Source organism: Lapidilactobacillus gannanensis, assembly GCF_003946675.1.
In the GTDB taxonomy this organism is placed as follows: Bacteria; Bacillota; Bacilli; order Lactobacillales; family Lactobacillaceae; genus Lapidilactobacillus; species Lapidilactobacillus gannanensis.
Genome location: NZ_RHOT01000001.1, coordinates 1 through 196,041, shown reverse-complemented (window position 1 = coordinate 196,041; position 196,041 = coordinate 1). Strand labels below are relative to the sequence as shown.

The following is a 196,041-nucleotide window of genomic DNA, read 5'->3' as shown; positions in this document are numbered from 1 at the left end:
GATCTGAATGATTGATACAAGTTCATTCTAGACAATGGCGGTTGTGAATTATAGCCGTGTAATATTTACTCGCTTACAAAAAAGACGCAATTAGCAATAACTCAATTACCGAATTTTTTAGGCAACGTCGGTAAGCTGAGCTATTTGGCAAATTGCGCCTTTTTTTGGATAGTTTTCCACATTGAAAGCAAATGAACAATATGTTAGCCTGAGGATACATGGAAAGTTAAGCGGTGGCTATTCTTGGCGAGTGGAGCTGATGATTGCCTTTGGCATGCTTGTCATTGTGCTATTGTCAGCCAACAACGATCTTAAGAAATAGACCAAATAAAAAACCGCCCCTAACTTTGGACAGTTAAGCGGTTTTTTAGTAACAAACTGGCCACCGTATTAACGGTTCCATGTGGAGTGTCTGCTGACCGCGCAGGCACTTCTTTTGTATCTTCAGTTTAACATGGTTGGCTGTTAAAACCAACCTTTACTGTTTGATAGAATGAGGACAGCTTTAAACGCTGGTAGATTAAATGTCAAAGCCGTTTTGTTTGCTGGTTTCAGCTAGCCAGTGGCCAGAAGCTTTGATTGTTTTTGTTTGGGTGCGAATGTCATTACGAATCAGGCCATAGCGATTGCGGTAGGCATTGGCCCAAGACCAGCAGTCAATTGGTGTCCAGACGTGATAGCCGAAGCAATTAGAACCAGCTGTGATACCCTTGTGTAACCAGGTCAGGTGCTCCTTCATAAATTTAATCCGATATTGATCATCAATCATCCCCTGATCGTTTAGATAACGTTCCTCACGGGAAACACCCATGCCGTTTTCCGAAACGAACCAAGGAATGTTGTGATATTCATCGCGAATATTAAGGGCAATATCATAAAGGGCTTTAGGATAAATTTCCCAGCCTTTATCAACATTCATCACGCGACCAGGCATATCGTAGTTAGCAAAGTATTTATTAGGCATCCAATCCATTAAGCTATCTGGCGAGATGTCCGGACGTTGAACGCGGAAAGGATGGTAATAATTGACACCCAGTTGATCAATGGTGTTGTGCTTGATCAGCTCAGTTTCTTCAGGCGTGCTTTGCCAGATGACTTGATCTTTGGTCAGTAATTCAACTAGTTCTTCAGAAAAATGACCGAGAATAGCTGGATACAAGAAAAGTTTATTGGTCCACAGCTCAGCAATATGAGCGGCTTTTTGATCTGCTGGATCATCAGAAGCAGCGTAAGCAGGAGTTAAGTTAAGAATTGTTCCGATTTTACCATCATTATTTTTGGAGAGACTGCGATATTTCGCAATGGCTTTAGCAGAAGCCAAGGCTAAATTATAAGCGACTTGAACGGCCTTTTTACCATCAACGATTTTAGGATAGTGGAATTGATGAAGATATTGACCTTCAACGATGACCATCGGTTCATTAAAGGTAAACCAGTTTTTAACGCGATCACCGAATAAACGGAAACATTGTTCAGCATACTTCGCATATAAGTCGGTGACATGTTTGGATTCCCAGCCGCCGTATTGTTGATACAATTCAACTGGTAAATCAAAGTGGTGTAAATTGATGATTGGCGTGATGCCATTGGCAATAAATTCATCAATGACGTCATTGTAAAAGCGAACGCCATCAGGATTGAGGCTGGCAGTTTCGAAGTCATCGATTAAGCGGGTCCATTGAATTGACGTACGCACAGTGTTAAGACCAACCTGCTTCATTAATTTAATGTCCGCTCGAAAACTATGATAGAAATCTGAAGCAGTGTTGGGACCGACGAAATCGTGGAAATCGGTGGGAGTAGTGTCGTACCAATAATCAAAGACATTGGCATGGGACTTATGAAATCTGCCTTCTGATTGTGGGCCGGATGTCGCCGCGCCCCACCAGAAATTATCGGGAAAATTTAATTGCATTATGCAGTAACTTCTTTCTGTTGGAATTAAGCAGTTGGTTGACTAATATCAAGTACCGTGTAGCTACGAGCATTGTAACGATTGCGACTAAAAGAATATTCAAATGGCGTGCCGTCTTGGAGCCAAGCGACTTGTTCAACCTCAAGGATGGGATCACCAGCTTGACAATTGAGGTATTGAATGTCGAAGTCATTGCTTAAATCAGCATGGATTTTACGATAGGCGCCACTTAATTTAAGGTTAAGGTTCTCTTTTAAATAGCTATAAATGGAATGGCGCAGGACTTGCTCGTTTAAATCGGTCATCAACTTCTGAGGCATATAAGTATGCTCGAGCACGTAAGGCTTGTCATTAACTAGCCGCAAGCGAATGATATCAAAAACTGGTTCATTCTTCTTAAGCTTCAGATGAGTCATTAGTTCATCAGTTAGAAACATAATGGCAAATTTAATAATTTTACTTGTCACACGATCATGACCTAGTTCTGCTGTCAGACCTAAATGTTCTTCAGCCGGAGAGTTAGTATCGATTTTAAGAGGGATGTCGCCGAGAACATAGGTGCCGTCACCGCGTCGAGTATAAATCAACCCTTCCATCGTCAATCCGTCGAGGGCCTTTTTGATGGTCATGCGACTGACCCCAAATTCGTCGGCTAAGGTATTCTGATCGGGTATGGCAGTTTTTGGTTGATAAACACCTTCACGAATTCGTTTACGGATTTCTTTGGCAATTTGCTCATATTTAGGTGATTGTGGTTGCATGGGCTAGCTTCCCCCTTATGATTTTTTTACTCCGTCGGCTTGAGCTGGAATAGACGACTAGCAAAATCAGTCGGTTGCGGTCGTTGCCAATACTCGGCGGCTTTATTTGTATAGTCTTTATTGAGTATTATACCAATATTTTGTAGTTCATCGCCGAAAACTTCTTCGGTACTAAGAATGGTATTATTAGATAAATTAATTTCAGTTAATTGATATTTTTGTGTTGGAACCAGACCGCGCAATTGTAGTCGATGGTAGCTAGGATTGGCTGGATTGAGAATTTGGTAGTAACCAATTAAACCGGTCTTTGTTTCTGAATCGTAAACTTCCCACGCTGGACGATTACTCGTAAAGGGACTAGCTAAACGATAGAATTTTCCTTTTTGAATAAGTGGTTGGACTGACTTAGCAAACTGAATTTGAGCCTTGATTTCAGCCAGCTCAGTTGCTGTTAATTTGGTGATGTCTAACTCATAGCCGAAAGTGCCAAACAAAGCTACTGCCGCCCGAGTACTTAAAGGCGTGCGTCGACCAACTTGGTGATTTGGCACAGCCGAGACGTGTGAGCCCATACTCTGCAGTGGGTATAACATGGAAGCACCATATTGGATTTTCAGGCGTTCAACAGCATCAGTATCATCGCTAGTCCAGCCTTGGGAAGCATAATAAAGTATGCCGCCATCAAAACGACCGCCACCACCAGCACAAGATTCAATCAGTAATTCTGGAAATTCGGTTATTAATAGGTGATAGAGGTGGTAGACTCCCATAATATAACGATGATAAAATTCGCCTTGGCGCTCTGCTGGTAAATAAGTCGAGAAAGCCTCTGAGATGTAACGGTTCATGTCCCATTTCACGTAGCTGATTGCCGCACTGTGTAAAATCGCTGCCATTTGCTCAAAGATTGCTGATACGACGTCTGGATTACTAAAGTCAAGTACATATTGGTTACGGCCTTGGGAGCGGCGTTTCTGAGGATGACCCACAATCCATTCAGGATGTTCTGCTGCTAGTGGGGTATCTAATGAAATCATTTCCGGTTCAAACCACAGGCCAAATTTGAGTCCCAGTTGGTTGACCTCGCTAGCTAGATGGGATAGGCCAGCAGGTAATTTATGATGATCAACGGTCCAATTACCTAAAGAACTATTGTCACTATCGCGCTTGCCAAACCAACCGTCATCTAAGACAAAAAGGCCAAGATCGAGTTGCTTTGCTTGCCGGGCAATCTTTAGCAACTTGGCTTCGTCAAAATCAAAGTAAGTAGCCTCCCAATTGTTGATTAAGATTGGTTTCGGTTGATCGACCCATTTTTGATCAATGACATGTTCGCGGAAGAATTGTTGGAAAGCTTGGCTCATCCCTGTTAAGCCGGTATGACTGCAAGCTAAAACTGCTTCCGGTGTTTGAAATTTACTTTGTGGGGTTAGCGTCCAATCGAATTGAGTTGGGGAAATACCTAGGCTCAAACGGGTCACATCATAATTATCGACTTCAACTTGGCCTAAGAAATTGCCGCTATAAAGTAAGGTTGCACCATAAACGAGGCCGTCTTTTTCCGTGCTGTCAGTTGCTGCTAAGGCTAGAAATGGGTTGTGTTGATGACTACTGGCACCACGATCACTATCAATTGCCATGCGACCAGTCATTAATGGCCGTCGCTCAACTTGCATTTCTTTAGCCCAAGCACCATGCAGATGAATCAGATCATAATCAGCATCTGGTAAATCAAGATTCAAGCTTAAAGCTCGATCCAAATGATAGCTATCAGTATTACTAGTATTCACAAAAGTTGCGCTACGAATGATCACGGCATTTTTCGTACTAATTGTGTAGTGTAATTGAATTTGTAAAGGGGAATACTGATCCTGCAAAGTAACGGTTAATGTGGCCGCCGACTCATCATGGTAGCGCGCATGCGGTAATTCACCAAGATCAGGATAGCCACTAGTGATAGCAAATTGTTGATACTTAAACTCAGAAATATAATCACCACTAGCATATCTGATTGCATAAGCGCCTTGACGAAAATCAGTTGTCCCAAAGCAAGGATATTCTTGACGAATATGCTCCAATGATGAAGTGCCATCATCAATTAATTGATTGTTTGATGGTCGAAATTCGCGGGAAATCAAATGGTGAAAATCTAGCGGCGTAGTAATCACCGGACCAAAATAAACTTGTTCTAGTTGACCAATCTCCGGGATGACCCGAAAGATATAACTGATTTGCTCGTTGTGCAGGTGAAAGAATTTTGCCTGCTCATCGACGGTGATTAAGTTAGTACTAGTTGTCATTGATAAAGAACCCCCCTAATTTTGTCACTGATGTACGGAGAATAAAGATGGATATATTTTGGCAATATAATTAAGTGCCTTTTTTCTGATTTCTATCATACGTCGTAAATTATGCTTAGAGAAATAATCATATTTTGTTTTCATATTAGAAGGAATGTCGCTAATTAATGAATTGGGTGCAAAATAATAATAGTTTTGAACGTGCACTTTTATTTGAAAAATAGCAATTAGGTATAAAATTTTTATCAGTCTTATTCATTAAAAAAGATTCCGTCCAATTGTAATAATAGAGGCAAAGCTTAGTTATCTCGAAATGTTGAGTCTGTTATTCAATCTTGATAAGTTAATTACGCATTTGCTGGGTTTATATCTAATACTGTATAACTACGAGTATCATATTTGTTACGGCTGAATGAATACTCAAATGGAATGCCGTTTTGTAGCCACGCGACTTGTTCAACTTCCAGAATTGGATCGTTAGGTTGGGATCCTAAATAACGAATGTCTAAGTTATTGCTGAAATCAGCATGGATTTTTCGGTATGCACCACCAAGTTTTAAATTCAGGTCTTTTTCTAAGTAGTTATAGATGGAGTGCTTTAAGACGCGATTATTTAAATTAGGCATCAGTTTTTTTGGCATATACGTATGCTCAAGGACATACGGCTCTTTGTTTACTAAGCGTAATCGAATAATATTTAAGACTGGTTCATCATGGTTGATTTTTAAATGTTCCATTAATTCTTCTGTAGGCATGATCGTTGTAAACTGAATAACTTGACTACTTAAACGTGAACCTAGTTCAGCAGTTAATCCTGTATGTTTTTGAGCAGGGGAATTAGTATCTATTTTTAAAGGGATATCGCCAAGAACATAAGTACCATCACCACGTCGTGTGTAAATCAGTCCGGCCATACTTAGACCATCTAGAGATTTTTTTATAGTCATACGGCTGACGCCAAACTCCTTGGCTAATGTGTTTTGATCAGGTATAGCGGTTTTAGGCTGATAGATACCATCGCGAATTCGTTTACGAATTTCCTCGGCAATTTGTTCATATTTTGGGGCACGGATTTTCATATATTATTTCTCCACTTTTAAATTAATATTAATCACTACAATAAAAGTATAGTCATATAAAAAGAAAAATAAAGCGAAATTTATTTTTTTTACATAATATTTAAAATATAACTTAACTGATAAATAGAAGATTGAATAATTTGGCTAAAAAAAGAAGTAGATTTGATATATATTTGAAGCAGAAAAATCATTATGTGGGGGATTAAATATTCAAAAAAATGTTTAATCAGTACGATTTAAATGTATAGGCTTTTTGTTTGAAAGCGCTTGACCACTAAAAAAAATTGTGCTATATTTAGCTTCGTGATAAGTTTGTTTGTAAAACTTACTAATGATAAAAAGCTAATGAATTTTATTGAGACTTATTTATAAAATAAAATACCCTTTTTTTGAATATTAATTGCTGATTGCTTATCGGCATAAGACTATACAAATGATAGTACTAACCAATCGTTAAGTACAAAGTTATGTGGCTAAAATATATGAAAGTGAGAAATATTTATCATGGAACAAAAAGGAAATATGACCTTGTATAAAATCTTTACTTTCGTTACAAGCATTGTTTTTCTAAATTTGCTGTTCTTAATTCCCAATTTACCAATAGTAGTTATTGCAATAATTGTAGGGGTTAAGAATATCTTTCATTATCCATTATTTATAATATTGTTTTTTATCACTCTTTCACCTTCTGCTATTGCACTATTTAAGACCACGTTTAACTGGATTATAAATAAAAACTTTAGTTATAAATACTTTTTTTGCTCATTTATTCATGGGTTTTCATTTGATAGTTTACCTCTATATTTTTTAACAGTTATACCTAGTTCTCTTCTTTTTCAGAGAATGATTATAAAGAATTTTCCATTATTTGGAGTAATTATTCCTATTTATTATTTAATTGCAATAATTTGTGGTTGTATGTTTCCATTTGCTTGTTTGGAAATTTCATTGTTTAAAGTCCCTTTGATTCAGCAAGTAAAAAATATTTTAATTGAAACAGTAGTTCACCCGGGACTATCAATGATAACAGCGTTATATGTTGTTTTCTCTTTGTTAATAATTGGCTCGTTTCCGGCTAGCCTATTAATATTTATCTTTAGTTTGTACGCATACGTCTTTACTGCCTTTTATAGTGGTAATCTGCAGGATCGTATTGAGTTAGCGAGGTCGATGAATATAGAAAATAATAGGTAGTAAATGATAAGCAACTAGGGGTCTAAAAAAATAAAAAAGGGTGTTCTAATTTGGTTAATCAAAAGAATAAGAAAAAAACAAATTTTAGAGAAACTTTCAAAAAGAATCGTCCATTATTTATTCTCTCATTACCTGGAATTATCTGGTTTGCAATATTTTCGTATTTACCAATGTTTGCAATTCTTGTAGCTTTTAAACACTTTAAGTTGAATGGAAACTTTATTCATAGTTTTATTACGAGTGATTGGGCTGGATTTGATAACTTTAAATTTCTTTTTTCAAGTGGTGATGCTGCATTAATAATTAGAAATACTCTTTTATATAATATCGTATTTATTATTTTAAATATTGTTATTCCGTTAATTGTGGCTTTGGCTATAAACGAAATTTTTAATAAGCAGTTATCGAAGTTATATCAAAGCGTATTATTTATTCCATACTTTTTATCAATGGTTGTGGTTAGTTATGTCGTTTTTGCGTTCTTAGATCCAACAAGCGGTTTCTTTAATGCTGTTCTCAGTATGTTTGGCCATAAACCAATACAATTTTATATGGAACCAAAATATTGGCCATTCATTCTGACAACAGTTCAAGTTTGGAAGAATATTGGCTATAACATGATTATTTTTCTTGCTGCTATTTGTGGTTTAGATAAATCTTACTACGAGGCAGCAATGCTAGATGGTGCTTCAAAGTGGCAACAGACTAAATCAATCACCTTACCGATGCTGACACCGGTCCTTGTAATGTTATTAATTATGGCTGTTGGCGGTATCTTTAGAACTGATTTTGGTTTATTCTACCAAGTACCAAAAAATTCAGGTGCCTTAATTTCAGTTACTCAGACAATTGATACGTATATTTATCGGGGACTAACTTCAATGGGGGATATTGGGTTGTCTTCTGCTGGTGGTCTTTTACAATCTGTAGTCGGATTTGTTTTAGTGGTTATCACAAATGGCATTGTTAAGAAATATGATAGGTCTCAAAGCTTATTCTAAATTAAATTGTTTATGAGGAGGATCTACTTTTGAAAGATGAGAAAAAAACATTAGGAGAATCACTTAATCGTTTTGGTCGTGTAACACCTAAATCAAATCGAATTTTAACAATTTTATTGGGAATACTCTCATTTCTAAGTGTTGTACCGTTTATTCTTGTAGCTATTATTTCTTTTTCTAGTTCGATGTCCATTAAAAAATACGGTTATAGTTTTTTTCCAAAACAGTGGAGCTTAGAAGCTTATCAGACTGTTTTTGCTGACGGGCAAATTTTTAAATCATTTGGATACTCTTTGGTTATTACCGTAATTGGTACGATTATTGGCGTCTTTTTAATGTCAACTTATGCTTATACGTTATCTAGAAAGACCTATGCTTATCGTGGCTTTTTAAATAAATTTTCCGTTATGCCGATGTTGTTTAGTGGTGGGATGATTGGTAGCTATATTGTTGTCATTAATATCTTACAGTTACGTAATTCAATCTGGTCTTTGATTTTACCATTGTGTATGAGTACTTTCTCTATTATGGTTTTAAGAACCTTTTATCAAATGTCTGTACCTGATGCTTTGATCGAGTCTGCATATATTGATGGTGCTTCGGAATGGCAAATTTATTTCAAAATTATTTTACCGCTATCATTGCCCGGGTTAGCTACTATTGCGTTGTTTTTAACATTGGGTTATTGGAATGATTGGTTGAGTGCCTTACTTTATATTGATGATAATAAGATTGTTCCTCTACAATACTTGCTAATTAAAATGCAGAATAATGTCGAATTTTTATCGACGAATACCAGTGTTGGTGTTGCCCAGACAGGAAATCTACCAACCGAAACAATTCGAATGGCTGTTGTAGTTGTTTCAACATTGCCTGTATTAATTGCCTATCCATTTTTCCAAAAATATTTTATCGGTGGTCTTACTGTTGGTGCGGTTAAAGAATAGGAATGACTAGTTGATGAATTAAGGGAGTGAGATGCTTTTAGGTGGATAAATGAGGAGAAGATTTTCCAAAAGTTTAAAATTATCGATGGAGGCTTTAGTGATGAAATTAGTTAAAAAAGCTTTGGGTATTGTTGCAATTGGTATGGCAGCACTAGCGTTAACAGCATGTGGTAAGGGTAGTGCAAATAATGATAGTTCAAAACCGGTTCATTTAACTTGGTATATTGATGGGACCCCTCAAAAGGATTTAAAGAAGGTTAATAAGGCAGTTAATAAGTATATTGAACCAAAATACAATGTTACTGTCACTTTGAATCAGATTGACTGGGGGGAATACGATCAAAAAATGGGTACCTTAGCTAATTCTGGCCAGAAATATGATTTAGCCTTTTCTTGTTCATGGTTGCAAAGTTATAATTATTTAAACAATGCACGTAAAGGTTCATTTTTAGACATAACTAAATATGTTGATGATTCATCCAAACTTAAGGGTGCTATTAATAAGAACTTTTGGAAGGGTGCAACAATTGATGGTAAGCTCTACGGTGTACCGGCACAAAAAGAAATTTCTGCGACTGAATTCTTTGTTTGGAATAAAGCGTTAGTTGATAAGTACAATATTCCTTACAAAAAGATTCAAACATATGCACAATTGGAACCATGGTTGAAAGAAGTAAAGGAAAAAGAAGGCATTACTCCTTGGTTTGTTAATGAATCATATAGTAATCCAACGGAATTTGATCAGTTAGCAGTTACTGATGGTTTTGATTTGGAAGGCAATAAAAATAAAGTTATTGACCGGTATGATACGAAAAAATTCCAGTCCAAAGTCAAAACGATGCGTGACTTTGTAAAAAAAGGATATGTAAATAAGGATGCTTCATTGGTTACAGCCAATGATGTAGTTGGTCGAAAATGGCTAGTTTCATCGACACAAATGAGTCCGTTAGATACGGCCACAATTAAGGATACTTGGAAGACTGATGTTGTTGTTAGTCCAATGACGGATTCCGTTGTAACTAATTCTTCTGCAACAGGTGGTACAACTGTTATTGGTGCCAATACTGATCATCCAAAAGAAGCATTTAAATTATTAAAAGCAGTTAACACGGATCCAAAATTGATGAATATGTTAGCGTATGGTATTGAAGGCGTTCATTACAAGAAGACTGGCAAGGACACAATTAAGTGGATGAGCGCACATGAACGTTACACAGTGCCATTCTATATGTTTGGTAATTACTTCAACCTTTATCATCAAGATGGGGCCTCAGCGGATGAATGGAAAATTTTAAAGAAATACAATGAAGATGCAAAGGCATCGCCTGCTCTAGGATTTAGCTTTGATACAAGCAAAGTTACATCTCAAATTGCTGCCATGCAAAACGTGGATTCAGAGTTTAAGAAAACCTTGAATACAGGATCTGTTGATCCAGAAACTGCACTTGCTAATCGTGACAAGAAAATGAAAGCTGCAGGCAGTGAAAAAGTTATTAATGAATTACAAAGCCAATATAATAAATGGAAGAAATCAAATAAATAGCTAGTTGAAAATGTGTGGACTAATTGCTTCTAATAAGTAGCTAGTTCATATTTTTTCTTGTTAGAGAAATGTGAGGATAGATATGTCAGAAAGTTTATCTTTTGGAAGGGTTCGTCGTTTTACTGAAGAGCTTGCAAAGAGAATCGTTAAAAACCGAATTATTGCAAAAAAAGAATTTATAAATGCTGATGGGAAAGAAATCCCATTTGAAAATGAAAAATATATAGGTCGAAAAGATGGGCATTTTAACATCAAGGGAACCTTTGAGTTGGAAGAACAAATTGACCACCCTGAAAATCATATTCTTGAAGTAACGTCAAGATATTATGATGATGATAATACTAAGAATCCACAACTAAAATTGTTCATCAATGATGATTTAGTTCAATCATTTGATATCAATCATCGTTATTGTCCGATTGAGTCTGCATGGATTTCGAAAGATGGATTATTTGACTTTAGATTAGAATTATATTCAGGTAATGAAGAAAGAAAGTTCCCAATTAATATTTCAATTATAGAAATTGATCGACCGACATTTAACGCTTATTTTGACTTTAAAAATACACTTGAATGCTGGAAAACTCAGTTAGATGACTCAGATACTTCGAATATTTATGAAAAGTATTCTTTAGAAGCAATGAATAAGGTCGACTTCTTAAATATATATTCGAGTGAATACTATCAAGGATTAGTGAGCGCTAATAAGATATTAAATAATTTAGTTACTAATGATCCTAACGTGCCATCGGTTTATGCCATTGGACATACTCATATAGATATGGCGTGGTTGTGGACATTAAGCCAAACTATTGAAAAAGGAGAGCGTAGTTTTTCGTCTGTTTTAAATCTAATGAAAAATTATCCCAATTTTTCTTTTTTGCATACATCACCACAATTATATCAATTTATAAAGGAGAGAAATCCTAAACTTTATCGGAAAATAAAAGATGCGGTTGCCAACAAAAGATGGGAACCAGAGGGTGCTATGTGGATTGAGGCTGATTGCAATCTTACTTCTGGAGAGTCCTTAGTTCGTCAACTACTTTATGGTAAAAAATTTTTTAAAAAAGAATTTAATGTTGAAAGTAAGATATTATGGCTTCCCGATGTTTTTGGGTATAGTGCTGCACTTCCACAAATTCTGAAGAAATCTAATATTCCTTACTTTATGTCCACAAAGCTTTCTTGGAATGATACAAATGGTATTCCGTATGATTCTTTTCTTTGGCAAGGTATTGACGGTTCTCAGGTATTAACGCATCTAATAAACACAGTTAGTGAAGGATACAATCCAACACCGTGGTTTACGACATATAATGGCCTGCTTAATCCTAATGTTGTGAAAAAGTCTTGGGAAAGCTACAAAGAGAAAAAGTTGAGTAATGAAATCCTGATTGCATATGGTTATGGCGACGGCGGTGGTGGACCGACATTCCAAATGCTTGAGACGATAAAGCGGTTAGAAAAAGGTTATTTGGGCATGCCCAAAGTAATACCTGCTTTTGCAACAGAATTTTTCGAAAAGTTAAGAAGTGATAGTAAACAAAAAGATTTTCCAGTTTGGATGGGTGAACTGTATTTTGAAAATCATCGAGGAACATATACGTCAATAGGATTTGCAAAAAAGGATAATAGAAAAATAGAGAATAGACTGCAAAGTATTGAAAAGATATATTCTCTGTATGATATGGATAATTATCCCCAGAAAGAATTACAAGAAATTTGGGAAAGAACTTTGCTGAATCAATTTCATGATATTCTTCCTGGAAGTTCATTTGGACCAGTTTATGACCAATTAAAGAAAGATAACCGACATACATTTAATTCATTAGATCAATTAATTAGTAATTTTGAATTAGATGTTCTTAAATATCGAAAAGATAGTTTAGTAGTTTTTAATCAGTTAGGTTTTGAACGAGATTCGATTATTAGCGTTTCTCTTGAGGATGGATATGATGTGTTTGACGAGAATGATAATAGGCTAGAAACTCAAAATAGTTATAATCACAAAAAATTAATAAAGGTTTCAACCAATTCGTTATCATTTTCAAATTATAATATTCGAAAAGTAAATCAGATTAAAGCATCAGTTAATTCAAAAAAATTTGGAAAAAAATATGAAAATCCCGATTTTCGCATACTTTTTGATGAAAGCTATAATATCATTTCTCTATTTGATAAAGTTGCTGCACGAGAAGTGATTCCTCGGGGAAAGAAATTTAATCAATTTGTAGTCTATGAAGATTTACCGGCGGCTTATGATGCTTGGAATATTGACCGCAATTATGAAGATAAATTTTGGTTAGTAAATAAAGTATTAAGTGCAGAAATTATTGAACAAGGCAGCATTCGTGACACAATTAAAATTAAACGTGCATTCAATGATTCTATAATAACTCAGCTTGTGCATTTTTATCATGGCACTAGACAAATCACTTATGAAACGCACGTTTATTGGCATGAACATCATTGCTTATTACGAGTTTTATTCCCAGCTAATATAAATTCGACTGAAGCTACCTATGATATTCAATTTGGAAATATTAAACGTTCTGTAACAGAAAATACATCTTGGCAACAAGCGCAGTTCGAAGTGAGCGGTCAAAAATGGATGGATCTATCCGAGAATAATTACGGCATTAGTTTATTAACAGACTCGAAGTATGGGTACAATGCTAAATATAAACAAATTGGCCTTTCATTGATTAAGAGTGCTACTGAGCCTGATAAGAATGCAGATCAAGGTGTGCATGATTTTATTTATGCAACGGTACTACACGACTCTGACTGGCAAAACAGTCAAATTATGAATAGGTCATTAGATTTGAATAATCCTTGCCTAGTTTGGAATCAAGCAGAATTAAAAGAGTCAATCGATAATAAATTAAGAATAGATTCAAATAATGTTTTAATTGATACGGTTAAGCGAGCTGAGGATGACAACTCGTTGATTGTTAGAATGTACGAGTTTGAGAATAAAACCACAATGGTAAAGCTAACAAGTAACTTGCCATTTAAAAAGGTTATTAATTGTGATCTGATGGAAAATGATTTGGATGAATTAGATTCGTTAGATAATAAGGTCGAATTGCTTTTCTCACCATATGAAATTAAAACGATTAGGATAGTCCTAAACTAACAGGAGGATAGGAGAGTTACTAAATGAGTGTACAATTTCCGTATCAAGATAAAAAATTAACTATTCGGGAGCGAACAAATGACCTGTGCGAGCGTCTGACAGTTAAAGAAAAAGTAGGACAATTAAATCAACATTTATATGGTTGGAAATGTTATCAAAGAAAAGATAATCACTTTGAGTTAACTGATTATTTTAAGAAACATGTCAAATGGGGTGGTGGTATTGGTGCTTTATATGGTGTATTACGCGCTGATCCATGGAGCCAAGTTGATTATAAAAATGGCATCCCTGCTGGGAAAAGTAAGCAAGTTATTAATCAAATACAACGCTTTGTCATAAAAAATTCGAGATTAGGTATACCAGCACTAATCGTGGAAGAGTGTCCACATGGTTTGCAAGGGTTAGACTCAGTGAGTTACCCCACCAATATAGGTAAAGGTAATGCATTTGATATTGAATTGATTTCTGAAATGGCCCATCAGCAAGCATTTGAAATGAAAAATAAGGGTGTTAATTTGGCATTGGTATCTACCCTTGATTTGGCTAAGGATCCAAGATGGGGAAGATTTGAAGAATGTTTTGGTGAGGATCCATTTCTTAGTGCAAGATATACAGAGGCAATTATTTCAGGATTTCAGGGAAATCTGATTCAAGGAACAAATGATTTTCGAAATTTGACTGTTAACGAGCTAGAAGATAATAACTCAGTTGGTGTCGTAATAAAGCATTTAATTGGTCAAGGTGAAACACTTGGTGGGCATAATTCAGGAACAGTCACTATTGGAAACCGTGAATTTATGGATATTTATTATGATCTAATGAACAGTTCTAGGGACGCAGTGGGTGTGATGGCTGCCTATAATGACATTGATGGTGTGCCTTGTCATGCTAATAGGTATCTTTTAGCTGAGCTACTACGTAAAAAAATTGGTTTTCAAGGCATTGTAATGGCTGATGGGGTAGCATTGGATAAGTTATCTGAACTTTATCCCTCAAAATTGTCTGCTGCTGTTGCTGCATTATCCGCTGGGGTTGATTTGAGTTTATGGGATGATACTTATACAGAACTAGAGGCAGCAATAGAGCAGATTCCTGAAGCAATTGATTATTTGAATACATCGGTAAAACGCGTACTAAGCATTAAATTTTTATTAGGGTTATTTGATCGTGATTATGATGACGATGAACAGATAGTAATTAATGATAAAAGTGATGTATGTAACCTTGAGCTAGCACGTAAGAGTATAACGATGGTAAAAAATAATGGAATACTTCCGCTCACTAATATAGAGAAGAGAGTTTTTGTTATCGGGCCTAATGCAAATAACTTGTATAACCAACTGGGCGATTATACATCACCACAAACTGAGATAAGACTGAAAAAGACAATATTCACTGAACTTCAAAGGAAGTTTCCTAATAGTAAATTCTTTAAAGGATCAGAAATCCGTACAGCTAGTTCGGATGAATCTTTAGAATCGGTTATCAGCAGCGCTAAAAAATTTAACCCTAATGTAATTGTGTCCTGCCTCGGTGGATCAAGTACACGTAATTTTACAACCAAATTTTTAGCTAATGGCGCTGCACAAGCTCCAGATAAGAATATGGATTCTGGTGAAAATATTGATTTGGCTTCTCTAAAAGTTGGAGGTAACCAGCTTCCTTTACTGAGAGAGATAAAAAAGCTTAATAAACCTATGATTACTGTTATGATTCAGGGACGTCCTTATGAGCTGACAGAAATAGAACGCCTATCAGATGCTCTTCTTATTGGTTGGTATCCAGGGCAACAAGGTGGGCAGGCACTTGCCGAAATTATCACTGGTGAGATTAATCCTAGCGGAAGACTCAGCATTAGTTATCCACGGAATAGTGCACAATTACCTGTATATTATAATCAACGTGATGTAATGAAAAATGATGATTATTTTGATTTGTCTGGTAGCCCTCAATATAAATTTGGATATGGTTTACATTATGGGAAAATTACCTACTCAAATTTGGTTGGAAACTACAGTCAACAGAAAAACAAAATCTTCTTAGAAGTAACTCTTGATAATTCTGGGAAATATGAGATTGAAGAAACAGTCCTAGTTTTTGCGAAATTTAAGACAGTTGGAGTTTTACCGAGGACGTCTTCTTTGGTGGCCTTTAAAAAAGTAAAGATTAAATCAGGAATGAAAAAAAGAGTGAATATACAAATTTCAGTTACAGATTTACATTATACTAACTCAGATTATCTAACTGTTCAGCCAAAATCTATAACACTAACGATTGAAAACCAAAGTGTAGGATTGAATTTAGAATAAGACGGTTAAATTTTAAAATGTTAATTGATGATAAATGAGGTTTAATTTGATGAATGAATTTGAAGAAATTTTAGACCACTATTCTGAATCATACAATACACAAAAATTGCTTATCTTTAAGAATTACAAAAAATCACCGTAAAATTTGTTGGACATTTTTTCCGTTTTGAGACCTTTAATGTACTATCATTCTCTAAATCGGCTCATCGTAATAAATTAATAAATTGGGTAAGTTCGGATAGTAAGGAATCCAGTGATCTTGTTTTTTATCATGACTTTGATTCAAGTATTGAGGGGGATGGTTTTACTCTTTCAATTAGAAAAAATCATGACATATTAGTAAAGTCAGGTAATTTGAGGGGATTACGTTACGCTAACGAATTATTAGAGAAGTTAATTATTTCAAAATCAGAGGATATTATTTGTCCAGTTGCTACAGTAATTCAAGATAGTCCGATTCAAATTCGTGGAGTAATTGAAGGCTTTTATGGGCAACCTTGGAGTCACAAAAATCGTTTAAATGTTATTGATTACTTGGGATGTCATCGAATGAACACCTACATGTATGCTCCTAAAGATGATGTGTATCAGCGAAAAGAGTGGAGAAAATTATATCCAGTCAATTTACAAGATGAGTTTTCTGAGTTACAAGAAAGATGCTTACAAGAGCAAATTGATTTTTACTATATGATTAGTCCTGGAAATGATATTTGTTTATCAGATGATGATGATGTCAGTATTTTGTGTGAGAAACTACAACAAATGATTGATCTTGGTTTTACTCACTTTGGGTTACTATTTGATGATATTGACTATCATTTAAAGGGAAGAGCACTTGTGAAGTTCTCAACCGCGGCTAATGCACACGCTAATCTGGCTAACCAAGTAAACAGCTATTTAAAGGAAAAATTATCGAGTTATAAATTAGTGATTTGCCCAACAGAGTATGACAACGCCGAGGGTACGGTATATTTATCAGAACTAACTGAAAAATTGGCACCTGAAGTCATGATGTTCTGGACTGGACCATCTACTTTAGCATCGCAAATATCAACCTATGATTTACGAGTGATGGCTCAAGTTTATCAAAGAAAAATGATAATTTGGGATAATGTACCAGTAAATGATTTTCAGAATGATGCTGAGCGCTTGTTTCTTTCACCTTATAGAAATAGGACGCCACATATTAATAATGATCTATACAATGTTGCAGGAATTGTCTCCAACCCAATGCCAGAATGGGAATCTTCAAAAATCACGATAGGGACGATGAGTGATTATCTATGGAATCCAAGCCGTTATCGACCGCAGGAGTCATTTTTGAGTAATCTTGAAGATCTAATTCCGAAACCGCTATATAGTTCATTCTTGTTATTTGCAAGTTTTAATAAAAATCGTTTTATGCAGAACGATTACCAATATGATCAGATAAATATGATTAATCGTAACTCTGTCGATGAAATAACCAATGTTTTGAAAAATTTGATGGAGGTATCTATCAAATTACAAACAGGAGTTGAATCTTCACCGTTGCTAAAAGAAATGCTACCTTGGTTAATGAGACCAGCTAAGGATTTAGAATTATGGAATGCGATTGTAGTTGGAAATAAAAATCAAGTGACCTATCTTAAAAATAGATTAGCTAGTGATCACCATAGAATGGGGACAGACTTGGTAGCAAAGTATATTCAAAAGTATTCGATTCAGTAACAAGATAAAAAAGATAAAAAAGTATTATATGCAAGCCATCTTATTACTAGCACTATCCTTTAGTAAGTGCTAAACTCAAGGTGAACGTTCTTAATGAATGGAGGATGCACATGACTGTATTAACAGAAACATATAAGTTGAGTAATGGTGTTGAAATTCCTAAAGTTGCCTTTGGGACTTGGCAGATTCCTAATGGGGATGCTACTTATAACTCTGTTGCAACGGCTTTGAAGAATGGTTATCGTCATATTGATACTGCGAAAGCTTACGGCAATGAACAAAGTGTTGGTCAAGCAATTCGTGATTCCGGGATTGATCGGAAAGAAATCTTTGTGACTTCGAAGTTGCCGGCTGAAATTAAAACTTATGATGGTGCTTTAAAGGCTTTCGACGAAACAATGGCGGATTTAGATATTGATTACCTTGATCTTTATATTATCCACGCACCATGGCCATGGAACCAAATTGGCAAGAATTGCGATGAGGGTAATATTAATGTTTGGCAAGCAATGGAGAAGATTTATGCTAGTGGCCGCGTGCGGGCAATTGGCGTCTCTAACTTTGCGGTCCGCGATTTAGAGAATCTCTTACCACATGCTAAGGTTAAGCCAATGGTTAACCAAATCCAATATTATGTTGGCTTCACAGAACCAAAAATTACTAGTTATTCGCAAGAACATGGCATTTTGATTGAAGCTTATTCACCATTGGCTACTGGGCGAATGCTCTCTAACGAGAAAGTTCTAGCTATTGCTAAGAAGTACGACGTTACTCCAGCACAATTAGCTATTCGCTTCTGCGTTGAGAATGGCGTGTTACCATTACCAAAAGCAGTGACACCAGCACACATTGTCAGCAACAAGGAATTAGACTTTACAATCTCAGTTGCCGATATGGCTGTTTTGAACGATTTACAAGATACCACCGATGGCAGTAACCATAATCCTACTCAGGGTTAGGTCTTAATAAAGATGATTAAAAAAACACTTCGGAAATTTTTCCGAAGTGTTTTTTTGGCTAAATTTAGCTGTAATAAACTTTAAAAACAATATTTTGATCATGATTACCAAAGCCACTACCAAATAGTGTCACACCACCAACATGTTCCGCGTCTGCTTTAACTTCAATTTTAAAATCCCAGATATCTTCAATGTTTTTGAAATCGGAAATGTTGATACTTGATAAGGGATCACCATCAATATAAGTACCGTTGTCCTTGGTGATTCTCAGAGTTTTTAGTAATCCGTATTGATTAATATTGGTTGGCCACCAGGTTGGTGTGTATTTACCACGTGCATCACCAAAGTCACCAGGACTTGTCCAAGTACCTAAATCAATGCCATTAAGAGAAAAACTAATATCTGAAGGCCATTCATTATTGGTAAAAGGAAATTCTGAAGAAATCTCAAAACTAATTTCGATTTGCTCCAACTTTTCCTTGGGTTTCAGTAAATTAGGTGTTTTATAATCAACGAATCCTTTAGTAAACCAAAGAATTCCTGCATCCATTCTTTCAGAATCCATAAAGTACTTCGGTTCGTCCACTTCACCAATGAAATGACTAGTTGTCGCCAAGCCACAAGTAGGGGACACTTTATAGTCGACAAAGTGGCCAACAGGAATACTAGATTCATAGTTTTCAAATGAATGATAGATTTTCTGAGGAAACTCAATGTTGATTTGGTCCACCTTGAGAATGGAAATGCGTTGTAATCCTGATTTGCCTGGAATTCGCTCGGTTTTAATTAACCCAGCGGTTTCTAACTTATTAATGTGCTTAGTGACAATTGCACTACTAATATTAAGTGCCTTTGCTAAATCTTTGATATTCATCTTATTTTTAGATAACAGGCGGATAATATTGAGACGAACATCACTAGCCAAAGCCTCATAGACCGGTAAAGAGTCGTTTGATATATCTAATTGCATAGCGTTACCCTTCTATTAATTATATTTTACTTAATTAATATAAATGTTTTTCAAAGATTAGTCAACAAATTTGAAAACGAAAAAGATTAATGTTTTAGTTAATGTTACAAATGATAATATCAGAAAGAATTACTTATGTGTTATTGACAGCGATTACAATAGATGATATAAATGACAATGTAGTTAACTTAAGGAGGGGTAAATATGAAAGGAAGCTTGATCTTAGATACGCATGCGAGCGTTGCTAAGATTGATCCACGCATATTTGGTTCTTTTATTGAGCATATGGGACGAGCCGTCTATACCGGAATTTATCAGCCCGATTCAGAATTTGCTGATCAAGATGGTTATCGACAAGATGTCATAGATTTAGTAAAAGAGCTAAATGTACCAATTATTCGTTATCCTGGCGGCAATTTTGTTTCTGGTTATAACTGGGAAGATGGTGTTGGTCCGGTGGCCGCTCGTCCCAAACGCTTAGATTTGGCGTGGCGGACAGTTGAAACAAATGAATTTGGTTTACATGAGTTCATGAAATGGTCACATAAAGTCAATTCAGACGTCTCAATGGCCGTTAACTTAGGAACACGCGGTTTAGATGCTGCTCGACATCTCTTAGAATATTGTAATTTTCCAAAAGGTACGTATTATAGCGATTTACGCCGTCAAAATGGCGCCGAAGAACCATTTAATGTTAAAACTTGGTGCCTCGGCAATGAAATGGATGGTCCTTGGCAAATTGGTCATAAGACAGCTGATGAATATGGACGTTTGGCCGAAGAGACTGCCAAAGCAATGAAATTAGTTGATCCAGATATCGAATTGATTGCTTGTGGTAGTTCAGCACTAGATATGCCAACTTTTGGTCAGTGGGAACAAACAGTCCTTGATCACACTTATGATCAAGTCGATTATCTGTCATTGCATCGTTACTATGGTAATCGCGATGATGATACGCCTAATTACTTAGCTCAAAGTTTAGATATGGATGATTTCATCACTGGGGTTTTAGCAATTTGTGATGCGGCTAAGGCTAAACGTCATAGCCATAAAACAATCAATCTTTCCTTTGATGAATGGAATGTTTGGTATCATTCTGATCAACAAACCGCTGACAATAAGCCATGGCAGGTTGCCCCGCACTTATTGGAAGATATTTATAATTTTGAAGATGCTTTGCTTGTTGGCACCTTGTTGATCACGCTATTAAAACATTCGGATCGTGTGAAGATTGCATGCTTGGCGCAACTAGTGAATGTTATTGCGCCAATTATGACTTCCGAAGATGGAAAAGCTTGGCAACAATCAATATTCTTCCCGTTCATGCAAGCCTCTCAGTATGGTCGAGGCACCGCGTTATTACCACTTCAAGAATCACCTACTTATGAAACTAAACAGTTTGAACAAGTACCCTATCTAGAAAGTATCGCTGTTTTAAGCGATGATCAACAAACGGTAACTGTTTTCGCAGTTAATCGTTCTGCTAATGAAAGTTTAGAATTAAATGTCAGCGCCGGCAATCTTAATTTTGACCACGTGCTAATGGCAACTGAATTCGCCGGATATGATGTGAAAGAAACCAACGAGCAAGGGCAAATGAAGCTCGTGAACAATTCAACTGCTGAAGTCACGGCTACAAATGCGACTGCACAGTTGAAACCACTATCTTGGAATGTAATCAGAATTGCATTAAATAAGGCATAGGGAGTGTCAATACAATGAAAATTTGGAAAAAGCTTGGGTTAGTCGCTTTATCAGCGATGATGGTTTTAGGAATGGCTGCATGTGGAAGTAAGAGTTCATCTGCTGATTCTAAGAAACATACTATCACTTTTATGTATCGTGGTGGTGAAGATGAGAAGAAAGCATATGGTCAAGCTATCAAGCAGTTTGAGAAGACTCATAAGGATGTCAAAGTAAAGATTATTGTGACGAGTGCGGATAATTATGCCACTAAATTACAGGCAGCAATCTCTGGTAATAAAGTACCGGATGTTTTCTATATTGAGCAAAATAATTTATTGGCATATGTTAACAATGGTGTTTTAAAAGACATCAGTAAAGAAGTTAAAAAATCAAATGTTGATCTAGATAACATCTGGTCATATGGTGTTAACAGTTATCGTACAAATGGCAAAATTGTTGGTAAAGGTCCATTATATGGTCTACCAAAAGATGTTGGGCCAATGTCACTAGGTTACAACAAGACAATGTTCGAAAAGAATAATATTCCTTTACCAGATAAGGATAAACCTTATACTTGGGATCAATTTATTGAAGTCGCTAAGAAGTTGACTAAGGATACTAACGGTGACGGTAAAATTGATCAATATGCTACTGGATTTAACGTTAACTGGAGCTTGCAAGCATTCGTTTGGAGCAACGGTGGCGATTGGACCAACAAGAATAAAACCAAAGTTACTATTAATACCCCACAATTTGCTGAAGCATTACAATATTTTGCAGACTTCCAAAATAAATATCATATCACTCCTTCTGCCAAGGAAGCTCAATCCCTCGATACTTATCAACGTTGGATGAAGGGGGAATTGGCCTTCTTCCCGGTTGGGCCTTGGGACTTGAGTACGTATAATAAACTGAAATTTGACTATGATTTAATGCCATGGCCTGCTGGTAAAACTGGTAAGTCAGCAACATATGTTGGTTCATTAGGTATTGGTGTTTCTAACAAGACTAAGTATAGCCAAGATGCTGTTGAATTAGCTGAATATCTCTCAACTAATAAGAAAGCACAAAAGACCTTAGTTGATGCCGGTGTTCAAATTCCTAACTTAAAGGATATGGCACAAATATGGGCTGATGATAAATCATTGAAACCAGCTAATCGTGAAGAGTTCTTACAAATTGTTAACGATTACGGTCGTGCAATGCCTGCAGCAACAACTTATAACTCAGAATGGTATGACGTCTTTATGACAGATATTCAACCAGTTCTTGATGGAAAAGTTACTGCAAAGGAATATGTTAAGAAAGAACAACCTAAGATGCAGACAAAGTTAGATGCTGCTAATCAACAATTAAAAGCTACTGCACAAAAATAGTTCAAATTTAGAAAGGGATGGGAAAATTGCCCATCCTTTTCCTGTTCAGGAGGTCTGAATATGACTGAAGAGACTGTTGTAGACAAAAAGAAAAAAACATTTTTTCATCATGATTCTAAACTATATCGTGATGAGCATCGCGCCGCGTTATTAATGATTGTTTTACCTGTTATTGGTTTTACAGTATTTACATTATTGCCCTTAATTTATTCCATTTTTGCATCTTTCACTAATTGGAATGGATTAGGGGAGATGACATTTACTGGTTGGCGTAATTTCCAATTAATGATCAAGGATAATTATTTTTGGCAAACACTGGGTAATACCTTCTACTTGATGCTTGGTATCCCAATTGGTTTAATTCTATCTTTTCTCCTAGCTTCAGCATTAAGCCGTGGATTAAAAGGTACAACCTTTTTCCGAGTTATTTATTATATCCCAGTTATTTCTTCTCTAGCGGCCATCGCAATTATGTGGCAGTGGGCCTATAACGGTGATTATGGTTTAGTTAACCAAGTACTAGCTTTGGTCGGCATCAAGGGGCCTAACTGGTTACAGAATGTCCACACAGTTAAACCAGCAATTATTGCAATGAGTGTATGGAAGGGATTAGGTTATTCAATGTTGCTCTACTTAGCAGCTATTCAAAGTGTGCCTAAATCATTTTATGAAGCTGCTGATTTAGATGGAGCTAACGCTTTCCAGAAGTTTAAGAACATCACATGGCCAATGTGCCGTCCAGTAACTTTCTTCTTAATCATTACAAATGTTATTGGTGGGTCACAGATCTTTACAGAAATTAATATCATGACGCCAACTGGTGGTCCCGAATATAGTTCAGCAACAATTGTTTGGTATATTTGGCAGAAAGCATTCAAGAACTTCCAGATGGGTTATGCTTCCGCAATGTCAATGATCCTTGGTATTCTGATTTTTATTATTACTGCATTGCAGTTTTATGTTAATCGGAAATCAGACTACAAATTAAGCTAGGAGGAACTGTACAGTGGCAAAATCAAAAAATACACAACAAAAAGTTAAACGTCAAAGTACAGGCGCCAACATCCTGATCTACATTATTCTGATCCTTGGTGGCATTATCATGGTTGGACCACTAATTTGGATGATTTCAACGTCATTGAAGGATAAAATGGGCGTCTTCCAGTTACCACCACAATGGATTCCTAATCCGATTCGTTGGGATGCATATAAGCGACTATTCTCGCTCAGTGAAATGTATGCTGGGTTTAAAAATACAATAATTGTTTCCTTTACAGTAACAATTATTGGGTCAATCACTTCAAGTGTGGCTGCATTCTCCTTTGCCAAATTACGTTTACCTTTTAAAAATACAATTTTCCTGATTCTTTTAATTGCTTTAATGGTGCCATATCCAGCTGTTATGATTCCTCAATTTATGATTTTTTCAAAAATTGGTTGGGTCGATACACTGAAGCCATTAATTGTGCCAGGATTATTCGGAAATATCACCATGATTTTCTTCCTTAAGCAATATTTACAAAGTGTTCCTGACTCAGTTATTGAGTCAGCAAAAATTGACGGAGCTGGCTATACAAAGATTTTTACTAGTATTATTTTTCCGCTGATTCGGCCAGCAGTTGCAGCGCAATTTATTTTATGGTTTATGGGTGCGTGGAATGACTATTTAGCACCATTGATCTACTTAAATTCGCCAGAAAAACAAACATTGCAAGTTGTTATTGCAAATCTTTCAGCAACTTATGCAACACAAACAGATTATCCACTAATTATGGCGATGTCATTCGTTGCATTGCTACCAGTTTTGATTATCTTCTTGATTTTCCAGAAACAAATTATTGAATCAATCGCATTATCTGGTACTAAAGGATAATAACTATAATTCTTGGAGTGTGAATACTAATGGGCTGGGCACAAAAAATAATGGTAGTTCTGCATTTCATTGAAATTACCTTTTTACTTAACATTTTATGGATAATTGGTTTTTTGATGGGGCTAGGAATTTTTGGTGCCTTTCCCAGTACTCGATCGGTTTTCGTACTTATTAATCAAGGTGTTTTAAGGGGAGATAGTGAATTAACCTTAAGAGAAATATTTGGCGAGTATTTTACTGTTTATCGAGCGAACTTTTTCACTACAAATAAATTCACAATCATTTATGCATTGATTTATTTAATTATGTTGTTTGATTTTAACGTCATTTCAGTGATGCCAGTAAAAATAAAAGTTTTTACATTAACACTTTTTGTTATATTGCTGTTTTATGTGTTCTTGACTAACACATATCTACTGATGAATGATGATATTTCTTTTAGTAAAACTACATTTAAGAAAATTATGGTAATGCCAATTGCGTTTCCAATTGCATCAGTAATATTTTTTATTTTTACTTTTGTAATTACTTTATTGGCAATTAGATTTTCCTTTATATTTGCTGTTTGTTATTTCAGTGGGATTATTTTATTTCAAGAATATTTTCTCAATGAAAATATCAGAAGACGATTAGGTGAAAAAAGTTAATCGAATTAGGCTTTAAGTCTTTAAATTATTAATAGGGAGTTAATTATGCAAGAAGTGAATCAAAAACAGCCAATCGTCCTACAACGTGCGGATCCTTGGATATATTATCATACAGATGGTTATTATTATTTTACTGGTTCAGTGCCGGAATATCAGGAGATTGAAGTACGACGTGCACGAACACTGTCAGGACTAGAAGATGGCGAGCGCATGACTGTTTGGCAAGCACCGGCAACAGGTTTAATGAGTCGGCTAATTTGGGCACCAGAAATTCACTATCTCAACGGCAAGTGGTACATTTATTTTGCGGCTGCAGATGATGATTCAGTGCGTAATGCCCAACATCATCATCGGATGTTTGTCATTGAATGTGGTGACGAATCGCCGCTGACGACGAATTGGCAGGTCAAGGGGCAGATTAAAACACCACAGGATAGTTTTAGTCTGGACGCGACTGTTTTTGAGCTTAAAGATGAACTTTATTATTTATGGGCCCAACAGGCACCTGCAATTCCTGGTAATTCTAACTTATATTTGGCGAGAATGGCTAATCCTTGGACTTTGGCAACGGCACCAACGCTACTATCCATTCCTGAACACTCGTGGGAAAAAATCGGGTTTAAAGTTAATGAAGGCGCTGCTGTCTTAATTCGTAATCACCGAGTTTTTATTACTTATTCAGGTAGCGCGACTGATGAAAATTATGCCATGGGCTTACTTTGGGCGGATATTGATAGTAATTTATTGGATGCCTATTCTTGGCATAAAATTGATCACCCAGTCTTCAAGAGTTCGCTTAAACATCATTTGTATGGTCCAGGCCATAATAGCTTTACCACTACACCTGACGGTAAAACCGATATTTTAGTTTATCACGCACGGCCTTATGATAATCAAGGGATTAATGGTGACTCACTTGCTAATCCTGACCGCCACGCTTATGCCCAGACTTTTACTTGGGATACCCAAGGTTTTCCCGTCTTTGGTGAACCCGGCGACAATTAGAAAGGATTAATTACTTCCATGTCAAAAATTACTGTTCATAATCAACAACTTAGCAAGATCAGCAAATATCTTTATGGTCAATTTTCGGAACATTTAGGCCGTTGTATTTATGAGGGCCTTTGGGTTGGCGAAGACTCAGACATTTCCAATGTTAATGGAATCCGTTCTGATGTGGTCCAAGCCTTAAATGAAATCGATGTGCCAGTTTTACGTTGGCCTGGAGGCTGCTTTGCTGACGAATATCATTGGCGTGATGGTATTGGCCCACGTCAAAATCGTAAGAAAATCGTTAACACTAACTGGGGCGGTGTTGTTGAAAACAACCATTTCGGTACTCATGAGTTTTTTGAGTTAGTTCGTCAATTAAATACTGACGCTTATATTAACGGCAATGTTGGCAGTGGTACTGTTCAAGAAATGTCCGAGTGGGTTGAATACATGACCTTTAATGGCATTTCACCAATGGCCGACCTTCGTGCCAAAAATGGTCATCCTGATCCATGGCACGTGAAATTCTTTGGCGTTGGTAATGAAAGCTGGGGTTGTGGTGGCAACATGCGGCCCGAGTATTATTCTGATTTATATCGTCGTTACCAAACTTTTGTCCGCAATTATAATGGTGCTGAACCAATTTACAAGATTGCTTCTGGCCCGAATATTGATGATTATAATTGGATGGAAGTCCTAATGAAGAATGCGGCGCCACTAATGGATGGCATCAGTTTGCATCATTATGCTTTAGCATCTGAATGGGAAGATAAGCGCCCCGCATTAGGTTTCCCAGAAAAAGAATGGTTCTCGCTAATTAAGAGCGCGCAAAAGATGGAAGAACTAGTTACAAAGCATAGCGCAATTATGGATAAGTATGACCCTGAAAAACGGGTTGGCTTGATTGTTGACGAATGGGGTTCTTGGCTTGCAGTTGAACCAGGTACTAATCCAGGTTTCTTGTATCAACAAAATACAATTCGCGATGCCATGATTGCCGCAATTACCCTGCATATTTTTCAAGATCACGCTGATCGGGTGCAAATGGCTAACATCGCTCAAATGGTTAATGTTTTGCAAGCTATGATTCTAACCGATGGTGCCAAAATGGTTAAGACACCAACTTACTATGTTTTCAAGATGTTCAAGGACCATCAGGACGCCATGACCATGGCGACTGATCAACAGTTAGCTGATACAACCAGTGTTTCGGTTTCTAAAAAAGATGGCGAGTATCTGGTTTCCTTATGTAACTATGGTTTAGATGCGGCCGACGATGTCCAAGTTGATTTTGATGAGGCAATTTCTGCAGTTACTGGCGAAGTGCTAAGTGGCCAAGTGATGGATCAGCATAATGACTTTGAGCAACCGGATGCGGTTGCCCCGGAAGCATTACAGCAGCTCCAACTTTCTGAACAATCGATAACTGCGACTATTCCTGCAATGAGTGTTGTGACCTTACATGTCAGCACGGCAGAATAATTGTGTCCGTTGTGACCTTTTGGAAGGGTTGGATCGTCAAAATACGGATGCACTAATTGATGACCAACTAGCCTTGGAAATTGGCCATTTGGTCACTGAACGAGTACGTGATTCGCGGTTGGCAATTTGTCGCGAGTGTCCATTCTTTCAAAATGGTCTTTGTCAACAGTGTGGTTGTTATTGTCGCTTTCGTGCTAGTTTAAATAATAAAAAATGTCCGCTGGATAAGTGGTAAGCAGTAACTAAGATACCCTCAGAAATTGATTCTTCTTTCTGAGGGTATTTAGTTAACACTAAATTAAAAGGAGAGTTTAAAACAATGATGGAACAAACCAATTGGGTGCAAGACCAGTGGGGGTTAGTCGGGGTTCATGATCCCACAATTGTTAAAGATCAGGATAAGTATTATATGTTTTCCACCGATACTAAAATCCATGGTCAGGTGACAGCAGGTGCCCAAATTCGTGAATCTTCGGATTTACAGCATTGGCAATATTTGCACACAGCACTTCCTGGAATACCAACTCTGGCAGAATCTTGGAGCCATGCGAGCGGACTCTGGGCCCCAGAAGTTAAGCAAGTTGGCGCTAAATTTTTTATGTATTATTCTGCTTCGACTTTTGGTAGCCGGACTTCCTGTATTGGCTTGGCGACGGCTGATCATGCTAGCGGTCCTTGGACTGATCAAGGAATTGTGGTTAAAACCGACGGTCACCAACAGGGGCAAAATGCCATTGATGCTAATCTGGTGATTGATCGCAATGGCGACTATTGGCTAGTGTATGGGTCATTTTTCGGAGGTATTTATATCGTGGCCATTGATTCTCAGACTGGTTTTACCAAAGAAGCTAATGACCAAGGCCTACAAATTGCCCAACGACCTGCACGCATCCAAGATGGGGCCATTGAAGGCTGCTTCATTCAATATCAGCCTGAACAGGATTATTATTATCTGTTCATGTCATATGATTCACTGACTTGGTCTTATAATGTCCGCGTTGCTCGTTCTCGAGAAATTACGGGACCTTATTTAGATTTCAAAGATAACAATGTTATATATCCACAGGGAACTGATTATGGTCAAGTTGGCACCAAAGTTTTAGGCAGCTACCAATTTGCCGAACATGATCCTTGGGTAGCACCAGGCCATAATTCTATTTTCACTGAGGGCCAACAACAATTTATGGTTCATCATGTCCGCAGTCATGCTTTTCAAGCTGGGTCCTACGGTTTTATCCGCAGAATTTACTGGTTAAAAAATGGTTGGCCAGTTGTATCCCCAAATTTCTACCATCCCCATGAACAAAAAATTCATCTAGAATTAGATTTAGCGGCACAAAAGCTTGGCGAAATTATTCGTTGGCCAGCAACCTCGGAATTAATCCCTAGTCATCAAATCATTCTCGACCAGGCGGTGCTGGATGACTTGGTTGATTACTTAGTTGTTCGCAGTTATGACTGGGAAAAAGCTTCTTGGCGGAATTACTTACTTGGTCAGGATCAGCAAGGCAGTGCTGTTTGGATAAAACTGTAGGTTAGGGGTTAAATAAAGGAATCAAAAAGAGAGCGTGACACAAGTCTCTTTTCTAAAAAATAAAACGAACTTGAACTGCTGAAACGTGTTCTCAAAAGGCAACCGGCTCCGCTTAACGCGAAAATAGCGATCAATTCTGACGAATTGGTCGCTATTTTACGTTAATGCTCACCGGCTGACCGCCTTTTGTCACACTCTGCAGCCTGATGTTATATGAAGAAGTTAAGCGGTGGCTGTTCTAATTTAGAAGGGACTGATGCTCGTGGAAAAATCCTAAAGTAAACAGACTTCGATAAAAGGAGCAGCAAGTGTCTGTTAAAGATGCGCTGGATTTAATGTTGTGCTTTGGCATGTTCGTTATTGCCTTGCTAACGGCCAGCGACAATCGAAAAAAATAGCAAAAAAAAACCGCTGATAACTTTGACCAGTTAGCGGTTTTTCCAAAAAAATAACAGTCACCGTTTTAACGGCTTCATGTGGAGCGTTCGGTTATCCGCCCGAACGCTTCTTTTAATACTTTAATTGTAGCACGATTCAATCATTTGACCAAATAATTCGTTGCTTTAACATTTTAGAATGAAAGATTATCTGCTAATGATCAATATTAAGCTTGATCTGAAAATTTTTGGCGATACTCTGTTGGGGATAAGCCTTGTTTTTTCTTAAACAGAAAACTGAAATAATTAGGATCATTGTAACCAATATCGAGTGCAATTTCTGCTAATCGCTTATTCGAATTTGTAAGTAGTATTTTAGCATATTTTATTCGTTGGGCAGTCAGATATTCAATGAACGTTTGATTTAAGGATTGGGAGAATATTGTACTAAAATGTGCAGGACTAAGTGATACGGTATCGGCCACCGAATTAAGTGAGATATCCGGATCGGTATAGTTAGCGTTAATGAAGTTGATTGCTTGATTGATAACACTTTGATATTTGGACATTGACGGCTGAATTTTTGTTTTACTTAAATAGTTAATAGCCGACACTAGAACTGCTTGATATTTTTCATTGTGGTTAGCAATTGTGAGTAAATCGTCTAAGTTGGATATTTCGGTTGAATAAGATTCATCAAGATCACCCCGACGCTGGATTAACCCGCGCAGTTCAGTCAATATGAAGAAACGAAACATTCTGGTACGATCATGACTTCCTTGTGTTTGCATTAGCTTCCTGATCAAGTGTTCGTGATCATTGGTAGATATTTCTGCAATCTCTTTAGCGAGATCCATCTTGAAGGGATGTGTAGGCGAAAGCTCTCCTTCCTTCATATCATCTTCAAAACTAATAATTTTTTCGGTTCGAACATCACCATAAGTAGCCAATAAATTTTGGGCATTTTCAAACGAAAAAGCAATATCGCTGAGTCGATCAACAACCGGTCCAATACCGACAGCAATATTATCAGCCTTATTTTGATCCAACTCATGAATTAAGGTGTTGGCAATTTGGTAGCTTGTTTCTAGAGTACTAATTCGATTATTTGTGAAAACAAGAAATTTAATATAATGAGAAGACATACTGGAAAAAATGACGTTTGGATTGGCAAGAAATAAGTAATCAAGATATTTATTAAATTGAGTGTAATCGGCAAGAGAATCATTGTAATGATTATTAGCTAATAGAACAGTATAATTTTTTCCTGCTAGTTGACACTGAAATAATTTGTTGGCGTTATCTAGGATTTCGGAGACAGTCAATTCATTTTTAAACAACTCATCAAGAAAATTATTCTTTTGTACATCAGAAAAAAGGGAACTTTCTGATTTGGACAGCTTATTTTGTTTTGCCAAATCTAAGTTTTTAATTGCTTCAATAATTGTTCTAGTTAATTCTTCATTTTTGATTGGCTTGAGCAGGTAATTATCGGCCTGTACTTGAATGGCTCCTTTAGCATATTCGAAATCATCAAAACCGCTGACAAAAATAATTCGACACCAAGGAAGAATTTTTCGCGCCTCTTTAGCAAATGAAATACCATCCATAAATGGCATTTTAATATCAGAGATAATAATATCTGGCTGGAGTTCAATTATTGAGGCCAATGCCATTTCGCCGTCGCTGGCCTCACCAGCATACGAAATGTTATATTGTTGGCTTAATTTCATTATTTGAGTTCTTAAACTATCACGAATTAAGTGCTCATCTTCAACAATAAAAGTTTTATACAATATCAGTAGCTCCTTTCTTGGGAACAGTTATTGTCACAGTAGTTCCCTGACCATAATTACTTTTGAAATTAATTGCTGCATCTTTGCCATAGTAAAGTAATAATCGTTTATTAACGTTAAAAAGTCCGTAGCCGATATTCGTATCTGATTCAATACCGCGGTCTAATTCCGTCTTAATTTCTTTAAGTCGATCGGGCTTTACGCCGATACCATTATCGGTGATTGTAAAAATAATATTAGTGCCGACTACTTTGGCGGAGAGTGTAACTAAACCAACTCGTCGTGTAAATTTGGTGCCGTGATAAATAGCGTTTTCAACAATTGGTTGTAAGATCATTTTTAATATATGATAGGATTTTATTTCTGGTGGAATATTAACCTGATAGTTAAGCATTTCACCGTAACGTATTTTTAAAATCTTTAAGTAATCAGTTGTATGGCGTATCTCGGTATCAATGGAGATCCAATCTCGCCCCTTACTTAATGAAATTCTAAAGAAGTCTGATAAGGCAAAGGTCAATTCTTTAGCTTCTTCATATTGCTGTTGTTCAATGAGCGCAATGATTGCATCTACACTATTGTAAACAAAGTGGGGTGTAATTTGCGCCTGTAACACTCTAGCCTCACTTTGTGCCAAATAATATTGCTTTTGAGCGTTCTCTTCGAGTAATCGGACTAAATTGTCAGCCATATTATTCAGGCTGATTGTTAAGGATGCTAATTCAGGAGTTTGTGGAATTGCTAATCGATAATTAAAGTTGCCCCTTGATAATTCAGTGGAAATTTCGGCTAAGTTATGCAAGGGGTGTTCTACATTTTTAACTAGAAAACGGTGGTTTTTTTGAGAGATGTAGATAGCGATGATCACAATCACAACTTCAAGCAGGGTCAAGAAAATAAACGAGTGAATTAATTCCTGGTTTTTATTATTCGCCATGTTAATTTCGATTCTAACAAACTCTTGCAGTATCGTTGATAAAAGCGTGGTTGCAGATTTAACCTGAGTCATTATTTCTGTATTCGCATCGTAAGAGTTATCATGCGCTAAGTTAGTGATGATTTCGTTTTGTTGGTCATTTAAGGTATCAACGATTCGTGATGATACGTCTAAGATACTTCTTTCTTCGCTGGTAGTAATATTTTTTTGGAGCGTCTTGATTTCACTTTGCAATTCTTGAACAATACTTTTTCTCTCATAGTTGCTGACTGTGATTTGCCCAGTGACAACATCCCACATTTCTTCTAAAACGTCATCATCCACCTTGGCTGCAATATTGTTAGCATTTTGAATATTAGTTAATGTGTGCTGGTAGGCTAATATTTGCCTTGAATACATAATGGCGCTAAGTAGCAAAGGTAGAATCGCGAAAACAAGCATTAGTCGATTAACTTGAGAAAATATTTGTTTAATACTTAACTTTTTATTTGCACGCATGAGTACCTCTAATAATTTCTAGTTGGAATTTTATTAATATTTGATTCAGAGAAAGTCGTTTCAGAGATATAGATCTCATGGGCCAATTGGTGTCCGGAGAAGTGCCGATTAATGGCATTGACGACATACCAACCCACATCTGGATTGCATTCAACAACACAGTTCACTTCACCTTGGGACAACTTTTTAATGATGTTTTCTTGTCCATCAATTGTGATAATAACAACGTCATGTCCTGGTTTAATGTGGTTTTCTTTTAGGGCAGTAAGCGCTCCTAAGGTCATCTCGTCACTGTGACTGTACAGCAGATTAAATGGCTTACTCTTAGGAGAATGCAGGTAGTCGTTAACAACGTCATAAGCCTTATTTCTGGTGTAGTTTCCAACTAACGTTGAGCTGATCTTCATTCTATGATCACAAGAGATTGTTTCGAGAAAACCATCGTGTCTCAATTTACTTGGTGAAGTTCCAGAAAGTCCAACTAATTCTAAAATATTAATTGAATCAATTCTTTTGTCAGCAAAATAGTTGGTAGCGTAGAGTCCAGCTCGATTTCCTTCTGCTTTAAAACTTGGTCCGATGTGCGTTAAAAATAAGGTTTGATCTGCAGTGTCAATATGACGATCAACGATGATTACTGGAATATGCGCTCGCTTAGCCGCACGTAATACTGAATCCCATCCTGATTCTTGTAATGGCGCAATAATAATTAAGTCAACTTTATATGAAATAAACGTTCGGACATCTTGAAGCTGCTGTTCCTGATTCATAAAGGCATTCCGATAAAGTACTTCATAGTCGCCTTTTTTTAGTTCGGATTTAATCGATTTAGTGTGCGCTTTTCGCCAGCTACTTTCCGTACCAGATTGCGAAAATCCAATTACTGGGTTATGTGCAACTTCTGTATCAGGAACTTTACTACAACCGGCCAAAAGAAATATAGTGAGCAATAATGGTAGTAATATTTTTCGCACAATGTATATCCTCCCGAGTAACCCAAGTTCTATTTAATTTCATTTTAACAGAAAAAGCGCTTTATTTATTGATGTAAGGGAATTTTAGAATAAAAAATCAAGAATTTCTAAAAAAAATCAAGATATAAAATAAAATTCAAAAGAAAATACTAGTTGTTAAAAAGATAATTAATGAAACGCCAAAATGTAAGCGCTATACTTACGGAGTAATCAAACAGATGAGATGGAGGTTTCAGGTGCATGAAAATTAATTTGAAGAAAGCAGTAATTACCATGGCCGCTCTGTTATTGGGATTTGGTGCGTTAACTGGGTGTAGTAAAAAGTCTAGTTCGGGTGATAGTGCTGGAAATAAGGGGTATGTGGGGATTGCTATGCCAACTAAATCTGCAGAGCGTTGGATTGCGGATGGCAATAACATGGTTAAAGAACTCAAAAAATTAGGATATAAAACAGATTTGCAATATGGTGAAGATAAAGTCGAAAACCAAGTTGCGCAAATCGAAAATATGATTACTAAGGGTGTAGATACGTTAGTAATTGCTTCCATCGATGGTTCTGCATTAACTGATGTTTTGGAAAAGGCACATAAAGAAAATATTAAAGTAATTGCTTATGATCGATTATTGATGAATTCAAAATATGTTGATTATTACGCAACTTTCGACAATTTCGGTGTTGGTGTCTTACAAGCTTCGTATATCGAAGATAAGTTAGGACTGAAAGATGGCAAAGGTCCTTACAACATTGAATTGTTTGGTGGTTCTCCAGATGATAATAACGCTCTAATTAATTATAACGGGGTAATGTCTGTATTTAAGCCGTATATGAAGAGCAAACAATTAGTTGTACCATCTGGTCAAACTAAATTCAATCAAATTGCTACGCTTCGTTGGGATGGTTCGACAGCTCAAGCACGGATGGACAACTTATTAAGCGCAAACTATACAGATAAAAATTTAGATGCAGTCTTGTCACCATATGACCCTATTAGTTTAGGAATTATTTCTTCACTTAAAGGTGTTGGTTATGGATCTGACAGTAAGAAGTTACCCGTTATTACTGGTCAGGATGCAACAGTTGCTGGTGTTAAATCTATTATCGCAGGTGAACAAACTGAAACAATTTTTAAAGATACCCGTATTTTGGCAAAGAATACAATCGAAATGATCAAGGCTATCAGTGCTGATAAAAAAGTGCCAGTTAATGACACGAAAACATACGATAATGGTGTGAAAGTTGTGCCAACCTACCTTTCTAAGCCGGTTTCTGTTGATAAGGAAAATTACAAGGCAGAATTAATCGATACAGATTATTACAAGGAATCACAATTAAAAGAATAGTTGAAGTGGGTAGGGATCGAACTGGCTTCGGTCCTTTCTCTATTTAACGAAAATGTTGTCAGAAAGGCAGAGGTTATATGGCAGACTACATTTTAGAAATGAAGGATATTATTAAGGAATTTTCCGGATTTCGCGCCCTTGATCAAGTCAATTTAAATATTGAGCGTGGTGAAATTCATGGCCTTTGTGGGGAAAATGGCGCTGGGAAATCTACTCTAATGAATGTTTTAAGTGGCTTATATCCGTATGGTAGTTATGACGGAGACATTGTCTATAATGGCGATACTTGTAAGTTTAAAGATTTAAGCGACAGTGAGAATAAAGGTATTGTTATTATTCATCAAGAATTAGCCCTTAGTCCTTATTTATCAGTTAAAGAAAATATTTTTTTAGGTAATGAACAAGCAAATCATGGGGTAATTGATTGGGACTTAACAGAAAAGAAAACCGTCAACTTGTTAAAAACGGTCGGCCTAAAGTTAAGTCCTAATACCTTAATATCCCAAATTGGTGTTGGACAGCAGCAATTAGTTGAAATTGCAAAAGCATTTTCTAAATCGGTTAAATTATTGATTTTAGATGAGCCCACAGCAGCTTTGAACGAAGAAGAGAGCGCCAACCTATTGGATCTTATCCGAGAGTTTAAGAGACAAGGCATCACTTCGATTATCATTTCACATAAATTAAGTGAAATTGTTAATGTCGCTGATCGAATTACAATTATTCGGGATGGTAAAACGATTGAAACATTGAATCAGGGAGAAATTAGTGAAGATCGTATTATTCGTGGAATGGTTGGACGTGAATTAACCAATCGTTTTCCTGATCGACATCCAAAGATTGGCGATGTACATTTCGAAGTTAAGAATTGGATGGTGCATCATCCGGTCGATAGTAATCGAGTAGTTGATAATGTGAAAGACTTTAATATTAAGCGTGGTGAAATTGTTGGTATAGCAGGTTTGATGGGTGCTGGCCGAACGGAATTTGCGATGAGCGTCTTTGGTCATTCTTATGGTAACGATATACAGGGAAATGTTTATAAAGATGGTCAAGAAATCTCTGTAAAAAATGTAGCCGATGCAATTAATAACGGTTTGGCATATGTATCAGAAGACCGTAAAGAGTTAGGGCTGGATTTGTTAATGGATATCAGAGAGAATACGTCGGTTGCAAGTTTAAATAAAATAAGTAAGAAGGGCATTCTTGATAAGGACCAAGAAATAAAGTCGGCAGAAAAATTAAATAAAAAAATGTCAACAAAATATAGTTCGATTTTTCAAAATGTTGGTAGTTTAAGTGGTGGTAATCAGCAGAAAGTTGTTTTAGCAAAATGGCTGATGACTGAGCCAGATATCCTGTTTTTGGATGAACCGACTCGCGGGATTGATGTCGGTGCTAAATATGAGATTTATACAATTATTGAAGAAATGGCAGCTTCGGGTAAGAGTATCTGCATTATTTCCTCAGAACTACCTGAAATAATTGGGATGTGTGATCGAATCTATACAATGAGTAATGGCAAGATGACAGGTGAAGTCATTAGAAAAGACGCAAATCAAGAAACATTAATGAGTTTGATGACCATGGAGGCGTAAGTAATGGAAACAACAAATGAAGTCAATGAAGTGAAAGTAGATAAGAAGAAATCAAGTATTAAAGATAAAGTCATGGATATTTTTAGCCGCTATAGTATGGTTATCATTTTAATTGTTTTATTGATTGCATTTCAGGTGATGACCGGTGGTATTTTCTGGCGCCCATTAAATGTGACTAACCTAGTTTTGCAGAATAGTCATATTCTGATATTAGCGGCGGGAATGTTGTTAGTAGTCTTGCTTGGTCATGTTGATTTATCAGTTGGATCTGTTATGGCATTTGTCGGTTCGATTGCCGGAATCATGATGGTTAATAATAAGATGAATCCTTGGGTAACAATTATTGCTTGTTTAGCGGTTGGTGCTTTAATTGGTGCTTGGCAAGGGTTTTGGGTTGCCCATGTTGGTATTCCGGCATTTATCGTAACTTTAGCCGGCTTACTAATGTTTCGCGGGCTAACACAGGTCGTTCTTGGCGGTCAGTCCTTGGCGCCTTTTCCAAAGGTTTTCCAAAAAATGGCAACTGGATATTTACCAGATATTGCTGGAGGAGAACATTTACATTATTTAACAATGATTATTGGCGTTCTGCTGGCAGCAGTATTAATTTATAACCAATGGCGGGCTCGGCAACATCATAAAAGTAATTTATTCGAGGTAGAATCAATTTATGCTTTTATTTTTAAGGCAATTTTTACTGGCGTTATTGTTATTGGTGTTACCTATATCTTTGCTGCATACTCTGGCTATCCGATTATTTTAATTATTTTAGCTGTTATTGTTGCGGCGTACGGATTTTTAACGAATAAGACAGTTCCTGGACGTCAAATTTATGCAACTGGTGGCAATAAAAAAGCAGCTGAACTTTCCGGTATTAAGACCAAAAAAATCACTTTTTGGGTTTTTGTAAATATGGGTGTTATGGCCGCATTAGCGGGATTAGTGTTAGCAGCACGATTAAATGCAGCTACGCCACAAGCTGGTACTTCACTTGAACTAGATGCTATGGCTGCAGTTTATTTCGGTGGTGCTTCAACCTCAGGCGGTATTGGGACAATCCTCGGTGCTATTGTCGGGGGCTTAGTTATGGGTGTGCTAAATAACGGAATGTCAATTATGGGCGTTGGTGTTGATTGGCAGCAAGCTATCAAAGGTCTGATTTTGCTGTTAGCTGTAGTGTTGGATGTTTATAATAAGCGCAAGAAAGTTGCATAGGTGAGGTGAAAATGAATGGGAGAAACACAGAAGATTAAACATATTTTACTCATTTGTACGGCGGGAATCACAACTGGACTACTGGTGAAGAATGTACAATCAGCTGCTGATGCACATCACTTAGATGTCCATGTCTACTCGGCACCGGCAATTCTTGCTGATCAAATTATCCAGAACGAACCAGTTGATGCACTATTGATTGGGCCACAATCAAAATATGAGATTGAACGATTAAAGGATTATTTAACCTATAAAAAAGTGCCTTATAAGTTAATCTCTAACGAAGATTATCAGACACTTAATGGTGAGGCAGTATTAGCTGATAGTATGAAATTGTTACAGATTGAAGTGTAATTTGAATGATTCTGGATCAAGTTAAGAAAATCAGACTTGGTTCAGAATCTTTTATTTATCCGTATAAATATTGAAAGATAATAATTTATTGAAAAAAAGATTTTTCCCGTTTATACTAACCTTTATAATTAATAAATTTTGAAACGTATAGTCAGGAAAAAATATAATGCCAACTAAGTATGAAAAAATCAAGAAGAAATTGTTAGAAGATATTCTTGCGGGAAAATACGCAGTTAATGACAAGCTACCTACTGAGTCTGAATTAATGCAGACTTTTAAAGTTAGTCGCTACACTGTGCGTCGGGCAATTGGCGACTTAGAGAATGACCACTATATCTACCGTATTCAAGGCGGGGGTAATTTTGTTGATGACTGGGAAAAGCAAGAAAGTCGAACGTTGAAAAACAAAATGATTGGTGTCATCACGACCCACATCGCTAATTATATTTTTCCAAATATTATTACTGGAATTGATCGAACAATTTCAAATAATGGTTATTCGTTGCTTCTCAGTAACACACAAAATGATCCTCGTAAGGAACGAACCAGCTTATTGAAGATGATGGAGAATAATCTCTCAGGTTTAATTATTGAGCCAACACAAAGTGCAATCAATCAGGAAAACTTTGATCTTTATCGAAAACTCCAAACTTTAAATTTACCAGTATTATTTATTAACGCCCATTATGAGGAATTTAAGTTTCCTTATGTTGAAGTTGCCGACACACAAAGTGCAGAACTATTAACCAATCAGTTATTTACAGAAGGTCATCAACGAATTTTAGGAATTTTTAAAACCGATGATTTACAGGGAATCCATCGAATGAATGGCTATATCAAGTCCTATCAACAGCACTCGGCACAGTCCGCCTTTAGCGAAATTCTGATGTTTCAGACCAAGGACAATATGCAAACTGTTTTTAAACGAGTAGCAGAGATTCTACAACGAACTGATCGGCCGTCTGCAGTTGTTTGCTACAATGATCAATTAGCAATTCAATTGATTGCTTTTGCTAAGTCGCTACATCTGAATGTGCCTCGCGATTTATCGATTGTTGGGTTTGATGATTATCAGTTATCTGTGTTTGTAGATCCGGCATTAACAACTATGGCTCATCCTAAAGAAAAGATGGGACATGATGCGGGTGCACTGATGTTAGAAATGATAAATCGCAAAACGGTTAAGCCCATTATTTATGCACCTGAACTGATTTTACGAAAATCCATCAAAAATATAACGGATAAATAAAATAGTCATTGACTTATACGGACAAATATTTTAGAATCTTTATGTAAGCAATTACATCAGGATTCTTTTTTATATCCTCTTGTAGCGAGTTAACCAATTATCAGTTGATTAAAAATTCGGTGGGTTAGTCTGCTAATTCAGCCAGTAAAGGAGTTAAAAAATTGCTAGAAAATTTAAAAAAAGAAGTTTATGAAGCCAACATGCTGTTACCCAAGTATGATTTAGTCACCTTCACTTGGGGCAATGTCAGTGCAATTGATCGTGACAAGGGTTTGTTCGTCATTAAGCCATCTGGTGTTGATTATGATAAATTAACCCCTGATGATATGGTCGTGGTTGATTTAAATGGCAAAGTTGTCGAAGGTGATTTGAATCCTTCCAGTGATACCCCAACTCATACCGTTTTGTACAATGCCTTTCCAGAATTAGGTGGCATTGTTCATACGCATTCACCATGGGCCGTTTCTTTCGCTCAAGCTGGCATGGACTTACCGGCCACTGGTACGACGCATGCTGATACCTTTTATGGTCCAGTGCCAGTTTCAGATGCCTTAACTAAAGAAGAAATTGAAAATGACTATGAAGAAAATACTGGTAAAGTCATCGTGCGCACATTTAAAGAACGTGGCTTAAGGCCAATGGATGTGCCTGCAGTTTTAGTTCAAGATCACGGTCCTTTCACTTGGGGCGCGACTGCTGAAAAAGCTGTTTATAATGCCAAGGTCTTGGAAGTTAGCGCTGAAATGGCTTATCACACTTTGCAATTACAAGGTCATGGCGATGTTTCAGTACCCCAGTATTTACTAGATAAGCATTATTTCCGGAAACATGGTGCTAATGCTTATTATGGTCAGAAAAAATAATTGAAACGTGTTCGGAGCAAACTTGCTAGGTAACTGTGGCATAAATCGAGTCTTTGCTGCAATCATACAGTGACTGTATTGATTACTAGCAAAGATAAAGTGAATCACTTCAATTCCAGACGGCGTGGAGGGATCTTGGCGTCAGCCGCCAAATTGTTCTTAGTGGCTAGGCCACTTAGAACAAGACCTAGATTGATGACAATTCGATTTGTAATTGGCATCAATTAGTGTCGGCCGCGTTCCACGCCAAGCAGCCCGGAACAGAGACAGACACTATTCTGTTTTTGCACGTATGTCACGGACGAAAGCCCACTGCCCCTCACAACTTATTTCAAAAAGGAGTTTTTTATATGTTAGCTGTACCTGAATATAAATTTTGGTTTATTGTTGGTAGTCAAGCGCTTTATGGCGAAGATGATTTAAAAGCTGTTGAGAAGGATGCTCGGCAAATTGTGGCTAGTTTAAATGATAGTAAGCAATTGCCTTATCCGGTTGAATTCAAAGAAGTGGCTATTGATGCTGAGACCATTACTTCGGCAATGAAAGAAGCTAACTTCAATGATGAAGTGGCTGGGGTCATTACTTGGATGCACACATTCTCACCGGCTAAAAACTGGATTCGTGGGACTAAATTATTACAAAAGCCGTTACTTCATTTGGCAACTCAATTCCGTAATGATATTCCTTGGTCAACCATTGATATGGATTACATGAACTTGAACCAAAGTGCTCATGGTGACCGCGAATATGGTTTCATCAACGCTCGGTTACGTAAACATAATAAAGTTGTCTACGGTTTCTGGGGCGATGAAGAAGTGCAACACGAAATTGCCGACTGGATGGATGTGGCTGTTGGTTACAACGAAAGCTTCAAAATCAAAGTTGCTCGTTTTGGCGACAACATGCGGAATGTGGCCGTTACTGAAGGTGACAAGATTGAAGCCCAAATCCAATTCGGATGGACCGTTGATTACTTCGGGATCGGCGATTTAGTTGCTGAGATGAAGCAAGTCAGTGAAGCCGATATTGACAAAGAATATGCTGATTTGGCCAGCCGCTATGATTTAGTTGTTGGGGACAACGACCCTGAATTCTTCAAGGAACATGTCCGTTATCAATTACAAGAAAAAATTGCCATGGAGCGTTTCTTTGAACGTGGTGGCTACTCTGCCTTTACCACGAACTTCGAAGATCTTTGGGGCATCAAACAATTACCTGGTTTAGCTGTACAGCTCTTAAACCGTGAAGGGTATGGTTTTGCTGGCGAAGGTGATTGGAAGACAGCCGCTTTGGATCGGTTGTTGAAGATTGTTAGTCATAATCAGGCAACTGGCTTTATGGAAGATTACACTTTGGACTTGCGGAAAGGTCACGAACAAATTCTTGGCTCCCATATGTTGGAAGTTGATCCAACCTTGGCCTCAACGAAACCACGGGTTGAAGTTCACCCATTAGGTATTGGTGATCGTGAAGATCCAGCTCGTTTAGTTTTCGATGGTGTTAATGGCGATGCAATTGATGTGACGATGTCTGATTTTGGTGATGAATATCGCTTGATTGGTTATCCAGTAACGGCGATGAAGCCAGATCAACCAGCACCACATTTACCAGTTGCGCGGCAATTGTGGGTACCTAAAGCTGGCTTGAAGCATGGCGCGACGGAATGGATTGAGAATGGTGGCGGCCACCACACGGTCTTCTCAACTAAGATTACTAACCAGCAATTAGCCGATTTAGCCAAGTTATTCGAACTAAAATTTGTTGATATTCAATAATTCTCTTTGGTAATTCTCCTCCTAGAAAAGCGAAGATATTTGTCGATTATGAATATTAACGAAGTTTAGCTTAATAGAAAAATGGGGCTGGTTCAAAACACTTCGTTTTGTACCAGTCCCATTTTTATCCTGATAATTAAGAATGGTGAATAGGTGACGAAAATGATTGATTATAAAAATGAGTTAAGCAACGGACAAACGACTTTAGGAATTGAACTTGGCTCGACGCGGATCAAAGCAGTTTTGATTGGCTCTGATTTCTCCACGATTGCCGCGGGTAGTTATTCTTGGGAAAACCAATATGTTGATGGCATTTGGACTTATTCCTTAGATCAAGTTTGGCAAGGCATTCAGGCCAGCTATCAAGAATTACAACAAGCTGTAGCCACCAAATATCAAGTAAAATTACAAAAAATTGGTGCTATTGGTGTTAGTGCCATGATGCATGGTTATTTGGCCTTTGATGCTAATGACCAGCTGTTAGTGCCGTTTCGGACCTGGCGCAATAATACAACCGGTGAAGCCAGTGAGCAGTTGACCAAATTGTTCAATTTTAATATTCCTCAACGCTGGAGCATCGCCCATTTATACCAAGCCATTTTGAACCAAGAAGTCCATGTTAAACAAGTGGATTTCCTGACGACTTTAGCCGGTTACGTGCATTGGCAACTTTCTGGCGAGAAGGTGCTGGGAATTGGTGATGCTTCGGGGATGTTCCCGATTGATGAAGCCAGTCATGATTATGACCAGACAAAAATTGAACAGTTTGAGCGCTATACCAATGTTTTGGGCTATCAATTCAAATTGACCCACTTACTGCCAAAAGTTTTGGTCGCTGGCACCGTTGCTGGCCACTTAACAGCGGCTGGGGCAGCCAAACTTGATCCTAGTGGTGATTTACAAGCTGGTGCAGTGATGGCACCACCAGAAGGAGACGCTGGTACGGGGATGACCGCCACCAATAGTGTTAAGAAACGGACCGGTAATATTTCTGCTGGCACTTCGGCTTTTTCAATGGTGGTTTTAGACCAGCCGTTGCATGAAGTTCATCGCGATATTGATTTGGTAACCACTCCTGAAGGCGCACCAGTTGCCATGGTTCATACCAATAACTGTACTTCCGATATTAATGCTTGGATCAGTTTATTCGGCGAGGTTGCCCAAGCTTTAGGTCAAAAGGTGACGCCAGATCAGCTGTATGCCACTTTGTTTGCCACTTCAACGGCGGGGACTGCAGATTGCGGTGGTTTAGTCAATTATGCTTATCTTTCCGGTGAAAATATTACTGACGTGCAGGCTGGCCGACCTTTATTTGTCCGGACGCCGAATAGTCAGTTTAACTTGGCCAATTTTATTAAGACACAATTGTATTCAGCTTTCGCACCATTGAAAATCGGTATGGATATCTTGACCAAGGAAGAACAGATCAGCACTGACGTTTTAATTGCCCAAGGTGGTATTTTCCGCACGCCAATCATTGCTCAGCAAGTTTTAGCTGATGCTTTAAATACACCCATCATCGTTATGAAGAACGCTGGTGAAGGTGGGCCTTGGGGTATGGCGGTCTTAGCCGCTTACGTCCTAGCTAAGCAACCGGACGAAGATCTAGCCGATTATTTGGATCGTTGTGTTTTCAAGCAACCAGCAAGCAGCACTTTGGCACCCCAAGCTGCTGGCGTCCAAGGCTTCGATCAATTCATTGCCCGCTATCAACAAGGCCTAGCCATTGTTAAAAGCGCCCAAGTCTTACCTGATCAGAAGTAGTTAAATTCGATCCAATACAGGGGCGGGAGCTACTGGCTGCACATAATCTATAGAAATGGGTTGAGTAAATGAAACGAAAAATAAGTTGGCAATTTATTCTAGTTGGGCTAATTGGGAGTTTATGGCTGTTAGCTGGATGTCAGCAACAACCAACTGCCGTCAAGCAAAAACTAACAGATCCAAAATTTACTGATATTTCCGTTCACGATCCGTCAGTGATTAAGGCGGCTGGGCAATATTATGTGATTGGGTCTCATATGCAGACGGCTAAAACAAAAGATTTTATTCATTGGCGGCAATTATCGACTAGTGTCGCTGATCAGACGATGTTTCCCGACATTCAAAGTGATCTCGGCGATGTTTTCAGTGATACCAATAGTGATACCTTATGGGCCGGCGACATTGAACGGCTCGCTGATGGTAAATATTATATGTATTATTGTGCTTGCGAGGGCGATAATCCCACATCAGTGCTAGGATTAGCCACTGCTGATAAAATTACTGGCCCATATCACGACCAGGGGGTGTTCCTTCGTTCTGGCAACGCAATTAAGGATGGTGCCAGTTACGATGCCACTAAGCAGCCCAATGTCGTTGATCCGCACACTTTTCATGATAAGAATGGTAAATTATGGATGATTTATGGCTCTTATTCTGGTGGTATTTTTATTCTGAAGATGAATGAAAAGACTGGCTTACCAGAGGCTGGTCAAGGTTATGGTAAACGATTATTAGGTGGTAATCATCTGCGCATTGAGGGCTCTTATGTGTTGTACAATGCTCAGACTGATTATTACTATCTGTTCTTATCATTTGGCGGTCTTGCCGCTGATGGTGGTTATAATCTGCGAGTAGCTCGGGCCAAGAATCCAGATGGTCCATACGTTGATGCTCAAGGCCATGATTTCCGTAAGCTTCGGGGTCCTAATGGCACCACCTTCGACGACGAGACTATTGCCAAGTATGGGGTCAAATTAATTGGTAATTATACCTTTGATACTAAGAAACCATTTCATAGCGGTTATGTTTCACCAGGACACAATTCAGCAATTTATCAAAAAAGCAGTCAGAAGTATTTTATGATTTTCCATACGCGTTTCCCTAATCAAGGTGAAGTTTATCAAGATCGCGTTCATCAGTTGTTCTTTACTAAAGCAGGTTGGCCCGTTGCAACGCCGTTACGTTATGCTGGTGAAACTAGAACTAAGTATGATTTGCAGCAAGTCATTGGTGACTATCAAGCCATTCAGTTTAATAAAACAATATCAGCTAAGATCACGACACCTAACGATTTAACTATTAAGAGTAACGGTCGGGTGAAGGCAAACCAAACGGCAAAGCTGGCATTTCAAGCAAATGGACAAGAGAGTATTTTAACGCTAGGAAAACATCAATATCATGGCTATTTCATTTCTCAATGGGATGAGTATACTAAGAAACAGACCATGTGTTTTACCGGCACTGATCAAGCTGGAGAACCGCTATTTCTCGTTCGTAAAGCAACAAAATGATTCTGTTATAACGCCGTGCACAACGGTAGCATTAAAGGAGAAAAATTAATCATGTCGTATTTAGATTTTGCTAAAACACCACCAATGGGTTGGAATTCTTGGGATGGTTATGGTGCTTCCATTCGGGAGGATGAAGTTCGGGCCCAAGCCGAGTATCAAGCTAAGCATTTAAAAGACTTTGGTTGGAATTATTTTGTCATTGATATTCAGTGGAGTGAACCTACCGCTGATTCAATGGCCTATCACCAATTTGCCCCTTTACGAATGGATGAATATTCGCGCTTGATACCGGCTGTCGAACGCTTTCCTTCAGCAGCTAATGGTCAAGGATTTAAGCCAATTGGCGATTATCTCCACAGTTTAGGTTTGAAATTTGGGATGCACATGATGCGTGGGATTCCGCGGCAGGTAGTCGTTCAAAATACTGCTATTTTAGGCACAGATGTACGCGCACGTGAGATCGCCATGAATAATATTTGTGAATGGAACTCTGATATGTATGGCGTGGATGTCAGTTTACCAGCGGGTCAGCAATACTACAATTCTTTATTTGACTTGTATGCGAGCTGGGGTGTTGATTTTATTAAAGTTGACGACATTGCTGATGCCAAATTGTATCACGACGCGCATAAGCCAGAAATTCAAGCTATTCGTCAAGCTATTGATCAAACTGGCCGATCAATTGTCTTATCGTTGTCACCAGGGCCAGCCGCTTTAAAGAATGGCACCTTCTTCCAGAATAATGCCAATATGTGGCGGATCACTGATGATTTCTGGGATGATTGGGCCGCGTTACGCAATATGTTCGACCGCGCGGCTGAATGGTCACCATTTATTCGCCCCGGTAACTGGCCAGATTGCGATATGATTCCTTTTGGCCATGTTCGTCTGCGTTATGGTGAAAATAACGTTAGCCACTTTACTAGAGCTGAGCAGTACAGCTTGATGACGCTTTGGACCATCTGCCAATCACCATTAATGTTTGGTGGTCGGTTAACGGATTTAGCTCCAGAAACGTTAGCCTTATTAACCAATCGGGATGTACTAGCCATGCACCATTCTTTGATCGAGCAACGGGAAATCATTAATCAAGATGACTGGCGCGTTTGGCAGGCCCATAGTCAGACCGACACCTATTTAGCAATTTTTAATTTGGCTGATCAAAATCGCCAAGTGCCACAAACAATTATCGACCACTTAAAGGCAACCACCGCCACTGATTTATGGCGTGGTCAAACGCAACCATTAACTACTGATTTACAGGTTGCAAGCCACGGTGCTTTTTTGGGTCGGGAATAACTAGCTTACTCCTGTGAATCATAAAGTGTTATCTAAAGAGCGCTCAACTACTTCCAATTAATGGAAATTAGTTGAGCGCCTTTTTGCGATAATTTTTAGTTTTCAGTTGTATGGTTGATAAATAATTAGTTCTGTTATGCGTGGTTAATTTCTGAAGAACAGTCATCAGAGTCTTGGTAAGCACGACGATATTCACCAGGAGTAAAACCAGTAAGTTTTTTAAATTTACGGGTGAAATTTGCAACGTCATAGTAACCATTTTGCTGGATAATATCTTTGATTGCTAAATCGGTTGTACATAACTCATGCTGGATTTTAAGAATCCGCCGTTCGGTAACAAAGACAGTAAAAGTTTTACCGGTAATTTCTTTAATATAGCGGCTGGTGTGAGAAACAGAAAGCCCAAAATGATCAGCAACATCAACTAAAGAGATTGTTGGTGAGCTAACGTTCGCAATAATATATTGTTTCAAAAGTTCTCCATCAGGCTGGTTTTGAAGTAGATTATCTGGAGCAGAACTAGTTGTATCAGGCTGATAGCTAGTAATTCGACGAATTGTTTTGAGCAAAATGCCATGTAATTGACTGGTTGATTCGATATTCAAAAGCTGGCGGATCAACCGATCATTGAAGGCAGCATTTTGTTGATAGTCTGCCCGAATAATCTTGGCAATTAAGCTGGACATTCCTAAATCAAAACGTGAATTTGGATCATAGTTTTGACAAGCGAGGTTAAATAAGATTTCGAAAGCTTCTTGAGATTGTTCATAATCTTGATGACGTAAGCTATTTTCTAATTTCAACTCAGCATTAAAATCGAAGAAGTCATCATTACTAGCTGTTGTGGGTTTGACCTCATTATAGAAAATAGTTTTGCCAGATTCTGGTGTCACCGCAACAATTCCTGAGATAACTTCAATATAAGTGTCATGAAGGTCAGCCAAGTTAGTTAATGGTTGGCTAACAACTAATGTGGTACTTGGTTGAATAAAAGTAAGTTGTTGTCGTAATTTGGCAATAATGGGTTTGATTTCAATCTCATCGTCATAGTTAATCAAGGTCACGATTTGGCTGTGTTTCTCGTAGAAGATAAAGGCAACGGTGTAGTCAGCTTTGATTGTTGGTTCGTGTGGGACATGATTTTGCCATTCTGCGTCGCGATCACTGAGAATAATAACCGTATTAGGATGTGGTAATTTTAAGTCGACAATATCTAGAAAATGTTTGATTGAAGTTATGCCGCTAACTTTACCATTCAAAATGAGTTGTAAAATTTGATTGCGAGCGAATGGTAATTGCATTCGTGAGTTTTCAATTAAATCTTGATGTTCAGCAATATAATCCTCAATGGCATTTTGCAAATTTAAAGCTTCCGAAGTACTACCACTAAGTTCAGTTGAAAATGGTAGTGATTGTTCCAGGCGGGCAATTAAATCATACTGTCGATTGCTAAATCGCCAAATCAATAAACCACCAATTAAGAAGACCGTCAGAAAAAGCCATAAGTAGCGACCTAAAAAGCCAAACAGCGCAGCAGCTCGTGGCGCTGGTAGCGTATATGATGTTAACCGAAATAATCCTAAAGAGCTTCGATTAGTGAGCACTTTTATTCGCGAGTGCGACACTGCTGTTGGTTGATCTAACGCAACATTAGCCAACTTTGTCTGGGGCAAGATTAGATTATGCGTAGTAGTTTGTAGACCCAGAACTTGGCTAGCTGAACTGGCATTTGCAAGAAGATTTTGAATTTCGCGAGTATTTAAGGAGAAGAAGACCTCACCCATCTTGCCACCAGAATATGGAATTAGTGGAACAACCAATGTCATCTGATCAGTTGAACTATTGGTGGGAACAGTTAGTAAAGTTGGGGCATTATCATGTAAGATATTCAGCCGCTGATTAGAATTGATACGTGTTGGTAAAAGCCCGTATTTATTGCTAGCTTCTGAGAAGGTGTAAGTGCCATCTGCCGAATAAAGTGTGTCCGGAGTACTATCCATATGAATGAAAGTTCGCGTGATCAATTGGCTACTTAAATTGTAGCGGTCAATGGCCTGCTCAATTCGTTCAAAATCTGGATACTCTTGGGGCGCGCCAATAAAAGCTGTGTCCAATGAAATCTGATGGGCAGTTGTAATTAAATGGGAAATTGTATCATCTAAGTTAGCCGTAGTCTGTTTAAGCGCTCGGTCATGGGTGGCGACAATGTTCTCTTGTTGACGATTCAGCTCATTACGCATCCAATTGCCTGTTAAAAGCAGCACCGGTAACAAAAAAACGGCAATAAAGAAGGCTAAATACATGGACATGATTTTCTTGGGTTGCCAGTGTACAAAGCGTCGTAAGAATTTAGGCATGAGAATCATTAGAAATCACCGCCTCAACGGCCAGACAGGAATGAAGTGAAAACCAAATCATTGGTGTCAGGTAAAGCGGAACTAAGGCAGTTAAGGTCAAAATTGGAAAAGTCACGAGTAAAACTGTTACGAGAATAGTACCCACCAAAATAGCCAAAGTATTTGTAAATTTGGCTATTGAGATAATCAAAGATTGCCGAAAATATTGCCAAAAGCTAAGTTGATAACGACCATAAATTGTAAAAACATAGAGCCAATAAATCATAACCATCAAGAGCAACACAATTAAACCGTATTGTAAAGCGGCCGATTTAATAAAAGCACGATTCACGGCTAAGTCAACGATTAACGTGGTACTAATCAGTCCACCCAAATAACCAATTGCATTTATTTCCCAGAAAGATTGTTGATAAAATTCTTTAAATTCACGGTTTAGGGTGGACCAAGAAAGTTTATCATCGGTCAGTTGTGCTAGTAAACCATCAGTGGCGTTAAAACGTCGTTCTAGTAACTTGACACAGCTAGCAATTGCTGGAAAAATCCCCAAAATAATTAAACCACGAAAAGTGTAGATCAACCAAAGAAATTGAAGTTTTAGGCCTAACAATAGTATTTTCCCTAGAATTAGTGTGTAACGAACAATACCGCGTGGTTCCATTCTTTGCATGGTGATTCCTCCCTTATCATACTAATGAACTAAACACCAGAAATTTTGCTAACAGTCACTGTATCTGCATATAGACCTCGTCCAAGCGAAGTTTGACTAGTTTGCCCAAGTGGTAATTGTGGTTCCTCAAGTTCAGCCAGTTCATTTACCTGGCCGTTTTGCCATTGTAATAAGCGCCATTTAGCCGAATCACAACGACTGATCAGACCACCATATCGGATATCTAAAACTTCCCAACCGAAAGGTGAATACAATTGGTACCATATTTCTCGGTGGTAATCTCGAAGTTGAGTTAATAAATCGCTTAGTTTTGTGATGGCTTTTATAGCAGTTGTCATGATTTCATGGTTGTTAGTCTGGTAGGCCGTGTGAATTTGTTGAATTACGGTTAATTTCAAACTAATGACTTCAGCTAATAAATGATAGAAGTTAAATAATAGTGATGGTTTTGACAACTTAGCAATAGCACCTGCTAATTCATTAGTCAATAGTTGATAGTGTTTAATGATTTGCGGATTGTCTAAATTTTTGGCATATAACGGATATAGTAAATCTTCATACAGAATTATTTTACTAGGATTGGTTGCATCTGGATTGCCAGCTGTCAAAAATGGTAATTGATCGAATTTATCTAGGAGTAAATAAATTTGGCTAGATTTTTCTTGATATTGGTGGAAACTTAACGCTAATTGAGACATGTCGGGAGCCTTCTTAGCATAAACTTGATCTGCAAAATATTGAAGTCCTAAAGCCGCCGCGGTAAAAGGTGTTTCGCCGCCATCATCACCCCACATGGTGACATAAACTGTATCAAGTTTAGTCACTTTAGCCGCATTCATTCCAGCCTTCATAGTTGCCAAGGTTTTTCCATAATTTGGTGCAATGCCGTTCCATGTCCAAACACCAGTAGCAAAGGAGACAGGTTGGCCCAGTTCCTGATGAATTTTGAAGAGCTCTTCATAGTGCTCTTGATTGTCGTTGTAGTAATCCCAATACATTTGTCCAACTGCAGGAATTTGCTTTTTAAGTTCTGGCGGGAATTTAGTCTTTACATCACCGTAATTGTAGCCAGCTGCTTGAAACCACATGTCACTCCACATGACTGGTTTTAGTCCAAGAGTCTCAGTAATAGCCACCACTTTCTTGATGTGGGCTAACATGATTTCGGTTTGTGGTACCAGTCCATGCTGATCAAGATAGCGGCCACGGCCTAAATCATGAGCCTCATCCATCCCAATATGAATTTTATTTGTTCGAAATGGTCGGCTAGCAGCTTGGATCAATGCAGTCAGAAATTGATAAGTTCGAGGGTCGTCAACAAGTAAAATGCCAGGTGTATCCGCTAAACTTTGCATAAATGGCCAACGCATTGGATTCAAAAGATGGCCGAGGGTTTGAATACAAGGAATTAATTCGATTCCTAGATGATTCGCATAATCATCTGCCTCGCGGAGTTCATCTTCACTTAAACGACCACGTTGGTAGCCCCAATAAGGATATTCTGGTATAGCGAAGACATCTTCCATATACAGCAACATTGAGTTGAGCCCTAGTCGCGCTTGCAGACGAATTAATTTTTTCAAACCAGTGAGATGTAGGGCTGCGTTACGCGACATATCAACCATTACACCAGTAGTGGTGAATTGAACAGTTTCACTGTGGTCAAAAGCTTCTTGTTGTTTAATTTGATGAATAAGCACAGTTAGATTTCTAAAAAAGCTAACACGTGAGGTATAACTTATTTCCCCAGTAATTCCGTTATAGTGAACGTGATTAGCAGTCTTAACTGCATTTACTTGAATCGCAATACCCTGTGAATCAAGTTGGAAATTCAATTCGGAACCCATAATCGCTAAACCAGGTTTCAAATCTTCTGGTAATGGTATTAAGTTAAGTTTAATCATGGCTAATATCAAATCACCGGCAAAGAATGATTTGATATGGATTCACCTCCGTTAATTTTAAAGTCAATTTTTGATTGTCCTGTACGAAAGAATAGCTTTGGTCAGTTTCTAAATTTTTAATTGTTGTTATGTTTTTATTGATCAACTTTTGTGGTAGCCGTAAATCACCAATCAAACAGTTACTGCCTGGTTCAACGGAATAAGTATATTTTCCAGTTTTTTGTAGCCAATAGTTTAATAAGTGTAAATACAGATCACCGTTATCGGCCTGTCGTAGTTCAATTCTAAGATTATTTGGTAGATCAGTTTGAATAAGGTATGACGGTATTAGTGCCGTCAGGGCGTCCTGAAAGATTGCTAAAATCCAGTCAGGCGCATAATCGTAATACATATGAAAAATTGGGTGGGTGAAATATAGCGTTTGGGGCGTGCGCCAAAGAGCTGGGCAGCCGTCTTGTCCGTTGCTAGGGGCGTGTTGGTGTGACGTAAAAGTATGACCATGACGATTAAAGTAGGGCCGTTTCGTTTGTAATTCGGCGCTAGCTGTCGTTGCTTCAACTTTAGTTCCAGTCTCATACATCACATATTCTTCAGGCACTAAGGCTTTACCATAAGTTTGGTTGGGAATAATGAAGTCGCGGTCCCAAGAAGCAGGGCCTAATGAATTGACCCCTAGTATTGAGCTGAGCTGGTTTTCAACTAACGCTTGATCACTGGCCAATATGAACCCACCATTAGCCACAAATGTTGTTAATTTAGCAATTAAATTGTCACTAAAAGAAGCAAGTCGATCAGGAATAATAATTAAAGTATAGGGAGTGAAGTCAGCAATTTGGTCAATAATATTAAATTGTTGATGTAAGGTTTCTAACAGGCGAACCGCACCGGTTAGTGATTCTTCGTTAGTTGCTGGTGTCACTAAAGCTTGTTCTGCACTTAGAATTGCAATCGGCGTAATTGGCTTAGTTGTAGGTAAAACTTCGCTAATTTTGGCCAATCGCTGATAAACTGGGGTAATTAATTTGCTTGTTCCTTTAAGGAGACGACCGCTGGGAAGTAGTTGATCGCCAATTGAACAGCCCGCGCCTAATGAGACCATTTGGTAGCATTCATATTCTAGAGCTGCAGGTCTTTTTAGCGAATGAAAATCTCCCCAATAAGTATGGAATTTACCAGTCATTCCTAAATACGGCTTACCTAAGGTTCGAGCGTAACGAGCAACTCGACTAAAATTATCATATCCCCAAGCACCATTTGGTAAACTCTCAATTTCTAATTGTGAGTAATCAGCAAGTGTTCGGCGAATATCAGGGCCGACATGAGAGGAATTGAAAAAGATTGTAGCAGCTGGTAACTGTGACTTGATCAAGGCGGTGACGGTATCTTTAAATGCCGCTAGGACATCGGCACAATTTTGTAAACAATCACTGGTTTTGTGCCAGTCAAGTTGATTAGCGGCCATTCTTTTTTGACAATAAGGGCAAGTACAAGGCACATTGTTAACAATATCAAAGAAGAAGCCATCGATTCGTTGTTTTCCAATCGAATCAATAATATCTTGAACATGGTCTAAAAGAAATTGCTGATAAGGGGAGGCTAAGCAGAGAAAATCATAGAAATTTGGTTGAGGAACGTCCTGATTATTAATATGCTGGCCGTTTGCTGCACGGCAAAGCCATTCAGGATGTTCTTGAGCAATCCGATGATCCCATTGAACCGTGGTATAAATTGGCGCCCGAAGATGAAATTGGTGGAGCGCATCAATTTGTTCAGATAAAAGATTAGGATGGGCATTGTGGGGATGCATGGCTTTTGGATCGTGCTTTGATTGATAAAATAACCAGCCATGATGGTCCCTAGCAAATACAGTAACCGAATCAACCTGCATTTCGGCAAAGTAACGCCCAAATTCAGTGGCGTTAAAGTCTTGAGCAACATCGTTAATTTCGGGACTAGTGTGAAAATCTAAGTGAATTTGACGTTCAATCATCAGTGCACTCCCATCTACTTAATATCCATAATGTTGTAAAGAATAGATTTGTTAATAAACCAACTCTGACCATCTTTAGTGAATTCAACATTTGTTTCGATGATTTGTTTTTTCTGTGTACGTTGATTTACTTGCAACTGCGAGACCTTAGCTAAGGCATGCTCGTTCTTGACCTTTTGCAATTTAAAACTTTTTAAAGTGACTTGAGTTTTTTGACGTTGGAGGTCTTGCCCAAGTTCTTTTTTTGTTTGTCGACGTTTATCAGGTGTGATTGTCGCCAGATAGGCTGATAAATCGCCGGCATTGATTGCCGAAATGTTTTTATTTAGAACCGTTTTTACTTGGGTACCGGCAGCACGTTCTTGGTCGTTAAAAGTGAGCTGACGATTATTGAAATAGAAAAAAATACCAAAGATCAAAATGACACCGATTAAGCAAGTCATCATTATTTTGCCCTTTTTGTGCATAGCGTAACACCTCCGATAATGATTTATCTATGTAAATATAACGCTTACATTTTCCTAAAGCATAGCATCTATTCATTGCTACAACAACCATGGAGCAAGATTTACATACTGCAAATATCACATATTGAAAGCGCTATTTTTTGATGGTACGATTTTGCCTGTCAGAGAGGAGGAGCAAGATGACAACTGATGATAAGCGTGCTGATATTGAATCAGCTAAGAATATCGCTTGGACGCCAACTGACTTTGAAGGTTATCCCGAATATGACTCTTTACAAAAAAGTTGGCGACGGTTTAATCAACAAAAGATCGGTGTCCTGATCCATTGGGGGTTATATAGTGTTGCTGGAATCGTGGAGTCATGGCAATTATCTGATGAAGATACTTGGGCTCGTGGCAAACATCCATTTCGTCCCAATATGTCACAACTAAAAAAAGATTATTGGGGATTAGCTCAGCAATTTAATCCCGTGCACTATAATCCCGATCAATGGGCTCGTTTATTTAAGCAGGCAGGTATTCAGTATGCCATATTTACAACTAAGCATCATGATGGTTTTACTTTATATGATACTAAGTACAGTGATTTTAAAATAACCAATCCTAAATTTCCTTATGCACAACAACCGCGCGCTGATTTATTTGGTAGTTTTACTGCTGCGATGCGACAAGAAGGAATTACTCCAGGAGCGTACTATTCTAAAGCCGACTGGCACTATCCAGCATATTGGCGACCAGATGGTAAACCTAAAAGTCGCCATGCAGATTATCAACCAACGACTGATCCTCAGCGATGGCAACAGTTTGTTAAATTTGTCGATCAGCAATTGTTAGAAATAACTCACAATTATGGATCTTTGGGTATGTTGTGGTTGGATGCTGGTTGGGTCAACGGTCCAGATGAACCACTTAATTTTGATGAACTAATGCCTGAGATTCGCGCGCAACAGCCTGATTTATTAGTTGTTGATCGTACTTTAGGCGGCCGTTATGAAAACTATGTAACGCCAGAGCGCCAAATTCCCACGCCGGATAAATTACCGGTGATGCCGTGGGAGAGCAATGTTCCCTTGTCGAATGATTGGGGTTATGTGCCACATGCGGATTTTAAGTCAATTCGCACGATTATTCTCGATGTACTCAAGGTTGCCAGTTTGGGTGGCAATATCGTGCTAGGTGTTGGCCCCAAGCCAGATGGTTCAATTGAGCCACAGGCAACAAAACTATTGCAACAATTAGGCGCTTGGTTACAAATTAACGGTCAAGGAATCTACGGTACTACTGGCGTTGGCGCCAAATTATTTAAAAAAGCACAGCAATTAGGGTGGTTGTTAACTGAAGACGCGGATCATTATTATTTATTCCCACGTAAGAAAGTACCTGCCCAGTATTTGAATTTAGAGTATTTTGGTTTTCCAAAGCAAATTTCGCAGGTGGCGTTACTGGGCAGCGGGGAACAATTACCTTTCCAAAATGGTTCTCAGAAATTTGTGCGATTGCCAGGCAAGCTACGGCAACAATTATTTCCAGGTATTATTTGCAAAAAAAGTAAGTAAGGAGGAGATGTAAACATGGCCGCTAATGCTGAAGCTGTTTTGCCGACTAAGCGGAAAAAAGCGCCGTTATTTTCAGCACGACGTCTCAAAGAAAACTGGCAATTATATGTATTGATTTTACCAGCTTTTCTGACTTTATTAATTTTTTCGTATTTTCCAATGTATGGTATTTTAATCGCGTTCAAAGATTATGTGCCAACACTTGGTATTTGGGGTTCACCTTGGGTGGGAATGAAATATTTCAACCAATTTTTTAATTCATATTATTTTTGGGACTTAATTCGTAATACTTTAGGCATCCAGATTTATGGCTTGGTTGTTGGTTTTCCGTTACCAATTATTCTGGCCTTGGCTTTGAATGAAATGAAGGATGGCTTTTGGAAAAAATTTGCCCAAACCGTGACCTATGCACCTAATTTCATTTCAATTGTTGTACTTGGTGGGATGTTGATTGCCTTTCTGGATCCATCCACAGGTATTTTAAATCATCTATTGGGTATCTTTGGCGTTAAGCCAATTGCTTTTATGTCCGATCCTAAATGGTTCAAGACAGTTTATGTGCTTTCAAGTGTTTGGCAAGGTACTGGTTGGGGCTCGGTTATTTATTTAGCTGCCTTGGCTGGAGTTGATCCGGCATTACACGAAGCCGCAATCGTTGATGGTGCTTCCAAAGTTCAACGAATTTGGCATATTAACTTACCGGCAATTGTACCAACCATGGTTATTCTATTAATTTTGAATGTTGGTAGTTTATTCTCAATGGGCTATGAGAAGATTTTGCTATTACAAAACCCACTGAATATGTCATCATCCAACGTGATTGCAACATTTGTTTATAGTCAAGGTTTGATTAATGGTCAGTATAGCTATGCAGCTGCAGTCGGTCTGTTCAATTCAATTATTAATGCAGTTTTGTTAATTGTAGTTAATTGGATTGCTTCTAAAGTTTCTGATAACAGTTTATGGTGAGAGGAGAATAAATAATGACCAATACTAATCATTTGATTAAAGACACTCGGGCTGACCGAATCTTTAAAATTGTCCTCGATATCTTCATCATTCTTGCTGTGGTAATCGTGCTATACCCACTGATTTATATTATCAGTGCATCTATCAGTGACCCTCAGCTAGTAAATTCTGGTGAAATGTGGTTATTGCCCAAGGGTGTTACGTGGAAAGGCTACGAGGTCATTCTGAAGTACAAAGACATTTGGCGAGGTTATGGGATGACAATTTTCTATACCTTTGCTGGGACAGCTATTAGTTTGATTCTAACGATTCCTTGTGCGTATGCATTATCACGGCCAGATTTTTCCGGTAAGAAGTGGTTTACGACATTTATGTTGATCACCATGTTCTTAAATGGGGGACTTATTCCGACATACTTATTGGTTCGGGCATTGGGAATGGTTAATACTGTTTGGGCTATCTTGTTACCAGGGGCAGTATCTGTTTATAACATTATTGTGACGCGTTCGTTCTTCCAGAGTAGTGTGCCTTGGGAAATGCAGGAAGCAGCTAAGATCGATGGTGCTTCAGATTTTCAAATTTTCTTCCGCATTGTTTTACCATTATCAGCACCGATTATTGCCGTAATGGCTCTGTTTTATGGGGTTGGTATTTGGAATTCATACTTTAGTGCATTAGTTTATTTACAAAATAAGGCGCTATATCCATTACAAATGGTTTTACGACAGATTTTGGTGTTACAGGATCTGCAACAAAGTGCCGCAACAGGAGGTGGCGTAACTGCAAGTGCAGCTGAAGCAGCTTACAATAAGAGTGCCTTGGCCGCAATTATCAAGTATGGTGTCATGATTGTATCATCATTACCAGTTATTATTGTTTATCCATTTTTACAGCGTTTCTTTGTTAAGGGTGTTTTAATCGGTTCATTGAAGGGTTAAGTAACTATTGGAGAGGAGCATTACCATGCATTTATCAAAAATTATTAGAAATGTCAGTATCATGACTTTAGCAGTTTTGACTTTGACTGCTTGTGGTAATAAAGCGAAAGATTCTAGCACCGCTAGTACTGAAGGAAATGGCAAAGTTACAGTTGAAACAACCGGTTTTCCAATTGTCAAAGATAAATTGAAATTGACTTTAATGGCACCAAATGTTGGTGAGGCCGAGTGGAAAGATATGTCAGTCTTACAAGATTATGCTAAAAAGACTAACGTGAATTTTAAATTCAATACACCACCGCAAAGCGATTTTGGTACCAAATTAAATTTGGCCTTTGCTTCACAGGATTTACCAGATATTATTTTCGCTGCAGGTAAAGATAATTTAACCGCTGCTAATGAAGTTACGTATGGTTCCCAAGGATTATTGGTGCCACTTGAGAAATTAATTCCTAAATACGCACCTAACTTTAATAAGTTGATGAAAGAAGATCCGAGTATTAAGAAGTCAATTACCGCACCAGATGGTCATATTTATAGCTTACCAATGATTCAACGTGGTGCTAATTCAGCTTGGTATCTGGGACCATTATGGTATAACGGTGAATGGTTACAAAAATTAGGTGTTAAGGAATTACCTAAAACTGCTGATGAATTTTATGATTTATTAAAGCGCTTTAAGACTGAGGATCCTAATGGCAACGGTAAAGCCGATGAAATTCCTTTAAGTGACGTAAAGCTCGATACCACTCGGCCATGGCTGATGTCCATCTTTGGCCTATTGAGTAATGATGTGCAAAATGATGGGGATAAAGTTTTCTATACACCAATTAGTAATCAATACAAAGCTTACTTGACTTACATGCATAAGTTATATGCCGAAGGATTGTTAGATAAGGATACTTTCTCACAATCTAACGACCAAAAGAAGGCCAAGGGTTCTGCTGATCGTTTAGGTGTCTTCCAAGACTATTATTCATACTTCACTACAGGACGTTCTACTACTGAAGCAATCAATGATCCAATGTGGCAACCATTGACAAGTTCAGTTTCTAAGAAGGCCGTAGTACCTTTGAATCCAAGAATTAGTCGTGGTAACTTCTCAATCACTAAAGAAAATCCATCACCAGCTGCTTCATTACGCTGGGTTGACTACTTCTACACAGAGGCCGGTGACTTCTATCTAACCAAGGGACCAGCAGGTAAGATTTGGGTTAATGCTAAGAACAAAGAAGGCAAGAATGTCAAAGTTTATGCATCAGGTGTAAATGCCGATAACGTTGAAGACAAACGTGCGAAGATGACACCAGCATATGGCTTAACACTACCAGAACTTTCAGGTACTGAAAATACAAACTATATGATTAGAAGTTCAGCTGATGCACCTGCCATTGATGATTTCACTAAGTTTGTTAATCAAGAGACAAAAGAAAAGATTGATCCTTATGGTAAAGTGCCATTCCCATTAATTTATCTGAAAAAGTCAGAACAAAATTCAATTGATGCGACTGCAAATGATTTAAAGACTTATGTCACTCAATCAGAAGCAAAATTCATTACCGGTGTCACACCATTATCTGACTGGGATAAATATGTTAAAACGATTGAGGGCATGAATGTTAAACAGTACGTCAAAGTTTATCAAGCAGCTTATGATCGTTGGAAGGCAGCTAAGTAATATTAGCTAAGCGTTTAGTGAGTGATTTCTTAGTTTTAATTAACTTAGTAGTATTGTGAGAAAGTTAAGGCTGAAAATATCGACTGTGGTATTAATATTTTTAAGTTCTCCAAAACAGTTGATTCCGCTTAGCACAAAAATAGCGAGCAATTCTGACGAATTGTTCGCTATTTTACGTCAATGAACACTGATTAACTGCCTTTTGTCACAGACGATATTTTAGGTCAGTAGTCAGCAAATGATTTTCTTTGAGGACGTTTAAAAATTGATAGTGAGGCATCAATTGGTTTAATTTGACTTCAACTTTGGTAAAGGGAGTGTTTGTAGTGAGACCGGAATTAATTGCTTATTTGGATGATAATCGACCTTGGCAGCAGGAAGATATCGCTGCTGACAAGTTAACTTGTATCAATTATGCGTTTGGTAAGATAGCCGGATTAAAAATTATTCCTAAATTGAAAAAGATTCAATTAATTAATAATTTGAAGAGGACTTATCCACACTTGAAAACTTGTATCAGTATTGGTGGCTGGAGTGTTGATGGTTTCTCTGATGCGGTTAGTACTGATCATCATCGGCAAATTTTCGTTGATAATTTAGTGGCATATATGCGCGAGTATGATTTTGATGGGATAGATTTAGATTGGGAATATCCGGGGATGGATTTGGCTGGTATTAAAGCCAGTAGTGCGGATGCACAAAATTTTTTATTATTGGTTCAATTATTACGAGCTAAATTAACTCTTTTTGGACAACAAGATCATCGTTATTATCGGCTAACGGCTGCAGTTGGTGCTGCACAAAACTTATTAGTAACCATGAGTCCAACGACTGATTATCAATATGTTGATTATCTCGATTATTTAAATGTTATGACTTACGATATGCGTGGTAGTTGGACTAAACAGGCTGGTCATCATACTAATTTATATTCATACGCAACTTCGACAGGTCAATTAAGTGTTGCAGACACAGTTGATCGACTAGTACGCAACGGTGTTAGTCCAACGAAAATTGTGATTGGTGCTGGTTTTTACAGCCGCGATTGGTTTGGTTTTGATCCGCAAGTCAGCAATCCTGTTGGCGCGACAGCCAGCACGTATGGAACTCAAGCAACTAATTATGTTGACTTACAACCGTTATTGGCATCAGAACCAGAAAATTTCTTTTGGGATGATCAGGCGCAAGCGCCGTATTATTTTAACGGTTCACAATTTTCGTCATTTGATAATCCTCGTTCTATGAGCGCCAAAGCAAAATATGTGTTGGAAAATAATTTACGAGGTTTGATGTTCTGGGAATATTCGCTAGATCCTAGTCAAACTTTGCTTACTGCGGCTGCTCAGGAGTTTGTCGAAAAAGATAATACTTGAAATATTTTGTCCGCAATAAAAGGCCTAGACAAGTAGTTGTCGTATTTGGGCTTGATGTTTTGACATTGATTAAATGATAACAATATACTCATTATGAATTAGTTATTTTCGACGATGAGTATTTTGTTGTCATTTTTTATTTATCAATAAATCATGCTTCTGGGGGGAAGACTTAATGATGAAGAATATTAACCGTTTATTAGCGTATAGTTCTGGCAGTGAAAATAAAGTTTATGAACGTTTCTTTGATGTGGATCACCAACAAAAATTTGAATCAATTTTTTGTATGGGGAATGGTTATCTTGGGTTACGTGCAACTCACGAGGAAACTTATCCTGATCAAGTGCGGGGCTTATTTGTTAATGGGACTTTCCAGTCGGCTAGTGGCAGTACCGTGCCAGAGCTGCCTAATTTTCCAGATATTGTTGGTAATGAAATTAATCTGGATGGACATTTATTTGATTTGACGCGGGGGAAGCTGAGTCACTATAAGCGTTATTTGAATCTTAGTAATGGTGAGTGTGTTCGTAAAGTTGATTGGGAGCTGGCTGGGCAGAAGTACCATCTAGAATTTCGGCGCTTCGTGTCCTTTGCTGAGAAGCATTTGATTGCTGCCCAGATTAAAATAACTCCGGCTCAGGCAACGACCTTAACGTATACAACTTCGATCAATGGTCAAGTCGGCAATCATGGCACGCAATATTTCGCCGATGGGCAGCAGCGTCATGAAAAGGATGATGGGCTATCTTATCGCTTTTCGGGGTTAGATAAGAATTTGGATGCGGTGATTTATCAGTTGAACACCATGAGTCAGGATCCAGAAAAAGTGACGGCCTCAGTTGATCGCCGGCGCATTGATAAAATTTATGAGTTTGCTTTGGCCAAAGATCAGACGTTTTCCTTCGAGACTTATTCTGCAATTACGACTTCCCGCGACCGTGACGCAATTTATCATGATCCTGAAAGCTTATCCCATCGTGCGCGTCATGTGGCCAGAGCCGGAAAAGATAATGGTTATCAGAAGAACCGGTTGCTAAATAGTCGTGCTTGGAAGAAGGAAGTTTGGCAAGTCGTTCCCATTGAAATCACCAGTACTAACTCACTGGATCAGCTGTTACTTAATTTCGGCCGCTATCATTTACACGTGATGACTGCCAGTAATGATGATCTGACCAGTATTGCCGCTAAAGGCTTATCTGGCGAAGGTTATAAAGGCCATGCTTTTTGGGATACGGATATGTTTATTTTCCCTTATTTCCAGTATGAGTTTCCTAAAATCGCACGCCATCTGATCAATTATCGCTATCAGCAATTGCCAGCTAGTCGGCGTAACGCCGTGACGAACGGCTATCGTGGTGCGCAATATCCTTGGGAATCAGCGGATGTCAATCATGGTGAGACCACGCCGAAATGGGCCAGCTTCAACATTGATACTGGGAAACCGTCGCGCATTTGGACCGGTGAAATCGAAGTGCATATTACGGCAGATGTCGCTTATACATTAATGCAGTATTGTGCTGGTTTGCCAGAAGACGATGATTATTTTATGACCCATGGTTTAGAAATTCTATTTGACACCGCCCACTTTTGGACGAGCCGGGTGCGTTATGATCAGCAGCGACGGCGTTATGAAATCTTGGATGTGATTGGCCCGGATGAGTACAAGGAGCACGTTGATAACAATGCCTACACCAATTACATGGCCTTCTACAATATGGATAGTGCCCTCCAGTGGATTTTTAATCTAAAAAATAATCCAGTTGCTTATGCGCGTTTTGATCAAGATTTCAATTTGACTCAACTTCAAGCGGATTTGGAACGCATTACTGCTAATTTTTATTTGCCTAAAGTCAACGAAGATAATATTTTGCCTGAGAATGATACTTTTTTAAGATTGCCTGACTTCAATACTTCGCAATTTCAAAATCCGGCTGGTGATCACTTGTTACGCGATATGAGTATTGACACCGTGAATCAATATCAGATTTGTAAACAAGCTGATGTGGTACTGCTATTACAGGCTTTTCGTAAATACTTCACGCAGAAATCAGTCACGACCAATATCGATTATTATGAGGCCCGCACGCAACACGACTCGTCGTTATCATACGGCAGCTATGCGATTGTTCGGGCGCGCAATAATCAAGCAGCGCAGGCCTATGACTTGTTTCATCAAGCCGGCTTGGTTGATTTGAATGACAATCCCAAGGCATCCGACGTGGGCATCCATGCTGCCGCCATGGCCCAAATTTGGAATTCAGTTGTCCAAGGATTTGCTGGCGTGCAAATTGAAGATGGTCTGCTGAAATTAGCCCCCCACTTACCGAAAGAATGGACCAAGTTAACTTTCCCAATTTTCTGGCGCGGCGAGAAAATTTATTTTGAAATCACGGATCAGGAAATAGTGATCAATAATTCCGGTAAAGCAGCAATTTCAATCATCCAAGATAAGGGGAATATAGTCGAAATACCAGGATATAAAACGATAACTTGTAGATATTGAATTTTGAGATACACAGTATTCTTACTGAGTATTTTAAGATAGAAAATGTTAACTGTAAAAGACTAAAGAATGGCTTTGCCATGATTTAGTCTTTTTTAGCTCGGTCAATAATATTAAAATTGATTTTTCATAAGGGAGTGTAGTTGTTACCCAACAAATTTACATAGTTCCAAATTGCATGATGATAAGGTAAGAAAATGTATGTACATAAAGGATCAAATAAAATTTCAATTACATTGAGATATTAACTTGCTATTTGATTTAAAGAAAGAGTGAGTCTAAGTGATTACGTAAGGGATAGAATGAATTTAAACTTGGGAGATGGCTGCCTAAGGGAAATATTGATGGATATTAAGAAGAAAGGATGATGGCTTCAACTAGAATGTCATATGAAGTTGTTTAGGAGAAGCTGTCCACATAATAAAAAATTGGTAATTACAGATTTACGTCAAAGTGTGTTTTAACCATATAAATTAATGGCTATTTGAAGATATCTGCAGCAAATAAATTCAAATTTTAGGAAAAGCAATTGATTTCTAAATGGAAACGCTATATACTGTTAATCGAAACGTTTCGATTAACAGTTTTAGTGTAAATTAGCTAAATATATTTGGACTTGCTAGTAATTTTGTCCTGAGAAGATTGGAGTGACTTAACACGGTGTTAGAGAAAGCAGAAAATCAATTACGCGTTGCTAGCTATAATTTAAGCTGTATGTCCCAGCAAAGTAAAAGCGTTGCTCAAGCAAGGTTATTGGTTGAAGAGGAGATTGATATTGCCGGTTTGCAGGAAATTAATTGGCGGAATCATCGTTTCTCAGGAACTTGTTATAATACTTTGGATTATTTTGATTCATTTCCAAATCATGCCTTTGGTGAAGCTAGTCCGTTTGGTGGCGGAAGTTATGGTAACGCGATTGTTAGCCAATTGCCGTTTCAGCAAATGGATAATTGGCACTATGATAATGGCAAATTAGGGAAAGTTCATGAAGCTGAATTAATATCTGCTTACGCTAATATTAATGCGTCACAACCCGAAACAGTGCAGTATCGGAATGATTTATTTGATCAATATGGTTTAGCAATGATTGAACCAAGAGCATACCAACGAACATTGTTAAGTGTGGCTCATCAGCTGATTGCATTTTATAATACGCATTTAAGTTTCGAATCAGCAGAGTTGCGACGTAGTCAAATGAAGCAATTGCGTCGGGCTGTCTTAGCTGATTCAACGCCTTATAAAATTATTACTGGTGATTTTAATGCGGATCTAAATACAACAGATTGGCAAATTTTTCAACCAGAGCTTGTTTTAGCTAATGGGTATCATGGCGTTTGGCGAGATACATTTATTGGTATTGATCCAGCAGTTCAGGTGAACTCGATTGACAATATTATTGTGAGTCCGAATATTAAAATTAATAAGGTATGGACGATACAATCGACAGCATCAGATCACTTGCCACTTGTTGCCGATTTGGAATTAAAAAAATAAACGTTTCACTTAATGTTAGAGAGTGGGTTTTAGTGTGAGTTCAGAAAAAGTACAAAAATTAATGCAACAGATGACGATTGAAGAAAAAATTGGTCAATTAATTCAATTAAGTGCCGATTTTTTCCAAGATGGTCAAGCGGTAATTACAGGGCCAATGAAGGCGTCAAAACTGACTTTGAAGACAGTTTATACAGTGGGCTCTGTCTTAGGTATTTCTGGGGCTAGCCAAGTTCGAAAAATTCAGCATGATTACTTGGCTAACAGTCGATTAAAGATTCCTTTAATGTTTATGGCCGATGTGGTCCATGGTTACCAAACAATCTTTCCAATTCCCTTAGCTTTGGGAGCAAGTTTTAATCCAGAAACGATGAAAATAGCTTCGCAAGTTGCTGCTCAAGAATCCGCAGCTGGTGGCATCCATGTAACTTTTGCACCAATGGTTGATTTAGTGCGTGATCCTCGCTGGGGTCGGGTCATGGAGTCTACCGGTGAGGATCCATACTTGAACTCAGTAATGGCAGCTGCTAGTGTTCGGGGATTTCAAGGTGAGAATTTGGATAATCGCCATGTTGCTGCATGTGTAAAACATTTTGCAGGTTATGGTGCACCAGAAGCAGGTCGCGAATATAATACAGTCGATATTTCTGAATGGCGTTTTAGAGAACAATACTTACCAGCTTACCAAGCGGCAATTGATGCACAAGCATTATTAGTTATGACTTCCTTCAATACACTTTTTGGCGTTCCGGCTACGGCTAATCAGCATTTAATGCGTGATATCTTGCGGAAGGAACTTAAGTTTGATGGGGTTTTAATTTCTGACTGGGATGCCATTGCGGAATTAATAAATCATAGTGTGGCTGGGGATTTACAAACTGCTGCTGATTTGGCTTTAAAAGCCGGCGTTGATATTGATATGATGGCTTTTGCATACTCTAAGTATTTACAAAAGGCTGCTAGTCTTGATGCCAAAACTGCCGAGTTAATTGATGAGTCAACTCAACGCATTCTTGAATTAAAAGATCAGCTTGGTTTGTTTGATGATCCTTATCGTGGTGTGAGTGAAGTACGTGAGCATAATGAAATTAAAACTAGCGAGAATTTAAAAGCTGCCCAAACGGCTGCTGAAGAGTCTGTCGTATTATTGAAAAATCAAGGACATGTATTGCCCTTGACTAATACAACCAATGTTGCCTTGATTGGACCCGTGGCAGACACAGGTGATTTGCTGGGAAGCTGGTCATGGCAGGGACGAACTGATGAGACCACCACGATTCGTGAAGCACTGACAGCCCAGATGCCCCATCTTAAATACGCAATGGGAAGTCACTATCGAGCCATTAATCTTGCCGATATGAAGAATGCAATCAACATTGCTCGTCAACAGGACGTGATTGTTGCAGTGTGGGGCTTACCGAGCTCAGAAAGCGGCGAGGCAACTAGCTTAACTGATATTAAATTACCGGCAGAGCAATTGCAGCTCCTCCATGAATTAGCCAAGCTTAACAAACCGATTGTTAGTGTAATCATTGCTGGTCGACCGCTGGACTTAACGGAAGTTACGGCGTTGTCAGATGCCATTTTATTTGCATGGTTCCCTGGTTCTAAGGGAGCTAATGCTGTCAGCCGAATTTTACTGGGACAAGTTAATCCAAGCGGTAAATTACCGATGACCTTTCCACGTTCAGTTGGCCAAGTGCCGATTTATTACAACCATTATCGTACTGGTCGCCCAATTACCAATACACCTGAAGATGCCGAAAATAAATACCAATCGAAGTATATTGATGAACTAAACTCACCACTATATCCGTTTGGCTTTGGCTTAAGTTATGCTGAAATTATGATTGATTCAGTCAAACTTGCTGCAACAACTATTGCGACAACCGATCAGTTACAAGTAAAAGTTACTTTAACTAATCATTCAGCAGTCGCTGGCAAGACAGTTATTGAGACTTACGCACATCAAAATGTTGCTGAAACTGTTCGACCAGTTGAAAGTCTAATTGATTTTGAGAAAGTTTCTTTAAATGGAAATGAATCTAAGACGTTCACATTAACTATTCCTTGTTCGCGCTTAGCGAATATTCATCTTGATTTAAGTAAACAAGTTGATGCTGGACAATATAGTTTATTAGTAGGTCTAGATTCAGCTAATCTGATAACAGTGCCATTTACGCTGGAATAGTAGTTATAATCTGTAGAAAAGAGGAATATAATGCCCCAGTTAGAACAAAATAAATTAAAAGTAACCTTATTACAAAACGGTGCGATTAGCCAAATCATTGATGATGGCATTATGGTTAATCAAGTCAAAGGTAATGCTTTAGATGGTAGTTTAAATAATATTTATTTACGGATAAAATCAGCAACAACTGAAAGCTGGGACTATCAGCCCTTGATGGGACCACAGGCCAATAATAAAGTTAAATACAGTACTAATACAGTTGTGTGGCAAGGTAATTTTCAACAGGTTGACTATGTTGTTAAGCTGTTACTTGCTGACGACGCCTGGTTTTGGCAGATAAAATTAACGAGTGTCCATGAATGTATTGCTGACTTAACTTATGTTCAAGATTTGGGATTAGGTGAAGAAGGATTTGTTGCCAGTAATGAAGCCTATGCCTCACAATATCTAGATCATTTCATCAGTCGTCAAGACCATGCCATTGATATTGCGACTCGTCAAAATCAAATGCAGCAAAATGGTTATCCATATTTGCAAGAGGGTTCATTAGGGGAACTGAGTAGTTTTTCAACCGATGGTATTCAGTTCTTCGGCACTAGCTATCGACAAACTAATGAACCAGAAGCAATGAAACAATTGAATTTGGCTAATAAGAATTATCAATATGAAATGGGTTTAACGGCCCTAAGAACTAAATTAATTACTGTGGGTCCGAACGTCAGTGAAACAGTATTTTATGCCGCTTTTAAGTCAGATCAGCCCAATGCAAACCAGACCTTATTAGTCTCAAACCAGACTGTAAGACAAGCCTATCAAACTGCTTGTGCCCAAGAAGTGGTACCAACTAAGTTACTAGTGATGACACAACCAGCCGTAACTATTGGGAAACCGTTGGCTGGGGCTGAATTAACAACTGCAGAATGTCAAAAAATGTTCCCAGTCCAAAGTCAGGTAGAAACCCAGGATGATCAGGTGCTTTCATTCTTTACGTCAAATAATGCGCATGTTGTATTGCCAAGTAAGGAAATTCGCCAGCAGCGGCAAACAGGCAATATTATTTTGGCCGGGCGAACAATTAATCCGGGAACACCATTATTAGCGGCAACGCAATTTATGTCTGGCATTTTCCAATCGCATATCGTTTTCGGTAACACTAATATGAATATTCTTGAAACGAATGTACGTGATCCATATAATTTGTTTAAAGTTACCGGGACACGAATTTATTTAAAGATCGCTGATCAATATCGATTACTGGGGCTACCTTCTGCATATGTGATGAATTATAACGGAGCTGACTGGTATTACAAACTGGCTGATGATGTTCTGATTGTCAGTAGCGATGCGGATAGTCAACATCAACAAATTAATTTACGTTGGCATTCACTTAAAGCTAAAAAATACGATCTTTTGGTAACCGCACAGTTAGATACTGCCACATTAGGTGACACCCCTCAGATTTCGACCAATCAATCTAAAGTAAGTATTACGCCAGCAGCCGATACGCTAATGGCAGAACGAGTAGCTAAGTTAGGTTATCAATTTGATTATCATGAATATCAAGGTAAGACATTGACCCTAGGTGATGAATCGTTGCTTTTAGGGAAAGGCCAATACGAACCTACACAACAATTAGTAGCAGTTTACCAAGCAACTTCAAGTTTTGAGATTATGACGGGTTTGAAAGGGGCAACAATTGTCCCGATGAATCTTAATCAAATTCGACAAGATCATGCGGCCTATACGGAGCATTTACTGCATCATTTTGAATTGAGTTCAGAAGATAGCCAGCAGCAAGATGAAATTGCGCAAACAAATATCATTATGCGTTGGTTTGCCCATGATGCATTAGTTCATTTATTGTCACCACATGGTCTAGAACAATATGGTGGCGCCGCTTGGGGAACTCGTGATCTTTCTCAAGGACCAACTGAATTTTTCTTAGCAACAGGGCATTATCAGCAAGTTCGCCAGATTATTCTTAAATTATATAGTCACCAGTTCGTTGAAAATGGTAATTGGCCACAGTGGTTTATGTTTGATGAGTACCGCGATCAATTTGCCGATGAAAGCCATGGCGATGTCATTGTTTGGCCTTTAAAAGTGGTGGCTGATTATTTATTGGCCACTGATGATCAGGCCATTCTGACGGAACCTTTGCCATATATGTCATTAACCGAGAAAAAGTTTACGGCTGAAAAAGTTACTTTGGCAGATCATATTAAAAAGCAAATCGCGTATATTAAAGATCATTTTCTATTCGATACCTATGTTTCTGCGTATGGTGATGGTGACTGGGATGACACTTTACAGCCAGCAGACCCCAAGCAAAAAAAGGTTATGGCCAGCACATGGACAGAAGAGTTAACCATCGAAACGATGCGTAAAGGTCAGGCAGCATTTACTAGTAATCAAGACTTAGTTAATTTGACTGCTGATTTAGCAACTAAAATGAAAATTGATTTCGATAAATATTTCGAGCAAGATCAAGTATTACCTGGTTTCATTCGCATGAATTCGCAACATCAAGTGACACCATTAATTCATCCTAATGATGGTATTACGGGGATTGATTATCGTCTATTGCCATTATCACAAGGAGTTTTAAGCGGTATCTTGACTGATGAAAAAGCAGATCAAGCATTGGCGTTAATTAAAAAACATCTTTTATTCCCAGATGGTGTTCGTTTAATGAATAAACCGTCGACATATCATGGCGGGACAAGTGTTATTTTCAAACGTGCGGAACAAGCTGCTAATTTTGGTCGGGAGATTGGTTTGTTATACGTTCATGCTCATATTCGCTATGCGGAAGCTATTGCCACACATGGTGATCGCGCGACTGCTTGGCAATTACTAAACCTCGTGAATCCAATTAAATTACAAGATCGGGTCGAAAATGCAGCGCTTCGCCAAGCCAATACCTATTTTTCTAGTTCTGATGCAGATTTCAGTGATCGTTATCAAGCACAAAATGAGTTTGAGCGACTGAGATCACAGACCGTACAAGTTAAGGGTGGCTGGCGTTTATATAGTAGCGGGCCTGGAATTTATATTGGTGCGATGTTAAATGATATTTTTAATGTTTCCTCAAAAAAAACGTTTAACCAAGAAGCTTTTTCGAAAAAAATAAGTTTTGCATCAGGCGTTAGGACAACAATTAGCCGTTGAAATCAAGGCATTTCAGCAATTCATTTTAAATTAATTAGTAAACACTATTGAAATCGGTTGCAAAATGCGTATAATAAATTTTAGAAACGTTTCGATAGATTGTATTAAGAGGAGGATATAAAATGCATTTCAAGAAAATTCTAGGTTTGGCTGCTGTTGCAGCAAGTGCAATTTTATTAGCATCTTGTGGCAATAACTCATCTAAATCTTCGTCGAAGGCAAATGATACATTAACATTTTGGTATGGTGGTGACGCTGATACTGCTGTTAAACCAATCGCTAATGAGTTCACTAAAAAAACTGGGGTTAAGGTTAAGATTCAAAGTATTCCTTGGAGTCAATACAACGACAAGTTATTAACAGCTGCTGCATCGAAGACGGGCCCTGATGTATTAGTTGTTGGGACAACACAAATGCCTAACTTTGTAGGTTCTAAGACATTGATGGATATTACTGACACTGTTAAGAGTGATAGCAGTATTGCACCAGATAAATTCTTTACAGGTTCTGAAAATACAACTAAATTCAATGGTAAATATTATGGTTTACCTTGGTATGTTGAAACACGAGTTCTTTATTATCGGAAAGATTTACTGAAGAGTGTTGGCTATAATCAAGCCCCTAAGACTTGGGACGAGCTTTATGATGCCGCTACTAAGTTGTCAAAACGTGGTAAGAATATGTACGGATTCAACGTTGATGGTGCTGAACCAACTTTTGGTTTTATGTTTGCTCGGCAAAACGGTGCCACTTTACTGAAAAATGACAAACCACAATTTAACAAAAAAGCAATGGTCGATTCACTAGAATATCTTAATAAATTTACCAAGAATGGTGCTTCACCAAAGCAAGATACTAAGTTATCAATTGGTCAATCATTTGGCGGTAATGGCCCTGTGCCAATGTTTATCTCTGGACCATGGATGATGTCAAGTATTAAAAACGATGCTGGCCTGAAAGATAGTCAATGGGGTGTTGCTGAATTGCCTAAAGGTAAAGTCAGCAATATGTCAAGTACCGGTGGTGGTGATTTAGCCGTCTTCAATTACACTAAGAATAAAAAGAATGCCATCAAATTTGTTAAGTTCATGTCTAAGAAAGAAAATCAATTGAAGTATTACAAGAATAGTGATTCAATGCCAACCTTGAAAGCTGCTTGGCAAGACGAGTCTCTTAGCGATTCACGGATTCAAGTATTCCGCAAGCAATTAAATAATTCAGAACCAATGCCTTTAATTAAGCAATGGGATCAAATTGGTCAAAATTATTTGAAGGCTTGGGAACAGATTGCATTAAACAATGCGGATGTTCAAAAGACAATGGATACTTTCAATACTCAAACAGAAGAATTAATTAACAAATAGCAATGACATCGTCCCGTTGGAAACAATGGGACGTTTTGCTAAGTGAAAGGGGATAATGAGTATGGGTAAATCAATTCGGAATCGTTTGATGCCGTATACTTTCGTGTTACCGGCTTTATTGCTGCTGTTTTTGTTCTCATTAATTCCAATCTTGATTGCACTGGTGATCAGTTTTACTGGTCTTGATATTACAGGGTTAGGAAATTGGTCAACTGTTAAATTTGTTGGCCTGGATAATTTTGTTAAACTTTTTCACGATTCACAGTTCTTACAATCAATAGGTAATACCTTGTACTATGTTGTGATTGGGGTGCCGTTAGTTGTACTATTATCGTTAACTGTCGCAATTCTAATTAATTTTGGCAATAACAAATTCTTTTCATTTTTGCGGTTAATTTTCTATACACCTTCAATTACTAATACTGTAGCAGTTGCCGTTGTTTGGACATACATGTACAATCCTAATATGGGCTTGTTAAATAATATGCTTGGCAAAATTGGCATTGGCCCATTGCAGTGGTTAAATGATCCCGCAACAGCAAAGATTTCTTTGATTATTTTAGCTGTGTGGAAAGCCATTGGGTTAAACATGTTGATCTTTTTAGCAGCATTACAAGGAATTCCACGTTCGTTGTATGAAGCGGCTGAATTAGATGGCGCTAATTGGTGGGAACAAACCCGACACATTACTCTTCCTTCACTTCGTTTCTCAATCTTCTTTGTTAGTGTGACAACTTTGATTGGTTGGTTCCAGTTCTTCGACGAACCATTTGTCATGACCAAGGGTGGACCATTGAATAGTACAAATTCAGTTGCCCTGTTCGTTTATCAGAATGGTTTCCAGAATAGCAACTTTGGTTATGCCGCTGCTGGTTCATTTATTATGTTTGCAGCAATCATTGTGGCAACTTTAATCCAATTTAAGATTCAGAAGAAACAACAAGGCGAATAGGAGGCGGACAAGTTGGATACAAATTTTCGTAGTGAAAGAAAATTATCAAAAGGTGTTGTCGGCTTGATCTTAGCTTTCTGGGGGTTAATGACGATTTTGCCGTTCTTATGGATGTTTTTATCTTCCTTCAAGAGCAATGCGGAAATCTCACAGATGACTCAGAATTTCCTACCGCAACATTGGACACTAATGAATTATAAGAACTTATTTGTCAGCGGTAATTTTGGCGTTTATTTAAAAAATACTTTGATTATCACATTGGCATCATTTGTTGGCTTATTGTTTAATGCGATGGCTGGTTATGGTTTTGCTAAATTTAAGTTTAAAGGCAAAGCGTTCCTATTTATTGCAGTTTTATCAACAATGATGATCCCAGGCCAAGTCACGATGATTCCTGTTTATTTAATCTTGAATCAATTACACTTAACCAATACTCTATTAGGCATTATTTTGCCCGGATTAGTCGGTGCCTTTGCAATTTTCCTATTTAGACAATTTATGTCAAATATTTCTGATTCGATTATTGAAGCAGCCCGGCTTGATGGGGCTAGTGAATGGTACATTTTCTGGCATATTATTTTGCCAATTTCAAAGCCGGTTCTGGCTGTTCAAGGTATTTTAACCTTTATAGGTGGTTGGAATGCATTCTTATGGCCATTAATTATTGCCAACGATCAGAAGTACTATACGTTGTCAGTTGGGTTACAATTATTACAGGGTCAACATACGACTGATTATGGTTTACAAATGGCTGGTTCTTCATTCATGGTTATTCCAATTATTATTATCTTTTTAATTTTCCAAAAATATATTTTACAAGGCTTCAATGTTCAAGCTGAAAAATAAATTAAGTTGGGAGTAATTTAGGTGGTAGGCATTCGAGAAATTGCAAAAAATGCGGGTGTTTCTATTTCAACTGTTTCGTATGCATTAAATGGTAGTTCTAAAGTTACGGAGGAGACCCGTGACCGGATTCTTGCGATTGCTAAAGAGTTGCACTATACACCCAATATTGCTGGTCGAACTTTAAAGAAACAAAAAACAAATATTATTGGCATGTACGTCACTGATTTTGGTGGTGAATTTTATAGCCATATGATTGATGGCGTTGCCAGCGTGCTTAAGCAACATCATTATGAGTTGATTGTTGGTACTGGTGGTGGTCGTTCGCGCTCGTTTATCTCACAACGATTTGTTGATGGCGCGATTATTTTGGATGCTAATTTTACTGATGATTTAATTCATAATTATGCGGATGATGGTAGCAAACTCGTGGTGATGGATCGCGAAATGAAGAATAAGAATGTGCGGCATGTATTGTTGGACAATGCTGAGGGTGCCCGGCAAGCTATTGCTGCTCTAAATGATGCGAATGTTGACCACTTTGTTTTGGTAACTGGCCCAACAGATTCATTTGATTCGCGAATTCGATTGCAAGCAGCAATTAAACAAGTTGAGCAGATGACAGGTAAAACAATTTTAGTGATTCCTAGTGACTTCACAATTGCTGGCGGGCATCGCGCGGCAAAATCAATTATTGAAATGAGCTTGCATAACATTGGCATTTTCGCCTTAAATGATGAAATGGCAATTGGCCTTTACGAGGAATTCACTGCTAATCAAGTGATCGTTGGTCAATATGTTAAAATAATTGGCTTTGATAATGATATGTTAGGTCAGTATTTGCGACCACAATTAACAACGGTCGATTATTCTAAACATCATTGGGGTGAAGTTGCGGCTGAAACGTTAATCAGTTTGCTGGAGGGTGATAAGGTGGATAATCAATTCATTCATACCAAAGTGATTCATCGGGGCTCATTAGGTGAGAGCCAGAATTAGTTTTTCATGAAAAGTCCCCACAATCAATTTTTGATTATGGGGATTTCTTCTGTTTATGATAGTTAAAAAGAGTTTATAAGGAGTATCGAGAAAGTGGCATTAAATCATTTGGAATTTTATGCAGAAAGTTTAGGCATGAGAACCAGGGTAAATTTAATCTTGCCGGAGCGACCTAAGAAAAATTTGGCAGTCTTATTGTTGTTGCATGGATTAGGTGATGATGAGAACGTTTGGTTAGAACAAACAAAATTAGTCGCTTATGCTAGTGAACAACAAGTTGCGATTGTGATGCCTCGCGTTGATCGTAGTTATTACACGAACGAAGTCAATGGGAGTCGCTATTTTGATTATCTAACAGAACTTCTAAATCGTGTTCGGCAGTGGTTTAATTTGACAACTGAACGTAATCGTACATTTGTTGCTGGCGTGTCTATGGGGGGATTTGGCGCCTTGAAAGTCGCTTTAAATCATCCTGAGCTATTTGAGCAGGCCTACTTACTTTCTGCTATGGTTGACATTCAGGCAAGCTGGCAAGCACATCCAGATCGCGATGCGTGGTACAGCAGTCTTTTTGGTTCCGAAACTGCAATTAAGGAGACCAAAAATGATTTAACAGGTTTGGTGCGGTCTTGGTCGGCTGATAAGCCTAAACCGGAAATCTATCAGATTTGTGGTGATCATGACCCCTTTTATGAAATTAACCTCAGACTAAACAAAAATCTGCTTGCAAGTCACTTCAAGAGTAGACTTAAAATTGTTCCAGGTGCTCATGAATGGCGAGTTTGGGATGATGCCATCCAAGATGTTTTGGCTGATATTAGGAAACAGATAAGCTAAGAATTAAAAAGAATCTTTGAGAGTAGCTAATGCTAAATTCTCTCAAAGATTCTTTTTTAGTTTTTTGAATAAAAACAAGAAAAGTTAATATCTTGTTTGTAATTACCAAAGTCATGTCCGAAAAGGGTTAAACCACCTTGATTGATCGATTGAGGGTCAATGCCAATTTTTAAGCGAATGGTTTTTGAATGGTCCAGGTTTAAATCATTAATTGTAACATCGGAAATGTGCTCTCCGTCCATGGCCGTGTCGCTTTTTAAAATTCGTAGGTGTTTTAGAAGACCATATTGACTAAATTCTGATCCCCACCACTTAGGCGTCAATACACCGCGAACGTCAGAGTAATTACCAGATACCGTCCAGGTGCCGAGTTTAATACCATTTAACCAAAAGCTAATATCACTGGGCCAATTATTATTAGATTGGGGAAATTCTGAAGAAATTTCAAAGGAAATATCAATTAGCTCTGGGTTACTAACGTCAAGCAATTTATTAGGGATAATGTATTCAACAAAACCTGATGAAAACCAAAGCAGAGTAGCCGAAAAACGATCGTTGGATAAAAAGATATTTGGGTCATCAAATTTACCAATAATTTGTTTATAGTTCGCCATACCACAAGTTGGCCGGATGTTGTCAGTATTGAAATAGTTGCCAAGTGGAATATTGTAGCTGAATTTTTCGAATTGGGGATAAATTCTTTCGGGCATGTTGATTAAAATATTATCAGTTTTTAAAAATAAAACACGGCGACGTTTATCTGAAGCAACCATTTCAGATTGCTGAATCAAGCCAGCTTGTTCCAAAATACGGGCATGTTTTGAAATGACAGCCTTACTGTAATGCAACTTCTGAGAAAGCTCAGTAATCGTTGCTGGCTGGCGAATCAATAAATTAATAATGTCAATTCTTGTTTCCGAGTCAAGCGCATGTAAAATTGGCAAATTGTTTTTATCTAAGTCAATCTCCAAGTTAATCACTCCTTATTGTTTCCCTAACGGCTAACAACATTATAGCTAAACTGTTAGATTTAGTAAACTTATTTCGAGTTTTAGTTAAAAAGCCGAAAAGTTACTAAACTCTCTTGATAACAAGGATACACGAGTTTATAGTGCTACTTGTAAGCGCTTAATGAAACGGTTTTGGGTTTTGCAATCAAATATATTAGTAAACGTTCGCGTTGACTATAGGAGGAATATGTAATGAAGGCAAGAAAACTAGTTTTATCGTTATTGGCAGTAACTGCAGCGTTAACTTTAACCGCTTGTGGGAAATCCTCAAGTAGTTCCAGTAGTTCCAATTCTAAGGAAATTGTTTTTTTGGAACCCATTCACTGGCCCTGATGGTAAGAACATGCAGGCAATGGTTGATCAATACAACAAGACCAACCCCAAATATAAGGTGAAGAATATCTCCATGAAAGAAGGGGATATGTATACTAAGATTCCAACCGTCGTGAATTCTGGTAAAAATATTCCTGATTTGAATATTGTTCATGCCGAACGAATTAAACAGTATAAAGACAATAATATGTTGATTTCTTATGATAAGTACTTAGGCGATTATCCCGAGATTAAGGCTAGTAATTATGTTACTGAGGCATGGAATATTGGCGATTTAGATGGTAAACGATACAGTTTGCCCCTAGACATTCATACATTCCAAATGTATTACAACAAGGATTTAGTTAAAAAGTATGCGCCTAAAGCGCTGGATGACAATATCGTTACTTTTGATGAGATTCAGGCTGCTGGGGAAGCTGCGAAGAAAGATAAGATTACGGGACTAGGTGTAACTTGGTTTAAGCCAAATTTTCTTTCTCTATATGCCCAATATGGTGGCAAATTAACTAAGAACGGTACTGATGTCACGTTAGACAATGCTGATGGGAAAAAGACCTTAGAAAAATATGTTGCCATGTATAAATCTGGCATTACTTCTCGCGATGGTCAGGATCCAGCACAGCTATTCCAAAGTGGTAAAGAAATCTTCTATCCAGAGGGTATTTGGATGCAAAATCAAGTTAAAGCCGCTAAATTTGAATGGGGAATGATTAATGCACCACAATTATCTTCCGACCTAAGTAAAGCAGTTAACTGGTCGTCTTCACATCAATTCGTCATGTTCAAGAGTAAAGACCGGGATGCTGCTAAGACAAAGGCAATTATGAAATTCATTGCTTGGGTTCGTACACATTCTCAAGAATGGGCAAAATCCGGACAAAATCCTGCTTCTTTGGCAATTAAGGATGATGCAGCTTATAAGAAGATGGGACAGTCATTCTTGATTAATACACCTGAAGAACAAGCTACGATGAAGATTTTTGATTATAAGTATAATGGTTTTGTCGCTGATTCCTTGGACAAGCACGTTGGTGATGCTATTTTCGGTAAAGTTTCAATAGAAAAGACGCTTCAAACAATGCAAAAAGAAGTTCAAGGAAAAATCGATAAAGATCAAGCAAATAAGAAGTAGCCAATTCATAAAAGGGGGCAGTTTATCATTGACGAACGGCCTTCTTTTATTAGTTAGGGAGACAAAACATGGATGCACAAGTCGAGAAAAATAATATTAAACACGTAAAAAAAGATCGCCATCTAACACCGTGGTTATTTGTTGCACCACATTTAATTATTTTTGCTATTTTCTTTTTGATTCCTGTTATTTTCGGGATTTATATCTCATTTACCAATTGGGATTTAATGGGATCGCCAAAGTTTATCGGTCTGGCAAATTATAAAGAACTACTTTTTGATAATAGTTCCGTCTTTTATGAACAATTACGAACTGGTTTAAAGAATACCTTTTTATTCGTAGTTATTTCAGTGCCATTTTGTATTATCGTGCCCTTGCTGATGGCCTTGGCATTAAATGTAAAACCTAAATTAGGTAAATTCTTTCAAGCACTATTTTATTTACCTTCACTCTTTGCAATTTCTGCAGTCGTTATTATCTGGAATTTAATGTTTAACGTGGCTTATGGCCCAATTAATAATATTTTTCATTTAAAGACGGTTTGGACTGGGACTCAGCCATACGCTTGGATTGCCATTGTGGTTGTCACAATTTGGTGGACTATTGGCGGTAACATGATTATTTATCAGGCTGCGCTAAATGGCATTTCTAAAGATTATTATGAGGCGGCTGAAATTGATGGTGCTACGCCAACTCAGCAGTTCTTTAAAATCACATTGCCAAGCATTCGTAGTCAAATTCTGTACACAGTTGTGATGACCACAATTGCCCAATTCAATATTTACGGTCAACCATTAATGTTGACTAATGGTGGTCCTGACAGTTCAACGTCTGTTCTTCTAATGTACATTCAGCAAAATGCGTTCGGCTCGGGTCAATCAATTGCTGGGATTGCTTCGGCTATGGCAATTATTTTAGGCATTTGTATCATGATTGTTTCCGCAATTCAATTCGTATTCTTACGGGATAATTCGAGGTAAACGAAATGAGAAAAAATAAATTAGGTTCAAGAATTATCGCATTTACCTTTTTACTGATCTTGGCAATTATTTGGGTAGTGCCGTTGATTTGGGGTATTGTTACTTCGTTTAAAAGCGAGGCTGAATTCTCGACGATAGGTTTCAAATTTCTACCAATCAACTGGGTATTAACCAACTATACGGAATTGTTGGTTAATAATGCTAGTACACCTTTGTTTCATTGGTTTGCTAATTCGATGATTATTTCAGTTTCAAATACTGTTTTAGTCTTGATCGTGGTTTCGTTATCTGCTTTTGCGTATGATCGGCTACAATTCAAAGGTAAAAATGCCTTGTTTTATTTTCTGCTAGCGACAATGATGTTTCCTAGTGTTGTTAACATTATTCCGCTTTATAAAATTATTGATTTACTGGGTTGGGTTAATACGAAATGGGCGATGATTGTACCTGGCGCTGCCGGTGTTTTCAATATCTTTTTAGTTCGGCAATTTATGTCAAATATTCCCATTTCATTTGATGAGGCAGCCCGAATGGATGGTGCCAGTGATTTTACTATTTTTAGAAAAATTATTTTACCGCTAACTAAGCCAGTTCTTTATGTGGTCGCATTATTTACTTTTACGGGATCTTGGAACGATTTTTTGTGGCCGTCAATTGTCTTTAATGATATTGATAAAATGCCAATTACGCCGGGACTACAATTATTACAAGGTATGTATCAATCTCAACCGACTTTATTAATGGCAGGTGCTTTTATCGCGATTGTGCCAACGTTTATTTTGTATTTATTTGCTCAGAAGTACTTCCTACAATCAATGTCACTTTCTGCCGGTGTTAAGGGGTAAGCTATGAAAACACAATTAAATCGTAAATTTGAACGGGTACTAATTCGAGTTTTAGGCGGTTGGCAAATCGCCGATGGATTAATTACTATTTTAATTTATGGTACTTATTTGAAATTAAATGGATCGACCCATGGATTGAAACTTGATCCCCGAGTTAGTCAGGCTATCTCCGCATTATTTGGTAGTCTATATACTTTCAGTGTCATGTTTGGCGTACTGCTGATTGGGTTAGGTATTTTTAATCTTTATTTAGCAAAAACATGGTTTAAAGATAGTTATGTTTCTTATAAATGGCCGATTTATTTATTGATTTTGGGAATTTTAGCATACTTTTGTATGGATATTATCTCAGTAGCGCTAGCAATTGTTGCTGGTGTTGTTGCCTTATCAAAAAACAAAGCTTTAAAAAATAAAAAAGATGGAGCTAAAAAATGTCAGAACTGGAACATCCACAACCACAATTTAGACGAAAAAATTGGCAGTCTTTAGACGGTCAATGGCGATTTATGTTTGATGATCAGAACTTAGGCACCGAAAAAAATTGGGCAAGCGGATTACCAAAAGACGCCCAAACAATTATCGTACCTTATGCGTATGAAACAGAGCAGAGTGGGATTCATGATGAGGTGTCACATCGTTACGTTTGGTATCAGCGGGAAATTGAGTATCAGAAGGACAGAAAGCTAACATCAACTATACTGAACTTTGGTGGAATCGATTATATTAGCACGATTTATTTGAACAATGAGCAGGTTGGTACTCATCAAGGTGGCTACACCAGGTTTGCGTTCGATATTACGAAGTATCTTCATGAAGGATCTAATCAGTTAGTCATTAAAGTCGAGGATAATAATGACACAACTCAACCACGTGGTAAACAGCGTTGGCGCAAGGAAAACTATGAGTGTTGGTATGTTCAAACTACTGGCATTTGGAAATCAGTTTGGTTAGAAAAAATTCCAGGTAATCAGCGAATTAGCAATTTTAAGGTGACGCCGAGCATGGACCTTAAAACAATTGATATTGAGCTAGAGACTAAGACTAGTGCTGTAAATAATTATCTGGCTAATGAAGTACGAGCGGTTATTCGTTATCAAGGGCAGGTTATCAATTCAGTGCAAAGTCCGCTAACGTCAACTGGATGTCAATTTGAAATGTCTGTTGAGCAAAGGGACGAACCCTTTCCTTGGAGTATCAAAGCTTGGACCCCAGAACAACCAAATCTTTATGATCTTGAACTAACCTTAATAAATAAAGTCGAAATTGAAGATCAAGTTCAAACTTATTTTGGGATGCGGCGAATTGATATTAAGGGTCAAGAAATACTTTTAAGTGGTCATCGACTATATCAAAAGTTGGTCTTACATCAAAATTATTGGCCTAAGAGTGGTTTGACACCGACCGGAATTTCAGAAATCACAAATGATATTCACTTGATTAAAGCAATGGGTTATAACGGTATCCGGCTGCATCAATCGATTGCTGATCCGCGGTTATTATTTTTGGCTGATAAATTAGGACTATTGGTTTGGTCGGAAATGGCAGCAACATATCAATTCAACAACCGGGCAATGAGTAATTATTCCCAGGAATGGACTGATATTGTTAAACAAAACTATAATCATCCGGCGATCATTACTTGGGTGCCGTTTAATGAATCGTGGGGAATTGGCAGTGTCGAAACTGACGAAAAGCAGCAATCTTTTGTTAATAGCATTTATTATTTAACTAAAGCATATGACAACATGAGGCCCGTGATAACCAATGATGGTTGGGAACATACTATTTCTGATATTTTGACGTTGCATGACTATGAGCTTAGTGGTGAAAAATTCCTAGCAAGATACCAAGATTTTACGAAGCTGACGAGTGATGACTATCAGCCGAATAATGATCGGTTTGCTTTTGCAAATCACTACCATTATCAAGGACAACCAATTTTGGTGACTGAATTCGGTGGCATTTCATTCAAACAGGATCATGGTTGGGGCTATGGCATGCAGGCGGAAAGTGAGGTAGATTTCTTTAAACGGTTTGCTACTATCCATCAAGCAATTAAAAAAATTCCGTTTATTCAAGGATACTGTTATACGCAATTGACAGATGTCCAGCAAGAAACGAATGGTTTGCTGACAATTGACCGTAAACCAAAAGTAAGTATACAACGAGTTAAAGAAATAAATGATCAGGATTAATGGAGTGATTAAATGACAAGAACGGAATATCCGCGGCCACAATTTAAGCGAGAAAATTGGCTTAATCTCAATGGGAAGTGGCAGTTTACCTTCGATGATCAACAAGAAGGACAATCAGCAAAGTGGTATCAAATAACATTACCTAATTCACATGAAATCATTGTTCCTTTTGTTTTTCAATCAGAGACGAGTGGAATCAATGATCAAAACGTCCATGATGCGATTTGGTACCAGCGTACTTTTGAAATTGAACCAGTTGCCCCTGATGAACAGGTGATATTACATTTTGGTGCAGTAGATTATCAGGCAAAAGTATATCTTAATCAGCACTATATTGGTCAGCATATTGGTGGCGATAATTCTTTTGCGTTTGATATTACTGATGATTTAGTTGTGGGAGAGCAACAATTGACAGTAGCAGTTTGTGACCGTACTTATGATGAGACCATTCCCCATGGCAAACAGTCATGGACAGGCAAATCAGAAGGAATCTGGTATACCAATACAACGGGCATCTGGCAAACAGTTTGGGTTGAAAAAATTAATAAACAGCATATAGCTGATATCCAAATGACACCAGACTTGGATCGGACGTCAATTGGGTTAAAGATTCAAGTACCTGATGTTGCAGTGGGACTTAATTTGGCCTATCAAATTTCCTTTAAAGGCGAGCTAGTTGCTAAGGATCAATTATTAATTACGAGTAATTGTTTGGAAAGATCAGTTGAATTATTTCAGCAACATATCTTTAGAACTGAATTTCATAACGATGGGTGGACTTGGACCCCAGAACATCCTAATTTATTTGATATCGACTTTCGGTTAGTTGATTCAGATGGTGTTATTAAAGATAACGTAAATTCTTATTTTGGTATGCGAAAAGTAAGTACTGAAAATGGCATGATTCAATTAAACAATCATCCCTATTATCAGCGATTGGTTCTGGATCAGGGATATTGGCCAACAGGCTTACTAACAGCGCCATCTGATGATGCTTATAAGGTTGACATTGAAATGGCGAAAAAGATGGGTTTTAATGGTTGTCGTAAACATCAGAAAATCGAAGATCCACGATTCTTATATTGGGCTGACAAACTAGGTTACTTAGTTTGGGAAGAGGTCGCCTCAGCACCGTATTACGCAACGGAAACTGCTAATCGCTTAATTGATGCTTGGCAAGAATCCGTTGTGCGTGATTATAATCATCCAGCAATTATTGTTTGGGTACCATTGAATGAAAGCTGGGGCGTCGATCGAATTCATTTAAATAATCAGCAACAGCATTTCTCAGAAGCACTTTATCATATGATTCATGCTTTAGATGATTCAAGATTAGTCGAATCAAACGATGGTTGGGATAATACTGCGACGGATATTGTTGCGATTCATAACTATAGTCATGGAACTAGTGCTGATAGTAAACAATATCAGTCATTCACTGAAACATTGTCGCATATTGGAAATTTAATTAATCAGGCACCTGGGAAATGGGATATATTTGCTAAAGGATTTCGTTATAACGGTCAGCCAATTGTATTGAGTGAATTTGGAGGGATTGGCTTTGCAGTTAACGACGTAAATGGATGGGGCTACACAACAGCATCCTCTTCCAAAGATTATTTAGGTGAATTAGAACGTGTTATTACCCCTGTAGCAGCGTCTAAAGGATTATGGGGATATTGCTATACTCAATTAACTGATGTCGAGCAAGAAATTAACGGTTTATTGACCTATGATCGGCAACCCAAGGCTGATATTAAAAAGATAAATAAAATATTTGATTTTGACTGTAATACACCACTTTCCCATAAAGAAGTGGAGATTAATAATTAATAGGATACACGTTTTTTGGTCGTCATTTGATTAATAGTGTTTTATTGTCGAACTTTAATAGATTGAAATCTTAATTTAAGTAGTATTAGAGTAGTAAAAAAGGCAATAGCCGAGAAATGATTTGTCTGCATAAGTTGAGGTTTAATTATGTAATTTTTTGACTAAGTAATAAGCACGTAAGCAGTATAAAAAGAGAGTCTGGGACATAAGTCTATTATCCAAAAAATAATACGAACGTTCGTTGCTGAAACGTATTCTCAAATGGCAACCGGTTCCGCTTAACGTAAAAATGTCGAGCAATTCTAACGAATTGTTCGGCATTTTACGTTAAAGCTCACCGGCTGACCGCCTTTTGGCGCACACTCATTTTTGCTAAATAAAAATTTAAGAGTGTACGGTATTACATGCTCTAGCCAGGCCTTATAAGAATTATTCTAGTATTCAATTTTAGTAATCAATACTTAGAACTTTTGCCACTATTTTATTGATATAGTACCAACTTACTTCCGTCGACCAAAAATTAATGAGGCTAGGGCGACTAAGATGATGGCACCTAAAATTGAAGGCACTAAGGCCATCCCTGCTAGTGAGGGACCCCATGAGCCAAAAAGGGCTTGGCCAAGTGTGGATCCTAAGAGCCCGGCAATAATATTTGCGATCCAACCCATGCGATTACCTTTACCAGTTAAGGCGCCAGCAATAATACCAATAATAGCACCTACAATTAAAGTCCAAATCCAACTCATGTTCTTTCCTCCTTTTGTTCAATTACTGAACGCGCGTTTCCTGATCATCAGTGATGGTTTCTTTTAATTTAGCGGCACCATCTTGTACAGCTTCTTTAGCCTTATCTGATTGTTTCGTAGCAAATTTTCCAGTTGATTTAGCCGCGTTGGTGACTTTATCTTGAACAGTTTCAGTAGCGGCTTCATGCTCTGCTTTTGTTTTAATATCCACAACGTTAATATTAACTTCGATAACTTCAAGATGAGTCATTTTGGCAACTTCATCATGGATGACATGCTTCATTTTATCAGCAATTTCAGGAATATCGCGACCATACTCAATGATGACATCCATATCGACAGCGACTTGTTTTTCGCCAACTTCTGTTTTAATACCAGCGGTGATATTGTCAGTGTTGACCAATTTGTCAGCAATGTTGGCAAAAAAGCCACCATCAATGTCTAAGAGACCATCAATATTTTCAATTGCGGTGCCAACAATTTTTTGGACAACTTTATCATCATAAGTGAGATGACCTTGAATTTGTTCCATAGTAGTTGACTGTTTTTGAGATTTAGATTGCGTCGTAGTTTCAGTATGTTTTTTTTCTAGTTGATTATCTTTTGTCATGTTAATGCATTCCTCCTAATGATTGTCAGTGTGTTTTAATAGTTGTTGGAAAATATCACTTTGCTGTAAATAAAAACCGATGATCATGCCAACAATTGCTAGAATGATGACTAACAAGGTTTTGAAAAAGCCAAGTGAGATAAATAGAACGGCCAAAATTATACCGAGGATACCGCCAATCATTGGAAACATAAAACGCTGCCAGAATGTTCTCATCTTGGGCCCTCCTTAAACTACTCGAGGGTTATTAACTGATTGTTTGTGATCTTGGTAGTCGATAAAGTTAACATCAACAACGACTTTTTCTTTAATACCAAGCAATTGCTGTAATTCTTGTTGAATCTCCCAACGAAAAGTATCAGTTTGATTAATTAACGATGAAGTTCGTTTTAACTGTGCTTTGATTAAGACACGAATTTTGTGCTTAGTGGCTCGCACCTTAATTTTCGGCTGACCAACGAAATCATTACTTGATAATTTAGAACGGATAAATCCTTCAATCGCCTTTTTTTCTAATACTAGCTGTCCACCCGATGATTTTAGGATAAATTGTTGTTGTAGTTTGGGATAAAAAAGGACGATTAGAAGGCTAGTAATTAGTAAAACCATTAGGCTGGCTGCTAACCAGAATGAAGACTGCCAGAAGTAACGGTTTAAAAATAAACTGTCGAAAAAATGAGCTGGCTGTAAGTCAAGATAAGGTGCGCCTAAAATCATGACAATCAGTAGTAAGATTGCTAGCAGTAGACTTAAAATGATACAAAGTGCTTTTACAAACCGGTTCATTTACTAACCCTCCTTAGATGACGGTTATTATTAGTACAATGGCCTCACCAACAGTAATTATGAAGTTGGCTGGCATTGAAATTACAGGTTCTGGGCAACATAATTCGCAGCTTGTGGTCGGTTAATTTAAACAGATAGACTTGCGTCGACGCTATTTCAAGTAAAAGGTTAACTCGTCCACTCGAATTTTGAATCACTACCAGTGACTATTTTGGCACGGTTGGTCTGTTAAAACTGATCAGCGTGTTGCCACCTAAATCTGCAATCGATTAGGCATTTTTTGATACGCTGGTGTTGCTTGCTTTTAAGATGGAATTTCAATCATTACTGATTGATTCAAATCAAGCAAAGTGGTTCTGTTGTCATCAACCCTCCTTATGATTTGATTATATGATAACAATTAAAAACGACAACTTTTATGCCTGATTATTTTTAATGGATAACTATATAATCCTTGCTACACAATTGATTGAGCAATTATTAAAAAATATTTTTAATTATAATGGTTATGATGATGAGTAGCTAAAACTAATTTAAGCAACTATGTATAGTGTTTCTAAATATGATCAATCGTGCTCAATTGATTTGGTGAATGAGTTAATAACCTTCTCTATCTAGTTAGAATTATTGTCAAATTGCTCTCTAGTAACCTCGAATGGCATTCACAGAAAATGTTGTTTAACAGTGAAATTGTTAAAACAAGACTGGCCCCGCCCATACTGCGGCCTGCTAGTCGCGGTATGCACTGACTGTCGATTCGAGCTTTTCTACGAAATCTAAAATTCAAGGCTTATTGTAGGTACTGTAGCGCCGACGGTCATTTCTACAACCAAATAAGGACAATTCTAACATTACTAGCTGTTCAAATTGTATTCAGTTTGGAAGCGCTCTATACTCATAAATGTTATGACAGATTAAGCAGATTAATTATGATCTGACCATATTGTTTAATCAAAAAAATGAATGAGTAAATATAGAAAGCGGGCTTTTAAGTGAGTTCAGAAAAAGTTGATCAATTAATGCAAGCAATGACGATTGCCGAAAAAATCGGTCAGTTGATTCAAACGACGGCGGATGTTTTTCCCAATGGGGATGCAGTTGTGACTGGGCCAATGAAGTCGGCGAATATGTCAGCAGAATCGGTTTATACGATTGGGACCGTCTTAGGGATTTCGGGTGCTAAGAAAGTTAAGCAAATTCAGTATGATTACTTGCAACATAATCGTTTGAAAATTCCCCTGATTTTTATGGCGGATGTGATTCATGGTTATCAAACGATTTTCCCAATTCCCTTAGCCTTAGGGGCTAGCTTTAATCCAGAAACAATGAAAATCGCTTCGCAAGTGGCGGCACAAGAATCAGCTGCTGGCGGGATTCATGTTACTTTTGCACCAATGGTTGATTTGGTTCGTGATCCACGTTGGGGCCGAGTAATGGAGTCCACTGGCGAGGATCCATATTTGAATTCAGTGATGGCAACAGCCAGCGTTCAAGGTTTCCAAGGTGACAGCCTAGACGATCATCATGTGGCTGCTTGTGTGAAACATTTTGCAGCCTATGGCGCCGCTGAAGCAGGCCGTGAATACAACACAGTTGACGTTTCAGAATGGCGGTTCAAAGAACAATATTTACCAGCTTATCAAGCAGCCGTTGATGCTCAGGCAGCGCTGGTGATGACGTCCTTCAATACTTTATTTGGCGTGCCAGCTTCAGCTAACCAACACTTGATGCGAGATATTTTGCGCCAAGAAATGGCATTTAATGGTGTCTTGATTTCTGACTGGAGTGCCGTGGCGGAATTAATTAATCACGGCGTTGCTGGTGACCATCAAGCTGCCGCTGATTTAGCCTTAAAGGCGGGCGTCGATATTGATATGATGGGCTATGCTTATGCCAAATATCTAGAAAAAGCTGCCGACCTTGATACAACCACCGCCCAATTAATCGACGAATCAGCACGGCGAGTTTTGGAATTAAAAGATAAATTAGGCCTGTTCACAGATCCATACCGCGGTCTTGACGACACACGTGAGGCAACTGAAATTAAAACGACCGCGAATTTACAAGCTGCTCAAGCTGCGGCTGAAGATTCAATTGTTTTGCTGAAAAATGACCGCGCGGTTTTACCATTAGTCCCAGAAACTCGGGCGGCACTAATCGGCCCAGTTGCTGATAGTGGCGACATCTTGGGTAGTTGGTCCTGGCAAGGTGATCCAGCTGCAACAGAAACCATCAAAACAGCATTGTCAGCTGCCATGCCTAATTTAACTTTTGCTGCCGGCAGTGATTATCGAACAAGCAGCGTGCGTGATCTCAAAGAAGCAGTGGCTCTTGCGCGGCAGCAAGATGTGATTATTGCTGCCTTAGGGTTGCCAGCCGATGAAAGTGGTGAAGCTACTAGTTTGGCCAACATTCAATTACCGGCTGAACAATTAGTCTTGTTACGAGAACTAGCCAAGCTAAATAAGCCAATTATTAGCGTGATTGTGGCTGGCCGTCCCTTAGACTTAACTGAGGTTGCTGATTTATCGACCGCAATTTTGTTCGCCTGGTTCCCAGGTTCTAAGGGTGCTGCTGCACTTAGCCGTATTTTGTTAGGTGAAGTCAATCCTAGCGGCAAACTGCCAATGACCTTCCCTCGTTCAGTGGGCCAGGTCCCAATTTATTACAACGAATATCGCACTGGTCGTCCCAGCACTAATCCCTTTGGCCGCGATGATATTAAATATCAGTCGAAGTATATGGATGAAGTCAATGCACCATTATATCCTTTTGGCTTTGGTTTAAGTTACGCTGATATTAGCGTCAAGGCGATTGAATTGGCTCAAACAACTGTAACGCCAGCCGACACCTTGGCAGTCACTGTCCACCTAGAGAATCAATCGACGATTAGTGGTAAGACCGTCATCGAGTGTTACACGCATCAACAAGTTGGTGAAACCGTCCGACCAGTTAAGAGCTTAGTCGCTTTTGAAAAAGTCGAAATTGCCGGTGAAAGTTTAGCTGACTTTACGATTGAAATCCCCTGCGAACATTTAGCATCAGTCCACCAAGATCTCCATCAAGCAGTTGACTCCGGGGAATATCAATTAATGGTCGGTTTGGATTCTGACCACTTGATTACTGTACCATTTACGATTGAGTAATAATAAGACGGCGCCAATAATCTCTCCCAAATAAGCCGTACTGATTAGGTATGATAGCTTAAATGGGCTATATAAATCTACCAACGAAAAATGCGATTACCTGCTGCTCTAATTAGAGTTAAGCAAGTAATCGCATTTTTAATTTGCACTAGCTTGATTTAAGTCGCTCCTTAGCTGAATAACGGTAGACCCAGCAATTTGCTGGTCTGAAAACTAAAATGATGCCAAGACTTCTCCAATTAGGAGTCAGTGGTGGCTGGGCGATTAAGAGGGCGTGGAACGACGTGGCCGTCGATTTGAGCTTTTCTGCGAAAATCTCAAATTCGAGGCTTATTGTAAGTGCTAAAGCGCCAACAATAATTTTACATCTGACGCCAATCGCCCAGCCACCACCGGAATAAACTAACAGAACTCATTGCCACTATTTGGAAAAACAGATTGGGGTGAACTAGTAGTTTTATTGACAAGTTTTCTGGCGTTGACTAAATCCATGTGCTAAAGAATTAAAAATCAATTATCAATTAGACTATTTTGGTCTTACTATTCAAATTCAATATTAGTCTTACAGAGTTGATTAACTCCACAATAAGTGCCTTAACCACTGACAATAGTAAAGTGCGCCACCTCAACTCCAGACGGAATGGAGGGCGTGGTTGTCAGCCGCCAAATTCTTCTAAGCAATTTATTGCTTAGAAGAAGGCTCGTATTTGAAACAATTGTGGGTTTCAATTGGTTCAAATCGATGCCGGCAGCGTTCCACGACCAGCAAGCCCGCAATGGCGTCAGAACTAATTCTGTTTCAAAACAGTACTGGGCGTATCATATTTGGTTAGAAAGGTTCGTTTAAATTGTTGTTAGAAAAAAATTCTAAATTAATTTTTATTGGCGATTCAGTTACTGATTGTGGCCGTGATTATGATGCTGAACCAGCTGGCTGGGGATCATTAGGTAATGGCTATGCCAACTTGGTCAATGCTGCTTTAACGGCGCTTTATCCTGAATATCGAATTATGGTGATCAACAAGGGTGTTAACGGTAATGATATTTTGAAGCTATCTGCTCGTTGGCAAAAAGATGTTTTAGATTTAAACCCTGATTATGTGTCGGTTTTAATTGGGGTCAACGATGTTTGGCGCCACTTCGATAATGCGGTTTTCCAGCAGCGTGATGATTTAGTTGACTTGGCCTTGTATCGCCAGAAGTACCAAGATTTAATTGATCAAACTAAGCCTCAAGTCAAGCAGATGATGATTATGAGTCCGGCAATGTTTGAACCGAATCGTCAAAATCCGATGCGAGCTCAGGTTGATCAATATCGCCAGGTTGCTGAAGAGTTGGCTCACAAAAATGGTTTACTTTATATTGATACGCAAAAGGCAATCGATCATTTTCTTGAGACAACTTCAAGTTATATTTTGACACAAGACCGGGTTCATCCCGGAGATTATAAAGGTCATATGTTAATGGCCAACACATGGTTAAATGCGATTGATTTTGATTGGAAACGAGGACAATAATGGTTACTACTGTTGAAGAAATAAAGAAGTATAACGAACAAGGGCCGTTTAAGGCTAATTGGGAATCACTTAGTCAGTTTGAAGTGCCGAAGTGGTTCAAACAAGCTAAGTTTGGTATTTTTACGCATTGGGGACTTTATACCGTTCCTGAATATCGGAATGAATGGTACTCCAGAAATATGTATATTCAGGGTTATCCTGAGTATGAGCATCATCGTAAAACTTATGGCCCTCAAGATAAATTTGGTTATAAAGATTTTATTCCAATGTTCACGGCGAAGAAATTTGATCCTCAAGAATGGGTTGATATTTTCAAACGTGCTGGGGCAAAGTATTATTTCCCAGTTGCTGAGCATCATGATGGTTTCCAAATGTATCGTAGCGAGATTTCTCATTATAATGCTTACGAAATGGGGCCAAAACGCGATATTATTGGCGAGTTAAAAACAGCTACCCAAAACGCCGGCTTACACTTCTGTACTTCAAATCATCGGGCTGAACATTGGTGGTTTATGAGTCATGGTCGTGAATTTAAGAGTGATATTCATGATCCAATGAAGAAGGGTGATTTTTACTGGCCAGCAATGCCTGAGCCTTATAACCAGGCGTTGTTCAGTGATCCCTACCCGACAACAGAATATTTGGATGACTGGTTAATGCGTGTGGTTGAAATTATTGACCGCTATCAGCCAGAGATGTTGTATTTTGACTGGTGGATTCAACATGATGCTTTCAAACCATATATCCAGCAGTTAGCTGCTTATTACTATAACAAGGGCCGCGAGTTAGGCTTCCCAACTGGAATTTGCTTCAAATATGATGGGATGGCTTTTGACACCGGGATTACTGATGTCGAACGTGGTGGTTTTGCGACAGCTAAGCCGTTCTACTGGCAGACTGATACGGCTATCGCTAATAATTCTTGGTGTTACACCAATACCTTGGAATATAAATCGGTTAATGAAATCTTGATTACTTTAGCTGATGTTGTTAGCAAGAACGGGAATCTTCTATTAAATGTCGGTCCTAAAGCGGATGGTTCAATTGCCGATCATGATCGCCAAATGCTTGAAGAAATTGGTGATTGGTTGGCTGTTAATGGTGAAGGTATTTATGGCAGTTCCCCATGGAAGCTTAGCAACGAAGGACCAACCAATATTAAAGAAGGTATGTTCCAAGATTTGTCAGCTTTACATTATGGTGTTAAAGATATTCGTTATACCGTAAATCATGGCAGTGTATATGCTTACGTTTTAAATCCAGAAGGTCAAAAACAGGCCACTCTGACAGCCTTCCATGAATTTGATGAAAAGAATGAACCACCGTTCCATGGTGTGATCAAGTCTGTTGAACAATTAGGACAAGGTGAAACGACTTGGCAAATTAAACCAGAGGGCATGGTCGTGAACATCAAACCTGATGCAGCTAATCATCCTGTTGGTATTAAAATTAATTTAAAGTAAAGGATCGCGACAATCATGCAATTAATCGAGAAAACAATTAAAACAAAATTAACCGACAATGCTAAATTTTATGGCTATGTATTAGATAACTCTCCAGAAATGGATATTAATCGGCGCCGGCCAGCAATTTTAATTATTCCTGGTGGTGGTTATGCTATGACCTCTGATCGGGAAGCTGAACCAGTGGCCATCAAGATGTTATCCAAGGGCTACCAAGCCTTCATCTTACGTTACAATGTTGCTCCAGTTCGTTACCCAGCTGCTTTATTAGAAATCGCTAGCTCAGTGAAATTAATTCGGGACAATGCTGAGGCATGGCATGTGGATCCCGACAAGATTATTCTAGCTGGTTTCTCAGCTGGTGGGCATTTAGCCGCTAACTTAGCGACTGCTTGGAATGGTCAATTATTGCAAGGTTATGGTTACAAACGTGAAGACATTCAACCCAATGGCTTGATGTTAGGCTACTCGGTAATTACTTCTGGCAAATATGCTCACGTTGATTCTTTCAAGAATTTGCTGGGCGATGATTATAATAATGAAGTCATTCGCGAAAGTGTTTCATTAGAGAAGCAAGTGACCGCTGCCACACCAAGAACCTTCTTGTGGCATACTTACACCGATGATTGTGTGCCTGTAGAAAACTCATTGTTGTTTGCTGATGCGCTTAAAAAAGCCAATGTTCCTTTAGAGATGCACATCTTCCCACAAGGTGGCCATGGCTTGAGTTTAGGCACTGCTGAAACTGCCATTGCGGAAAATGGTTATGGTATTCAAACAGATCTCAGTGTTTGGCCAGATTTATTCGCAACTTGGGTCAACAATTCTTTCAATAAATGAACTAATCAATGAATAGAAAATGGTGGTGACTAGCAATGAAATTTTTATGTTTTGATGTCGGTGGTACTTTTGTTAAATACGCGCTCTTCAACGAACAAGCAGATTTTTTAGCCAAGGACAAATACCCAACAGATTCGTCGACGCCGGATAAATTCTTTACGCAAATGGCCCAAATTGCCAGTCAATATGATGATTTGACGGCCATTGGTATTAGTTTTCCGGGATTTATTAATACAGAAACTGGTGTGGCCGTTCGCGCTGGTGCCTTAGGTCAACTGGACGGGCAAAATATTGTAGCGGCTCTACAAGCTAAACTAAATCACCCGGTACCAATTGCGATTGAGAATGATGCTAAGTGTGCGGCCCTGGCTGAAAAATTAAATGGTAATGCCCAAGATGTTCATGATTTTGCGGTGATTACTTTAGGTACTGGCGTTGGTGGCGGCATTGTGATCAACGACGAGGTACTTCACGGCGAGGGTTTCCGCGCCGACGAGTTCGGCATGATGGTGACTGATTATACATCACGTGGGGTGGCAACTTTACACGATTTAGCTTCGACTAGTGCGCTAGTCAAGAGTTATGCAACTGCTAAAAAGTTGCCCGTTGACCAAGTTTCTGGCGAACAAATCATGGCTGATTTAGCCAATCCAGAAACAAAAGCGATTGTTGAGAACTGGGCAGTCCACGTAGCCATTGCTATTTTCAACTTGGTGGTCACCAATGCACCACAACGGATTTTAATTGGTGGCGGCATTAGCCAAAATCCATTAGTCATGCCGTTTATCAAAGCTGCTTTGAAAAAGATGCCATCTTGGTCAGATTTTCATGCTGATGTGGTCGTTTGTGCACATCATAATGATTCGGGACTGATTGGTGCATTGGCTTTAGCCACAAAAACAGTTAAGGAGGCTTCATAAATAGTATGTATTATCAAAAATTAGATGATTTTCCCAAGAACTTCCTCTGGGGTGCTGCTTCAGCGGCTTACCAAATTGAAGGTGCTTATAACGAAGATGGTAAAGGCCCTTCAATTTGGGATACTTATGCCCATACTGAAGGTAATACTTATAAAGGAACCAACGGGGATGTAGCGATTGATCATTATCACCATCTTGAAGAAGATGTTGGGTTAATGGCCAAAATGGGCCTGAAAGCTTATCGTTTCTCCGTTGCATGGAGCCGCGTGATTCCTGACGGCGAAGGTGAAGTTAATCAGGCGGGGTTAGATTTCTATATTCGCTTAGTGAAATTATTAAAAGAAAATCAGATTGAACCAGTTTTGACGTTATATCATTGGGATTTACCGCAAGCTTTACAAGACAAATATTTAGGCTGGGAATCACGGAAGACCGTTGCTGCTTTTGCCAAATATTGCCGTGTATTGTTTGAAACCTTTAAAGATGACGTGAAATATTGGGTTACTTTCAATGAACAAAACGTCTTTACTGGCCTAGGCTATCGTTGGGGCAATCATCCACCTAAAGTAACTGATATTAAGCGAATGTACGCCGCTAACCACATTGTTAACTTGGCTAACGCGACGGCAATCAATTTGTTCCACGAAATGGTACCAAAGGGTTTAATTGGCCCTAGCTTTGGTTATGGCCCGGTTTATCCATTAACTGGTGATCCTAATGATGTTTTGGCCTCAGTTAATGCTGATGATTTCAATAATAATTGGTGGCTAGATGTTTATTGCCGTGGTGAATACCCATACTTTATGATGAAACGGCTACAAGCCATGGGGATTGCTCCCGAGGTAACGGCTGCTGATCAGAAACTATTGAAGAGTGCTAAGCCCGACTTCTTAGGAATCAACTACTATCATGGTGGCACCGTGCAAACTAACCGGTTACAGAAGAAAGTGGCTGCTGATGACAAGAAAGACTTCTCATCAACTGACCCATACTTAATGCAGCCTAAAGAAGATCAAGCACAATCACCTGAAATTCCCATGTTTAATTCTGTTTCTAGTCCATATCTTGAGAAGACGGAATGGGGCTGGGAAATTGACCCAATTGGTTTCCGGGTAGCTTTGCGGCAAGTTTACGAGAAGTATCGGTTACCAATTTTCGTGACTGAAAATGGCTTAGGTGCTGCTGATCAATTAGTCGACGGTCAAGTCAATGATGATTATCGGATTAAGTATTTGGCAGATCATGTGTTGACAATGAAAGAAGCCATCACTGACGGCGTCGAAATGATTGGCTATTGTGCATGGTCCTTCAGTGATTTACTCAGCTGGTTAAACGGTTATCGCAAACGTTATGGTTTTGTTTATGTTGATCGTGATGACGACGGTCCTAAAGAGCTGAAACGGATCCCTAAGGCTAGCTATTATTGGTACCAGAAATTGATTGCTGACAATGGCGCTGATGTTCAGGAGAAACATGACTAAAAAAAGTCCGCTATTTCTGGGTAATTTAAACAAACTTGATAGCGTTTGCACTAATTAGTTGATTCTCGCCGCATTTTAGTAGACAATATGAATAAAGTAGTTAGTTAGGCTACTCAAGTAACTTATTGTTAAACGCTTTATTTTTGAGTAGCAATAATAATGATGATAACGTGAAATGCTTCTGTGGCAAGTCCGCTGAGGTTTTCGTTGTCAAATTAAAGATAAAAGTCTGCATCAACTTGACTGAACTGATGAGTGGAAATAACGATAAATTATTTAAAGGTTGGTACTGCCTGTGATAAGTTAGCAGTCAGCCTAAGTAAGAGGCGGTTCCTACCAGCAGTAAACGACTTGATAATCTCTTATTAGAGTAAGCAAAAATCGCGGATTAAACAGTGAGTAGCCGCGATTAAGGCTTAACTTGATTGCAGACGCTAATGAAAAATCAGAATAATCTGGAGTAGGCGTTATGATGCAATCAAATAAAAATTTAGTGCGCGTTTTAAATGAACAACGGGTTTTACAGCAGGCCTTTAATTATGGCCCGATTTCCCGTAGTCAAATTTCGAAGAACTTAAATCTGAATAAGGTCACTGTTTCTGATATTGTCGCTAGTTTAATTGACCAAGCCTATTTAATTGAATTAGGTCAAGGTGATAGCACTAAAAATGGTGGTCGGAAACCGACTTTATTGAAATTCAACGCTCAGTTGGGTTATGTGGTGAACTTTGATTTAGGGTACGATTATATTGATCGAATGTTTAACTTGATGGATGGTCGGGTAATCAGCGTCGAACGCTATCCCGCTAAGGATATGTCGATTGAAGATCGGTTGGAGCTAATGGCAAGTTTAGTGCACACCGAACGATTGCAAACTGATGTGCCTTTGTTAGGCGTTTCAGTGGCCGTTCATGGGATTATCGACCACAATCAAGTTTTATACACGCCATTTATTGATTTTAAAGGGTTAGATATTGCCAAAATTCTCGAAGAAAAGCTGGAAGTGCCTGTTTTACTTGAGAATGAAGCCAATCTCTCGGTTATTTACGAACGCGATTTCGAAAGCCGCGATGACATTGATAACATTGTTTGTATCAGTATCCATAAAGGGATTGGTGCTGGGATCATCATTAACAATGATCTTTATACTGGTAAGCACGGTGAAGCCGGCGAAATTGGGCACCAAATTATTTATGATCAAGACTTTATGAATCATCGCGAACCAAATACAATTGAAAAATATTGTTCAGAGGATTCCGTTTTAGATACTATTCGCCAAGTAACGAAGCAACCGGATATTCAAGCAGCCGATATTTCCAAGCTCTATTATCAAAATGATGCTCAGGTGCATTTAATTGCTGATGATTTCTGCTTCTATATTGCCAATATTATCTACAACACCATTGTCACCTTTGATCCTAAACGGGTAGCCTTAAACTCAAGCTTAGTTTCGGCAATTCCCGAGCTGTTGACCAAAATCAAGCTGAATATTCCGCATTTAACTAATGATGAAACCCAAGTGGACGTGGTTGATAATGTCCGCAATGCCACGATGCTTGGTGGTTGTTCTATGATCATTCATCATATTTTGGAGTTAAAGAGTGGTCAGTTGTTCTTTAGATAAAAATGAAACCATTTCCGATTAATTTCGGGAATGGTTTTTGTGTTGAATAGGTACTAAGTCTTCCCCAATTGGCTTGGTGGTTGCTGGGCGATTTTTAGGGCGTGGAACGGCGTGGGCGTTGATTTGAGATTTTCGAAGAAAAGCTCAAATCGATGGCCGCACCGTTCCACGACAAGCAGCACGGAATGCAGTCAGAACTAATTCTGTTTCAAAAACTTCACTAGGCTTTAACTTTTTTAAACTTGGATTTGTAATTGGCATCAATCAATCCCGGCCGCGTTCCACAACCCGCAGCCCGGAATGCAGTCAGAATCAGGTCTGTTTCAACGCCTTCATCAGGTTTTTGAGCACCATTATAATGATAAATTGGCTTCTAAAAAAGCTGGATATTTTTTTAAATTGTTGCTTACAAAACCCTTGTTTATTTTTTAGGAAAGCGCTATACTATTTTTGTAAGTAAGTTAATTATATAAACAAACTAAATAAAGTTCTGGAGGCTTTTCATAATGGCTAAAACATACTTCCCTAACGAAGGTAAAATTCCTTTTGTTGGGACGAAAGATTTAACATCTGGCTTAGGCTATCATTATTACAATGCTGACGAAGTTGTCGGTGGTAAGAAGATGCGTGACTGGTTACGTTTCTCAGTTGCTTACTGGCATACTTTTGGTCAACAATTAAACGATATCTTCGGCGATGGCACCGCTGTTCGTCCTTGGAATGGTTTAACTGGCATGGATCTTGCTAAAGCTCGGGTTGAAGCATCATTTGAATTCTATGAAAAAATGGGCGTTGATTTCTATTGCTTCCATGATCGTGACGTTGCGCCTGAAGGTTTGACTTTACGGGAAACAAACAAGAACTTAGACGAAATCACGGATATGTTTGCTGAATACCAAAAACAAACTGGGATGAAAGTTCTTTGGAACACAGCTAACATGTTCACTAATCCTCGTTTCGTTTCTGGTGCGGCTTCATCACCATTCGCTGACATTTTTGCTTATGCTGCTGGCCAAGTCAAAGAAGGTTTGGACATTGCTAAGAAAGTCGGCTCTGAAAACTATGTTTTCTGGGGTGGCCGTGAAGGTTACGAATCATTATTAAATACTGATATGCAACGTGAACAAGAGCATTTAGCTAAGTTCTTCCACATGGCTGCAGATTATGCTAAGGAAATTGGTTACGAAGGTCAATTATTGCTTGAACCAAAGCCTAAGGAACCAATGATGCACCAATATGATTTTGATGCTGCTACCACCATCAACTTCATGAAGACTTATGGTTTGGATGGCACTTACAAGTTGAACCTTGAAGGCAACCATGCTAACTTAGCTGGTCATACTTACCAACATGAAATCCGAGTTGCTCGTGAAGCTGGTTTGTTAGGTTCATTGGATGCCAACCAAGGCGACAAATTAATTGGCTGGGATATTGATGAATTCCCATCAGACTTATACGAAGCTACTTTGGCAATGTACGAAGTTGTTGAAAACGGCGGCTTAGGTCGTGGTGGTTTGAACTTTGATGCTAAACCACGTCGTTCATCATTCACTGTTGATGATATGTTCTATGGTCATATTGTCGGCATGGATACCTTCTCAGCTGGTTTGAAGGTAGCTTTGAAGTTGAAAGAAGATAAAGTCTTTGAAAACTTCATTACTGATCGTTATGCAAGTTACGATTCAGGTATCGGCGCTAACATCGAAGCTGGCAAGGAAGACTTCAAGTCATTGAATGATTACATCATTGACAAGCCACAAACTGCTTTATTAGCAGCAACTAAGTCAGGCCGGATCGAAGAATTGAAAGATACTTTGAACCATTATATCGTTGAAACATTACACTAATCATTAAATAAAAAACCAGAAAAAGAGTAAGGCAATCACATTGCTTTGACACAAAGATGTGGCAAAGACGGACTTAACAGTCAGGTGTTTGCCTGGCTCTTTTTTTATGGAAAAAGTGAGGGAAAATCATGAAGTATGTTATTGGCGTTGATTTGGGTACTAGCGCAGTTAAAGTACTGTTAGTTGACCAATCCGGGGCTGTGACCGCTCAGGCTAGTGCTGCTTATCCATTACAACAACCACAACCAGGTTATAGCGAACAAAATCCCGAAGATTGGGTCAGCGGTGTTAAGGACGCGATCGAGAAATTATTTGCGACTAGTAAAGTTGCGGCCAGTGATATTGAAGGGCTCAGTTATTCCGGTCAAATGCATGGTTTAGTATTACTAGATGCTGCAGGTAAAGTTTTGCGTCCAGCAATTCTTTGGAACGATACCCGAACGACAAAGCAGTCTGAAGAAATCATGGCTAAAATGGGTGATAAGTTCCTAGAAATTACTCGTAATCGACCACTCGAAGGGTTCACTTTGCCTAAGATTCTTTGGGTCAAAGAAAATGAACCTGAAATTTTCAAGCAAGCAGCAACGTTTGTTTTACCAAAAGATTACGTTCGTTATCGCATGACTGGCACACTGAATATGGAATTATCAGACGCCGCCGGGACAGTGATGGTGGATATTGCGAAGAAGGCTTGGAGTCAAGAGGTTTGCGATGCTTTTGATCTGCCAATGTCAATTTGCCCTCCATTAGTTGAAGCAACTGATCAAGTCGGCATGATTTCAGCCGATTTTGCAAAAGAAAGTGGTTTAGCAACTAGCACTGCTGTTTTTGGTGGTGGTGCTGATAATGCTTGTGGTGCCATTGGTGCAGGCATTTTACGGCCTGATCAAGCAATGTGCAGCATTGGTACTTCAGGCGTTATCTTGGCTTATGAGCCCGATACGCAAGCTGACTATCATGGTCAATTGCATTTCTTTAATCATGCTGTTCCTGGTCGATTTTATTCGATGGGGGTTACGTTAGCTGCTGGTTATAGTTTGAGCTGGTTTAAGAAGACCTTTGCCCCAGAAGCATCGTTTAACGATTTCGTTGGCAGTGCCTCAACTTCAACAATTGGTGCTCACGGTTTATTGTTTGCACCATACATTGTCGGTGAACGCACGCCTTATGCTGATGCGAAAATCCGCGGTAGTTTTATTGGGATTGATGGCAAACAAACTCGCGCTGATTTTGTCCGCGCCGTGCTAGAAGGGATTGTTTTCTCGTTCCGCGATATTTTAGACATTTACGAAGCTAATGGTAAGAACTTTAAGCAATTAGTTTCCATCGGTGGCGGTTCTAAAAGTGAGCTCTGGTTACAAATTCAAGCTGATATCTTCAATAAGGAAGTTGTCCGTTTGGAAAGTGAGCAAGGACCTGGCATGGGCGCAGCTATGATTGCCGCCGTTGGCTTAGGTTGGTTTGCAGACTTTAGTGGTTGTGCAGAGAAATTTATCGCCGTCAAAAAGGTTTATCAGCCAAATCCAGAACATGTTGCCGAATATCAGCAGTTACATCAGATTTATCAACAGATTTATCCCCAAACGAAAAAAATGACGGGTGCGCTACTAGATTTCGAAGAGTCACATCAAGTATAATTCAGAGCGTAAACGCTTTATTCAAATTGAGAGGTCTTAATTTTTAGTATGAAAATTCTGGGTTATCAACCACGAGAACTCGCTATTCGCAGTGGCTTCGCACTAATTGGTGTGACGATTCAAGGCTTTGGCGCCGCGACTTTGCGAGTTGCCGGTGTTGGCGTCGATCCCTACTCCGCTTCAAATATTGGTGTTGGTAAATTGCTGGGTATGAGTCTGGGCATTTATCAACTGATCATCAATGCGGTCATTTTAATTGCGATGTTAATCTGGGGCCGCAAGTATATTGGTACTGGTAGTGTTTTTAACATGGTCTGTGTCGGTTTCTTCATTGATTTATTCACGGCGATGTACCATGATCAGTTTCACCTGACTAGTGTCTCACTACCAGTTGAAATTGTGATGTTAATTATTGGTACGCTGATATTTACTTTTGGTGCATCATTTTATATGGCAGCCAAAGTTGGCACCTCACCTTATGATGGTATCTCGCCAATGATTGTTGATCACACTGGCTGGCATTATCGACCAGTCCGGCTGATCCAAGACATTAGTTTCTTAGGATTGGCTTTACTAGTGGGTGGTCCCGTGGGCATTGGTACGATTGTCACTGCCTTTTGTTGTGGTCCCTTTATTGTCTTCTGGGATGAAAAAATCGGCTCACCACTGATTGAACATTACAGCCGGCCTAAGGTTACTGAAGTGGAATAGAGCTGTGACTTCTTAATGTAAACTAGTTTTGGCGGAATAGTGCCAAGTCTCCCCCAAATTTGAGAAGGTGGTTGCTGGGCGATTTTTAGGGCGTGGAACGGCGTGGGCATTGATTTAAGCTTTTTCTACGAAAAATCTTAAATACAAGCCTTATTCTAAACGGTAAACCGTTAAGAATAATTTCACTGCTTCTCGCAAAATCGCTCGTACGCAAAGAAACCCCCTTACCTGACGCCAATCGCCCAGCAACCACCAGATGAAACTAACAGAATTGAGCACCAATGTAAGCAAATCAGATTGCAGTGAACTACAAAGCCTGTGTGACAATCTTTCGAGATGGAATTGAAAGATGTCATACAGGCTATTTTTGTCTTACTATTCAATTATTATTGCTGAATGAATTAAGTTGCTCAATCCTACTAACACTGCCTTAACCACAAACAACAGTGAAAGTCACTAACTTAACTCCAGACGGAATGGAGGGACCGGGTTGTCAGCCAATGGTTTTTATTTGCGCCCGAGCTTGCGAGTAGCAGCCAAATTTGTCTTACTGCTTTAGCAGTTAGACAAAGGGTTGTATTTGATATTGTTGCGTAGCAATAAGCTCAAATCAATCTCGGCCGCGTTCCACAACCCGCAGCCCGGAATGCAGTCAGAACCAATTCTGTTTTAATAACTTCACCAGGTTTTAACGCTTTTGAACTTGGATTTGTAATTGGCATCAATCGATGTCGGCCGCGTTCCACAACCCGCAGCCCGGAATGCAGTCAGAACCAATTCTGTTTCAAAAGCTTCACTAGGTTTTAGTGCTTTTGAACTTGGGTCTGTAGTTAACTAAAATCGATGTCGGCACCATTCCACAACCCGCAGCCCGCAATGGCGTCAGAACCAATTCCGTTTGATGCTGCACAGACAAAAAAACAGTCGTCCAAGTTATCAACAGGTAACATGTGACGACCGTTTTTAAATACTGTGGATTATTGTTGTCGTGTCCAAACTTGCATCTCGCCTGGCTGACGGTTAGCCCAAGCAAAGTAAGGGATAAACGTTAATTCTGCAGGAATTGTTGCTCTTGCAGTGGCGGCTGATTGGTAAAGTTGCTCGGAATCAATTGCCGTGAGTTTTGCACCAGTTGTGGAAACTGTGGTTAATTTCATTGGTAAACCTAAATCATGATTATTTTTAACTTCAAAAGTGGCCTCAGCAGCTAGGCTTAGCTCAGGTAAATGTGCACCGTTATCAGCTTGTTCCAAACAATAAACTAGCGGTCCCCGCTCAATTGCAACTTTGCCCAAATCAGCGCTGACCAGCGGGTTGGCTTGCGTAGTGCGGACGCTCATGTCCAAGACTAGCTCAATTGTCGTGCTCGCTGACCAAGGACCCATAAATTTGAGGTAGCCTCGATCCAAAGCGATTTTTTGTGGTTGACCGTTAATTTTAACAGTGTAGCTGGCTTGGGACCAATTTGGCACACGAATGGCAAAGGTGAACTCAGGATCATTTTGGGTTTTGATGGTGTAGTTGATGGTGCCTGACCAAGGATAGTGCCCCACTTGTTCAACTTGGATGTCGTTACCAAATTTAGCTTGGTGGGCGATAAATTGGTTGCTGTAAATCGTGTCACTTTTAACGGTGTATAAGTATTGATCCAGGGAAGCAATTAGGCGCGCCAAGTTTGGTGGACAGCAGGCACAACCAAACCAGGCTGGCCGAGTTATCTTAACGTGTGATTTGTTGGGATCAAGCGCACTGGCTTCAGGATTAACGGCTAGAGGGTTAACGTAGAAAAAGTGTTGACCATCAAGCGCCATGCCACTAATGGTGCCATTGAATAATTCCCGCTCCATCACGTCTGCATATTCACCGTCAGGATTATTCTCCAACATTTGTTTGGCAAAAAAGACCATGGCACAAGAAGCACAAGTTTCACAGTACATCGTATCATTAGGTAAATCATAGTCAAACGTGAAAGCTTCGCCAGCGACGGTTGCACCGATGCCACCAGTTAAATACATTTGCTTATCCACAATGTTTTTCCACAGTCGTTGACAAGCCGCTTGTAAACTAGCGTCATTAGTTTGTCGTGCCACGTGCGCCATGCCAGTCAGCAAATAAGTCATCCGCACGGCATGTCCCTCAGCTGCCTTTAGTTCGCGAACCGGGACATGGTTTTGAAAGTACTTTTGACCGTTGTCATCTGGTTCACCAAAAGGAAAATCAGCGGGTAGTGGTTCATTATTGGCGGCTTGTTCGGCAAAAAAGTTAGGTTTGGTGCCACGTTGATTGATCATGTAAGCTGCTAAATTGCTGTAACGAGTTTCGTTAGTCAGGTCAGCTAATTTAGCCAGTGCCAGTTCTAGTTCCGGATGGCCAGGATAGCCGTGCATTTTATTGGCTGCGGGACCAAAGTGAGCATCAATACAATCAGCCATTTTAGTAGCAATGGTCAAGGCTAATTGATTTCTGGTAGTTTCATAATAAGCCACCCCAGCTTCAATATAATGACCCATACAATAAAGCTCATGGCTAAAGGAAACATGCTGGAACTTTAATTGTGGCGCGCGAATTTGAAAGAAAGTATCTAAATAGCCATCGTCTTCTTGCGCTTGGCTAATTAATGCAACGACGCCATCAGCGGTTTGTTGAAGTGCCTGATCAGGAGCATACCGCAGGGCATAAGCGACTGCTTCCAGCCATTTGTAAACGTCAGAATCTTGGAACCAAAAGCCATAAAAATCACCTTTGGCCAAGCCGGCAGCAATTTTTAAATTCTGAATCGCATGACTTTTTTCACTTGCACGAAAAGCATTAGCATTTTCTCGTTCAATATCGATTTTAACGTCGTCATTGATCACTGACCACTGATAAGGAATCATCACGTCTTTAACAATTTGACGATATTTCGACCAAAATGAATCCGTAATTTGAATTTTAGGTTGTTTCATTTCAACAAGCTCCTTTATTGGCTTAACTGTTCTAAGTGTAAAGGCTTTCTCTAATCGAAGAAACTGTCATAGTTGTAGAAAAAGATGGACAAAACCGACTATCTTATTTTGAAGTAGATTTTTGCCAAGTCTTCCTCAATTTGAAAGGTAGTTGCTGGGCGATTTAAGGCTAGTCTTACTATGACTGTCAATTATTCAAACCCAGTTAAGATTCAAATGATGACTACGGCGTTCCATGTCACTAAAATCACCCAGCAATTATTGGTGGAAAGTAGCTGAACTCAGCATACTTCTCAGAAAAAAGATGGCACTAACTAACAAAGCCTGCATGACACTTTTTCTGGGAATTCAGAAACTGTCATGCAGACTTTTTGGGTACAACTATTCAGTTGTTACTGCATTTTGAATCAAGTTGATTAGTCTTACAAAAATTGCCTTAACCTGTAACAATGGTGAGATGCACAGAATCAATTCCAGACGGAATGGCGTCAAAACTAATTCTGTTTCGACATTCTTTATCTGTTTTAGCGAGATTCAGATTTTAATCTGGTAGTGATTAAAATTCAACCAAGTAATGGGTTTGATAATGTTTGGTCTCACCATCGTGTAAAGTTAAATCTCCATAGGCCGGATCGAAAATCGCATTAGGCGTGATTTGTGATTCCAAGGCAACACCAACATATGGCTGACCAGTTTTATCAATGTAAGGTTGGTCGGCACCAAAACCATTGGCAGTGAAACAAACAATTGCATTTCGCTGGCTGAAAATTTTGACGCGAAGATTCTCGTCCGGGTTTGCTAAAATAGCAATCGGCTCATTGTCAGCATGTTGGTCAATTAAGAAAACATCGTCCAATCCTTTTTCAGGAATGTCTTGCAGGCCATCGATGGCGGCGCCTAAAGCTTTAGTGGTTTGGAAATCATACGGTGTCTCCGTATTTGCCAGTGTTTTACCAGTTGGAATTTTAGCGTCGCCCAACTCCAAACGCTGACTACTGCGCAGGAATAGTTCTAAATTCTTAATATTTTGATCGGCATGGTTCAGGTTGAAGTAAGCATGATTTGTTGGGTTAAAGACTGTTTCGCCATGACTAACTACTTTGTAATCAAGATAGATGCGATTGTCATCAGTTAGGGTGTAAGTGATGGTTACATCAAGATCTCCAGGGAAACCATCAGCTTGGCTAGTGACGGTGTGGGTGAAAATGATCTGATTGGCAGCAATTTTACCAGCCCAATTAATTTCATTAAAACCATGAATGCCGCCATGCAAAGTATTGCCACTTTCGTTGGTCGGTGCTTTGTATTCATGCTCGCCAATTTTAAATTTACCAGCGCCAATTCGACCAGCCGTCCGGCCAATTGACATGTTCAGATAAGGATTAGTCGTCACGTAGTCATTGATTTTTGGAAAATTCAAAATTAAGTTTTGGTCGCCATTAGTTGTTGGAACTTTGAGTTCATACCAGTTGGCACCATAAGACAGGCATGATAAAGTGACGCCATTGGTATTGGTTAGAGAATATTGATTGATATCTTCACCATTTAGAGTATCGAAAACTGTTTGCTTAGCTTGCATATTCTGCAAAACTCCCTTCAAATAAGACTCTATTTCAGAATACGCCATATTTGAAGTTAACGTCAACGCTTTCATAAGAAAAATAATTGATTTTGTTAAATCTGAAATTGTTTTAAGTAAAAAAATGATAACTCCGTTGCAGCCGGCGGAATGCGAAATGTTGCGGGCGTTAGTTGAAGCTTATTACTTTACAACAAAAAAAACGACAGTCAATGGGCCTGTCGGTTGATCAATTTGATTTTTGTTTTAACGAATCACATCAATGATTTCAGCTGGGCGTGAGAAGTAGTAGTCCATGTCGCCAAATTGACCGTGGTTATGTGCACCCCAGCCAGCGACACCGAATTTAGCACCGGCGCCTTTAGCAGATTGTAAATCGAAAATAGTATCACCAACGTAAAGCGTTTCGTTGGCGGGAATTTCTGAAATTTCAATCATTTTGAGCAGTGGTTCTGGATTGGGTTTATGTTTCTTCGTATCAGAAGAAGTAATAATATTGCGGAAAAATGGTGTTAGGCCACGTGGTGTGAAGTCAGCAGCCAACTCATCATTAGTTTTGGAAGTCACTACCCCTAATTCAACATCATACTTTTGCAGTTCTTTCAAGGTGTTAATGATTCCTGGAAAAACAGCAACCAAGTCTTGATACTTGGCAAATGCCTGATACCAAGCCTGTAAAACTTCAGGAACCTCTGCATCAGTGAACCCTAATTGTTTTAGGCCGGCAATTCCGGGAATACCATAAATCGCAACAACTTGATCATAGGTGAAATCTAGATGCCGTTGGTCGTTGGCAACATCTAATAAGGCGTTCATATAAGCTTTTTCAGTATCAATTAAGGTGCCATCAATATCAAAAACCACATTTCTAATCATGACTGAGTCCTCCTCAAATCTATCTGCTTCTATTGTAACATAAAGGCTTTTGCAGTCAGAAGATATGGCTTTTTCAGTATATTGTAGGCGTAAGTGAAATTCAGATGATGATAAAAATAACTCGATAAAGCTTTTAGACAGGTCAAAGATTGAATAATATGGTTCGCTAAAACCTAATATTCTGGCCATGATGTAAGGGGATATTGATGAAGCAATATATTTTGGTATTAAACAAAGTATAAATTTCTAATTATCTTTTTATATTTTCTTAAATGCTCGTAAAGCCTTATTCTATGTGCTTTCGAGTATTTTTACTGTAGGAAGATACTTCACGTTTCTTTGCATATTTCCTCATGTCTTAGCTGTCAGAAGTGGTAAATAAGTAGTAAATTCATTTGTACTACTAAGCAACAAGACGCTCCTGTTGCTTCTCTTTATTCAAGCGTTTCATTTCTGCCATTGCAGAATCGAATGTTGCATGTGCGTAATAGTTCAGCGTCATGGCTATATTAGCATGTCCCATAATGTACTGTAATGCCTTTGGATTCATTCCTGCATTTGCATAGTTGGTACAGAATGTATGTCGCAAACTATGTGGAGTGATGTGTGGCAATTTATCCTCGTTATACTTATTGTATTTCTTAACAAGACCTTTCATCATGCCGTTGTAATCACTTGCCACTTTTGGATAGTTCTTTCTATTAAGAAAGAGGAAATCACTATATCCATCAATCTCAACACGCTTATCATTCTTTCGATTCGCTAACACTCGCTTAAATGCTTGATAGGCTTCTTCAACCATAGGAACTTGACGTTCGCCACTTTTGGTCTTTGGTGTTTCAATGTAGTACCCAATTTCAGTATCTCTCAATAGCTGATGGTCTATATTGACAAGACGATTCTCAAAATCTAAATCTGGAAGTGTCAAACCACCAAACTCTGAAATACGAAGACCTGTTTTTAAGAGTATCAGAATTTCATCATAATTTTTGCTGTAGGTTTTATCAGCTTTTGCAAAGGCTAACAGTTTTTCTTCCTGTTCTTCTGTTAGTACGGTCTTAGGGACAGTATCATCATCAAGAACTGCTTTCAGTTGAAAGTCAAATGGATTCTTCCGAACACAATCATCTTGTATAGCAATATAGAATGAAGCCTTTAAAGAACGTTTGTAGTTATTGATGGTTTGATAAGCATAACCATTTTCACTCATTCTAATAGCCCATTCTTTAGCGTCTGATGGCTTAATACTGTCAATACTTCTTACACCTAACTTGTCTTTCTTCAAAATATCCATAAGATATTTGCGTCCAGTTTCAGTGTTTTTTCTAACCTTTGGTCTTTGAGCGTTCTGTTTTGCGTAAAGCTGGCAGAGTGTCATTTTCTTTCCTACAACATCAATACCATCATGAATGTCTTTCTGTAACTCTGCGATTTTCTCTCTAAGTGAGATACAATCACGCTTTCCTGCTGGTACTCGGTCTGTAGCCACAAGTTTCCACGAGTAAACAAATTGCGGTTCTCCAAATGAATCTATATATTTGTATAAGTATCTTCCGTCTTTTCGTTGGCTCTCTCCAGTCTTTAAGATTCGACCTTTATTGTCACGTCTTTTTTCTGACATGGCATTTGCTCCTTTCCTTTATGGAAAGAGCCTTGATACGACTTAATACTATTTTATCATATACAAGACCCTTTGGCGACGCTAGATTGCGTCCAATGTATCTATAATTTTTTCAAATTGTTTTCGTTTAATCTGAATACGATTGCCATTCATAATCAGCCAATTTGCATTTTTATTTTCCTCTGCCAAGCGTCGTAGCTTGTTTTCGCCAATACGAAAATATTTTGACGCTTCTTCAATGGTTAGGGTATAACGTTCCCAAATAGGAATGTCAGTCTGCTTCATAAAATCCTCCTTTCCAAATCACTTATTTGGATTTCATAAAAGTTGTTTTACCAGCAATCGAACAGCTTTAGCAAAGCTCACGGGAGTTCCACCCCTGCATGGTTCTCATGTAGCCATACTCATTGCCTGCGACGGTTTTATCACGCTCGGACTATTGACTGTATGGGAGTATCATTATCACGATAAGAATGTCGTTGCAGGCAATCCTGCTAAAGATTGCTTCTCGGATCACTAACATGAATCGCTCGCTATCTTTATAAGATAGGTCATGGCGGTTAGTTCCGTTGGCTCTTTTCTTATCGAAACGTATTCGATTACTTTTATTCAGTTTTCAAAGAACAATGGCTCGTTAGCCTATCAAAACACATTGAAAGCTCAATATGCTTTGGTGGAATAACAAACCTCCCTGTTCGGGAAGCGTGGAATGGTTTAGCACGCTTCCACGAAAGGAGAGAGGATATTACTTAATTTCAAATGACAAAATCTTTGTAATCAGTCTGGTTTCCATTCTTCCACGTAAGACTTCATCAACGACCATACTTTGATTGCCATATTCATCTTTCATAAGTCGTAGGGAACGCTTCGTTATGTACCCTCTGTAATGATGTAGAATCTGGTTAATCGCTTCGGTATCGCCATCTGTTGCCTTTACAATGAGAGGAAAGGGAATCATAGGATATTGTGTTTTCATTCTTCAAATTCCTCCATAAACTTTTTAATTAAGGCTAGTCCACTGGTTCTATGCCGATAGACAGTAGAACGGTTCAATTTCAACAGGTCTGCAATTTCTGAATCGCTCATGTCCATAAAGTAAAACAGCAGTAGAATTTCACGTTTCTTGTCTGGCAACTCACGTAATGCTTCACTCAACAAATCATTTTCAACGCCTACTGATAACCCATTGAGTGTAAAAATCTGAAAGTCAGTTGAATAGTTATCTGTTGTCGCAAACTGGCTAACAAGATAATCGCCAACATCCGAAAAGGACACCTCACGCTTTGCAATCCTTGAAAGATAAAGCATATAATTCTTTCGCTCGTCTTCCATAGCACGTTTACAGATATAGTCAAACTGATTTTCTATTGTGGTCTGAAAAGAAGATGGTTTCATGTTTCTCACCCCCTTTCTGTCTAGGAAAGGAAGTGAGCCTTGCTCGTTTATCTCCTTTCACTCTTAGTCCCAATGTGAAAGGGGGATTTGTTGCATTACTGATAAATAAACTTTGTAAAAAAGTTCTGAATAGCCAAAAAAGCATATAAACAGATTTATTTCTCTGTTTACATGCTTCTGTTATTCTATCTATATGATTTATAAAACCACATTGGTGGACGTACTTATCTATTGCAGATAGACGACTTTTTTTGACAAGAACCCAATGTAAGGAAATTTATTGTATATGATGTACTTCATGGCGACGTTGACCTCCAACAAACCGCCATTTGGAAGTAATATACAATATTTTAACAGCGTAAATAGCACTACCATATAACGGTTTTTTTTATTGGCGTTTAGTAGTGCTTTTTATTAAATATAAACCTATAAACCATATAACACGTTTTTCTATACCTGTTTTTAATTCAGTAGGAACAATAAAATGTATAGAGGTGGTCTACTATGCGTAAAAAAGAAGATAAATATGATTTTAGAGCCTTTGGTTTAGCCATTAAAGAAGCTCGATTGAAACGAGGTTTAACTCGTGAACAAGTGGGAGCATTGATTGAAATTGACCCACGGTACTTAACTAATATTGAAAATAAAGGGCAACACCCCAGCATACAAGTTCTTTATGACCTTGTATCGTTACTTCATGTTTCCGTTGATGAATTTTTCTTACCTGCTAATAACTTGGTAAAAAGCACCCGACGATTACAGATAGAGAAATACATGGATAGCTTTACAGACAAAGAACTATCCTTAATGGAATCTTTAGCCAGCGGTATCAACGAAGCAAGAAACATCGAAGACTAATTAAAAGAATCCATACATAACGGAAAGAGCCGATAAAATGAGATTGTATTAATCTCATTTTATCGGCTCTGCGTCTTTGCGTCTGGCTCTGTAATCACAGTTACTTTGAACTGCTTTATTTCAATTAAATTTTCTTGTCTGCATTTCGGACAATAGAGGGGGAATTTTTTTAATTCAGTATCTTCCCTTATCTTTAATCGTGTTTTATTTCCACATACAGGACACAATATCCACTTGTAGTTTATAATAACTATCTCCTCCTTTACACTTTAATTCAAATCTTTATTAAAAAATATTTCATCTTATTTAACAAGAAACCATATTTATATAACAACATAAAATACACTAAGTTATTTTATTGAACATATATCGTACTTTATCTATCCGACTATTTGGACGACGGGGCTGGCAAACAGGTTCACCGGTAGTAACATGGTACCCTTTTAACTCTGTTAAACAAACACTACGTCCATTTGTAAAGAAAGTTAAATCACTACGATATTCTTGAATACACCGAGCAGGGATTTCTCCACTAAGAATGACCTCATTATTTTTCAATTGAGTGTCTACGATGTTCGCACAATATTTAGGAGCATCGTTGTATGCTCGTGAAAGATATTCCTGTGGCGCATAAATTTTAAAACTAAGATATGGCTCTAACAATTCTGTTCCAGCTTTTTTTAAGACTTGTTCCAATACAATAGGAGCAAGCATCCGAAAATCTGCTGGGGTACTAACAGGGCTATAGTATAAGCCATACTTAAAACAGATTTTACAGTCCGTCACATTCCAACCATACAATCCTTGTTCACAGCCATAGCGTATCCCCTCCATAACTGCATTTTGAAACGATTGATTTAAGTATCCAAGAGAAACCGAGCTCTCATACTGCACTCCGCTCCCTAATGGAAGCGGTGATACAGATAAACCAATGGAAGCCCAGAAAGGATTTGGCGGCACTTCGATGTGAATGGTATATTCTGCATTTTTTAACGGTCTCTCCATATAAATGACTGTAGGCTCTTTTAGTTCTATCTCCACATGATACTTTTCTTGCAACAGTGCACTAATCACTTCCATTTGTACTTTCCCTAAGAAAGAAAGTATAATTTCATGTGTCGTAGAATCCACGTAATATCGTAGAAGCGGATCACTATCTGAGATTTCCAAAAGGGCATCAAGCAACATTTCCCTTTGTTGAGGTTTGCTCGGTTCAACAGTCGTTTGCAGCAGAGGGAGGGGATTTTCAATTCTCTCTCTCTGTGGCAATAGCTTTGTATCTCCAAGAACACTATTTAACTTCAAAAACTCATTCTGCAAAATAACAATTTCCCCGGAATAAGCCTTATCGATTTTACATAATTCACCATTTATTGAAGTATACATTTCTGTAATTTTTATTTTTTCCTTTTCCGATATTCTAACCGAATCTCGCAAATGCAGTACGCCACTATAAAGACGTATATATGCAAGACGTTGTCTTTTTTTTGTATATTCAATTTTGAAAACATTTCCGCAAAGTTCAGACTGACCTCGATGTGTTGATGAATAAAATTTATTCGTAATCACTTCTATAAGGTTATCAATCCCTATATTGTTTTTTGCACTTCCGTGATAAACAGGGAACAGGGAACAATTCTGAAATCTTATGCTTTCCTCTTGTTCGAGTTCCAATGCTTCTAATGATTTACCGGACATATATTTCTCTAAAAGGTCATCGTTTCCCTCTATTACCGTATCCCATTGTTCAGATTCGGTAAAGTTCGTCACACACATATTAGGATACAGTTCTACCTTCTGTTTGATTACAATTTCGGCAGAAAGTTTCTCTTTAATATCCTGATAAACCGTTGATAAATCAATTCCATTTTGGTCAATCTTATTGATAAAAAAGATTGTGGGAATCCCCATTTTCCTAAGTGCATGAAATAATATACGAGTTTGTGCTTGTACGCCATCTTTTGCAGAAATCAGTAGAATTGCCCCATCTAAAACTGATAATGAACGATATACTTCTGCTAAGAAATCCATATGTCCTGGCGTGTCTATGATGTTCACCTTCGTATTTTCCCACTGAAAAGAGGTTATTCCTGTCTGAATTGTAATTCCTCTCTGACGTTCTAAAAGCGTATTATCCGTCCTCGTTGTACCTTTGTCCACGCTTCCTAATTCTGTAATCGCTCCACTGTTATATAATAAGCTTTCTGTTAAGGTAGTTTTTCCCGCATCAACATGAGCTAAAACTCCAATATTAATAATTTTCATGTGATTTTCCTCCATTCAAAAGCCCAAAAGGGCATAAAAATCCCAGTGATAAATACTCTTATCACTGGGATTTTTATGCATAACCATAGGCATACAAAGCATACAGATATTCTCCGGATACTTTAGAATCACATGATAAAGGTATTCTTAAACTGGGTACAAAAAACTAAGCCCTCCTAAAAAAGGACATCCAATTATTTGTTCCCACTATCAAATTGACAGTTTATTTAAGAATACCTTGCCGCATATTTATTAACTCCTTTTAAATAGATACTTAAATAATAGCACGTAAGAGCATATTTGTAAAGGAATCTCCAATTTTTTATCAAAGAGAGTACGTGATTACAAAATAGCTGTAATAATGTACCAATATTTGTTATTCTATAATCTTCCAATTACTCCCGTTCTTTTCAAGTACCAAATCAAATTGAGATACCTGCGTTGCTTTGGTCTGCTGGTCGATATACTCCACTGTCAGCGATACCGTGACTTGATTATCCTTACGATTGTGAATAGGATTTACCAGTTCTTGAAAGATGTACTCTTTTCCGATTGGTTTTAATATCCCGTCATTCACATAGTAGGAAAGTTCACTGGCTGTCGCTGTAGGATAGAGCTTGAAGAACGTCGTTAAAAACTCATTGATTTCATTGGTTGTAATGGAATCAACCGTCCCCTCACTTTCAATGGCTTTTGGTTTATAACTTGATTTCTTAGGTATGTTGGTAATGGTCGGATTCTTAACCAGTACCATATTTCCAGAACCATCTACATAGACACTCACTATATAAGCAGAGTGGACGGTCTTTGTATTTTCTCCCTCTGTAATGAGCTGGTCTACACTGTAGGTTACATTAAACTCATTGTCGCCAGTTGGCTCTACCGTCCATATCTGAAATCCTCTTACAGAAGACGATACAGGAATATCTTTGCGTACTGTATCAACATTGAGAGCTTGAAGTTCATCTGTCAGATAGCCTTTTAGACTTTCCATTCGATTATCAATGGACTTATCGGATTGCTCCCATGAATAGTAGACTTTCGCAAAGTTCTCTACAAAATTTTCTACATGATGAGTATCAACGTATTCCTTTTCTATGATAGTTGTTTCGTGAATAGTATGAGTATCTATAGCTGTAAAGTGCTTGAATATCGCAAAGCTGAAACTAAGCCCTAAAAGTACCCACAAGGCAATCACAACCTTTTTATGAGGATTGACCTTATAGACACGAGGTTTCTTTTCCTTTGGTATCTGTTTTTCTTTATTCTGATTTTTTCTAAATTTCATCATTAAATCTTCCTTTCTCATTGTTTGATTCGTCCTGCTCCCACTAAATGCTGTTGCCAGTAGGGGCTTGTTAAGTCGGCATAACCGATTGGGTCGCCTGCATGAAACATACGGTTATTGCCAAGGTATATCCCAACATGAGTAATATAAGAGCCAGCGTTATAGGTAGAATGAAAGAAAACCAAATCGCCAGCTTGTGCTTCCGATAGTGGGATATGCTGGGTCACATCATATTGCTGTTGTGCGGTTCGTGGTAAGTTAATTCCAGCTTTTCCATACGTCCATTGTGTCAGTCCGCTACAATCAAAAGAAGTAGTCGGGGAAGCTCCACCGTAAACGTATCGCCAGCCCTCATATTTCAGTGCTTCGTCCATGATGGCTTGTACCGTATCATCATCAAACTCTGTTGTGACAAGATACTGCGTTACCAGTTGCACATAAAACATATTGCCATAGTTGTATCGCCAGCCCCCATTGATAGGTATGGCTATGGGATTGGGGTAAGACACTTTTTCGCCACCTGAATACTCTTTTGAGAAACTTTGAGCCAGTTCAAAGGTATATTTATTTCCACGATTAGCCACATACCCTAAGAAACCACCACCATAATTGTAGGACTGGATAACCGATTCTAAATCTACACTGAGCCTTTCGCTACTGGCTAATAATTCACTGAAATACTTCACACCTTGCTTAATGGATTCTTCTGTACTCAATGAATTAGGTGGAAGACCGAGGGATTCCGAGGACTGCATAACATCTTCCGCAGTACCGCCCGATTCCACCTGTATAATCGCAAGAAGTATGTTGACATATTCTTCAACGCCATATTCTTTGGCATATTTTTCTACCATAGGCTTATGAGCCAGCACTTCTGCGGAAACATTCACACCTCCATAATGAATATTGGAAATTCCGCTGTCCTGTTCATCTGAAAATAAAATGGCAACAAACAGAAGCAGTGAGAAGACCATCAAGAATAATCCAGAACCACCAATCACTAAAGTTTTCAACTTCATGGTTTCTTACCGACTTTCTTAATGGTGGCGGTTTTGATTGGTGGTCTACTTCTTGTATTTTGTAGTGGTACTCTTTGAACAGTAGACGGACGTTCTTTTGTGATTGGACGTTGTGAAGTTCTATCTGCTGTAGTGGTTGAAGTTGCTGGCTTTTGAACGGTTTTTTCTTGAACGGTATTGCCTTGGCGTTCCACTTTTGGACTTGAAAAATCGGACTTAACTGCTGGACGCTCTTGTTTGGCTTGTTGAGATTCCTTATATGAAGTCTGAATATTAGACTGTTTTGAGGTCTGTTCATCATGATATTGTTCTTGTCTTGTAGTCGGTCTTTCATGAACAGAAGAAGCAGGCTGTTTTTTCTGTTTGACCTGTTCCATTTCAGAGCGACGCTTCGCAATGGTTTTTCGCCTTTGTTCCTGCTGTTCCTTGCGTCCACTGGCTCTGTCCGCTTTGGTTTGAGAAATACTACTGGTTAAATCACGGACATTCTCTTTTACTTTGGATTTTCCTTGATATACTGCATATCTTGCATTGGTCGGCAAATCTTTAACCTGTTCTTTCAAACCACTAGCAGTGTCTACCATTCTGTCTTTGGTATCAGCTACTGTACCGATGGTTTGACCGATACGTTTTCCAAGTGTTGATTTTTCCTTTCCGTCTGGTCGGGAGTGATCTGCTTGTGTCCTTGCAGAACTCCCCGAACCCGACTGTCCTTTTTTACCTGTAACAATGGCAGACCCAGCCCCTAGAGTAGTCATGGAACGTCCAAGTTTCCGCTGTAGACGGTGCATGTGAGCGTGCATAAGCATACGAGGTTTTCTCATCACACGACTTCCCACACTTTGAGAATCGTTACTCTGTAGAGAAAACATACTCATTAAATCGCCCAGCTTGAAGTAGATTCCTGCAAAGGTCACAATCTGTAGAAAAGCAATCAAAAAGAACGGATAACCAGCCGATAAGGTATAGAGCATGGTTGAAATACTAAATGCTGTCGTAATAATCAATGTGATTCCAGCTCGTGTCAAAATGGTATTAAAGAGCTTTGTTATGGCTCGTTTTGACATACCATCAAATGATGGAATCATGCTTAAAATAAAGCTCACAGGCAGAAACATAGCATAGATGATAAAAAGTACCTGCGAGAAAATCATGATTCCTGTTAATAGGAATACAAATATGGAAATCCCAATATTGAAGACAAATAGGAAGAAGACTGTACCTAAACGGTTAATGGTCTTTGTAATGGTTAGATTGGTATTGCTTCTGTCTTCAATTTCTTCCGCAACAATTTTTTCTCTGTCTTCGCCATTGTTGGAATCTGGGCTGGTGGAGAGCAGGCTTTCCACACGGTCAATACCGATACTTTCAATGTCTGAACTGTTGTATTGAAGCAGTAGCCACGGTTGCTGAACCTGTATGGAAAACAGGCTATCTCTGATTAAGTCCACGCTGTCCTTGCCTTGACTATCGGAATGGGGCATGACAATCTTCGTGCCAAGTGATAAACTGGCATTACTGATGTCTGATGAAAAGTCATTGATTTTTTTAATGTAGTCGGGAGCGTAGGCAATAAAGGAAGCCGATAGGATAAACACCAGCACAAAATTCATAATGGCATGAATTGCCTTTGTGGTTTCTCTCTTTATCAGTCCCGTATAGGCAACATAAACCCCAAGAACCAAAATCAAGAGTAAGAGGAATCCAACATAGAAACCCTCTGTTGAAAATCCGTTTGCACTCACACCAGCTAAGGTCTGCATATTCTTACCAATGGAATCTGCTGTAGCGGAAATGAAGTCTAAGGAATAGGCTTCCTGTACTAAGTAACCTGTCGCATTGGAAACATACAAACTGATTGTCCAAATAAAATTGGTAATGGCATATAGTCCATACATGACCTGTTTTCCAATCCCGTCCGACCAGTTCCACGGAAGCCAGCCCCAGCTATTATCCACATAAAAATCCAGTTGATAGTTTTCAAGTGGGTATCGGCTGTATTCATTTGCCACATTGACCGTATCATCTACCAAGCCCGCAGCTTGAACCACCGTTCCCAGCATGGCTAAAAGAAAAATGGCAATCACAAGTGTGAAAGCCACTGTCATTGCCACTTTACCTAGACGTTTCAGCGTCCAGTTTGATTTTATTCTGTTTACTATTGATGGTTTCACATTTACACCTCTTTTCGCACAGGTGGTCTGGTATCAAAGGCATGGAGCAGTTCTTCAAATACAGGGTGGAACTGTATCACACCGACACGACCATATAAATCACTGATAAGGCATTGCCCGTTTTCCAAATCACGCAATCGCTTCTGATTGTTTTCGTCCTCTGGGTCTACACCAAAAAAGGCTAAGGTCTTTTTAATCTCGTTAAGGTCAGTGGAACGAAATGCAAATTTTAAGCCGAGGTTATTTTTCAGTTTTTCATCTAAGAGGTCGTCTGTATTTTGGGTCACGAAATATACCCCAGCGTTCATAGCACGACCAGCCCGAACCAGCTTCATAGATAGTGTTTTTCCTTGTGCTACCTGTAAAAAGCTCCATGCTTCGTCTAAATCTACAATCTTGAAAATGCTTCGGTCTGTATGGATAAAGTCTAAAGCAAAGGTACTAATGACAATCAGCATAGCAACGGATAAAAGCTCCATAGTGGTATATTCCTCAAAGGAAGTTTCCTTGTCGGGAAGTACCAAGTCCGCAACCTGTATAATGTTCAGTTGTTTTTCTAAGCTGATAGACTGCTCCACATAACCATTACTGAATAATAAATGTGCAAAGTCATAGTCTGTAAAACTTTCGATATGGTCGGCTATACTGGTACTTAGTGGCGTATTCTCAACCCGTAATTCCTCAATCACTTTCATCAACCCTCGTACTTCACTATTGGTTACTGCACGAATGGCTTTTCTAAGGATTGGGAAGCGTTCCCCATCACGAGAGGAAATCCCCGTAAGGAATGTCAGAATATCAATAGCCAGTGATTCAGAATCTTTGGGATTTTTCATAATCACATAAGGGTCAAGTAAGCCTTTGTTTTTCTCATCAGAAGTCAGAGTGACGATATTGATTTCATGGGAAATCTCTGGCAAGGTTTCTTTCCATCTGCCACGTTCTGCTTTTGGGTCTACAATCACTGCTTGTGCCCCATAAAGCACCGCATAATAGACGATAAGGTTATTCGCAAAGGATTTACCACCACCCAGCGAACCAACAAAAGCCGACGCTAACGCATTGGTTACTGAACCCTTAACCCCTTGACTGGCAAGAGCAGGTTTCAGATAGACATTGCGTCCAGTATCTAAGCTGTAGCCAACATAAATCCCCTCATTTTCCCCCAGCATTTGAGTAGCACCAAAACCTAAACCAGCGAGGAAATCAGAGGTCACGTATTGAATATAATCATTCATATAACGCTTGCTGGCAGGTAAAAATTCTTCATGTAAGCCGAGCATATCCCCAAATGGTCGTACCAGTTTTACGCTTAAATCGTCATAAAAATCTTTCACTTCATTACAACGACGTTTGAGTTCGTCAAGATCATTTGCTGATACCCTTACCACATAAGACAGCTTGTACATAGATTCCTTGCTTTGGTCTAAATTGGTTTCCAGCTCATTCACACTTTCCAGAGCTTCCGCCACATTGGAGCTGGTTTCATTATCACTTTGCCAAGCGTGGTTATCCAAGTCTTTCAGTTCTTTCTTTTTATTGCGGACAGTAGATAGGGCTTTACGATTCGCTACAATTTCCACATTCATTGACGTATCAATCGGGAATGTAAATTGCTGTTGCTGGTAGTAGAAGATTTCAGAGGACGGGAAGTCCAGTTCTCCGACAATGCTGTTAATGGTAAAGTAAGCTACATAGACGGTTTCATCTTCCTGCTGGATTTTCAAATATCGCTGTTTTTCTTCCACCAAACAGCGAGTAGGCTTAATCAAGTCATAGTATTTAATCAGCGTTTCATTATCCAGCTTTTTCTTTGATAGATGGTACTCATACTCTTCATAGGCAGTGCCTGTCTGTCCGTAAAGGTGTTCAATCAGATAGCCGAAGTCGTCCTTATCTAACCTGCGGATTTTGAAACGACGAGAGATTTTATTTTCTAAGAGCTTTTCCATCTTCTGAAAACGCAGGATTTCATCATTACTCATACTAACAAAATCGCCCATCAGCTTATGGTTCACATCATAGACAAAATCAGACAAAGCATTTTTTGCTTCAACGGTAAGACTTTTCATAGAAAACTCCTGATCGTTGAGAAGCAACTTAAAGCCGATAAAGAAACGGTAGTTCACTTGATTTTCGCCAATCATGGATATTAAAGCGTCTGTCTGTTGGTCGATTTTGTCATAGGCAACCGCTTTGAGCTTGCCAGTGACTTCATTTTTGGAACGCTCTTGTGCAGAACGTATGCTGGATTCTGTACTGATTTGTAAAGCATGAATTTTGCCATCACGATTTTGTGCGATAAGCTGTCTGAAAGAATCATGCACTTGTATTTTCTGTTCTGGACTTAGAAATGAGTAATTGTAAGGAACAAGCTCATAGTAAGCATAACATTCCCCGTCTTTATTCCAGACGAGATTGTTTTCAATGTATTTAATTGGATATGCCATAAAATTCACTCCTAACTGCTGTAATGGCTTCTTGTGGCTGGTTTCTGCCAAGCGTTACTTTTTTTCCTGCATAGGTCAGCTTTGGTCGCAGTGCATAAGCAATGACAGACTTCAAAAATCCATAAGGCTTTTTACCATCAAAAGTTTTTGTAGACATAAACCATGTGAAAGCCACAGGAATCCCAAAGTATTTGAGAAATGCTCCCTCTATCATGGAAAGAGGGGGCAAGTTGCCAAGTATCATCACTGCAAAGAGTGACACGACAAACCATGTCATTTGCGTAAAGGTTATGGGAAACGGAAGTCTAAAATCATTGATAGAATACAGTACCTTTTCCACAGACCAGATACTGGTATAGCTTCGTATTTTCTTCATGTAATCAATCCTTTCATAAAAAATAGGGGTAGCTGATTGAGCCACCCCGTAAAATAGAAAATCTGCCAGTAGTAATGTACCGACAGATTTAATAGACGATTTCAAAAATCCCATGATTGGTTGAGATAAACGTTCCTGAAAGGTCTAAATCCCGACCATAGGCTTGATAATCAATATAGTTTTGAAGACTAGCTGGTACTTCGCCTAAAGCACCCGTTTCTTCAATGTAGTAGCGTGCCACGTCATACATATCATCACAATCGGAATGAATGATAATATCCTCTTGATGTTCGCTTAGTTCTTCAATGCTTGAAAAATGAGTGAGCAGAGCAGATAGCTCCGATTGTAATTCTTCGGGTAATTCCGATACCATTTCCCATAGTCGATTGAGTTCGCCAATGGAAGTGTATTCGTCAACCGTAAAGGGTAACTCGTAGTCATGAATGGCGTATTCCTCATATTCATCATTCAAGCCGATTTTCTCTTTGACTTCCTCAAAGTCAATGGGAAAGGTAAACCACGCACCGACCAATTCGCCCTCATTGTATTTGCCTAAATTCGCAATATAGACTTGCATATCGTCCATATATTCACGTCCTTTCTTTGTAGAGATTCAAAAATCCCTACCGCACTTCGTTTGGTGTACCATTCCTTTGCGGAACATAAGAAAACCACTTATATTCCACAAAAGAACGGTTTTATTTAAGCACCAATAATGCGATTGAATAGCTCTAGTAAAATGTCTTTTACTCCAGCAGCGTTGAAGACTAAGCCAACCGCAATAATCGCAATAATTAAAAAGCCAATCAGTTTGCTAAACTCACGCTTGAAGCCAAGATACAAGCCAATCACAACGATTGCTAAAAGCACCAGTGATTGAGCGTTTGATAGAAACCAGTTATAAAGGTTTTGTCCAAAATTCATAAAAATGTTCTCCTCTCTATATTCAATGAATTTGTATTTGAGTTATTTTTTTGTTGTTATCACGTCCTGTTCTTTTACTGACTGTTGCTTCAAAATCTGCTTGTGTCGGTCTGTCAGTTTCGCATGGTCGAGAATGTCTTTTACAACCTGCGTCTGGTTGATTTCATCAAGTTTAATCGCAACCTTTAAGGTCGGGGCAACTTGATGAGATAGCCAGTTCAGCGTCCTTTGGAAGGAGTAAGGCTCTGGTTTTGTGGTTAGTTTTAATCGTTCACGATTGTTCCCAATAAACCAAGCCCATTCTTCATTCAGTTTCCAATCAGAACGAGGTTTGGAATCGTCTTTATCTACAAAACGGATATACCGATTGATAATTTTAAAGGCGGTATGCTCTGGATTGTCATAGACGAGTAAATCACGGACTGCATAATAGGCACGCTCATTTTTCAATCGAATCTCAAAACGGTTTTTTACTTCTGCGTCTTCAATGGGAATATCATTTTTCTTGTACTGCTCGTAGTCCTTTTCATAGATACAGAAATAAACTTCACTTTGTAATGAACCGATATAGAGGGTGTTTCCCATACATTCCTTTTCCTCTTTGCGTACCAGTTCGCCACTGCGATAGCTTTTAAAACTGCGGAAGACGGAGATACATTCTTCCTGTTGGCACTTTTCAGTGAGTACAGGGATATTTAAAATCCCTGTCTTATCGTTAATGGCAAGGTCAAGGCGTTTCATCACACCGCCAGCCACCAAAACGTCCATAAAGAACTCATACCAGCTTCTTTGTTGTGCCAGAAGATAGCTTTCAAATTGTCTGCACCCACGACCTTTCAATTCCACCAGAACTCCTTTGTCCAGTTCATGGGAGCAAAGGACGAATATGTCGCCTAAAGCATAATGCTCTGAATAAGAATAGAAACCATAGTCCTCATGAAGAAAATAGGACAGTTTCAGTTGTAAGATGTTTTCGACCACCTGCTGTACGTCTGTTGTCGGAAAGCGAATTCTTACATAATCAAACAGCATTTCAAGGGGAGCGTCGGGATTGAAGCGTTCCAGAGCTTCCCAAAGGGACTGCTGTAAATCCTCTGATGGCTTGACTTTTCCTGTTTCAATATCGCTTAGATACTGCCTTGTAATACCAGTCGCAACAGCTAAACGGTTTTGAGATAGTCCATAAGCCAAGCGTTTTTCTTTTAAATGCTGTAACCAAGTTTGTTCATTCAGTAAAAATCCCTCCAATCAAAAAGGCGTATGTCAACTTTTAAAGCCCATTTGACATACGCTGAAATTTTGTAAATCCCTTGTAACCAAAGGATTTTCTAATGTTTTTTTGACTGTTTCCTGTCGATTTGTACCCCCCTGTTAGATACGGGGGGTTAAGTGCTGGCGTGGCTATTGCCACACCAGCCAGCAAGATCAGTCCACACCTGCGACTTCCGCTTCGCACGTCGCCTGCGTGGACTGTCTGCTGTTGGATAACTTTTTAATTTCCTCCAAGAAATCATATCCTTTTGGTACAAGGGGAGTATAAAACTCTGATATGACACTTGTTCCTACATCAACATAGCCACGACCTTTGATTCGCTTTAAGAAGAAATCCTTTTGTACGTCACTGCCAAACATCATGCCATAGCCCATTTCAGACATACGACCTAAAGCCACTCTGAAATTAAACTGATCACGGATTCCGTCGCCTAAATATTTTGCGTCTGGACGTTGACAAGCCAGTATTAGAAAGAAGCCAGCTTGACGACCTAACATGACAATCTGTTTCAGCTTATTCATAACTGCGGTGTTTTCTTTTGTTCCCAGCATTTCCATGAAAGCGACGTATTCATCAAAGATTAAGAAGTGTGCCGGGAGACCTAAGTAAGCATAATTTTTGCCAGTCTTATAGTTCTTCATCTGCTTCATTTCCTCACTACGTTTCATCATTTCTTCATAGAATGTTTCAATGCAAGAAAGCAAGTCTTCTTTTCTATAGTAGACATTTGCCATCACAGAACCTAAGTCCGCAAGATCAGCATTTTTCGGGTCAAGAATATACAGTTTTGAATCTGTATGAAGCAAGGCTTCAATCAGTGTCAGTATAAAGTAAGTTTTACCGCCACCTGTACCACCAGCAATCAACATATGAGGGAGCTTATCATATTCCCACCATACGTTTTTCATTAAGCGAAGTTTACCATCTTTAGCTTCTACTTCATCAATAGAAATACGACTGGCTATGGTGTCATAGAGCAAAGTATATTCCACATAGGAATCCTTTAACTCTTTATCCGTCAGCTCACAGTACAAGCCACTCTCTAATTTCTTTTCCAAGTGTAAGAGTTGGTCTTGATATTTTCCCAGCGTGATTTCCACCCGTATCTGTATCAAGCCATTTTTAAGTCGATAATACATTTTAGGGAAGTAGGTTATCTTTTCCTTTGTACGACCAGCACTATCTTTAAAGAAACCCTCTGTTTTGACCTGTTCAGATTCATACCACTTGTTTTCAAGTATCATCTTTGCCAGTTTTTGACGGTGGTAAAGTTGTTTAACCGTATCATAGCGAACCCGTTTGAATACAAACGCTACCAGCAAGCAGATAAGAATTGCGACACTGAAACTGATAATTAAATAGGGAATGTCAATCTTATCTGCTTGTGATAGGTTAAAATCCTGCCAGTTGATCTGCTGGATTGTCTTCACATGAAACAGTCCGACAACCAGCAGGAAAACAGGCAGGAGTGACGCTATCGTAAAATGAAAGACTAAATCTTTACCAGATGGGCGAATCCTTTTACCACGCTGTTTCATGCGAAAAAGTCTCCTTTCTACCTAGCGACTATTTGTCTTGTGTCGGTTCTTTCTTTGCTTGTGGTTGAGCTTTGAATGAACTAGAATCCTTTGTCAGCACAATATCGTCTGCCTTGATATACCAGTCAACATCTGCTCCTTGATAGGTGGCAGTAGCAACGGTGTCCGCAATGGGATTGATAAGTTCCACCCGTGCGTTATAATCAAACTCTTTCAAAGGCACGCTGGCAGGAATACTTACTTGAATCATGCGTCCTTGTCCTTTGGATTTTAAGTCATAGGTACGTTCCTTGATTTCATCTGAAACCGACCCGTCTTCATTTTGGATTCTCACTTCACGACGTAGAGCAGAGAATTTCAATTCTCCAAAAGTCGTGTCTTTATCTAATACAATGCCATTTGCTAATCTCATCATTTTTCCTCTCTTTCTTTATTCTTTTATCATGTCGTCAGCATGTAAAAGGTAATTTGTAAAACCACGAGTGCCGATTTTGTAGCCCTCTGCGGTAATACGTGGATTGACTAACTTCACACGTTCCTCAAAGCCGAAATGTTTTTCGCCAGCTTCAGCAGGAAGCACCACCACAATATCATCTGCTCTTTGAACATCAGAATAGAGATTATAGCTTCTTGATAAGACAGTTAGCCGTCCGTTGATTCTTCGCTGAACGACTTTATCCTCGCCAGCAAATTCTAAATTGCCGAATGTTTTTTCCATGTTGGGAATCACAAATTTAAGTTCCATATTTTTACCTATCCTTTCTTTTTTATTGGCTGAATGAATGTTTGATGGTCTTAAAGAGTGGGGAACGACCTTTTGATTCTTGATTTTTTGTTTTCATAAGTTCACTTCCTTTCAAAATCGGGTAAAAAAATAGACACCTCATTTTTTGAAGTGTCTACCTATTAAATATTCAAATTTTATTGGAAGTATCTTTATATCTTCACTTTTCAAGGATAAATCGTCGTATCAAAGCTCATTCATAAGTAGTAAATTAGTAGTAAATTGAGTGGTTTTGACCTTGATAAAGTGTGATAAGTCCAGTTTTTATGCGGATAACTAGATTTTTATGCTATTTTTAGTTTAAAAATAATTAATTTAATGACTCCAATTTTAAAATATCCGTTATATCAACATATGATGTTAATCTCACTTCCTATTACAGGTATTCCTTAACGTAGTAATCATTTACGAATTCATTTGTAAATAATTCTCAAATTACTTTGACATTGTGTAAAGTCATGAATAAAATAAAGGTATCACATGGGGTGGTGGAAATGAGTTCGAGTAAAATCAGCTCAGATACCAATGTTGCAGCGCAAGCAATTGCTAAGTTGCGACAGATACAGGTTTCAAACTTCAAAAGTCAGCAGGTTGCGTTCAATTACACTAGGGGGATTAGTGGCATGAGTCACGCCAATCAAGTCACAAGCAAAATATATCAAACCACGACTAGTTTGGTGACAGCTACTAAATTACAGGCGGATAATTTCTTCAATATTTCCCAGACCAATGAACAGCGGGATGCCCAAGATGCACACATGCTGAGTGGGGGCTGAGTGGGGCTGGCAAATGAAAGCAGATATTAACGAAGAAAAGCGTGCTCAGTTGAAAGCGGCAGCCTATCGCAAAGAACAACAATTGGAAGAGTTTCAACAGGTCAAGAATGGCTATCTGCAGTCACTGGAGAACTTTAATACGACTTTCAATGATCTGGCTCGTGATTATGAAGAAACTGTTAATGATGATCTTGCTCATGGGGCAGCTAACGAAGATGAGTTAGCCGCCAATCAAGAATTGAAACAACAAACTAATCGAACGATTGCTGATCAATATGATGCGACTAATCAACTTTATAATCGAATTCGCCGTCAATCAGATGATGAAATTGATGACTTAAATAAGCAAAGGAGTCGTTTGCCATGGGCGTAAAATATAGTGTTGCTGAAGCAGAAGAACTAATTATTGCCTCAGAAAAGAATCTAGCTGCAGCGAATCAACTGTCTAATCAAATGGTGAGTGGTATTAACAATGTCACTCAATCCGTGAATAGCGGTCAGTTATCTGGTGCCGCTCATGAAGCAGCGGTTGGTGTCTTCGAGACGATTCTTAAACCAACGATTAATCGCTTAAATGACGCTTGTAATGATGTTAAAGGCGACCTAAAAACTTTCGAGCGGGCCAATAATGAAATTGCCCATTATGTCACTCTCGACCAGGATTCATTAGATAAACAACTGGCGATTAAGAAAAAGCAACGTGAACTTATTAATCGGCAACTTGATCAGAATCGTGGTTTCTTTAAAATTGTTGATTCAATGGCAACTGGGAAATTAGACGATCTCATGCGTCAGGATCGCCAACTAAAAACGCAACGGGATTATATTCTGGAACCAGAAATTAAGGGTATTCAAAATAAGTTAGATCAATTGGAAGAGTTCACGACCGTCGTTTCACCACTTTTCCAGGATAGTCTGACTGTTTTTATGACCGTTGCTAAAGGTGCTCAAGAAATTAGAAAGATTACATTTAATAGCAATGGGACTTATGTCAGTAATGGGGCTGATTTAACTTTCTTAGCTGATTTAGATTCTCAGAATTTAGATGACGGCGAAAGTTCAGAGAAGGTTAAAATGTTGAAAAAGGCCATTAATCATCTTCAAAAGCCTGATAACATGACTCAAGCTGAATTTAAGAAGTATCGTCAAAAAGTTTATGTTCAGTTAGAAGAACTAGGAACTGATGGCTGGGTCGCGAAAAGCCTAACTGTTTATGTAACTTCACTAAATAAGAACGTGAAGAATGGTAAGTGGCAGAAGGATTTGACCTCAAGCTGGGATAAGGCACACAATATTGGCTCAAAACTCTTTACTAGCATGTTAGACAAGTCAAATGAATCTGACCAATTTGGTGCTAAGAGAAAAATTAGAATGCTTTATCAAGTATTAGATGCGTCTGTGGATAACCCAGATACGACTAATTTTGTACAATTAAAGAATGTTGCTAATGCAAAATATCATTTTCCAAATTCAAACGAAATTGCTAATAGTCCAAGGGAATATTATGATTTTGTTGATCAATATTCTAATTTGATATCTCAAAAGTATAAAAATAAAGTTCTTAATAATCCAATTGACAATCAAATGCGTTATTGGTTAGATAAACCAATTGTTGAATTTATAAATGATAAAGGATTGGATCAAAATGAATATGAAAGTTGGCTAAAAACAAATAGGATTTCAATCGATCATCCAGATTCGTCGCTACACAATAGAACTTTATCTGGGAAAGGTAATATCCCCAATAATTCAAAAGTAACAGCTGCGAACAATCATGTCGAAATAATATTTAATAATAAAGGGAAGACCGTCAGCGTTTGGAATGTTTTAGACACATATGTTTCTGGAAGTAGAAAAGGTGAGGTGATTTCCGATCCTAGACAATACGAAGATGTTCAAAGCCCCAATAGTAATCTTTGGAGTCAAATTGCTAATACTGATTCTGCAAATTACGCCATTCCACACAACGGTTTTAATCTTGAAACACCCTTTGGAGTTATTGATAAAGATTACTCCGGGAAACAGCATGAGCCTTTGGATGTCAAACCGGCAGCATCAAATAAAGGACTGGAAAGCCAAATTAGAGTGATGGCAAAAAAATGGTATCTGGTAAAGGAATGAAATAGGTAATGAATATGTATGCTTTTTGGTCATGTCTGTCCACAATTCTTCAAATTCAAATTTTATTAATCCCATTTGCTGCTTTAACGGGAGGTATTGTTTCATTATTTATTTTGTTCAAAATTAAGAGTAAAAAGTATAAAACCAGTAACTTAGAATTTACTTCGCTAGGAATTTTTTTTGTGTTGTCATGGGTAACAGTTATCGGAATAATAGTCCTAAAACTTTTCGATATAACTGAAGGTCCTCTTTTCCAGATAATATATTGGTTACCATTCATATGTATACCATTCTTGGCAATTGGACTTTTAATAGAAATAATCGTGTTTTGGATAAAAAACCGACAAATTCTTACTAAAAAACAAGAGATGGTTCTAGTTATTCTCTTTCTTATTCTTTTATATTTTGTAGGGTTAATTATTGTTTCAGTTTTACAATCTATACTCCAGACTAATCTTGATAAACAAGGATTTGATTTACGTTTAAATTAATCAATTAGAAAACCGTTTGATAAAAAGATCAAGAATGCCATGGAATTCCTACTGATCTTAAATCTGATCCTGAAGCATTTGATTTGGCTAAACAAACTCATCAATTTCGTTACTATCTTGATAAGAGTAATAACGATGCCTTACGTAATTCATATCCTACCGCCAAAAATGATTTGGAGAGAATTCAGAAATTAAATCAGGATTATCCAAAGTCACTGGCGGGTGAAAAAGCACGTTTTCATAATAAGTATCCTAAGGGTTCGGACTACAAGCAGTATATTAAAGAAACTGGCGAAAATATTAAGTTCGTTACATCACCTGAATTTCATAGTGAGTGGATCATTAATATGAAGACCAAATCTCTTGTAACTCAGTGGAACGTTTATTCCATGGACGATAAAGGGACAATTAATTCTGATTCTAAACAACAACTTACTGAACAACAGCAAGCTCAAATTGTGGATGGTAATTCAGTTCACTATGCGAATAATTCTACTGAATCACACATTCTTAATAATATAAAAAATGTTCATACAAGTTATGATAGTAATCCTGTAACTACTTATGACCCCCAAATTAGAAAGGTTAGTAGTAAAGGGTGGATGATTCCTGATGCAGATGGGACATTGAAGGAAAGTCTGAAAGATAAGCCTTTTTTTGATGTAAAAAGATCTAAAAGACTTGCTGATAAGGAATTAGGTATCGTCAAAAATGGAAAATAAAAAAATACTCAAAGGTGTTTTTATAGTTCTAATTATTTTGGGTTTAATAATAATTGGATTTAAAGTTAAATATAAAAAAGATCATGCAATGACGTTTGAAAGTATTCAAAAGACAGTAATTTATGGTAAAACAACGAGAGTAGATTTGGAGAAGAGTTTTGGTGAGTCAGAAAAGATTGAGAAAAATCAGAAGTTAGTTCATAAAAAACACTATCAACTGTTTACTTCAGAATCGACATTTATGGACTCAATGCCACCGACTTACTACGATAAGATTAAAATTGATCTTCCTAAAGAAGAAATGAAGAAGGAGAGAGAACAAAAGAAGCTTTCATACGTGAGATATTCGTTCAAACAGATAGGAATACAGCATGTCTATTTCTTTTTTAACTCTGAAGGACTTCTTTACGCAATAGGGTTTGATTTTCCGGATTATTCATCAGATAAAGAGCCTTACGAACTGATAAAATATCTCAATAAAAAATTCAATTGATTTTTCTGAAAATTCATTTGCTATCCTTGATTTAACGTGCCGAAACCAAAAAAATTAATTCAAAACGCTTTACCAGCATGTTGGATAAGTCAAATGAATCTGACCAATTTGATGTTAAGAGAAAAAATTCGTATGTTAAATAAGATCCTAGGTTGCACGCTTGATGAGAATGGCTTTTTACAGTTAAAGAATGTCAATTTGGGTACTTTAAATGGCGTTACTGACAAAACAGGCAGTTATACCTTTGATAAAAACATCAAGAATGTCATGGAATTCGATAAAGCTTATTCGAAGATTGTTCAGAGTGCCTATCCAATTAGTTAGCTCTGGTTGGGCGGTGCCGAGTTCCCATTTAGAAACTGATTGACGAGAAACTTGTAATTGCTCAGCCAATTCGGCTTGGGTGTAACCGTTTTTTTTTTCTGAGCGTTAATAATTTTTCGGAAAAATTCATTGTTATCACTCCTCATAGTAAGTCTAACTGAAAGCTTAGTGATAATAAAGCAAGTACTGGTGGCAAAAGCGCAACTGCCGGTTGCAAGTTGCTTTTTATGGCAAGAATTGCTGACAGTCTTGACTTTTTACCGTCAGCTGGTTATGATGATGTCAATATCTTGCCGAGAGGTCTAGGAAGTAGTAGCAGTCACGAAGTTTCGTTTAGGAAATGGCGCTCAGCTGAAACCGTCATCGAACTTTGATTGTGAATGGAGCCTAGGGTGGTCAGCGGCGCAAGTCCTGGCGGTGTGTGAAGCCTTAATTCATTCGAGCTGATCCTTAGATTTTGTAAGGGTAATTTAGGTGGCACCGCGATAAACTCGTCCTATTGTATTTTGCAATAGGGCGTTTTTTGATGGCTAAATTTCGGCGTTATTAAAAATGGAGGTTATGACAATGGCAAAGAAAGTTATTTTGACAGCAGATCGACCAACAGGTAAATTACATATCGGTCACTACTTAGGCTCTTTAAAGAACCGCGTAGCGTTGCAGAATTCTGATGATTATCAAACTTATGTCATGATTGCTGACGTGCAGGCATTGACTGATAATGCCCGCGATCCAGAAAAAATTCGGCGTAGTTTGATTCAAGTCGCTTTGGATTATTTGGCGGTTGGCATTGATCCAGCTAAGTCGACTATTCTGGTTCAATCACAAATTCCTGCCCTGAACGAATTAACTATGTATTATTTGGACTTGGTCAATGTTTCACGGTTGGAACGGAACCCCACTGTTAAAGCAGAAATTAAGCAGAAGGCGTTTGGTCAATCAATTCCAGCAGGTTTCTTAGTTTATCCAGTTAGTCAAACAGCGGACATCACTGCTTTCAAGGCGGATACAGTGCCAGTTGGCGATGATCAAGAACCGATGATGGAACAAGCTCGAGAAATTGTGCGGACTTTTAATACCACCTACAAGACTGATGTATTAGTTGAACCTCAAGGCTATTTTCCACCAAAAGGTCAGGGTCGTTTACCTGGGTTGGATGGTAATGCCAAAATGAGTAAGTCATTAGATAACTGTATTTATTTGGCCGATACTGCTGATGAGCTGAAAAAACGTGTGATGTCAATGTACACCGATCCTGATCATATTCATGTGAGTGATCCCGGTAAAGTTGAGGGCAATATGGTTTTCACCTATCTTGATGCCTTTGACACTGATAAGGATAAAGTCGCAGAACTTAAAGCTGAATATCAACATGGCGGCTTAGGTGATGTCAAAATTAAACGTTATTTAAATGATGTTCTTGAAGGCGTCTTTGGACCAATTCGTGAACGTCGTGAGGAATATGCGAAAGATATCCCAGCTGTTTACGAGATGTTGCGACAAGGCAGTCAAAAAGCTAATGAAGTGGCTGAACAAACGTTACAGGAAGTTCGTGACGCGATTGGAATTAATTACTTCAAATAAATACAGAAACCGATGATTAAATGACAAAAGATCTTGCAAAGCTGATGAAAAAAGAATTACTTGACGTTGAACCGTCGTCAATTTTGCAATTTGACAAGGACGTTTCACAAATTCCTAACATCATTAAATTAACTTTAGGAGAACCTGACTTTAATACACCAGACCATGTTAAGCAGGCGGGGCAGGCGAGCATTGCTGCCAATCATAGTCACTATACTCAATCTCCGGGTCTACCCAGCTTGCGTGTTGCTGCAGCTCAATTTCTAGCTAGCAAATATGGCACTGATTATGATCCGGCAACGCAGGTTTTAACGACGGTCGGTGCGACTGGCGCTATTTATTCTGCACTAACAGCAATTTTAAATCCTGGGGATGAAGTGATTATTCCGATTCCGATTTTCCCATTGTATATTCCAATCGTGAAATTAAACGGCGCCACACCAATTTTTGTTGATACTAGTCAGGATGGGTTTAAATTAACACCTGAAAAATTAGCGAATACTTTGGCTACGCATCGTGATAAAGTCAAGGCGATTGTTTTCAATTATCCAACTAATCCAACTGGCGTGACTTATCGTCAATCTGAGCTTGAGGCTTTCGTGGCAATTTTAAAGCAATATGATATTTTTGTTATTAGTGATGAGATATACAGCGAATTGACTTACGGTGAACCTCATGTTTCCCTGGGTAAATTGTTGCCAGAACAGACCTTGCTGATTAATGGTGTATCAAAATCTCATGCCATGACTGGTTGGCGAATTGGCTTTATTGCCGGACCAGCGGCGGTGATCAGTAAAATTAATATGGTCCATCAATTTACTGTTACGGCAGCAACAACCATGTCGCAGGAGGCTGCTTTGGAAGCGATGCAGCATGGTTTGGATGATGGGCAAGCGATGAAGCAAGAATATTTACAACGTCGTGATTATTTGGTCGCTGAATTAAATCGTTTAGGGATGGCGACGGCTGTGCCAGCCGGTGCATTCTATGCCTTTGCCAAAATTCCAGCACGCTTTGGCAGTGATAGTTTTGCGTTTTGTCGAAAATTAGCACAAGAAGCGCAAGTCGCTTTGATTCCTGGTGCAGCTTTTCCAGCTGGCGAAGGTTATGTCCGAATTAGTTATGCGGCTAGCATGGCGAAGTTGACCGAAGCATGTCAACGCTTGGATAAGTTTTTAGCAGTTAATTAAAACGTGTTCGGGGTGCCAGACTGCTAAGCCTAACTTAAATAATTGCCAGATCGGTTGCACCGCTCAGTCAATTATTTGAAGTTATGCTACGCAGTCTAACCGGCACCCCTCACACTCTGATTTTAATGGAGGTATTTTATGAAGATTCAAATGTATTCGGTTCGTCCTGATGAGCAGGCTGCAATTACTGCTTGGGCTGAGCAAAATCAGGCTACGATTACGACTAGTAATCAGCCGCTAAATAGTCAGACTGTTAGTTTGGCTAATGGTAGTGATGCTGTAGTTGTTGCGCAACATGGGGCTCTAACAGCAGATGTTTACCAGCAATTAGCTACTTTTAAAATCCATATTCTGGCTTTACGGATCACGGGTTACGATATTATCGATTTTGCCGCTGCTAAGCAGTATGGGATTCAAGTGACCAATGTGCCAGCTTATTCACCACGAAGTGTGGCTGAAGAAGCATTAACGCATACCATGGTTCTTTTGCGGCATTTGAAAGCAACGCAATTGCGAATGGCTCATCACGACTATAGCTGGGGTGGCCTGGAAGCTTATGAAATCCATCATTTAACTGTCGGTATTTTAGGCGCTGGCAAAATTGGTGGCACTGTTGCACGCATTTTTAAGGCGTTGGGCGCGAAAGTAATTGCGCATGATTTAGTTGAACGTCCAGAACTAGCGGACACATTGACTTACGTTAGTTTGGACGAGCTCCTGACTCAAAGTGATGTTTTAACGATTCATACTAACTTAACCGATTTAACCACGCACATCATTGATACAGATGCCTTAGCAAAAATGAAATCAACCGCTTTACTGATCAATTGTGCTCGGGGTCCCATCGTCGATTTGGCTGCATTACTTCATGCGCTGGATACTAATGAAATTGCTGGTGCAGGTTTGGATACAGTTGAAGGTGAGGCCGGTGTATTTGGGGATGATCTTTCGCACGCAAATCAAGATTTAAGCATTTTTGACAATTTACTGCGTCGGGAAAATGTCTCGTTGTCGCCGCATATTGGTTTTTACACCGATCAGGCCGTAAAAAATATGGTTGAAATTGCTTTGAACGATGCTAGTTTATTGTTCCAAGGTAAGAAAAGCCCTCATTTATTGCCGGAAAAGTAATTGACGTTTAGTTGAAAAGTAGCCACGTTTAATTAACTAACGATAATGTGCGGCGTTTTATTTAAGTCACTGCCTATTTAAGCAATGACTGAGGCCCGTAATTTTGAGGATGTGGTTATCAGCCAATGATTTTTGCTCGTGCTTGTGAGCAGCAGTGTCGGCAGTCTGCTCCAACCAATAAGCCTACACTGCAATTGCAATCGAACGTAATGCTGTTTAAAAAACTTTAGCCAAGCGCTAGTCTATCATTATTATCTGAACATAATAAAATCCCCACTTCTGGGCAGGAAGTGGGGATTACTCATTTTAAAGGGGAGGAATAAAATGAAGAAAATTAGCAATTTTTTGGGTTTTAGGGTTTTAATTTTGATAACGATCTAGGTGGTAATTCCTAGACTCCGTTGGTCGGTACCACAACGAAGATTTTCATAAAATTCATTTGCATCACCGCTTGCTTTCTATGTTGTTAACTATAAGCTAGGACTATGAAAAACTAATGCCAAAAAGGTGGCGCTTCAGTAAATAATTTGTGATGAAAAAATGAAGTTGCTGTTGGAATTTCTTCAAGATAGGTTGCCTTAATTGAGCACAGTAAGTTAGTGGATTGAAGAAAAAAACACTATTTTTAAGTTGTTTTCTAGTGAGTCGCTTTCTTTTATTCAGTAACATGCTAAAATATGGTACAAGCTCTACGAAATATTAGGATAGTTTCCGTCAATTTGGAAGGAGTTTAAAATGAAAAATTCAGCAAATTCAAAACGCAATTGGCTCATTGGTATTATTGTGGGCGTTGTTGTGGTTATTGGACTTAGTTTTATTGGGACGTACAATAGTTTGGCGCGCAGTTCGCAGGCAGTTGATTCACAGTGGGCTCAAGTTGAAACGGTGTTACAACGGCGTTATGATCTGATCCCCAATTTGGTGAGCGCTGTTAAGGGCAGCATGAAGCACGAAACAAAAGTTTTTGGTGAGATCAGTGCCGCTCGTAAGGCCTATGGTAGTGCAAGTACCGCCAGCGAAAAAATGAAAGCCAATGCACAACTAGATCAGTCGGTTGGCACTTTGGTCAATGTGATTGGCGAGAATTACCCTAGCTTGAAGTCTAATGAGAATGTTCAAACTCTAATGACGCAATTAGAAGGTTCGGAAAATCGTATTTCCGTGGAACGACGTCGCTATAATCAAGCGGTTGAGAAATATAATACCTCAGTGGTCACGTTCCCTAAAAATATCTTAGCAAATATGATGGGAATGGGTAAGAAGGCTTACTTCAAAGCAGATACCAATGCGAGCAAGACACCTTCAGTTGACTTAGATGAATAGGCGAGTCCTGAAGCAAGGTCGTTCTTGGTACTGGTTATTGAGTCTGTTACTATTCAGTGTCCTGGTAGTTTTTCAACAGGCACAACCAGTGGCAGCGGCTTTACCTGGCCGACCTCAGGCTAATTTCTATGATCAATTAAATATTCTTGATCAGACCACTAAGAAATTGGTTAGCCAGAAGAATATTACTTATGACCAAACCAAGCAACGGCCACAAATTATGTTGGCAACGATTAAAAGTACTGATGGCGATAGTATTGATAGTTATGCGCCGGATCTTTTTGCTCATTGGGGATTAGGCCAACGGCAACGTGATAATGGCGTGTTGATTCTGTATGCTTTGAATAATGGCAAGCGTAATGTTCGAATCGAAGTAGGTTACGGTTTGGAGTCGGAATTGACTGATGCTTTATCAGGGCGAATTCTACAACAAGCCAAGGCGGATTTGAAATCAACTGATGCCACTAAAATTAATCGCGGGCTACGGCAGGTTTTCAATAGTGTTGCGACGGTAATTGATAAGAAGTATGATTTCAAGGCTGATAAAAACACTTTGTCTGATGAAGCGTATCAGAAAATCAAGGGCAAACAAGAAAGCAGCTGGACAGATAATATTGGTACGATTATTGTGATTTTGATTCTAGTTTTGCTCTTCATGGGTGGCGGCCATGGTCGCGGCGGTGGCGGTCTTTGGTGGCTCTGGGCATTATTAGGAAGTGGTTCAAATCGAAATAACCATTGGGGCGGTGGCTCTGGTGGTTTTGGTGGTGGTGATTCCGGCGGCTTCGGTGGCTTTTCTGGTGGCGGCGGTTCATCCGGCGGTGGTGGCGCCTCAATTTAATGGTTACGCTAGCAATAGCTCATGTAACTATTGAAATTAGCCAAAGAGCCGCCACCTCTCACAACTTGTTTTTAGGAGGATTTATCTTGCACGATTTAACCAAAGGAAAACCAATTGTTCAGATCATTTATTTTACGATTCCCTTATTGATTGGTAATATCTTTCAGCAGGTTTATACATTGTCGGATACGATTATTGTAGGGCGAACAATTGGCGTGCAGGCGCTAGCTGCGGTTGGTGCTACTGGTAGTTTATCATTTCTTATTATTGGGATTGCCCAAGGTGCGACTAATGGTTTTGCCATAATTGCTGCGCGAAGGTATGGGGCCGGCGATTATCGAGGCATTAAGCGGAGTTTTGCTACGGGGATTCTGATTAGTTTGGCCTTGTCGTTAATTTTGTCGGCGATTAGTATGACTTTTTGTGGTGAAATTTTACGATTAATGCAGACGCCCTCAGATATCATTCAAGATGCTTACACATTCTTGATTATCCAATTTGGTGGAATTTTTGCGATTGTGGCTTATAATTTGTTTGCCAATATGATTCGGGCTATGGGTGATAGTCGAACCCCACTGGTCTTCCTAATTATTGCGTGTGTGATCAATATTGGCTTGGAATTGTTGTTTATTGTTGTCTTTAAATGGGGGATTGCTGGTGCGTCTTTTGCCACCTTGCTGGCTCAATTCATTTCCGCATGTCTCTGTTTAGTTTTCATTTATCGACATTTTCCGCTATTGCAAGTTTCTAAAGCTGATTTTAAAATTTCCAAGGCTGAAATTTCAGAGCATTTAAAGATGGGCTTACCAATGGGCTTTCAGTCGTCAATTATTGCCCTTGGTCAGGTGATTCTTCAATTAATGTTGAACACCTTAGGTTCTACCTCAGTTGCTGCCTATACAGCTGCAGCGCGGATTGATGGCTTGGCGACGATGCCTGCGATGTCATTCGGGATTACCATGGCCACGTTTGCCGCTCAAAACTTAGGTGCGCGTGAATTTGCGCGAATTCGTTCAGGGGTTAAGCAGACTTTGGCAGTTTCGCTGACTTTTTCCACGGTTACCGGGATTTTAATTATTATCTTTGGCCATAGTTTGGTTAATTTGTTTGTTGGTAATGGTCAGCCACTAGTAACAAATACAGCTCAGACCTATTTTTATTTTAATAGCAGCCTGTATTGGTTATTATCGATTCTGTTTGTGGTTCGCTATACTTTGCAAGGATTAGGTCAAAGTTTGGTACCAACTTTAGCTGGGATAATGGAATTGATTATGCGGGCGTTCGCCGGGTTAGTTTTGATCAACGCTTTTGGTTTTGCAGGTGCAAGTATGGCCAATCCTTTAGCCTGGTTAGGGTCGTTATTAGTTCTGATCAGTTCGTATGTTCGAACCATGCGTCATTTGCGGACGTTAGAGACTGCACCAAATGAGCAGTTTGTTAAGTAAGACGGCTAGTTATTTAGTTGAAAACAAAGAAGAACCCCCTGAGTTGAGTAAATCTAAACTCAGGGGGTTCTTCTTTGTTCTTTTTACGTTAATGCTTATCGCGATGCACTATTATTGAAACTAGTTAGTTTCATGATTAGGGGTGTCGTTTTGGGCAAAATAGCCAATACTGAATTCTTCAGGAATAAAATGAATTTCAGTATACTCAAACAGTTTACCTAAATCATTGTAGACCAGATTTTCAAGGACGCCAACGCAATTATTGTCGTTTAAGTCAAGCTCATGGTAGTCCTCTTCGCTCGCGGAAATAACCGAGAAACGGCGTTTTGCCGCAGCAATTTTAACACCATTACTAGTTAAATACTCGTAAATTGAATGTTGAACAATGCTGGTAGTCAGTGGTGGGATTTGATTAGCCCGAAAGTAACTATAATCCATTGTTAATGGTCGTTGATCAATGATTCGGACGCGAACTACTTCGTAAAGAACTTCGTCGATGCCAAAAGGTGTATGTGTTGCCAAGTCAGCATCTACAAGGATTTTTTTGAAACGGACGACTTTAGTGACTGTTGCTCGTTTGTTATTACCATTTAGTGCTAACAATCCAGCAAAGCTATCTGCACCAATTGCCCACTGGAATTTGTTGAAGTTTTCGAGAATAACCACACCTCGCCCTTTAACGCTGTACACATAACCGTGTTTTCCCAGTAACGTAATGGCCCGTCTGATTGTATTGCGGCTAGTTTGAAACTCTTGGGTCAGAACACTTTCAGTCGGAAGTGTCCCTTGATAGGACCCATCTTTAATTCGCTGTTCTAGTTCTTTAAAAATTGCTTGAAATTTTGTCGCCGCCATAATAATCTCCTAATGTTGTTTGTCATATTTTATTCTACTGGATAACATTAACTGTCACAACATCAAGTTATGATATAAAGACGAAAAAATTATCACAATAAAAGTTAAAGTACCTCCGCGTTTCTTAATTCATGATAAATAAACTGACTAATTTGGCGCGCCCCGGAAGCTGAGAAATGCCAATGATCACCGCTATCAAATTCAGGCGCTAATGCTGCTGAATTTGATTTTGCAGTCACATAGTTTGCTAAATCGATGGCGTTCGGGAGCTGCATGATCCAATGATTGGTTAATTTACGCACGTGTTCTTTAAGCGGTTGCCAAGTAGCAAGACCTAAATTAGTGGCGCCTTGAAAAGGTGGCAAGGTCAAGGGGACAAAGATTGTTTTCCGCCATTGACAAATTTTAGCCAAACGTTGAATACCACTAATCAGTTGTTGGCTGTTAGGCAAATCGCGGTTAGGACAGCCAGCACCAGCAGTCATCAAATCGTTACTGCCAGTTAAGGTAATGACAATTTGCGGTTGATCATAAAGTACATCTGGATTAAAACGTTGATTCCCAGCTTGGCTAAAGCTTGTCGGGTTTTGACTCATGATTTGGCCTGAATGTAAGAGCCGATTTCCAAAAATACCAGCATTGCAAGTGGTAATTTTTTGGGGCCAATGATGATAAAACAATCGACTAATATTTTCTGATAAATAACCTTGACCTATAATAGAATCACCAAAGAAACTGACTAGAACTGCAGGATCAGTTGATTGGCAACGAAGGGCATCAATGCCATAATAATAATCTTTCAGACTTGAATTAGGCGGGGCAGTTAGTTGTTGATAAATTAAATGTGCGGGCGCGTAACCCAGACTATTAATTGTACCACTAATATTAGTCGCTTTTAGGCTTAAATAATAAGTTTCACCAGCAGTTACTGGAAATTCAGCGGCATCAGTCCATAAACTTTGTCCGCCAGCCACTTGAAAGTGGGGTTGATTTTGAAAAGTTAAAGTTTGGGCAATCTGGCAATCAGGATAGCGGCTAATCATTAATTCATGGATGATCAGAGCGTCTTCATTGGCTTGATTATTAAGGCGAACCTGTAAATAATTGCCGGTCAAATTGCAATAATATTTAGTGATTTGTTGCGGCAGTAAGGGGTAATGAAGCTGCGGATAGTTCGTGAAGACTTGTTTCCAAATAAAAGTTGCTGTCATGAGCGCCTCCAGATTAATTAGTCAAGTTCCGCCGGACGAGCTATTTGTGCGGCTCGTTGGGTGATAATTGTGCCAGTGACAAAGGTTGAAATAAAGCCAGCTAAGAATGAGATTAGCAAAATAAGACTATGGATTTTCCAAAATTGTACTGGGATGATCACTAGAGAAAGTGGTCCAGCAGGCCCTGCAGATACAGCATATTCCTGGCTTAGTGCTACTAAGATGCCAGCTAAACCGGCACTGCCCATCACGCAAAGAAACGGGTAACGATGGGGAATAGTCACACCAAAAATCGAAGGTTCTGTGATACCAAGTAAGGAGGAAACAGCTGCTGATAAAGCCACTCCACGCCGATTATTATTTCTTTCTAACCGCGCAACAGCTAAGTCGGCACCAACCTCGGCCATACAAATTGTGGCAATGATGGCAATCATTTGGCTTTGTTGATTGCTGGCGATTAGTTGCAGATTAACGGCAATTAGTGCGTAATGTAATCCCGAAACGACTAAAGGTTCCCAAAGTAGTCCAAACAGTAGTCCGGCAATAATTGGTTGTGTTTTGAAAAGGTTAATTAAAGGTTCAGCAATCCAGGTCGAAATTTGATTGGCAATCGGACCAATTACTAAAAAAGTAAAGAAAGCGGCAATAAAGATGGCAATTGGGGCCACTAGAATGGTTTGTAAGACGGCGGGTAAGTGTTTCTTCAGAAATTTTTCAATTTGAACCATTAGTAGTGCAGCCAGTAATGGCGCAAGCACTGAATTTTGATAACCAACTTGCATAACTCGGAGACCAAAAATCCGCCAATAAGTTGGTTTGACGGTACCTGCCAATATACTGGAGACCTTAGCACCGGATAATAATGTTTCATTACATAGAACTAGCCCTAAAGTAATTCCTAAAACAGGATTACCACCAAAACGTTTTGTTGCCGACCAAGCAACTAGTACAGGAATATAAGTGAACGCAGTATTAGCGACTAGGTGAATCATATCTGTGAGGCCGTCGAGCTGAGGAAAACGGCTAGTCAGGGATTGAACGCCAAATAAATCACTGGCAGTGAGCAGATTACCTAATCCTAATAAGATTCCTGCACCAACAAGTACCGGGAGAATTGGCACAAAAATATCCGCAAAAACAGTTAAGCCATGTTGCAGCCAATTCTGCTGACTCTTTTGGACAATCTTTGAACTAACCTGAGTTAACTTGGTGGGTTGAAGCTGTTATTGGAGATAACGGTACAGTGGATTAACCAGTGCTGGACCAACGACTAATTGCAATTGACCTTGCGCACTGACCACGCCACTGATGCTGCTAATTTCTTTCAGAGCAGCTTGATTGACTTGATTTCGATCAAGTACGGCAATACGAATTCGGGTTAAACAATGCGTCATCAATTTAATATTTTGTGGACTACCAAGTGCGTCAATAATTTGGTGCGCCTGTTGCTTCAAATCTTGTTTCATGGTTGCCCCCTGCAATCAAATGAAAGCCGTTGCTGATTTATTACTTGAACAGCAGCAAGAATTTGTCTAAGCAAACAATATAATCGTGAACCAGCAAAGTCAAGTAAAGTCAACTGTATCAAGCATTTCACAAGATAGCAAAGCGATTTTATGGGATCAATTAAGTGCCGTTGGTGCTAGTAATTGCTTAGTGCGGCAAAAGGCGGTTAGCCGGTGAGCATTAACGTAAAAAAAACAAACAATTCATTTGAATTGTTTGTTTTTTGCGTTAAGTGGCACCAGCTGCCTTTTGAGAATATGTTTGGCAACAAAAGTTCATTTGGTTTTGTATTAGGACTGATGCATAGCTCATTGTTGTTAAGTGCCTGTTTAAGGCAAATCATTGCCCGCAGCTAAATATAGTTCATACCATTCTGAACGGGTCAATTGAACTTGGTCCGCTTCACAAATCTGTTTTAAACGTTCGGCATTTGTAGTGCCCGCAATAACTTGCACACTAGTTGGCAACCGTAAAATCCAAGCTGCTGCCACTGCGTTCACATTACTATTATATTTATCGGCCATTTTTTGTAGCACGGCATTAAGTTTAGGAAATTTCGGATTATTGATGAAGACTCCTGAGAAGAATCCATATTGGTAAGGACTCCAAGCCTGGATGGTCATGTTATTTAGGCGGGAATATTCATAAATACCGCCATCATGATTGACACTTCGATTGTCAGCCATATTGGTATGGAAGCCAAAGTCGATCATGCCAGTATGCATCAGACCTAATTGCAACTGATTAATCACTAATGGTTGTGCGACTGCTTGCTGTAATAATTCGACTTGCATGGGGTTGAAGTTGCTGACACCAAACTCACGTACTTTGCCGGTTTTTTGTAATTCGAAGAAAGCTTCAGCAATTTCGTCTGGTTCCATGAGGGCATCAGGTCGATGTAACAATAAGAAATCAACATGGTCTAAGCCCATTCGTTCAAGACTACCATTAAGTCCTTCTACGATATGTTCTTTAGAGAAATTGTATTGATGTTGACCAATCCCAACTTTCGTTTGAATCAGAATATCATCGCGATTAATTGTTGAGGCTGCTAGAGCATCCCCAAAACGTGTTTCAGCGTCGCCACCACCATAAATATCAGCGTTATCAAAGAAATTAATTCCTTGATCAACAGCTGTTTCTAGCAGATTAACCGTTTCAGGAATTGTTTTATCAGGAATTCGCATTAGACCTAGGGCAATTTCTGAAGCGTTAATATTTTCGAGTCCGATACTAACTTGGCGCATAATAAGTCCTCCTATGCACGACCAGGCAACAAAAAGGTTGCCGTCGTAATAATTTGTTGATCAATTGCTTGATGAAATTCGTTGAACCAGAAGCCAGATTTAAGTGCTAATGGTTGTTTAAGTGCATAAACAGTGAGTTGATATTGATGAGTTTGATCAGGTGGTTGGGGGCCAACATAATGCTGATAAATGGTTGGATCAGTTTGATGAATCAACTGACCGGCATTACTATTACGTCCCTGAATAAAATCAAATTGCGGATGTTGACTACTATCTTCAGGAATTTCAGTAATATCAGGTGAAATATTAGCCGCCAACCAATGAATCCAAACAAAACCACCAACTGGGACGGCATCATAATCCAGCAAGGTCAACGCTAAACTTTTGGTGGTTGCGGGGATGTCGTCAAGACTAATCGGTGGTGAAATTATTGGATAGCCTTGATATTGAGCGCTCAATGGTGCATGTTTGCTATAACGGTCGGCCAGAAAGCCTGCTGCGGTCAATGGTACTTTAATTTGCAATCAATCGTCTCCCTTAGCTGCAATTATCAGTGCTGCTTGCGTTATACTAGAACTAGCCATATAAATTATAAAGTAGAGGACAAATCAATGACAGACACTTTACCTTTAAATTCAGAAGTTCAAGCATTATTACAACAAGAACGTGAACGAATCGCCCCACAAAAACTTACTTTGGAAGTAGCTGGGCCAGATTCCTTAGTACTTGATCCCACAGCTTCGAAAATTATTCGAGATCCGCAGAATGGGTTACATTTAATGATTCCTAATCCACGTTTTGCTAATTTTATTGTAGCTCATGAATTGCTTCATTTACAACAAGAAGGCCGACAAAGTATTAAAATTAGTTCCGCCCATCAAGATCATTCAGAAATCGATCAAGTATTACTGACTTTAGGGCGGATTATGCTGGAATCTGCAGTGCATGTACCGATGCGGTCATTGCTTGTTAAGCTTGGTGCCCTCGATCAACCAACTCAATTAGTCATGCGCCAATATTACACTCATAATTTACTACATGACCCGCAACAAGCTGGGGAAGGATCAACAGTGATGGCAAATAGTTTGCAGCTATTCGACGCACGAATTTTCTTAACTGCTGATCAAGTCGCTGCGACTGACTGGGCGAATGATTATCCGCAGGCTTGGCAACTAGCTGAGCAATTATTACAAATTGTAACTGCTCGTGACTTGAAGACGAACCGCGATTTGCGCGGCACTTTATTGAAATTGTTGAAATTATTTGCTGAGAAGCAGGCTGGTTTACCAGTTGAATTTAGTCGGGAATTGTTGGTAACGCCAGTGCTTTCCTCACGAGAATTAAATTTACGTGTTGACCAGTTGTTTCAATTATGGCATGATTCAGCTAAAAAATCGGATTATTTGGTAATCAGTCAAAAAGATGATCAAGCAACTTGGCGTTTGTCACTAGCACCACAACAACAGACTCAAGCAGCCATGTTGCAACGTTACCAATTAACTGTTGCTGAATTTTGTCAGCAGTATCACTTCGATTATGCGCCACGAGATGCTGCTATTTTTGCAGAGGAGGCCGATAAATAATGGCGACTGTGCCGGCGTTAGCAGCAGCAATTAAAAAGGCCCGTAAAATTGTTTTTCTAACTGGTGCCGGTGTTTCGACGCACTCAGGTATTCCTGACTATCGGTCCAAAAGTGGGTTGTATGCCGATCAAGCTGACCCAGAATATTTGTTGAGTCATGAGAATTTACAAGCACATCCGGCTGACTTTTACGATTTTGTGATGCACAAAATGTATTATCCACAGGCACAGCCCGACCTGATTCATCGCGAAATAGCACAAATTTGTCAGCAAAAAGGACAACTAATTACCCAAAATGTTGATGGCCTCGATAAAAAGGCTGGTAATCAAGCTGTGATTGAATTTCATGGTAATCTGTACGATCTATATTGTCAGAAATGTGGTCAAACAGTTTCGTATCAGGATTATGCGCAAGATTATCATCATCAATCTGATCAGGGGATTATTCGGCCACGGATTGTGTTGTATAATGAAACAATTGATCCAGCAGTTTTAACGGCGGCAGTTGCCGCAATCGGGGCGGCTGATTTGATTATTATTGTTGGGACTAGTTTTCGGGTTTATCCTTTTGCCCAGCTTTTACAATATCGACAGGCTAATGCGGCGGTGTTCGTAGTAAATCAAGAGCCAATAGCTGCTGCGGATCAGGTTCAGATGATCCAGGATGACGCATTAGCCGTTTTCCAAGAATTAGCGGAGGTTTTGAAATAATGTTGGAACAAGAACGACAGGAAATTGACGAAATTGATCAACAGTTGGTTGCTTTACTAGTACGCCGACTGGCTACCTCAGAAAGAATCGCTAACGCTAAGTTAGCTAATAATATGCCTTTATTAGACCAACAGCGTGAGCAATTAGTTTATCAACGAGTAGCAGCCCAAACACCAGTGGATAAACAACCTTATTTAAAAACACTTTTCACTGATATTATGTTGGTCTCAAAACAGTACCAAGCAAAATTAATGAAAGCTTGGCAAGATGACCATGATGCAACCGACAAATAAAAACTGGTCGCAGAAAAACCACCACGCCAAAAAACAGCGCGGTGGTTTTCTGAAAATTCGTGAAGGCCCCTTGAAACTCTCAATAATTTCTTTATACTAATAAAAGATTATTAATCGTGTTTGAGGTGGCAATGGCTATGCCTAATTTAATAAGTTGCTCGATCTGGCTAACACCAGCTCAATCAACTTATTGAAATTAAGCTACGCCAAAAAAACGCCCCTCGCACAACTTATTTTTAAGGGGTAGTGTTTGATGGATGATTTAGAACCGAAAAAGAAGTTTATTAGTTGGCCAGTTATTGCGTTAATGGATTTTGTGACGGTGATTGGCTTTGACGATATTATTTATAACTTTCGTAATCAAGGTTTGGGTACGGTTACGACTTGGATTTTAATGCTATTTTTATTTGTGATTCCGTATGAAATGATGGTTGGGCATTTAGGTTCAGTTTTCAGTAAAGAAGGCGGTGGCTTATCTTCTTGGGTTCGCGGAACTTGGGGTGATACTTGGGGTTACATCGCTGCTTGGGTTTACTGGGTGGTTGGCCTACCTTATGTTGTTGATGTGGCGAATTCGATGGTGATTTCCTTTGGTTGGTTGATCAATGGTAATCCTTCAATGCAAGATCATATGAGCAATTCAATGTTTGCTTTGTTGACGGCAGTTATTTTCACGTTGTTTATTTTTATTCAACACCATTTACGTAATTCTTTGCAGTGGTTAGGAATTATTGGTGGTGGCGCCATGTTTATCATGACGATTCTGTACGTCATCATGACTTTTGCTTATTTAGGTAAGGGCAACATGCCACATACAGAGCCTTTTACAATTAAATCAATGATTCCGAAGTTTAATTTTACTTATTTCACGACCTTAGGTTTGTTTATTTTCGCGATGAATGGTTCTGAATACATTGCGCCATATGTTACGGAAATGAAAGATGGTAAACGTGATTTTCCTAAAGCTATGTGGATGCTAGCAATTATGACTGGTTTCCTAACGGTATTAGGTTCCTTCTCCTTAGGGGTGTTCTTCAACGCCCATCATTTACCAAATGATTTGAAAATGAATGGTTCTTACTATGCGTTCCAATATATGGGTGAAGAATTCGGCATGGGTCGTTTCTTCTTGTACGCCTTTGCAATCACTCAAGCAATTTATATGATGGCCCAATTGGCGGTGCTGATCGATGCTGGAACACGAATGTTCCTCTCAGATACGGCCAAAAAGTACTTACCACGTCAGTTAACTAAATTGGATAATCGTGGCTTGCCAATTAATGGGTACTGGCTAACAACTGGTATTTGTATGGTAATCATGGTGCTAAGTGCGACTTTACCAAATATGAACTCAATCTTTAATCAATTGTTGAATCTTAATGGGATTGTTTCGCCATTTGCCACTTGCTTCTTGTTTACTTCCTTCATTTGGGTGCGGTTGAAGCAAGACAAGTATCCTTCAGAATTTGTTTATATTAAAAATCGTAAGTTAGCCCTGACTGTTGGTTGGTGGTGTTTGATTATTACTTTTAGTGCTGCCTGCTTGTCAATTTTCCAAGTTGATGAACCTGTGGGCTCAACAGCTTATTGGCATGTTATCGCTTTGAATATTATCGAACCGATTATTATGATCGGAATTGGTGCGATTCTTCCATTGATTGCACGGATGCAGAAACGTTCAGGGAAATACGCTGATTAAAGTTAGTTTGGGGCAAAATAGATAACAACTCCGTTGCGGCCGGCGGGTTGTGGAACGCTGGCATTGTTAATTTAGATAGTGCCAAGTCTTCCCCAATTTGAGAAGGTGGTTGCTGGGCGATTTTTAGGGCGTGGAACGGCGTGGCCATCGATTTGAGCTTATTGCTAACGCAACAATCTCAAATACGAGGCTTTGACTAACTGCTAAAGCAGCAAGTCAAATTTCACACCTGACGCCAATCGCCCAGCAACCACCAGATAAAACTAACAGAATTGAGCACCACTAAATAGAAAACCAGATTGCAGTGAATTACAAAGCCTGTGTGACAATCTTTCGAGAGATGCCGCACAGGCTATTTTGGTCTAATTATTCAATTATTACTTCTGCGTGAACTACGATGATCAGTCCCATTAGCATTGCCTTAGCCACTAACAACAGTAAAAAATCACTAACTTAACTCCAGACGGAATGGAGGGATCTTGTCGTCAGCCGCCAAATTTGTCTTGCCGCTTTAGCGGTTAGACAAAGGCTTGTATTGAAGACAATTTGGTTTGTAATTGGCTTCAATCAATGCCGGCAGCGTTCCACGACAAGCAGCCCGGAATGGAGTCAGAACTAATTTCGTTTCAAAGGCTTCACTAGGTTTTAGTGCTTTTGAACTTGGGTCTGTAGTTAACTAAAATCGACGGACGTCGCATTCCATAACCGGCAAGCCTGTAATGGCGTCAGAACCAGCTCCGTTTTGACACCTTCTGCTAGGTATCAAAGAGAATATTTAAATTGTTGTTAACTGACTTAAAATAAATCCAGTTGTTCACCACCAGGGCGCTGGTAATTCAAACCTAATATTTGACTAAATTCCAGTGCATTGTCGGCAGCATCACCATTAGCATTATTATTGAAAATCACATAATTGGTCGTCACTTGACTAGCAACTGCCTGCACCTCGGCCGCCAGTTGCTGCAGCTCCGTTGTTGAATAACGATATAAAGTTCGGCCCTCTTTACTGCCAGCGCCCTTTTTAGCCCAGTTTTCGGCATTACGACCGTGGAAACGCCAGAAGCTGATTGGTGGCGTAGTTATGAGCGGTAGTCGTGGGATACTTTCTAAACCAATATTTGGCTCGTCAATGATCCCCCAAGTTAATTGTAATTTTTGTAAACACTGAGTTATCTGACCGATGAATTGTGGCTCGGACCAACTACGGTGACGAAACTCAAGCAAAATTGGGAGTTTTGGTAAATTTTTTCGGGCCAAGGTTAAATAATTAAGATGCTGTTCTGTTAAATCAAATGCCGGTGGGAACTGCATCAACACGCCGGCTAATTGTTGGCTGGCAATAATAGGGGCGATTGTCTGACGAAAAGCCATGAAGAGGTCACTGAAGGTTGTTGTCGGCGCCAATTCTTGTTGCCAGGTAAGTTCACTAGGCACTTTGACAATAAATTTAAAATTTGCTGGAACTTGTTGTTGCCAATTGGCCACGACGTTGGCATCTTTTAACGCATAAAAGAAAGTATCTAATTCGACGACCGGAAAAATATGACTATAGTCCGTTAAAGTTGGTGTTTTGATTGTCGGTAATAAATGGGGATGGCGGTTCCAAGTGGTTAAACCAATTTGAATATTCATGACACTGGCACCTCACCTTAACATTGGGATAAGGCTATTATATCTCAATATTTGGTCATTAGACCACTATTGACTGTCAGCTTTCGGCAGGTTGCACAATTGCGAAAACGCTTTTTTGTGCGGGTTGGGCTGGTCGTGGTAATCGTTTTCTTTTATGATGTATTTGTACTCCAAAAGGAAAGGTGTTTTTCGAAATGGTTAAAGTAGACCTAGATCACATTTACAAACAATATGCAAATGCAGAAGAAAATGACTTCGCAGTATCAGATTTTGACTTACACATTGATGACCATGAATTTATCGTATTTGTCGGCCCTTCAGGCTGTGGTAAATCAACCACATTACGGATGATTGCCGGTTTGGAAGATATTACTAAAGGCGATTTGAAGATCGGCGGCAAGATCATGAATGATGTTGCACCTAAAGACCGTGACATCGCCATGGTATTCCAGAACTACGCTTTGTATCCACATATGACAGTTTCTGATAACATGGCTTTCGGTTTGAAATTACGTAAATACGAAAAAGATGATATCAAGAAGCGTGTTGAAGAAGCCGCTAAAATTTTAGGCTTGGAAGATTACTTGGATCGTAAACCAGCTGCTTTATCTGGTGGTCAACGTCAGCGTGTTGCCTTAGGCCGTGCGATTGTCCGTGATGCTCCTATCTTCTTAATGGATGAACCCTTATCTAACTTGGATGCCAAGTTACGTGTCACGATGCGTTCTGAAATTGCTAAATTACATCAACGTTTGAACACAACTACTATCTATGTAACCCATGACCAGACTGAAGCCATGACTATGGCTGACCGGATTGTTGTTATGTCAATGGGCCAAGTTCAACAAATTGGTACTCCTCAAGAAGTTTATGATACACCTAAGAATAAATTCGTTGCCGGATTTATTGGTTCACCTGCAATGAACTTCTTTGAAGTTCATTACGAGAATGGTGTCTTAACTGACGCTAACAAGGACATCAACATTGTTGTTCCTGAAGGCCGGGCTAAGATTCTTGATGAAGACGGTTATAATGGCAAGGACTTAACTTTAGGCGTTCGTCCTGAAGATATCCATACTGAACAAGCCTTCATCGAAACATTCCCTAAGGCTGCTGCTAAAGGCAAGATCGTTGTTTCTGAATTACTTGGTGCTGAATCATTACTCTACTTAACAACTGGTTCTAGCGAATACGTTGCTAAGGTTGATGCACGCGACTTCCATCATCCTGGTGAAGAAGTACAATTAGCCTTTGACTTAAACAAGGCTCACTTCTTTGACAAAGATACAACTGATTCTATCGTAGAAAAAGCTAAGGCCGAAAATCGTGCCGACGCTAACGCATAAGCTTACTTCTCCTAAAGAAGGAAAATAAGGCTCACTTGAGCCTTATTTTTTTTGCAGCTTGTGACTAAGGGCGATCAGCCGCTGAGCATTAACGAAAAATCCCGAACAATTCATGAGAATTGCTCGGGATTTTGTCGTTAAGCGGAGCCGATTGCTTTTTGTGAACACATTTCAGCAATTAAAAATCGACTTATGTACCCAACATGAAAATGTGGTACCTTTGAATTAGTTATAACTGTTGAAGTAGCTTGTGGAGGTAAAATGATGCAAAAGTTTTCATTAAAGGAAGCAGCAGATACCCTTTCCGATGTTGCTGATTCTGAAGAGTATTTCAGATTTTATTATGATCGCCAAGAAAATGAATTTTCTAACATTAGCCAAGAAGATGTCAATGATATCGACGATGATGACTATGATGAAACGGAATTTGATCCAGATTTAGTCGAATGGATTAATAGCTCGGCTGTTGCGGACGAGAGATATATTATGATTCAAAAGGATGATTTGCCAGATTCCTACCAGGTCCGCGTTGATTTCGCCGATGAAATCAATAATCAAACTTTACAGGGCATTTTACAACGGGCCAGACCTTATCGACATTTCTTGGATTATGTTCAGAAGCATGATCTGGCTAATCGTTGGTATGCTTATGAAGCTGCTGGCTACGCGCAAGCAGCCCGCGACTGGGCCCGTGGTTATGATTTGCAGTATCAGGAGGATATGCAATAAGCAAAGCTAAAGCTGTTGCTGTTTACCAAGAATAAGGCTTGTATCTGAGACCGTTCGCAGAAATGTCTCAGATCAACGCCCACCATGTTCCACGCCCTCTAAATCGCCCAGCCACCACCAACCCCTAATTGGGGAAGTCTTGTCACCATTGTCGTTACCAACTGAGAAATTTCGTTTGAGCACATCATTAGGCTTTTCGCTATTGTTAATAATCAATTCTAGCGTTGCCTCACAACTTGTTTTCGTTATGCTATAATATTCTCTGAATATGCTTTGCATGTTAAATTTACGCTTAAATGTCGTTGGAGGTTTTTCTTGTGGCAAAACCAACCTATTATATTACAACACCAATTTATTATCCCTCTGGTAAATTAACAATTGGGAATTCATATACTACGATTGCTGCTGACAGTCTAGCTCGTTACATGCGGCTACAAGGCTATGATGTCTTCTTCTTAACAGGAACTGATGAACATGGTCTTAAAATTGAACAAAAGGCTGAAGAACAAGGCATTACGCCGCAAGCCTATGTTGATAAAATGGCGGCAGGAATTCAGAATCTTTGGAAAATGCTGGAAATTACCAACAATAAATTTATTCGGACGACGGATGAATATCACGTTAAAGCCGTTCAGAAAATTGTTGAGCGCTTGATCAAGCAAGGTGATGTTTACCTTGGCAAATATACTGGTTGGTATTCTGTTTCAGACGAGGAGTACTTTACTGAGTCACAATTAGCTGAAGTCTATCGTGACGAAGCTGGTAAAGTTATTGGCGGTAAGGCCCCTTCAGGTCATGAAGTTCAGTTAGTTAGTGAGGAATCTTATTTCTTCAAGATGAGTAAATACGCTGATCGTTTGTTGAAATTCTATGAAGACAATCCAACTTTTATTCAACCAGAATCACGGAAAAATGAAATGATCAATAACTTCATTAAACCTGGTTTGGAAGATTTAGCAATGTCGCGGACTACCTTTAATTGGGGCGTGCCAATTCCAGAAAATCCTAAACATGTGGTTTACGTTTGGGTCGACGCTTTGTTAAACTATATCACCGCTTTAGGCTATGGCAGTGACGATGATAGCTTATTCAAGAAATATTGGCCAGCTGACGTTCATTTTGTGGGTAAGGAAATTGTCCGCTTCCATACAATTTATTGGCCAATTATCTTAATGGCTTTGGATTTACCATTACCTAAGCAAGTTTATGGTCATGGCTGGCTATTAATGAAAAATGGTAAAATGTCGAAATCTAAGGGCAACGTGGTCTATCCAGAAATGTTAGTCAATCGTTACGGCTTGGATCCCTTGCGTTATTACTTGATGCGCGCTTTTCCATTTGGTCATGATGGCGTCTTTACCCCAGAAGATTATATTGATCGGATTAATTTCGATTTGGCCAATGATTTAGGTAATTTATTGAATCGGACCGTGGCGATGATCAATAAATACGAGGGTGGCGTGGTGCCATCAGTGTTAAGTGAAAGTGTTGCGGCCGATCGCGAGTTAGCTGAAACAGCAACGCAAGTGATTGCTGATTATCAAACGGCAATGACCCATTATCAATTCCCAACTGCTTTGGAAAAAATTTGGCAACTCGTTAGTCGGGCTAATAAATATATTGACGAAACTGAACCATGGAACTTGGCTAAGGATTCAGCTAAAAAAGATGAATTAGCTAACGTGATGGGTCATCTTGCGGAAAGCTTACGGATCATTGCCATTTTGATTCAACCAATTATGACGCATGCCCCTAAGAAGATTTTTGCTCAATTAGGATTACAAGAAGCTGAGCTACAAGTGGCTGATCCAAAATTTGGTGAATTCCCAGCCAATCATCAGGTCGTTAAGAAGGGCGAACCAATCTTCCCACGCTTAGATCGTGACGAAGAAATCGCCTATATCAAACAAGAAATGGCTAAGGAGCAAAAACCAGCGGCGACTGTTGAAACTAAAGCCAAGCCAGAAATCAATTTCAATCAATTTGATGAAGTTGAAATTCGCGTGGCTGAGATTTTATCAGTGGCTAAGGTCGAAAAAGCAGACAAATTATTGAAGTTTGAAGTGGACTTGGGTCACAATGAACATCGTCAAATTCTTTCTGGTATTGCTGAATTTTATCCTGAATATCAGGAATTAGTTCATCATAAAGTTTTGGCAGTGACTAATTTACAACCGCGTAAAATTCGTGGTGAAATTTCCAATGGGATGTTATTGTCCTCAGAAGATGAGCAAGGTAAAGTTCGTTTGGCTTTAGTTGGTGACGAACATCCTAATGGCTCATTGATTGGTTAGGAGTTATTTTTGGCTAAAATTTTTGATTCTCATACGCATTTAAACGATACGCCTTTTGCTGGTCAAGAGGCGCTTTTCGTTGAACGGGCCGCGGCACTAGGTGTGGTGAAGATGGCGATTGTTGGCTCTAATCCAACTTTGAATGCCGGTGCGCTCAAATTGGCTCATGAATTTCCAGAACTGTACGCAGTTGTTGGTTGGCATCCTGAAGATGCCAAAAACTTTGACGCTGCGGCTGAACAAGCTCTGCGGCAACAGTTACTGGATCCGAAAGTTGTTGCCGTTGGTGAGATTGGCTTGGATTATCATTGGGATAGTTTGCCGCGTGAGGTGCAACGTCAAGTTTTTGCCCAGCAATTGCAAATAGCGAAGGAATTCAATTTACCAGTCTCAATTCACAGCCGCGATGCTTTAGCAGACACTTATGAAATTTTGCAGGCAGCGCAACTGCCAGCTGGTCACATTATTCTGCATAGTTTTAATGCCACCCCTGATTGGGCTCCAAGGTTCTTGGATCTCGGTGCTTATCTATCTTTTAGTGGCGTGATTACTTTTAAAAAAGCTGCTTATTTACGTGAAACGGTTAAGCAGGTACCTTTAGATAAATTGTTAGTAGAAACAGACGCCCCATATTTGGCACCAATGCCTTATCGTGGACGGCAAAACGAACCTGGTTATACTTACTATACAGTCCAGCAAATTGCCACGACATTAGGTTTGCCAGTAGCCACGATTGCGGCACAGACTTATCGCAATACCCTTAAAGTCTTTGGCTTGGAGGCAGATAAATGATTAATGAAATTATTGTGGTCGAAGGTCGCGACGACACTCGGCGCTTGCGTGAAGTTTTTGGGCCAGTTGATACTATTGAGACTCAAGGATCAGCGGTTTCGGAAGCAACCTTGGCACGAATTGAAGCAGCTGCTGAAGAACGGCCGATCATTGTGCTAACTGATCCGGATTTCAATGGTCAGAAAATTCGCCAAAAAGTTTTGGAAGTGGTACCTGATGCCAAGCAGGTTTTCCTACCACGTCGGTTAGCTAAACCGCGTGGTAAAGGTAGTTTAGGTGTGGAACATGCTTCAGCCCAAGCTTTACGGGATTGCCTAACCAATGTTTTGACGACGGATCCTGATTTTGTTAGTGATCTGACCCAGCATGACTTGATCACCGCCGGCTTAATTGCCGGACCTGATGCTAAGGCACGCCGTGAACAATTAGGTGATTTATTGCATATTGGCTACGCAAATGGTAAACAGTTGTTGCCTCGTTTGACCATGCTGCGGATCAGCCGGGATGAGTTTTTAACTGCCCTTACAAAAATGAATCAGGAGGAAACTCATGAGTAGTGAACAGCCGCAACGTTTAGATATTGCCGATCCGATTCGGACTCAGGCCATCCTACATCAATTTGGCTTTAAATTTAAAAAGAGTTTGGGTCAGAATTTTTTGACCAATCGTAAAGTGCTCGGCGCAATTGTCGCTGCCGCTGATTTGGCAGCCACTGACACTGTGATTGAAATTGGCCCGGGAATTGGGTCATTGACTGAACAATTGGCTCGGCGCGTGAAGCAGGTGATTGCGGTTGAAATTGATCAGCGCTTGTTACCGATTTTAGCAGAGACATTAGCGCCTTATGATAATATTCAGGTGGTTAATCAGGATATTCTCAAAAGAAGTTTAGCCGAGTTACTTGCGCCTTATCAGCCAATTAGTGGTCAAATTAAGGTAGTGGCTAATTTACCTTATTACATTACCACGCCAATTATGTTTCAATTAATCAATGGGGTCGTGCAACCAGATCGTTTGGTGCTAATGATTCAGAAAGAAGTCGCTCAACGAATCATTGCGCATCCAGGACATAAAGATTATGGGGCATTAAGTATTGGCGTACAGACTAAAATGCATGCAGAAATTGCCGAGATTGTCCCCAAAACAGCTTTTATACCCCAGCCTAATGTTGATTCAGCGGTCCTAACATTAACGCGCTACGATGAATCGCCTTATCAAATTGCTAATCAAGCAATGTTTGATCAGGTTGTCCAATCGTGTTTCCAGCAACGACGCAAGAATTTGTTGAATAACTTACTACATCTCTGTGGCAAAAACCATCGCGATGAGTTAGTTAGTATTTTGGCAGATTTAGGCTTAGCGCCAAATATTCGCGGCGAACAATTATCAATTGAGCAGTTTATAGAATTGACGACTGCCGTTAGTAAATTCATACATTAAAAATTAAAAATAGGGAACAATACGGGAACACGTTGGTTTAATCCGAACGTTTCTTTTGCTGTATCATAAAAACCTTGCATAATTATAAACTTTATGATATAATTTCAACAAGGAGTGAGGCCAATGCCAATGTCACTAGCAACAATCAAACACCAGCTGGACGATCATATTGGTCAACATTTGACCGTCGTCGCACAGGTTGGACGTAAGAAGATTACAAGGCGTCACGGTACTTTGAAAGAAACTTATCCGGCTGTTTTCGTCGTTGATTTAAATCAAGAGGAAAATGCTTTTGAACGAGTTTCATACAGCTATACCGATTTATTAACCAAATCAATTGCAATTGAATTCGATGCTGCTAACTAAGCTTTGAATTGATTACATTTTCTAAAAAGTATGGTAGCCATTGGTTGCTATACTTTTTTATTATGCCAAAATAACGCGCCTTGAATGAATTTCTGTCTTTACTGGCATTGCAACGTGATTATTTTAATAATAAACGAACATTATTCAAAATAAATCTAGAATTGTCTAGAATTATCTGCAAAGTATCGGTATAATTGATGTAATAATTCGAGGAGTGAGTGGGTATATGAAAACACGGCGTAGTGATCGATTAATTGATATGACCAGTTATTTGCTGGATCATCCCCGGGAGTTGATCTCGTTACCTTTTTTTGTAAAGCGGTATGATTCAGCTAAATCATCAATTAGTGAGGATCTGGCAATTATCAAGCGAACATTTGCAGTTCGCGGTCTAGGTGTCATTCAAACGTTACCAGGAGCAGCTGGTGGGGTTCAGTATTTGCCTGGTGTTAATTCAGAAATTGCCGGTGATTTCTTAAAGTTGATGACATTAAAATTAGCTGAAAAAGAACGATTGTTACCTGGTGGTTATTTATATTTGTCTGATTTATTAGGTAATCCGCTGTATTTGAAAATGATTGGTCGTTTGATTGCAGCCCAATATGTTGATCAGCAAGTAGATGCAGTCATGACCGTTGCAACGAAGGGAATTCCAATTGCTCAAAGTGTGGCCACTTGTTTAGGGGTACCTTTTGTGATTGTTCGTCGCGATGCCAAAATTACGGAAGGTGCTACCGTTAGTGTGAACTATGTGTCTGCTTCTTCCTCACGAATTGAAAAGATGGAGCTGTCTAAACGCAGCCTAGCTGAAGGCGCGCATGTGGTCATTGTTGATGACTTCATGAAAGGCGGTGGCACAATTCATGGAATGCATGATCTACTAAAAGAATTTAGTGCGAGCCTAGTAGGAATTACCGTCTTTGCTGAGGCATCTTTTGCGGGACAACGAGTTGAAAGTGATTATACCTCATTGCTAAATGTGGTTGCTGTGGATACCCAAAATAGTGAAATCAAAGTTGAATTAGGTAACTACCTTGATAAATTAAGCGATTAAAATGAGTATGAGTTTGGTCAAGACTGCTCCAATCGCCTGACTAAATTAATAAAATTGAGCACCACTCTTTAGAAAATCAATTTGTAGTAAACTAATAGTCTGCTTGACAATTTTTCTGGAAATCAGAAATTGCTAAGCAGACTATTTTAGTGCTTAATTCAATTTTATGAAATCAAACGGTGTTGAGTGAACCCACTATAGCTGACTTATCATTTAACAATAATGAAGTGTACTCACATCAACTCCAGACGGAATGGAGTCAGAACCTGTTCGGGTCGGTAAATGGCTAGGTACAATTTAAATATTCACACGATCTGGTTGCACCAGCTCATGCAAATATTTGAAATTGTACTACGCCAAAAACCCACCAGCTCTCACACTCTGTTGAAACGTGTTCGGCGCGATAGACTGCTAGGCCTAATTTAATTATTTGCTCGATCGGTTGCACCGCTCAATCAAATAATTGAAATTATGCTACGCAGTCTGATCATCGCTCCTCACACTCTGTTGTGAATTAATATTGAGAATTAGGTGAAGTTAAGTTATCATAAACTTGATATCCTTAAATTTAAATTGGTAGTGTGAAGGGAAGCTTATTATGACAGGGCGTTATACTGTAATTCTAGCAGCTGGTCAGGGTACCAGAATGAAGTCGAAATTGTACAAGGTGCTCCACAAAGTTTGTGGTCGTTCCATGGTCGATCATGTGTTGACGCAGGTTGAATTAACTGATCCTGAGCAAGTTGTTACGGTTGTTGGCCATGGCGCTGAAGCTGTTGAAGACTTACTTGGCAATCGCAGTAAGTACGCTTTTCAAGAAGAGCAATTGGGAACTGGTCATGCGGTTTTGCAGACTGAAGCCCAACTTGGTGATAAGGAAGGGATGACCTTGATTGTCAATGGTGACACACCACTATTGACAGCTAAAACTTTCGAGAAGTTATTTGCCTATCATCAGGCCAAAGGGGCCAAGGCCACTATTTTAACGGCCCGGGCTGATGATCCAACTGGTTACGGTCGGATTATTCGCAATGACTTAGGAATTGTTGAGAAGATTGTTGAACAGAAAGATGCCACCCGTGAAGAAGCAGCGGTTCATGAAATCAATACGGGCGTGTTCTGCTTTGACAACCAAGCGCTTTTTAAAGCGTTACATCAGGTAACAAATCATAATGCGCAAGGTGAATATTATCTAACAGATGTGATTCAAATCTTGAAAAACCAAGGCGAGATTGTCGCGGCTTATCAAACGCCTGATTTTACAGAATCATTAGGTGTTAATGATCGGGTGGCATTATCAAATGCGACGCGGATCATGCAACAACGGATCAATGAAGCTCATATGCGTAATGGTGTGACGATGGTCAATCCAGATACAACTTATATTGATGTGGATGTTAAAATCGGCAACGATACAGTGATTGAAGGTCAGGTTAATTTAAAAGGTCAGACAACAATTGGTTCTGATTGTTATATTGGTTCCAATTCGGAAATTGTTGACAGTCAAATTGCTGATCACGTCCATGTCACTAGTTCGACGATTGAAGAAGCAAAGATGGCCAGTGGTTCAAACATCGGCCCCAATAGTCACTTACGTCCTAAAGCAAACATCGGTCATGATGTGCATATTGGTAATTTCTGCGAAGTTAAAAACGCCACGATTGGTGATCGCACTAAAGTTGGTCATCTAACTTATGTTGGCGATGCAACTTTGGGCACTGATATCAACGTGGGCTGTGGTGTGGTCTTTGTTAATTATGATGGTGTTCATAAGTTCCATACTAATATTGGCAGTCATAGTTTTATTGGCAGTAATTCTAATATTATTGCCCCGGTTGAGATGGCTGATCATAGCTTTATCGCAGCTGGCTCAACGATTACTGATGATATTCCTAAGCACGCAATGGCAATTGCCCGTGCCCGTCAAACAAATAAAAATGACTATTGGGATAAATTACCGCTTGCCCAAGACCCAGAATGGCATTAGAATTAAGGGAGTGCGTATTCTTAGGAGGAAACAATGACAACTGAATCAAAGCTCAAGATTTTTGCTTTAAATTCCAATAAGCCCTTAGCTGAGAAAATTGCCGCTGCTGTCGGGGTGCCCTTAGGCAAGTCGTCAGTAACGCGTTTCTCTGATGGAGAAATTCAAATTAATATTGACGAAAGTATTCGGGGAGCTGATGTCTTTTTAATTCAATCAACTTCAGCACCAGTTAATGATAATTTGATGGAATTGTTGATTATGATCGATGCCTTACGGCGAGCTTCAGCCAAGAACATTAATGTGGTCATTCCATATTATGGTTACGCGCGGCAAGACCGTAAGACGAGAGCACGGGAACCGATTACGGCGAAATTAGTCGCTAATATGTTACAACGTGCTGGTGCTGATCGAATTTTGGCATTAGATTTACATGCACCACAAATTCAAGGATTCTTTGATATTCCGGTTGATCATTTAGTGGGCTCACCACTATTAGCTGATTATTTCTTGCGGAATCACTTGAATGAAGATGCCGTTGTTGTTTCACCTGATCATGGTGGTGTTGGTCGCGCTCGTAAATTAGCAGAGTTCTTAAAAACACCAATTGCGATTATTGATAAGCGACGTCCTCGTGCGAACGTTGCGGAAATCATGAATATTATTGGCCATGTTGAAGGTAAACGGGCCATTATTATTGATGATATGATTGATACTGCGGGAACAATCACATTAGCTGCCCAGGCTTTAGTTGATGCTGGTGCAACTGAAGTTTATGCTTCTTGTACTCATCCTGTTCTTTCAGGTCCAGCAATTGAACGGATCACTAATTCACCAATTAAGAAATTAGTGGTGACTGATTCGATTAATCTGCCCCAAGATAAGATCATCGACAAAATGATTCAGGTTTCCGTTGGACCATTGATTGGCGATGCTATCAGTCGTATTTACAACGACGAGCCAGTTAGTCCTTTATTTGTGACTCGTTACCAACAGAAGTAAACTAGCACGGATAAAACGGCGTGTGACAAAAACGATCAATCGCTGAGCATTAACATAAAATACCGAGCAATTCTATCGCAGAATTGCTCGGTATTTTGACATTAAGCGATGCTGATTGCCTTTTGAGAACACGTTTTAGCTGTTAAAGCTCATTGTTAATTGTAGTGATTTAGCTGGCAATCACTGACTTAATCACGTTCAAAATAGGGTAGAGCCATTTCAACACCAGACAGAATGGCGTCAGGTTCTGTTCTGCTTGGTCAGCTGCGTTATTAAATCAAAAAATTACCATCAAAAAAGCACGGTGATTGCCTAACTATTGAAGTTAGTACAACTACCGTGTTTTTTACGATTGTTTAATTTTCTGTAAAACAATCAGAATCTTGCTATTGTTTATGGGCCGTTTCTTGTTGTGCTAATAAGTCACGGATTTCTTTCAGATATTGCTCTTGTTGGGTTACTTCAGCAGCTTCCTCTTCGGCTTTAGTCTTGCCAAGTTCCCGCAGCTTATTAAATGATTTAACAATCAGGAAAATCACGAACATCATGATTAAGAATTGAATTAAATCATTGAGGAAAGTACCAATGGTGAAACGAGCGGCACCAATTTTAAAACTAATTGATGATAAGTCAACCGAGTTAGTAAACATCCCGATTAATGGTCCTAAGATATTTTTAGTCAAGGAAGCCACTAGGCCGTTGAAGGCACCACCGATTAAAACACCAATAGCCATATCAACAACATTACCTTGCGAGACAAATTCACGGAATTCTTTAAACATATGCTCACCTCATTAAATGATTTTTAAAAACTAGCAATTATGCCTGCTAACCTAAATTAATAATTAACTACTTTAACGTATGGGACAAGTTTTTAGACTTCGTGCGGGTTAATCAAGGAATCGTTACGCAAATATTTCTGGAATTTTTCGTATAAGGGTTCAAAGAGTTGCAGGTCACTCGTTGGTTTGACCATTTCCCGGGGGAAGAAGAAGCGTTCATCACCAGTACTTTTACCACTGATAGCTGCTACGATTGGACTGACTGTGGATAATTCTTCCAAAGTACCATCCTGTTCGATGATTTCGATTTGTGTCTTAGGTTCTTTTGAAGATGGATCGTAAGCATCATAAGGGAGATCGTAACTGTCATTAATTGCCGTATAGTAATCAGGATTGAAGCCAGCCTCTTCAATGATTTGTTTGAGTTCTGGAATTAATGAGCGGGTCTCAGGCGTAAAGCGAACGGACTTTAGTGGTCGCCGATCAAGGAAACGTGATACTAAATCGCGGAGAATGTCGTCAGGATGATCACGCCATAAAGTAAAGTAAGTTGTTAACACACCATCATCTAAATGAAGGTAGTCAGATAAAGTAAAGTCGTTTTCTAAAAAAGGTATTAGCAAAGTTGGTTTTTGATCGCCAGTTAGTTGCCCATGTTCGTATAAGAATTTTGCTCGATGTAACAATTTGTTTAAGATGACTTCCATCGCGCGACTAACAGGATGGAAATAAACTTGTTGGTACATTTGGAAACGACAAACAATATAATCTTCAACAGCATGCATCCCATTTGCTTCAAAAGCAATGCCGTTACGATATGGTCGCATGACCCGAAGAATCCGGGTTAAGTCGAACATGCCATACTTTGTGCCAGTATGATAAGCGTCACGTAATAAGTAATCCATGCGATCGGCATCAATTTGGCTGCTGATCATTTGCACGACTTGGGGATTGGGATAAGTTTTGCCAATAACGCTGGCCACTTCTTCAGGAAATTCAGGACTAACTTGACGCAAGACGTGATTCACTTCAGTATCGGGTGAAGTCAGGATTTCACGGGTAATGGCCTCATGATCAGTATTAAAAATATGCTCAAACGTATGAGAATAAGGGCCATGACCAATATCATGTAGTAAGGCGGCACACATGGCGACTAGCCGTTCATGATCATCCCAAAGTTCTGTACTGCCATTAGTTGAAGGGTAATTACGAGCAAAATTATCACAGATTTGCCGGGTGATTTCATAAACGCCAACCGAATGGGTAAAGCGTGAATGTTCAGCTCCATGGAAAGTATAGGATGACGCGCCTAATTGCTTAATGCGTCGTAACCGTTGAAATTCTGAAGTATTAATTAAATCTAAAATAACCTGATAAGTGACATGAATATAATTATGAACTGGGTCACGTAGCACTTTATCACGAGGTAGCAGGCTGATTTCTGACATCGGTTAACTCGTCTCCTTAAAGAATTGATTGATTATAACTGGCTAAATTCTGCCAGGCTGATTGCTGTTGTTGCTTAAACTCTGGCTGCTGGACAAGTTTCTGTAGCCTTGAACCAACTAATTGGTAGCCATGTTGTTGCAAAGTACCGTTAATTTGTTGCTGAACTTGCGTGCTATTGCTTGCAGCCGGTAAAAAGTCACTTAAGTTAGCCATTACTTGCGGTTGAACCAGAGGAAAATCCGGTGATTGGCCTTGGCTTAACTGATAAAATTTGGCCATGGTAGCGCCTCGAGTTTGTTGTGAACCTGTCACACTAAGATAAAGCATGATAGCAGTAGCGCCGCGACTACGCCGTTGCGCAATGCCGGCAATTTTGCGTCCGTGAATACTTAAATCGTAAGTTCCGGGACAATAAGAGTGTTTGATTTCACCAGTTTCAATTGGTAATGTTGGCCAACTAGCCTGAATCAACTCACTTAGAAGTTGATAGCCTTGACTGATAGTCAGCTCAAAGGTGTTAGGCAATAATAAAGAGAGGTTTAGCACACCTTGATCACTGACCACACCAAGTCCCCCAGAATTACGATAAAAATAGGACCAGCCTTGCTGATGAAGAAAATCGAGACCAGCTTGAACATTTGGCAGTCGCTGATCACGTAACCCTAAAATGATTGTTTGTGGTAAAGTCCAATAATGGAGCATGGGCCGCTGGGTTTGATTCACTAATTGCATGAATAACTGTGTGTCAGCAAATGGCTGCCAACGAGTTGCGATAGCATAGTCGGTTTGATAAAAATCGAGTACTTGAGGTAATTTTGTCAGCATTATTTCACCACACGATTGAATAATTATTGGACTATGTATAGTATAGCTTAATAAAGTTAGCCTGCGCAAAGAAATTGCTAGGGAAGTCTACTAATTTAAGTGGCTGGTAACGCGCGCAACTTCAAATGGCTGATATTTAGTTAGGGGTTTACCCAGATTGGCCAGCAGGAAAGCTACCATGGTATCTTGCAGGCGCTAGTAATGATTAGCTGACTTGCAAGTTGCTGAGGCTACCCTTAGAATTAAGAGAGTGTCAGAGCTATTAAGGATGATGTAGAAAGAAATGAGGGATGATCGATGGTGCCACACACAGCCATCCAGGTCCAACTAACGACCAAAATTGACCAAGGGGGTGTCATTGAAACCCACCAATTCACTGAAACTGGTGAGCTAACGCAAAAAGGAACAACACTTTATTTGCGTTATCAAGAACATCAAGGTGAGCAGCCTGCGGTGCCAGTGACGTTCAAGCTTCAAACTGATCAGTTACTGCTAACTCGCGGTACAACGGAATTACGTTCACAACTATTGTTTCAGGAACAGCAAACGACCACCGGACAATACCAAACCGTCTATGGCAACTTGGCGCTGACAACGCAAACAACAAAGTTTCAAGTTGAGCTCGACCTGCCGCATTTAACCGGTCAAATAGCAGTTGATTATCAGCTGTTTAGTGGTGATAACTTGTTAGGAAAATATGAATTACGATTGATTTTCAATAAATAGGCGAGTATTATTAAGGATAGACTGCTGAAAGGATGTGTCCCCAATGGAATTAGACGTTTTTGCGGGCCAAAAAAAATCCGAATTATCGATGATCGAAGTCGCTCACGCCATCTTGGAAGTGCGCGGTGAAGCAATGCCTTTTGCTGATCTCGTTAACGAATTACAAAGTTATTTAGGTGCTAGCGATACAGAAATTCGAAGTCGCTTAGGCCAGTTTTATACGGATTTAAATATGGATGGTAGCTTTATTTCTTTAGGTGAGAACGTTTGGGGTCTCCGTGAATGGTACTCATACGAATCCATTGATGAAGAAGTCAACCATCCTGAAGACGATGAGGAACGCCCACGTAAGAAGCGTCGTCGTAAGGTTAATGCCTTCTTGGCTGATGTCTCTGATGATGATGATGTCATTGATTACAATGATGATGATCCTGAAGATAATGATGACGCCGACGATGATGAAGATGTTGAACCAACTGATGATGACGAAGATGATGATGAAACAACCACGAAATCAAATGACTTTAAGAACAATCTAAACCATCTCGATGAACCAAGCGATGATGATGAAGATGACAATGAGTTGGATGATGGGATCGAAGGTCAATTATCTGAATTCAACGATGATGAATTAGTTGATAATACTGATGCTGATTTCAGTTCTGATGATGATGAAGATCAAGATGACGATGACGACGAAGATGATTCGGATTCAGAATCAGACGATGATTCCGCTAACAAGTAAGATTAATTGAAAAATCTGCTAAATCAGCTTGACGCCCAGCTAATTTTTCGGTAGGATATTTTTTGGGCACCTTAGTTTTTATTTTAAAACGACGATTATGCTGCAAGCTCCCTATTCTCAGAATAGGGGGCTTGTTTTAGTTTTTGAGAGTGCTCAAGGTGACGGTTAGCTTCTGAGCATTAACATGAATTTTTTGATAATCAGGTTAATGATTATCAAAAATTACTTGTTAAGCGGAAGAAGTTGTCACTTTGAGCACGTTTCAGAAGTCGATTAAGCGGAGGTCACTGCTGGCCACAACACGTTTCAAAATCGTTGTTTAAATAATCGTTCTTAGGACCGACCTCGTGGAGAAAAATAGAAGGAGTGTCAAAATGACCAAATATATTTTTGTGACTGGTGGAGTTGTTTCATCTTTAGGTAAAGGAATTGTAGCTGCCTCTTTAGGCCGACTTTTGAAAAATCGGGGCTTAAAAGTAACGATGCAGAAATTTGACCCTTACATCAATATCGATCCCGGCACAATGAATCCTTATCAGCACGGTGAAGTTTTTGTCACCAATGATGGCGCAGAAACCGATCTGGATTTAGGTCATTATGAACGCTTCATTGATAATGATCTCAATAAATACTCAAATGTCACTACTGGTAAGATTTACTCTGAAGTGCTACAAAAAGAACGTAAGGGCGATTACAATGGTGCCACTGTCCAGGTTATTCCTCATATTACCAATATGATCAAGGATCGCATCATGCGCGCTGCCAATACAACCGATTCTGATGTGATTATTACTGAAGTTGGTGGGACCGTTGGCGATATTGAGTCCTTGCCTTATTTGGAAGCTTTGCGGCAAATGAAGTCACAAGTTGGTGCTGAGAATGTTATTTATATCCATACAACTTTGATTCCTTACTTGCGCGCTGCCGGCGAAATGAAAACAAAGCCGACCCAGCATAGTGTGAAGGAATTACGTGGCTTGGGAATTCAACCCAATATTTTAGTCGTTCGGACTGAACAAGCAATTTCTCAAGAAATGCGGGATAAAATTGCCTTATTCTGTGATGTTGATCCTGAAGCAGTGATTGAATCACGTGACGTTTCAACCTTATATTCAATTCCGTTAAACTTACAAAAGCAACACATGGATCAAATTGTCTGCGATTATTTGTATTTGGATACCCCAACTGCTGATATGACCCAATGGCAAAAGCTGGAAGATCGGGTCCAACATTTAAATCATAAAACCAAAATCACATTGGTTGGTAAATATGTTGAGCTGCAAGACGCCTATATTTCAATTACTGAGGCGCTTAAGCATGCGGGCTATATGTATGACTCTGATATTGAACTCGTTAAAGTTCAAGCTGAGGATGTGACCGAAGAGAATATTGCTGAATTAATGGGTGATACTCAAGGCATTTTAGTGCCTGGTGGTTTCGGTAATCGTGGCCTTGAAGGTAAAATTACGGCCATCAAATATGCGCGCGAACATAATATTCCTTTCCTAGGTATTTGTTTAGGGATGCAGATGGCTTGTGTCGAATTTGCCCGCAATGTCTTAAATTACCAAGATGCTGATAGTACCGAAGTTAATCCGGGAACAAAGCATCGCATTATTGACTTAATGGCTGATCAAGCTGATGTGGAAAACATTGGTGGTACTTTACGCTTAGGGTTATATCCATGTAAATTGAAGAAGGGCTCTGTTGCTGCGGCGGCTTATGGCAATCAAAGTGTTATCCAAGAGCGTCATCGTCATCGTTATGAATTCAATAATCAATATCGCGAAGAAATGGAAGCTCATGGGATGGTCTTCTCAGGCGTGTCACCGGATAACCGCTTAGTTGAAGTCATCGAATTACCAAAACAGAAATTCTTCGTAGCGGCGCAATACCATCCTGAATTTTTGTCCCGACCAATGCGCCCTGAAGGCTTGTTCAAGGCCTTCGTCAAAGCAGCTTCAGATTTACCAGAACATCCATGGTAAAATAGTGCCGCGACTTCCTCACCAATAGCGTTAGTGGTGGGACGATAAAACAGTCATAAATGCAATATCGTGTTGACACTTCTGCCATAGAAGTTGTTAACACGATATTTTTTTGTTTCAAACTATTAATAAATTCAAGTTTGGCTGGGCAAACTTAGCTAATTTAGTGAGCTTTTCTACGAAAATCTCAAATTCGAGGCTTATTGTAAGTGCTAAAGCACCAACAATAATTTCACTGCTTCTCGCAAAATCGCTCGTACGCAAAGAACTCCCCTTCTCTGACGCTAATCGCCCAGCCACCACCGGTATAAACTAACAGAACGGATTACCACTACTTGGAAAAGCAGATTGGTGTGAACTAATAGTTTGATTGACAAGTTTTCTGAAGCTGACCAAATCAGTCCGTTACAGAATTGTCGATTGATTAATAATCAGAAAGTCTTGGTTTTACTATTCAAACTTGATATCAGTCTGACCGAGTTGAGTAACTCCACAAGGACAGCCTTATTTACTAATAATTGTGAAAGGCACAAATTCAACTCCAGACGGAATAGCGGGCGTGGTTGTCAGCCAATGGGTTTGTATTTGCGTACGAGCTTGCGAGAAGCAGCCAAATTTGTCTTGCTACTTTAGCAGTTAGACAAAGGGCTGTATTTGAGATTGTTGCGTTAGCAATAAGCTCAAATCAATCCCGGCAGCGTTCCACAACCAAAACGCCCGCAATGGCGTCAAACGCAATTCTGTTTTAAAACAGTACTGTAGTTTGAACTTTTGGGCTCGTGGTCTAGCGGTGAATTTAGCAATTAGCAAGGTGAAAATATTTATTTACAGAAAGTTTAAGTATTTGGCAAGTGTATCAAGTCTTGATTTCAGGCGTTACGGCGTTATATCAAACTAGTTACAGACCAAGTGATGGCCCTTGTATTTTCAGTAAAAATTCTTTATCATATGTAGTGATGACTCGTTCGAAATTTAGAACGCATCTGAAGCTTTGGGCTTCATTACTCGTGAACGTTTTTATTGAACTGACTTTATAACCGAAATAATAATTAATTAAAATAAATGACTGATAAAAGACGATAAGGAACCTGCCGCATGAAAAAAATGATTATTCACGGGGGAAAGAAACTTTCTGGTGAAGTTGCTATTGATGGTGCTAAGAATAGCACTGTTGCCATTATTCCAGCTGCTATTCTCTCAGAATCCAAAGTGAAGTTGGATAGTGTTCCTCATATTCAAGATGTCGACAATTTACGGGCAATTTTGGCTGACATGAATGTTTCCTCGACCCTTAATGATTGTTGCTTAGAAATAGATCCAACACAAATTATCTCGAAACCATTACCAAATGGTAAAATTAAAAGTTTACGTGCTTCTTATTACTTTATGGGTGCGTTGTTAGGACGCTTTGGTCGGGCAATTGTTGGCTTGCCTGGTGGCGATGATATTGGTCCGCGACCGATCGATCAACATATTAAGGGCTTTGAAGCCTTAGGCGCAACGGTTAGCAATGAACATGGGGCAATGTTTATCCAGGCGCCAGATGATGGGCTTCATGGCGCCAAAATTTATTTTGATATGGCTTCCGTTGGCGCTACCGTCAATGTTATTTTGGCTGCAGTGAGAGCAACTGGGACGACCATTATTGAAAATGTGGCTAAAGAGCCGGAAATTATTGATTTAGCAACTTTTCTAAATAACATGGGTGCGCGAATTCGTGGTGCTGGGACTGACACTATTCGGATTGAAGGGGTGCCTCATCTGTATGCCACGAATTCTCATACGATTATTCCTGACCGGATAGAAGCAGGAACTTATTTGTCATTGGCCGCAGCTGTTGGTAATGGTATTACTGTTAAAAATATTATTAGTGAACATTTGGATTCTTTCCTAGCTAAAATGGAAGAAATTGGTGTTCAATTTGATATCGTAGAAGATAGTATTTATGTTTACCCAACTGGCGATTTAAAGATGGTTACCATTAAAACGATGCCTTATCCTGGCTTTGCAACAGATTTACAGCAACCAATCACGCCGTTACTTTTAAAAGCGCAAGGTGAGGGTATGATTGTTGATACGCTTTATCCACGCCGAGTTCGGCACGTACCGGAATTAGTTCGCATGGGCGCAAATATCTCTGTAGAAAATGATGTGATTTTATTACATCATACAGCTAAGTTGCAAGGAACTGATGTTAATGCTGATGAAATCCGTGCTGGTGCAGCGTTAATGATTGCTGGATTAATGGCGGATGGCACCACGACGATTCATAAAGTTGAAAATATTCTACGTGGTTATGGCGATGTTGTTCAGAAATTGCGGAAGCTTGGCGCTGATGTGGCAATTGTTGATGAAGAAAGTACTACTAGTGAGACAACTGATCCTGTCGCAGTTTTAGAGAAAAAAGCATTGTAATCATAGTTGCTTTATGCTAATATTATGTATTGTCAGGTTATTTACGTAAATTGGACTCTAGTGTAGCAAATACATTAGGGAAAAGGAGTAAGGAATTATGAAAAAAGGTATTCATCCAGATTATCATAAAGTAGTTTTCATGGACTCAGCAACAGGTTTCAAATTTGTTTCTGGTTCAACTAAAAACTCTAAAGAAACAATCGAATTTGAAGGCGAAACTTTGCCATTAGTTCGTGTTGAAATTTCTTCAGATTCACATCCATTCTACACTGGTAAGCAAAAGTTTACTCAAGCAGATGGTCGTGTCGATCGTTTCAACAAGAAGTATGGTTTGAACAAGTAAGCCAAACTTTGATGGTTTTAAGACTAGGTTCTTGGTATCTTACCGAGGGCCTAGTTTTTTTATCGCGCAATAATATGCTCAAGTTGATATTTGGCTTGAAAAAAATCTTCATTTGGAGTATTTTTATAGTTTCAAGACTGTCAATTTATAAATCAGATTATTGCGAGGTGACGACGAAACATAACCGGAGTAGCGACCCACTTCGGCTGATGGCAATACTGGGTCTTAGTAATAATAATTTATTTAGATAAAAGTATTAGGCTAAGTTAATTGCTAATTTCCTGATTTGATTGAAATGTGTTCGGGGCAACAAATGGCTAGGCCTAACTTAAATAATGCTTCGATCTGGTTGCACCAGCTCAAATCATTATTTGAAGTTAGGCTACGCCAAAAGAGCGTTGCCCCTCACACTCTTTTCTATTGGCTATTGTTTCTTAAAAGGGTAGAATAGAGCTTATATCAGGATTTTAGTAGTTGCTTTATCTATGCTTAGATGATTTTTAGGAGGTCAACAATTTATGAAACTTTACCTCATGTATGGTGGACGGACAGTTGAGCATGATGTGACGGTTATGAGTACTCGGTCCGCTTTAGGGGCAATTGATTATCAAAAGTATCAAGTTATTCCAGTTTACATCACTCATCAGGCTCAATTTATTAAGGGGTTACCTTTGACTGCGCCAGTGGCTGCTGAGATTAACTTGAAGCTTGAGGTTGCTGATCATGCTGAATGGCAAGCGGCGCCAGCACTGTCTTTAGGTACTAAGTTTGATTTTGATGAGATCACTAATGCTGACGATGCAGTTGTTTTTCCAATGATTCATGGGACTTTTGGTGAAGATGGTACGATTCAGGGTTTGCTTGAAGTATTAAATGTTCCTTATGTGGGGTCCGAGATTCGGGCATCAGCTGTAGCAATGGATAAAATTATGTCGAAAATTATTTTTGACGAATTTGGTATTCCACAAGTGCCTTATGTACCAGTTTTGGCCAATCATTTTGAAAAAGCGGCAGATAAACAAGCAATCCTTGATCAAATTGCTGAAAAGTTAGGCTTTCCAGTTTATGTTAAGCCTGCCAATGCCGGCTCCAGTATTGGGGTCAGCAAGTGTTTAGACAAAGAGGCTTTAGCGGCTGACATTGAGGCTGCTTTTAAATATGATGATCGTGTCATTGTTGAGTTTGCTGTTCATAAGGCGCGAGAACTTGCCGTCGGTATTTTAGGCAACAATCATCCTAAGGCATCGATTGCTGGTGAAATTGGTAAGAAACAAGACTTCTACGACTATGAATCTAAATTTGTTGATGGTACGACGAAGTTAATTATTCCGGCTGCTATTAATGGCGTTCAGTTAGCTGATGTTCAGAAGTATGCCATCACGGCCTTTAATGCTGTTGGTGGCGCTGGTTTAACACGGGCTGATTTCTTCTTGGCTGAAGATGGACAGGTTTATATGAACGAGATTCAAACGATGCCTGGTTTTACCGAGTTTTCAATGTATCCTTATTTGTGGCAAGCTAGTGGTGTTAGTTACCCTGAATTAATTGACCAATTGATTCAGTTAGGGTTAGAACGTTATCAAGTGAAACATCAGATTGCTGCTAACTTGTAATAATAAAAGTTGTAGTTGATTTGAAATATGGGTTTTTATTGTGAGGTTCCTAGTTTAAATGAAAATGACATTATCTGAAATTGCGCAGGCAATTGGTGCAGTGATTCCAGAACAACAAGCAACAAAATATCAAACAACAATTGTGACCAGCATTGCTATTGATAGTCGCAAAGCGCAGACAAATAGTTTATTTGCACCATTGAAGGATCAGCGTGATGGTCATGACTTTGTGGAAAATGCTAAAGCAGCTGGTGCTGTGGCAACATTTTGGCAAACTGGTCATCCGAATCAACCTAGTGACATTATCGTGATCGAGGTTGATGATGTTTTAACTGCTATGCAGTGTTTAGCTAAGTATTATTTGATGAAGGTCAATCCTAAAGTGGTGGCGATTACTGGTAGTAATGGTAAAACCACGACGAAGGATATGACGGCGGCCATTCTTGCAACCCAGCATAATGTGACGAAGACAATTGCTAATTTCAATAATGAAATTGGTGTTCCGCTAACCATTCTAGCTATGGAGACTAATACTGAGGTTCTTGTGGTGGAAATGGGTATGGATCGTCCCGGCCAACTGACCTTCTTAAGTAATTTAGTTGAACCTGATGTGGCGGTTATCACCATGATTGGTGAGGCACATATTGAGTTCTTTGGGACTCGCGATAAAATTGCTGATGCTAAGATGGAGATTACCAGTGGCTTGAAGGAAGATGGCCTGTTGATTATCAATGGGGATGAACCTTTGTTGACCACGCGGGCAAAGAAATTTGAACCGCGAACTTTTGGTCTTACACAGACGAATTATCTTTATCCAGAAAAAGTGGCGCTAACTCAAGATCACAGCGAATTTAAAGTAAATCGTTGGCCCGATGTCACTTTTACTGTTCCTTTGCTGGGTGAATTTAACGTGATGAATGCGCTGGCAGCTTTGTTAGTTGGTCGCCACTATCATGTCCATCCTGAGAAAATGGCTCAAGCCTTGGCTAATTTTCAGCCGACGGAAAATCGTACCCAGTGGCTTAAGGGCGATGCTGGAGAAATGATTCTAAGTGATGTTTACAATGCTAATCCAACGGCCACTAAAGAAGTACTACGTAGTTTTGTTAAAGTGCCAGCAACTGGTCGTCATATTGTTGTCTTGGGTGATATGTTGGAATTAGGTGAGCAGGCGCCCAAGCTACATGCTGAGCTGGCTGACGAGATTATGCCTCAACAAGTTCAAGAAGTTTATTTGTACGGTAATCTCATGGCAGCGTTACAAGCACGTCTGGTCAAGGTCTATCCTGCTGCCCAGTTGCACTACTATCCGCAAGATCAGCAGTCAGCATTAATCGCTGATTTAAAAGATAATGTTCATTTTGGTGATACGGTCTTACTTAAAGCTAGTAATGGCATGAAACTAAATCAAGTTTTAGCAGCTTTACGTTAGCAGCTGCTCCTGATAGCAAGTAATAAAAAAATACGAAGCGGCAACGTAAATTAGTTTTAGAGAAAAGTAATTAATAATTAAAGCTTTGGTTGCAAAAGTCAATCGTTTCCGCTCAATGACAAGCGATTTTAACAAAAGACAATCAGTCGCTGAGCGGTGGCATAAAATAACGAACAATTCTGCATTTTGCTAGAATTGCTCGTTATTTTTACGTTAAGCGGCGTCGGTTGCCGTTTGAGAACACGTTTGATCCGGTGGTGTTCGTTTTATTTTTTGGAGAATAGACTGATGTTCCAGCCGCCTTTTTTGCTTATGCCTATTAGATAAGCTTCTTTATGGCAGCTTGCACGCAGGTTTAATTTGGTCAGTGGCGATTCTTATGAAAGAATCCTGGCAAATATTGATGCTTAATAAAAAAATAATCTCTTTCGCAAAAAAATTGACGAGACAATCTTGCGCACGTTTTCAGAAAACACAGTCGAGTATTTTGCTTGTGGTTTTCACGTTAAAATGTTAGTATATGAAGAACGCCCTATAAGTAGCGTTGAAGAAAAAAGTGATTGCAAACAGATATGTAAGTAGATTCATTTGTCGAGAAATTGTCTGCTGTGTTGTGATTGTTTTTTTCAATACAGAGGAGGACCTTTCTTGAAATTTTCAGAATTAAATCTTGAACCCGCATTACTCAAAAGTGTTGAGCGTGCCGGTTTTGATGAAGCAACACCGATTCAAGCACAAACCATTCCTTTAGTTTTGGCTGGCGATGATGTTTTAGGCCAAGCTCAAACAGGTACTGGTAAAACTGCAGCTTTTGGTTTACCAATCGCTCAAAAAGTTGATTTAGATGAACCAGATATCCAAGCATTAGTCATTTCACCAACGCGTGAATTAGCAATGCAAACCCAAGAAGAAATTCAACGGTTAGGCGGTATCAAACGAGTCAAAGCACAAGTCGTTTATGGTGGCTCAGATATTGGTCGACAAATTCGTAACTTGAAGAACCATCCCCAAGTACTAGTTGGGACACCTGGTCGTTTGTTAGACCATATTAATCGTCGTACTGTTAAGCTAGACCATATTAAGACAGTCGTGCTTGATGAAGCAGATGAAATGTTAGACATGGGTTTTGTAGAAGATATCGAAAGTATCTTGACCCACGTTCCTAATGAGCATCAAACGCTGTTATTCTCAGCAACAATGCCTAAACAAATTATGAGTATTGCGGAACGTTTCATGAACAATCCGCAAATTGTTAAAATTAAGTCTAAAGAATTAACTGCTGATTTAATTGATCAGTATTATATTCGTGCAAAGGAATTTGAACGTTTTGATATTATGACACGTCTCTTCGACGTTCAAAATCCCAAATTAGCTTTGATCTTTGGTCGTACAAAACGTCGTGTTGACGAATTGACTAAGGGATTACAAGCTCGCGGTTACAATGCTGAAGGTATCCACGGTGATTTAACTCAGCAAAAGCGGATGAGTGTATTACGTCAATTTAAGAATGGTGAATTACAATTCTTAGTTGCCACAGATGTTGCTGCTCGTGGTCTTGATATTAGTGGTGTGACTCATGTGTATAACTACGATATTCCTCAAGATCCTGATAGCTATGTTCATCGGATTGGTCGGACTGGCCGGGCCGGTGCTACCGGGGTTGCAGTAACCTTTATTGCCCCTAATGAAACCAGCTACCTTCGTGGTATCGAGGACTTAACTCGGGTGCGCATTACACCGTTGAAGCCACCTACGGCTAAAGAAGCACTTCACGGCCAAGTTCAAGCAGCTTTGAAAGAAGTTGCTAATATTGCTGAAAATCAGGACTTGGCACGTTTTGAAGGTGCAGCTAGCGACTTATTGGAGAAGTATTCACCAGAAGAATTAGCAGCTATTTTATTGCGTTCGATGGTAACTGATCCAAGTTCAGTACCAGTTCATATTGCGCCAGAACGACCATTACCAAGCCGTAAGACGTCACGTAATAGTCGTGGCAATGGCCATGGCAACAGTCATGGTGGTCATCGTAATGGTGGTGGTTATCGTGGTAATCGCGGCGGCAATGGCCGTGGTGATCATCGTGAAGGTGGCTACCGTCATGATCGTGACCGCGATAGCAGTCGTCGTAATGGTGGCAATCATAGTAGTAATCACAATAGTCGTGGTAATAATAACCATGGCAATCGTGGTCATGAAGGTTCTGGCAAACGTCAATTTACAATTCGTAAAAATAACGACTAATTCAAGCTTAGTGTTATGACGACCATCAATTGTTAAATTAGAGCAGCTTCACTGACTTGTTAATTCAAGTTGGTGAAGCTTTTTTTTATTATTTTGTTGACTGTTAATTATAAAATGATGTTGGAGGGCTTGCTGCCGTTTGAGCCGAAGCAACGTCAGATTGTATTCCGAGCTATTTGCCGTGGCATCCAGGCTGACGCAATGCTGTTTCAAAACTGATCAAAGTACGGCCAACTACACTTTAAAGTTGCCGTTATTATTGGTGAATTGTTTTCATCTAAAAACAATTGATGTTTACTTAAGTTAATGATGAGCCCATGTTATAATGAAAAACGACTTCAGTGATTAAACTAGATTGGTTCCTAAATGAGGTAAATAGTCGCACTTAAGAATAGAAGCGTGTAAACTAAAAGTAAATTGAAAGTAAGGGTGGCTGGCGATGATTTATGGTTTGGGAATCGATTTAACTGAAATTGGGCGGATTCAACAGGCAGTTGCTCATAATGCCCGCTTCGTGACAAAAGTTTTAACACCTGCAGAAGTAACTATTTACCGGCAACTAAGTGGGCCGCGACAATGGGAGTTTCTTGCTGGCCGTTTTTCTGCGAAAGAAGCTTATAGTAAAGCCTATGGCACTGGTTTAGGACGTGTAAGTTTGCAGGACGTGACAATTCTGAATGACCAGTTGGGCAAGCCAATCATTACTGAACAGCCATTCACGGCAGGATCGGCATTTGTATCGATTTCGCACACAGCCACCTTAGTGATGACTGAAGTGATTTTAGAAGAGGAAAAGAGTAGAGAATAATGCAAACATCATATTTACGACCAACTTATGTTGAAATCGATCAAGAAGCAATTTATCAAAATGTTCATCAAGAAAAAGAGCGTTTACCAAAGGATACGGCCTTATTTGCAGTAGTTAAAGCGGATGCTTATGGCCATGGTTTGTTACCAGTAGCGCGTGTTTGTCGCAAGGCAGGGGCAACTGGGTTCTGTGTGGCCACTTTAGATGAAGCTTTGGTGTTACGAGACGCGCAAATCGTTGAACCAATTTTGGTATTGGGTATTACTAGTGTTCAAGAAGCCGCAATTGCGGCCAGTCAAAATATTTCGTTAACCGTTGCTGACGAGCAATGGTTAGTGACTGCGACTGAATTACTCGACCAGACGCCAGGTTTGCCACCGTTAGCAGTTCATTTGGCAGTTGACTCTGGCATGGGGCGGATCGGCTTTACGGAACCTGATGCTTTATTGGCAACTGCCGAGTTTCTGCAAAGTCACCAAGCTGAGTTTGACTTTGAAGGTATTTTTACTCATTTTGCCACTGCTGATCAAGTTGATGAAACCTACTTTAAGCAGCAGGTTGCTAAATTCAAAGCGATGGTGGCAATACTACCAGAACGGCCACATTACGTTCACGTAGCCAATTCAGCAACAAGTTTATGGCATACGGACTTGGTTTCTAATCTCATTCGTTTTGGGGTTGCTATTTATGGTTTGAATCCATCTGGGACGGCATTATCGGAACCATATCCATTAAAGCCAGCTTTGTCGTTATATAGTGAGTTGGTTTATGTTAAGCAGATTCATGCGGGTGATGGCGTTAGCTATGGCGCCACTCACATTGCTAAGCAAGATGAATGGATCGGGACTTTGCCGATTGGTTATGCTGATGGCTGGTTACGGCGCATGAGTGGGATGTCTGTTTTGATCAATGGTCAACGCTGTCAAATTGTAGGTCGAGTTTGCATGGATCAAATGATGGTCCTATTACCTAAGGAATTACCAGTGGGGACGAAGGTTACTTTAATTGGCAAAGATGGTGATGATGAAATCACGATGCAAGAAGTCGCTGATTATGCCCACACGATTCATTATGAGATTGCTTGTGGTTTGAAGAACCGAATTCCGCGACACTATTTACCATGTCGTGCCTAAAATGTTATATAATTAAACTAATGGTTAAAGGCCGCCAGACAAATGTTTGGCGGCCTTTATTAATTTAATGATTCTAACCAAGGGAGATTGTAGCATTAGGAGGTGAAATTATGGAACAAACAATTAAGCGTGGTGATATTTATTTTGCTGATTTATCGCCAGTGATTGGTTCTGAACAGGGCGGTATGCGACCGGTATTAATTGTTCAGAATGATGTTGGTAATCATTATAGTCCAACAGTTGTTATAGCCGCGATCACTGCTAAGATAACCAAGCCTAAGATGCCGACTCATGTGGGAATCACGCCAGATCAAGATGGAATTGAGCGGGATTCAGTAATTCTCTTGGAGCAAGTCCGAACGATTGATAAGCAGCGGCTAAAAGAAAGAGTCTCGCACTTATCAGCTGCAAAAATGATGGCAGTTGATCAAGCTTTGGCAATTAGTTTAGGCTTAGTGGAAAGCTAATTATTACATAGATTTCAGGATGAATTTATTTGGGAAAGGATGTTTGTTGTGGTCAAACGATTACTTAGTGCCAATTCTTCAGAGATTTTAGCAATGACAGCTTCTGAATTAAAAGCGGCGATTCAAGCCAATGAGGGCCGGACGATCCTTTCGGAAAATGTGGTGGTCCATGAACCCTTAGCCGAAACGATTACCAATGCTGAAGTTGCCAGTGCTTTTGGTGCTGACTTGATTTTGTTGAATCATTTTGATGTCCAGCATCCCTTTATCTTAGGCTTAAATGACGGCGAGAATAGTTTAGCCAATGTTCATGATGATTTGGCAGCAATCCAGCAGTTAAAGCATTTAGTTGGTCGCCCTGTTGGGATTAATTTGGAACCAATAGCGCCACAAGCTCAGATGTTATCTGAGAAGTTACCAATTGCATTGGGGCGCCAAGCTAATGCAGCCACTGTTAAAAAGGCAACTGAATTAGGAGTTGACTTTATTTGCTTGACTGGCAATCCAGGTACTGGTGTGGATAATGCGACAATTATTGCCACTTTACGTGAAGTACGGGCCAACTTCTCTGGCTTGATTATTGCTGGGAAAATGCATAGCGCAGGTGTTAATGAACCAATTATTGATTCCCAAGTATTAACAGACTTGATCGACGCTGGCGCTGATATTATTTTGGTTCCAGCAGTGGGAACAGTACCTGGTTTCGATGCCGCAACTCTAACGGCAATCGTTGGTCAGGCTCACCAGCATGGTGCTTTGGTGATGTCGGCAATTGGCACCAGTCAAGAAAGTGCTACAACGAGTGTTATTGAAACGATTGCCTTACAAAATAAAATCTGTGGTGTTGATATTCAACATATTGGTGATGCAGGTGCAGCCGGTATGGCACCGGTGGAGAATATTTTAGCATTAAGCAAGACAATTCGTGGTCAGCGTCATACTTTGAAACAGATGGCGCGGTCGATTAATCGATAAGAGAATTTGACTTGCGCCAAAATGTCCGTGAGAGAAATTTTCGTTTGCTTGCGCCTATTTAAATAAAAAAAGACAGGAACACGTGTGCTGACTTGATAGCATCCACACGTTCCTGTCTTTTTAATTAATGAATGAAAGATAAAAATTAAATCGCGTTTTTTTCGTTACGAATTGTTTCACCAGATTGTAAATCATCAATTTCAACGACCCGATATTCCTTACGCTCTAGACGTTCAACAATATCAGCCAAAGTTTTCCGTTTCAAACCGGCGGGTAAAGTAATTAACGTCCGACGAACGAAAGTGCCTTTTTTAGCATCTAAAGTTAAGATACCAGCAATTGAACTGTATTTAGAAATAATCTTTGACATTTCTAGTAAATCACCTTGCTGGCCAGTTGACATAATCGTCAAGACATAGCTGCCGATATCCAAGTTCCAGGCTTCCGATAACATTCCTAGTAATTTAGCATGAGTTAAGATACCATAGAAGTTGTGGTTTTCATCTAGGACAGCAATATAAGGTAAGTCTTTGATATTAAAGAAGACTTTGAAGAATGGCGAGTCAAGATCAATCGTCTTGGTGGCATTTTTCAGTAAAAAGGTGACGGGTAAACTCATATCGCCGCCTTGTGATTTATGACGATAGATATGCATTTTATAAATGTTACCACGGAAAATCCGACCACTTTCATCAAGGATCGGGACACAACGGTAGCCAGAATCCTCAAGAATTTTTAAGGCCTCAGCTAAGGTCGCGTTTTCTTTAACCGTCGTTAATTTATCTTTCTTCAAGACTAAACTTTTAATTAACATGGTGGTCCTCCTTAAAAAGACTTTCTTATCGTTGTTATCATACCATAAATAGCGAAACTTTAAAATATATTAGAGAATTATTACATCTTTTGATGAAACTAAACTGTGAGGAAAATTAGAAAATGCGTAATGAAATGATGTCCCATCCAGTGGTCCACGAAAAAGTTCAGAATTTCTTACGAAACCAACCGTTGCCAATCTCACCGAAACTTGCACAAATTGAACAATGGGCTAATGAACGACGAGTACCAATTATTCCGCGAGAAACAGCAGCTTATTTATATCAACTCGTTTCGATTCAGGCGCCACAACGTATTCTTGAGGTCGGTACGGCGATTGGTTTTTCGTCCGCATTATTTGTCGAGGCTGATCCGAAAAACGTCCAGGTCACGACGATCGACCGCTTTGACACCATGTACAACCATGCCAAGGAGAATTGGCAACAGCTCGGGTATCAAGACCAAATTGACTTATTAATTGGTGATGCCGCTGATATCCTGCCCACGTTACAAACTGACTATGACCTCATCTTTCTTGATGCGGCCAAAGCTCAGTATATTAAATTTTTACCTGATGCGCTACGCTTGTTGGCGCCTAACGGTATCTTACTAATTGACGATGTTTTACAGGGCGGTACGATTTTTGACGATATTACTACCATTCGTCATCGCAATAAGGGCATCCATCGTGGCTTAAATCAATTATTGACGACTGTTTATCAGAATCCTAATTTAAATGTCAGTTTGTTGCCACTCGGGGATGGTGTGCTGCAGATTACTTGGCGGGAACATTAATCAGGATACTGCTTGGTACTTAAAAATAAGTCAATGAACGATGTTTTTTTATGGGAGTGTCATAAATGGGCCTTTCCAGAATAAGTGTCAGGTGGGTAGTAGCAGAGAGCTTGTTGAAGTGATTTTTTAAATTGTTGACTGAAAACGAGATTATTCTTAGTCAATAGATTTTTTGCCAAGTCTTAATCCGGTAAAATAAAAAAGCTTGAACTGATTAATTCAAATCAGGTTCAAGCTTTTATTTGTCGTTGATTACTAAAAGACTAACACTGGTGTTCCAATTGGTACAATTTCATAAACCTTAGCCATTGTTTCTGGTGGGGTATTGATACAGCCGTGTGAGCCGTGTTCCTTGTACCAATCACCGCCATATTTAGACTGCCATGGCGAATCATGAATCCCAAGGCCGGTGGTATCAATTGGCATCCAATAAGAAACTTTAGAAGCGTAATCGGAACCATCATCGTTTTTACCTTTTAAGGTTGAATTACGTTCCTTGGCCCAGACAGACCAGACACCACTTGGCGTTGCTTGTTTTGGCTTACCAGTAACAATATCAGTACTAATTTTTTCTTCGCCGTTGATATAAACCCACATATGCTGGTTTTCTTTATCAACTTCGACGTAAGTATTACCAATATCAGTGCCGTCTTTGGAATAACCGCTGCCTTGAATCGTTGGTGTGCGAGTGAAGTCTTTGCCAGCTAAAATGGCGGCAGTCAATTTTGGTAATTCACTGGAAACGTTAATGCTCCAACCATAAATACCTGCTGGAACGGTCACCGTACCTCGTTTCGTTGATTTGAACTGACGATCACGGTTGTATGTCGCATATTGACTATTCAAACCGCTTAAATAATTTGTTAGGGCAGTTTGATCAACAACTACTTGGCCATCTTGATAAGAAATCCAGCTGGTGATCATGGCCGGTGTAATTGTAATTGTTTTACCAGCCAGGGTATAGGTACCAGTTGTTTGAGCCACTTCGTTTAGTGACTTAACTTCTGTTTTCAACTTTGTGTTGTCCTGGGTTATTGTTGGCTTAACGTAAGTTTGATCCAATTGTACTTTACGTTGGCCATTGACAATCGCCTTTTCAACTGCGGCTTTTACCGCAGCCTGATCAAGCTGTGTGCCTTGAACTTCAGGCTTGATCTTAAAACTAGTTGTTTCTTGAATGACCTTAGCATTGCTAGTAGCGGTTCGGCCTTGATTTGCCTGGTCAACGGTTTCTTTGACGAAAGCATCAAGTGAAGCTTGATCAACTCGAACGGCTGCTACCGAACTAGTTGTTTCAGTACTGACTTTATTTGAGAATGACCAGCTATTTTGGTTGGCCATTAATTTCTTCAAGTAACCGCCAGAGTTACGTGACAAACCCAGTTCTTTACCAGTAATAGTGGCCAGCGCTTTTTTGTCGTCATAAAGTTGATACTTAGCATTGACCAGTTTCTTGGTTAATTTACTTTGTGCCTGTTGGTAAGTTAATTTACCAATATTCACATTCTCAACTTGAGTGTTGGGTAAGTAGTGGCTTTGATAGAAGACACCACGGTAAATGTAGACTGCACCAAGAATCAAGATTGCACAGACACCACTTATTGTTAAAATCAATTTACTACGTTTCTTCACTTTGTTTCCACCTACTTGTTGTTCTAATCTGCCAGAAGTTACCCTTAGTATACCAGCAAAAAGATTGTTCACAAAACAAATTGTCTTTCCTTTAGTAAGTTATAAGAATTACTTTGGGGGAATGAGTGATAAAATTTTAAATCTGTTTAGTCAAAATTTAAAAGATGTTTGGCTGAAGTTAAGAAAGGAAAAAGCCCACCAGCCCTCACACTCTGTTGAAATGTGTTCGGAGCGACAGTGCATCGCTCTGAACACTCTCAAATAAAAAAGGCTGAAATAAAACGTGTACGTTTCATTTCAGCCCAATAATTTAATTAGTTAAACTAGGATTTGCGCAGATTATTGACGAGTTTCAATATCGTTTTGTGCAAAAGCGTTAGTCAAAACTTCCTTCAATTGCTTAGCAGAAGCTTGCATTGATTCTGATTCATGATCAGTCAAAGGAATTTCCAAGATGTTTTGGATACCGTCACGGTTGATAACGGCAGGACTACCAATATAAATGTCGTTCAAGCCATATTGACCATCCATGTAAACAGATAATGGTAAGACAGCATTTTCATCATCTAAGATAGCACGTGTAATCCGAGCTAAAGCAGTAGCGATACCGTAAAAAGTAGCGCCCTTCAAGTTGATGATTGTGTAAGCAGCATCACGAACGTTTTCGAACATTTCAACTAACTTGCTTTCATCAACTTCTGGATGTTGTTTAACCCATTCAGCAATCTTGATACCACCAATGTTGGCATGTGACCAAACGGCAAATTCAGTGTCACCATGTTCGCCCATGATATATGCATGGACCGAACGAGCATCAACGTTAACCAATTCAGCAACTGATTGACGAAGACGAGCAGTATCCAATGAAGTACCTGAACCAACAACACGGTTCTTAGGGAAGCCAGAAAGTTTCCAAGTAGCATAAGTTAAAATATCAACTGGGTTAGCAGCAACCAAGAAGATGCCATCGAAGCCAGATTCAACGATTGGGTCAACGATTGACTTCAAAATCTTCAAGTTCTTGTTAACTAAGTCTAAACGAGTTTCGCCAGGCTTTTGTGGTGCACCGGCAGTGATTACAACAACGTCAGCATCTTTAGCATCTGAGTATTCAGCTGAATAAATTTGCTTTGGTGAAGTAAATGGTAGTGCGTTAGAAAGGTCGATCGCGTCACCTTTGGTCTTGTTTTTAGCAATATCAACAATCCCGATTTCTTGAGCGATTCCTTGTAATACTAATGCATATGCATAACTAGAACCTACGGCACCATCGCCGACCAATAAAACTTTTTGGCGTTCTTTTACTTTAGCGTTTGACATTATATTCATCCTTCCTTGATCTAAACATATTTACTTTGTAAGTATAACACAATATTTACTGTTTAACAGCAAATTTACAACCATCTATGAAAAAATAGTAAGTGAAGCAATCAGCGTTGGAATAACGCTCTTTAAGCCACATGAAAGAAAAATAAAGCGCTTTAGTAAGCGATTTCAGTAAAAAGTATTTTTCTAACTGGTACACTTTTATCAATCTGTTTCATTGCAAACAACACAAACTTAATAGCGGTTTAGGGGCCGCCCCATTAAAAATAAGGATGTCCATCTGCAAGTGTATCAGGTATCGTGAAAAATTACATGAATTAAGTTCGAATTAGCTGATTCTGCAAAAATAGTGTGCTTATGCTATAATTTTGGGTGCTAACCTGGGGTTTGTTAAAACGCCAGCTTTTTGCGTTTTAACAAGTTATTACAGGTGTTAAGGTTGACGGGGAGTTATTAGCGATTTGGCTGACCTGTTCTAAATTAATTAATAGATAGAAGGAATTTATTGTGAGAATGATTGTTGGTTTGGGTAACCCAGGTGCTAAATACGAGCACACAAAACATAATGTTGGTTTTGATACTTTGGCTCATGTTGCCAAGGTTTTAAATGTTGAATTAACTAAAAGTGAATTTAATGCATTGACGGGCTCGACTAAAATCAACGGTGAAAAAATCCTGTTGGTTAAACCATTAACTTTTATGAATGATTCTGGTCGCGCTGTAGGACCATTGGCAAGTTATTATCAATTTGCGCCAGAAGAGATTGCGGTGATTCAAGATGATTTGGATATGCCTTTAGGCAAGCTGAGATTGCGAACTCATGGTGCTTCTGGTGGTCACAATGGCATTAAGAGCATTATTAGCGCCTTAGGAACGGAAAAGTTTAATCGCGTGAAAATTGGCATTCAACATCCCCAACGAGCTAAAGTTGTGGACTGGGTTTTAACGCCCTTTAGTAAAGATGATCGTCCTGTCGTGGAACAAAGTATGGATCGAGCAGCAGCTGCCTTACAGGACTGGTCGGCAGAAAAAGCTGATTTTGAAGAATTAATGAATCAGTATAACGGTTAATTGTTACTTGCCTAATCTTAATATAGGTAACCGAAATGAGTGTGGTTAAGATGGATTTAATTGATTTGGTGGCAAATCAGGTGCAGTTGGCGGGTCAATTGGCTGACTGGCAAGCACCTAAACGTCGATTAGTGACTGGTTTAAGTGGTTCAGCAGCGGCTGTTTATTTGGCTGGAATCGTACGGCAGTTAAAACAACCATTGATCTATGTGACTGATAATGGCTATCATGCAGGGCAATTTGTGGATGACCTGACTGATTTATTGGGGGATGACTTTGTTTATTATTTTCCGGTGGAAGAAGTTATTGCCGCTCAAGGTGCAACGAGTTCACCAGAATTTCAAAGTTTAAGAATTGAGGCGCTGAGCTTCCTGCTAAGTCAACGACCAGGTGTGGTTGTCACTTCAGTGGCTGGCTTGCGATATCAATTAGCACCAGCAGCCGACTTTGCGGCGGCTAAGTTAGTGATTAGTGCTGATCAAACCTATAATTTAAGTGAACTGCCAAATCAATTAGTTGAAATGGGTTATCGCCGTGAAAAACTAGTTGCTAATCCTGGAGAGTTTGCGATTCGTGGGGATATTGTTGATATTTATCCGCTGAACTTTGCCGATCCAATTCGGGCCGAGTTCTTCGGCGATGAATTGGATAGCTTACGGACTTTTGATCCTGGTAAACAGCGGAGTTTAAAGAATTTAGATCAGGCAATAATTTTGCCAGCTACTGAAAAAATAATTTCTTTGGCACAACGGCAGCATGCTGGTGATTTGTTGACAGCTGCATTAACCAAGCAGTTGGCCACTTTGCCCCAAAAAACAAAGGCCGATCAAGCAGCTCGTCAAACATTAACTGATTATTTTGAGCCGGCAATTAGCGCCTTAGCGGATCAAGCGTTGCCGGAGAGCGCGGGGCTGTTAGTTGACTTCTTATATGAAGAAACAACTACTTTGGCCGATTATTTGGCTGATTCGGGAATTTTAGTTTTTGAAGATTTTAGTCGGCTTTTGGAAAAGTCAGATGAACTTGATCAGGAACTTGCAGGCTGGCAAGCTGATCAATTGGCGGTTAATCATTTATTGCCAGAACAACAATTTCGACCAGATTTTCGCGATTTGAATCGTCAATTTAAGCAACGTCAATTACATTTAGCACTATTTCAAAAAGGCTTAGGTAATTTACGCTTTGATAAAATTATTAATATTGATTCACGCACGGTCCAACAATTCTTCAGCCAGATGCCGTTGATCAAAACCGAGTTAGATCGTTGGCATAAACAGCAACGCACAGTAGTTTTACTAATTACAGAAGCTGGTCGTCGGCAGCATTTACAAAGTGTTTTCCACGATTTCGAAGTTGATGTGGCGTTAGCTGAACGAGACCAAGTTATCCCTGATCAGTTACAACTGGTTCCTGGTAATTTACGTAATGGGTTTGAATTACCAGCGGCTAATTTGGTTGTCCTAACGGAACACGAATTATTTAATCGGGTTAAGAAGAAAGCTGCACCACGGCGGCAAACGATGGCTAATGCTGAGCGATTGCGGAGTTATAATGAACTGAAACCTGGCGATTATGTCGTTCATATTAACCATGGGATCGGCCGCTTTGAAGGCATGGAAACCATGACAGTTGATGGGGTTCATCGTGATTATTTAACGATTGCCTATCAAGATGATGCTAAGCTATTTATTCCGGTTGATCAGCTCAATTTAATTAGTAAATATGTTTCTGCTGAAGGCAAAACACCTCGAATCAATCGCTTAGGTGGCAGTGAGTGGCAGAAGACAAAACAAAAGGTTTCGAGCCGAATTGAAGATATTGCTGATGATTTAATCGCACTCTATGCTAAGCGACAAGCTGAAAAGGGGTTTGCTTTTGCTCCTGACGATGATTTGCAACGTCAGTTTGAAGCGGAATTTGCTTATGCTGAAACACCAGATCAACTGCGGAGCACGGCTGAGGTCAAACATGATATGGAACGTTCGCAACCAATGGATCGGTTACTAGTTGGCGATGTGGGTTTTGGTAAAACTGAAGTGGCATTACGGGCTGCTTTTAAAGCAGTAATGAATAATAAACAAGTCGCTTTTCTTGTGCCCACCACTATTTTGGCGCAACAGCATTTTGATACCATGCAAGATCGTTTCGCTGATTTTCCTATTAATGTTGCCATGATGTCACGCTTCCAAACGGCGGCTGAAAATCGCCAAACAATTAAAGATTTAAAGGCTGGCAAAATTGATATTGTTGTTGGGACTCACCGTATTTTATCAAAAGATGTGGTTTTTGCTGATTTAGGATTATTGATTGTTGACGAAGAGCAGCGTTTTGGCGTCAAACATAAGGAACGCTTGAAACAAATGCGGGCGTCAGTGGATGTGCTGACATTAACAGCAACACCAATTCCTCGGACATTACACATGTCAATGATCGGCGTTCGTGACTTGTCGGTGATTGAAACGCCACCAACTAATCGCTATCCAATTCAGACTTACGTGTTAGAACAAAATGCTGGTGCAGTCCGTGAAGCAATTCAACGTGAAATTGAGCGCGGTGGTCAAGTCTTTTATTTGCATAATCGTGTCGATGATATTGAACGGACGGTTGATCAACTGCAAGCGCTGATTCCAGAAGCAACCATTGCCTACGCTCATGGTCAAATGACCGAGAATCAGTTGGAAAATGTCATCTTTAATTTTGTTAATGGTGATTACGATATCTTAGTAACTACAACGATTATTGAAACTGGGGTGGATATGCCGAATGCCAACACGCTGATTGTTGAAAATGCAGATCGTTATGGTCTATCGCAGTTATATCAGTTGCGAGGGCGGGTTGGTCGTTCTAGTCGGATTGCGTATGCTTATTTCATGTATCAGCCGAATAAAGTTCTAACTGAAGTCAGTGAGAAACGGTTGCAGGCAATTAAAGACTTCACGGAATTAGGTTCTGGCTTTAAAATTGCTATGCGTGATTTATCAATTCGTGGTGCCGGTAACTTATTAGGTAAACAACAGCATGGTTTTATTAATTCGGTTGGTTTTGATCTGTATTCGCAAATGCTTAATGAAGCTGTGCAAAAACGGCAACATAAATCAGCAGCAACGGTTAGCGATACAGAATTGAATTTAAATGTTGAAGCGTATTTACCAGATGATTATGTTGACGATAGTCGCCAGAAAATCGAATTATATAAACGTATCCGCCAAGTGGCGACTGAAGATGATTTGCTGAATATTCAAAGTGACTTAATTGATCGCTTTGGTGATTATCCAGCGCCAGTGGCTAATTTGCTGTTAGTTGGTCATTTGAAAATGTTGGCTGACCAATTATTGTTACAACAGATTCGTCAGAAACAGCAACAAATCAGTATTCGCTTTAGTCCTCAGGCAACTAAGCAACTCAGTGGCGAAGATTTGTTCGCAGCTTTAGCAGTGCTAACTTATCACGCAGATGTTAAACTAGAGGATGAACAGAAATATTTAGTTAGTTTGACCTTACCTAAACCGTTGCCGGACGTGACCGATTGGTTGCAGGATTTAATTAAGTTTCTCCAAGCTTTACAACAGACGAAGCAAGTTGCCAAGAAATAGATGGGCAATTAAGCATGAGACTGATGATAGCAGTCATATTATTAAAATGATGAAGTAGTTAAAGGAGCAAAATATGCGATTAGATAAATATTTAAAGGTTTCTCGCCTAATTAAACGGCGAACAGTAGCCAAAGAAATTGCCGACAAAGGGCGAATTTCAATCAATGGAAAAGTTGCCAAGTCGTCTAGTGATGTTGCTGTTGGCGATGAGTTAACAATTTTATTTGGTAATAAAACATTGGTGGTTAAGATTACGCGAATCGTGGAAACGACTAAAAAGGCCGATGCTGAAGAAATGTATCAGGTTGTCAGTGATACGGCCCGCTAAACTAATCTGTAAACTTTTTTAAAAAAGCCAATAGTCAGTTAAAAAAATTGAAGTGAGTTATGCTATACTTCAGGTATGAACAAACGATTTTGCGGGGGTGAATCGCATGCAAGCGCCAAAAAAACCGAACACTAAAGTAACTAGTTTAAACAATGATTTTGTCATTGAATCACAACAACAAGCAGTCGTAGCTAAACAGCAGCGGAGCACACGTTTGGTTCATCGACGGCGGTTGCTGGCAATTTTTGCTATTTTCATTCTTTGCCTGATTTTCTTTGGGGTTCAAATTATGCGGGCTCAGAACACAAATCGGCAATTACAAGCGCAAGTTACGCAACAGCAGAAGGCACTGCGCGAGGTTCAGTCAACCAAGCAAAATCTGAAAGTTCAGGTAGACCAGTTGCACGATGATGACTATTTGAATAAGTTGATTCGCTATAAATACGATTATTCCAAGAATGGTGAGATTATTTTTTCATTACCTGAGAATGGTGGCATTACAAAGGATGCAAATCCAAAAAACTAGTTTTATTTGAAATTGTTCGGTGGTATACTAAGATATCGAAAAGAAGCACATCCAAGGAGGATTTACGGGTATATGGCAGTTGAAATTGGGTCGAAGGTTACCGGCAAAGTAACTGGAATCACCAACTTCGGAGCATTTGTTGATTTAGGTTCTGGGCAAAGTGGTTTGGTCCACATCAGTGAAATTTCTAATCAGTATGTCAAGGATATTCATGATGTTTTGAGTGTTGGCGACATGGTCACTGTTAAAGTTGTTTCAGTTCAGGCTAACAAGATTGGTTTGTCGATCAAACAGGCAAGCGAGCAAAGTGCTGCCCCTGCTAATCATTCCCACGCACCACATCATGAGCAGCAACATCATCGTGAACATCGTGAGAATGATAGCAGCAATAATAATTGGAAGCGTGGCAATAGTGGTGGTCGACCAAGTAATAACCATCAAAGCCATCAAAATCATCAAGACTTTGATAGTATGCTTTCCGGATTTTTAAAAGATAGTGAAGATCGATTAACAGCCATTAAGCGTAATACTGAAGGTAAACGTGGCGGTCGTGGCGGTCGTCGTAGTTAATTTTATTAAGCAAGTTTGGTACTAAGATAGTACCGTTGTTTAATTATGTTGTCGATAAGTGGGCCATCATCCAAGCGCGGATGATGGCTCATTTATTACGCTAGTCAATATTGTCAGGGAGGTGCTTAGTCAATGAATTTAGTTGACCAATTTCAGATTAGTTGGCAGCAACTACCAGTTGATTTAACTAGAAAAAAGTCAGTCTTAGTGGCCTTTTCTGGTGGCGCTGATTCAACAGCACTCGTTTCACTGTTACTACAGTTACCGGCGAGTAGCCGACCGCAAATAACGCTGGCGTATTTTAATCATCAATTACGGCGCGATAGTGTGGTTGAAGAACAGTTGGTCCGCCAGCTTGCGACTTCGTGGCACTTACCGCTAGTGGTGGGGCAGTGGTCCGCTGCTCATAAAAAAGATAATGAAGCTGCTGCCCGCCAAGCACGGTACGAGTTTTTAGCTAGGGCGATGAAGCAAACTGCTAGCCAGTTTCTGGTGACAGCACATCATGGGGATGATTTATTGGAAACCATGTTGCTACGGCTAACGCGCAGTGGTGCTAGTACCGAATTTCCTGGATTAAAACCGCTGACTAGTTGGCAGAATTGGCAAATTCTACGACCATTGTTACCTTTTGCTAAGCGAACCTTACTGGCTTATGTTCAGCAACAACAATTAGCTTACTGTGAGGACTATACCAATGCGCAGGACCTGACCACGCGTAATCGTTTGCGCCATCAGGTAGTACCTCAATTAAAGCAAGAAAATAAACAAGTTTTGGCACATAGTCAGCGCTTTGCCCAAGAGATTCAGGCCTTGCAAGAACTTGCAGGACAGCAATTTAGTTCACTGCAGGCCAAGTTAGGCTTAAATTGGCAGCAGGAACAGTTGCATGGCCGGCTTAGTTCTGAATTGCAACATTTATCTATGACAGCACAAGCACTTTTTTGGCAAGATCTCTGGCAGCACTATTTTAAAAATTTGCCAGCACTAAAAGCTCAGCAACTGCAAGCACTGGTACAGGCGACGCAAACAACTGCTGGGGAACAAGTACTAACTTTGGTTAAGAACTGGCAGTTTGTTCGTGAGTATCAGACTTTTGTTTTTCGACCATTGAATCAACGGTCAGTTGGTGTGGCATTACCTACAGTTGAGCTGACTTTGAATCATTGGCAAGACTATCAAAATCAAAAAATTGGTGTTTTTACGGCTTTACCTCAAGCTGAAACTGTTCAGCAAATTAGTCGCTTGCAGCTAGCACAGTGGCCAAAGCAATTGTGCTTGCGTCCGGCGCAAAAGTCAGATCAACTAACTTTAGCCAATGGTCATCATCAATTATTGCGACGACGTTTGATCAACCAGAAGATTCCACAAAGTCAGCGCTCGTCATTATTTGCCCTGGTAGCTGATAAAAAAGTTATTTGGATACCAAATATCTACAATTATAAATTGTCGAACCATAGAGAAACTGCTAAAATCATTTATGTATTGATCAAACAAACGGATAGTCAAAAAAGAAGCTAATCACTAAAAGGAGAGCAAAATGCGCGAAAATATTGAGAAGACCATTGTTTCCACGGAAGAAATTCAAAAAACTGTTGCTCGTCTAGGCCAAGAATTACAGACCGATTATCAAGGCAAGGTGCCTATCTTTATTTGTATTTTAAAGGGTGCTGTGCTTTTTATGACTGATTTGATTCGGGCCTATGATGCGCCAGCAGAAATTGAGTTTATGGATGTTTCTAGTTATGGTGATGCCCTTGAATCAAGCGGTGAAGTGCGTATTCTGAAAGATTTAGATATTCCGGTCAAGGGTCGCGACTTGGTTATCGTTGAGGATATTATCGATACTGGTCGTACACTAGAAGCACTGATCAAGTTATTACAAACACGGGAAGCAGCTTCAATCAAGATTTGTTCTTTCTTAAATAAGCCTGCTCGACGTTTGATTAACGTTCATGTCGATTATACAGGGGTAACCGTTCCTGATGAGTTCTTGGTCGGCTATGGTCTTGATTACAAAAATCAGTATCGGAATTTGCCATTTGTCGGCGTTTTAAAACCTGAAGTTTACGAGCAAAATTAACGCGTAAATTTAGGAAATAGATATTAGTCAAAAATGGTCAAATATGATATGATTACACCATTCGATTATCTTGATGAATCGATTATTTCAGGAGGTTGTCAATGAAAAATAACCGTAATCGGCTTTTAAATAGCGGTTTATTCTACATCATTATTTTTGTCGCCTTAGTTGGTGGGATTAGTTTCTTCTTCAATCGGGGAAACAGTGGTACCACACAAAATGTTAGTACAACAACATTTGTTAAACAATTAAAGGCTAACAAGATTAAAGAATTTAGTGTCCAACCTGCAAATGGGGTCTACCAAATTCGTGGGGAATATACTAAACCGCAAACTAAGAAAGCTACAAACAATAGTTTCTTCGCTGTTCCGGGACAAACCACTACAACTAAAGTAGATGGCTTTACGACTTCACTTCTGCCAAATGATAGTTCGTTAGCACAAATTACCAAAGTGGCTCAGAGTGAAGGCGTGACAATGCACACGCAAGAAGAATCTCAATCTGGGATTTGGATCAGTGTGTTGACCATGTTGATCCCTACAATTCTGATTTTTGTCTTTTTCTATTTCATGATGAATCAGGCTGGTCAAGGTGGCGGCAATGGCCGCGGTGTGATGAGCTTTGGCAAGACTAAAGCGAAGCCTGAAGATCCTAAGAAGAATTCAGTGCGCTTCTCTGATGTCGCTGGTGCTGAAGAAGAAAAACAAGAATTAGTTGAAGTTGTTGAATTCTTGAAGAATCCTAAGAAGTTTAATTCTTTAGGGGCACGAATTCCTAAAGGCGTTTTACTTGAGGGCCCTCCTGGTACTGGTAAAACCCTACTAGCACGTGCTGTTGCCGGTGAAGCCGGTGTGCCATTCTTCTCTATTTCTGGTTCTGACTTCGTCGAAATGTTCGTCGGTGTTGGTGCTTCTCGAGTACGTGACTTGTTTGATAATGCTAAAAAGAACGCACCAGCAATTATCTTTATTGATGAAATCGATGCCGTCGGACGCCAACGTGGCGCCGGCATGGGTGGCGGTCACGATGAACGAGAACAAACTTTAAACCAATTATTAGTTGAAATGGATGGATTTACAGGTAATGAAGGCGTCATTGTCATTGCTGCAACCAACCGTTCTGATGTGTTGGATCCAGCGTTATTACGGCCTGGCCGTTTTGACCGCAAGATTTTAGTTGGCCGTCCTGATGTTAAGGGTCGGGAAGCTATCTTAAAGGTTCATGCTAAGAACAAACCATTAGCTGATGATGTTGATTTGAAAGTTGTTGCACAACAAACGCCTGGATTCGTTGGGGCTGACTTGGAGAACTTGCTTAATGAAGCGGCCTTAGTTGCTGCTCGACGAAACAAGACCAAGATTGATGCTTCTGACGTTGATGAAGCTGAAGACCGTGTCATTGCTGGTCCTGCTAAAAAGGATCGCGTGATCAGCGACCGTGAGCGGAAGATGGTGGCTTATCATGAGGCCGGCCATGCTTTGGTTGGGGTTGTTTTAAGTGATTCACGAGTTGTTCGGAAAGTAACCATTGTACCTCGTGGTCGTGCTGGCGGTTATGCCATTATGTTGCCACGGGATGATCAATTCTTAATGACTAAAAAGGAATTAGATGAACAGATCACTGGCTTGCTTGGCGGTCGGACGGCTGAAGAATTAATCTTTGGCACGCAATCAACTGGTGCGTCTAATGACTTTGAACAAGCAACTGATATTGCTCGCAGTATGGTCACCCAATATGGGATGACTGATGTTTTAGGCACGGTTACTTTGGAACGTGAAGGCCAACCTTTCGTTGGTGCTCAATACGGCCAAGGAGCGCCATACTCTGAGAAAACTGCTGCTGCCATTGATGACACCGTTCGTGAAATCATCACTGCCGATCATGCGAAGGCTCGGGAAATCTTGGAACAACATCAAGCACAACATAAGTTAATTGCTGAGGCATTGCTGAAGTACGAGACGCTTGATGAAAAAGAAATTCTCAGCTTATTCAATGATGGTAAAATGCCTGAAGGTGACAACTCACTTTATCCAAGTGAACACGCCGCAACTTTCGAAGAATCTAAGCGAGCTTTGGAACGTAAAGATGCTCAATCGCAAGCTAAAAATGTTGACCCTGATGCCGATCACGATGCTGAACAGCGAGCAGATGCTAATGCCACTGCTGAAGATCATGCCGAAGCAACAGGTGAAGCGCCAGCTGATGCACCTAAGGAACCAGTTTCTGATGATCATCATGATGATGACGACCATCAATCTGATCAAAATTAGGTTGTTGATGCTAATTAATTTAAGCTAGTCATATAATCCTAAGGTTGATAGCACATTTGTTGCTATTGACCTTGGGATTTTTTGTCTTTTCAATCATGTAGGCAAATCTTCAAAAATGGTTTAGGTCACTATCCGGATTAAGAAACTTAATTCCGCGTACCGCCAGAAAACAAGGTTGTTATAAACTAATAGTTTAGTTGCTTAGCTTTCTGAGTTTAAAAAATGTTGGTCTGCACACTCTGATTTGAAACGTGTTCGGGGTGATAGACTGCTAGGCCTAATTTAAATAATTGCCAGATCGGTTGCACCGCTCAATCAAATAATTGAAATTACGCTACGCAGTCTAACCATCACTACTCACACTCTATTGAAACGTGTTCGGAGTGGTAAATGGCTAGGTACGATTCAAATATTCACACGATCTGGTTGGCACCAGCTCATGCAAATATTTGAAATTGTACTACGCCAAAAGACCACCACTCCTCACACTCTATTGAAACGTGTTTGGGTTGCCAAATGGCTATGGCTAATTTAAATAATCACTCGATCTGGTTGTACCAGCTCAAGTGATTATTTGAAATTATCCTATGCCAAAAACCCGGCAGCCCTCACACTCTATTAGTTATAGGCTGGTATTTTTTCTTACTTTAAGCTAGTATTATTTAGTATCTTCAAAATCAGCAGGAACTAGGCAAGGAGAATTAAAGTGGCAGATTATTTAATTAAAGCAATGACTAATGATGGTGCTTTTCGTATGTTGGCTGTTGATGCTAGTCAGTTAGTTCGCGAGGCGCAGCAACATCATGATACTTGGCCCGCTGCAACGGCAGCTTTAGGTCGGACTTTGATTGGGACGTTATTACTTAGCAGTGCGGTTTTGAAAGATCCCGAGAAATTAACAGTTCGTCTAGTTGGTGATGGTCCGGTGGGGGCCATTATTGCTGATGGCAATGCTAATGGAACAGTTAAAGGTTATCTTGCTAGTCCTCATGTGGAGCTGCCATTAAATCCGTTGGGAAAAATCGATGTGCGCCGAGCAGTTGGCACCAAGGGGTTATTAAGTGTCACCAAAGATTTGGCAATGAAACAGCCGTTTACAGGTCAAGTACCGATTACTTCTGGTGAAATTGCTGAAGATTTTACGTATTACTTGGCTAAATCGGAACAAATCCCTTCTTCAATGGGGCTGTCAGTTTTCGTAAATCAGGATAAAACGGTTCAGGTTGCAGGTGGCTTTTTAATTCAGGCTTTACCTAGTGCTACCTCAGCGCAAATAACCGAATTAGAACAACGGCTACAGCAATTACCGCGAGTATCTGATTTGTTACGGCAGGGCCAGACACCTGAACAATTGTTACAACAAATTTTTGGTTTAGAGCAGTTCAAGGTATTAGAAAAAATGCCGGTTGCCTTTAAGTGTGACTGCAGTAAGGAACGTTTTCGTAAGGCATTAGCAACGCTAGCAACCAGCGATTTGAATAAAATGATTACCGAAGATCATGGTGCGGAAGCTGTTTGCAAGTTCTGCGGTCAACACTATCAATTCACAGAGGCTGAGTTACAAGCATTAGTGGCCCAAAAATAATTTTGTGATCATTAACATAGTTGATCAGCTAGTCCAATGGTACTCATTACCTTAAAAAACGGGTAATTATTATTGGGCTGGTTGCAATCTTAGCGATTTTTTTGCTAAGATTAGGCGAATTAAGAATTAGGAGCGGTGTTATGGAGTGGCAAATTGGCAATGTGACAATTCCTAATCAGGTTGTAGTTGCACCGATGGCCGGGATTACCAATTCAGCCTTTCGGTTAGTTGCGAAAGAATTTGGTGCCGGTCTGGTCGTCTGTGAAATGATCAGTGACCGAGGTATTATGTATCACAATCAGCGGACACTAGATATGTTATTTGTGGACCCCAAAGAACATCCAATTAGTATTCAGATTTTCGGTGGGACCAAGGAAACACTGGTTAATGCAGCAAAGTTTATTGATCAGCACACACAAGCCGATATTATCGACATTAATATGGGGTGTCCCGTTAATAAGGTTGTTAAAACTGACGCTGGTGCGAAATGGTTACTTGACCCTAATCAGGTTTATGAAATGGTGGCCGCTGTGGTCGCTGCTGTGGAAAAACCAGTCACTGTAAAGATGCGAACGGGCTGGGATGAAAATCACATCTATGCGGTAGAAAATGCGCAGGCCGTTGAACGTGCCGGGGCCGCAGCCTTAGCAATGCACGGCCGTACCCGCAAACAAATGTATACTGGTCACGCAGATTGGCAGATTCTCAAAGAGGTTCGTCAGCATGTAACGATTCCTTTTATGGGTAATGGGGATGTTCAAACACCGCAAGATGCCAAACGAATGTTGACCGAATTTGGGGCAGATGCAGTTATGATTGGCCGTGCTGTTTTAGGTAATCCTTGGATTCTGAAATCGATCAATCATTACTTAGCTACTGGTGAAGAATTACCGGAACCAACACCACGGGCGAAAATCCAAACTGCAGAAGAACAATTGTCACGATTGGTGGCTTTGAAAGGCGAAAAAGTAGCGGTCCCCGAATTTCGCCAACAAGCCGCTTATTATTTAAAAGGAATTCCGCGAAGCGCCAAGACCAGAGCAGCGGTTAATCAGGCGTTTACTGAAAGCGAAGTTGATCAGCTGCTAGATGATTTTGTCACCAGCTATGAGGAACGGCAATAACAAGTAAAATGATTTTTTGAAATTTTAAAAAGGTGAGGGAAAAAGACGTGGCAAATAATAATGTCAAGAATCCAGATAAAGAAATGAACGATCAGTTGATTGTTCGCCGAGAGAAAATGCAAACTTTACGTGATGAGGGAATCGATCCGTTTGGCACCCGCTTCTCACGTTCACATTTGGCTAAGCAACTGCACGATACTTACGGTGAGACAGCCAAAGAGAGCTTAGAGGCTGACCAGCCAGTAGTTACCATTGCTGGCCGGATGATCTCCAAGCGTGGTAAAGGGAAGGTTGGCTTTGCTGATTTACGTGATCGTAGTGGTAAAATCCAGATTTATGTACGTAAAGATGTTGTCGGCGACGAAAACTACCAAATCTTTAAAAAGTCCGATTTAGGTGATTTTTTGGGGATTAAGGGTGAAGTCATGAAGACTGATACTGGTGAATTGACGATTAAGGCACTTCATGTCACTTTTTTGACCAAGGCTTTACGGCCCTTACCAGATAAATATCATGGGTTAAGCAATGTCGAACAGATTTATCGGCAACGTTATTTGGATTTGATTGCTAACGAAGATAGCTTTGATCGTTTTATTAAACGAAGCAAGATTATTAAGGCTGTTCGCGAGTATTTGGATAGCCACGAATTCACAGAGGTTGAAACTTCATCACTGCATGCTTTGCCAGGTGGTGCCTCAGCTAAGCCGTTTATTACACACCATAATGCATTGGATATCAATCTTTATTTAAGAATTGCTCTAGAATTGCAGCTGAAGCGGTTGATTGTCGGTGGGATGGAACGTGTTTATGAAATTGGCCGAGTTTATCGTAATGAGGGCATTGATACGCGTCACAATCCTGAGTTCACGATGCTGGAAACCTATGCCGCCTATTTTGACTTTAAAGATGTTATGGATGAGACTGAAGGTATTTTCCGCTTTGCTGCGCAAAAAGCTTTGGGTACTGGTAAATTCACTTATCAGGGACAAGCAGTTAATCTAGACCAGCCATTTGATCGGGTGCATATGGTTGATGCCATCAAGAAGGAAACTGGCGTCGATTTTTGGCCTAAAATGAGTTTGGAAGAAGCGCGGAAATTAGCTGATGAGCACCATGTTCATTATGAAGAATATTGGCAAGTTGGGCATATTATTAATGAGTTCTTCGAACAATTTGTCGAATCTACGCTACAAGCGCCAACTTTTGTTTATGGTCATCCAATTGAAATTTCACCATTAGCCAAGAAAAATGCCGATGATCCACGCTTTACTGATCGGTTTGAACTTTATATTTTAGGAACTGAGTATGCTAATGCATTCTCTGAATTAAATGATCCGATTGATCAGAAAGCGCGCTTTGAAGAACAAGAAGCGGAGCATGAGGCTGGTAATGATGAAGCTCATGGGGTTGATTATGACTTTATTGAAGCTTTGGAGTACGGCATGCCACCTACAGGCGGGTTAGGCATTGGGATTGATCGTTTGGTCATGTTATTGACTGATGCACCGTCGATTCGTGACGTCTTATTGTTCCCAACAATGCGTCCCGACGAGAACAAATAAAATAATTTGAAAAAGATTTACTGCGATTTGGCGGTAAATCTTTTTTATTGTTCGAAAAATGTTTCGGGTTTACTAATCTAATAATTAGTCAGTCCTGGTTAGCTAGTAAAATCCTAACTTTAATCGTAAATCATGCCAATTTTGTTAGCAAAAACCGGTTTTAAATTGGTTATTGACGAAACGGCCTGAAGTTGATAAGATAGTTTGTGTTGCAAAACGAGCTGCTAACTTGCTTATCTCGTTGAAAAATGTTTTCAATAAAGTTGTTGACATTGATTAAGCGCTTTGATATGATAGTTAAGTTGCTGTTGCAACAATGGTAGATCTTTGAAAACTGAACAAAGTTTCGAAAATGTGCAGGACTCATGACAACTTCGGTTGTTTTGATCAAGTA

At 39.3% G+C, this 196,041-nt stretch carries 164 protein-coding genes and 2 pseudogenes; 112 read left to right on the top strand and 54 right to left on the bottom strand.

Annotated features, from left to right (window positions below):
- Nucleotides 1-520 precede the first annotated feature (520 nt).
- From EKM81_RS00820 to EKM81_RS00805, 4 genes are all read right to left on the bottom strand, one after another.
- Entirely contained in the window at nucleotides 521-1,915 is a 1,395-nt protein-coding gene (locus tag EKM81_RS00820) for a glycoside hydrolase family 1 protein (RefSeq protein ID WP_125646952.1), read from the bottom strand.
- A 26-nt stretch (nucleotides 1,916-1,941) separates the two neighbouring features.
- On the bottom strand, nucleotides 1,942-2,676 hold the full coding sequence (locus EKM81_RS00815) for a GntR family transcriptional regulator (RefSeq protein ID WP_125646949.1): 735 nt from the start codon (nucleotides 2,674-2,676) through the stop codon (nucleotides 1,942-1,944).
- A 26-nt stretch (nucleotides 2,677-2,702) separates the two neighbouring features.
- The gene (locus EKM81_RS00810) at nucleotides 2,703-4,976 is read right to left on the bottom strand and encodes an alpha-galactosidase (protein WP_125646946.1); all 2,274 of its coding nucleotides are present in this window, start codon (nucleotides 4,974-4,976) and stop codon (nucleotides 2,703-2,705) included.
- 347 nt (nucleotides 4,977-5,323) lie between these two features.
- On the bottom strand, nucleotides 5,324-6,055 hold the full coding sequence (locus tag EKM81_RS00805; protein ID WP_164509141.1) for a GntR family transcriptional regulator: 732 nt from the start codon (nucleotides 6,053-6,055) through the stop codon (nucleotides 5,324-5,326).
- Between the two features lie 504 nt (nucleotides 6,056-6,559).
- Here EKM81_RS00805 and EKM81_RS11055 point away from each other — a divergent pair.
- From EKM81_RS11055 to EKM81_RS00770, 8 genes are all read left to right on the top strand, one after another.
- A complete protein-coding gene (locus tag EKM81_RS11055; protein WP_164509140.1) occupies nucleotides 6,560-7,249 on the top strand; it encodes a hypothetical protein in 690 nt (229 codons plus the stop codon).
- A gap of 50 nt (nucleotides 7,250-7,299) precedes the next feature.
- Entirely contained in the window at nucleotides 7,300-8,250 is a 951-nt protein-coding gene (locus EKM81_RS00800; RefSeq protein ID WP_225420133.1) for an ABC transporter permease, read from the top strand.
- A 29-nt stretch (nucleotides 8,251-8,279) separates the two neighbouring features.
- Nucleotides 8,280-9,197 carry a carbohydrate ABC transporter permease gene (locus tag EKM81_RS00795; protein WP_225420132.1) on the top strand — a complete coding sequence of 306 codons (918 nt, stop codon included), beginning with the start codon at nucleotides 8,280-8,282 and terminating at the stop codon, nucleotides 9,195-9,197.
- Nucleotides 9,198-9,297: 100 nt separating this feature from the next.
- Complete coding sequence (locus tag EKM81_RS00790; protein ID WP_225420131.1) at nucleotides 9,298-10,740, top strand: ABC transporter substrate-binding protein; 1,443 nt, start codon at nucleotides 9,298-9,300, stop codon at nucleotides 10,738-10,740.
- Between the two features lie 82 nt (nucleotides 10,741-10,822).
- Nucleotides 10,823-13,882 carry an alpha-mannosidase gene (locus tag EKM81_RS00785; RefSeq protein ID WP_125646943.1) on the top strand — a complete coding sequence of 1,020 codons (3,060 nt, stop codon included), beginning with the start codon at nucleotides 10,823-10,825 and terminating at the stop codon, nucleotides 13,880-13,882.
- 23 nt (nucleotides 13,883-13,905) lie between these two features.
- A complete protein-coding gene (locus EKM81_RS00780; RefSeq protein WP_125646940.1) occupies nucleotides 13,906-16,191 on the top strand; it encodes a glycoside hydrolase family 3 protein in 2,286 nt (761 codons plus the stop codon).
- A gap of 354 nt (nucleotides 16,192-16,545) precedes the next feature.
- Nucleotides 16,546-17,901 carry a protein O-GlcNAcase gene (locus EKM81_RS00775; RefSeq protein ID WP_164509139.1) on the top strand — a complete coding sequence of 452 codons (1,356 nt, stop codon included), beginning with the start codon at nucleotides 16,546-16,548 and terminating at the stop codon, nucleotides 17,899-17,901.
- A gap of 110 nt (nucleotides 17,902-18,011) precedes the next feature.
- Nucleotides 18,012-18,860 carry an aldo/keto reductase gene (locus EKM81_RS00770; protein ID WP_125646934.1) on the top strand — a complete coding sequence of 283 codons (849 nt, stop codon included), beginning with the start codon at nucleotides 18,012-18,014 and terminating at the stop codon, nucleotides 18,858-18,860.
- Between the two features lie 64 nt (nucleotides 18,861-18,924).
- Here the strand turns inward: EKM81_RS00770 and EKM81_RS00765 are convergent, their stop codons facing one another.
- Entirely contained in the window at nucleotides 18,925-19,830 is a 906-nt protein-coding gene (locus EKM81_RS00765) for an ArsR/SmtB family transcription factor (RefSeq protein ID WP_125646931.1), read from the bottom strand.
- A 204-nt stretch (nucleotides 19,831-20,034) separates the two neighbouring features.
- Here EKM81_RS00765 and arfA point away from each other — a divergent pair, with 204 nt between their 5' ends.
- The 10 genes from arfA to EKM81_RS11530 all read left to right on the top strand — a co-directional run bounded on the left by arfA (nucleotide 20,035) and on the right by EKM81_RS11530 (nucleotide 29,819).
- Complete coding sequence (gene arfA, locus EKM81_RS00760) at nucleotides 20,035-21,534, top strand: arabinosylfuranosidase ArfA (protein ID WP_125646928.1); 1,500 nt, start codon at nucleotides 20,035-20,037, stop codon at nucleotides 21,532-21,534.
- A 14-nt stretch (nucleotides 21,535-21,548) separates the two neighbouring features.
- Nucleotides 21,549-22,892: an ABC transporter substrate-binding protein gene (locus tag EKM81_RS00755; RefSeq protein ID WP_125646925.1), complete on the top strand. Its 1,344-nt coding sequence runs from the start codon at nucleotides 21,549-21,551 to the stop codon at nucleotides 22,890-22,892.
- Between the two features lie 60 nt (nucleotides 22,893-22,952).
- Nucleotides 22,953-23,885: a carbohydrate ABC transporter permease gene (locus tag EKM81_RS00750; RefSeq protein ID WP_125646922.1), complete on the top strand. Its 933-nt coding sequence runs from the start codon at nucleotides 22,953-22,955 to the stop codon at nucleotides 23,883-23,885.
- 13 nt (nucleotides 23,886-23,898) lie between these two features.
- Nucleotides 23,899-24,765: a carbohydrate ABC transporter permease gene (locus EKM81_RS00745; RefSeq protein ID WP_225420130.1), complete on the top strand. Its 867-nt coding sequence runs from the start codon at nucleotides 23,899-23,901 to the stop codon at nucleotides 24,763-24,765.
- Between the two features lie 29 nt (nucleotides 24,766-24,794).
- Complete coding sequence (locus EKM81_RS00740; protein WP_125646919.1) at nucleotides 24,795-25,412, top strand: YesL family protein; 618 nt, start codon at nucleotides 24,795-24,797, stop codon at nucleotides 25,410-25,412.
- 45 nt (nucleotides 25,413-25,457) lie between these two features.
- Nucleotides 25,458-26,417 (top strand): glycoside hydrolase family 43 protein, encoded by a 960-nt coding sequence (locus EKM81_RS00735; protein WP_125646916.1) that lies wholly within the window; start codon nucleotides 25,458-25,460, stop codon nucleotides 26,415-26,417.
- Between the two features lie 18 nt (nucleotides 26,418-26,435).
- Nucleotides 26,436-27,887 (top strand): alpha-N-arabinofuranosidase, encoded by a 1,452-nt coding sequence (locus EKM81_RS00730; RefSeq protein WP_125646912.1) that lies wholly within the window; start codon nucleotides 26,436-26,438, stop codon nucleotides 27,885-27,887.
- Nucleotides 27,868-28,122 (top strand): DUF6171 family protein, encoded by a 255-nt coding sequence (locus EKM81_RS11535; RefSeq protein ID WP_225420129.1) that lies wholly within the window; start codon nucleotides 27,868-27,870, stop codon nucleotides 28,120-28,122. The genes EKM81_RS00730 and EKM81_RS11535 overlap by 20 nt, the downstream gene beginning before the upstream one ends.
- A gap of 84 nt (nucleotides 28,123-28,206) precedes the next feature.
- Nucleotides 28,207-29,421: an arabinan endo-1,5-alpha-L-arabinosidase gene (locus EKM81_RS00725; protein ID WP_125646909.1), complete on the top strand. Its 1,215-nt coding sequence runs from the start codon at nucleotides 28,207-28,209 to the stop codon at nucleotides 29,419-29,421.
- A 308-nt stretch (nucleotides 29,422-29,729) separates the two neighbouring features.
- The gene (locus tag EKM81_RS11530) at nucleotides 29,730-29,819 is read left to right on the top strand and encodes a putative holin-like toxin (RefSeq protein WP_125646906.1); all 90 of its coding nucleotides are present in this window, start codon (nucleotides 29,730-29,732) and stop codon (nucleotides 29,817-29,819) included.
- A 206-nt stretch (nucleotides 29,820-30,025) separates the two neighbouring features.
- On the opposite strand, the gene EKM81_RS00715 is transcribed toward EKM81_RS11530, so the two are convergent.
- The 3 genes from EKM81_RS00715 to EKM81_RS00705 are packed head-to-tail and all read right to left on the bottom strand — an operon-like array spanning nucleotide 30,026 to nucleotide 34,003.
- Nucleotides 30,026-31,594, bottom strand: a complete 1,569-nt coding sequence (locus EKM81_RS00715; protein ID WP_125646903.1) for a response regulator — start codon at nucleotides 31,592-31,594, stop codon at nucleotides 30,026-30,028.
- The gene (locus EKM81_RS00710; RefSeq protein ID WP_125646900.1) at nucleotides 31,587-33,029 is read right to left on the bottom strand and encodes a sensor histidine kinase; all 1,443 of its coding nucleotides are present in this window, start codon (nucleotides 33,027-33,029) and stop codon (nucleotides 31,587-31,589) included. The genes EKM81_RS00715 and EKM81_RS00710 overlap by 8 nt, the downstream gene beginning before the upstream one ends.
- Nucleotides 33,030-33,037: 8 nt before the next feature.
- Complete coding sequence (locus EKM81_RS00705) at nucleotides 33,038-34,003, bottom strand: ABC transporter substrate-binding protein (protein WP_125646897.1); 966 nt, start codon at nucleotides 34,001-34,003, stop codon at nucleotides 33,038-33,040.
- Between the two features lie 240 nt (nucleotides 34,004-34,243).
- Here EKM81_RS00705 and chvE point away from each other — a divergent pair, with 240 nt between their 5' ends.
- The 10 genes from chvE to EKM81_RS00655 all read left to right on the top strand — a co-directional run bounded on the left by chvE (nucleotide 34,244) and on the right by EKM81_RS00655 (nucleotide 46,972).
- Nucleotides 34,244-35,344, top strand: coding sequence for a multiple monosaccharide ABC transporter substrate-binding protein (gene chvE / locus EKM81_RS00700; RefSeq protein ID WP_125646894.1), 1,101 nt, complete (start codon nucleotides 34,244-34,246; stop codon nucleotides 35,342-35,344).
- 77 nt (nucleotides 35,345-35,421) lie between these two features.
- Nucleotides 35,422-36,942 carry a multiple monosaccharide ABC transporter ATP-binding protein gene (gene mmsA / locus EKM81_RS00695; RefSeq protein WP_125646890.1) on the top strand — a complete coding sequence of 507 codons (1,521 nt, stop codon included), beginning with the start codon at nucleotides 35,422-35,424 and terminating at the stop codon, nucleotides 36,940-36,942.
- A gap of 72 nt (nucleotides 36,943-37,014) precedes the next feature.
- Nucleotides 37,015-38,157: a multiple monosaccharide ABC transporter permease gene (gene mmsB, locus EKM81_RS00690; protein WP_379880177.1), complete on the top strand. Its 1,143-nt coding sequence runs from the start codon at nucleotides 37,015-37,017 to the stop codon at nucleotides 38,155-38,157.
- A 15-nt stretch (nucleotides 38,158-38,172) separates the two neighbouring features.
- Nucleotides 38,173-38,511, top strand: coding sequence for a PTS sugar transporter subunit IIB (locus tag EKM81_RS00685; RefSeq protein WP_125646885.1), 339 nt, complete (start codon nucleotides 38,173-38,175; stop codon nucleotides 38,509-38,511).
- Between the two features lie 166 nt (nucleotides 38,512-38,677).
- Nucleotides 38,678-39,760, top strand: coding sequence for a GntR family transcriptional regulator (locus EKM81_RS00680; RefSeq protein WP_125646882.1), 1,083 nt, complete (start codon nucleotides 38,678-38,680; stop codon nucleotides 39,758-39,760).
- A 161-nt stretch (nucleotides 39,761-39,921) separates the two neighbouring features.
- Nucleotides 39,922-40,623, top strand: coding sequence for an L-ribulose-5-phosphate 4-epimerase (locus EKM81_RS00675; RefSeq protein ID WP_125646879.1), 702 nt, complete (start codon nucleotides 39,922-39,924; stop codon nucleotides 40,621-40,623).
- Nucleotides 40,624-40,973: 350 nt separating this feature from the next.
- Nucleotides 40,974-42,398, top strand: a complete 1,425-nt coding sequence (araA, locus tag EKM81_RS00670) for an L-arabinose isomerase (RefSeq protein WP_125646876.1) — start codon at nucleotides 40,974-40,976, stop codon at nucleotides 42,396-42,398.
- A 162-nt stretch (nucleotides 42,399-42,560) separates the two neighbouring features.
- A complete protein-coding gene (locus tag EKM81_RS00665; protein ID WP_125646873.1) occupies nucleotides 42,561-44,162 on the top strand; it encodes a xylulokinase in 1,602 nt (533 codons plus the stop codon).
- Nucleotides 44,163-44,230: 68 nt separating this feature from the next.
- Complete coding sequence (locus EKM81_RS00660; RefSeq protein ID WP_125646870.1) at nucleotides 44,231-45,673, top strand: glycoside hydrolase family 43 protein; 1,443 nt, start codon at nucleotides 44,231-44,233, stop codon at nucleotides 45,671-45,673.
- A gap of 51 nt (nucleotides 45,674-45,724) precedes the next feature.
- Nucleotides 45,725-46,972 (top strand): glycoside hydrolase family 27 protein, encoded by a 1,248-nt coding sequence (locus EKM81_RS00655; RefSeq protein WP_125646867.1) that lies wholly within the window; start codon nucleotides 45,725-45,727, stop codon nucleotides 46,970-46,972.
- A gap of 134 nt (nucleotides 46,973-47,106) precedes the next feature.
- Here EKM81_RS00655 and EKM81_RS00650 read toward each other — a convergent pair whose 3' ends face one another.
- From EKM81_RS00650 to EKM81_RS00630, 5 genes are read right to left on the bottom strand one after another with little or no spacing between them, the layout of a single operon-like run.
- Nucleotides 47,107-49,329 (bottom strand): helix-turn-helix transcriptional regulator, encoded by a 2,223-nt coding sequence (locus EKM81_RS00650; protein WP_164509138.1) that lies wholly within the window; start codon nucleotides 49,327-49,329, stop codon nucleotides 47,107-47,109.
- Nucleotides 49,322-49,996 carry a DUF624 domain-containing protein gene (locus EKM81_RS00645; protein ID WP_125646861.1) on the bottom strand — a complete coding sequence of 225 codons (675 nt, stop codon included), beginning with the start codon at nucleotides 49,994-49,996 and terminating at the stop codon, nucleotides 49,322-49,324. The genes EKM81_RS00650 and EKM81_RS00645 overlap by 8 nt, the downstream gene beginning before the upstream one ends.
- A 29-nt stretch (nucleotides 49,997-50,025) precedes the next feature.
- Nucleotides 50,026-51,900: a beta-N-acetylhexosaminidase gene (locus tag EKM81_RS00640; protein WP_125646858.1), complete on the bottom strand. Its 1,875-nt coding sequence runs from the start codon at nucleotides 51,898-51,900 to the stop codon at nucleotides 50,026-50,028.
- A 13-nt stretch (nucleotides 51,901-51,913) separates the two neighbouring features.
- Nucleotides 51,914-53,890: an alpha-amylase family protein gene (locus EKM81_RS00635; RefSeq protein WP_125646854.1), complete on the bottom strand. Its 1,977-nt coding sequence runs from the start codon at nucleotides 53,888-53,890 to the stop codon at nucleotides 51,914-51,916.
- Nucleotides 53,891-53,904: 14 nt separating this feature from the next.
- Nucleotides 53,905-54,357, bottom strand: coding sequence for a hypothetical protein (locus tag EKM81_RS00630; RefSeq protein ID WP_125646851.1), 453 nt, complete (start codon nucleotides 54,355-54,357; stop codon nucleotides 53,905-53,907).
- 179 nt (nucleotides 54,358-54,536) lie between these two features.
- On the opposite strand from EKM81_RS00630, the gene EKM81_RS00625 reads away from it, so the two are divergent.
- From EKM81_RS00625 to EKM81_RS00560, 14 genes are all read left to right on the top strand, one after another.
- Nucleotides 54,537-55,913, top strand: a complete 1,377-nt coding sequence (locus EKM81_RS00625; RefSeq protein ID WP_164509137.1) for an alpha-L-fucosidase — start codon at nucleotides 54,537-54,539, stop codon at nucleotides 55,911-55,913.
- Between the two features lie 15 nt (nucleotides 55,914-55,928).
- Nucleotides 55,929-56,882, top strand: coding sequence for an ABC transporter permease (locus tag EKM81_RS00620; RefSeq protein ID WP_125646845.1), 954 nt, complete (start codon nucleotides 55,929-55,931; stop codon nucleotides 56,880-56,882).
- A gap of 14 nt (nucleotides 56,883-56,896) precedes the next feature.
- Nucleotides 56,897-57,820, top strand: a complete 924-nt coding sequence (locus tag EKM81_RS00615) for a carbohydrate ABC transporter permease (RefSeq protein WP_125646842.1) — start codon at nucleotides 56,897-56,899, stop codon at nucleotides 57,818-57,820.
- 25 nt (nucleotides 57,821-57,845) lie between these two features.
- Entirely contained in the window at nucleotides 57,846-59,498 is a 1,653-nt protein-coding gene (locus tag EKM81_RS00610; RefSeq protein ID WP_125646839.1) for a type 2 periplasmic-binding domain-containing protein, read from the top strand.
- Between the two features lie 326 nt (nucleotides 59,499-59,824).
- Nucleotides 59,825-60,871, top strand: a complete 1,047-nt coding sequence (locus EKM81_RS00605) for a glycoside hydrolase family 18 protein (protein ID WP_164509136.1) — start codon at nucleotides 59,825-59,827, stop codon at nucleotides 60,869-60,871.
- A 175-nt stretch (nucleotides 60,872-61,046) separates the two neighbouring features.
- Complete coding sequence (locus tag EKM81_RS00600) at nucleotides 61,047-63,374, top strand: glycosyl hydrolase family 65 protein (protein ID WP_125646833.1); 2,328 nt, start codon at nucleotides 61,047-61,049, stop codon at nucleotides 63,372-63,374.
- A gap of 660 nt (nucleotides 63,375-64,034) precedes the next feature.
- A complete protein-coding gene (locus EKM81_RS00595; protein ID WP_125646830.1) occupies nucleotides 64,035-64,868 on the top strand; it encodes an endonuclease/exonuclease/phosphatase family protein in 834 nt (277 codons plus the stop codon).
- A gap of 34 nt (nucleotides 64,869-64,902) precedes the next feature.
- Complete coding sequence (bglX, locus tag EKM81_RS00590) at nucleotides 64,903-67,056, top strand: beta-glucosidase BglX (RefSeq protein WP_125646827.1); 2,154 nt, start codon at nucleotides 64,903-64,905, stop codon at nucleotides 67,054-67,056.
- A 30-nt stretch (nucleotides 67,057-67,086) separates the two neighbouring features.
- Nucleotides 67,087-70,227 (top strand): GH36-type glycosyl hydrolase domain-containing protein, encoded by a 3,141-nt coding sequence (locus tag EKM81_RS00585; protein ID WP_125646825.1) that lies wholly within the window; start codon nucleotides 67,087-67,089, stop codon nucleotides 70,225-70,227.
- A gap of 122 nt (nucleotides 70,228-70,349) precedes the next feature.
- Nucleotides 70,350-71,591 (top strand): sugar ABC transporter substrate-binding protein, encoded by a 1,242-nt coding sequence (locus EKM81_RS00580; protein WP_125646822.1) that lies wholly within the window; start codon nucleotides 70,350-70,352, stop codon nucleotides 71,589-71,591.
- 55 nt (nucleotides 71,592-71,646) lie between these two features.
- On the top strand, nucleotides 71,647-72,543 hold the full coding sequence (locus EKM81_RS00575; protein WP_379880133.1) for a carbohydrate ABC transporter permease: 897 nt from the start codon (nucleotides 71,647-71,649) through the stop codon (nucleotides 72,541-72,543).
- 12 nt (nucleotides 72,544-72,555) lie between these two features.
- Nucleotides 72,556-73,389 carry a carbohydrate ABC transporter permease gene (locus EKM81_RS00570; protein ID WP_379880135.1) on the top strand — a complete coding sequence of 278 codons (834 nt, stop codon included), beginning with the start codon at nucleotides 72,556-72,558 and terminating at the stop codon, nucleotides 73,387-73,389.
- Nucleotides 73,390-73,410: 21 nt separating this feature from the next.
- Complete coding sequence (locus EKM81_RS00565; RefSeq protein ID WP_125646816.1) at nucleotides 73,411-74,385, top strand: LacI family DNA-binding transcriptional regulator; 975 nt, start codon at nucleotides 73,411-73,413, stop codon at nucleotides 74,383-74,385.
- 93 nt (nucleotides 74,386-74,478) lie between these two features.
- Nucleotides 74,479-75,222: an alpha/beta hydrolase gene (locus EKM81_RS00560; protein ID WP_125646813.1), complete on the top strand. Its 744-nt coding sequence runs from the start codon at nucleotides 74,479-74,481 to the stop codon at nucleotides 75,220-75,222.
- Between the two features lie 56 nt (nucleotides 75,223-75,278).
- On the opposite strand, the gene EKM81_RS00555 is transcribed toward EKM81_RS00560, so the two are convergent.
- Nucleotides 75,279-76,202, bottom strand: a complete 924-nt coding sequence (locus EKM81_RS00555) for an ArsR/SmtB family transcription factor (protein ID WP_225420128.1) — start codon at nucleotides 76,200-76,202, stop codon at nucleotides 75,279-75,281.
- 222 nt (nucleotides 76,203-76,424) lie between these two features.
- On the opposite strand from EKM81_RS00555, the gene EKM81_RS11290 reads away from it, so the two are divergent.
- From EKM81_RS11290 to EKM81_RS00525, 7 genes are all read left to right on the top strand, one after another.
- The gene (locus EKM81_RS11290; protein WP_225420127.1) at nucleotides 76,425-76,565 is read left to right on the top strand and encodes a hypothetical protein; all 141 of its coding nucleotides are present in this window, start codon (nucleotides 76,425-76,427) and stop codon (nucleotides 76,563-76,565) included.
- Between the two features lie 10 nt (nucleotides 76,566-76,575).
- Nucleotides 76,576-77,697 carry an extracellular solute-binding protein gene (locus EKM81_RS00550; RefSeq protein ID WP_225420126.1) on the top strand — a complete coding sequence of 374 codons (1,122 nt, stop codon included), beginning with the start codon at nucleotides 76,576-76,578 and terminating at the stop codon, nucleotides 77,695-77,697.
- 68 nt (nucleotides 77,698-77,765) lie between these two features.
- Complete coding sequence (locus tag EKM81_RS00545; RefSeq protein ID WP_125646807.1) at nucleotides 77,766-78,677, top strand: carbohydrate ABC transporter permease; 912 nt, start codon at nucleotides 77,766-77,768, stop codon at nucleotides 78,675-78,677.
- Between the two features lie 5 nt (nucleotides 78,678-78,682).
- Nucleotides 78,683-79,522 carry a carbohydrate ABC transporter permease gene (locus EKM81_RS00540; protein WP_125646804.1) on the top strand — a complete coding sequence of 280 codons (840 nt, stop codon included), beginning with the start codon at nucleotides 78,683-78,685 and terminating at the stop codon, nucleotides 79,520-79,522.
- Nucleotides 79,523-79,525: 3 nt separating this feature from the next.
- Nucleotides 79,526-80,011, top strand: coding sequence for a hypothetical protein (locus EKM81_RS00535; RefSeq protein WP_125646801.1), 486 nt, complete (start codon nucleotides 79,526-79,528; stop codon nucleotides 80,009-80,011).
- Nucleotides 79,954-81,717, top strand: coding sequence for a glycoside hydrolase family 2 protein (locus tag EKM81_RS00530; protein WP_125646798.1), 1,764 nt, complete (start codon nucleotides 79,954-79,956; stop codon nucleotides 81,715-81,717). Before EKM81_RS00535 ends, EKM81_RS00530 begins: the two co-directional genes overlap by 58 nt.
- A gap of 12 nt (nucleotides 81,718-81,729) precedes the next feature.
- Entirely contained in the window at nucleotides 81,730-83,550 is a 1,821-nt protein-coding gene (locus tag EKM81_RS00525) for a glycoside hydrolase family 2 protein (protein ID WP_125646795.1), read from the top strand.
- Between the two features lie 500 nt (nucleotides 83,551-84,050).
- Here EKM81_RS00525 and EKM81_RS00520 read toward each other — a convergent pair whose 3' ends face one another.
- From EKM81_RS00520 to amaP, 4 genes are read right to left on the bottom strand one after another with little or no spacing between them, the layout of a single operon-like run.
- A complete protein-coding gene (locus EKM81_RS00520; RefSeq protein ID WP_125646792.1) occupies nucleotides 84,051-84,296 on the bottom strand; it encodes a GlsB/YeaQ/YmgE family stress response membrane protein in 246 nt (81 codons plus the stop codon).
- 22 nt (nucleotides 84,297-84,318) lie between these two features.
- On the bottom strand, nucleotides 84,319-84,906 hold the full coding sequence (locus EKM81_RS00515) for an Asp23/Gls24 family envelope stress response protein (RefSeq protein WP_125646789.1): 588 nt from the start codon (nucleotides 84,904-84,906) through the stop codon (nucleotides 84,319-84,321).
- A gap of 15 nt (nucleotides 84,907-84,921) precedes the next feature.
- A complete protein-coding gene (locus EKM81_RS00510; RefSeq protein WP_125646785.1) occupies nucleotides 84,922-85,122 on the bottom strand; it encodes a DUF2273 domain-containing protein in 201 nt (66 codons plus the stop codon).
- A 12-nt stretch (nucleotides 85,123-85,134) separates the two neighbouring features.
- Nucleotides 85,135-85,692 (bottom strand): alkaline shock response membrane anchor protein AmaP, encoded by a 558-nt coding sequence (amaP, locus tag EKM81_RS00505; RefSeq protein WP_125646782.1) that lies wholly within the window; start codon nucleotides 85,690-85,692, stop codon nucleotides 85,135-85,137.
- Nucleotides 85,693-86,684: 992 nt separating this feature from the next.
- On the opposite strand from amaP, the gene EKM81_RS00500 reads away from it, so the two are divergent.
- The 10 genes from EKM81_RS00500 to EKM81_RS00455 all read left to right on the top strand — a co-directional run bounded on the left by EKM81_RS00500 (nucleotide 86,685) and on the right by EKM81_RS00455 (nucleotide 100,878).
- Complete coding sequence (locus tag EKM81_RS00500; RefSeq protein ID WP_125646779.1) at nucleotides 86,685-88,838, top strand: glycoside hydrolase family 3 N-terminal domain-containing protein; 2,154 nt, start codon at nucleotides 86,685-86,687, stop codon at nucleotides 88,836-88,838.
- Between the two features lie 851 nt (nucleotides 88,839-89,689).
- Nucleotides 89,690-90,355 (top strand): SGNH/GDSL hydrolase family protein, encoded by a 666-nt coding sequence (locus EKM81_RS00495; protein ID WP_225420125.1) that lies wholly within the window; start codon nucleotides 89,690-89,692, stop codon nucleotides 90,353-90,355.
- Nucleotides 90,355-91,818: an alpha-L-fucosidase gene (locus EKM81_RS00490; protein ID WP_125646774.1), complete on the top strand. Its 1,464-nt coding sequence runs from the start codon at nucleotides 90,355-90,357 to the stop codon at nucleotides 91,816-91,818. The genes EKM81_RS00495 and EKM81_RS00490 overlap by 1 nt, the downstream gene beginning before the upstream one ends.
- A 15-nt stretch (nucleotides 91,819-91,833) precedes the next feature.
- On the top strand, nucleotides 91,834-92,658 hold the full coding sequence (locus tag EKM81_RS00485; RefSeq protein WP_125646771.1) for an alpha/beta hydrolase: 825 nt from the start codon (nucleotides 91,834-91,836) through the stop codon (nucleotides 92,656-92,658).
- Between the two features lie 35 nt (nucleotides 92,659-92,693).
- Nucleotides 92,694-93,578, top strand: coding sequence for an ROK family protein (locus EKM81_RS00480; protein ID WP_125646768.1), 885 nt, complete (start codon nucleotides 92,694-92,696; stop codon nucleotides 93,576-93,578).
- Nucleotides 93,579-93,583: 5 nt separating this feature from the next.
- Nucleotides 93,584-95,059, top strand: coding sequence for a glycoside hydrolase family 1 protein (locus EKM81_RS00475; RefSeq protein WP_125646766.1), 1,476 nt, complete (start codon nucleotides 93,584-93,586; stop codon nucleotides 95,057-95,059).
- A 469-nt stretch (nucleotides 95,060-95,528) separates the two neighbouring features.
- Nucleotides 95,529-96,683, top strand: coding sequence for an ROK family protein (locus EKM81_RS00470; protein ID WP_125646763.1), 1,155 nt, complete (start codon nucleotides 95,529-95,531; stop codon nucleotides 96,681-96,683).
- A gap of 506 nt (nucleotides 96,684-97,189) precedes the next feature.
- Nucleotides 97,190-98,530, top strand: coding sequence for a xylose isomerase (xylA, locus tag EKM81_RS00465; RefSeq protein ID WP_125646760.1), 1,341 nt, complete (start codon nucleotides 97,190-97,192; stop codon nucleotides 98,528-98,530).
- A gap of 128 nt (nucleotides 98,531-98,658) precedes the next feature.
- Nucleotides 98,659-100,167: a xylulokinase gene (xylB, locus tag EKM81_RS00460; RefSeq protein WP_191987254.1), complete on the top strand. Its 1,509-nt coding sequence runs from the start codon at nucleotides 98,659-98,661 to the stop codon at nucleotides 100,165-100,167.
- Nucleotides 100,168-100,215: 48 nt separating this feature from the next.
- The gene (locus EKM81_RS00455; RefSeq protein WP_125646754.1) at nucleotides 100,216-100,878 is read left to right on the top strand and encodes a YczE/YyaS/YitT family protein; all 663 of its coding nucleotides are present in this window, start codon (nucleotides 100,216-100,218) and stop codon (nucleotides 100,876-100,878) included.
- A 977-nt stretch (nucleotides 100,879-101,855) separates the two neighbouring features.
- On the opposite strand, the gene EKM81_RS00450 is transcribed toward EKM81_RS00455, so the two are convergent.
- The 7 genes from EKM81_RS00450 to EKM81_RS00415 form a co-directional block, all read right to left on the bottom strand.
- Nucleotides 101,856-103,823 carry a glycoside hydrolase family 127 protein gene (locus tag EKM81_RS00450; RefSeq protein ID WP_125646751.1) on the bottom strand — a complete coding sequence of 656 codons (1,968 nt, stop codon included), beginning with the start codon at nucleotides 103,821-103,823 and terminating at the stop codon, nucleotides 101,856-101,858.
- Nucleotides 103,824-104,379: 556 nt separating this feature from the next.
- A complete protein-coding gene (locus EKM81_RS00445) occupies nucleotides 104,380-105,450 on the bottom strand; it encodes an aldose epimerase family protein (protein ID WP_164509135.1) in 1,071 nt (356 codons plus the stop codon).
- A 198-nt stretch (nucleotides 105,451-105,648) separates the two neighbouring features.
- Nucleotides 105,649-106,278 (bottom strand): HAD family hydrolase, encoded by a 630-nt coding sequence (locus EKM81_RS00440; RefSeq protein ID WP_164509134.1) that lies wholly within the window; start codon nucleotides 106,276-106,278, stop codon nucleotides 105,649-105,651.
- Between the two features lie 403 nt (nucleotides 106,279-106,681).
- Nucleotides 106,682-107,899 (bottom strand): tyrosine-type recombinase/integrase, encoded by a 1,218-nt coding sequence (locus EKM81_RS00435; RefSeq protein ID WP_001291561.1) that lies wholly within the window; start codon nucleotides 107,897-107,899, stop codon nucleotides 106,682-106,684.
- Nucleotides 107,900-107,980: 81 nt separating this feature from the next.
- Nucleotides 107,981-108,184: an excisionase gene (locus tag EKM81_RS00430; protein WP_000814511.1), complete on the bottom strand. Its 204-nt coding sequence runs from the start codon at nucleotides 108,182-108,184 to the stop codon at nucleotides 107,981-107,983.
- 460 nt (nucleotides 108,185-108,644) lie between these two features.
- Nucleotides 108,645-108,875 carry a helix-turn-helix domain-containing protein gene (locus EKM81_RS00420; protein ID WP_000857133.1) on the bottom strand — a complete coding sequence of 77 codons (231 nt, stop codon included), beginning with the start codon at nucleotides 108,873-108,875 and terminating at the stop codon, nucleotides 108,645-108,647.
- Entirely contained in the window at nucleotides 108,872-109,294 is a 423-nt protein-coding gene (locus tag EKM81_RS00415; protein WP_000804885.1) for a sigma-70 family RNA polymerase sigma factor, read from the bottom strand. The genes EKM81_RS00420 and EKM81_RS00415 overlap by 4 nt, the downstream gene beginning before the upstream one ends.
- Nucleotides 109,295-109,798: 504 nt before the next feature.
- Between EKM81_RS00415 and EKM81_RS00405 the strand changes: the two genes are divergently transcribed.
- Nucleotides 109,799-110,152, top strand: a complete 354-nt coding sequence (locus EKM81_RS00405; RefSeq protein WP_001227347.1) for a helix-turn-helix transcriptional regulator — start codon at nucleotides 109,799-109,801, stop codon at nucleotides 110,150-110,152.
- Nucleotides 110,153-110,211: 59 nt separating this feature from the next.
- On the opposite strand, the gene EKM81_RS00400 is transcribed toward EKM81_RS00405, so the two are convergent.
- The 14 genes and pseudogenes from EKM81_RS00400 to EKM81_RS00330 form a co-directional block, all read right to left on the bottom strand.
- The gene (locus EKM81_RS00400) at nucleotides 110,212-110,397 is read right to left on the bottom strand and encodes a cysteine-rich KTR domain-containing protein (RefSeq protein WP_011058338.1); all 186 of its coding nucleotides are present in this window, start codon (nucleotides 110,395-110,397) and stop codon (nucleotides 110,212-110,214) included.
- 100 nt (nucleotides 110,398-110,497) lie between these two features.
- The gene (gene tet(M), locus EKM81_RS00395) at nucleotides 110,498-112,417 is read right to left on the bottom strand and encodes a tetracycline resistance ribosomal protection protein Tet(M) (protein ID WP_000691746.1); all 1,920 of its coding nucleotides are present in this window, start codon (nucleotides 112,415-112,417) and stop codon (nucleotides 110,498-110,500) included.
- Between the two features lie 15 nt (nucleotides 112,418-112,432).
- A pseudogene (locus EKM81_RS11525) lies at nucleotides 112,433-112,480 on the bottom strand (hypothetical protein); the annotation flags it as partial.
- A gap of 313 nt (nucleotides 112,481-112,793) precedes the next feature.
- Nucleotides 112,794-113,726 (bottom strand): conjugal transfer protein, encoded by a 933-nt coding sequence (locus tag EKM81_RS00385; RefSeq protein WP_001224318.1) that lies wholly within the window; start codon nucleotides 113,724-113,726, stop codon nucleotides 112,794-112,796.
- Entirely contained in the window at nucleotides 113,723-114,724 is a 1,002-nt protein-coding gene (locus EKM81_RS00380; RefSeq protein WP_000769868.1) for a bifunctional lytic transglycosylase/C40 family peptidase, read from the bottom strand. The genes EKM81_RS00385 and EKM81_RS00380 overlap by 4 nt, the downstream gene beginning before the upstream one ends.
- Nucleotides 114,721-116,898: a CD3337/EF1877 family mobilome membrane protein gene (locus tag EKM81_RS00375; protein WP_000804748.1), complete on the bottom strand. Its 2,178-nt coding sequence runs from the start codon at nucleotides 116,896-116,898 to the stop codon at nucleotides 114,721-114,723. Before EKM81_RS00375 ends, EKM81_RS00380 begins: the two co-directional genes overlap by 4 nt.
- 2 nt (nucleotides 116,899-116,900) lie before the next feature.
- Nucleotides 116,901-119,348 (bottom strand): conjugal transfer ATPase TcpF, encoded by a 2,448-nt coding sequence (tcpF, locus tag EKM81_RS00370; protein WP_000331160.1) that lies wholly within the window; start codon nucleotides 119,346-119,348, stop codon nucleotides 116,901-116,903.
- On the bottom strand, nucleotides 119,332-119,724 hold the full coding sequence (locus EKM81_RS00365; RefSeq protein ID WP_000723888.1) for a conjugal transfer protein: 393 nt from the start codon (nucleotides 119,722-119,724) through the stop codon (nucleotides 119,332-119,334). Before EKM81_RS00365 ends, tcpF begins: the two co-directional genes overlap by 17 nt.
- Before the next feature lie 88 nt (nucleotides 119,725-119,812).
- Nucleotides 119,813-120,310 (bottom strand): antirestriction protein ArdA, encoded by a 498-nt coding sequence (locus tag EKM81_RS00360; protein WP_000342539.1) that lies wholly within the window; start codon nucleotides 120,308-120,310, stop codon nucleotides 119,813-119,815.
- Nucleotides 120,311-120,426: 116 nt separating this feature from the next.
- Nucleotides 120,427-120,648 (bottom strand): hypothetical protein, encoded by a 222-nt coding sequence (locus tag EKM81_RS00355; RefSeq protein WP_001009056.1) that lies wholly within the window; start codon nucleotides 120,646-120,648, stop codon nucleotides 120,427-120,429.
- 42 nt (nucleotides 120,649-120,690) lie between these two features.
- Complete coding sequence (mobT, locus tag EKM81_RS00350; RefSeq protein ID WP_000398284.1) at nucleotides 120,691-121,896, bottom strand: MobT family relaxase; 1,206 nt, start codon at nucleotides 121,894-121,896, stop codon at nucleotides 120,691-120,693.
- Between the two features lie 177 nt (nucleotides 121,897-122,073).
- On the bottom strand, nucleotides 122,074-123,459 hold the full coding sequence (locus EKM81_RS00340; protein ID WP_000813488.1) for an FtsK/SpoIIIE domain-containing protein: 1,386 nt from the start codon (nucleotides 123,457-123,459) through the stop codon (nucleotides 122,074-122,076).
- 28 nt (nucleotides 123,460-123,487) lie between these two features.
- Nucleotides 123,488-123,874, bottom strand: a complete 387-nt coding sequence (locus EKM81_RS00335) for a YdcP family protein (RefSeq protein WP_000985015.1) — start codon at nucleotides 123,872-123,874, stop codon at nucleotides 123,488-123,490.
- Between the two features lie 15 nt (nucleotides 123,875-123,889).
- Nucleotides 123,890-124,204, bottom strand: coding sequence for a YdcP family protein (locus tag EKM81_RS00330; RefSeq protein WP_000420682.1), 315 nt, complete (start codon nucleotides 124,202-124,204; stop codon nucleotides 123,890-123,892).
- Nucleotides 124,205-124,737: 533 nt separating this feature from the next.
- Between EKM81_RS00330 and EKM81_RS00320 the strand changes: the two genes are divergently transcribed.
- The 7 genes from EKM81_RS00320 to EKM81_RS11270 all read left to right on the top strand — a co-directional run bounded on the left by EKM81_RS00320 (nucleotide 124,738) and on the right by EKM81_RS11270 (nucleotide 129,170).
- Complete coding sequence (locus tag EKM81_RS00320) at nucleotides 124,738-125,019, top strand: hypothetical protein (protein WP_125646743.1); 282 nt, start codon at nucleotides 124,738-124,740, stop codon at nucleotides 125,017-125,019.
- Nucleotides 125,020-125,032: 13 nt separating this feature from the next.
- Entirely contained in the window at nucleotides 125,033-125,392 is a 360-nt protein-coding gene (locus EKM81_RS00315; protein ID WP_125646740.1) for a hypothetical protein, read from the top strand.
- Entirely contained in the window at nucleotides 125,383-127,140 is a 1,758-nt protein-coding gene (locus EKM81_RS00310) for a hypothetical protein (protein ID WP_125646737.1), read from the top strand. The genes EKM81_RS00315 and EKM81_RS00310 overlap by 10 nt, the downstream gene beginning before the upstream one ends.
- Before the next feature lie 8 nt (nucleotides 127,141-127,148).
- A complete protein-coding gene (locus EKM81_RS00305) occupies nucleotides 127,149-127,631 on the top strand; it encodes a hypothetical protein (protein WP_125646734.1) in 483 nt (160 codons plus the stop codon).
- A gap of 83 nt (nucleotides 127,632-127,714) precedes the next feature.
- On the top strand, nucleotides 127,715-128,353 hold the full coding sequence (locus tag EKM81_RS00300; protein WP_164509133.1) for a DUF3114 domain-containing protein: 639 nt from the start codon (nucleotides 127,715-127,717) through the stop codon (nucleotides 128,351-128,353).
- The gene (locus tag EKM81_RS00295; RefSeq protein ID WP_125646728.1) at nucleotides 128,343-128,846 is read left to right on the top strand and encodes a hypothetical protein; all 504 of its coding nucleotides are present in this window, start codon (nucleotides 128,343-128,345) and stop codon (nucleotides 128,844-128,846) included. Before EKM81_RS00300 ends, EKM81_RS00295 begins: the two co-directional genes overlap by 11 nt.
- A gap of 111 nt (nucleotides 128,847-128,957) precedes the next feature.
- Nucleotides 128,958-129,170 (top strand): hypothetical protein, encoded by a 213-nt coding sequence (locus EKM81_RS11270; protein ID WP_225420134.1) that lies wholly within the window; start codon nucleotides 128,958-128,960, stop codon nucleotides 129,168-129,170.
- Nucleotides 129,171-129,185: 15 nt separating this feature from the next.
- Here EKM81_RS11270 and EKM81_RS11520 read toward each other — a convergent pair.
- A pseudogene (locus tag EKM81_RS11520) lies at nucleotides 129,186-129,239 on the bottom strand (hypothetical protein); the annotation flags it as partial.
- Between the two features lie 158 nt (nucleotides 129,240-129,397).
- Here EKM81_RS11520 and EKM81_RS11050 point away from each other — a divergent pair.
- The 7 genes from EKM81_RS11050 (at nucleotide 129,398) to EKM81_RS00260 (ending at nucleotide 136,684) form a co-directional block, all read left to right on the top strand.
- Complete coding sequence (locus tag EKM81_RS11050; RefSeq protein ID WP_164509132.1) at nucleotides 129,398-129,544, top strand: hypothetical protein; 147 nt, start codon at nucleotides 129,398-129,400, stop codon at nucleotides 129,542-129,544.
- 193 nt (nucleotides 129,545-129,737) lie between these two features.
- Nucleotides 129,738-130,754 (top strand): tryptophan--tRNA ligase, encoded by a 1,017-nt coding sequence (gene trpS, locus EKM81_RS00285; protein ID WP_125646725.1) that lies wholly within the window; start codon nucleotides 129,738-129,740, stop codon nucleotides 130,752-130,754.
- A gap of 20 nt (nucleotides 130,755-130,774) precedes the next feature.
- Nucleotides 130,775-131,944: an aminotransferase class I/II-fold pyridoxal phosphate-dependent enzyme gene (locus EKM81_RS00280; protein WP_225420124.1), complete on the top strand. Its 1,170-nt coding sequence runs from the start codon at nucleotides 130,775-130,777 to the stop codon at nucleotides 131,942-131,944.
- Nucleotides 131,945-132,082: 138 nt separating this feature from the next.
- On the top strand, nucleotides 132,083-133,075 hold the full coding sequence (locus tag EKM81_RS00275; RefSeq protein ID WP_164509131.1) for a D-2-hydroxyacid dehydrogenase: 993 nt from the start codon (nucleotides 132,083-132,085) through the stop codon (nucleotides 133,073-133,075).
- Between the two features lie 735 nt (nucleotides 133,076-133,810).
- Nucleotides 133,811-134,398: a LemA family protein gene (locus EKM81_RS00270; protein ID WP_125646722.1), complete on the top strand. Its 588-nt coding sequence runs from the start codon at nucleotides 133,811-133,813 to the stop codon at nucleotides 134,396-134,398.
- Nucleotides 134,391-135,239 carry a TPM domain-containing protein gene (locus EKM81_RS00265; protein WP_225420123.1) on the top strand — a complete coding sequence of 283 codons (849 nt, stop codon included), beginning with the start codon at nucleotides 134,391-134,393 and terminating at the stop codon, nucleotides 135,237-135,239. The genes EKM81_RS00270 and EKM81_RS00265 overlap by 8 nt, the downstream gene beginning before the upstream one ends.
- A gap of 86 nt (nucleotides 135,240-135,325) precedes the next feature.
- Nucleotides 135,326-136,684, top strand: a complete 1,359-nt coding sequence (locus EKM81_RS00260) for an MATE family efflux transporter (protein WP_125646719.1) — start codon at nucleotides 135,326-135,328, stop codon at nucleotides 136,682-136,684.
- 120 nt (nucleotides 136,685-136,804) lie between these two features.
- On the opposite strand, the gene EKM81_RS00255 is transcribed toward EKM81_RS00260, so the two are convergent.
- From EKM81_RS00255 to EKM81_RS00230, 6 genes are all read right to left on the bottom strand, one after another.
- Nucleotides 136,805-137,539 (bottom strand): GntR family transcriptional regulator, encoded by a 735-nt coding sequence (locus tag EKM81_RS00255; RefSeq protein ID WP_125646716.1) that lies wholly within the window; start codon nucleotides 137,537-137,539, stop codon nucleotides 136,805-136,807.
- 104 nt (nucleotides 137,540-137,643) lie between these two features.
- On the bottom strand, nucleotides 137,644-138,750 hold the full coding sequence (locus tag EKM81_RS00250) for an SGNH/GDSL hydrolase family protein (protein ID WP_125646713.1): 1,107 nt from the start codon (nucleotides 138,748-138,750) through the stop codon (nucleotides 137,644-137,646).
- Nucleotides 138,751-138,767: 17 nt separating this feature from the next.
- Nucleotides 138,768-139,871 (bottom strand): PTS transporter subunit EIIC, encoded by a 1,104-nt coding sequence (locus tag EKM81_RS00245; RefSeq protein ID WP_164509130.1) that lies wholly within the window; start codon nucleotides 139,869-139,871, stop codon nucleotides 138,768-138,770.
- Between the two features lie 102 nt (nucleotides 139,872-139,973).
- Nucleotides 139,974-140,216, bottom strand: coding sequence for a PTS transporter subunit EIIB (locus EKM81_RS00240; RefSeq protein ID WP_125646707.1), 243 nt, complete (start codon nucleotides 140,214-140,216; stop codon nucleotides 139,974-139,976).
- A 369-nt stretch (nucleotides 140,217-140,585) separates the two neighbouring features.
- On the bottom strand, nucleotides 140,586-141,503 hold the full coding sequence (locus EKM81_RS00235) for an aldo/keto reductase (RefSeq protein ID WP_125646705.1): 918 nt from the start codon (nucleotides 141,501-141,503) through the stop codon (nucleotides 140,586-140,588).
- Between the two features lie 11 nt (nucleotides 141,504-141,514).
- Entirely contained in the window at nucleotides 141,515-142,027 is a 513-nt protein-coding gene (locus EKM81_RS00230) for a YbhB/YbcL family Raf kinase inhibitor-like protein (protein ID WP_125646702.1), read from the bottom strand.
- 87 nt (nucleotides 142,028-142,114) lie between these two features.
- Here EKM81_RS00230 and EKM81_RS00225 point away from each other — a divergent pair, with 87 nt between their 5' ends.
- From EKM81_RS00225 to EKM81_RS00210, 4 genes are all read left to right on the top strand, one after another.
- The gene (locus tag EKM81_RS00225) at nucleotides 142,115-143,086 is read left to right on the top strand and encodes a hypothetical protein (protein ID WP_125646699.1); all 972 of its coding nucleotides are present in this window, start codon (nucleotides 142,115-142,117) and stop codon (nucleotides 143,084-143,086) included.
- Nucleotides 143,086-143,796 (top strand): NAD-dependent protein deacylase, encoded by a 711-nt coding sequence (locus EKM81_RS00220; protein ID WP_125646696.1) that lies wholly within the window; start codon nucleotides 143,086-143,088, stop codon nucleotides 143,794-143,796. Before EKM81_RS00225 ends, EKM81_RS00220 begins: the two co-directional genes overlap by 1 nt.
- Complete coding sequence (locus tag EKM81_RS00215; RefSeq protein ID WP_125646693.1) at nucleotides 143,796-144,089, top strand: chorismate mutase; 294 nt, start codon at nucleotides 143,796-143,798, stop codon at nucleotides 144,087-144,089. Before EKM81_RS00220 ends, EKM81_RS00215 begins: the two co-directional genes overlap by 1 nt.
- 253 nt (nucleotides 144,090-144,342) lie before the next feature.
- Nucleotides 144,343-145,788, top strand: a complete 1,446-nt coding sequence (locus EKM81_RS00210; protein WP_125646690.1) for an APC family permease — start codon at nucleotides 144,343-144,345, stop codon at nucleotides 145,786-145,788.
- A gap of 795 nt (nucleotides 145,789-146,583) precedes the next feature.
- On the opposite strand, the gene EKM81_RS00205 is transcribed toward EKM81_RS00210, so the two are convergent.
- Nucleotides 146,584-147,420, bottom strand: a complete 837-nt coding sequence (locus EKM81_RS00205) for a DUF72 domain-containing protein (protein WP_125646687.1) — start codon at nucleotides 147,418-147,420, stop codon at nucleotides 146,584-146,586.
- Between the two features lie 194 nt (nucleotides 147,421-147,614).
- Here EKM81_RS00205 and EKM81_RS00200 point away from each other — a divergent pair, with 194 nt between their 5' ends.
- Both EKM81_RS00200 and EKM81_RS00195 read left to right on the top strand, forming a co-directional pair.
- Entirely contained in the window at nucleotides 147,615-148,766 is a 1,152-nt protein-coding gene (locus EKM81_RS00200) for an ABC transporter ATP-binding protein (protein ID WP_125646684.1), read from the top strand.
- Nucleotides 148,767-149,027: 261 nt separating this feature from the next.
- Entirely contained in the window at nucleotides 149,028-149,495 is a 468-nt protein-coding gene (locus tag EKM81_RS00195) for a hypothetical protein (RefSeq protein WP_164509129.1), read from the top strand.
- A gap of 72 nt (nucleotides 149,496-149,567) precedes the next feature.
- On the opposite strand, the gene EKM81_RS11045 is transcribed toward EKM81_RS00195, so the two are convergent.
- Complete coding sequence (locus EKM81_RS11045; protein ID WP_164509128.1) at nucleotides 149,568-149,711, bottom strand: hypothetical protein; 144 nt, start codon at nucleotides 149,709-149,711, stop codon at nucleotides 149,568-149,570.
- An 80-nt stretch (nucleotides 149,712-149,791) separates the two neighbouring features.
- Between EKM81_RS11045 and metG the strand changes: the two genes are divergently transcribed.
- The 8 genes from metG to EKM81_RS00155 all read left to right on the top strand — a co-directional run bounded on the left by metG (nucleotide 149,792) and on the right by EKM81_RS00155 (nucleotide 158,427).
- Entirely contained in the window at nucleotides 149,792-151,789 is a 1,998-nt protein-coding gene (gene metG, locus EKM81_RS00190) for a methionine--tRNA ligase (protein WP_125646679.1), read from the top strand.
- A 9-nt stretch (nucleotides 151,790-151,798) separates the two neighbouring features.
- Nucleotides 151,799-152,581: a TatD family hydrolase gene (locus EKM81_RS00185; RefSeq protein WP_125646676.1), complete on the top strand. Its 783-nt coding sequence runs from the start codon at nucleotides 151,799-151,801 to the stop codon at nucleotides 152,579-152,581.
- Nucleotides 152,578-153,138, top strand: a complete 561-nt coding sequence (gene rnmV / locus EKM81_RS00180; protein WP_125646672.1) for a ribonuclease M5 — start codon at nucleotides 152,578-152,580, stop codon at nucleotides 153,136-153,138. Before EKM81_RS00185 ends, rnmV begins: the two co-directional genes overlap by 4 nt.
- The gene (gene rsmA, locus EKM81_RS00175) at nucleotides 153,131-154,021 is read left to right on the top strand and encodes a 16S rRNA (adenine(1518)-N(6)/adenine(1519)-N(6))-dimethyltransferase RsmA (RefSeq protein ID WP_125646669.1); all 891 of its coding nucleotides are present in this window, start codon (nucleotides 153,131-153,133) and stop codon (nucleotides 154,019-154,021) included. The genes rnmV and rsmA overlap by 8 nt, the downstream gene beginning before the upstream one ends.
- Nucleotides 154,022-154,144: 123 nt before the next feature.
- Entirely contained in the window at nucleotides 154,145-154,387 is a 243-nt protein-coding gene (locus tag EKM81_RS00170) for a Veg family protein (RefSeq protein WP_125646666.1), read from the top strand.
- A gap of 226 nt (nucleotides 154,388-154,613) precedes the next feature.
- A complete protein-coding gene (gene purR, locus EKM81_RS00165; protein WP_125646663.1) occupies nucleotides 154,614-155,441 on the top strand; it encodes a pur operon repressor in 828 nt (275 codons plus the stop codon).
- Nucleotides 155,442-156,039: 598 nt separating this feature from the next.
- Nucleotides 156,040-157,428, top strand: a complete 1,389-nt coding sequence (glmU, locus tag EKM81_RS00160) for a bifunctional UDP-N-acetylglucosamine diphosphorylase/glucosamine-1-phosphate N-acetyltransferase GlmU (protein WP_125646660.1) — start codon at nucleotides 156,040-156,042, stop codon at nucleotides 157,426-157,428.
- A 33-nt stretch (nucleotides 157,429-157,461) separates the two neighbouring features.
- Complete coding sequence (locus tag EKM81_RS00155) at nucleotides 157,462-158,427, top strand: ribose-phosphate diphosphokinase (protein ID WP_125646657.1); 966 nt, start codon at nucleotides 157,462-157,464, stop codon at nucleotides 158,425-158,427.
- 386 nt (nucleotides 158,428-158,813) lie between these two features.
- Here EKM81_RS00155 and mscL read toward each other — a convergent pair whose 3' ends face one another.
- The 3 genes from mscL to EKM81_RS00140 all read right to left on the bottom strand — a co-directional run bounded on the left by mscL (nucleotide 158,814) and on the right by EKM81_RS00140 (nucleotide 161,483).
- A complete protein-coding gene (gene mscL / locus EKM81_RS00150) occupies nucleotides 158,814-159,209 on the bottom strand; it encodes a large conductance mechanosensitive channel protein MscL (RefSeq protein ID WP_125646654.1) in 396 nt (131 codons plus the stop codon).
- A gap of 92 nt (nucleotides 159,210-159,301) precedes the next feature.
- The gene (locus EKM81_RS00145; RefSeq protein WP_125646651.1) at nucleotides 159,302-160,657 is read right to left on the bottom strand and encodes an HD domain-containing protein; all 1,356 of its coding nucleotides are present in this window, start codon (nucleotides 160,655-160,657) and stop codon (nucleotides 159,302-159,304) included.
- Between the two features lie 16 nt (nucleotides 160,658-160,673).
- On the bottom strand, nucleotides 160,674-161,483 hold the full coding sequence (locus tag EKM81_RS00140; protein WP_125646648.1) for a lipoyl protein ligase domain-containing protein: 810 nt from the start codon (nucleotides 161,481-161,483) through the stop codon (nucleotides 160,674-160,676).
- Nucleotides 161,484-161,780: 297 nt separating this feature from the next.
- Between EKM81_RS00140 and EKM81_RS00135 the strand changes: the two genes are divergently transcribed.
- The 12 genes from EKM81_RS00135 to EKM81_RS00080 all read left to right on the top strand — a co-directional run bounded on the left by EKM81_RS00135 (nucleotide 161,781) and on the right by EKM81_RS00080 (nucleotide 176,369).
- A complete protein-coding gene (locus EKM81_RS00135) occupies nucleotides 161,781-162,209 on the top strand; it encodes a DUF1934 domain-containing protein (protein WP_125646645.1) in 429 nt (142 codons plus the stop codon).
- Nucleotides 162,210-162,252: 43 nt separating this feature from the next.
- Nucleotides 162,253-162,954, top strand: a complete 702-nt coding sequence (rpoE, locus tag EKM81_RS00130; protein WP_125646641.1) for a DNA-directed RNA polymerase subunit delta — start codon at nucleotides 162,253-162,255, stop codon at nucleotides 162,952-162,954.
- 374 nt (nucleotides 162,955-163,328) lie between these two features.
- Nucleotides 163,329-164,942: a CTP synthase gene (locus EKM81_RS00125; RefSeq protein WP_125646638.1), complete on the top strand. Its 1,614-nt coding sequence runs from the start codon at nucleotides 163,329-163,331 to the stop codon at nucleotides 164,940-164,942.
- A gap of 1,095 nt (nucleotides 164,943-166,037) precedes the next feature.
- Nucleotides 166,038-167,357: a UDP-N-acetylglucosamine 1-carboxyvinyltransferase gene (locus EKM81_RS00120; RefSeq protein WP_125646635.1), complete on the top strand. Its 1,320-nt coding sequence runs from the start codon at nucleotides 166,038-166,040 to the stop codon at nucleotides 167,355-167,357.
- Between the two features lie 97 nt (nucleotides 167,358-167,454).
- Nucleotides 167,455-167,700, top strand: coding sequence for a type B 50S ribosomal protein L31 (locus tag EKM81_RS00115; protein ID WP_125646632.1), 246 nt, complete (start codon nucleotides 167,455-167,457; stop codon nucleotides 167,698-167,700).
- A gap of 518 nt (nucleotides 167,701-168,218) precedes the next feature.
- Nucleotides 168,219-169,313 carry a D-alanine--D-alanine ligase family protein gene (locus tag EKM81_RS00110; protein ID WP_125646630.1) on the top strand — a complete coding sequence of 365 codons (1,095 nt, stop codon included), beginning with the start codon at nucleotides 168,219-168,221 and terminating at the stop codon, nucleotides 169,311-169,313.
- A gap of 58 nt (nucleotides 169,314-169,371) precedes the next feature.
- A complete protein-coding gene (locus EKM81_RS00105; RefSeq protein WP_125646628.1) occupies nucleotides 169,372-170,745 on the top strand; it encodes a UDP-N-acetylmuramoyl-tripeptide--D-alanyl-D-alanine ligase in 1,374 nt (457 codons plus the stop codon).
- 648 nt (nucleotides 170,746-171,393) lie between these two features.
- Nucleotides 171,394-172,986 (top strand): DEAD/DEAH box helicase, encoded by a 1,593-nt coding sequence (locus EKM81_RS00100; protein ID WP_125646625.1) that lies wholly within the window; start codon nucleotides 171,394-171,396, stop codon nucleotides 172,984-172,986.
- 439 nt (nucleotides 172,987-173,425) lie between these two features.
- Nucleotides 173,426-173,794 carry a holo-ACP synthase gene (acpS, locus tag EKM81_RS00095; protein WP_125646622.1) on the top strand — a complete coding sequence of 123 codons (369 nt, stop codon included), beginning with the start codon at nucleotides 173,426-173,428 and terminating at the stop codon, nucleotides 173,792-173,794.
- Nucleotides 173,794-174,927, top strand: a complete 1,134-nt coding sequence (alr, locus tag EKM81_RS00090; protein ID WP_125646619.1) for an alanine racemase — start codon at nucleotides 173,794-173,796, stop codon at nucleotides 174,925-174,927. Before acpS ends, alr begins: the two co-directional genes overlap by 1 nt.
- 110 nt (nucleotides 174,928-175,037) lie before the next feature.
- Nucleotides 175,038-175,394, top strand: coding sequence for a type II toxin-antitoxin system PemK/MazF family toxin (locus EKM81_RS00085; RefSeq protein WP_125646616.1), 357 nt, complete (start codon nucleotides 175,038-175,040; stop codon nucleotides 175,392-175,394).
- A 48-nt stretch (nucleotides 175,395-175,442) separates the two neighbouring features.
- Complete coding sequence (locus EKM81_RS00080; RefSeq protein WP_125646613.1) at nucleotides 175,443-176,369, top strand: DUF7916 family protein; 927 nt, start codon at nucleotides 175,443-175,445, stop codon at nucleotides 176,367-176,369.
- 145 nt (nucleotides 176,370-176,514) lie between these two features.
- Here the strand turns inward: EKM81_RS00080 and cbpA are convergent, their stop codons facing one another.
- Nucleotides 176,515-177,183, bottom strand: coding sequence for a cyclic di-AMP binding protein CbpA (cbpA, locus tag EKM81_RS00075; RefSeq protein WP_125646610.1), 669 nt, complete (start codon nucleotides 177,181-177,183; stop codon nucleotides 176,515-176,517).
- A 122-nt stretch (nucleotides 177,184-177,305) separates the two neighbouring features.
- Here cbpA and EKM81_RS00070 point away from each other — a divergent pair, with 122 nt between their 5' ends.
- The gene (locus tag EKM81_RS00070) at nucleotides 177,306-177,977 is read left to right on the top strand and encodes an O-methyltransferase (RefSeq protein ID WP_125646607.1); all 672 of its coding nucleotides are present in this window, start codon (nucleotides 177,306-177,308) and stop codon (nucleotides 177,975-177,977) included.
- A gap of 255 nt (nucleotides 177,978-178,232) precedes the next feature.
- Here EKM81_RS00070 and EKM81_RS00065 read toward each other — a convergent pair whose 3' ends face one another.
- On the bottom strand, nucleotides 178,233-179,609 hold the full coding sequence (locus tag EKM81_RS00065) for a L,D-transpeptidase family protein (protein WP_125646604.1): 1,377 nt from the start codon (nucleotides 179,607-179,609) through the stop codon (nucleotides 178,233-178,235).
- Nucleotides 179,610-179,948: 339 nt separating this feature from the next.
- Nucleotides 179,949-180,929, bottom strand: coding sequence for an L-lactate dehydrogenase (locus tag EKM81_RS00060; protein ID WP_125646601.1), 981 nt, complete (start codon nucleotides 180,927-180,929; stop codon nucleotides 179,949-179,951).
- 513 nt (nucleotides 180,930-181,442) lie between these two features.
- On the opposite strand from EKM81_RS00060, the gene pth reads away from it, so the two are divergent.
- The 11 genes from pth to lysS all read left to right on the top strand — a co-directional run bounded on the left by pth (nucleotide 181,443) and on the right by lysS (nucleotide 195,647).
- Complete coding sequence (gene pth, locus EKM81_RS00055; protein WP_125646598.1) at nucleotides 181,443-182,006, top strand: aminoacyl-tRNA hydrolase; 564 nt, start codon at nucleotides 181,443-181,445, stop codon at nucleotides 182,004-182,006.
- A gap of 50 nt (nucleotides 182,007-182,056) precedes the next feature.
- Nucleotides 182,057-185,599, top strand: a complete 3,543-nt coding sequence (gene mfd / locus EKM81_RS00050) for a transcription-repair coupling factor (RefSeq protein WP_125646595.1) — start codon at nucleotides 182,057-182,059, stop codon at nucleotides 185,597-185,599.
- A 73-nt stretch (nucleotides 185,600-185,672) separates the two neighbouring features.
- Nucleotides 185,673-185,927 carry an RNA-binding S4 domain-containing protein gene (locus EKM81_RS00045; RefSeq protein WP_125646592.1) on the top strand — a complete coding sequence of 85 codons (255 nt, stop codon included), beginning with the start codon at nucleotides 185,673-185,675 and terminating at the stop codon, nucleotides 185,925-185,927.
- A gap of 106 nt (nucleotides 185,928-186,033) precedes the next feature.
- Complete coding sequence (locus EKM81_RS00040; protein ID WP_125646589.1) at nucleotides 186,034-186,453, top strand: FtsB family cell division protein; 420 nt, start codon at nucleotides 186,034-186,036, stop codon at nucleotides 186,451-186,453.
- A 72-nt stretch (nucleotides 186,454-186,525) separates the two neighbouring features.
- On the top strand, nucleotides 186,526-187,023 hold the full coding sequence (locus tag EKM81_RS00035; protein WP_125646586.1) for a S1 domain-containing RNA-binding protein: 498 nt from the start codon (nucleotides 186,526-186,528) through the stop codon (nucleotides 187,021-187,023).
- Nucleotides 187,024-187,155: 132 nt separating this feature from the next.
- Nucleotides 187,156-188,544, top strand: a complete 1,389-nt coding sequence (tilS, locus tag EKM81_RS00030; RefSeq protein ID WP_125646583.1) for a tRNA lysidine(34) synthetase TilS — start codon at nucleotides 187,156-187,158, stop codon at nucleotides 188,542-188,544.
- A 19-nt stretch (nucleotides 188,545-188,563) separates the two neighbouring features.
- Entirely contained in the window at nucleotides 188,564-189,106 is a 543-nt protein-coding gene (gene hpt / locus EKM81_RS00025; protein ID WP_125646580.1) for a hypoxanthine phosphoribosyltransferase, read from the top strand.
- A 101-nt stretch (nucleotides 189,107-189,207) separates the two neighbouring features.
- Nucleotides 189,208-191,376: an ATP-dependent zinc metalloprotease FtsH gene (gene ftsH, locus EKM81_RS00020; protein WP_125646577.1), complete on the top strand. Its 2,169-nt coding sequence runs from the start codon at nucleotides 189,208-189,210 to the stop codon at nucleotides 191,374-191,376.
- 706 nt (nucleotides 191,377-192,082) lie between these two features.
- The gene (gene hslO / locus EKM81_RS00015) at nucleotides 192,083-192,961 is read left to right on the top strand and encodes an Hsp33 family molecular chaperone HslO (RefSeq protein WP_125646574.1); all 879 of its coding nucleotides are present in this window, start codon (nucleotides 192,083-192,085) and stop codon (nucleotides 192,959-192,961) included.
- A 140-nt stretch (nucleotides 192,962-193,101) separates the two neighbouring features.
- Nucleotides 193,102-194,085 carry a tRNA dihydrouridine synthase DusB gene (gene dusB / locus EKM81_RS00010; RefSeq protein ID WP_125646571.1) on the top strand — a complete coding sequence of 328 codons (984 nt, stop codon included), beginning with the start codon at nucleotides 193,102-193,104 and terminating at the stop codon, nucleotides 194,083-194,085.
- Between the two features lie 83 nt (nucleotides 194,086-194,168).
- The gene (gene lysS / locus EKM81_RS00005) at nucleotides 194,169-195,647 is read left to right on the top strand and encodes a lysine--tRNA ligase (RefSeq protein ID WP_125646955.1); all 1,479 of its coding nucleotides are present in this window, start codon (nucleotides 194,169-194,171) and stop codon (nucleotides 195,645-195,647) included.
- Nucleotides 195,648-196,041 lie beyond the last annotated feature (394 nt).

Bases quoted from the DNA above. Each gene is read 5' to 3' on its own strand.
- EKM81_RS00485 (WP_125646771.1), top strand. From the start codon at position 91,834: ATGCAATTAATCGAGAAAACAATTAAAACAAAATTAACCGACAATGCT.
- EKM81_RS00645 (WP_125646861.1), bottom strand. From the start codon at position 49,996: ATGCAAAGAATGGAACCACGCGGTATTGTTCGTTACACACTAATTCTA.
- EKM81_RS00790 (WP_225420131.1), top strand. From the start codon at position 9,298: ATGAAATTAGTTAAAAAAGCTTTGGGTATTGTTGCAATTGGTATGGCA.
- EKM81_RS00240 (WP_125646707.1), bottom strand. From the start codon at position 140,216: ATGAAACAAGATTTGAAGCAACAGGCGCACCAAATTATTGACGCACTT.
- EKM81_RS00655 (WP_125646867.1), top strand. From the start codon at position 45,725: ATGTCGTATTTAGATTTTGCTAAAACACCACCAATGGGTTGGAATTCT.
- EKM81_RS00660 (WP_125646870.1), top strand. From the start codon at position 44,231: ATGAAACGAAAAATAAGTTGGCAATTTATTCTAGTTGGGCTAATTGGG.
- EKM81_RS00575 (WP_379880133.1), top strand. From the start codon at position 71,647: ATGAGTATGGGTAAATCAATTCGGAATCGTTTGATGCCGTATACTTTC.
- EKM81_RS00470 (WP_125646763.1), top strand. From the start codon at position 95,529: ATGATGCAATCAAATAAAAATTTAGTGCGCGTTTTAAATGAACAACGG.
- EKM81_RS00805 (WP_164509141.1), bottom strand. From the start codon at position 6,055: ATGAAAATCCGTGCCCCAAAATATGAACAAATTGCCGAGGAAATTCGT.
- EKM81_RS00200 (WP_125646684.1), top strand. From the start codon at position 147,615: ATGGTTAAAGTAGACCTAGATCACATTTACAAACAATATGCAAATGCA.
- tilS (WP_125646583.1), top strand. From the start codon at position 187,156: ATGAATTTAGTTGACCAATTTCAGATTAGTTGGCAGCAACTACCAGTT.
- EKM81_RS00330 (WP_000420682.1), bottom strand. From the start codon at position 124,204: ATGGAACTTAAATTTGTGATTCCCAACATGGAAAAAACATTCGGCAAT.
- mfd (WP_125646595.1), top strand. From the start codon at position 182,057: ATGGATTTAATTGATTTGGTGGCAAATCAGGTGCAGTTGGCGGGTCAA.
- EKM81_RS00620 (WP_125646845.1), top strand. From the start codon at position 55,929: ATGGCCGCTAATGCTGAAGCTGTTTTGCCGACTAAGCGGAAAAAAGCG.
- EKM81_RS00110 (WP_125646630.1), top strand. From the start codon at position 168,219: ATGAAACTTTACCTCATGTATGGTGGACGGACAGTTGAGCATGATGTG.
- EKM81_RS00550 (WP_225420126.1), top strand. From the start codon at position 76,576: ATGCAGGCAATGGTTGATCAATACAACAAGACCAACCCCAAATATAAG.
- EKM81_RS00310 (WP_125646737.1), top strand. From the start codon at position 125,383: ATGGGCGTAAAATATAGTGTTGCTGAAGCAGAAGAACTAATTATTGCC.
- EKM81_RS00340 (WP_000813488.1), bottom strand. From the start codon at position 123,459: ATGAAACAGCGTGGTAAAAGGATTCGCCCATCTGGTAAAGATTTAGTC.
- glmU (WP_125646660.1), top strand. From the start codon at position 156,040: ATGACAGGGCGTTATACTGTAATTCTAGCAGCTGGTCAGGGTACCAGA.
- EKM81_RS00510 (WP_125646785.1), bottom strand. From the start codon at position 85,122: ATGAGAACATTCTGGCAGCGTTTTATGTTTCCAATGATTGGCGGTATC.
- EKM81_RS00385 (WP_001224318.1), bottom strand. From the start codon at position 113,726: ATGAGAAAGGAAGATTTAATGATGAAATTTAGAAAAAATCAGAATAAA.
- EKM81_RS00125 (WP_125646638.1), top strand. From the start codon at position 163,329: ATGACCAAATATATTTTTGTGACTGGTGGAGTTGTTTCATCTTTAGGT.
- EKM81_RS00755 (WP_125646925.1), top strand. From the start codon at position 21,549: ATGAAAATTTGGAAAAAGCTTGGGTTAGTCGCTTTATCAGCGATGATG.
- EKM81_RS00680 (WP_125646882.1), top strand. From the start codon at position 38,678: ATGCCAACTAAGTATGAAAAAATCAAGAAGAAATTGTTAGAAGATATT.
- EKM81_RS00545 (WP_125646807.1), top strand. From the start codon at position 77,766: ATGGATGCACAAGTCGAGAAAAATAATATTAAACACGTAAAAAAAGAT.
- EKM81_RS00685 (WP_125646885.1), top strand. From the start codon at position 38,173: ATGGGAGAAACACAGAAGATTAAACATATTTTACTCATTTGTACGGCG.
- EKM81_RS00320 (WP_125646743.1), top strand. From the start codon at position 124,738: ATGAGTTCGAGTAAAATCAGCTCAGATACCAATGTTGCAGCGCAAGCA.
- EKM81_RS11270 (WP_225420134.1), top strand. From the start codon at position 128,958: ATGTTAAGAGAAAAAATTCGTATGTTAAATAAGATCCTAGGTTGCACG.
- EKM81_RS00265 (WP_225420123.1), top strand. From the start codon at position 134,391: ATGAATAGGCGAGTCCTGAAGCAAGGTCGTTCTTGGTACTGGTTATTG.
- arfA (WP_125646928.1), top strand. From the start codon at position 20,035: ATGAAAGGAAGCTTGATCTTAGATACGCATGCGAGCGTTGCTAAGATT.
- xylB (WP_191987254.1), top strand. From the start codon at position 98,659: ATGAAGTATGTTATTGGCGTTGATTTGGGTACTAGCGCAGTTAAAGTA.
- amaP (WP_125646782.1), bottom strand. From the start codon at position 85,692: ATGAACCGGTTTGTAAAAGCACTTTGTATCATTTTAAGTCTACTGCTA.
- EKM81_RS00430 (WP_000814511.1), bottom strand. From the start codon at position 108,184: ATGAAGCAGACTGACATTCCTATTTGGGAACGTTATACCCTAACCATT.
- EKM81_RS00440 (WP_164509134.1), bottom strand. From the start codon at position 106,278: ATGATTAGAAATGTGGTTTTTGATATTGATGGCACCTTAATTGATACT.
- EKM81_RS00785 (WP_125646943.1), top strand. From the start codon at position 10,823: ATGTCAGAAAGTTTATCTTTTGGAAGGGTTCGTCGTTTTACTGAAGAG.
- EKM81_RS00600 (WP_125646833.1), top strand. From the start codon at position 61,047: ATGATGAAGAATATTAACCGTTTATTAGCGTATAGTTCTGGCAGTGAA.
- EKM81_RS00475 (WP_125646766.1), top strand. From the start codon at position 93,584: ATGTATTATCAAAAATTAGATGATTTTCCCAAGAACTTCCTCTGGGGT.
- EKM81_RS00420 (WP_000857133.1), bottom strand. From the start codon at position 108,875: ATGAAAACACAATATCCTATGATTCCCTTTCCTCTCATTGTAAAGGCA.
- EKM81_RS00610 (WP_125646839.1), top strand. From the start codon at position 57,846: ATGCATTTATCAAAAATTATTAGAAATGTCAGTATCATGACTTTAGCA.
- EKM81_RS00215 (WP_125646693.1), top strand. From the start codon at position 143,796: ATGTTGGAACAAGAACGACAGGAAATTGACGAAATTGATCAACAGTTG.
- mmsB (WP_379880177.1), top strand. From the start codon at position 37,015: ATGGATATTTTTAGCCGCTATAGTATGGTTATCATTTTAATTGTTTTA.
- EKM81_RS00365 (WP_000723888.1), bottom strand. From the start codon at position 119,724: ATGAAGAAAATACGAAGCTATACCAGTATCTGGTCTGTGGAAAAGGTA.
- metG (WP_125646679.1), top strand. From the start codon at position 149,792: ATGTCGTTGGAGGTTTTTCTTGTGGCAAAACCAACCTATTATATTACA.
- EKM81_RS00770 (WP_125646934.1), top strand. From the start codon at position 18,012: ATGACTGTATTAACAGAAACATATAAGTTGAGTAATGGTGTTGAAATT.
- mscL (WP_125646654.1), bottom strand. From the start codon at position 159,209: ATGTTTAAAGAATTCCGTGAATTTGTCTCGCAAGGTAATGTTGTTGAT.
- trpS (WP_125646725.1), top strand. From the start codon at position 129,738: ATGGCAAAGAAAGTTATTTTGACAGCAGATCGACCAACAGGTAAATTA.
- EKM81_RS00480 (WP_125646768.1), top strand. From the start codon at position 92,694: ATGAAATTTTTATGTTTTGATGTCGGTGGTACTTTTGTTAAATACGCG.
- araA (WP_125646876.1), top strand. From the start codon at position 40,974: ATGTTAGCTGTACCTGAATATAAATTTTGGTTTATTGTTGGTAGTCAA.
- EKM81_RS00035 (WP_125646586.1), top strand. From the start codon at position 186,526: ATGGCAGTTGAAATTGGGTCGAAGGTTACCGGCAAAGTAACTGGAATC.
- EKM81_RS00815 (WP_125646949.1), bottom strand. From the start codon at position 2,676: ATGCAACCACAATCACCTAAATATGAGCAAATTGCCAAAGAAATCCGT.
- EKM81_RS00415 (WP_000804885.1), bottom strand. From the start codon at position 109,294: ATGAAACCATCTTCTTTTCAGACCACAATAGAAAATCAGTTTGACTAT.
- EKM81_RS00205 (WP_125646687.1), bottom strand. From the start codon at position 147,420: ATGAATATTCAAATTGGTTTAACCACTTGGAACCGCCATCCCCATTTA.
- EKM81_RS00070 (WP_125646607.1), top strand. From the start codon at position 177,306: ATGCGTAATGAAATGATGTCCCATCCAGTGGTCCACGAAAAAGTTCAG.
- alr (WP_125646619.1), top strand. From the start codon at position 173,794: ATGCAAACATCATATTTACGACCAACTTATGTTGAAATCGATCAAGAA.
- EKM81_RS00060 (WP_125646601.1), bottom strand. From the start codon at position 180,929: ATGTCAAACGCTAAAGTAAAAGAACGCCAAAAAGTTTTATTGGTCGGC.
- EKM81_RS00530 (WP_125646798.1), top strand. From the start codon at position 79,954: ATGTCAGAACTGGAACATCCACAACCACAATTTAGACGAAAAAATTGG.
- EKM81_RS00640 (WP_125646858.1), bottom strand. From the start codon at position 51,900: ATGATTAAACTTAACTTAATACCATTACCAGAAGATTTGAAACCTGGT.
- lysS (WP_125646955.1), top strand. From the start codon at position 194,169: ATGAACGATCAGTTGATTGTTCGCCGAGAGAAAATGCAAACTTTACGT.
- EKM81_RS00435 (WP_001291561.1), bottom strand. From the start codon at position 107,899: ATGTCAGAAAAAAGACGTGACAATAAAGGTCGAATCTTAAAGACTGGA.
- xylA (WP_125646760.1), top strand. From the start codon at position 97,190: ATGGCTAAAACATACTTCCCTAACGAAGGTAAAATTCCTTTTGTTGGG.
- EKM81_RS00170 (WP_125646666.1), top strand. From the start codon at position 154,145: ATGCCAATGTCACTAGCAACAATCAAACACCAGCTGGACGATCATATT.
- EKM81_RS00780 (WP_125646940.1), top strand. From the start codon at position 13,906: ATGAGTGTACAATTTCCGTATCAAGATAAAAAATTAACTATTCGGGAG.
- EKM81_RS00750 (WP_125646922.1), top strand. From the start codon at position 22,953: ATGACTGAAGAGACTGTTGTAGACAAAAAGAAAAAAACATTTTTTCAT.
- EKM81_RS00820 (WP_125646952.1), bottom strand. From the start codon at position 1,915: ATGCAATTAAATTTTCCCGATAATTTCTGGTGGGGCGCGGCGACATCC.
- EKM81_RS00665 (WP_125646873.1), top strand. From the start codon at position 42,561: ATGATTGATTATAAAAATGAGTTAAGCAACGGACAAACGACTTTAGGA.
- cbpA (WP_125646610.1), bottom strand. From the start codon at position 177,183: ATGTTAATTAAAAGTTTAGTCTTGAAGAAAGATAAATTAACGACGGTT.
- mmsA (WP_125646890.1), top strand. From the start codon at position 35,422: ATGGCAGACTACATTTTAGAAATGAAGGATATTATTAAGGAATTTTCC.
- EKM81_RS00275 (WP_164509131.1), top strand. From the start codon at position 132,083: ATGAAGATTCAAATGTATTCGGTTCGTCCTGATGAGCAGGCTGCAATT.
- EKM81_RS00455 (WP_125646754.1), top strand. From the start codon at position 100,216: ATGAAAATTCTGGGTTATCAACCACGAGAACTCGCTATTCGCAGTGGC.
- rsmA (WP_125646669.1), top strand. From the start codon at position 153,131: ATGAGTAGTGAACAGCCGCAACGTTTAGATATTGCCGATCCGATTCGG.
- EKM81_RS00140 (WP_125646648.1), bottom strand. From the start codon at position 161,483: ATGCTGACAAAATTACCTCAAGTACTCGATTTTTATCAAACCGACTAT.
- EKM81_RS00650 (WP_164509138.1), bottom strand. From the start codon at position 49,329: ATGCCTAAATTCTTACGACGCTTTGTACACTGGCAACCCAAGAAAATC.
- EKM81_RS00380 (WP_000769868.1), bottom strand. From the start codon at position 114,724: ATGAAGTTGAAAACTTTAGTGATTGGTGGTTCTGGATTATTCTTGATG.
- EKM81_RS00305 (WP_125646734.1), top strand. From the start codon at position 127,149: ATGAATATGTATGCTTTTTGGTCATGTCTGTCCACAATTCTTCAAATT.
- EKM81_RS00115 (WP_125646632.1), top strand. From the start codon at position 167,455: ATGAAAAAAGGTATTCATCCAGATTATCATAAAGTAGTTTTCATGGAC.
- ftsH (WP_125646577.1), top strand. From the start codon at position 189,208: ATGAAAAATAACCGTAATCGGCTTTTAAATAGCGGTTTATTCTACATC.
- EKM81_RS00270 (WP_125646722.1), top strand. From the start codon at position 133,811: ATGAAAAATTCAGCAAATTCAAAACGCAATTGGCTCATTGGTATTATT.
- EKM81_RS00740 (WP_125646919.1), top strand. From the start codon at position 24,795: ATGGGCTGGGCACAAAAAATAATGGTAGTTCTGCATTTCATTGAAATT.
- EKM81_RS00225 (WP_125646699.1), top strand. From the start codon at position 142,115: ATGACAGACACTTTACCTTTAAATTCAGAAGTTCAAGCATTATTACAA.
- EKM81_RS00810 (WP_125646946.1), bottom strand. From the start codon at position 4,976: ATGACAACTAGTACTAACTTAATCACCGTCGATGAGCAGGCAAAATTC.
- EKM81_RS11050 (WP_164509132.1), top strand. From the start codon at position 129,398: ATGGCAAGAATTGCTGACAGTCTTGACTTTTTACCGTCAGCTGGTTAT.
- EKM81_RS00220 (WP_125646696.1), top strand. From the start codon at position 143,086: ATGGCGACTGTGCCGGCGTTAGCAGCAGCAATTAAAAAGGCCCGTAAA.
- EKM81_RS00515 (WP_125646789.1), bottom strand. From the start codon at position 84,906: ATGACAAAAGATAATCAACTAGAAAAAAAACATACTGAAACTACGACG.
- EKM81_RS00635 (WP_125646854.1), bottom strand. From the start codon at position 53,890: ATGATTGAACGTCAAATTCACTTAGATTTTCACACTAGTCCCGAAATT.
- EKM81_RS00765 (WP_125646931.1), bottom strand. From the start codon at position 19,830: ATGCAATTAGATATATCAAACGACTCTTTACCGGTCTATGAGGCTTTG.
- EKM81_RS00355 (WP_001009056.1), bottom strand. From the start codon at position 120,648: ATGAATTTTGGACAAAACCTTTATAACTGGTTTCTATCAAACGCTCAA.
- EKM81_RS00195 (WP_164509129.1), top strand. From the start codon at position 149,028: ATGATGCAAAAGTTTTCATTAAAGGAAGCAGCAGATACCCTTTCCGAT.
- chvE (WP_125646894.1), top strand. From the start codon at position 34,244: ATGAAAATTAATTTGAAGAAAGCAGTAATTACCATGGCCGCTCTGTTA.
- EKM81_RS00335 (WP_000985015.1), bottom strand. From the start codon at position 123,874: ATGATGAGATTAGCAAATGGCATTGTATTAGATAAAGACACGACTTTT.
- EKM81_RS00520 (WP_125646792.1), bottom strand. From the start codon at position 84,296: ATGAGTTGGATTTGGACTTTAATTGTAGGTGCTATTATTGGTATTATT.
- hpt (WP_125646580.1), top strand. From the start codon at position 188,564: ATGCGCGAAAATATTGAGAAGACCATTGTTTCCACGGAAGAAATTCAA.
- EKM81_RS00535 (WP_125646801.1), top strand. From the start codon at position 79,526: ATGAAAACACAATTAAATCGTAAATTTGAACGGGTACTAATTCGAGTT.
- EKM81_RS00490 (WP_125646774.1), top strand. From the start codon at position 90,355: ATGGTTACTACTGTTGAAGAAATAAAGAAGTATAACGAACAAGGGCCG.
- EKM81_RS00315 (WP_125646740.1), top strand. From the start codon at position 125,033: ATGAAAGCAGATATTAACGAAGAAAAGCGTGCTCAGTTGAAAGCGGCA.
- tcpF (WP_000331160.1), bottom strand. From the start codon at position 119,348: ATGGCATATCCAATTAAATACATTGAAAACAATCTCGTCTGGAATAAA.
- EKM81_RS00625 (WP_164509137.1), top strand. From the start codon at position 54,537: ATGACAACTGATGATAAGCGTGCTGATATTGAATCAGCTAAGAATATC.
- EKM81_RS00295 (WP_125646728.1), top strand. From the start codon at position 128,343: ATGGAAAATAAAAAAATACTCAAAGGTGTTTTTATAGTTCTAATTATT.
- EKM81_RS00045 (WP_125646592.1), top strand. From the start codon at position 185,673: ATGCGATTAGATAAATATTTAAAGGTTTCTCGCCTAATTAAACGGCGA.
- EKM81_RS11055 (WP_164509140.1), top strand. From the start codon at position 6,560: ATGGAACAAAAAGGAAATATGACCTTGTATAAAATCTTTACTTTCGTT.
- EKM81_RS00585 (WP_125646825.1), top strand. From the start codon at position 67,087: ATGCCCCAGTTAGAACAAAATAAATTAAAAGTAACCTTATTACAAAAC.
- EKM81_RS00445 (WP_164509135.1), bottom strand. From the start codon at position 105,450: ATGGCGTATTCTGAAATAGAGTCTTATTTGAAGGGAGTTTTGCAGAAT.
- EKM81_RS00120 (WP_125646635.1), top strand. From the start codon at position 166,038: ATGAAAAAAATGATTATTCACGGGGGAAAGAAACTTTCTGGTGAAGTT.
- dusB (WP_125646571.1), top strand. From the start codon at position 193,102: ATGGAGTGGCAAATTGGCAATGTGACAATTCCTAATCAGGTTGTAGTT.
- EKM81_RS00405 (WP_001227347.1), top strand. From the start codon at position 109,799: ATGCGTAAAAAAGAAGATAAATATGATTTTAGAGCCTTTGGTTTAGCC.
- EKM81_RS00730 (WP_125646912.1), top strand. From the start codon at position 26,436: ATGTCAAAAATTACTGTTCATAATCAACAACTTAGCAAGATCAGCAAA.
- EKM81_RS11535 (WP_225420129.1), top strand. From the start codon at position 27,868: ATGTCAGCACGGCAGAATAATTGTGTCCGTTGTGACCTTTTGGAAGGG.
- rpoE (WP_125646641.1), top strand. From the start codon at position 162,253: ATGGAATTAGACGTTTTTGCGGGCCAAAAAAAATCCGAATTATCGATG.
- EKM81_RS00540 (WP_125646804.1), top strand. From the start codon at position 78,683: ATGAGAAAAAATAAATTAGGTTCAAGAATTATCGCATTTACCTTTTTA.
- EKM81_RS00105 (WP_125646628.1), top strand. From the start codon at position 169,372: ATGAAAATGACATTATCTGAAATTGCGCAGGCAATTGGTGCAGTGATT.
- EKM81_RS00280 (WP_225420124.1), top strand. From the start codon at position 130,775: ATGACAAAAGATCTTGCAAAGCTGATGAAAAAAGAATTACTTGACGTT.
- EKM81_RS00725 (WP_125646909.1), top strand. From the start codon at position 28,207: ATGATGGAACAAACCAATTGGGTGCAAGACCAGTGGGGGTTAGTCGGG.
- EKM81_RS00040 (WP_125646589.1), top strand. From the start codon at position 186,034: ATGCAAGCGCCAAAAAAACCGAACACTAAAGTAACTAGTTTAAACAAT.
- EKM81_RS11290 (WP_225420127.1), top strand. From the start codon at position 76,425: ATGAAGGCAAGAAAACTAGTTTTATCGTTATTGGCAGTAACTGCAGCG.
- EKM81_RS00710 (WP_125646900.1), bottom strand. From the start codon at position 33,029: ATGCGTGCAAATAAAAAGTTAAGTATTAAACAAATATTTTCTCAAGTT.
- EKM81_RS00255 (WP_125646716.1), bottom strand. From the start codon at position 137,539: ATGGCGGCGACAAAATTTCAAGCAATTTTTAAAGAACTAGAACAGCGA.
- rnmV (WP_125646672.1), top strand. From the start codon at position 152,578: ATGATTAATGAAATTATTGTGGTCGAAGGTCGCGACGACACTCGGCGC.
- EKM81_RS00735 (WP_125646916.1), top strand. From the start codon at position 25,458: ATGCAAGAAGTGAATCAAAAACAGCCAATCGTCCTACAACGTGCGGAT.
- EKM81_RS00580 (WP_125646822.1), top strand. From the start codon at position 70,350: ATGCATTTCAAGAAAATTCTAGGTTTGGCTGCTGTTGCAGCAAGTGCA.
- EKM81_RS00525 (WP_125646795.1), top strand. From the start codon at position 81,730: ATGACAAGAACGGAATATCCGCGGCCACAATTTAAGCGAGAAAATTGG.
- EKM81_RS00235 (WP_125646705.1), bottom strand. From the start codon at position 141,503: ATGCGCCAAGTTAGTATCGGACTCGAAAATATTAACGCTTCAGAAATT.
- EKM81_RS00155 (WP_125646657.1), top strand. From the start codon at position 157,462: ATGACAACTGAATCAAAGCTCAAGATTTTTGCTTTAAATTCCAATAAG.
- EKM81_RS00360 (WP_000342539.1), bottom strand. From the start codon at position 120,310: ATGGACGATATGCAAGTCTATATTGCGAATTTAGGCAAATACAATGAG.
- purR (WP_125646663.1), top strand. From the start codon at position 154,614: ATGAAAACACGGCGTAGTGATCGATTAATTGATATGACCAGTTATTTG.
- EKM81_RS00250 (WP_125646713.1), bottom strand. From the start codon at position 138,750: ATGACAGCAACTTTTATTTGGAAACAAGTCTTCACGAACTATCCGCAG.
- EKM81_RS00145 (WP_125646651.1), bottom strand. From the start codon at position 160,657: ATGTCAGAAATCAGCCTGCTACCTCGTGATAAAGTGCTACGTGACCCA.
- EKM81_RS00135 (WP_125646645.1), top strand. From the start codon at position 161,781: ATGGTGCCACACACAGCCATCCAGGTCCAACTAACGACCAAAATTGAC.
- EKM81_RS00210 (WP_125646690.1), top strand. From the start codon at position 144,343: ATGGATGATTTAGAACCGAAAAAGAAGTTTATTAGTTGGCCAGTTATT.
- EKM81_RS00450 (WP_125646751.1), bottom strand. From the start codon at position 103,823: ATGAAACAACCTAAAATTCAAATTACGGATTCATTTTGGTCGAAATAT.
- EKM81_RS00085 (WP_125646616.1), top strand. From the start codon at position 175,038: ATGGAACAAACAATTAAGCGTGGTGATATTTATTTTGCTGATTTATCG.
- EKM81_RS00615 (WP_125646842.1), top strand. From the start codon at position 56,897: ATGACCAATACTAATCATTTGATTAAAGACACTCGGGCTGACCGAATC.
- EKM81_RS00630 (WP_125646851.1), bottom strand. From the start codon at position 54,357: ATGCACAAAAAGGGCAAAATAATGATGACTTGCTTAATCGGTGTCATT.
- acpS (WP_125646622.1), top strand. From the start codon at position 173,426: ATGATTTATGGTTTGGGAATCGATTTAACTGAAATTGGGCGGATTCAA.